Origin of the sequence: Isoptericola sediminis (assembly GCF_013085345.1) — a bacterium.
Classification (GTDB): Bacteria; Actinomycetota; Actinomycetes; order Actinomycetales; family Cellulomonadaceae; genus Isoptericola; species Isoptericola sediminis.
Genome location: NZ_JABFAJ010000024.1, coordinates 285433 through 505511 on the forward strand (window position 1 = coordinate 285433; position 220079 = coordinate 505511).

201 protein-coding genes, 7 tRNA genes and 2 pseudogenes (1 of these 210 running past the window's edge) are annotated in these 220079 nt (G+C 73.3%); 144 read left to right on the forward strand and 66 right to left on the reverse strand.

What is annotated here, in order from left to right; all coding sequences use genetic code 11:
* The 6 genes in view from HLI28_RS13760 to HLI28_RS13785 are tightly spaced (at most 50 nt apart) and all read left to right on the forward strand, a layout consistent with a single transcriptional unit that may run on beyond the window.
* Window positions 1-406: the 3' portion of a class I SAM-dependent methyltransferase gene (locus HLI28_RS13760; RefSeq protein ID WP_216077739.1), read on the forward strand. The gene continues 206 nt to the left of window position 1, outside the view; only the last 406 of its 612 coding nucleotides appear in the window; its start codon lies beyond the left edge, outside the window; its stop codon occupies window positions 404-406.
* Window positions 407-436: 30 nt separating this feature from the next.
* A complete protein-coding gene (locus HLI28_RS13765) occupies window positions 437-3139 on the forward strand; it encodes a GNAT family N-acetyltransferase (RefSeq protein ID WP_171248127.1) in 2703 nt (900 codons plus the stop codon).
* Between the two features lie 50 nt (window positions 3140-3189).
* Window positions 3190-3789: a DUF5998 family protein gene (locus HLI28_RS13770; RefSeq protein WP_171248128.1), complete on the forward strand. Its 600-nt coding sequence runs from the start codon at window positions 3190-3192 to the stop codon at window positions 3787-3789.
* Window positions 3786-5003 carry an alkaline phosphatase family protein gene (locus HLI28_RS13775; protein ID WP_171248129.1) on the forward strand — a complete coding sequence of 406 codons (1218 nt, stop codon included), beginning with the start codon at window positions 3786-3788 and terminating at the stop codon, window positions 5001-5003. The genes HLI28_RS13770 and HLI28_RS13775 overlap by 4 nt, the downstream gene beginning before the upstream one ends.
* Window positions 5000-6211, forward strand: a complete 1212-nt coding sequence (locus HLI28_RS13780; protein ID WP_171248130.1) for an MFS transporter — start codon at window positions 5000-5002, stop codon at window positions 6209-6211. The genes HLI28_RS13775 and HLI28_RS13780 overlap by 4 nt, the downstream gene beginning before the upstream one ends.
* 13 nt (window positions 6212-6224) lie before the next feature.
* The gene (locus HLI28_RS13785) at window positions 6225-6866 is read left to right on the forward strand and encodes a thymidine kinase (protein ID WP_171248131.1); all 642 of its coding nucleotides are present in this window, start codon (window positions 6225-6227) and stop codon (window positions 6864-6866) included.
* A 2-nt stretch (window positions 6867-6868) separates the two neighbouring features.
* Here HLI28_RS13785 and sepH read toward each other — a convergent pair whose 3' ends face one another.
* Window positions 6869-8182 (reverse strand): septation protein SepH, encoded by a 1314-nt coding sequence (gene sepH / locus HLI28_RS13790; protein WP_171248132.1) that lies wholly within the window; start codon window positions 8180-8182, stop codon window positions 6869-6871.
* Between the two features lie 116 nt (window positions 8183-8298).
* Here sepH and HLI28_RS13795 point away from each other — a divergent pair, with 116 nt between their 5' ends.
* Window positions 8299-9129 carry an inositol monophosphatase family protein gene (locus HLI28_RS13795; RefSeq protein ID WP_343035843.1) on the forward strand — a complete coding sequence of 277 codons (831 nt, stop codon included), beginning with the start codon at window positions 8299-8301 and terminating at the stop codon, window positions 9127-9129.
* 193 nt (window positions 9130-9322) lie between these two features.
* Window positions 9323-9622, forward strand: coding sequence for a DUF4193 domain-containing protein (locus tag HLI28_RS13800; protein WP_171248133.1), 300 nt, complete (start codon window positions 9323-9325; stop codon window positions 9620-9622).
* Between the two features lie 105 nt (window positions 9623-9727).
* Here HLI28_RS13800 and HLI28_RS13805 read toward each other — a convergent pair whose 3' ends face one another.
* The gene (locus tag HLI28_RS13805) at window positions 9728-10225 is read right to left on the reverse strand and encodes a DUF3093 domain-containing protein (protein ID WP_171248134.1); all 498 of its coding nucleotides are present in this window, start codon (window positions 10223-10225) and stop codon (window positions 9728-9730) included.
* A gap of 43 nt (window positions 10226-10268) precedes the next feature.
* Between HLI28_RS13805 and dut the strand changes: the two genes are divergently transcribed.
* From dut to HLI28_RS13825, 4 genes are all read left to right on the forward strand, one after another.
* Entirely contained in the window at window positions 10269-10754 is a 486-nt protein-coding gene (gene dut / locus HLI28_RS13810; protein ID WP_304604156.1) for a dUTP diphosphatase, read from the forward strand.
* A gap of 94 nt (window positions 10755-10848) precedes the next feature.
* Complete coding sequence (locus tag HLI28_RS13815) at window positions 10849-11616, forward strand: DUF3710 domain-containing protein (protein ID WP_171248135.1); 768 nt, start codon at window positions 10849-10851, stop codon at window positions 11614-11616.
* Window position 11617: 1 nt separating this feature from the next.
* Window positions 11618-11986 carry an OB-fold nucleic acid binding domain-containing protein gene (locus tag HLI28_RS13820; protein ID WP_171248136.1) on the forward strand — a complete coding sequence of 123 codons (369 nt, stop codon included), beginning with the start codon at window positions 11618-11620 and terminating at the stop codon, window positions 11984-11986.
* The gene (locus HLI28_RS13825; RefSeq protein WP_343035844.1) at window positions 11983-12774 is read left to right on the forward strand and encodes a DUF3159 domain-containing protein; all 792 of its coding nucleotides are present in this window, start codon (window positions 11983-11985) and stop codon (window positions 12772-12774) included. Before HLI28_RS13820 ends, HLI28_RS13825 begins: the two co-directional genes overlap by 4 nt.
* Before the next feature lie 39 nt (window positions 12775-12813).
* On the opposite strand, the gene HLI28_RS13830 is transcribed toward HLI28_RS13825, so the two are convergent.
* Window positions 12814-13488 carry a potassium channel family protein gene (locus tag HLI28_RS13830; protein ID WP_171248137.1) on the reverse strand — a complete coding sequence of 225 codons (675 nt, stop codon included), beginning with the start codon at window positions 13486-13488 and terminating at the stop codon, window positions 12814-12816.
* On the reverse strand, window positions 13488-14144 hold the full coding sequence (locus HLI28_RS13835; RefSeq protein ID WP_171248327.1) for a potassium channel family protein: 657 nt from the start codon (window positions 14142-14144) through the stop codon (window positions 13488-13490). Before HLI28_RS13835 ends, HLI28_RS13830 begins: the two co-directional genes overlap by 1 nt.
* Before the next feature lie 91 nt (window positions 14145-14235).
* Between HLI28_RS13835 and HLI28_RS13840 the strand changes: the two genes are divergently transcribed.
* The 3 genes from HLI28_RS13840 to HLI28_RS13850 are packed head-to-tail and all read left to right on the forward strand — an operon-like array spanning window position 14236 to window position 17941.
* Complete coding sequence (locus HLI28_RS13840) at window positions 14236-16218, forward strand: amino acid permease (protein ID WP_171248138.1); 1983 nt, start codon at window positions 14236-14238, stop codon at window positions 16216-16218.
* Window positions 16219-16229: 11 nt separating this feature from the next.
* Window positions 16230-17522 (forward strand): TRAM domain-containing protein, encoded by a 1293-nt coding sequence (locus HLI28_RS13845; protein WP_171248139.1) that lies wholly within the window; start codon window positions 16230-16232, stop codon window positions 17520-17522.
* Window positions 17522-17941 (forward strand): hypothetical protein, encoded by a 420-nt coding sequence (locus tag HLI28_RS13850; protein WP_171248140.1) that lies wholly within the window; start codon window positions 17522-17524, stop codon window positions 17939-17941. Before HLI28_RS13845 ends, HLI28_RS13850 begins: the two co-directional genes overlap by 1 nt.
* 29 nt (window positions 17942-17970) lie before the next feature.
* On the opposite strand, the gene HLI28_RS13855 is transcribed toward HLI28_RS13850, so the two are convergent.
* Both HLI28_RS13855 and HLI28_RS13860 read right to left on the reverse strand, forming a co-directional pair.
* Window positions 17971-18660, reverse strand: a complete 690-nt coding sequence (locus HLI28_RS13855; protein ID WP_171248141.1) for a hypothetical protein — start codon at window positions 18658-18660, stop codon at window positions 17971-17973.
* Entirely contained in the window at window positions 18657-19343 is a 687-nt protein-coding gene (locus HLI28_RS13860; protein ID WP_343035845.1) for a DUF5701 family protein, read from the reverse strand. Before HLI28_RS13860 ends, HLI28_RS13855 begins: the two co-directional genes overlap by 4 nt.
* Before the next feature lie 224 nt (window positions 19344-19567).
* Between HLI28_RS13860 and acnA the strand changes: the two genes are divergently transcribed.
* A complete protein-coding gene (acnA, locus tag HLI28_RS13865) occupies window positions 19568-22321 on the forward strand; it encodes an aconitate hydratase AcnA (RefSeq protein WP_343035846.1) in 2754 nt (917 codons plus the stop codon).
* 139 nt (window positions 22322-22460) lie between these two features.
* Here acnA and HLI28_RS13870 read toward each other — a convergent pair whose 3' ends face one another.
* Entirely contained in the window at window positions 22461-23315 is an 855-nt protein-coding gene (locus tag HLI28_RS13870; protein WP_171248143.1) for an alpha/beta fold hydrolase, read from the reverse strand.
* A gap of 84 nt (window positions 23316-23399) precedes the next feature.
* Between HLI28_RS13870 and HLI28_RS13875 the strand changes: the two genes are divergently transcribed.
* Window positions 23400-24068: a TetR/AcrR family transcriptional regulator gene (locus tag HLI28_RS13875; RefSeq protein WP_171248144.1), complete on the forward strand. Its 669-nt coding sequence runs from the start codon at window positions 23400-23402 to the stop codon at window positions 24066-24068.
* Window positions 24069-24081: 13 nt separating this feature from the next.
* On the opposite strand, the gene HLI28_RS13880 is transcribed toward HLI28_RS13875, so the two are convergent.
* The 6 genes from HLI28_RS13880 to HLI28_RS13905 form a co-directional block, all read right to left on the reverse strand.
* Window positions 24082-25428, reverse strand: a complete 1347-nt coding sequence (locus HLI28_RS13880) for a permease prefix domain 1-containing protein (protein ID WP_171248145.1) — start codon at window positions 25426-25428, stop codon at window positions 24082-24084.
* Window positions 25425-25805 (reverse strand): PadR family transcriptional regulator, encoded by a 381-nt coding sequence (locus tag HLI28_RS13885; protein WP_171248146.1) that lies wholly within the window; start codon window positions 25803-25805, stop codon window positions 25425-25427. The genes HLI28_RS13880 and HLI28_RS13885 overlap by 4 nt, the downstream gene beginning before the upstream one ends.
* A gap of 79 nt (window positions 25806-25884) precedes the next feature.
* Window positions 25885-27255 carry a hypothetical protein gene (locus HLI28_RS13890; protein ID WP_171248147.1) on the reverse strand — a complete coding sequence of 457 codons (1371 nt, stop codon included), beginning with the start codon at window positions 27253-27255 and terminating at the stop codon, window positions 25885-25887.
* A gap of 67 nt (window positions 27256-27322) precedes the next feature.
* Window positions 27323-28237, reverse strand: coding sequence for an aminoglycoside phosphotransferase family protein (locus tag HLI28_RS13895; protein WP_171248148.1), 915 nt, complete (start codon window positions 28235-28237; stop codon window positions 27323-27325).
* Window positions 28237-28935, reverse strand: coding sequence for an NUDIX hydrolase (locus HLI28_RS13900; RefSeq protein ID WP_171248149.1), 699 nt, complete (start codon window positions 28933-28935; stop codon window positions 28237-28239). The genes HLI28_RS13895 and HLI28_RS13900 overlap by 1 nt, the downstream gene beginning before the upstream one ends.
* Window positions 28936-28940: 5 nt before the next feature.
* A complete protein-coding gene (locus HLI28_RS13905; RefSeq protein ID WP_171248150.1) occupies window positions 28941-30389 on the reverse strand; it encodes a GuaB1 family IMP dehydrogenase-related protein in 1449 nt (482 codons plus the stop codon).
* Between the two features lie 82 nt (window positions 30390-30471).
* Here HLI28_RS13905 and dxs point away from each other — a divergent pair, with 82 nt between their 5' ends.
* From dxs to HLI28_RS13925, 4 genes are all read left to right on the forward strand, one after another.
* Window positions 30472-32361 carry a 1-deoxy-D-xylulose-5-phosphate synthase gene (dxs, locus tag HLI28_RS13910; protein WP_171248151.1) on the forward strand — a complete coding sequence of 630 codons (1890 nt, stop codon included), beginning with the start codon at window positions 30472-30474 and terminating at the stop codon, window positions 32359-32361.
* A gap of 165 nt (window positions 32362-32526) precedes the next feature.
* Window positions 32527-34788 (forward strand): formate C-acetyltransferase, encoded by a 2262-nt coding sequence (gene pflB, locus HLI28_RS13915; RefSeq protein WP_171248152.1) that lies wholly within the window; start codon window positions 32527-32529, stop codon window positions 34786-34788.
* Between the two features lies 1 nt (window position 34789).
* Complete coding sequence (gene pflA / locus HLI28_RS13920; protein WP_171248153.1) at window positions 34790-35650, forward strand: pyruvate formate-lyase-activating protein; 861 nt, start codon at window positions 34790-34792, stop codon at window positions 35648-35650.
* 31 nt (window positions 35651-35681) lie between these two features.
* A complete protein-coding gene (locus HLI28_RS13925; RefSeq protein ID WP_171248154.1) occupies window positions 35682-36419 on the forward strand; it encodes a PIG-L deacetylase family protein in 738 nt (245 codons plus the stop codon).
* A gap of 2 nt (window positions 36420-36421) precedes the next feature.
* Here the strand turns inward: HLI28_RS13925 and HLI28_RS13930 are convergent, their stop codons facing one another.
* Window positions 36422-37525, reverse strand: a complete 1104-nt coding sequence (locus HLI28_RS13930; protein WP_246246740.1) for a carboxylate-amine ligase — start codon at window positions 37523-37525, stop codon at window positions 36422-36424.
* A 107-nt stretch (window positions 37526-37632) separates the two neighbouring features.
* Here HLI28_RS13930 and HLI28_RS13935 point away from each other — a divergent pair, with 107 nt between their 5' ends.
* The 3 genes from HLI28_RS13935 to HLI28_RS13945 all read left to right on the forward strand — a co-directional run bounded on the left by HLI28_RS13935 (window position 37633) and on the right by HLI28_RS13945 (window position 40073).
* Window positions 37633-38493: an SGNH/GDSL hydrolase family protein gene (locus HLI28_RS13935; RefSeq protein ID WP_171248155.1), complete on the forward strand. Its 861-nt coding sequence runs from the start codon at window positions 37633-37635 to the stop codon at window positions 38491-38493.
* Between the two features lie 9 nt (window positions 38494-38502).
* Complete coding sequence (locus HLI28_RS13940; RefSeq protein WP_171248156.1) at window positions 38503-39189, forward strand: HAD family hydrolase; 687 nt, start codon at window positions 38503-38505, stop codon at window positions 39187-39189.
* Window positions 39190-39368: 179 nt separating this feature from the next.
* Window positions 39369-40073, forward strand: a complete 705-nt coding sequence (locus HLI28_RS13945; RefSeq protein WP_171248157.1) for a hypothetical protein — start codon at window positions 39369-39371, stop codon at window positions 40071-40073.
* Window positions 40074-40166: 93 nt separating this feature from the next.
* Here HLI28_RS13945 and HLI28_RS13950 read toward each other — a convergent pair whose 3' ends face one another.
* From HLI28_RS13950 to HLI28_RS13965, 4 genes are all read right to left on the reverse strand, one after another.
* Window positions 40167-42320, reverse strand: a complete 2154-nt coding sequence (locus tag HLI28_RS13950; protein ID WP_171248158.1) for a 3-hydroxyacyl-CoA dehydrogenase NAD-binding domain-containing protein — start codon at window positions 42318-42320, stop codon at window positions 40167-40169.
* Window positions 42321-42325: 5 nt separating this feature from the next.
* A complete protein-coding gene (locus tag HLI28_RS13955) occupies window positions 42326-43597 on the reverse strand; it encodes a thiolase family protein (protein ID WP_171248159.1) in 1272 nt (423 codons plus the stop codon).
* 181 nt (window positions 43598-43778) lie between these two features.
* Window positions 43779-45005 carry an HRDC domain-containing protein gene (locus tag HLI28_RS13960; protein ID WP_171248160.1) on the reverse strand — a complete coding sequence of 409 codons (1227 nt, stop codon included), beginning with the start codon at window positions 45003-45005 and terminating at the stop codon, window positions 43779-43781.
* Window positions 45002-45583 carry a DUF3000 domain-containing protein gene (locus tag HLI28_RS13965; RefSeq protein WP_171248161.1) on the reverse strand — a complete coding sequence of 194 codons (582 nt, stop codon included), beginning with the start codon at window positions 45581-45583 and terminating at the stop codon, window positions 45002-45004. Before HLI28_RS13965 ends, HLI28_RS13960 begins: the two co-directional genes overlap by 4 nt.
* Window positions 45584-45786: 203 nt before the next feature.
* Between HLI28_RS13965 and gndA the strand changes: the two genes are divergently transcribed.
* From gndA to cuyB, 4 genes are read left to right on the forward strand one after another with little or no spacing between them, the layout of a single operon-like run.
* Window positions 45787-47223 carry an NADP-dependent phosphogluconate dehydrogenase gene (gndA, locus tag HLI28_RS13970; protein ID WP_171248162.1) on the forward strand — a complete coding sequence of 479 codons (1437 nt, stop codon included), beginning with the start codon at window positions 45787-45789 and terminating at the stop codon, window positions 47221-47223.
* 7 nt (window positions 47224-47230) lie between these two features.
* A complete protein-coding gene (locus HLI28_RS13975; protein WP_171248163.1) occupies window positions 47231-48571 on the forward strand; it encodes a carboxylate--amine ligase in 1341 nt (446 codons plus the stop codon).
* Window positions 48568-49851: a carboxylate--amine ligase gene (locus HLI28_RS13980; RefSeq protein ID WP_171248164.1), complete on the forward strand. Its 1284-nt coding sequence runs from the start codon at window positions 48568-48570 to the stop codon at window positions 49849-49851. The genes HLI28_RS13975 and HLI28_RS13980 overlap by 4 nt, the downstream gene beginning before the upstream one ends.
* A complete protein-coding gene (gene cuyB / locus HLI28_RS13985; RefSeq protein WP_343035847.1) occupies window positions 49848-50588 on the forward strand; it encodes a cysteate racemase in 741 nt (246 codons plus the stop codon). The genes HLI28_RS13980 and cuyB overlap by 4 nt, the downstream gene beginning before the upstream one ends.
* A 97-nt stretch (window positions 50589-50685) precedes the next feature.
* On the opposite strand, the gene HLI28_RS13990 is transcribed toward cuyB, so the two are convergent.
* Both HLI28_RS13990 and HLI28_RS13995 read right to left on the reverse strand, forming a co-directional pair.
* On the reverse strand, window positions 50686-51183 hold the full coding sequence (locus HLI28_RS13990) for a hypothetical protein (protein ID WP_171248165.1): 498 nt from the start codon (window positions 51181-51183) through the stop codon (window positions 50686-50688).
* 54 nt (window positions 51184-51237) lie between these two features.
* The gene (locus HLI28_RS13995) at window positions 51238-51996 is read right to left on the reverse strand and encodes a dihydrofolate reductase family protein (protein ID WP_343035848.1); all 759 of its coding nucleotides are present in this window, start codon (window positions 51994-51996) and stop codon (window positions 51238-51240) included.
* A gap of 32 nt (window positions 51997-52028) precedes the next feature.
* Between HLI28_RS13995 and zapE the strand changes: the two genes are divergently transcribed.
* Window positions 52029-53099: a cell division protein ZapE gene (gene zapE, locus HLI28_RS14000; RefSeq protein WP_171248332.1), complete on the forward strand. Its 1071-nt coding sequence runs from the start codon at window positions 52029-52031 to the stop codon at window positions 53097-53099.
* 4 nt (window positions 53100-53103) lie between these two features.
* Here zapE and HLI28_RS14005 read toward each other — a convergent pair whose 3' ends face one another.
* Window positions 53104-53952, reverse strand: a complete 849-nt coding sequence (locus HLI28_RS14005; RefSeq protein WP_171248166.1) for a PPK2 family polyphosphate kinase — start codon at window positions 53950-53952, stop codon at window positions 53104-53106.
* Entirely contained in the window at window positions 53952-55487 is a 1536-nt protein-coding gene (locus tag HLI28_RS14010; protein WP_171248167.1) for an alpha-amylase family protein, read from the reverse strand. The genes HLI28_RS14005 and HLI28_RS14010 overlap by 1 nt, the downstream gene beginning before the upstream one ends.
* Window positions 55488-55788: 301 nt before the next feature.
* On the opposite strand from HLI28_RS14010, the gene HLI28_RS14015 reads away from it, so the two are divergent.
* A complete protein-coding gene (locus HLI28_RS14015) occupies window positions 55789-56022 on the forward strand; it encodes a hypothetical protein (RefSeq protein ID WP_171248168.1) in 234 nt (77 codons plus the stop codon).
* A gap of 24 nt (window positions 56023-56046) precedes the next feature.
* Here the strand turns inward: HLI28_RS14015 and HLI28_RS14020 are convergent, their stop codons facing one another.
* On the reverse strand, window positions 56047-56340 hold the full coding sequence (locus HLI28_RS14020; RefSeq protein ID WP_304604122.1) for a hypothetical protein: 294 nt from the start codon (window positions 56338-56340) through the stop codon (window positions 56047-56049).
* Between the two features lie 235 nt (window positions 56341-56575).
* On the opposite strand from HLI28_RS14020, the gene HLI28_RS14025 reads away from it, so the two are divergent.
* Window positions 56576-58063 carry a metallophosphoesterase gene (locus HLI28_RS14025; protein ID WP_171248169.1) on the forward strand — a complete coding sequence of 496 codons (1488 nt, stop codon included), beginning with the start codon at window positions 56576-56578 and terminating at the stop codon, window positions 58061-58063.
* A 66-nt stretch (window positions 58064-58129) separates the two neighbouring features.
* Here the strand turns inward: HLI28_RS14025 and HLI28_RS14030 are convergent.
* The 8 genes from HLI28_RS14030 to HLI28_RS14065 form a co-directional block, all read right to left on the reverse strand.
* Window positions 58130-58204, reverse strand: a tRNA-Val gene (locus tag HLI28_RS14030).
* Window position 58205: 1 nt separating this feature from the next.
* A tRNA-Gly gene (locus HLI28_RS14035) sits at window positions 58206-58281 on the reverse strand.
* A gap of 136 nt (window positions 58282-58417) precedes the next feature.
* On the reverse strand, window positions 58418-59134 hold the full coding sequence (locus HLI28_RS14040; protein WP_171248170.1) for a flavodoxin family protein: 717 nt from the start codon (window positions 59132-59134) through the stop codon (window positions 58418-58420).
* Between the two features lie 44 nt (window positions 59135-59178).
* Complete coding sequence (locus HLI28_RS14045) at window positions 59179-59466, reverse strand: DUF2277 family protein (protein WP_171248171.1); 288 nt, start codon at window positions 59464-59466, stop codon at window positions 59179-59181.
* A 10-nt stretch (window positions 59467-59476) separates the two neighbouring features.
* A complete protein-coding gene (locus tag HLI28_RS14050) occupies window positions 59477-61018 on the reverse strand; it encodes an MFS transporter (RefSeq protein WP_171248172.1) in 1542 nt (513 codons plus the stop codon).
* 113 nt (window positions 61019-61131) lie between these two features.
* Window positions 61132-61206: transfer RNA gene (locus HLI28_RS14055), tRNA-Val, on the reverse strand.
* A gap of 1 nt (window position 61207) precedes the next feature.
* A tRNA-Cys gene (locus HLI28_RS14060) sits at window positions 61208-61278 on the reverse strand.
* A gap of 57 nt (window positions 61279-61335) precedes the next feature.
* Window positions 61336-61408 (reverse strand) — tRNA-Gly (locus HLI28_RS14065).
* 118 nt (window positions 61409-61526) lie between these two features.
* Between HLI28_RS14065 and HLI28_RS14070 the strand changes: the two genes are divergently transcribed.
* The 14 genes and pseudogenes from HLI28_RS14070 to HLI28_RS14125 all read left to right on the forward strand — a co-directional run bounded on the left by HLI28_RS14070 (window position 61527) and on the right by HLI28_RS14125 (window position 77869).
* On the forward strand, window positions 61527-62648 hold the full coding sequence (locus tag HLI28_RS14070) for a chorismate-binding protein (protein ID WP_343035849.1): 1122 nt from the start codon (window positions 61527-61529) through the stop codon (window positions 62646-62648).
* 9 nt (window positions 62649-62657) lie between these two features.
* Window positions 62658-63449: an AraC family transcriptional regulator gene (locus HLI28_RS14075; protein ID WP_171248174.1), complete on the forward strand. Its 792-nt coding sequence runs from the start codon at window positions 62658-62660 to the stop codon at window positions 63447-63449.
* A gap of 33 nt (window positions 63450-63482) precedes the next feature.
* Window positions 63483-63863: a VOC family protein gene (locus HLI28_RS14080; protein WP_171248175.1), complete on the forward strand. Its 381-nt coding sequence runs from the start codon at window positions 63483-63485 to the stop codon at window positions 63861-63863.
* Window positions 63864-63924: 61 nt separating this feature from the next.
* Entirely contained in the window at window positions 63925-64536 is a 612-nt protein-coding gene (locus HLI28_RS14085) for a dihydrofolate reductase family protein (protein WP_171248176.1), read from the forward strand.
* A 5-nt stretch (window positions 64537-64541) separates the two neighbouring features.
* Window positions 64542-65408 (forward strand): aminotransferase class IV, encoded by an 867-nt coding sequence (locus HLI28_RS14090; RefSeq protein WP_171248177.1) that lies wholly within the window; start codon window positions 64542-64544, stop codon window positions 65406-65408.
* Window positions 65409-65498: 90 nt separating this feature from the next.
* Window positions 65499-65570 (forward strand) — tRNA-Val (locus tag HLI28_RS14095).
* Between the two features lie 341 nt (window positions 65571-65911).
* A complete protein-coding gene (locus tag HLI28_RS14100; RefSeq protein ID WP_171248178.1) occupies window positions 65912-66118 on the forward strand; it encodes a hypothetical protein in 207 nt (68 codons plus the stop codon).
* 335 nt (window positions 66119-66453) lie between these two features.
* Window positions 66454-68388, forward strand: a complete 1935-nt coding sequence (locus HLI28_RS15825) for a DNRLRE domain-containing protein (protein WP_281357654.1) — start codon at window positions 66454-66456, stop codon at window positions 68386-68388.
* A 520-nt stretch (window positions 68389-68908) separates the two neighbouring features.
* Window positions 68909-73168 (forward strand): RHS repeat protein, encoded by a 4260-nt coding sequence (locus HLI28_RS14105; protein WP_281357663.1) that lies wholly within the window; start codon window positions 68909-68911, stop codon window positions 73166-73168.
* Window positions 73169-73559: 391 nt separating this feature from the next.
* A complete protein-coding gene (locus HLI28_RS14110) occupies window positions 73560-74189 on the forward strand; it encodes a hypothetical protein (protein WP_171248180.1) in 630 nt (209 codons plus the stop codon).
* A 99-nt stretch (window positions 74190-74288) separates the two neighbouring features.
* Window positions 74289-75462: pseudogene (locus HLI28_RS14115) on the forward strand (IS3 family transposase).
* Window positions 75463-75967: 505 nt separating this feature from the next.
* Window positions 75968-76300 carry a hypothetical protein gene (locus HLI28_RS15315; protein WP_216077742.1) on the forward strand — a complete coding sequence of 111 codons (333 nt, stop codon included), beginning with the start codon at window positions 75968-75970 and terminating at the stop codon, window positions 76298-76300.
* A gap of 119 nt (window positions 76301-76419) precedes the next feature.
* Window positions 76420-76713: pseudogene (locus tag HLI28_RS16050) on the forward strand (SMI1/KNR4 family protein); the annotation flags it as partial.
* Between the two features lie 121 nt (window positions 76714-76834).
* Window positions 76835-77869 carry a hypothetical protein gene (locus tag HLI28_RS14125; RefSeq protein ID WP_171248181.1) on the forward strand — a complete coding sequence of 345 codons (1035 nt, stop codon included), beginning with the start codon at window positions 76835-76837 and terminating at the stop codon, window positions 77867-77869.
* Window positions 77870-77984: 115 nt separating this feature from the next.
* Here HLI28_RS14125 and HLI28_RS14130 read toward each other — a convergent pair whose 3' ends face one another.
* The 7 genes from HLI28_RS14130 to HLI28_RS14160 all read right to left on the reverse strand — a co-directional run bounded on the left by HLI28_RS14130 (window position 77985) and on the right by HLI28_RS14160 (window position 86988).
* Window positions 77985-78128 carry a hypothetical protein gene (locus HLI28_RS14130; protein WP_171248182.1) on the reverse strand — a complete coding sequence of 48 codons (144 nt, stop codon included), beginning with the start codon at window positions 78126-78128 and terminating at the stop codon, window positions 77985-77987.
* A 229-nt stretch (window positions 78129-78357) separates the two neighbouring features.
* Complete coding sequence (locus HLI28_RS14135) at window positions 78358-80178, reverse strand: alkyl sulfatase dimerization domain-containing protein (protein WP_171248183.1); 1821 nt, start codon at window positions 80176-80178, stop codon at window positions 78358-78360.
* Window positions 80179-80302: 124 nt separating this feature from the next.
* Window positions 80303-80698, reverse strand: coding sequence for a VOC family protein (locus HLI28_RS14140; RefSeq protein WP_216077743.1), 396 nt, complete (start codon window positions 80696-80698; stop codon window positions 80303-80305).
* A 36-nt stretch (window positions 80699-80734) separates the two neighbouring features.
* Window positions 80735-81835 (reverse strand): ABC transporter ATP-binding protein, encoded by a 1101-nt coding sequence (locus HLI28_RS14145; RefSeq protein WP_171248184.1) that lies wholly within the window; start codon window positions 81833-81835, stop codon window positions 80735-80737.
* On the reverse strand, window positions 81832-83349 hold the full coding sequence (locus tag HLI28_RS14150) for an ABC transporter permease (protein ID WP_171248185.1): 1518 nt from the start codon (window positions 83347-83349) through the stop codon (window positions 81832-81834). Before HLI28_RS14150 ends, HLI28_RS14145 begins: the two co-directional genes overlap by 4 nt.
* A complete protein-coding gene (locus tag HLI28_RS14155) occupies window positions 83333-84370 on the reverse strand; it encodes an extracellular solute-binding protein (RefSeq protein ID WP_343035850.1) in 1038 nt (345 codons plus the stop codon). The genes HLI28_RS14150 and HLI28_RS14155 overlap by 17 nt, the downstream gene beginning before the upstream one ends.
* A 14-nt stretch (window positions 84371-84384) precedes the next feature.
* Complete coding sequence (locus HLI28_RS14160) at window positions 84385-86988, reverse strand: AMP-binding protein (protein ID WP_171248187.1); 2604 nt, start codon at window positions 86986-86988, stop codon at window positions 84385-84387.
* 52 nt (window positions 86989-87040) lie between these two features.
* On the opposite strand from HLI28_RS14160, the gene HLI28_RS14165 reads away from it, so the two are divergent.
* Window positions 87041-87616, forward strand: coding sequence for a 4'-phosphopantetheinyl transferase family protein (locus tag HLI28_RS14165; protein WP_171248188.1), 576 nt, complete (start codon window positions 87041-87043; stop codon window positions 87614-87616).
* 102 nt (window positions 87617-87718) lie between these two features.
* Here HLI28_RS14165 and HLI28_RS14170 read toward each other — a convergent pair whose 3' ends face one another.
* The 5 genes from HLI28_RS14170 to HLI28_RS14190 all read right to left on the reverse strand — a co-directional run bounded on the left by HLI28_RS14170 (window position 87719) and on the right by HLI28_RS14190 (window position 91064).
* Window positions 87719-88483 carry an anti-sigma factor gene (locus HLI28_RS14170; RefSeq protein WP_171248189.1) on the reverse strand — a complete coding sequence of 255 codons (765 nt, stop codon included), beginning with the start codon at window positions 88481-88483 and terminating at the stop codon, window positions 87719-87721.
* On the reverse strand, window positions 88467-89054 hold the full coding sequence (locus HLI28_RS14175) for an RNA polymerase sigma factor (protein WP_171248190.1): 588 nt from the start codon (window positions 89052-89054) through the stop codon (window positions 88467-88469). The genes HLI28_RS14170 and HLI28_RS14175 overlap by 17 nt, the downstream gene beginning before the upstream one ends.
* Before the next feature lie 75 nt (window positions 89055-89129).
* Window positions 89130-89885, reverse strand: coding sequence for a sortase domain-containing protein (locus HLI28_RS16000; RefSeq protein WP_171248191.1), 756 nt, complete (start codon window positions 89883-89885; stop codon window positions 89130-89132).
* Entirely contained in the window at window positions 89882-90727 is an 846-nt protein-coding gene (locus tag HLI28_RS14185; protein ID WP_171248192.1) for a DUF4397 domain-containing protein, read from the reverse strand. The genes HLI28_RS16000 and HLI28_RS14185 overlap by 4 nt, the downstream gene beginning before the upstream one ends.
* A 130-nt stretch (window positions 90728-90857) precedes the next feature.
* A complete protein-coding gene (locus HLI28_RS14190) occupies window positions 90858-91064 on the reverse strand; it encodes a hypothetical protein (protein WP_171248193.1) in 207 nt (68 codons plus the stop codon).
* A 238-nt stretch (window positions 91065-91302) separates the two neighbouring features.
* Here HLI28_RS14190 and HLI28_RS14195 point away from each other — a divergent pair, with 238 nt between their 5' ends.
* Genes HLI28_RS14195 through HLI28_RS14205 form a run of 3 tightly spaced genes read left to right on the forward strand, consistent with a single transcriptional unit; the run spans window position 91303 to window position 93395 of the window.
* Window positions 91303-91722, forward strand: a complete 420-nt coding sequence (locus HLI28_RS14195; RefSeq protein WP_171248194.1) for a DUF6325 family protein — start codon at window positions 91303-91305, stop codon at window positions 91720-91722.
* A 40-nt stretch (window positions 91723-91762) separates the two neighbouring features.
* Window positions 91763-92056 (forward strand): SHOCT domain-containing protein, encoded by a 294-nt coding sequence (locus tag HLI28_RS14200; protein WP_246246742.1) that lies wholly within the window; start codon window positions 91763-91765, stop codon window positions 92054-92056.
* 7 nt (window positions 92057-92063) lie between these two features.
* A complete protein-coding gene (locus HLI28_RS14205) occupies window positions 92064-93395 on the forward strand; it encodes a chloride channel protein (RefSeq protein WP_171248196.1) in 1332 nt (443 codons plus the stop codon).
* A gap of 6 nt (window positions 93396-93401) precedes the next feature.
* Here the strand turns inward: HLI28_RS14205 and HLI28_RS14210 are convergent, their stop codons facing one another.
* The 3 genes from HLI28_RS14210 to HLI28_RS14220 all read right to left on the reverse strand — a co-directional run bounded on the left by HLI28_RS14210 (window position 93402) and on the right by HLI28_RS14220 (window position 95263).
* Window positions 93402-93938 carry a DinB family protein gene (locus HLI28_RS14210; RefSeq protein WP_343035851.1) on the reverse strand — a complete coding sequence of 179 codons (537 nt, stop codon included), beginning with the start codon at window positions 93936-93938 and terminating at the stop codon, window positions 93402-93404.
* Window positions 93935-94705, reverse strand: a complete 771-nt coding sequence (locus tag HLI28_RS14215; protein WP_171248197.1) for a uracil-DNA glycosylase family protein — start codon at window positions 94703-94705, stop codon at window positions 93935-93937. The genes HLI28_RS14210 and HLI28_RS14215 overlap by 4 nt, the downstream gene beginning before the upstream one ends.
* An 81-nt stretch (window positions 94706-94786) precedes the next feature.
* Window positions 94787-95263 (reverse strand): aromatic ring-opening dioxygenase LigA, encoded by a 477-nt coding sequence (locus tag HLI28_RS14220; protein ID WP_171248198.1) that lies wholly within the window; start codon window positions 95261-95263, stop codon window positions 94787-94789.
* A 290-nt stretch (window positions 95264-95553) separates the two neighbouring features.
* On the opposite strand from HLI28_RS14220, the gene thrS reads away from it, so the two are divergent.
* From thrS to HLI28_RS14260, 8 genes are all read left to right on the forward strand, one after another.
* Window positions 95554-97569 (forward strand): threonine--tRNA ligase, encoded by a 2016-nt coding sequence (gene thrS, locus HLI28_RS14225; protein WP_343035852.1) that lies wholly within the window; start codon window positions 95554-95556, stop codon window positions 97567-97569.
* Window positions 97570-97636: 67 nt separating this feature from the next.
* Window positions 97637-98134, forward strand: coding sequence for an HIT family protein (locus HLI28_RS14230; RefSeq protein WP_171248337.1), 498 nt, complete (start codon window positions 97637-97639; stop codon window positions 98132-98134).
* Window positions 98135-98202: 68 nt separating this feature from the next.
* Window positions 98203-98838, forward strand: a complete 636-nt coding sequence (pgsA, locus tag HLI28_RS14235; protein WP_171248199.1) for a phosphatidylinositol phosphate synthase — start codon at window positions 98203-98205, stop codon at window positions 98836-98838.
* Window positions 98838-99788 carry a phosphatidylinositol mannoside acyltransferase gene (locus HLI28_RS14240; protein ID WP_171248200.1) on the forward strand — a complete coding sequence of 317 codons (951 nt, stop codon included), beginning with the start codon at window positions 98838-98840 and terminating at the stop codon, window positions 99786-99788. Before pgsA ends, HLI28_RS14240 begins: the two co-directional genes overlap by 1 nt.
* Before the next feature lie 8 nt (window positions 99789-99796).
* On the forward strand, window positions 99797-101008 hold the full coding sequence (locus HLI28_RS14245) for a glycosyltransferase family 4 protein (RefSeq protein ID WP_171248338.1): 1212 nt from the start codon (window positions 99797-99799) through the stop codon (window positions 101006-101008).
* Window positions 101005-101604, forward strand: coding sequence for a hypothetical protein (locus HLI28_RS14250; RefSeq protein WP_171248201.1), 600 nt, complete (start codon window positions 101005-101007; stop codon window positions 101602-101604). Before HLI28_RS14245 ends, HLI28_RS14250 begins: the two co-directional genes overlap by 4 nt.
* Window positions 101605-101709: 105 nt before the next feature.
* Window positions 101710-102633, forward strand: a complete 924-nt coding sequence (pdxS, locus tag HLI28_RS14255; protein ID WP_171248202.1) for a pyridoxal 5'-phosphate synthase lyase subunit PdxS — start codon at window positions 101710-101712, stop codon at window positions 102631-102633.
* A complete protein-coding gene (locus tag HLI28_RS14260) occupies window positions 102630-103208 on the forward strand; it encodes an NUDIX domain-containing protein (RefSeq protein WP_171248203.1) in 579 nt (192 codons plus the stop codon). The genes pdxS and HLI28_RS14260 overlap by 4 nt, the downstream gene beginning before the upstream one ends.
* Here HLI28_RS14260 and HLI28_RS14265 read toward each other — a convergent pair.
* A complete protein-coding gene (locus HLI28_RS14265; protein WP_171248204.1) occupies window positions 103205-104578 on the reverse strand; it encodes a chloride channel protein in 1374 nt (457 codons plus the stop codon). The genes HLI28_RS14260 and HLI28_RS14265 overlap by 4 nt on opposite strands.
* 58 nt (window positions 104579-104636) lie before the next feature.
* Between HLI28_RS14265 and pdxT the strand changes: the two genes are divergently transcribed.
* From pdxT to HLI28_RS14325, 12 genes are all read left to right on the forward strand, one after another.
* Window positions 104637-105269 carry a pyridoxal 5'-phosphate synthase glutaminase subunit PdxT gene (gene pdxT, locus HLI28_RS14270; RefSeq protein WP_343035854.1) on the forward strand — a complete coding sequence of 211 codons (633 nt, stop codon included), beginning with the start codon at window positions 104637-104639 and terminating at the stop codon, window positions 105267-105269.
* 7 nt (window positions 105270-105276) lie between these two features.
* Window positions 105277-106035, forward strand: coding sequence for a YebC/PmpR family DNA-binding transcriptional regulator (locus tag HLI28_RS14275; protein WP_171248206.1), 759 nt, complete (start codon window positions 105277-105279; stop codon window positions 106033-106035).
* A gap of 68 nt (window positions 106036-106103) precedes the next feature.
* The gene (gene ruvC, locus HLI28_RS14280; RefSeq protein ID WP_171248207.1) at window positions 106104-106700 is read left to right on the forward strand and encodes a crossover junction endodeoxyribonuclease RuvC; all 597 of its coding nucleotides are present in this window, start codon (window positions 106104-106106) and stop codon (window positions 106698-106700) included.
* A complete protein-coding gene (gene ruvA, locus HLI28_RS14285; RefSeq protein ID WP_171248208.1) occupies window positions 106697-107320 on the forward strand; it encodes a Holliday junction branch migration protein RuvA in 624 nt (207 codons plus the stop codon). Before ruvC ends, ruvA begins: the two co-directional genes overlap by 4 nt.
* The gene (gene ruvB, locus HLI28_RS14290) at window positions 107313-108416 is read left to right on the forward strand and encodes a Holliday junction branch migration DNA helicase RuvB (RefSeq protein WP_171248209.1); all 1104 of its coding nucleotides are present in this window, start codon (window positions 107313-107315) and stop codon (window positions 108414-108416) included. Before ruvA ends, ruvB begins: the two co-directional genes overlap by 8 nt.
* Before the next feature lie 65 nt (window positions 108417-108481).
* Entirely contained in the window at window positions 108482-108913 is a 432-nt protein-coding gene (gene yajC, locus HLI28_RS14295; protein WP_343035855.1) for a preprotein translocase subunit YajC, read from the forward strand.
* Between the two features lie 79 nt (window positions 108914-108992).
* The gene (secD, locus tag HLI28_RS14300) at window positions 108993-110957 is read left to right on the forward strand and encodes a protein translocase subunit SecD (protein WP_343035856.1); all 1965 of its coding nucleotides are present in this window, start codon (window positions 108993-108995) and stop codon (window positions 110955-110957) included.
* On the forward strand, window positions 110957-112060 hold the full coding sequence (secF, locus tag HLI28_RS14305) for a protein translocase subunit SecF (protein ID WP_171248210.1): 1104 nt from the start codon (window positions 110957-110959) through the stop codon (window positions 112058-112060). The genes secD and secF overlap by 1 nt, the downstream gene beginning before the upstream one ends.
* Window positions 112061-112071: 11 nt before the next feature.
* Window positions 112072-112647: an adenine phosphoribosyltransferase gene (locus HLI28_RS14310; protein WP_171248341.1), complete on the forward strand. Its 576-nt coding sequence runs from the start codon at window positions 112072-112074 to the stop codon at window positions 112645-112647.
* A gap of 50 nt (window positions 112648-112697) precedes the next feature.
* On the forward strand, window positions 112698-115049 hold the full coding sequence (locus HLI28_RS14315; RefSeq protein ID WP_171248211.1) for a RelA/SpoT family protein: 2352 nt from the start codon (window positions 112698-112700) through the stop codon (window positions 115047-115049).
* Window positions 115050-115087: 38 nt separating this feature from the next.
* Complete coding sequence (locus HLI28_RS14320; RefSeq protein WP_171248212.1) at window positions 115088-116254, forward strand: ATP-dependent DNA ligase; 1167 nt, start codon at window positions 115088-115090, stop codon at window positions 116252-116254.
* Between the two features lie 29 nt (window positions 116255-116283).
* Entirely contained in the window at window positions 116284-116835 is a 552-nt protein-coding gene (locus tag HLI28_RS14325) for a dihydrofolate reductase family protein (RefSeq protein WP_171248213.1), read from the forward strand.
* Window positions 116836-116844: 9 nt separating this feature from the next.
* On the opposite strand, the gene HLI28_RS14330 is transcribed toward HLI28_RS14325, so the two are convergent.
* The 4 genes from HLI28_RS14330 to HLI28_RS14345 form a co-directional block, all read right to left on the reverse strand.
* Window positions 116845-117921 (reverse strand): DNA polymerase domain-containing protein, encoded by a 1077-nt coding sequence (locus tag HLI28_RS14330; RefSeq protein WP_171248214.1) that lies wholly within the window; start codon window positions 117919-117921, stop codon window positions 116845-116847.
* 24 nt (window positions 117922-117945) lie between these two features.
* Window positions 117946-118569, reverse strand: a complete 624-nt coding sequence (locus tag HLI28_RS14335; protein WP_171248215.1) for a hypothetical protein — start codon at window positions 118567-118569, stop codon at window positions 117946-117948.
* Window positions 118570-118688: 119 nt separating this feature from the next.
* Complete coding sequence (locus HLI28_RS14340) at window positions 118689-120254, reverse strand: DUF349 domain-containing protein (RefSeq protein WP_171248216.1); 1566 nt, start codon at window positions 120252-120254, stop codon at window positions 118689-118691.
* A complete protein-coding gene (locus HLI28_RS14345; protein WP_343035857.1) occupies window positions 120251-121042 on the reverse strand; it encodes a peptidylprolyl isomerase in 792 nt (263 codons plus the stop codon). Before HLI28_RS14345 ends, HLI28_RS14340 begins: the two co-directional genes overlap by 4 nt.
* Before the next feature lie 146 nt (window positions 121043-121188).
* Here HLI28_RS14345 and HLI28_RS14350 point away from each other — a divergent pair, with 146 nt between their 5' ends.
* From HLI28_RS14350 to HLI28_RS14360, 3 genes are all read left to right on the forward strand, one after another.
* A complete protein-coding gene (locus HLI28_RS14350; protein WP_171248218.1) occupies window positions 121189-121917 on the forward strand; it encodes an MBL fold metallo-hydrolase in 729 nt (242 codons plus the stop codon).
* Window positions 121918-121972: 55 nt separating this feature from the next.
* The gene (gene hisS, locus HLI28_RS14355) at window positions 121973-123337 is read left to right on the forward strand and encodes a histidine--tRNA ligase (RefSeq protein WP_171248219.1); all 1365 of its coding nucleotides are present in this window, start codon (window positions 121973-121975) and stop codon (window positions 123335-123337) included.
* A 65-nt stretch (window positions 123338-123402) separates the two neighbouring features.
* Window positions 123403-125544, forward strand: coding sequence for an intein-containing Rv2578c family radical SAM protein (locus tag HLI28_RS14360; RefSeq protein WP_171248220.1), 2142 nt, complete (start codon window positions 123403-123405; stop codon window positions 125542-125544).
* Between the two features lie 31 nt (window positions 125545-125575).
* Here the strand turns inward: HLI28_RS14360 and HLI28_RS14365 are convergent, their stop codons facing one another.
* Window positions 125576-126979 carry a hypothetical protein gene (locus HLI28_RS14365; RefSeq protein WP_171248221.1) on the reverse strand — a complete coding sequence of 468 codons (1404 nt, stop codon included), beginning with the start codon at window positions 126977-126979 and terminating at the stop codon, window positions 125576-125578.
* Window positions 126980-127041: 62 nt separating this feature from the next.
* Between HLI28_RS14365 and HLI28_RS14370 the strand changes: the two genes are divergently transcribed.
* On the forward strand, window positions 127042-128106 hold the full coding sequence (locus HLI28_RS14370) for a hypothetical protein (protein WP_171248222.1): 1065 nt from the start codon (window positions 127042-127044) through the stop codon (window positions 128104-128106).
* Between the two features lie 12 nt (window positions 128107-128118).
* Here HLI28_RS14370 and HLI28_RS14375 read toward each other — a convergent pair whose 3' ends face one another.
* Complete coding sequence (locus HLI28_RS14375) at window positions 128119-128592, reverse strand: PPOX class F420-dependent oxidoreductase (RefSeq protein ID WP_171248223.1); 474 nt, start codon at window positions 128590-128592, stop codon at window positions 128119-128121.
* 120 nt (window positions 128593-128712) lie between these two features.
* Here HLI28_RS14375 and aspS point away from each other — a divergent pair, with 120 nt between their 5' ends.
* Window positions 128713-130494, forward strand: coding sequence for an aspartate--tRNA ligase (gene aspS, locus HLI28_RS14380; protein ID WP_171248224.1), 1782 nt, complete (start codon window positions 128713-128715; stop codon window positions 130492-130494).
* A 25-nt stretch (window positions 130495-130519) separates the two neighbouring features.
* Here the strand turns inward: aspS and HLI28_RS14385 are convergent, their stop codons facing one another.
* Window positions 130520-132295, reverse strand: coding sequence for an SLC13 family permease (locus HLI28_RS14385; RefSeq protein WP_171248225.1), 1776 nt, complete (start codon window positions 132293-132295; stop codon window positions 130520-130522).
* 187 nt (window positions 132296-132482) lie between these two features.
* Here HLI28_RS14385 and HLI28_RS14390 point away from each other — a divergent pair, with 187 nt between their 5' ends.
* From HLI28_RS14390 to aroB, 11 genes are all read left to right on the forward strand, one after another.
* Window positions 132483-133874, forward strand: coding sequence for a replication-associated recombination protein A (locus tag HLI28_RS14390; protein WP_171248226.1), 1392 nt, complete (start codon window positions 132483-132485; stop codon window positions 133872-133874).
* A 234-nt stretch (window positions 133875-134108) separates the two neighbouring features.
* Window positions 134109-134735, forward strand: coding sequence for a 30S ribosomal protein S4 (gene rpsD, locus HLI28_RS14395; protein WP_171248227.1), 627 nt, complete (start codon window positions 134109-134111; stop codon window positions 134733-134735).
* 105 nt (window positions 134736-134840) lie between these two features.
* Window positions 134841-135218, forward strand: a complete 378-nt coding sequence (locus HLI28_RS14400) for a DUF948 domain-containing protein (protein ID WP_171248228.1) — start codon at window positions 134841-134843, stop codon at window positions 135216-135218.
* Window positions 135215-135562: a hypothetical protein gene (locus HLI28_RS14405; protein WP_171248229.1), complete on the forward strand. Its 348-nt coding sequence runs from the start codon at window positions 135215-135217 to the stop codon at window positions 135560-135562. Before HLI28_RS14400 ends, HLI28_RS14405 begins: the two co-directional genes overlap by 4 nt.
* Before the next feature lie 75 nt (window positions 135563-135637).
* The gene (gene alaS, locus HLI28_RS14410) at window positions 135638-138334 is read left to right on the forward strand and encodes an alanine--tRNA ligase (protein WP_171248230.1); all 2697 of its coding nucleotides are present in this window, start codon (window positions 135638-135640) and stop codon (window positions 138332-138334) included.
* Complete coding sequence (gene ruvX, locus HLI28_RS14415; RefSeq protein ID WP_171248231.1) at window positions 138327-138833, forward strand: Holliday junction resolvase RuvX; 507 nt, start codon at window positions 138327-138329, stop codon at window positions 138831-138833. Before alaS ends, ruvX begins: the two co-directional genes overlap by 8 nt.
* A 42-nt stretch (window positions 138834-138875) precedes the next feature.
* Window positions 138876-140024, forward strand: a complete 1149-nt coding sequence (gene mltG / locus HLI28_RS14420; RefSeq protein ID WP_171248232.1) for an endolytic transglycosylase MltG — start codon at window positions 138876-138878, stop codon at window positions 140022-140024.
* A complete protein-coding gene (locus HLI28_RS14425; protein WP_171248233.1) occupies window positions 140024-140905 on the forward strand; it encodes a shikimate dehydrogenase in 882 nt (293 codons plus the stop codon). Before mltG ends, HLI28_RS14425 begins: the two co-directional genes overlap by 1 nt.
* Before the next feature lie 76 nt (window positions 140906-140981).
* Complete coding sequence (aroC, locus tag HLI28_RS14430; protein ID WP_171248234.1) at window positions 140982-142199, forward strand: chorismate synthase; 1218 nt, start codon at window positions 140982-140984, stop codon at window positions 142197-142199.
* Window positions 142196-142723, forward strand: coding sequence for a shikimate kinase (locus HLI28_RS14435; RefSeq protein ID WP_171248235.1), 528 nt, complete (start codon window positions 142196-142198; stop codon window positions 142721-142723). The genes aroC and HLI28_RS14435 overlap by 4 nt, the downstream gene beginning before the upstream one ends.
* Entirely contained in the window at window positions 142720-143862 is a 1143-nt protein-coding gene (gene aroB / locus HLI28_RS14440) for a 3-dehydroquinate synthase (protein ID WP_171248236.1), read from the forward strand. Before HLI28_RS14435 ends, aroB begins: the two co-directional genes overlap by 4 nt.
* Before the next feature lie 78 nt (window positions 143863-143940).
* On the opposite strand, the gene HLI28_RS14445 is transcribed toward aroB, so the two are convergent.
* Window positions 143941-144747: a glycerophosphodiester phosphodiesterase family protein gene (locus HLI28_RS14445; protein ID WP_171248237.1), complete on the reverse strand. Its 807-nt coding sequence runs from the start codon at window positions 144745-144747 to the stop codon at window positions 143941-143943.
* Complete coding sequence (locus HLI28_RS14450) at window positions 144744-145703, reverse strand: alpha/beta fold hydrolase (RefSeq protein ID WP_171248238.1); 960 nt, start codon at window positions 145701-145703, stop codon at window positions 144744-144746. The genes HLI28_RS14445 and HLI28_RS14450 overlap by 4 nt, the downstream gene beginning before the upstream one ends.
* A gap of 47 nt (window positions 145704-145750) precedes the next feature.
* Between HLI28_RS14450 and HLI28_RS14455 the strand changes: the two genes are divergently transcribed.
* The 23 genes from HLI28_RS14455 (at window position 145751) to HLI28_RS14565 (ending at window position 167803) form a co-directional block, all read left to right on the forward strand.
* Window positions 145751-146626: an oxygenase MpaB family protein gene (locus HLI28_RS14455; protein ID WP_171248239.1), complete on the forward strand. Its 876-nt coding sequence runs from the start codon at window positions 145751-145753 to the stop codon at window positions 146624-146626.
* Window positions 146627-146689: 63 nt separating this feature from the next.
* A complete protein-coding gene (locus HLI28_RS14460) occupies window positions 146690-148069 on the forward strand; it encodes an MFS transporter (RefSeq protein ID WP_171248240.1) in 1380 nt (459 codons plus the stop codon).
* Window positions 148070-148149: 80 nt separating this feature from the next.
* Complete coding sequence (locus HLI28_RS14465; protein ID WP_171248241.1) at window positions 148150-148515, forward strand: iron chaperone; 366 nt, start codon at window positions 148150-148152, stop codon at window positions 148513-148515.
* A 6-nt stretch (window positions 148516-148521) separates the two neighbouring features.
* Entirely contained in the window at window positions 148522-148956 is a 435-nt protein-coding gene (locus HLI28_RS14470) for a TIGR03668 family PPOX class F420-dependent oxidoreductase (RefSeq protein WP_171248242.1), read from the forward strand.
* A gap of 32 nt (window positions 148957-148988) precedes the next feature.
* A complete protein-coding gene (locus HLI28_RS14475; RefSeq protein ID WP_171248243.1) occupies window positions 148989-149444 on the forward strand; it encodes a type II 3-dehydroquinate dehydratase in 456 nt (151 codons plus the stop codon).
* 60 nt (window positions 149445-149504) lie between these two features.
* Window positions 149505-150185 carry a hypothetical protein gene (locus HLI28_RS14480; RefSeq protein WP_171248244.1) on the forward strand — a complete coding sequence of 227 codons (681 nt, stop codon included), beginning with the start codon at window positions 149505-149507 and terminating at the stop codon, window positions 150183-150185.
* Between the two features lie 4 nt (window positions 150186-150189).
* Window positions 150190-150561: a hypothetical protein gene (locus HLI28_RS14485; RefSeq protein ID WP_171248245.1), complete on the forward strand. Its 372-nt coding sequence runs from the start codon at window positions 150190-150192 to the stop codon at window positions 150559-150561.
* A 96-nt stretch (window positions 150562-150657) separates the two neighbouring features.
* On the forward strand, window positions 150658-151221 hold the full coding sequence (gene efp / locus HLI28_RS14490; protein ID WP_171248246.1) for an elongation factor P: 564 nt from the start codon (window positions 150658-150660) through the stop codon (window positions 151219-151221).
* 1 nt (window position 151222) lies between these two features.
* Window positions 151223-151639: a transcription antitermination factor NusB gene (gene nusB / locus HLI28_RS14495; RefSeq protein WP_171248247.1), complete on the forward strand. Its 417-nt coding sequence runs from the start codon at window positions 151223-151225 to the stop codon at window positions 151637-151639.
* Window positions 151640-151779: 140 nt separating this feature from the next.
* Complete coding sequence (gene pyrR / locus HLI28_RS14500; RefSeq protein WP_171248342.1) at window positions 151780-152367, forward strand: bifunctional pyr operon transcriptional regulator/uracil phosphoribosyltransferase PyrR; 588 nt, start codon at window positions 151780-151782, stop codon at window positions 152365-152367.
* Window positions 152364-153353, forward strand: a complete 990-nt coding sequence (locus tag HLI28_RS14505; RefSeq protein ID WP_171248248.1) for an aspartate carbamoyltransferase catalytic subunit — start codon at window positions 152364-152366, stop codon at window positions 153351-153353. Before pyrR ends, HLI28_RS14505 begins: the two co-directional genes overlap by 4 nt.
* Window positions 153350-154687 (forward strand): dihydroorotase, encoded by a 1338-nt coding sequence (locus HLI28_RS14510; protein WP_171248249.1) that lies wholly within the window; start codon window positions 153350-153352, stop codon window positions 154685-154687. The genes HLI28_RS14505 and HLI28_RS14510 overlap by 4 nt, the downstream gene beginning before the upstream one ends.
* Window positions 154684-155238, forward strand: a complete 555-nt coding sequence (locus HLI28_RS15655; protein ID WP_171248250.1) for a PH-like domain-containing protein — start codon at window positions 154684-154686, stop codon at window positions 155236-155238. Before HLI28_RS14510 ends, HLI28_RS15655 begins: the two co-directional genes overlap by 4 nt.
* Window positions 155235-156512 carry a glutamine-hydrolyzing carbamoyl-phosphate synthase small subunit gene (gene carA / locus HLI28_RS14520; protein WP_171248251.1) on the forward strand — a complete coding sequence of 426 codons (1278 nt, stop codon included), beginning with the start codon at window positions 155235-155237 and terminating at the stop codon, window positions 156510-156512. Before HLI28_RS15655 ends, carA begins: the two co-directional genes overlap by 4 nt.
* Window positions 156512-159886 (forward strand): carbamoyl-phosphate synthase large subunit, encoded by a 3375-nt coding sequence (gene carB / locus HLI28_RS14525; protein WP_171248252.1) that lies wholly within the window; start codon window positions 156512-156514, stop codon window positions 159884-159886. The genes carA and carB overlap by 1 nt, the downstream gene beginning before the upstream one ends.
* Window positions 159883-160752, forward strand: coding sequence for an orotidine-5'-phosphate decarboxylase (gene pyrF / locus HLI28_RS14530; RefSeq protein ID WP_171248253.1), 870 nt, complete (start codon window positions 159883-159885; stop codon window positions 160750-160752). Before carB ends, pyrF begins: the two co-directional genes overlap by 4 nt.
* 171 nt (window positions 160753-160923) lie before the next feature.
* Complete coding sequence (mihF, locus tag HLI28_RS14535; RefSeq protein ID WP_171248254.1) at window positions 160924-161235, forward strand: integration host factor, actinobacterial type; 312 nt, start codon at window positions 160924-160926, stop codon at window positions 161233-161235.
* 22 nt (window positions 161236-161257) lie between these two features.
* Window positions 161258-161914, forward strand: a complete 657-nt coding sequence (gene gmk, locus HLI28_RS14540; protein WP_171248255.1) for a guanylate kinase — start codon at window positions 161258-161260, stop codon at window positions 161912-161914.
* Between the two features lie 75 nt (window positions 161915-161989).
* Window positions 161990-162328, forward strand: a complete 339-nt coding sequence (rpoZ, locus tag HLI28_RS14545; protein WP_171248256.1) for a DNA-directed RNA polymerase subunit omega — start codon at window positions 161990-161992, stop codon at window positions 162326-162328.
* A gap of 22 nt (window positions 162329-162350) precedes the next feature.
* Window positions 162351-163586 (forward strand): bifunctional phosphopantothenoylcysteine decarboxylase/phosphopantothenate--cysteine ligase CoaBC, encoded by a 1236-nt coding sequence (gene coaBC / locus HLI28_RS14550; protein ID WP_171248257.1) that lies wholly within the window; start codon window positions 162351-162353, stop codon window positions 163584-163586.
* A 74-nt stretch (window positions 163587-163660) separates the two neighbouring features.
* Complete coding sequence (metK, locus tag HLI28_RS14555) at window positions 163661-164869, forward strand: methionine adenosyltransferase (protein WP_171248258.1); 1209 nt, start codon at window positions 163661-163663, stop codon at window positions 164867-164869.
* Between the two features lie 36 nt (window positions 164870-164905).
* Complete coding sequence (locus HLI28_RS14560; RefSeq protein WP_171248259.1) at window positions 164906-167038, forward strand: primosomal protein N' family DNA-binding protein; 2133 nt, start codon at window positions 164906-164908, stop codon at window positions 167036-167038.
* A gap of 18 nt (window positions 167039-167056) precedes the next feature.
* The gene (locus HLI28_RS14565) at window positions 167057-167803 is read left to right on the forward strand and encodes an MBL fold metallo-hydrolase (RefSeq protein ID WP_171248260.1); all 747 of its coding nucleotides are present in this window, start codon (window positions 167057-167059) and stop codon (window positions 167801-167803) included.
* 4 nt (window positions 167804-167807) lie between these two features.
* Here HLI28_RS14565 and HLI28_RS14570 read toward each other — a convergent pair whose 3' ends face one another.
* The 3 genes from HLI28_RS14570 to HLI28_RS14580 form a co-directional block, all read right to left on the reverse strand.
* Complete coding sequence (locus tag HLI28_RS14570; RefSeq protein WP_171248261.1) at window positions 167808-168641, reverse strand: metal-dependent hydrolase; 834 nt, start codon at window positions 168639-168641, stop codon at window positions 167808-167810.
* 128 nt (window positions 168642-168769) lie between these two features.
* Window positions 168770-169819, reverse strand: coding sequence for an alcohol dehydrogenase catalytic domain-containing protein (locus HLI28_RS14575; protein ID WP_171248262.1), 1050 nt, complete (start codon window positions 169817-169819; stop codon window positions 168770-168772).
* 9 nt (window positions 169820-169828) lie between these two features.
* A complete protein-coding gene (locus tag HLI28_RS14580) occupies window positions 169829-171664 on the reverse strand; it encodes a glycoside hydrolase family 15 protein (RefSeq protein ID WP_171248263.1) in 1836 nt (611 codons plus the stop codon).
* Window positions 171665-171788: 124 nt separating this feature from the next.
* On the opposite strand from HLI28_RS14580, the gene HLI28_RS14585 reads away from it, so the two are divergent.
* The 9 genes from HLI28_RS14585 to HLI28_RS14625 all read left to right on the forward strand — a co-directional run bounded on the left by HLI28_RS14585 (window position 171789) and on the right by HLI28_RS14625 (window position 181160).
* Window positions 171789-171873, forward strand: a tRNA-Leu gene (locus tag HLI28_RS14585).
* 141 nt (window positions 171874-172014) lie between these two features.
* A complete protein-coding gene (locus HLI28_RS14590) occupies window positions 172015-172785 on the forward strand; it encodes an SDR family oxidoreductase (protein WP_171248264.1) in 771 nt (256 codons plus the stop codon).
* Window positions 172786-172832: 47 nt separating this feature from the next.
* The gene (locus tag HLI28_RS14595; protein WP_425483397.1) at window positions 172833-173990 is read left to right on the forward strand and encodes an AI-2E family transporter; all 1158 of its coding nucleotides are present in this window, start codon (window positions 172833-172835) and stop codon (window positions 173988-173990) included.
* A gap of 31 nt (window positions 173991-174021) precedes the next feature.
* Window positions 174022-174624: a GNAT family N-acetyltransferase gene (locus tag HLI28_RS14600; RefSeq protein ID WP_171248265.1), complete on the forward strand. Its 603-nt coding sequence runs from the start codon at window positions 174022-174024 to the stop codon at window positions 174622-174624.
* 106 nt (window positions 174625-174730) lie between these two features.
* Entirely contained in the window at window positions 174731-176089 is a 1359-nt protein-coding gene (locus HLI28_RS14605; RefSeq protein ID WP_171248266.1) for a flavin-containing monooxygenase, read from the forward strand.
* Window positions 176086-177006, forward strand: a complete 921-nt coding sequence (locus HLI28_RS14610) for a bile acid:sodium symporter family protein (protein ID WP_171248267.1) — start codon at window positions 176086-176088, stop codon at window positions 177004-177006. The genes HLI28_RS14605 and HLI28_RS14610 overlap by 4 nt, the downstream gene beginning before the upstream one ends.
* Window positions 177003-177944 carry an SDR family oxidoreductase gene (locus HLI28_RS14615; protein ID WP_171248268.1) on the forward strand — a complete coding sequence of 314 codons (942 nt, stop codon included), beginning with the start codon at window positions 177003-177005 and terminating at the stop codon, window positions 177942-177944. The genes HLI28_RS14610 and HLI28_RS14615 overlap by 4 nt, the downstream gene beginning before the upstream one ends.
* A gap of 226 nt (window positions 177945-178170) precedes the next feature.
* Window positions 178171-179769 carry an ATP-binding cassette domain-containing protein gene (locus tag HLI28_RS14620; RefSeq protein WP_171248269.1) on the forward strand — a complete coding sequence of 533 codons (1599 nt, stop codon included), beginning with the start codon at window positions 178171-178173 and terminating at the stop codon, window positions 179767-179769.
* A 47-nt stretch (window positions 179770-179816) separates the two neighbouring features.
* Complete coding sequence (locus HLI28_RS14625; RefSeq protein ID WP_171248270.1) at window positions 179817-181160, forward strand: M20/M25/M40 family metallo-hydrolase; 1344 nt, start codon at window positions 179817-179819, stop codon at window positions 181158-181160.
* Window positions 181161-181166: 6 nt separating this feature from the next.
* Here HLI28_RS14625 and HLI28_RS14630 read toward each other — a convergent pair whose 3' ends face one another.
* The 3 genes from HLI28_RS14630 to HLI28_RS14640 are packed head-to-tail and all read right to left on the reverse strand — an operon-like array spanning window position 181167 to window position 182650.
* Entirely contained in the window at window positions 181167-181661 is a 495-nt protein-coding gene (locus HLI28_RS14630) for an NUDIX domain-containing protein (RefSeq protein WP_171248271.1), read from the reverse strand.
* A 4-nt stretch (window positions 181662-181665) separates the two neighbouring features.
* Window positions 181666-182442, reverse strand: a complete 777-nt coding sequence (locus HLI28_RS14635; protein WP_171248272.1) for a fructosamine kinase family protein — start codon at window positions 182440-182442, stop codon at window positions 181666-181668.
* A gap of 1 nt (window position 182443) precedes the next feature.
* Window positions 182444-182650: a DUF5703 family protein gene (locus tag HLI28_RS14640; protein ID WP_171248273.1), complete on the reverse strand. Its 207-nt coding sequence runs from the start codon at window positions 182648-182650 to the stop codon at window positions 182444-182446.
* Between the two features lie 73 nt (window positions 182651-182723).
* Between HLI28_RS14640 and HLI28_RS14645 the strand changes: the two genes are divergently transcribed.
* Window positions 182724-182984 carry a primosomal protein gene (locus HLI28_RS14645; RefSeq protein ID WP_171248274.1) on the forward strand — a complete coding sequence of 87 codons (261 nt, stop codon included), beginning with the start codon at window positions 182724-182726 and terminating at the stop codon, window positions 182982-182984.
* A 9-nt stretch (window positions 182985-182993) separates the two neighbouring features.
* Here the strand turns inward: HLI28_RS14645 and HLI28_RS14650 are convergent, their stop codons facing one another.
* Entirely contained in the window at window positions 182994-183965 is a 972-nt protein-coding gene (locus HLI28_RS14650) for an aldo/keto reductase (RefSeq protein WP_171248275.1), read from the reverse strand.
* 104 nt (window positions 183966-184069) lie between these two features.
* Here HLI28_RS14650 and uppP point away from each other — a divergent pair, with 104 nt between their 5' ends.
* The gene (uppP, locus tag HLI28_RS14655; RefSeq protein WP_171248276.1) at window positions 184070-184945 is read left to right on the forward strand and encodes an undecaprenyl-diphosphatase UppP; all 876 of its coding nucleotides are present in this window, start codon (window positions 184070-184072) and stop codon (window positions 184943-184945) included.
* Between the two features lie 18 nt (window positions 184946-184963).
* Window positions 184964-186253 carry a cysteine--1-D-myo-inosityl 2-amino-2-deoxy-alpha-D-glucopyranoside ligase gene (gene mshC, locus HLI28_RS14660; RefSeq protein ID WP_171248277.1) on the forward strand — a complete coding sequence of 430 codons (1290 nt, stop codon included), beginning with the start codon at window positions 184964-184966 and terminating at the stop codon, window positions 186251-186253.
* A 46-nt stretch (window positions 186254-186299) separates the two neighbouring features.
* On the opposite strand, the gene HLI28_RS14665 is transcribed toward mshC, so the two are convergent.
* A complete protein-coding gene (locus tag HLI28_RS14665; protein ID WP_171248278.1) occupies window positions 186300-187193 on the reverse strand; it encodes a PAC2 family protein in 894 nt (297 codons plus the stop codon).
* 83 nt (window positions 187194-187276) lie between these two features.
* On the opposite strand from HLI28_RS14665, the gene HLI28_RS14670 reads away from it, so the two are divergent.
* Window positions 187277-187969, forward strand: coding sequence for an HAD family hydrolase (locus HLI28_RS14670; protein WP_171248279.1), 693 nt, complete (start codon window positions 187277-187279; stop codon window positions 187967-187969).
* 4 nt (window positions 187970-187973) lie between these two features.
* Here HLI28_RS14670 and HLI28_RS14675 read toward each other — a convergent pair whose 3' ends face one another.
* Window positions 187974-188876 carry a RecB family exonuclease gene (locus tag HLI28_RS14675; protein ID WP_171248280.1) on the reverse strand — a complete coding sequence of 301 codons (903 nt, stop codon included), beginning with the start codon at window positions 188874-188876 and terminating at the stop codon, window positions 187974-187976.
* Between the two features lie 99 nt (window positions 188877-188975).
* Between HLI28_RS14675 and HLI28_RS14680 the strand changes: the two genes are divergently transcribed.
* The 3 genes from HLI28_RS14680 (at window position 188976) to arc (ending at window position 192940) form a co-directional block, all read left to right on the forward strand.
* Window positions 188976-190109 (forward strand): site-2 protease family protein, encoded by a 1134-nt coding sequence (locus tag HLI28_RS14680; RefSeq protein ID WP_171248281.1) that lies wholly within the window; start codon window positions 188976-188978, stop codon window positions 190107-190109.
* A gap of 5 nt (window positions 190110-190114) precedes the next feature.
* Entirely contained in the window at window positions 190115-191113 is a 999-nt protein-coding gene (locus HLI28_RS14685; protein ID WP_425483398.1) for a tRNA (adenine-N1)-methyltransferase, read from the forward strand.
* Window positions 191114-191284: 171 nt separating this feature from the next.
* Window positions 191285-192940, forward strand: coding sequence for a proteasome ATPase (gene arc / locus HLI28_RS14690; RefSeq protein ID WP_171248283.1), 1656 nt, complete (start codon window positions 191285-191287; stop codon window positions 192938-192940).
* A 15-nt stretch (window positions 192941-192955) separates the two neighbouring features.
* Here arc and HLI28_RS16005 read toward each other — a convergent pair whose 3' ends face one another.
* Window positions 192956-194533: a SpoIIE family protein phosphatase gene (locus tag HLI28_RS16005; RefSeq protein WP_171248284.1), complete on the reverse strand. Its 1578-nt coding sequence runs from the start codon at window positions 194531-194533 to the stop codon at window positions 192956-192958.
* A 69-nt stretch (window positions 194534-194602) separates the two neighbouring features.
* Between HLI28_RS16005 and dop the strand changes: the two genes are divergently transcribed.
* The 20 genes from dop (at window position 194603) to pyk (ending at window position 219966) form a co-directional block, all read left to right on the forward strand.
* The gene (dop, locus tag HLI28_RS14700) at window positions 194603-196225 is read left to right on the forward strand and encodes a depupylase/deamidase Dop (RefSeq protein WP_216077830.1); all 1623 of its coding nucleotides are present in this window, start codon (window positions 194603-194605) and stop codon (window positions 196223-196225) included.
* Between the two features lie 71 nt (window positions 196226-196296).
* On the forward strand, window positions 196297-196497 hold the full coding sequence (locus HLI28_RS14705) for a ubiquitin-like protein Pup (protein WP_171248285.1): 201 nt from the start codon (window positions 196297-196299) through the stop codon (window positions 196495-196497).
* Window positions 196498-197349 (forward strand): proteasome subunit beta, encoded by an 852-nt coding sequence (prcB, locus tag HLI28_RS14710; protein WP_171248286.1) that lies wholly within the window; start codon window positions 196498-196500, stop codon window positions 197347-197349.
* Window positions 197346-198065 (forward strand): proteasome subunit alpha, encoded by a 720-nt coding sequence (prcA, locus tag HLI28_RS14715; protein WP_171248287.1) that lies wholly within the window; start codon window positions 197346-197348, stop codon window positions 198063-198065. Before prcB ends, prcA begins: the two co-directional genes overlap by 4 nt.
* Window positions 198066-198075: 10 nt before the next feature.
* On the forward strand, window positions 198076-199437 hold the full coding sequence (pafA, locus tag HLI28_RS14720) for a Pup--protein ligase (RefSeq protein WP_171248288.1): 1362 nt from the start codon (window positions 198076-198078) through the stop codon (window positions 199435-199437).
* 63 nt (window positions 199438-199500) lie between these two features.
* Complete coding sequence (locus HLI28_RS14725) at window positions 199501-200490, forward strand: FKBP-type peptidyl-prolyl cis-trans isomerase (RefSeq protein WP_343035858.1); 990 nt, start codon at window positions 199501-199503, stop codon at window positions 200488-200490.
* A 7-nt stretch (window positions 200491-200497) separates the two neighbouring features.
* The gene (gene hisF / locus HLI28_RS14730; protein ID WP_171248289.1) at window positions 200498-201268 is read left to right on the forward strand and encodes an imidazole glycerol phosphate synthase subunit HisF; all 771 of its coding nucleotides are present in this window, start codon (window positions 200498-200500) and stop codon (window positions 201266-201268) included.
* A gap of 92 nt (window positions 201269-201360) precedes the next feature.
* Window positions 201361-203259, forward strand: coding sequence for an ABC transporter transmembrane domain-containing protein (locus HLI28_RS14735; protein WP_171248290.1), 1899 nt, complete (start codon window positions 201361-201363; stop codon window positions 203257-203259).
* Window positions 203256-205055 carry an ABC transporter ATP-binding protein gene (locus tag HLI28_RS14740; protein ID WP_171248291.1) on the forward strand — a complete coding sequence of 600 codons (1800 nt, stop codon included), beginning with the start codon at window positions 203256-203258 and terminating at the stop codon, window positions 205053-205055. The genes HLI28_RS14735 and HLI28_RS14740 overlap by 4 nt, the downstream gene beginning before the upstream one ends.
* A 43-nt stretch (window positions 205056-205098) precedes the next feature.
* Window positions 205099-205494: a phosphoribosyl-AMP cyclohydrolase gene (gene hisI / locus HLI28_RS14745; protein ID WP_171248292.1), complete on the forward strand. Its 396-nt coding sequence runs from the start codon at window positions 205099-205101 to the stop codon at window positions 205492-205494.
* Window positions 205491-207092, forward strand: a complete 1602-nt coding sequence (locus HLI28_RS14750) for an anthranilate synthase component I (RefSeq protein WP_171248293.1) — start codon at window positions 205491-205493, stop codon at window positions 207090-207092. The genes hisI and HLI28_RS14750 overlap by 4 nt, the downstream gene beginning before the upstream one ends.
* On the forward strand, window positions 207089-207688 hold the full coding sequence (locus HLI28_RS14755) for a Trp biosynthesis-associated membrane protein (protein WP_171248294.1): 600 nt from the start codon (window positions 207089-207091) through the stop codon (window positions 207686-207688). Before HLI28_RS14750 ends, HLI28_RS14755 begins: the two co-directional genes overlap by 4 nt.
* Before the next feature lie 40 nt (window positions 207689-207728).
* Entirely contained in the window at window positions 207729-208007 is a 279-nt protein-coding gene (locus HLI28_RS14760) for an HGxxPAAW family protein (protein WP_171248295.1), read from the forward strand.
* A gap of 238 nt (window positions 208008-208245) precedes the next feature.
* On the forward strand, window positions 208246-209070 hold the full coding sequence (gene trpC, locus HLI28_RS14765; RefSeq protein ID WP_171248296.1) for an indole-3-glycerol phosphate synthase TrpC: 825 nt from the start codon (window positions 208246-208248) through the stop codon (window positions 209068-209070).
* Window positions 209071-209168: 98 nt separating this feature from the next.
* Window positions 209169-210437, forward strand: coding sequence for a tryptophan synthase subunit beta (gene trpB / locus HLI28_RS14770; RefSeq protein WP_216077834.1), 1269 nt, complete (start codon window positions 209169-209171; stop codon window positions 210435-210437).
* Window positions 210434-211279, forward strand: a complete 846-nt coding sequence (trpA, locus tag HLI28_RS14775) for a tryptophan synthase subunit alpha (protein ID WP_171248297.1) — start codon at window positions 210434-210436, stop codon at window positions 211277-211279. Before trpB ends, trpA begins: the two co-directional genes overlap by 4 nt.
* The gene (gene lgt / locus HLI28_RS14780) at window positions 211276-212298 is read left to right on the forward strand and encodes a prolipoprotein diacylglyceryl transferase (protein WP_171248298.1); all 1023 of its coding nucleotides are present in this window, start codon (window positions 211276-211278) and stop codon (window positions 212296-212298) included. The genes trpA and lgt overlap by 4 nt, the downstream gene beginning before the upstream one ends.
* 123 nt (window positions 212299-212421) lie before the next feature.
* Entirely contained in the window at window positions 212422-216990 is a 4569-nt protein-coding gene (gene gltB, locus HLI28_RS14785) for a glutamate synthase large subunit (RefSeq protein ID WP_171248299.1), read from the forward strand.
* Window positions 216983-218449: a glutamate synthase small subunit gene (locus HLI28_RS14790; RefSeq protein WP_171248300.1), complete on the forward strand. Its 1467-nt coding sequence runs from the start codon at window positions 216983-216985 to the stop codon at window positions 218447-218449. The genes gltB and HLI28_RS14790 overlap by 8 nt, the downstream gene beginning before the upstream one ends.
* Window positions 218450-218526: 77 nt before the next feature.
* Window positions 218527-219966 (forward strand): pyruvate kinase, encoded by a 1440-nt coding sequence (gene pyk, locus HLI28_RS14795; RefSeq protein WP_171248301.1) that lies wholly within the window; start codon window positions 218527-218529, stop codon window positions 219964-219966.
* The last annotated feature ends 113 nt before the right edge of the window (window positions 219967-220079 follow it).

Here is a 220079-nt window from a genome sequence, read left to right on the forward strand (position 1 = left end):
CGCGGTGCCGCAGGCGGTCGAGGAGGCGCGCGACCGCGACCCGGCCGCCACCGCCACCTACGTCGTCGGCGACGTCACGCGGCTGCGCGGGCTCGGCGTCGGCCCGGTCGACCTCTTCCTGGACGTCGGCTGCTTCCAGGGGCTGGACGCGGCGGACCGGGAGGCGATGGGGCGCGAGGTCACCGCCGTGGCCCGGCCGGGCTCGACGCTGCTGATGATGGCGTTCGGCGTCACCCGGTGGCGGTCCCTCATCGGGGGCGTGTCGCGGCAGGACGTCGCGGAGGCGTTCCCGGCGTGGGACGTGCGGTCGGTCTCCGAGGTCGACCTGAAGGGCCTGCACTGGCCGATGAACCGGTCCTCCCCGCGCTGGTACCGCCTCGACCACACCGGCCGGGCCCCGGGGTGATCGTCGTCGTCAGCGGATAGCCTGCAGGGGATGGACGCTCCGAGGACCGCCTACCCCGTCGAGTGGGAGGCCGACGTGGTGCTGCGCGACGGCACCACGATGCACCTGCGCCCCATCTGCCCCGAGGACGCGGACGCGCTGCAGCGGTTCCACACCGGGCAGTCCGAGCGGTCCACGTACATGCGGTTCTTCGCACCCATGCCGCGGCTCACCGACCGCGAGCTGCGGCGCCTCGTCGACGTCGACCACCGGGACCGCGTCGCGCTGGTCGCCGTCCGGCCGGGCCAGGACGAGGAGGGCACCGCCCGCGAGGACATCCTCGGGGTCGCGCGCTTCGACGTCATCGCCGACGGCGAGGCGGAGGTCGCCTTCAACATCGCCGACTCGCTCCAGGGCAAGGGGCTGGCCTCGGTGCTGCTCGAGCACGTGGCCGGCGCCGCCCGCGAACGCGGCGTGCGGCGCTTCACCGCCGAGGTGCTGCCGCAGAACGGCTCGATGCTCGGCGTGTTCCGCGACGCCGGCTACGAGATCAGTCAGCACCTCGACGACGGCTTCGTCACCGTCGGCATCGACCTCGACCCCACCGAGAGGTCCCGGGCGGTGATGGCCGACCGCGAGCACCGCACCGAGGCGCGCTCCATGGCCGGTCTGCTCTCGGCCCGCCGGGTGCTGCTCGTCGGCCCCGGGGACGACGACGGCACCCCCGAGGCGCTGCTCGCCCGCCGGGTGCTGGACGCCTACTCGTTCGACCCCGGCGACACCGAGCTCCTCGTGCTCGACCCGCCCGGTGCCGTGGCCGGCAACGTGCTCCGGCCCGCCGGCTGGGACGACGTCGACCGGATCGACCTCGCGGTGCTGGCCGTCCCGCCCGAGGACGCGCTCGCCGCCGTGCGCCGGCTCGCCGGCCGGGGAGCGCGCGGCGTCGTCGTGCTCTCCGGCGGGTACGCCGAGACCGGCCCCGACGGACTCGAACGGCGTCGTGAGCTGGTGCGGACCGCGCACGCCGCCGGGATGCGGCTCGTCGGGCCGGTGTCCTACGGGCTGCTGACGACCACGCCGGGGTCGGCGCTGCGCGCGAGCCTCGCCGAACGCCCGCCGCCCGCCGGCGTCGTCGGGCTGTTCTGCCAGTCCGCCGCCGCGGCCGTCACCCTCACCGCGACGCTGGAGCGCCGTGGGCTCGGGGTGTCCTCCCTCGTCTCGGCGGGCCACCGCGCCGACGTCTCCGGCAACGACCTCATGCAGTACTGGCAGGACGACGACGCCACCCAGGTGGTGTGCCTCTACCTGGAGTCCATCGGCAACCCGCGCAAGTTCTCCCGCATCGCGCGGCGGCTGTCCGCCGTCAAACCGATCGTGGTCGCCACCGCCGGCCGGTCCGGTCACGTCGTCCCGCCCGGGCACGCCGTCCGCGCCACCCGGGCCCCGCGGCGGCTGCTCGACGAGCTGCTGCGCCAGTCCGGCGTCATCCAGGCCGAGAACACCCACCAGCTCATGGACGTCGCCCAGGTGCTGGCCCACCAGCCGCTGCCCGAGGGCCGGCGGGTGGGCATCCTCGCGTCCTCGGCGGCGCTCGCGGCCCTGGTCGCCGAGGCCGCGGCGTCGGCGGGTCTGGAGGTCGCGACCTCCAGCGACTACCTGCCGCCGCACGCCCACGAGGAGGACATCGCCCGCACCGTCGAGGCGCTGTACGCCCCCGAGTCCTGCGACGTCGTCGTCGCCGTCGACGTGCCCGTCGTGCAGCCCCGGACCGGGGCGATCGCCCGGGCCGTGGCGCAGGCGGCGGCGCGGACGGGGCGCACGACCGTCGCCTCCATGCTCGGGCTGCACGGCATGCCCGACGAGCTCGCCGCCGTCGCGCCGGACGGCACGCTGGTCCGGATCCCGGCGTTCTCGACCCCCGAGGACGCCGTGGTCGCGCTCGGCAAGGTGGTCGACCACGCCGAGCAGCGCACGGTGACGCGCGGCCACGAGGTCGCCCCCGACGGCGTCGACTCCCGGCGGGCCCGGCAGCTCGTCGAGTCGTGGCTCGCGGACACCGAGGGGCGCGAGCTGGACGGCCACGAGGCCGCCGAGCTGCTGGCCTGCTACGGCATCCGGCTGTGGGAGGCACGCCCGGCCCGGGACGCCGACGAGGCGGTGGCCGCCGCCGAGGAGCTCGGCTGGCCGGTCGCGCTGAAGAGCACCTCGCCGGCGCTGCGGCACCGCAGCGACCTCGGGGGGGTGCGTCTCGACATCACCGACGCCACCGAGCTGCGCGACGACGTCGAGCGGCTCCGGTCGGTCGCCTCGGCCCTGGTGGGCGACGAGTCCCCGGTGTTCGAGGTGCAGGCGATGGCGCCGCCCGGCGTGGCCTGCGTGGTGCGCTCCGCCGAGGACCCGCTGTTCGGCCCCATGGTCTCGTTCGGCCTCGCCGGGGACGCCGTGGACCTGCTCGACGACGTGGCCCACGGCATCCCGCCGCTGACCGACGTCGACATCTCCGCGATGGTCAGCACCGTGCGCGCCGCGCCGCGGCTGTACGGCTACGGCGGCGCCCCGCCCGCCGACGTCGACGCGCTCGAGGACGTGCTCGCCCGCGTGTCCGTCATGGCCGACGACCTGCCCGAGCTCGCCGCGCTGGAGATGTACCCCGTCGTCGTCGCCGAGCAGGGGGCCGCGGTGCTGCACGCCGCGGTGCGCCTCCGGCCGGCCGGCCGGCGCGCGGACGCGCTGCGGCGCGCGCTGCCGGGCTGAGGCGCCGGTCGCGGGGCTCGCGCGCGGGCGAACAGTGGGACAATGCGACCGTGCCTTCTGCGACCACACGCAAGAACCTTCGTGACGAGCTCGGTGCCCACGTCTACCGTGCCGGGTACTACCCCGACCTGGTGACCGACGTCCTCGACGTCGCGCTCGCGGACGAGCCGGTCCTGGCGCACCTCGTCCAGGCCGAGACGACGTTCGACAGCCAGGTGCGGCGCCACCTCACCGTGCTGGTGCTCACGCCCACGCGGCTCGTCGCCGCGCACGTGGACGACCACGAGGGCGACGCCGCGAACCCGTCCTCGGCCGCCGCCACCACCGAGGCGGTCCCGCTGCCGGAGATCCGGTCCGTGGCCCTGACCCACATCGTCGCCGAGCCCGCGGACCACCGTCCCGGCGACGCGGCCGCCGAGCTGAACCTCGCCGTCGGCTGGGGTGCCGTCGCCCGCATCGACCTCGAGCCGGCCCAGTGCGGCGACCCGAGCTGCGAGGCGGACCACGGCCTCACCGGCCAGCTCACCCCCGACGACGTCGTGGTGCGCGTCAGCTCGGCCGCCGAGGGCGGCGACGCCGTCCGCCGGGCGGTGCACTTCGCGCGCGAGCTGTCCGCCGCCACCGGCGTCAGCGGGCGCTCGTCGCGATGACGGCACACCTCGACGCCCTGCCCGCCGGTCTGGTCACGCCGTCCTACGGCACCGGCTCGCTGGCCGCCGTGCTGCCCGCCGCGGCCGGCGCGCTGGGCCTGGACCTCACCACCGCCACCGGTCTGCACTCCCTCGACGCGGCCGCCGCGCTCGGCCTGCCCGACGTCCGTCGCGTGGTCGTGGTGCTCGTCGACGGCCTCGGCCTGCACAACCTCGCCGAACGCGGCGGTCACGCACCGTTCCTGCGCGGCCTGCTGCCGCAGGCGCGGTCGCTGACCACCTGCTTCCCGTCGACGACGGCGTCCGCCCTGGCCACGCTCGGCACGGGCACGTCCCCGGGGCTGACCGGGCTGCTGGGCTACACCCAGCGCAACCCGGACACCGGCGGGCTGGCCACGATGGTGTCGTGGACCGAGCAGTCCGACCCCTACCGGCCCGGCACCAAGACCTCGGCCCCGCTGGCGGTCGACCCCGCCGCGCTGCAGCGTGAGCCGACCGTCCTGGAGCAGGCCGGTGCCGCGGTGAGCGTCGTGGCGCCGGGGCCGCGGAAGTTCTCCGACTCGGGGATGACCCGCGCGGCCCTGCGCGGACCGCGGTACGTGGTGGCCGAACGGTTCGCCGACCGCGTCGACGCGACGCTGACGGCCCTGCGCGACGACGGGCTGGTGTACCTGTACCACGGCGACGTCGACAAGGTCGGGCACCAGCACGGTCCCGACTCGTGGCAGTGGGGTGACGCCCTGGAGGACGCCGACGCCGAGCTCCGTCGGCTCGTACGGTCCGCCCCGCGCGGCACCCTCGTGCTGGTCACGGCCGACCACGGCCAGGTGACCTCCGACCTGTCCACGCAGCACGACGTCGCCACCCGGCCCGCGCTCGCCGCCGACGTGGTCCTGCTCGGCGGCGAACCCCGCATGACGCACGTGTACACCGCACCCGGCGCCGACGTCGCCGCGGTCGCCGACCGGTGGGCCGACGAGCTCGGCGAGGACGCGGTCGTCGTCACCGGCGAGGCCGCGATCGCGGCGGGGTGGTTCGGACCCGTCGCCGACCACGTGCGGCCCGTCGTCGGCGACGTCCTGGTCGCCGCGCGCGGGCGGGCGACCGTCGTCGACTCCCGGTTGCACCCCTCCGCCGCCCGGCAGATGCCCGGCGTGCACGGCTCCCTCACCGAGACCGAGATGACCGTCCCGCTGATCGCCGCCGGCGGGTGAGGTCGGGCCGGGACTTCCCGCTCCTGCTCTGGGCGACCGCGTTCGCCTTCGCGGGATTCGCCCCGCTGCTCTCGGTCGTGCCCCTGTGGACCGCCGACGGCGGCGCCGGGTCGGGAGGCGTCGGGGCGACCACCGGTGTGCTCATGGGAGCGACCGTCGCCACCCAGCTCGCCATGCCGCGCCTCCTGCGGGTGCTGTCGTTGCGCCGGGCCTCGATGCTGGGCGCGCTGCTGCTCGGGGCGCCGACCTTCGCCTACCTGGTCTCCTCGGCCGTGGGGTGGGTCCTGCTCGTCTCCGCGGTGCGGGGCGTCGGGTTCGGGCTCCTGGTCGTGGCGGGCAGCGCGCTCGTCGCCGAGCTGGTGCCGCCCGAGCGGCGCGGGCGCGGGTTGGGCGCCTACGGCGTCGCGATCGGCGCTCCGCAGGCCCTGCTGCTCCCCGTCGGGGTGTGGGCGGCCGAGCACCTCGGCTTCGCCGTCGTGTTCGTCACCGCCGGCGGCGCCGGTGTGCTCGGCGCGGTGGTCATGGCCGGCGTGCGCGAGCGGGACCGCCGGGGCGACCCGTCCGCAGTCGGCCCCCTCGAGGAGGACCCCGCCGCGGTGGTCGGCGGCCCGGTGCGCTACCGGACGCTGGCCGGCTCCGGGGTGCTCCTGCTGGTGGCCGCCTGCGCGTTCGGCGGGACGACGTCCTTCGTCCCGCTGGCCTTCCCCGCCGCGACGGCCTCACTGGTGCTGCTCGCCGTCAGCGTCGCGATGACGGCGGGCCGGTGGTGGGCCGGGGTGCGGGCCGACTCCGAGGGCGTGGGCGGCCTGCTCCCGTTCGGGATCGGCGCCTGTGCCCTCGGCACGCTGGGCATCGCGGGCGCGGCCGGGCTGCTGGAGGGGACGTCCGCCCTGGTGCTGGCGAGCGCCGGCGGGCTGCTGTACGGGCTGGGGTTCGGAGCGCTGCAGAACGACACGCTCGTGCTGATGTTCCGGGAGGCGGGCCCCGCCGGCACCGGCACGGCGAGCGCCGCCTGGAACATCGCGTACGACGGCGGCACGGGCGCCGGGTCTCTCGGGGTCGGGTTCGTCGCCCAGGGTGTCGGTGTCAGCGGTGCGCTCGGCCTCTCGGCGGTGCCGCTGCTGGTGCTGCTGCCCCACGCGGTGCGTCGGTCCCGGGGCGCTCGCGGCCTGCTGGGTCGGCGGCGGGGCCCGCGGCGCGACGTCTGACAAGATCGTCCCCATGGCCGAGCTCGTCTTCTTCTCCGGGACCATGGACAGCGGCAAGTCGACGCTGGCCCTGCAGACCGACTACAACCACCGGGCGCGGGGTCGCCACGGGCTGATCTTCACCCGCAACGACCGCGCCGGCACCGCACGGATCTCCTCCCGGCTCGGGCTCGAGGTCCGGGCCCGCGAGGTCGACGACGACACCGACTTCTGGGAGGAGATCTCCGCCGAGCGCCAGCGCGGGCACCTGGTGGACTACCTCGTGTGCGACGAGGCGCAGTTCTACTCGCCGGAGCAGGTGGAACAGCTCGCGCGACTCGTCGACGAGACCGAGATCGACGTGTTCTGCTTCGGGATCACCGCCGACTTCCGTTCCCGGCTCTTCCCGGGGTCGACCCGCCTGGTCGAGCTCGCGGACCGGCTGGAGGCCCTGCAGGTGCAGACGCTGTGCTGGTGCGGGGCGCGGGCGACCCACAACGCCCGCACGGTCGGGGGAGTGATGGTCGTCGAGGGCGACCAGGTCGTCGTCGGCGACGTCAGCTCGGCCGACGAGGTCGCCTACGAGGTGCTCTGCCGGCGCCACCACATGCGGCGGATGACGGCCGGGGTCGCGCGGCGGCTCGCCCCGGCGGACGGGCTGCTCGACGTGCCCTGACCTCAGGACGAGGGCCGTGCGCCACCGAACACGATCTCGTCCCAGCTCGGCATCGGGGCGCGACCCTTGCGGGCACCGCGTCGGGGGCGTGGCGACGGGTCGTCCGTGCCGGTCCCCGTCGCCGCCACGGTGTCGTCCGCCGGCGACCCGGTGTCGTCCGCCGATGACCTGGTGTCCTGTGCCGGCGACCCGGCGTCGTCCGGCGACGACGAACGGTCCGTGGTCGCCGGTGCCGGCACGGCCGGCCGGGGCACGGGCGCCGGGACCGGTGCCGACACCGGCGTCGACATCGGCGGGGGAACGGGCACCGGGGCGTGCTCGGCACCGTGGTCACCGTCCTCGTGGTCCGTGCCGCGGTCGTGGGACGCGTCCTCGGCCCCGGCGTCGGGCGCGGACCCGTCGGGCCCGTCGGGCTCCGCCGCAGGGTCCGGTCGTCCGGACCGCTCCGGGTCCTCGGCGGCGTCCGGCGCCGAGGAGGTGTTCTCGGCGCGCGAGGAGCGGTGCGCGTCCCGGCGTGCGCCGAGGTCGACGATGCTCGCGCCGTCGTCGGTCCTGGCTGGCGGTCCGCCGTCGAGGCCGAGCGGCAGCTCCTGGTCACCCGGGCGCGGAGCCGGCCGGGTGCGGTGGGGCCGTTGTCCCCGTCGGCCCGCCAGGTCGTCGAGCAGCAGCTCCGTCGCCTCCGAAGCGGGGTCGGGCGGGGGCGTGGGACGCCGCCGCGGCTCGGTCGGGACGCCGAGGATCTCGGGGGAGACGGGGTCGTCGGGCTGGCCCAGCCACCGGGCCTCGTCGTCCATGGCCGTCACCGCCCGGCTGCGCGGGTCGAACGTCCACGCGGCGCACCGGTCGCGCCCCCCGGCCACGAAGCGCACCTCGACGTGCCAGGGGGCCGTCCCCGTGCGCCGGGCGCTCCAGACCGCCTCGGCCGCGTCGACGTCGCGGGCGGCGAGCCGGGCGTCGGCGAGCTCGCCCAGGGTGGCGTCACCCTCGGGGTCGGTCCGGTGGTTGCGCACCTGGCCGATGACGTGGTCGCGCTCGGCGGCCACGGGCCACTCGTAGCGGCGCACGTGCTCCGACGGCAGCCCCGACTCCGCGGCGAGCTCCTCGACCGTGGCACCGGCCCGCAGGCGTGCCTGCAGCTCGCGGGGACGCAGCGGGGTCTGCGACTGGGCCTGGAGCGCCTCGGTCCGCGGGCGGTCGCGCCGGACGGCGGCGCGCAGCGCCTCGGAGATCGCGAGCGTGTGCTCCGCGCCGTCCGGACCGCGCAGGACCAGGCGCTCGGCGTCCTCGTGCAGCGTCACGAGCTCGAGCTCTGCCATGGTTCCTCCTTCACCGCCCGCCCGCCTGACGGGCCTGCTCCGTCGAGCGTGCCACCGTCGCCGCCGTCCGGGGGGCAGGTTCCGTCGGTGTGCCGCGGATCGGGCAGGATGGAGGGGTGACCACCACACCCTCCCTCCCGTCCGCGTCCGAGACCAGCGACCTGCGCACCCTCGCCCGCTCCCTCGCGATGGAGGCGGGTGCGCTCGTCCGGGGCAGTCGGCCCGACGAGGTCGAGGTGGCCGCGACGAAGTCCAGCGCCGTCGACCCCGTCACGGCCATGGACCGTGCCGTGGAGGACCTGCTGCGGCGACGCCTCGCCGCGCGCCGGCCGGACGACGCGATCCTCGGCGAGGAGGGGGACGACGTCACCGGGACGAGCGGGCTGACCTGGGTGATCGACCCGATCGACGGCACGGTCAACTACCTCTACGGCGTCGCCTCCTACGCGGTCTCGGTGGCGATCGTGGCCGGTGACCCCGACCCCGCCCGGTGGACACCCCTCGCCGGTGCCGTGCACTCCGTGGTCGACGGCGTGACCTGGACCGCTGCGCGGGAGCAGGGCGCCGACCGCGACGGCCTCCCCGTGCAGGTGCGCCGGGCGGACTCGCTCGCCACCAGCCTGGTCGGCACCGGGTTCGGGTACGAGGCCGAGCGGCGTGCCGAGCAGGCCCGCGTGCTGAGACACGTGCTGCCGCGTGTGCGGGACATCCGGCGCCTCGGGTCGGCGGCCATCGACCTCTGCCTGCTCGCCGACGGACGCCTCGACCTCTACTACGAGCGGGGACTGAACCCGTGGGACATGGCCGCCGGCGGTCTCGTCGCCGTCGAGGCGGGTGCGGTGCTCAGCGGTCTGGACGGCGCGCCGGCGACGCGGCGCATGACGGTCGCCGGGTCGCCCGACCGGCAGGCGGAGCTGGTCGCGCTCCTCGAGGAAGCGGGTGCCTGAAGCACCTTGCGTTCGCGCAGGGTGAACCGTACTGTTCGCGCAGGCCAGGGGGCATGTGACCGGCGCGACACCGCAAGTTGTCGCGAGCCCGGCTCGGATGGTGCACAATCCGTGGGCCGAACGGGAACAAAACCTGATCGGCAAGCATTATCAGCGCGTACCGACACCCACTCCACGGAGCGTGACAGCACAGATGGCAACCGACTACGACGCACCCCGCAAGAACGAGGACGACGCGGAGCAGGACTCGATCCAGGAGCTCCAGACCCGCCGCTCCGACAAGTCTTCGGGTGTCGTCGACGAGGACGAGACGGAGGCTGCGGAAGGCTTCGAGCTTCCGGGCGCCGACCTGTCCGGAGAAGAGCTCGCGGTGCGCGTGCTGCCCCGCCAGGCGGACGAGTTCACGTGCTCGAGCTGCTTCCTCGTCCATCACCGCAGCCAGCTGGCCTACGAGAAGAAGGGCCAGATGATCTGCACGGAGTGCGCGGCCTGACACCCCGCACACCCCGTGGACGGGCGTGACCCGACACCCGAGACCCAGGCCGTCATGTCCTCGACATGACGGCCTTCGTCGTGTCGGGGGACGTGGCGGACAGGCTCAGGCGCCCGCACCCGACTGCACCAGGGCGTCGGCGAGCTCGTCCGGGCGCCGCGTGGAGACCAGCCAGTAGGGGGTCGGGTCCAGCGGGTCGCGCAGCACCACCTTCAGGCCGGTGCGCGCCCAGCTGCGCAGGCAGACGTAGGCGCGGGCGTCGAGCTCCGGCCCGAGCGCGGTGCGCATCTCCTCGGCGCTGAAGATCGGCGTCACCCCGCCGAGCAGCTCCACCGGCACGCGGGCGGGGCCGGCGCGCAGCTCGCCGTCCGCCACCTCGACGACGGGGGCGGTCGCGACGAGCGTCACCACGACGACAGCGGCGACGAGCACCCCGGCCCCGGGGGCGACGAGGGGTGCGAGCGGCAGCAGGGTGACGGCCACGATGACGCCGAGGCCGATCGAGGCGACCCAGGCGCCGGGGCCGGGCAGGAGACGTTCCCGGAACAGCGGGGCAGGAGCGGGCTCCGCCGGGTTCCCCGAGCGGCTGGGCGCGTCGTTCATGGCCTCATCATCGCAGGTCTGCGCGGTCCGATAGGCTGCGCGGGTGCCCCATGACGCCAGCCCGCCGCTGACCGACCCGAGCACGCTCGACGTGCTCGTGACGCTGCTGGACGATGCCGCGGTCGCCCCGACCTACGCCCACCCCGGTGACGCGGGTGCCGACCTGGTCACGACCGTCGACGTCGACCTCGCGCCCGGCGCGCGCGCCGTCGTGCCGACCGGGCTGGCGATCGCGCTGCCCGAGGGCTACGCCGCGTTCGTCCACCCGCGCTCCGGGCTCGCTGCCAAGCACGGCGTCACCGTGGTCAACGCCCCCGGGACGGTCGACGCCGGCTATCGCGGGGAGATCAAGGTCGTCCTGGCCAACACCGACGCCACGGAGACCGTCCGGCTGCGCCGCGGCGACCGGGTCGCTCAGCTCGTCGTGCAGCGGGTCGAGCACGCCCGGTTCCTCGTGGCCGACCGCCTGCCGGGGTCGCAGCGCGACACCGGCGGGTTCGGGTCGAGCGGAGGGTTCGCGCAGGGCTGACCTGCACTGTTCCCGACCGCTCTCGCCAGCGGTCTACCCTGGGCACGAGGCACGGCGCAGCGCCGTGGCGACCGACGAGACAAGGAGCTCCCTGGTGGGTCTGTTCCGGCGCAAGGCGTCGACGAAGGACACGGAGTCCGCCGCGGCGGACGCGACCTCGACCTCCCCGACCCCGGACGACGCCCCGGCGGCGACCGGGTCCGACCAGGGCGAGGAGAGCGCCCGGCCGACCGGTCGCGGTCCCTTCGACTCCTCGCAGGTCTCGTCCCTGGGTGCGCGGGTCGACCTCGGCGCCATCTGGCTGCCCGTCCTGCCCGGGCTGCAGCTGCGCATGGAGGTCGACAAGAAGTCGCAGAAGGTCACCGGGGTGGCCGCGTCCCTCAAGGGGTCCATCCTGCAGGTCCAGGCGTTCGCCGCACCCAAGACGATGGGGATCTGGGACGAGGTGCGCGAGGAGATCGCCGCCTCGCTGACCAAGCAGGGCGGCACCGTCGACGACGTGCCGGGCACCTTCGGCCGCGAGCTCATCGCGCGCATCCCGGCCCAGACCTCCGAGGGCAAGACGGGCGTCCGCCCGGCCCGGTTCATCGGTGTCGACGGGCCGCGGTGGTTCCTGCGCGGCGTGCTGTCCGGGCGGGCCGCCGTCGACGCCGACGCCGCCAAGCCGCTGGAGTCGGTGTTCGCGAACGTCGTCGTCGTCCGTGACGGCAGCCCGCGCCCCCCGCGCGACCTGCTGACCCTCACCCTGCCCGAGCAGAAGCGCGGCGCGGGCGCGGAGTCCGACGGCCCGGCCGGGGCGACCCCCCAGGAGCCGAGCTTCGACCCGCTGCAGCGCGGCCCCGAGATCACCGAGACCCGCTGACATGTCGTTGCGCAGCATGGTCAGGTCCGCCCTGGCCTCCACCGACAGCGTCGCCGCGGACGAGGAGCGCAGCGCCGCGGCCATGGTCGCCGGGTGCACGGCCCTGGCGGAGGTGGCCCCGCGGCACCGGTACTCCGTCGCCGGCGTCCTGCGCTCCGTGGTCCTGCACCCGCGCCAGGACGTCCCGACCGTCGAGGCCGAGCTCTACGACGGCTCCGGCACCCTCGACCTCGTCTGGCTCGGCCGCCGTCAGATCGCCGGCATCCAGCCGGGCCGGCGGCTGCGCGTGGAAGGCATGGTGACGACCCGCGACGGGCGACGCGCCATGTTCAACCCGCGCTACGAGCTGCGCGCACGGGCGGGCGAGTGAGCGGGCGGCAGGGCGGCGAGCGGCCGCCCGAGCACGAGACCGGTCCCGCGGACTCCGTCGCGCGCCGCGGCGTGCGCGCCGTGACCGGGGACTCGTTCTCCCTCGGTGAGGCGATCGGCGGCGTGCGCGGTGTCGTCGAGGCGGTGCTGCCCGGGCTGGTGTTCGTCGTCGTGTACGTCCTGACCCTGGACCTGACCTGGGCCCTGGTGGGTTCGGGCGTCGCGGCGCTGGTCACCGTCGGGGCGCGTCTCGTGCAGCGCACCCCGGTCACGCAGGCGGTCGGCGGCGTGCTCGGCATCGCCGTCGGCGTCATCTGGGCCTGGACCTCGGGCGAGGCCGAGGACTTCTACGTCTGGGGCCTGTGGACGAACGCCGCCTACCTGGTGGCCTTCGTCGTGTCCATCCTCGTGCGCTGGCCGCTGGTCGGTCTGTTCGTCGAGGCGATCCGTTCCGGGTTCGCCGAGCAGGCGTCCGCGCAGCGCCCGGCCGCCGGGTCCCGTGAGGACGAGGCCGAGCAGCCCAGCCCGTGGGCCCCGCTGGTCGCCTGGCGCGCGGACGCGGACCTCGTGCGGCGGTACACGATCGCCAGCTGGTTCTGGGTCGGGCTGTTCGCCGTCCGGCTCGCGGTGAAGGTGCCGCTCTACCTCGACGGCGACGTCGGCTGGCTGGGCACGATGCACCTGGCGCTCGGTCTGCCGCTGTGGGGCCTCGTGCTGTGGCTGACCTGGGTCGTGGTGCGCGGCGCGCACCGGGACGCCGCCGAGGCCGGCACCCCCGAGCGCGCCTGACCGAGCCCGTCGGGCTCCACCCTGCGCTGCACCTCCGGCTCAGCCGAGCTCGGGGCCGTCGACGACGAGCTGCTGCAGCACCGACGGGTCGGCCTCCTGCCCGGTGACGAACATCAGCTCGTCGCCGGCCTCCAGGGCGTCGTCGTCGGTGGGGTTGAACGGCTGGGTCCCGCGCACCACGCAGGCGAGCACGGTGTCCGCGGGCCAGCGGACGTCGTGCACCCGCAGCCCGACCAACGGCGACTCCTCGGGCAGGGTGACCTCGAAGATGTCGGCACCCGACTGGTGGAAGGTGAAGATCCGCACCAGGTCGCCGACGGAGACGGCCTCCTCGACCATCGCCGTCATGATCCGGGGCGTCGACACGGCGACGTCCACGCCCCACGAGTCGTCGAACATCCACTCGTTGCGCGGGTTGTTCACCCGGGCCACGGTGCGCGGCACGGCGAACTCGGTCTTGGCCAGCAGGGAGAAGACGAGGTTGACCTTGTCGTCGCCGGTCGCGCCGACGACGACGTCCGCCGAGGAGACGTCGGCACCGGTCAGGGAGTCCGTCTCGCAGGCGTCGGCCAGCAGCCAGTCGGCGTCCGGCACCTGCGCCACGCGCATGGCGGACGGGTTCTTGTCGATCAGGACGACCTCGTGGTCGTTGGCCAGCAGCTCGGAGGCGATGGACCGGCCGACCGACCCGGCCCCGGCGATGACGACGCGCATCAGTCCTCCTCCTCCGGGCCCGGGGCATGGGTGAGCAGCCGTTCGACCCGCGCCGCGTCGTCGGCGTGCATGAGCACGTGCAGGACGTCGTTCTCCTGCAGCAGGGTGTCCGGCCCGGCGATGCGGGCCTCGGCGTACCGGGTGATGAAGGCGACCCGCGCCCCGGTGGTGGCCTCGATCCGGCGGACGGAGAGCCCGAGCCAGCCCGGGTGGTGGTCGACCTGCGCCAGGCGGACCGCGCCGGAGGGGTCGCGGTACTCGTCCGTGGCGCCCAGGGGGAGCATCCGGCGCAGGACCTGGTCCGCGGTCCAGCGCACGGTGGCCACGGTGGGGATGCCGAGCCGCTGGTAGATCTCCGCGCGGTGCGGGTCGTAGATGCGGGCCACGACGTGCTCGACGCCGTAGGTCTCCCGGGCGACCCGGGCCGCCAGCACGTTCGAGTTGTCGCCGTCGGACACCGCCGCGAACCCGTACGTGTCCTCGATGCCGGCCTGGGTCAGGGTCTCGCGGTCGAAGCCGACGCCCGTGACCTTGTGCCCGGAGAAGTCCGCGGGGAGGCGGCGGAACGCGTCCGGGTTCTGGTCGATGACCGCCACCGAGTGGCCGTTCGACTCGATCGTCTGCGCGAGCGTGGAACCCACGCGGCCGCAGCCCATGATCACGAAGTGCACACGCCAGACGCTATACCCAGGTCAGGACGGCTGCCGACCCGGCCAGCGGGCGGTGCTGGGCATAGCATGTGTCATCGTGTCGGACATCGCGGACGCCGCCAAGCGGTTGCTCCTAGGACGCCCCTTGCGCAGCGAGAGCACGAAGCAGGCTCTGCTGCCCAAGCGGGTCGCGCTGCCCGTGTTCGCCTCGGACGCGCTGTCGTCGATGGCGTACGCGCCGGACGAGATCCTGCTGATGCTGGCGCTGGCGGGCCTGGCCGCCACCGCGGTCTCGCCGTGGGTCGGGCTCGTCGTCGTCGTCGTGCTGCTGGTGGTCGTCGCCTCCTACCGCCAGATCGTGCGGGCCTACCCCTCCGGCGGCGGCGACTACGAGGTCGCGACCACCAACCTCGGGCCGACGGCGGGCATCGGCGTCGCCTCGGCCCTGCTGCTCGACTACGTCCTGACGGTGGCGGTGTCGCTGTCCGCCGCGGCGCAGTACCTCACCGTGCTCGTCCCGGCCGCACGCGACGTCGAGGCGTGGGTGGCCGTCGGCCTGCTCGCGGCGCTGACGGTCGTCAACCTGCGCGGGGTCCGGGAGTCCTCCTGGGTGTTCGTCGTCGTCATCTACTGCTTCATGGCAGCGGTCGGGATCCTGGCCGTCGTGGGTGCCGTCCGCCACCTCACCGGCGGGTTGCCGCAGGCGGAGAGCGCCGGGTTCGACCTCGTGCCCGGCGCCGGGTTCGAGCAGGGACTGGTCGGCATCGCCGGCGCCTTCCTCGTGGCGCGGGCCTTCGCCTCCGGCGCGGTCGCGCTGACCGGGGTGGAGTCGATCACCAGCGGTGTCCCGGCGTTCCAGCGCCCCAAGCGGCGCAACGCGGCCGCCACCCTGGCGCTGCTCGGCGGCATCTCGGCCGTGATGCTCATGACCATCCTGTTCCTGGCGCAGGCCACCGGCGTGAAGTTCGTCGAGGACCCGACCACCCAGCTCACCCGCGGGGGCGAGCCGGTGGGGGAGGGCTACGAGCAGCACCCCGTGCTGGCCCAGCTCGCCGAGACGATCTTCGGCGGCGCGGGGATCGTGGCCATGGTCGTCGTCGGTGTCACCGCCCTGGTGCTGCTGCTCGCGGCGAACACGGCCTTCTCCGGGTTCCCGGTCCTCGGCTCGATCCTGGCCAAGGACGGCTACCTGCCCCGCCAGCTCCACACGCGCGGTGACCGCATGGCGTTCTCCAACGGCATCGTCACCCTGGCGATCGCGGCCGGGGTGCTGATCCTCGCCTTCGACGCCGAGGTCACGGCGCTCATCCAGCTCTACATCGTGGGTGTGTTCGTCTCGTTCACGCTGTCCCAGCTCGGGATGCTGCGGCACTGGACCCGGGCCCTGCGCAAGGAGCCCAGCCCGCGCGAGCGGACCCGCATGAAGTGGTCGCGCACCGTCAACGGCGTCGGTTTCGTGCTGACCGCGGCGGTCCTCGTCATCGTGCTGGTGACGAAGTTCACCCACGGCGCCTGGATCACGCTGGTCGCGATGGGTCTGCTGTTCGTCCTCATGCGGGGCATCCACCAGCACTACTCGCGGGTGCGCGACGAGCTGGCGCTGGACGACATCTCCGGTGCCCGCGCCCTGCCCAGCCGGGTGCACGCCGTCGTGCTCGTCTCGCGCGTGCACAAGCCGACCATGCGGGCCCTGGCGTACGCGCGCGCCTCCCGGCCGTCCGTGCTGGAGGCCGTCACCGTCGGGGTCGACCCCGCGGAGATGGCCGACCTGCGGGAACGCTGGGAGGCGCTGCACCTCCCGGTGCCGCTGCGGGTCCTCGACTCGCCCTACCGGGAGATCACCCGGCCGGTGCTGCAGTACGTGCGCTCGGTCCGCCGCGAGTCCCCGCGCGACCTCGTGGTCGTCTACATCCCCGAGTACGTCGTCGGGCACTGGTGGGAGCAGCTGCTGCACAACCAGTCCGCCCTGCGACTCAAGGGCCGGCTGCTGTTCACCCCGGGCGTCGTGGTGGCCTCGGTGCCGTACCAGCTGTCGTCGTCGGAGGGGCAGACGGGACTCGAGTCCGAGCAGAGCGGGTGAGAATAGGGGACGTGCCCCGACCTCGCCGTTCCGCCCCGCGCCCCCGTCCCGCCGACCCCGACGTCGGTCTCGAGCTCGAGCTCGAGACCGGTCCCGTCGCGCACGGCGGGCACTGCGTCGCCCGTCACGAGGGCCGGGTGGTGTTCGTGCGCCACACCCTGCCCGGGGAGCGCGTCCGCGCCCGGGTCACCGAGGGCGGGAAGCGCTTCTGGAGGGCGGACGCCGTCGAGGTGCTCGACGCCTCGCCCGACCGCGTCGACCCGGCGTGGCCGGCCGCCGGACCCGGGGGAGCCGGCGGCGGCGAGCTGTCCCACGTCGCGCTGCCCGCCCAGCGCCGCTGGAAGGCCGACGTCCTCGCCGAGCAGCTGCAGCGCCTCGCGGGGCTGGAGCGGCCGGTCGCCGTCGAGGCGGCACCGGGCGACGACGTCCGGGGCGGGCTCGGCTACCGCACCCGCGTCGAGCTCGTCACCGACGAGGAGGGGCGCGCGGGCATGCGCGCGTTCCGGTCCCACCGGGTGGTGCCGCTGGACGGCATGCCGCTGGCGACGCCCGAGGTGGCGGCGCTCGCCGACGCCGAGGGCGTCTGGGGCGGTCGCTGGCGCGCCGGGCAGCGGCTGGAGCTCGTGGCGCCCGCGTCCGGGTCGGCGCCGGTCCTGCTCGTCGACGGCGTGCCCTGGCGCCGCGGCCGGCCCGACACCCGTGCCAACGCGCGCCGCGCCGTGACCGAGGAGGTGACCGTGGGCGGCCAGGAGCACCGCTACCGCGTCACCGCCGACGGGTTCTGGCAGGTGCACCGGGAGGCGCCGGGCGTGCTCGCGAACGCCGTGCTGGAGGCCGCCGGCGACCTGGACGGCGCGCGGGTCCTCGACCTGTACGCCGGTGCCGGGCTGTTCACGCTGCCGCTGGCCGCGGCCGTGGGCTCCGGTGGCCGGGTCGTGGCCGTCGAGTCCGACCCCCGGGCCGTCAAGGACGCGCGCCGCAACGCCCACGACACCCCGCAGGTCGAGCTGCACCTCGGTGCCGTGGACACGGTGCTGCTCGACGGGGACGCGGCCGGCGACGGTGCCGGCGAGGCCGACGTCGTGGTGCTCGACCCGCCGCGGGCCGGCGCGGGACGTGCCGTGGTGCAGGCGATCGCGGACCGCCGTCCGACCCGGGTGGTCTACGTCGCCTGCGACCCCGCCGCGCTGGCGCGTGACGTCGGCTACCTGGCCGAGCACGGCTACGGGCTGACGGGTCTGCGCGCCTTCGACCTGTTCCCCATGACGCACCACGTCGAGGCCGTCGCGGTCCTGGAGCGCTGATGGGAGGGCCGGAGCGGCGGGGCGTGCGGCGCTGGCTGCCGCTGCGGCTGGCCGTCGTGGCCGCCGTCGTCCTGGTCGGCCTGCTCGTGGCGGTCCTGGCGCGCCAGCCGTCCGACGACCCCGTCCTGCAGACGTACGAGGGCGTGCCCGCGGGCGTGGCGCAGGACGAGCCCGTGGACGGCGAACCCGGCTGGGTGCTCGGCGAGGACGGCCGGCTCGCCGTCTACGCGGCCGGGAGCTCGTCGTGCCCGTGGCGACCGACGTCGGTCACGGCCGACGGGAACCAGGTCACGGTCCGCCTCGAGGTCGACGGCGGGCCCGTGTGCACCATGGACGTCGTCTACACCACCAGCGTCGTGGGGCTGCCCGACGGCGTGGACCCGGACAGCCTGGAGGTCGAGCTCGAGCTCGTCGGCTGACCCGGGACGTCGCCGCGCACCGGCGCCCGTCAGATCCGCGCGAGCAGTCCCGCCAGGGACGCGGCGACGGCGTCGGGGTCGGTGAGCAGGTGCAGGTGGCCGCCGGGCAGCGAGTCGGTGGGCCAGCCGGCCTCGCGGGCGCGCTGCGCCTCGCGGGCGTAGGTGTCGCCGAAGGAGAGGTAGGCGAGACGGCCCCGCTCCCAGCCGGCGGGGACCTGCACGGTGGACTCGGTGTAGCTGAGCGGCATCCGCGGTGCCTCCGCCTCCAGCCGGTCGAGGGTGGCGTCGTCGGGCAGGAGCCGGCGGACCTCCTCGCGCGGCCACCAGGACGGCCACGGGGGCAGGAGCCCGTCGGCGTCGGCGAGGTCGCGCAGTTGCTCCCGCAGGTCCGGCGGCACCAGGGGAGCCTCGCCGGAGGCGGGTGGCAGCGCGGCGTCGACGAAGACGGTGCCGGCGAGCGGGCCCGCCGCGGCGATCGCGGGGACGTACAGACCGGCGTTCGAGTGGGGCACCAGCACCAGGAGGTCGTCGTCGGGCAACGACGCCTCGCACCGGTCGAGCACCTGCTCCGGCGAGGTGCCCCGGGTGTCGGCGACGAGCGTCTGCCAGCCGTGCGAGCGCAGCCGCTGGGCCACCGGCTCCCAGACGGCGGGGCCGAGGAACGGGCTGGGCAGGAAGGTCACGATCGGCCGTTCGACGACGGCGGTGGGGGTCGTCATGGGTCCAGCCTGTCATCCGTCGAGGCGACGCCGAGCCAGGTGTGCCGGTTGCGCCACCAGCACCAGCCGATCTTGGTCGCACCGCGGCGTGTGCTGCCGTCCCGTCCGGTGCCGCCGGAGATCCACAGCGCCGGGGTGCGGGCGTCGTACGTGCCGTCGGGCCGGCGTCGTCGCGAGCCGATCGTCATGAAGCAGCGCCCGGGCTCGAGAACCTCCGGGTCCTGCAGCACCCACTGGGCGCCTTCGGCGAGCGTGAGCGGGGAGCGGCCACGCGCGGCGATCCGGGCCGCCGCCTCCTGCGGGGAGGCGTTCGCCATCTCGTCGCCGCGCTCCGGTCCGTTCACGAGGTAGACGTCGGCGTCCGGGACCTCGAGGCCGTCGACCGGACCGAACGCGTCGACGTCGGTCATGTCCTCGACCACGAACCCTTCGCGCTCGACGACGCCCGTGCGGGTGCGCACCGTGCGTCGCAGGTGCGGGGCCAGTGCCGACGGCGAGAGGTGGCGCGGGTGCACCACGAGCAGCGCGCCGGGCGGTGCGTCGACGGCGAGGCGCCGGGCGGCCGAGCGGAGGCCGGCGGCGTCGAGACGGTCCGGGGCGGCCGGGGTGCCGTCGTCGGGCACGAGGCCCAGCGCGACGAGGCGGTCGGCCTGGGCCGGCACCGGGGGCAGGGCGGCGGGCACGGGGCTCCTTCCGTCGGACGTCAGGGTCAACGCCGCGCGCGTGCCACGCGTTCCGGGTGAGGCACGCCTAAGTATCTTGACGTCAAGATATATGGGCTATGCTGGGCACAGCCCGGCGACCTCTGCGTACGCTGGGACAGCCCCCGCACGAGACGGCGTCGGAACCGCTGCGACCAGCGCAGGTCGGGTCCCGTCCGCCGGAAAGCCCCCGAGAAGGAGCCGCAGTGAGCAGCGTGGACACATTCGGATCGAAGGGAACCCTGGACGTCGGAGGGAACTCCTACGAGATCTTCCGGCTCTCCGCGGTCGAGGGGCTCGAGCGCCTCCCGTACTCGCTGAAGATCCTCGCCGAGAACCTGCTGCGCACCGAGGACGGCGCGAACATCACCGCCGACCACGTGCGCGCCCTGGCCGACTGGGACCCGGACGCCCAGCCCAGCACCGAGATCCAGTTCACCCCGGGCCGCGTCATCATGCAGGACTTCACCGGCGTGCCCTGCGTGGTCGACCTGGCCACCATGCGCGAGGCGGTCGAGGAGCTCGGTGGAGACCCCACCCGCATCAACCCGCTCGCACCCGCCGAGATGGTCATCGACCACTCCGTGCAGATCGACGTCGCCGGCACGACCGAGGCCTTCGAGCGCAACGTCGAGTTCGAGTACGAGCGCAACCACGAGCGCTACCAGTTCCTGCGCTGGGGCCAGACGGCGTTCGACGACTTCAAGGTCGTCCCCCCGGGCACCGGCATCGTCCACCAGGTCAACATTGAGTACCTGGCCCGCACCGTCATGACCCGTGAGGTCGACGGCGTCCTGCGCGCCTACCCGGACACCTGCGTGGGCACCGACTCGCACACGACGATGGTCAACGGTCTCGGCGTGCTCGGCTGGGGCGTCGGCGGCATCGAGGCCGAGGCGGCCATGCTCGGCCAGCCGGTCTCGATGCTCATCCCGCGCGTCGTCGGCTTCAAGCTGACCGGCGAGATCCCCGCCGGCGTCACCGCCACCGACGTCGTGCTGACGATCACCCAGATGCTGCGCCAGCACGGCGCCGTCGGGAAGTTCGTCGAGTTCTACGGTTCCGGCGTCGGCCAGGTGCCGCTGGCCAACCGCGCCACCATCGGCAACATGTCGCCGGAGTTCGGCTCGACCGCCGCGATCTTCCCGATCGACGACGTCACCATCGACTACCTGCGCCTGACCGGCCGCAGCGAGGACCAGCTCGCCCTCGTCGAGGCCTACGCCAAGGAGCAGGGACTCTGGCTGGACCCGAGCTCGGACGACTACGTCGAGCCGACCTTCTCGGAGTACATGGAGCTCGACCTGTCGACGGTCGTGCCGTCCATCGCCGGCCCGAAGCGTCCGCAGGACCGCATCGAGCTGACGCACGCCAAGGCCGCGTTCGCCCGCGACCTGCCGAACTACGCCTCCGACGTCGTCGACTCCGTGGACGAGGCCGAGATCGAGTCCTTCCCGGCCTCCGACTCGCCGTCGACCCACGACCAGGTGCGCCGCACGGTGCCCGTCACCGACTCCCAGGGGCGCGAGTTCGAGCTGTTCCACGGCGCGGTGGCGATCGCCTCGATCACCTCCTGCACCAACACCTCGAACCCGTCGGTCATGCTCGCCGCGGCGCTGCTGGCCAAGAACGCCGTCGACAAGGGCCTGGTCTCCAAGCCCTGGGTGAAGACCTCGATGGCCCCCGGGTCGCAGGTCGTGACCAACTACTACGAGAAGGCCGGCCTGTGGCCGTACCTGGAGAAGCTCGGCTTCCACCTGGTGGGCTACGGCTGCACGACGTGCATCGGCAACTCGGGCCCGCTGGACGAGAAGGTCTCCGAGGCGGTCCAGGAGAACGACCTCGCCGTCGTCTCGGTGCTGTCCGGCAACCGCAACTTCGAGGGCCGGATCAACCCGGACGTGAAGATGAACTACCTGGCCTCGCCGCCGCTGGTCATCGCCTACGCCCTGGCCGGCACCATGGAGTTCGACTTCGACGCCGACCCGCTGGGCCGCGACGAGGACGGCAAGCCGATCTTCCTCAAGGACATCTGGCCCACGCCGGAGGAGGTCCAGGCCACGATCGAGTCGTCGATCGACCGCAAGATGTTCGAGAAGGACTACGCCGACGTCTTCACCGGTGACGACCGCTGGCGCGCGCTGGAGACCCCCGAGGGCTCCACGTTCTCCTGGGACACCGAGTCCACCTACGTGCGTCGTCCTCCGTACTTCGAGGGCATGGGCGCCGAGCCGGCGCCGGTCGAGGACATCACCGGCGCCCGGGTGCTCGCCAAGCTCGGCGACTCGGTCACCACCGACCACATCTCGCCGGCCGGTGCGATCAAGCCGGACAGCCCGGCGGGCAAGTACCTGGCCGAGCACGGGATCGCGCGGCGTGACTTCAACTCCTACGGCTCGCGCCGCGGGAACCACGAGGTCATGATCCGTGGCACGTTCGCCAACATCCGTCTGAAGAACCTGCTGCTGGACGGCGTCGAGGGTGGTTTCACCCACAACTTCGTCACCGGCGAGCAGGACACCATCTACGACGCCGCGCAGGACTACGCCGAGCAGGGCACCCCGCTGGTGGTCCTCGGCGGCAAGGAGTACGGCTCCGGCTCCTCGCGCGACTGGGCGGCGAAGGGCACCGCGCTGCTCGGCGTCAAGGCGGTCATCACCGAGTCGTTCGAGCGCATCCACCGCTCGAACCTCATCGGCATGGGCGTGCTCCCGCTGCAGTTCCCGGCCGGGGAGTCCGTCGACTCCCTCGGTCTTGACGGCACCGAGACGTTCGACATCGCCGGCATCACCGCTCTCAACGACGGCGAGACCCCGGAGACGCTGAAGGTCACGGCGACCAAGGACGACGGCAGCACCGTCGAGTTCGACGCCGTGGTCCGCATCGACACCCCGGGTGAGGCGGACTACTACCGCAACGGCGGCATCCTGCAGTACGTGCTGCGCTCGCTGGTCGACTGAGACCGGCTCCGGCCCGCACGACGACGCCCCGTCGCTCCTGGAGAGCGGCGGGGCGTCGTCGTGCCCTCGTCTGTGGGTATGGATTGTGCGGGTCCGGAGCGCTTCGGACCCGCAGAAATCATGCCCACAACTGCACGGGTCAGACGGTGACGCGGGTGAGGTGGTCGACGACGGTCTTGACGACGGTCTCGTCGTCGAGGACGCCGTTGTGGCCCTGGCCCTCGGTGATCATCAGCTCGCTGCCCGGGTGCGCCGCGTGTAGCGCGTACGCCTCCTCGGCGCCGTGCATCCGGTCGTCGGCGTCCTGGACGAAGAGCGTCCCGACGTGCTCCGGCACCGGGTGGCGGCGCAGGTCGAAGCGGTCGCGCAGACCGTCCTGGCCGGGGAACTCCCGGCGGGTGATGTCGTCGCACAGCCGGTCCAGCAGGCGGGGCGCGATGCCGACGAGCCGCATGTAGGTCGCCGTGACGGAGTCGAAGCTCGTGGGTCCGGCCAGCGAGGCGAAGCGTTCGGCCCGAAAGCCCTCGTGCAGGGCGAGCCCGGCCGTGAACGCGCCGAGGGAGTGGCCGACGACGGCGGTGTACGCGCCGTGCCGCGTTTGCATCGCGTGCATGGCCGCCATGTGCTCCACGACCGTGAGGCGGTCGCCGTCGGACTCGCCGTGGGCGGGGCCGTCGTAGGACTCCACCGACCACCCGGCCTCGACCAGCGCGCGCACGAGCGCACCGAAGCGGCTCGCGCGACGCTGCCAGCCGTGCACGAGCAGCACGCTGGGTGCCCCGGGGGAGGTCTCGCCCCACTGGTAGGTGGTCACCGTGAGGCCGTCGACCTCGACCGTGCCGCGGCGTGCGGCGTCGTGGACGTCCTGGTCGGCGGGGCGCACCCGGGCCCGCGGGCCGACCTGGGTGAAGAGTCGCGCGGCGATGCCGGTGGCGACCGGGGGAGCGACGACGGACAGCGTGCGGAACGTCGCGCGCAACGGTGCAGGAACCACGGTGTACCTCCTCGAACGGCTGGACGTAACCACCATAGCACTATCTGAACGATCGTACGTAAAGATTTCTCGTATACTCGTGTCATGACCATCCACGCACCCGAGCCGGAAGCCGCCACCGTCGCCCCGTCGTCGGACGGTCGGCGGCGCCGAGGTGACCGCACCCGCGCCGCGGTGCTGGACCACGCCGTCCAGCGCGCCTCCGCGGACGGGCTCGCCGGGCTGACGTTCGGGACGCTCGCGGCGGAGACCACGACCACCAAGAGCGCGATCGCCGGGTTGTTCGGGAACAAGGAGGGCCTCGAGATCGCCCTCGTGCAGCACGCGCGCGACATCTTCCTCGACGCGGTGATCGCCCCGGCACGCGCGGCGGCGCCGGGACTCGACCGCGTCTGGGCGCTCGCGCAGGGGTGGAGCGAGTACTCGCGCACCCGGACCTTCGCCGGCGGGTGCTTCTTCCGGGCGGTGGAGACCGAGGTGGACTCGCGGCCCGGTGCCGTGCGCGACGCCGTCGTGGCGGTGCGCCGCGAGTGGGACGGGTACCTGCAGCACCACGTCACCCTGGCGGTCGACGCCGGCGACCTGGCCGCCGACGTCGACCCGGCCCAGGTGGTCTTCGAGGTCGTGGCACTGCTCGGCACGGCCAACGACCGGTCGCTGCTGCTGGACGACGACGGCGCCTACGCGCGGGCGCTGGCGGCCGTGCGGACGATGCTGGTGGCCCACGGCGCCGACCCGGAGCGGCTGCGCTGATCCCCGCGGACGGTCACACGAAACCGAACAGCGGGCCGAACGCGACGACGACCAGCGCCGCCCAGGCCGCGTAGACCGGGAGGTAGGCGGTCTGCCAGCGCTCGAGGTCGCCGAAGGCGCGACGGTGCCGGAGCAGGCCGAGCAGCAGCCACGCCGAGCGTGCGAGGTGGACGGCCAGCAGCAGGTTCAGCCCGAGGGCGGCGACCTTGTTCGGGCTCGCCCCGAACTCGGCGATCCGGGTGAGCATCGCGGTCAGGGCGACGGCGTCCACGGCCAGGGCCACCGTGACCAGGCCGAGCTGGAGGCCGTCGAACAGCCCCGGACGCGCCAGCGGGTCCCGGGCCGAGACCGAGTACATCACCAGTGCCAGGACGAGCAGCAGCACCCCGTCCATGAGGATGAGCAGCTCGCGGTCGACGGTGGTGAGGTCGCCGGCGGTGGCCAGCGCCACCAGGCAGGCCACGAGCGTCAGCGTGGTGAGCGGGGTGAAGACCCGGGTCAGCACCGGGGCGATGTTCTCCACGACCTCCTGCTTGGCCTCGACGAGCCAGGCCGCCACGAGGAACGCGCCGGGGACGCACACCGGCAGGATCCACTGCTCGAGCGCGGGTTCGAGGTCGAGGCCGGTGAGGCTGAACAGGCCGGCCGTCAGCCCGACCAGCACCCCGCCGCCCAGGGCCAGCAGCACGAAGTAGATCGCCAGCTCGCCGGTGAACCGGACGAAGTCCATCCGGCGGTCCGGCGAGCGCCAGCGGCCGCCGGCGTAGGCGACGCCCACCAGCGCCCACAGCACCACCGGCGCGTGCAGGGCGGCCAGGGCGAGCGTGGACCCGTCGACCGTGTAGGGGTAGAGGTTCAGGACCGCGGCGAGGACCACGAGGCCGGTGACCAGCACACCGGTGGTGGACGCCGCGAGGCGCCGCTTCCAGCCGAGGTACCCCGCGACGAACGGGGCCACGAGCAGACCCAGGTTGGTCAGGAACGCCCCCTCGTCGAGGAACGTCGCACCCGCCTTGACCGCCAGCCCGGCGCCGACGGCGCAGGCGAGGACGACCGCCAGCTCCCGCCGCGCGGGGGAAACGTCCTCCTCGGTGCCGTCGGGGAGCAGGACGAGCTGCTTCCACAGTCGCTCCGAGTGGGCACGGGCGAACTCGCGGGAGACGGCGTCGAGACGTCCCATCCGTTTGACCGCCACGAGGAACGCCTCCTCGTCGTCGAGCCCGGCGGCGCGCAGGTCGTCGATGCGCTCGCGCAGGTGGTCGGTCATCTCGTCGACGTCGTCCGGCGCGACCGCACGGTGCCGCCGGACGTAGTCCCGCCAGCGGTCGATCTGCGCCTCGAGGACCTCCGGGGCGTTCATGCCGTCCCTCCGGCCGTCGCCGGTCCGGCCTGGGGCGCCGGCACGTCGGACAGGGTGCGCCAGACCTCGCCGAGCGTCTCGGCGACCACGTCCCACTGCCGGCGTCGTTCGGCCAGGGCCTCGTGCCCGGCCGGGGTGAGGGCGTAGTGCTTGCGACGCCGGCCGGATCCTGAGCGTCCCCACGACGCCTCGACCAGGCCGTTGCGCTCCAGGCGGTGCAGCAGGGGGTAGAGCATGCCGTCCGTCCAGCTCATCCGGCCGCCGGACAGCTCGGCGACGCGTTTGGCGATCGCGTACCCGTACGACTCGCCCTCAGCGAGGATGCCGAGCACGAGCGGTGTCGCGGAGGCCGCGACGAGATCCTTGTCGATGTGCATAGCGCCTCTATCCCTCGATGTACGAGGTATTAAACCCTCGAGCTGCGAGGTATCGCAAGAGGTGCGGGAGCGTCCCGGGTCAGACGAAGCCGAAGAGCGGGCCGAACGCGACCACGACGAGGAACGCCCACCCGACGTAGAAGGGCAGGACCGCGGCCTGCCAGCGGTCCAGGCCCGCGACCCCGTCGCGCCGCCGCAGCATGGAGACCAGCAGCCAGGCCGACCAGACCAGGTGGACCGCCATCAGCACGCCGAGACCGAGCACGGCGACCTTGTTCGGGCTCGCCCCGAACGCGGCGGTCCGGGCGACCATCGCGGTCAGCACCACGCCGTCGACGGCGGTGGCCGCCACCGTCATCGCCAGCAGGACTCCGTCGAAGAAGCCGGGCCGCCGACCCGGGGTGCGGGCGGCGACCGCGTACAGCAGCAGCGCCAGCGCGACGACGAGCACCGAGGCCAGGGTGACGAGGAACTCGCGGTCGACGGTGGTCAGGCTGCCCACCGCCCCCAGGACGGCGACGCTCACGAGCAGCGTGATCGTGGTCAGCGGGACGAAGATCTTCGCCAGCACCGGGGCGATGTTCTCCACGACCTCCTGCTTGGCCTCGACGAGCCACGCCGCGACGAGCAGCGCGCCGGGGACGCCCATCGGCAGCACCCAGTCCTCGATCACCCCCTGGAACTCCACGTCGGCCAGGGTCAGCAGACCGATCGTGAGCCCGACGAGCAGGCCGCCGCCCAGGGCGATCAGGGCGTAGTAGACCACCAGCTCGCCGGTGAAGCGCAGGTACTGCAGCCTGCCCGCCGTCGAGCGCCACCTGCCCGCCGCGTACGCGACGCCGATCAGCCCCCAGAGCACGATCGGTGCGTGCACCGCGGCGAGGAAGCCCGTCGACCCGCCGACGTCGAACGGGTAGACGTTGATCGCCACGGCGAGGACGGCCGTCAGGAGCAGCAGCACCGCCGCGGTGCGCCACGACACCCGCCGCTTCCAGGCGAAGTAGGCGCCGAGGAACGGCGCCACGAGCAGGGCGACGTTGTGGCCGAACGCCGTGCTGTCGAGCTGGGCGACCCCCACCTTGACGCTGACGCCGGCGCCGACGGCCAGCGCCGCCACCACGCCGACCCCCCGCCAGTCGACCGTGGTGCCGCCCGGGGCAGCCGGTGACCGGTCGAACCGCCGCCAGAACACCGCCGCCTGCTCACGGGCGACCTCGCGCGCCACCGGGTCCTCCCGGTCGACGCGCATCACGGCCACGAGGAACGCCTCGTCGTCGTCGAGCCCGGCCTCCTGCAGCGTGGCGATCCGGGACCGGAGGCGTGCGGTGCGCCCCTCGACGTCGTCGGCCTCGTGCCGCCGCAGCGCCTCGCGCCAGCTCTCGAGACGAGCCTCCGCCGACTGCTCGGAGCCCGCCGGGTGCCCTGTCCCGCGCCCTCGGTCGCTGCTCATGGCTCCGCCGCTCCTCGCTCTCCTCCCATTGAAACGCCGGGGACGGCGCCTCACCACGCAGGAGGCGTCAGTGCCGGGAGGCGGCGTCATCGGCCGACGCGTCGGCGAGCACCTGGTCCAGGCTCTCGACGCCCAGCGGGGGCAGCCAGGCGTGCTCGGCGGACGAGTCGACGACCATCGCGCTCGCCATGGCCACCGCCCACCCGCGGGCGCGCACCCACACCGGGTCGTCGGCGGGGTAGCGGTGCGCGAGGGCACGCCGGAACTCCGCCCGCCCGGCATCGTCGAAGGTCAGCCACGCGGTGGCGAGGTCCGTGGCGGGGTCGCCGGAGGTGACGTCCCCGAAGTCGACCACGGCGGCGAGACCGTCGTCGTCACCGACGACGACGTTGCCGGGGTGCGGGTCGCCGTGCACCCAGACCGCCGGCCCGTCGTGGAGCGGGGCGGCCAGCGCGTCCTCCCACACCGCGGCGAGCCGGGCGGCGGACCCGACCCGCGGGTCGGCGAGCCGGCGGCGGACGGCCTGGTCCCGGGTGGTCAACGGCACGCCGCGCACCGGGTTGACCGGCGCGTCGAGGGCCGGTGCGTGCAGGGCGTCGAGGAACGCGGCCAGCGGTGCGGCCAGGCGCTGCCGTCGGGGACGCGGGACGTCCGCCGCGCGGTGCCCTGCGAACCACGGCACCACCGACCAGTGCCACGGGTACGCCGGGTCGGTGCTCGGCACCCCGACGCGGACCGGCGCCGGGACGGGCACGGGCAGCCGCGCCGCCAGCCAGGGCAGGGACTCCTGCTCGTGCACGACGAGCGGCGCCGCCGGCTCGCGGCGCGGCAGCCGGACGGCGAGGTCGCCGCCCAGGCGGACCATGACGTTGTCCCAGCCCTCGGCGGCGACCCGCAGCGGGCGGTCGGCCAGGTCCGGGTGCTGGGCTTCCAGCAGCGCGCGGACCAGGCCGACGTCGATCTCGATCTCGGCCGCCGCCATCAGGGGTCGAGCTCGATCTCGCGCCCCCGGTCCCACGGCTCGGTCCAGCCCAGGTGGTCGAACAGCGCGTCCAGGACGCCCGCGGTGAAGCCCCAGACGAGGTGGTCGGTGCCCGCGTCGTGCACCCGGAACGCCGGGCCGCGCCAGACCTGGCCCGACCGCCGCAGCACCGTGGTCACGCGCCGGTCGGGGTCGAGCAGGTCCGCGACCGGGGCGCGGAACACGTGCGAGGACTCGGCCGGGTCGACGACCCCGACGGGGGACTGGCGCGTCCACCAGGCCAGCACGGGCGTGACGACGTGGTTGCTCACCGGCATCGGCAGCGTGGCCAGCGTGCCCAGCACCTCGATCCCCGCGGGGTCGACGCCGGTCTCCTCGCGGGCCTCGCGCAGCGCGGCCGACACCGCGTCCTCGTCCGCGTCCGCGCGCCCGCCGGGGAACGCCACCTGGCCGGCGTGCGAGCTCAGCGTCGCCGCCCGGGAGAGCAGCAGCACGTCGAGGTCGTGCGAGACGGCCTGCGCCTGCGCGTGGTGGTCCGAGGGCAGCCCGTCCAGGACGCCGAACAGCACGAGGACGGACGCCGGACGCGCGAGCCGCGGGTCGAGCTCGCCGCGGGCGTGCGGCCAGGGGCCCGCGAACGAGCCGTCGCGGGCGAGGGCCGCCAGCTGGTCGCGCGCCGGGTCGGGACGGTCGGTCACCCCGGTCACCAGGAGGTCGGCAGGGGCATGCCCTCGGCGAACCCGGCGGCCGACTGGATGCCCACCGTGGCGCGGTCGGCGAACTCGGCCAGGGTGCGCGCCCCGGCGTACGTGCAGCTCGAGCGCAGGCCGGAGGTGATCTCGTCGAGCAGGTCCTCGACACCCGGCCGGCGGGGGTCCAGGTACATCTTGCCGGTCGAGATGCCCTCCTCGTACAGCGCCTTGCGGGCGCGGTCGAACGCCGACCCCTCGCCCGCGGTGCGCGCGGCGACGGCCCGTGCCGAGGCCATGCCGAACGAGTCCTTGTACAGCCGGCCCGACCCGTCCTCGTGCAGGTCGCCCGGGGACTCGTAGGTCCCGGCGAACCAGGAGCCGACCATCACCTGCGACGCGCCGGCGGCCAGCGCCAGGGCGACGTCGCGCGGGTGCCGCACGCCGCCGTCAGCCCAGACGTGCTTGCCCAGCTCACGGGCGGCGGCCGCGCACTCCAGCACGGCCGAGAACTGCGGGCGCCCGACGGCGGTCTGCATCCGCGTGGTGCACATGGCGCCCGGGCCGACACCCACCTTGATGATGTCGGCCCCCGCGGCGGCGAGGTCGCGCACTCCCTGTGCCGTCACGACGTTGCCGGCCACGACCGGCACCTGCGGGTCGACGGACCGGACCGCCTGCAGCGCGGCGATCATCTTGTCCTGGTGGCCGTGCGCCGTGTCGACGACGAGCACGTCGATCCCGGCGTCCAGCAGCTCGCGGCTGGTGGCCGCGACGTCGCCGTTGATGCCGACGGCGGCACCGATGCGCAGCCGACCGCGGGCGTCCAGGGCGGGGGAGTAGACGGTCGAGCGCACGGCGCCCTTGCGGGTGAGCACCCCGGCCAGCACGCCGTCGCGCACGACGGGGGCGAGCTGGATCTTCGCGGCGTGCAGCCGCTCGAACGTGGCGGGCAGGCCGTCGTCCTCGATCTCCTTGGCGTCGAGGGTCACCAGGTCCGTCGACATCACGGTGGCGACGCGGGCGAACCGGTCCACGGCGGTGCAGTCGTCCTCGGTCACCACGCCGACGGGGCGGCCCGCGTCGACCACGACGGCGGCGCCGTGCGACCGCTTGCCCAGCAGGGAGAGCACGTCGGCGACGGTGTCGGTCGGGGTCACCACGACCGGGGTCTCGACGACGGGGTCCTTGGACTTCACGTCCGCCACGACGTCGGCCACGACGTCGGCCGGGATGTCCTGGGGGAGGATGGCGATGCCGCCGCGGCGGGCCACGGTCTCGCTCATGCGGCGGCCGGCGACGGCCGTCATGTTCGCCACCACGACGGGGACCGTCGTCCCGGTGCCGTCGTCGCTGGACAGGTCCACGTCGAACCGGCTGGTGACGTCCGAGCGGGACGGCACCATGAAGACGTCGCCGTAGGTCAGGTCGGTGGTGGGCTGCTGGCCCGGGAGGAAACGCACCCTTCGAATCTACCGCGCATCCGCTGCACCGGGACGTCACGAACAGCACTTAGAGTTGTCTGATGATCTGCAGGAGGAACGTATGGGGCTGTTGAGCACGATCACCGCGCCCGAGGACGTGCGCAGGCTCGGTCCGGCCCAGACGCGGCAGCTGGCCACCGAGATCCGCGACTTCCTCGTGCACAACGTCTCCCGCACGGGCGGGCACCTCGGGCCGAACCTCGGCGTGGTCGAGCTGACGATCGCGCTGCACCGCGTGTACGACTCGCCGCGGGACACGCTGGTCTTCGACACCGGCCACCAGTCCTACGTGCACAAGCTGCTCACGGGGCGCCAGGACTTCGCCGACCTGCGCAAGCGCGGCGGCCTGTCCGGGTACCCGAGCCGGTCGGAGTCCGAGCACGACGTCGTGGAGAACTCCCACGCGTCGACGGCCCTGTCCTGGGCGGACGGCATCGCCAAGGCGAATGAGATCGGGCACCACGACGACAAGCACGTCGTCGCGGTGATCGGGGACGGCGCCCTGACCGGTGGCATGGCCTGGGAGGCCATCAACAACATCGCGGCCGGGCGCGACCGCCGGCTGGTCATCGTCGTCAACGACAACGGCCGCTCGTACTCGCCGACCATCGGCGGCGTGGCCGACCACCTGGCCACGCTGCGCACGACCCGTGGCTACGAGGCCTTCCTGGCGTGGGGCAAGCGCGCGCTGCAGCGCACCGGCCCGCCCGGACGCTTCGCCTACGGCTGGCTGCACGGCCTGAAGAAGGGCCTCAAGGACGTCGTCGCCCCGCAGGGGATGTTCGAGGACCTGGGGCTGAAGTACGTCGGCCCGGTCGACGGCCACGACGTCAGCGCGATGGAGCACGCCCTGCGGCGGGCCAAGACCTACGGCGGACCCGTCATCGTGCACGCGATCACCGAGAAGGGGCGCGGCTACATCCCGGCGGAGGAGGACGTCGCCGACCGCTTCCACGCGGTGGGCAAGATCCACCCCGAGACGGGGCTCCCGGTCGCGCCGTCGCGGTTCGGGTGGACCCAGGTGTTCGCCGAGGAGCTCGTGGAGATCGGGCGCCGCCGCCCCGACGTCGTGGCGATCACCGCGGCCATGCTGCACCCGGTCGGCATGGCGCCGTTCGCCGAGGAGTTCCCCGAGCGCACCTTCGACGTCGGCATCGCCGAGCAGCACGCCGCGACGTCGGCCGCCGGCATGGCGTTCGCCGGTCTGCACCCGGTGGTGGCGGTGTACGCCACGTTCCTCAACCGCGCCTTCGACCAGGTGCTGATGGACGTCGCCCTGCACAAGGCGGGCGTGACGTTCGTGCTCGACCGGGCCGGCGTCACGGGCGCCGACGGGCCCAGCCACAACGGCATGTGGGACATGGCGATGCTGCGCATCGTCCCGGGTCTGAGGCTGGCCGCCCCGCGCGACGAGGCGACGCTGCGCGCGGCCCTGCGCGCGGCCGTGGAGGTCGACGACGCGCCGACCGTCGTCCGGTACCCCAAGGGCGCCCTCGACGAGTCGATCGAGGCCGTCGAGACGCTGGAGGGGGTCGACGTCGTGGCGCGGCACACCCCGGGCGACGGCACCTCCGCACCCGCGCGCGTCCTCGTCGTCGGCGTCGGTGCGATGGCCGCCGCCGGTCTGGCGGCGGGGGAGTCGTTGGCGGCGCACGGGCTGGCGGTCGACGTCGTCTCCCCGACCTGGGTGCTGCCGGCGCCGGAGCGCCTGGTGAAGATGACCGGCGACCACGACCTCGTCGTCACGCTGGAGGACGGCGTCGTGGACGGCGGTGTCGGCGCGATGCTCGCCCAGCGCGCCGCCGCGCAGGGGATCCGCACGCCCTTCGCGCACACCGGCCTGCCGGTGGAGTTCCTCGACCACGCAAGCCGCGAGCAGATCATGTCCGCGCAGCGCATGCAGGCCGAGGACGCCGTGCGCGACGCGCTGGCGACGCTCTCCCAGGAGTGAGCTCTCCGCCCCCCTGAGCCGTTCCCGCCACCGGCCGCACCGTGAGACGGTGCGGCCGGTGGTCTGTGACGGACGTCTCGGCCGCCCTGTGGTCAGACCATTGCTTGTGAAGGTCTTCACGAATACGCTGGAAGCATCACCGAGCGAGCGTGAAGGAGCGGGACGATGACCGTCCAGGAAGAGCGTCAGACCACCACCGGTACCGCGTGGGAAGGTTTCGTCCCCGGACCGTGGTGCGACACGGTCGACGTCCGGGACTTCATCCAGCGCAACTACACGCCCTACGTGGGCGACGCGACGTTCCTGGCCGGGCCGACCGAGCGCACCGACGCCCTCTGGGCCCGGCTGAGCGCGATGTTCCCCGTCGAGCGCGAGAACGGCGTCTACGACGTCTCCTACGACGTCCCGGCCGGTATCACGGCGCACGAGCCGGGCTACATCGACCCCGCGAGCGAGATCATCGTCGGCCTGCAGACGGACGCCCCCCTCAAGCGCGCGATCATGCCGAACGGCGGCTGGCGGATGGTCGAGGGAGCCCTCAACACCTACGGCTACCCGGTCGACCAGGACCTCAAGAAGGTCTTCACCGAGTACCGCAAGACCCACAACCAGGGCGTCTTCGACGTCTACCCGCCGAACGTCCGGGCCGCCCGCAGCTCGCACGTGGTGACCGGCCTGCCCGACGCCTACGGCCGCGGCCGCATCATCGGCGACTACCGGCGCGTCGCGCTCTACGGCGTCGACGAGCTGATCGCGGCCAAGAAGCTCGACAAGCTGACCCTCGACGTCGAGCCGTTCAGCGAGACGGTGGCCCGGGCCCGCGAGGAGCACGCCGAGCAGATCCGGGCGCTCGGCGAGCTCAAGGAGATGGCCGCCTCCTACGGCGTGGACATCTCCGGCCCGGCGCGCACCGCCGTCGAGGCCGTGCAGTGGCTGTACTTCGGGTTCCTGGGGGCGGTCAAGGAGCAGAACGGTGCCGCGATGTCGCTCGGGCGCACCTCGACGTTCCTGGACGTCTACCTCGAGCGCGACCTCGCCGCCGGGCGGATCACCGAGGCCCGCGCGCAGGAGATCATGGACGACTTCGTCATCAAGCTGCGCATCGTCCGGTTCCTGCGCACCCCCGAGTACGACGCGCTGTTCTCCGGCGACCCCACCTGGGTCACCGAGACCATCGGCGGCATGGGCGCCGACGGCCGCACCCTGGTCACCAAGAACTCGTTCCGCATGCTGCAGACGCTGTACAACCTGGGGCCGGCGCCGGAGCCGAACATGACCGTGTTCTGGTCGGCCGACCTGCCGCAGGGGTTCAAGGACTTCTGCTCCCAGGTCTCCATCGACACCTCCGCGGTGCAGTACGAGTCCGACGAGGAGATCCGCACCGCGTGGGGCGACGACGCCGGCATCGCCTGCTGCGTCTCCCCGATGGCGATCGGCAAGCAGATGCAGTTCTTCGGCGCGCGCGTGAACCTCGCCAAGACCCTGCTCTACGCCATCAACGGCGGGCGCGACGAGATCACGGGCGCGCAGGTCTCGCCCGTCGCCACCCCGGTGCCCGAGGGCCTGCCCCTGGACTACGACGACGTCCGTGCCCGGTTCGACCAGACCATGGACTGGCTGGCCGCCACCTACGTCGAGGCGCTCAACTGCATCCACTGGTCCCACGACAAGTACGCCTACGAGCGGCTCGAGATGGCGCTGCACGACAAGGACGTGCTGCGCACCATGGCCTGCGGGATCGCCGGTCTGGCGGTGGCCACCGACTCGCTGTCGGCCATCCGCTACGCCACCGTCACCCCCGTCGTCGACGACCGCGGCATCGTCGTGGACTACCGCACCGAGGGCGACTACCCGGCCTACGGCAACGACGACGACCGCGCCGACGAGATCGCCGTGGACCTGGTGGAGTCGTTCATGGCCAAGGTGCGCAGCCACCGGATGTACCGCGACGCCGTGCCCACCCAGTCGGTGCTGACGATCACCTCGAACGTCGTCTACGGCAAGGCCACCGGGAACACCCCGGACGGCCGTCGCGCCGGCGAGCCGTTCTCCCCGGGGGCCAACCCGATGAACGGGCGCGACACCCACGGGATGCTCGCCTCCGCGCTGTCGGTGGCCAAGCTGCCCTACGAGGCGGCCCAGGACGGGATCTCGCTGACCAACACCGTCGTGCCGGCGGGGCTGGGACGGACCCGTGCGGAGCAGATCACCAACCTCTCCGGCCTGCTCGACGCGTCGTTCGGCGCGGGCGGTTACCACATGAACGTCAACGTGCTGGTGCGCTCCACGCTCGAGGACGCCATGGAGCACCCGGAGAACTACCCGCAGCTCACCATCCGGGTCTCGGGCTACGCCGTGAACTTCGTGCGGCTGACCCGCGAGCAGCAGCTCGACGTGCTGGCCCGGACCTTCCACGGGGAGATCTGAGATGACCACCTGCCTGGCGCCCCTGGACGCCCCCAGCGCGCGCCGGGCAGGTGCCGGCCTGCGCGGGCTGGCGACCACCGACGTCGAGCGGTCCGAGCGCCTGGAGCTCATGCGCTCGGGCGCGCTCGGCTCGGTGCACTCGTGGGAGCTCGTCACCGCGGTCGACGGCCCGGGGACGCGGATGACCGTGTTCCTGTCCGGCTGCCCCCTGCGGTGCCTGTACTGCCACAACCCCGACACCCTCGCCATGAAGGACGGCGGCCCCGTCCTGGCCGAGGACCTGCTGGCCCGCGTCGAGCGGTACCGGGCCGTCTTCGCCGCCACCGGCGGCGGGATCACGCTGTCGGGCGGCGAGGTGCTCATGCAGCCGGCCTTCGCCGCGCGCGTCCTGCGCGGTGCCAAGGAGCGGGGCGTGCACACCTGCCTGGACACCTCGGGGTTCCTCGGGGCGAACGCCACCGACGAGATGCTCGACGACACCGACCTGGTCCTGCTGGACATCAAGTCCGGCGACGAGGAGACCTACCGGCGGGTGACCGGCCGGCCGCTGGCCCCGACGCTGGCCTTCGGCCGGCGGCTCGCCGAGCGCGGCGTCCCGGTGTGGATCCGGTTCGTGCTGGTGCCGGGGCTGACCGACGACCCGCGCAACGTCGAGCTCGTGGCCGAGCACGCCGCCGCGATCGAGGCCGTGCGCCCCGGCACCGTGCAGCGGGTCGAGGTGCTGCCGTTCCACCAGATGGCGCGCGACAAGTGGGCGGACCTCGGACGGACCTACGAGCTGGACGACGTCGAGCCGCCCTCCGCGGAGGCCACCGAGGCCGTGCGCGAGGTGTTCCGCTCGCGCGGGTTGACCACGTACTGACGCCGCGCGCGGCGCTGGGTACCGTCGGGGCATGAGGAGCACCGCACCCGCACCGCCGGCACCGCTGGACGAGGACTGGGACACGGCCCTGGTCGTCGTCGCCCACCCCGACGACATGGAGTTCGGGGGAGCGGCGGCCATCGCGCGCTGGACCGGACAGGGCAAACGGATCGGCTACGTCATGGTGACCAGCGGCGAGGCGGGCATCGACGGCATGGAGCCCACCGAGTCCCGGCGGGTCCGCGAGGCGGAGCAGGTCGAGTCCGCGCGGGTCGTCGGGGTCGAGGACGTCGAGTTCCTCGGCTTCCCCGACGGGGTGGTCGAGTACGGCCTGCCGCTGCGGTCCGCGATCGCCCACGCGATCCGTCGCCACCGCCCCGAGGTCGTCATCACCCTGAACTTCCGGGAGGAGTTCCCCGGCGGCGTCCTCAACCAGGCCGACCACGTCGCCGTCGGCCGCGCCGTCGTCGACGCCGTGCGTGACGCGGGCAACCGGTGGGTGTTCACCGACCAGCTGACCGACGGCCTCGAGCGGTGGGACGGCGTCCGGGAGGTCTGGGTCGCGGCGTCACCGCGCGCCGGCCACGCCGTCGACGTCACCGACACGTTCGACGACGGCGTGGCCTCGCTGCGCGCGCACGCCGCCTACATCGAGGGGCTCGGCTGGCAGGACTTCGACCCGGCGGAGTTCCTCGGGCGCATCACGCGGGGGAACGGCGAGGCGTTCGGCACCGAGCACGCCACCGCGTTCGAGGTGCTGAGCATGTGACCTCAGGAGTGGGTGACCTCCACGGCCCGCTCCGCGACCCGGTGCAGGTCCCCGCCGGACTCGGCGAACCAGGCCCGCTGCTGCGCCGCGCCGCCACCGGTGGACCAGAGCCGGCCCAGCAGCTCGGTCACGGACTCCAGGTCGCCGGCGTCGACGAGCGCGTCGCGCACGTGCGCCACGAGCTGGCCGACGACGTCGTGCGCCGGGGCGGGGCGCCACGTCACCGGGGAGACCAGGTCCCCCTCCAGGCCGGACCGGCCGGCCCGCCAGGCCGCCGTGCGCAGGAGCTCGGGGTAGGTCTCCGTGACCTCGACGTCGTCGAGCGCCTCGCGGGCGGCCGTCTCGACCAGTCCTCGCGTCAGGGCGGCGAGCAGCGTCGCGGTGTCGGGGTGCAGGCAGACGTCGGCCACCCGGATCTCCACCGTCGGGTACTTCGGCGACAGCCGGGCGTCGAAGTGCACCATGCCGTGGTCGAGCACGGTGTCGGTGGCGACGATCGCGTCCACCGCGGCGTGGTAGGCCTCGGGCGTGCCGAACCGGCGCGTCGGGCCCGCCGTGGGCCAGCGGGCCCACACCTGGGAGCGGAAGCTCGCGTAGTCGCTGTCCTCGCCCTGCCAGTACGGGGAGTTGGTGCTCAGGGCGAGCAGCGTCGCCAGCCACGGACCGATCCGGTCCAGCACGGCCACGCCCTCCACCTCGTCGACCACGGAGACGTGGACGTGGCACCCGCTGGTGAGCTGCTCGCGCGCCGTCATGCCGAACGTGTGCCGGGCCTGCAGGTAACGCAGCCGCGACACCGTCGTGCCGGTGAAGGGCACCGGGGAGGTCGCCAGCGCGGCGACCCGCGCGTCCACGCGGTCGGCGGCGTCCTGAGCACGGGCGCGGCCCGCCCGGATCTCCTGCGCGAGCTCCTCGAGCGACGCCCGGGGGAGGGTGGCCGTCTCGAGCTGCTCCTCCATGAACTCCGGCTCCAGGGCGCCGGTGCCGCTCTCCCGGTTGTCGTTGCCCGACGCCGCCAACGCCTCGGCGGCCTTCGCCACCGGTGAGCCGTCCGGCCCGACGAGCAGGAACTCTTCCTCGACACCCATGGTGCGCGGTTCTGTCATGTCGGCATCATGGTGCCCCCGCCGGTCGAGCGCGCGCCGAGACGCCGACCCCGACACGTCAGGGTGGCGTCACCCGGCGTTCAGACGCTTCTGGTTGAACTGCGGTCATGGGTCGCCCACGCACCACGCTCCCCGCACTGACCGTCCCGCTCGCCGCCTCGGTGACGGCGGGAGTCGCCGTCGTGGTGCTGCGCCGCCAGGCCGCGATCGCCCGCCGACGGATCGGGAAGGCCCTCGGCGAGGAGGTGCCGGACGCGGACCGCGTCTGGCGGGCCCGGTACCCGGGCGACCCCCTGGACCTGCTCGTGCTCGGCGACTCCGTCGCGGCAGGGCTCGGTGCCGAGCGACGCAAGGACACCCTGGGAGCCCGGATCGCCCGCGGGGCCGCCCAGCAGCTCCAGCGTCCCGTCCGCCTGCGCTGCGCCGCCGTGGTGGGTGCGGAGTCGTCGGCGCTGCGGACCCAGCTGGACGGGCTCGACGACGACTACCGGCCCGACGTGGCGGTCGTCGTCGTGGGCGGCAACGACGTCACCCACCGCGTACCGGTCGCGACCTCCGTGCGACACCTGGTCGAGACGGTCGAGCGGCTGCAGGAGCGGGGCAGCGCCGTCGTCGTCGGCACCTGCCCCGACCTCGGGGCGCTGCGGCCGGTGCCGCAGCCGCTGCGGGCCCTCGGCTCGCGCGCCTCGCGGCAGCTCGCGGCCGCGCAGTCCGTGGCCGCCCGCCGGGCCGGGGCGCACACCGTGTCCCTGGCGGCGGTCGTCGGGCCCTTCTTCGTGTCCTCCCCGCAGGAGGCTTTCAGCCTCGACCGGTTCCACCCCAGCGCGCTCGGCTACCGGCGCACGGCCGCGGCACTGGTGCCGTCGGTGCTGGTGGCGCTGGGGGAGCGGGCGGAGCTCCCGCCCGGGCACCGGCCGCCCGATCCGCTCGCCGGGACGGCGCGCCGCCGGTGGCGGCGCCCCGCGTAACCTGCCGCCATGATCTGGCTCCTGGACCTGGACAACACGCTCGTCTCCCGGGACGCGGCCTTCGCCGCCTGGGCGGCGCGCGCGGTGGCCGACGACGGCGGGACGGACGACGACCTGGCCGCGATCGTCGCCGCCGACGACGGCGGCTTCGCGCCCAAGGCCGACGTCGCCCGCGAGCTGATCGCGCGGCTCGGGTGGGCCGACGACGTCCCGGCGGCGGTCGACCGCTTCCGGGCCGGCATCCGCGACCACGTCCGCGCCTACGACGGCGTGCTCGACGACCTCGACGCCCTGCGCGCCGGCGGGGACCGGGTGGCCGTGGTGACCAACGGCGTCTCGCACCAGCAGCGCGGCAAGATCGACCGGTGCGGCGTCGAGGCCCGTGTCGACGCGATCGTCGTCTCCGGGGAGGAGGGCGTCGAGAAGCCCGACCCCGCGCTGCTCGAGATCGCGCTGGAGCGGCTCGGTGCGGCCGACGCCGACCGGGACCGGGTGTGGATGGTCGGGGACGCCGGGCACGCCGACGTCGCCGCCGGGCGGGCCGCCGGCACGCGCACGGGCTGGGTGTCGCACGGACGCCGCTGGGACGTCGCCCACGGCGACGCGCCGGACGTGGCCGCGGCGACGACGCGCGAGGTGCTCGCCGCCGCGCGTGCCGCTCAACCGGACAGCCGCTCGGCGCAGGGTCTAGTCTGAGGGTGGGCGGTGCGTCCCGCCCCACCCTCTCCCCGGTGCTCGCGCCACCGGGACCGCCTGGTGCGGTGAGGGCAAAGGGGACCTCGAGTGCTCGACGCGTCGCACAGGACACCCGTGTTCCGGTGCGGCATCGCGGGCGCGAGCCGCTGGTGGCGCACCCGCGAGCACGAGGAGTCCTCATGACCTCCCAGGAATCGTTCAAGCGCCGCGTCCGCGAGCGGATGGCACGCACCGGCGAGCGGTACGCGGCCGCGCGCCGCTCCCTGCTCACGGAACCGCCCGGCACCTCGTCGGGGTGGGTCAGCGAGCCGGAGCTGTCCGACGAACGCGTCCGTGACGCCACCGGGCTCGGCTGGGACGAGTGGGTCGCCCGGATCGACGCCGGCCCCGGCCGCTCCGCCTCCCACCCCGAGATCGCCGCATGGGTGACCGAGCACGCCGCCTTCTCCGGCTGGTGGGTGCAGACGGTGACGGTCGGCTACGAGCGCATCACCGGCATCCGGCTGCCGGGCCAGATGCCGGACGGCACGTTCACGGTGAGCCGGTCCCGGACGCTGGACGTCGACCGCGAGACGGTGCGGGCCCGGCTGCTGGACGACGGCGGACCCGACACCCTGGTGCCCGGCCTGGCGCTCACGGCGCGATCCCGTCCCGGGGTGAAGAGCCCCCGCTTCACGGTGACCGAGTCCGGTCCGGACGGCGAGGCGGACCGGGGGATGCTCATGTTGTCGACGGACGTCGTCGGGCAGCGGTGCCGCGTGACGGTCACGCACGAGCGCATCGGCACGCCGGCCGAGGCCGAGCAGTGGAAGAAGTTCTGGGCCGAGTGGCTCGTCACCGTGGCCGACGAGCTCGGCGCGGACGGCGGCGACCCGGCCCGCTGACGGCCCCGGACGCACCGGAGGCCCGGTCCCGACGTCGGGACCGGGCCTCCGGTGCATCTCACCCGGGAGAGGGCGGTGTCAGGTGACCTCGGCTCAGGCGGAGCCCCCGGGGACGTTGGCGACGCCGTCCGGCAGCAGGCGGCGGCCCAGCACCTTCTCGCTGTAGCCGGTGCGGTCCAGGTACGGCGTGATGCCGCCCGTGTGGAAGCCCCACCCGGCGCCCAGGATCATGCACAGGTCGATCTGCGAGGGGTCGGCGACGACGTTCTCGGACAGCATGTGCCCGATCTCCACGGTCAGGGCCGTGAGCACCGAGTCCAGCACGCCGTCGGCGTCGAGCACCGGCGTGCCCGCCCGACCCTCCGAGCCGGCCGGCAGCGCCTCGCCGAACACCGACTGGATCGCCGGGTCGACGGGCTTGGGCAGCCCGCGGCCGGGGGCGTCCTGCACCACGCGGGTGCCGTCGGCGACGATCTTCTCCAGACCGGGGGACTGGGGGAACCGGTCGCCGAGGTCCTCGCGCAGCGAGGTCAGCACGTGCAGGCCGACGGCGGGGCCGACGAGGTCGAAGAGCTCGAACGTCGGCATCGGGAACCCGAGCGGGGAGAGCGCCGTGTCCGCGACCTCGACCGAGGTGCCGTTCTCGACGGCCTCGACGACCTTGCCCATGACGAGCACGAGCAGGCGGTTCACGACGAAGCCCGGACGGTCCGCGACGAGCACGGCCGTCTTGCGCAGCTTCTTGGTGATGGCGAACGCCGTGGCCAGGGCCTCGTCCGAGGTGTGCTCGGCGTTGACGACCTCGACCAGCGGCATCTGGGCCACCGGGTTGAAGAAGTGGATGCCGACCACGCGCTCCGGGTGGCGCAGGTCGGAGGCCATCTCGGTGATCGACAGCGCCGAGGTGTTCGTGGCCAGGATCGTGTCCTCGCCGACGATCTCCTCGAGCTCCGCGAACACCTTCTTCTTCAGGCCCATGACCTCGGTGACGGCCTCGACGACGACGTCGCAGGAGGCGAACTCGGAGATCTCGGTGGTGCCCGAGATGCTGGCGACGATGCGGTCGCCGACCTCCGGCTTCATCCGGCCGCGGCCGACGAGCTTCTCGACGGTGGACCGGACGTAGCCCAGCCCCTTCTCGACACGCTCGGTGTCCAGGTCGCGCATGACGACCGGGACGCCCAGGCGCTGCGAGACGAGCAGGGCGATCTGGGCGGCCATGAGACCGGCACCGACGATGCCGACCCGCGTCACCGGCTTCGCCAGCGACTTGTCCGGGGCGCCCTTCGGCTTCTTGCCCGCGGACGTGAGCTGGAACGCGTACACGCTGGAGCGCATCTCGTCGCTCATGGCGAGGTCGGCCAGGGCCTCGTCCTCGGCGACGAAAGCCTCCTCGCGCGAGGCGTCGCGGGCACCGGCGAGCAGGTCCAGCGCCCGGTACGGCGCGGGGCGGGACCCGTTGATCACCGCGTCGAGACGCTCGCGCGTGCCCTGCACGACGGCGTCCCACACGGGCTGCGGGTCGAGCTCGCGACGCTCGACGGTGACCTCGCCGGCCACGACGCCCGCGGCCCAGGCCAGAGACCGCTCGAGGAAGTCGGCGGCCTCGAACTGCGCGTCGACGAGGCCCATCTCGAGCGCCTCGGCGGGCTTGAACGGCTTGTTGGCCATCGGCCGCGTGAGGATGACGTCGACGGCCTTCTCGATGCCGATCAGACGCGGCACGAGGTAGGCACCGCCCCAGCCGGGCACGAGGCCGAGCGCGGTCTCGGGCAGGCCGAGCGCGGCGGCGTCGGAGGCCACGGTGCGGTAGTCGCAGTTGAGCGCGATCTCCAGGCCGCCGCCCAGCGCGAGGCCGTTGACGAACGCGAAGGTCGGCACGCCCATCGTGTGCAGCAGCTCGTAGGCGGCGTGACCCGCGCGGCCCAGCTCGAGCGCCTGGTCGTGGGAGGTCACGGCGCTGACGCCGAGCAGGTCGGCGCCGGCGGCCAGGAAGTACGGCTTGCCGGTGATGCCGACGGCGGCGATCTCGCCGGCGGCCGCGCGCTCCTGCTGGGTGCGCAGGGCGGCGGTCAGCTCGGCCAGACCCTCCGGCCCGAGGGTGCTCGGCTTGGTGTGGTCGAGCCCGTTGTCGAGGGTGACCAGCGCCAGGGTGCCCTGGCCGCCGGGCAGCTCCACGTCGCGGACGAGGGAGTGGGTGACGCGCTCGGCCCGGGGTTCGCGGGTCTCGGTCGTGGTGTCGGTCATCGTGCTCAGCCCTCCGTGGTGGTCGGGACGTGGCCGGAGTAGTCGGCGTGGTGGGGGTTCTCCCAGATGACGGTGCCGCCCTGGCCCAGGCCGACGCACATCGTCGTCATGCCGTACCGGACCTCGGGGTGCTGGGCGAACTGGCGCGCGAGCTGGGTCATCAGACGCACGCCGGAGCTGGCCAGCGGGTGGCCGACGGCGATGGCTCCGCCGTAGCTGTTGACGCGCTCGTCGTCGTCGGCGATGCCGTAGTGGTCCAGGAAGCTGAGCACCTGCACGGCGAAGGCCTCGTTGATCTCGAACAGGCCGATGTCGTCGATGGTCAGCCCCGCCTGGGCGAGCGCCTTGTCGGTGGCCGGGACCGGCCCGTAGCCCATGATCTCGGCCGGGACGCCGGCGAAGGCGTAGGACACCATGCGCATCGCGGCGGGCAGGCCGAGCTCCTCGGCGGTGTCGCCGGCGGCGAGCAGCGAGACGGTGGCGCCGTCGGTCAGCGGGGACGCGTTGCCCGCGGTGACCCGACCGCCGGGGCGGAACGGCGTCTTGAGGTCGGCGATGCCCTCCATCGTGGTGCCGGGGCGGGGGAGCTCGTCCTCGGTGGCCAGGCCCCAGCCCTTCTCGGCGGACCGGACGGCGATCGGCACGATCTCCGGGCCGATGTCGCCGTTCGCCACGGCCTTGGCGTACTTGGCCTGCGTGTTGACGGCGTAGGCGTCGGCACGCTCCTTGGTCAGGTGCGGGAACTTGTCGTGCAGGTTCTCCGCGGTGACGCCCATGTTGAGCGCCTCGGGGTCGACCAGCTTCTCCGCGAGGAAGCGGGGGTTGGGGTCGGCGTCGAGGCCCATCGGGTGCCGGCCCATGTGCTCCACACCGCCGGCGACGACGACGTCGGCAGAGCCCATGGCGATGCCCGCCGCGGTGGTCGTCACGGCGGTCATGCCGCCGGCGCACATGCGGTCGATCGCGTAGCCGGGGACCGACGTCGGCAGGCCCGCGAGGAGCGCGACGGTCCGGCCCAGCGTGAGGCCCTGGTCGCCCTGCTGCGTCGTGGCGGCGATGGCGACCTCGTCGATGCGCTCGACGGGCAGCTCGGGGTGACGGCGCAGCAGCTCGCGCAGCGCCTTGACGACGAGGTCGTCGGCGCGCGTCTCGGCCAGCAGGCCGTCGGGCCGGGCCTTGCCGAAGGGGGTGCGCACACCCTCGACGAAGACGACGTCGCGCAGGGCGCGACGGGCCGGGTCTCGGGTGGTGCCGGGGGCCTGGGGGGCCACGGTCATGGCAGCTCCGTCCGTTGCGGGGGATCGGTTCCGACGGTGCCGGGGAGCATCGTCGCTCGGGTGCCGCGGCGGATCACGCCGAGCACAGGTACACGCTACCGCGAGTACTACGAAGAGCATAGACCACCTGAGACCCGGTCTCAGACGGCGGGCGGGCGGGCCGGCCCGTGGGCCGCGCCGGTCAGGCGTCGGCGAAACCGCGCGCGAACCGCTCCGCCACCAGACCGATCTGCCACTCCCGGGCACGCCGTCCGCGCAGGAATTCTGCGATCTCCTCGGCACCCGCGGGCTCCGGCGGCGACCAGCACAGGCGGCGCATCGCGTCGGGCTGCAGCAGGTTCTCGGCCGGGACGTCGTGGGTGTCAGAGAGCTCGGCCACGATCGCCCGCGCCGCGTCCAGGCGCCGGGCTGCGACGGGGTCTCTGTCGGCCCAGGTGCGCGGCTGCGGCGGTCCGTCGGTGCGCGGCCCCCGGATCGCGGGCAGCTCGGCGTCGGGCAGGGCCAGCGCGGTGTCGATCGCGCGCTGCCAGGTCGTGATCCGTCGTCGGGCGCCCTTGGTGGCGAACTCCGGCACCGCCGCCAGCTGCCCGGCCGTGCGCGGCATCGCGCGCGCCGCGGCGACGATCGCGCGGTCCGGCAGCACCCGGCCCGGCGAGACGTCGCGCTCGCGGGCGTTGCGGTCACGGGCCTCCCACAGCGCCCGCACGACCGCCAGGCCGCGGCGGTTCTTCACCGTGTGCGTCCCCGAGGTGCGGCGCCACGGGTCCGGCCGCGGGGCCGGCGGCGGCAGGGTGCGCACGTGCTCGAACTCCTGGGCGGCCCACTCGGCCTTGCCCGCCTCCTCGAGACGCGCGGCGAGCACGTCGCGGACCTCGACCAGCACCTCGACGTCGAGCGCCGCGTACCGGAGCCAGTCCACGGGCAGCGGGCGCGTCGACCAGTCGACCGCGGAGTGCTCCTTGGCGAGGCCGAGGCCGAGGGTGTCGGCGACGACGGCCGCGAGGCCCACGCGCGGCAGGTTCAGCAGCCGGGCGGCCAGCTCGGTGTCGAAGATCCGCGGCGGCCGCAGCCCGTGCTCGGCCAGTCCCGGCAGGTCCTGGGAGGCCGCGTGCAGCACCCACTCGACCGGTCCGACGGCGTCCGCGACCGCCGACAGGTCCGGCAGCGTCACCGGGTCCAGCAGCGCGGTCCCCGCGCCCTCGCGGCGCAGCTGCACGAGGTAGGTGGCCTGGCCGTACCGGTACCCGGAGGCCCGCTCGGCGTCGGCCGCCACCGGGCCCGACCCGGCACCGAACGCGGTGACGACGCGGTCCAGGGACCGCGGGGTGGAGACGACCTCGCCGACCCCGTCGGCCGGTTCGGACAGGGGGACGACGCCGGGGTCGGCCTGGGTCACGCCGGAGCTCATGGCTCCACGGTACGGCGTCGCACGTCCAGGGCCGTCACGCCGTCGGGCAGCGGGGGCAGGCCGCCGGCCGTCGACATCAGATCCGCCCAGACCTCCAGGTGCGCCCCCAGGTCGGTGTCGGTCGGCGTCCAGGAGGCCCGGATCTCCAGGTCCACCGCGTCCGGCGTGCGCGCCAGCGCCCCGTAGCTCTGCGAGAGCACCCGGGTGACCGTCCCGCCGGTCGCGATCGCTCCCACCTGCGCCGACTCGAGGTTCTCGGTCACCCAGGTCCAGGCGACGTCGCCGAGCATCTCGTCCCCGGCCAGCTCCGGCTCGAGCTCGGCGCGCACCAGGGTCACGACCCGGAAGTCGCCGCGCCACTGGTCCTGCCCCGCGGGGTCGTGCAGGACGACGAAACGTCCGGTGGCCAGCTCGACCCCGCCGCTGATGACCTCGCCCTCCAGCGCCAGGCTGTACGGCGCCACACGTCGCGGCCCGGGGATCTCGGACAGCCGGACCTCGGGGCGGGTGCGACGGCCGCGCAGCGACGCCAGCGCGGCGGCGAAGCGCCCCGGGACCTCCGGCGGGGAAGCAGTCACCCTGTCACCGTACGCCGGGCGGGGCGCCGCGCGGGGCCGACGTGCCGGACGGGCCCGTCCCGTCGTCGCCGGCCCGCCGGCGCGTGTCCGGATCGCGGCACGCCGACCTGCCCCGCGTGCCGTCCGACTAGGCTGTTCTCGGCCTGGCGGGTGACCGACGGAGTGTTCGCCCGGGAACGACCTCCACGAGGAAGCAGGAAGCAATGACAGCACGAGCTCAGATCGGCGTCACCGGACTGGCGGTGATGGGCCGGAACCTCGCCCGGAACTTCGCCCGCCACGGGTACACGGTGGCGGTGCACAACCGCAGCTACGGCAAGACGCAGTCCCTCATGGAGGAGGCCGGCGACGAGGGCGACTTCGTCCCCTCGGAGTCGATGGCCGACTTCGTCGCCTCGCTCGAGCGCCCCCGCAAGGTCGTCATCATGGTCAAGGCCGGCGCGGCCACCGACGCCGTGATCGACGAGCTGCTGCCGCTGCTGGAGGACGGCGACATCGTCGTCGACGCCGGCAACGCCCACTTCCCGGACACGATCCGCCGCGAGGAGGCGCTGAGCGCCCGCGGCCTGCACTTCGTCGGCACCGGGGTCTCCGGCGGCGAGGAGGGCGCGCTGCTCGGCCCGTCGATCATGCCCGGCGGCACCCGGGAGTCCTACGAGTCGCTCGGCCCGATCCTCGAGGCCGTCTCGGCCAAGGTCGACGGCACGCCGTGCTGCACGTACGTGGGCCCGAACGGTGCCGGCCACTTCGTGAAGATGGTCCACAACGGCATCGAGTACGCCGACATGCAGCTCATCGCCGAGGCCTACGACCTGCTCCGGGCCGGCCTGGGGGCCTCCGCCGCCGAGATCGGCGAGATCTTCGCGGCCTGGAACGAGGGCGACCTCGAGTCTTTCCTCATCGAGATCACCGCCGACGTGCTCCGGCACGTCGACGCCGAGACCGGCCAGGCCTTCGTCGACATCGTCCTGGACCAGGCCGAGCAGAAGGGCACCGGCCGGTGGACCGTGCAGAACGGTCTCGACCTGGGCGTGCCCATCACCGGGATCGCCGAGGCGACGTTCGCGCGCGCCCTGTCCGGCGGCGTGCCGCAGCGCGAGGCCGGCCGCCGGGCGCTGCCGGCGAACGCCGAGCCGCTGCAGGTCGCCGACCGGGACGCGTTCGTCGAGGACGTCCGCCAGGCGCTGTACGCCTCCAAGGTGGTCGCCTACTCCCAGGGCTTCGACCAGATCGCCGCCGCGTCGGCCGAGCACGGCTGGGACATCGACCGCGGTGCCATGGCGCGCATCTGGCGCGGGGGCTGCATCATCCGGGCCCGGTTCCTCAACCGGATCACCGAGGCCTACGAGCGTGACCCGCAGCTCCCGCTGCTGCTGTCGGACGAGTACTTCACCGACGCCGTCGGCAACGGCCTGTCCGCGTGGCGCCGCGTCGTGGCCCGGGCCGCGTCGGCCGGCATCCCCGCCCCGGCGTTCTCGTCGTCGCTGGCCTACTACGACGGCGTCCGCGCGGAGCGCCTGCCCGCCGCGCTCATCCAGGCGCAGCGTGACTTCTTCGGTGCGCACACCTATCGTCGCACCGACCGCGAGGGGACGTTCCACACCCTCTGGTCCGGTGACCGTTCCGAGCAGGAGGCCTGACACCCCCGTGACCCACCCCCAGTCGGTTCCCGAGGCCGCCACGAGCGACCCCGGGTTCCACCCCGTGATCGTCGGTTCCGACATCGGCGTGTACGCGCTGACGCGGTCCTTCCACGAGGCCTACGGCCTGCGCACCACGGTGGTCGCCTTCGCCGAGCCCGGCCCCATCGCGCACTCGCAGCTCATCGACACCGTGCTGTCCGGCACCGCCGCCGAGGAGATCGTCGCGACCCTCGAGCGGGTGGCGCGCGAGCGTCGGGGGGCCGGGCACCGTGAGCCGCTGCTGCTGCAGTCGAACATGGACTGGGTCGTGCGCATCCTCGCGCACCACCGGTCCGCGCTGCAGGCCGCCGGCTACGTGCTGCCGTACGCCGACATGGGTCTCATCGACCGCATCTGCGACAAGGCCGAGTTCTCCGCCGTGTGCACCGAGCTGGGCATCCCCACGCCGGCCACCGTGATCCAGGACTTCGCCACCGCGGACGAGCCGGGGTGGAAGCCTGCGCCGGTCGGCTTCGACTACCCGGTGATCGCCAAGCCGGCATCCAGCGCCGACTACCACGACGTGCACTTCGCCGGGAAGAAGAAGATCTACGAGATCGCCTCCCGCGCCGAGCTGGACAGCCTGTGGGGCAGCCTGCGGCGCGCGGGGTTCCGGGGGCGGTTCCTCGTCCAGGAGATGATCCCGGGCGACGACACCCAGATGCGCTCGGTCACGACGTACTCCGACACCTCGGGACGGGTGACCCTGCGCTGCTCCGCCCGCGTGCTGCTGGAGGAGCGCACCCCCGCCGCCCGGGGCAACCCGTCGGCGATGATCGTCGAGCCGATCGAGGAGATCCTCGACGCGGCCCAGCGGCTGTGCGAGCACGTCGGCTGGCACGGGTTCGCCAACTTCGACGTCAAGCTCGACCCGCGTGACGGCGTCTACAAGTTCTTCGAGCAGAACCCCCGCATCGGGCGCAACAACTACTACCTGACCGCGGGCGGCCAGAACCCGACCGAGGTGCTCGTCGACGACGTGATCCGCCGCGAGCGTCGCGAGCAGGTCACGGCGCGGCGCGAGGTGCTCTACTGCGTGGTGCCGCACCGGCTGCTGCGCCGCTACGTCCTCGACGAGGGGCTGCGCGCCCGGGTCGTGGGGCTGATGCGCACCGGACGCACCGTGCACCCGCTGCGCTACGCCGCCGACGCCTCGCCGCGCCGCCGGCTGTACGTGCTCACCGCCCTGGTGAACCACGTGCGCAAGTACCGGCGCTACTACCCGGCCAGCGCCCTGCAGGCCAACTATGACGCGGCCCGCCGCGCGACGACGCGGCGCACCGCCGCAGGACAGGAGACCCGATGAGCCGCCGGCTGCAGCCCGTCGTCCTCGGCGGTGACATCGGCGCCTACTCCCTGGCCCGGTCCTTCCACGAGGCCTACGGCGTGCGGCCGGTGGTCGTCTCCGGGATGTCCACGGGGCTCGTACGCCACTCGCGGATCCTGCAGCACGTCGTGGAGCCCGGGATCGACGACCCCGACGTCGTGGTGGCGCGGCTGCGGGCGATCGCCGACGAGCACGCCGACGCCGACCTGATCGCCGTCGGGTCGGCGGACTGGCTGGTCCGGCTCCTCGTCGAGCAGCGGGCCCGGCTCGAGGACCGCTACACGATCCCGTACGTCGACGAGAAGCTGCTGCACCGGCTCACCGACAAGGAAGGGTTCGGCGACCTGTGCGCCGAGCTCGGCATCGCCCACCCGACGACGGTCGTCCACGACGTCGCCGCGGGCGGCGAGCCCGACACCTCCGAGCTGACCTTCCCGGTGATCGCCAAGGCGGCGAGCACGGCCGCGTACCACGACGTGGAGTTCGCCGGGAAGAAGAAGGTCTTCCTCGTCGACACCCGTGAGGAGCTCGTCGACCTGCTCCGGCGGGTCCACGACGCGGGGTACCAGGGGTCGTTCGTCGTCCAGGACTACATCCCCGGGGACGACTCCGGGATGCGGATCCTCACCTGCTACTCCGACGCCACGGGCAAGGTGCGCTTCTCCGCCTACGGTCACGTGCTGCTCGAGGAGCACACGCCCGGCGCCCTGGGGAACCCGGCCGGCATCATCACGCAGGTCAACCACGAGGTCGTCGAGCAGGCCACCCGGATGCTCGAGCACGTGGGCTGGACCGGCTTCGCGAACTTCGACCTCAAGTACGACCCGCGCGACGGCCGGTACGTGTTCTTCGAGCTGAACCCGCGCCTGGGTCGCTCGAACTTCTACATCACCGCCGCCGGGGCGAACGCCGTGAAGTTCTACGTGCACGAGCACGTGCAGGGCCTGGACCCCGACCCGCGGGCGGTGCTCGGGGCGGACGTGCCGCTCACCGCCTCCGGCGAGCTCGAGGCGGAGCACCTGTACACGGTGCTGCCCGGCGCCCTGCTGCGCCGGTACGTACTCGATGACGAGGTGCGCTCGACCGCACGCCGCCTCGCCCGCCGCGGACGGTCCACCAACCCGCTGTGGTACCGCGCGGAGACGGACCCGCGGCGGCTGGCGTACCTGGCGATCGCCCAGCTCAACCAGTGGCGCAAGTACGCGCAGCACTACCCGGTCGCCGAGGCCCGCCGCCTCGCGTGGCGGGGCTCGGCGTGAGCACCACCTCGGACGCCGGGGCCACGGGACCGATGCCGCCGGTCGGGGTGATCGGCGGCGTCGGGCCGCTGGCCACGGCCTACTTCCTGCAGCGGGTCGTGCAGCTCACCGACGCCGAGCGCGACCAGGAGCACGTCGACCTCGTGGTGCTCAACCACGCGACGATCCCGGACCGCACCGACTTCGTGCTCGGTCGGTCGATGGACGACCCCGGCCCGGTGCTGGCCCGCGACGCGGCGCGTCTCGAGGCCTTCGGGGTGCGGTTCCTGGTGATGCCGTGCAACACCGCGCACTACTTCACCCAGCAGGTGCTCGACGCGGTCACCGTGCCGTTCGTGTCCATCGTCGACGTGACCGTCGCCGCCGCGCGGGCCCGCGTGCCGGACCTGACGCGCGTGGGGCTGCTGGCCACGGCCGGCACCGTCGCCTCCCGCGTGTACGACCACGCCTTCGCCGCCCACGGCATCGACGTCGTCGCCCCGGACGAGGCCGACCAGGAGCGCGTCAACGCCGTGATCTACGAGCAGGTCAAGGCCGGTCGCCCGGCCGACCCCGACGCGCTGCGCCAGGTCGCGGCGCGTCTCGTCGACCGCGGCGCCGGGGTCGTCGTGCTCGGCTGCACCGAGCTGTCGGTGGCCGCCGTCGACCACGGGCTGCTGGACGAGCCGCCGTTCCTCGACTCGATGGACGAGCTCGTGCGCGCGACCATCACGCGGGCCGGGCACCGGGTGCGGTAGACCTGGGCCTCAGCCGTGCTGTCGTCGGCTGAGTCTGCGGTTGCGCTGCGGGCGGGTCCCTCGTTCCTCGGGCCCCACCCTGCGCTGCACCTCCGCCTCAGCCGAGCTCGCTGGTGCCGGCGTACAGGTGCAGCACGGGTACCTGCAGCACGTCCCGGGCACGGGAGGCCCAGTCGGTGTGGAAGGTGTCCTCCACGGCGTGCGGATAGGTCACCACGACGACCTCGTCGCCGCCGTCCGCGACGGCGCGCTGCAGCGTCGGCAGCGGGTCGTCCTCGGTGACCTCGCCCGAGGCGGTGGCGCCGCGGTCGCGGAACAGCTCCACGGACTCGGTGACCTGCTCGGCGGCGGTCGCCGTGGCCTGCTGGGGCGTCGGCTCCTTGCCGATCAGGTCGTCCCACGCCTCACGCAGCTCGAGCATCCCGAGGTGGTCCAGCACGGAGGACACGACCCGGTGCTCCGTGTCGGCGGGCACCAGCACGCGATAGGCGATCTCGGCGTCCATCTCGGTGTGCAGCCCGGTGATGTGGTCGACGTCGGCGGAGGTCAGCGCGTCCTCGCTGAGGACGACGACGGTCCATGCTTCTGCAGACATGGCAGCAACCTACGGCACCGCCGCCCGCGGTGCCCAGGGGGCCGCCGGCACGGGTCACCCGACCTCCCAGCGCGCGAGCAGCGTGCCGGAGGGACCGGACAGGAGGTGGCCGAGACGCAGCTCCCGCCCGGCGCCCGGCTCCCGGTCCCGGGGGGCGGCGACGATCCGGCCGGGTCCCGGCCCGGCCAGCATCGGTGACGTCGTCACGCACAGCTCGTCGACGAGGTCCGCGGCCAGCATGTCGGCGAGCAGGCCGGGACCGCCCTCGCACAGCACCCGCGCCAGGCCGCGCGCGGTGAGCGCCTCGCGGGCCGCGCGCAGGTCCACGCCGTCCTCGGTGCCGTCCGGGCACTCCAGCACCCGGTCCTCGCCGACGGCGGCCCCGGCCTCCTGCGCCCCTGCGCGCCCGGTGACCACCAGCGGGGGACGGGGGCCGTCGAGCGTCGCCCAGGGCACCTGGCCGCTGCGGGTGACGATCGCGAGCTCGAGCGGCGCGGTGGCGAGACGTTCCAGGCCGCGGGGTCGGGACAGGCCCGTGTACCCCTCCTGCCGGGCGGTCCCGGCGCCGACGAGGACGACGTCGGCCAGCGCGCGCAGGACGCGGAAGACCCGCCAGTCCGCGGGGTCGTTGATCGAGGCGGACCGGCCGTCAGGACCCCAGGCGGCCCCGTCGACGGTGGCGATCATGTTCGCCCGCACGAACGGCCCGTCCGGCACCCTGTACAGGTCCGCGAGGACGTGCTCGTCGGCGTCGGGCGGGATCTCGCCGACGGTGGGGAGATGACGGACCAGCGGGGGCGTGTCGGAACTCACAGCGGCCAGACTACGACGCCCGCATAGGGTGGATCGTCGTGACAGCAGTGCAGTCCAGCGACACGACCGCCATCGGCTCCCTGGTGGCGGTCCGTCCCGCCTTCTCCGCCGACCGCCTCCTGGCGGACCTCGTCCCGCCGCGGCACTTCGCCGACGCGCGGTTCGCTACCTACCGCGCGAACCCGGACCACCCCAGCCAGGCCGCCGCGGTCGCCCGGCTGCAGGAGGTGGCCGCCGAGATCGCGCGCCCGGCGCCGAGCGGGCTGCGTTCGCTGCTCGGCCGTCGTCGTCCGGCGCCCGCCGTCTACATGGACGGCGGGTTCGGCGTGGGCAAGACCCACCTGCTGACCTCGCTCGCGCACGCCGTGCGGGAGGAGCTCGGGGCCGACGCGGCCGCCTACGGGACCTTCGTGGAGTACACGAACCTCGTCGGCGCCCTCGGGTTCCTGCCGACGGTCGACGCCCTCTCCACCAAGAAGCTCGTCTGCATCGACGAGTTCGAGCTGGACGACCCGGGTGACACCGTGCTGATGTCCCGCCTGCTGCGCGAGCTCGCCGACCGCGGCGTCGCCCTCGCGGCCACGTCGAACACCCTGCCGGACGCCCTCGGCGAGGGACGGTTCGCGGCGGAGGACTTCCTGCGTGAGATCCAGGCGCTCGCGGACCGTTTCGAGGTGCTCCGTGTCGACGGCGAGGACTACCGGCACCGGTCGGTGGTCACGGACGCCGCGCCGCTCGCCACCGAGGTCGTGCGCATCGCCGCGGCCGCGCGTCCCCGCGCGGTGGTCGACGACTTCTCCGACATCCTCGCGCACCTGGCGACCGTGCACCCGAGCCGTTACGGGGCGCTGCTCGACGGCGTCGAGGTGGTCGGGCTGACCGGGGTGCGACCGGTGACCCGCCAGGAGGTCGCCCTGCGACTGGTCGTGCTCGTGGACCGCTTGTACGACCGCGACGTGCCGGTGCTGCTGGCCGGGGCGGACCCGCGCGCGCTGTTCAGCGAGGAGATGCTGCGCGGCGGCTACCGCAAGAAGTACTACCGGGCGCTGTCGCGTCTGGGTGCGCTGGCCGAGGACGGCCGGGCGCTCCTCGACGAGGCCTGAGCCGTCACCCGCCGGTGAGCAGCCGGCGCTGACGCTCCACGTCGAAGTCCGCCGCCGGCCACCGGAGGTCGAGGCCCCGCAGCGTGTGGCGCAGCAGCTCGCTCACGGCCAGCCGGGCGAACCACTTGCGGTCCGCGGGCACGACGTACCACGGCGCGACGTCGGTGCTGGTGCGGTCCAGCATCTCCTGGTAGGCGGCCTGGTACTCGCCCCACCGCTCCCGGGCGCGCAGGTCGGCCGGGTCGTACCTCCAGTGCTTCTCCGGCCGGTCCAGGCGGGAGACCAGCCGCTCGAGCTGCTCCTCGGGCGAGATGGCCAGCATCACCTTGACGATCTCGGTGCCGGCCGCGGCGATCTCGGCCTCGAAGGCGTTGATCTCGTCGTAGTGCGCCCGCCAGCTCGCCTCGGGCTGGAGCTCCTCGACCCGCACGACGAGCACGTCCTCGTAGTGCGACCGGTCGAAGACGCCCAGCAGCCCGGGCGACGGCAGGGCGCGCCGGATCCGCCACAGGAAGTCGTGGGCCTGCTCCTCGGGGGTGGGTCGCCCGAAGCCTCGGCACCGGACGCCCTGCGGGTCGACCATGCCCACGACGTGCCGCACGATCCCGCCCTTGCCGGAGGTGTCCATCCCCTGCAGGATCAGCAGGACGCTGCGCACGCCGCCCGTGCGGCCGTGGGCGAAGAGTCGTTCCTGCAGGTCCGACAGATCGTCCGCGTGGCCGGCGCGCAGCACCTTGGCGGCGCGCTTGCGGCCGGTGTAGCCCGGGGTGGAGCGGGTGTCGAGGGCGTCGAGGCGATCACCTGGCCGCCAGCGCAGGGAGGTCGCCGGGTGCTCGGTCCAGGCTGCGGTCATCAGGGTTCCGTCCTCGGGTCGGCGCCGGCGGGGCGGGCGTCGGGGTCGTCCCGGAGGATGACGACGCAGCGCCCCGGGGCCCGCAGCCTCCCGTCCTCCAGGTGTGTGCGCTCCTCGTCCCAGGCCGCCGCCACCCGCCAGGCGCCGGACGGCGTGCCGAGGCGAGGCACGAGGTCCAGCGCGGGCACCGCGGGGTCGAGGACCAGGACGAGCGCGGTGCCGCCACGACGCGCGACGAGGGCACCGTCGTCGGTCGTGACCTCCAGGCGGTGGGCGAGGTCCGTCAGGGCGGCGGGCCGCAGGGTGAGCAGCCGGCGCGTCCAGGCCGCGAGTCGGCGGGCGTCCGCGGAGCCCGGCCGGACGGGGACGTGCTCGGTGTCGAGGACCACGACGCTGCCGGCGAGCACGGCGAATGCCAGCAGCGTGGCGTCGTCGTCCGCGGACGTCGTGGCGGCGGACCCGGCGACGTCCTCGAGGCGTGACCAGGGGACCGCCCGGGTGGCGGCCGGCAGGCGGGTGACGGGTCCGACGAACGAGCCGCTGCGCTGGGCGGCTCGCAGCGCGCGCCGCCGACCGGCCGGGATCCGGGCCGGGGCGGTGATCTCGGTCGACAACCGGCGCAGGTCGCCGGCCGGACTGTCGAGCCGCCCCGTCAGCAGCCGCTCCACGGTCGTGGTGAGGCGGTCGCTGAGACCGGGTCCGTCGGCGAGCAGGGCACGGGGGCGCCCGGTCCGCGCCGAGACGTCCTGGGCGACCGCCGCCAGCTCGGTCAGGAACGGCGCCGAGGACCGGTCGGCGAGGGCCTCGACGTCCAGCAGCAGGCCGTCGACGTGGAAGTCGTGCAGCCAGCGCCGGGCGTCCGCGACGAAGAAGTCCCGCGGGCCGCGGCTGCCGGAGCCGTCGAGGTTGATCCGGGGGGCGTCGTGTCCGTGGTCCTTCCGCGGCCGCGGCGCGATCCGCGACCCCTGCGCGTACGGTCCGAACCGGTCCAGCCGCAGCGGGTCGGCGACCGCCCACCGGTGGGGCAGGTCGAGCACGACGGCGAGGCCGTGGCGGTGCGCCGTGTCCACGAACCGCTGCAGGGCGTGCGGGCCCCCGAAGGGCTCGTGAACCGCGAAGAGCCGGACGCCGGCGCGAGGACCGGCCTCGGGGTCGAAGGCCGCCACGGGGGAGAGCTCGACGCCGTCGACCCCGAGCGCGGCGACGTCGGGCAGCAGCCCCGTGGCGGCGTCGAGGGTCCCCTCAGGCGTCACCGTGGGCACGTCGAGGTGCAGCAGCGACCCCCGGGTGAGGTCGGCCCCGGGCCACGCGTGGTCCCGCCACACGAACCGCTCGTCCAGGATCCTGCTCGGGCCCTGGATCCCTGAGGGGACGTGGGCCGCGGCCGGGTCGGAGAGCGGCGGCCCGCCGTCGATCGAGAACGAGTAGTCCGTCCCCGGGGAGATCTGCTCGTCGGCACGCCAGTAGCCGGGTTCGTGGGCGCCGACGAGTCGCATCGGTCGGCGCGAGGTGGATCCGTCGGGGAGCGGGAGCACGAGCTCGACGGTGTGTGCGCGAGGTGCCCAGAGCAGCGGTCGGGGACCGGGCCAGGGTTCGCGGCGGCGTTCGCTCGGCGCAGGAGTGGCCCGGGAGCGCGCCTCGTCGAGTGGATCGCCTGTGGTCACGGCCCCACCATACGGCGCGCGCACGGGCAGGGGAGGGTCGTGTCGCGCAGAGGGCGTCGCGTCGCCGCACGGTGTGACGTCCCGGTGCCGACGGGGTGGCAGGAGTGCACCCGTGTGCAGAATAGTGTGCCAAGCACGGGCGAACAGGCCGCCCCGCTGATACACCTGGGACATGATCAAGGACACACAGGAGGCCGACTCCGACCGAGCTCGGGCCCTCCTCGACGAGTCGATCGCTTCCCAGGCGCGGATCGCGCCGCGGCAGCGCTCGGCCACGGAAGAGCACGGTGACCCCCGACCCGGCGGCGACGCGACGAAGGCGCCGCTGTCGCTGTCGCAGACCGTCCTGCGCCCGATGGAGGGTGCCTCGAGCGGACACTCCTGGGACGACCCGGACGAGCTCTGAGACCGCCGACCGGCCAGGAGCCGGTCAGCGCGGAAGCCGGTCGGGGCCCACGGGGATGAGCCGGGGCATGCCGGCCGGAGCGACCTCGCTGAGCGCGAGGTAACGCGCCTCCGCCCGGTGCAGGCGGATGTGCTCGTCGAGCGACCACTGCGGCCCGTTGGTGAGCACCATGCCGCAGGAGCAGTCGATCTCGACGGTGCCCTCGTCCGTCATGCGCGTCCGGCCCACGGTGACGTGGGACGCCCGCGCGCGGGTCTTGGCCCGGTGCATCGTCGCGGAGACGGCGGGTGGGCTGTCGGCGGAGTCGTCGGCGTTCACGCCCGCGAGCGTACCCGGGCGCGGTTCCTCGGACCGAGGAGGGTCCGTCGACAGTCTGCTCGTTCCCCCGGACCGACACGGTTCCCGAGCGTGGACCTCCGAGACGGCGACGCGGAAATCACCCTGGCCCCGCATGGCCTGACCACGCGTGTGGATGGCGTGCGCCCTACCGTCGAAGCGTCATGGCATGACCCGGACGGGCGTGTCGACCGGCGAAGGACGTGCGAGGTGGGCCATGAGCGGTGGACGTGTCGTCACCAACGAGGACCTGAGGGCTGCGATCTCGGCATTGCTCGCCGTTCCCGAGATGTCGGCGTTGCGAGGGGACCTGGAGGAGGCGGCGGCCGAGGTCGAGGCCCGGGAGGAGGAGACGCCGCAGGCGATCGCCGGCCACCTGCCACCACGAGCCGAGCACGCGATCCGCGTCCACCTGGCCGGCTACCTCGATGCTCCGCAACCGCCCGAGGAGGCGGAGGCCGTCCCGGAGGACCGCCCGGACGACACCAGCGGTCTGGCGGCCGTGTCCGGACCGACCGCGATGCCGAGCCGTGAGGAGGTCCGCGCGGTGCTGGCCGCCCTGACGGAGCCGGCTCCCCGGGCGGACGTGGGGGCGGCCGAGGGCGGCGAGCCTGAGCTCCCGGACACCACGACCTTCCTGTTCCTCGCGGACCCGCAGGTCTCGCGCGCGGAGAAGCCGAAGGACAACGACAACCCGCGCGTCAAGACCATGGACCAGATGAACCGGATCCTCAACGACATCGGATGGGAACCGTGGCCGTCTGGCTACGGCCTGGACCCGGCGATCGAGGGCACGCTCATCGGCAAGCCGAAGGCGACCTTCTTCGGCGGCGATCTGTGCCAGACGGGCGGCGACTACAACTTCGCCGACCAGGCCGGCAGTATCCCGGCTCACTACAACGGCGGGTTCGAGCTGGAGATGGTCCGCCGTCTGTTCGACGCCGACTACAAGTCGGACGGACTCACCAAGCTGGACGCCGGGCCGGTGTACTTCGGGCTCGGCAACCACGACCTGCAGTCGCAGTACCACCCGGCCGTCGGCTGGTTCAAGGACTGCTTCCGGTGGTCGACGCCGACCGACTACTGGCGTTGGCAGATGTGGAACTTCATCTGCCAGAAGCACCGCGGCGTCTTCACCAACTGCATCTTCAAGTGGTCGACTTCCCCCACCTCGAAGCCCACCGCGATCGACGCGAAGGAGGCCACGAGCAACGAGGTCTTCTACTGGCAGGACCGCAGCCTCAACTACGTGGTCGACCTGGGGCCGGTCGACGTCTACCAGCTGCACCGCTTCGGCGGCGACGCGGAGTACGGGCACGCGCCGGGCACGACGTGGCTCACCGACCAGCTCAAGAAGCGGGGCGCGACCCGGCCCGTCATCGTCGTGCAGCACTACGACTTCTCCACGTTCTCGATCCCGGCGTGGTGGACCGACAAGCAGTGCGACGACCTGCTCGAGCTCCTTGAGCCGTACAACGTGGTCGCCTTCCTCATGGGGCACCACCACAGCGCGCTGAGCACGATCCCGTTGCAGCGCGCCTACCCGAGCTCGACCAAGGTCGCCGACGAGTTCCGGCCGGGCTCGGCCGGCGTCCACGGGAACTTCGCCCTGGTGCGGGTCAGCCCGAGCTCCCTCGACGTGCTGCAGGGCTCGGGAGCAGGCAAGACTGTCCAGTGGATCAACGGTTACCACAAGACGTGGTGAGGGCCGCCCCGGCCGACGAGAAGGGCCCCTGTATCGCGTCTCCGCGATACAGGGGCCCTTGTGCGCTGGTGGGCGATACTGGGATCGAACCAGTGACCTCTTCCGTGTCAGGGAAGCGCGCTCCCGCTGCGCCAATCGCCCGTGGAGCGAACGACGAGACTCGAACTCGCGACATCCACCTTGGCAAGGTGGTGCTCTACCAACTGAGCTACGTTCGCACGGCCGGACAGTTCCGAGGACGTGATCCCCGCGTGCCGGTGCCTGAGGAACATTACTGGACGGCGGGTCCCAGGTCCAATTCCACCGGTGTGACCTGGGCCTCCGGCGGACGACGGGACGAGAGGCCGGGTGCCGTCAGCGGAACTCGGGGTTCGGGTGGTCGAACCGGGTGCCGGCGTCCCAGGCGCTGCGCTGGTTGCCGTACGCGGGGAACCCGCCGGCGTCCCGGAGCATCGCGGCCAGGTGCATGAGGTTCCAGGTCATGAACGTGGTGTTGCGCTGGGTGAACTCGTTCTGGGGGCCGCCGGAGCCCTCGTCCAGGTAGGACGGGCCCGGCCCTGCCTCGCCGACCCACCCGGCGTCGGCCTGCGGCGGGATGGTGTAGCCGAGATGTTGCAGGGAGTACAGGACGTTCATCGCCACGTGCTTGGCGCCGTCCTCGTTGCCGGTGATCACGACGCCCGCGGCGCGGCCGTAGTAGAGGTACTGCCCGGCGTCGTTCAGCCGGCCCGACAGCGAGTACAGCCGCTCGACGACGCGGGTGCAGACGCTGGACTTGTCGCCCAGCCAGATCGGCGTGCCGAGGACGAGGATGTCCGCGGCGAGGATCCGTTCGGCCAGCGCCGGCCAGTCGTCGCGGCTCCACCCGTGCTCGGTCATGTCCGGCTGGACCCCGGGGGCGAGGTCGTGGTCGACGGCGCGGATCTCGTCCACCCTCACGCCGTGCCTGCGCATGATCGCGGCGCTGACGTCCATGAGTCCCTGGGTGTTCGACACCTCCGGGGACGGCTTGAGGGTGCAGTTGACGAAGACGGCGCGCAACGCGGAGAAGTCGAGCTCGGGCTGGTCCATGGTCGCTCCTGGGTCTCGACGTCCCGCGGGGACGCCGGGTCACGTCATGCGGTCGCGCTGCTGCTGCGGGCGGCGATCCGCGCCTGCACCTCGGGTCGGCGCAGGGGCGGGACCGTGGCCGGCGGTTGTCGGCGGGCGGGCAGGTCGTCCAGCAGCCGGGTGACGATCACGGCGATCTCGGCGGCGGCCGCCTCGCAGGGCTCGCGGGAGGCCGGTGCGGCGGTGGACGCCACGCCGGTCACCTTCCGCACGAACTGGGCGGCGGCCGCCTCGATCTCCTCCGCGGTCGCGGGCGGCTCGAGGCCGCGCAGGGTGGTGATGTTGCGGCACATGCGATCGACGCTACGCCGGGTCGCCCGGTGCCGCCGTCCGGGTCGCGGTCGATGGCCCCGTCTCGGGCCGGGGCACCGTGTGCACGGGCGCGGCGGCGGCGATCGCGACGTCGACCCCCTCGGGCGCGTGCTTGTCCCGGTAGCCACGGATCAGCCACACGAGCACGATCCCCAGGGCGGAGACGACGGCCAGCGCGAGGGCGGCCCCGTGGAAACCGGCGAGCAGGGCGTCGGTGGCGGACGCGCCGGCCGCGGAACGGTTCGCGGGGATGCCCGCGTACAGCGCGGCGACCACGGCGGTCATGACCGCCGGTCCCACGTAGCGCGCCATGTTGGACAGGCCCGATGCCCCGCCCACCTCGGAGTGGTCGACCGATCCCGTGGCGACCGAGGAACAGGGATTGTTCGACAGGCACAGTCCCACCGCCGTCATGACGATCGGCACCAGGAACGCCAGGTAGCCCCACGACGCGCCGGCCAGGGCCAGCACCACGAAGCCGGCCGTCATGACGACGAACCCCGTCCCGACGACGGCGAGCACCCCGAACCGGTGGGTCAGCCCGGGGACGGCCGGGGTGAGGGCGACCATCCCGACGGTCGCCGGCAGGGTGGCCAGCCCGGCCTCGAAGGGGTCCATCCCGAAGGCGGCCGGGTCCTGGAAGAACAGGCTCAGCAGGAACATCATCGCGTTGATCGCGGCGGCGCCGATGAGGATGCCGATCGTCGCCCCGACCAGTCGGCGATTGCGGAACAGGCCGAGGTCGATCAGCGGGGCGGACACCTTGCTCTCGACCGCGACGAACCCGATCGTCGACGCGACGGACACCGCGAAGCAGCCGAGCGTCTGGATCGAGAGCCAGCCCCAGGTCGCACCCTGGGTGAGGCCGAGGATGAGCGGGGCCAGGGCGAGGGCGATGAGCATGGTTCCGGCCCAGTCGATCGACCGGCTGCGCGTCGGGTCGGAGGACTCGGCCACCGCACGCAGCGTCAGCGGGACGAGCAGGACCGCGATCGCCGCGTCGAGCCAGAACAGCCCCTGCCAGCCCACCGTGTTCACGAGCGCCCCGCCGAGCAGCGGGCCCGCTGCCGCCCCGACCGCCGAGGCCGACCCCCAGTAGGACACGGCCCGCAGCTGCGCGTTCCCGGGTGGTGAGGCGATGGTGAGGATGCTCAGCCCGCCGGCCACGAGCGTGGCCCCGGCGGCGCCCTGGATGCATCGTCCGACGATGACGGCCCAGCCGCCCGGCGCCAGGGCGATGAGGACGCACGAGGCGATGAACAGCAGCAGACCGCCGAGGAACACCTTGCGCCGGCCGAAGACGTCCCCGAGGCTCCCCGAGGTGACGATCGTGGCCGCCCCGACGAGAAGGTAGCCCGTGACGGCCCACTGCAGGGTCTCCGTGGACATGCCGACGTCGTCGCTGATCGCCGGGAGCAGGATGGCCACGGCGGACGTGTTCGCGTTGACGATGAGGGTGGAGACGCAGGCCGCCGTCATCACGCCGAGCGGTGTCCGGGCGTCGGTGGTGGCGGTGGGCTCGGGCTCGACCATGGGACCTCCCGGGGTGATCCGTCTGGAACGTAGCACCGCTGTCGGCCGCTCGCGTGGCGCGGGGACTCCCGGGAACGCAGCAGGCCCCGGACCGTCGGGTCCGGGGCCTGTGGTGGTGGGCGATACTGGGATCGAACCAGTGACCTCTTCCGTGTCAGGGAAGCGCGCTACCGCTGCGCCAATCGCCCGAGGTGGGTACGGGATTCGAACCCGTGTATACGGCTTTGCAGGCCGCTGCCTCGCCTCTCGGCCAACCCACCTTGAGACTGTGCTCACCGGCTCGCTCGTTGCCGAGATCGCAGGGGAGTGGGCCTCCGAGCGGATGACGAGACTCGAACTCGCGACATCCACCTTGGCAAGGTGGTGCTCTACCAACTGAGCTACATCCGCACGACCGGACCTGGTGCAGGGGTGATCCCCGCGGCGTTCCGGCGCGAGGAAAACTTTAGTGGACGGTGCCCGAATGGTCCAATCGCCCCGCAGTGGCTCGCTGGCATACCGTGCAGCCGTGCGTGCACCGACCTCCTGGGCCTCCTTCGCCGGCCGTCTCGCGACCGACGTCGTCGAGTGCGTCGACCTCGACGTCACCCCGGAACGGCTCGCCGACCCCGGGCCCTGGTTCGTCGTCGTCGACTTCGAGGCCTCCGGCCGGGGTGGGCGGGCCCGGGCCTGGCGGTTCGCCCGCGTCGTCGACGGCGGTGCGCCGGTGCCCGGCGAGCTGGCGGCACAGGGGTGGCAGGGGCCCGCCCCGCAGGACTGGTCGACGTCGATGTCCCGCGGCGAGTACGAGGGGGCCGTGCGTCGCGTGCAGCAGCACATCCGTCAGGGCGACGTCTACCAGGTGAACGTGTGCCGGGTGCTGACCGCGCCCCTGCCCCCGACGGACCCGGGTACGGCGTCAGGGGAGCCGGACGCCGCCGCGCTGGCGGCACGGTTGGCCGCCGGGAACCCCGCGCCGTACGGCGCCGCCGTGCACGTGCCCGCCGGGCTCGACGTCGACCCGGTCTGGGTCGTGTCCGCCTCGCCCGAGCTGTACCTCTCCCTCCAGAACGGCCGGCTGGCGTCGGGGCCGATCAAGGGCACCGCACCGACGCCCGAGGGTCTGAGCGGCAAGGACCGGGCCGAGAACGTCATGATCACCGACCTGGTCCGCAACGACCTGCAGCAGGTGTGCGACCCCGGCACGGTGGCGGTGACCGAGCTGCTCGCCGTCGAGGAGCACCCCGGGCTGGCCCACCTCGTCTCCCGCGTGCAGGGAGTCCTGTCACCGGGGGTCGCCGCCGCCCCCGACCGCTGGCGCCGCGTGCTGGAGGCCACCTTCCCGCCCGGTTCCGTCTCGGGCGCCCCGAAGTCGTCGGCGCTGTCCCTCATCGACCAGCTGGAACCGACGCCTCGCGGGCCGTACTGCGGCGCCGTCGGCTGGGTCGACGGCGACCGTGCCGAGCTCGCGGTCGGGATCCGCACCTTCTGGTGGGAGCGGACCGACGACGGCGGTGCGCTGCGGTTCGGCACCGGCGCCGGCATCACCTGGGGTTCGGACCCCGCCGCCGAGTGGCGCGAGACCGAGCTGAAGGCCTCCCGGCTGGTGGGGCTCGCCTCTCGTCCGGCGAGGGAGCAGCGCTCCTCCTAGCGTGGGGAGATGCAGGTTCCGTCATCGCTGCGGCTGGCCGTCCGGTCGGTGACCGCGTACGACCTCGACCTGCCTGCCGGCGGCACGCATCGCGGTGTCCCCGGTCCGGACGTCGTGCTGGAGATCGCGCTCGACGCACCGCTCGACGTGCGTTGGGCGGACCGTCCGGACACCCGGCAGCGAGCCTGGTCCGTCCTGTCGGGCCTGCACACGCGACCGGCGCAGGTCGAGATGCCGGCCCGGGCCCGAGGCGTCAGTGTCCGCCTCACGCCCTGGGGCGCCCGGAAGCTGCTCGGGATGCCCTGCGCTGAGCTCGCCGGCCGGCTGGTGTCGCTCGACGAGGCCGCGCCCGGGCTGTCGGACCTCCCGGAACGCCTGGCCGCGAGCCGCCGACCGGCGGACGAGCTCGTCCTGCTGCTGCAGCACGCCCTCCGGGAGGCCGCGAGCGACGGTCCCGGCCCGGTCGACGCCGCTCTCGCTGCCCTGTGCCGGGGCCGGCCCGTGGCCGTCAGCGCCGCGGCCGGGGGGTGGTCGCGGCGCCACCTGCAGGATCTCGTGCACCGTGAGTGCGGGTTGTCGCCGCGCGACCTGCGACGCGTCGGTCGGCTGGCGCGCTCACGGGTCGCCATGGTCCGGGGCGCGGGCCGGTCGCTGGCCGACGTCGCCGCCGGGGCGGGGTACGCGGACCACGCGCACCTGACCCGCGAGTGGAAGGACCTGGCCGGGTGTACCCCGACGACGTTCCTGCGCGAGGAGCTCCCGTACGTTCAAGCCGCCGAGGTCCCCGACGGGGGAGGCTGAGCAGGTAGGTACCGCCGCCGGAAGGAGCCCGTGATGACCACCTCGCTGTGGGTGACCCTGCGCTACGCCGACGCCGACACGGCGCTGGACTGGCTGCGCGCCGTCGGCTTCACCGAGCGCGTCGTGGACCGTGACGAGCAGGACCCCACCGTCGTCCAGCACGCCGAGCTCGAGTGGCCCGGCGGTGGCGGGCTCATGCTCGGCACGCACCGCGACAGCCCCGCATGGCCCGTCGAACCCGGTCACGGCGCGACCTACGCCGTGACCGACGACGTCGACGGCACCTACGAGGCCGCGCTCGGCGCCGGGGGCCGGGCCGTCGCGCCGCCCGCCGACCAGCCCTACGGCGGCCGTGGCGCGTCGGTCGCCGACCCGGAGGGCAACCTGTGGAACTTCGGGAGCTATCGGCCCTGAGGCCGGGTCGGTCGGGGTCCGCGACCGATGAGTCCCGCGGGCCCCGGCGGTCGGCACCGGCATGACGAGAGTGACCTGCGACCTGTCCGTGGCCCTGGACGGCTTCGCCGCCGGACCGCACCAGACGCGTGACCGACCCTTCGGTGACGTGATCGGCACCGGCGAGGTGCTGCACACGTGGCTGCTCGAGCACGCCGACGACCATCCGCGGGAGGTCGCCGGGATCCTGGAGGCCGACGCCTACGTGATGGGCCGGGGCATGTTCTGCCCGGACCCCGGCCCGTGGGACCCGGACTGGACCGGCTGGTGGGGTGACGAGCCGCCGTACCGAGCACCGGTGTTCGTGCTCACCCACCACCCGCGCGAGCCGCTCGAGATGGCCGGCGGCACCACCTTCCACTTCGTGACCACCGGCGCCGAGGACGCGCTGCGCCGGGCGGTGGAGGCGGCCGGCGGCGGAGGAGTCTCGATCGCCGGGGGAGTGTCGACGGTCAACACCTACCTCGCCGCCGGGGCGATCGACGAGCTGCGCCTGCACGTCGCCCCCGTCGTGCTCGACATCCCCGGGGCGACGCGACTGTTCGACGGCGTCGGCCGGCTGGACCTCGACGCCGCCTCCGCACGGCACGCAGGGGAGGTGACGCATCTGGTGTACCGGCGTCGGGCAGACTGAGCACCATGAGTCTCGTGATCTGGGCCGAAGGTCGGTTGGTCGGAGCCGGGGAGGCCGCGCTGAGCGCGGTCGACCACGGCATCACGGTGGGTGACGGCGTCTTCGAGACGTGCACCGTGTTCGACGGGCAGGTGTTCGCGCTGACGCGCCACCTGGAGCGGCTGCGGAGGTCCGCGACCGGCCTCGGCCTCGAGGCGCCCGACGAGCAGCGGGTGCGCGAGGGCGTCGACGCCGTCCTGGCCGAGGCCGTGCGCCTCGACGGTCCGTTCGACGGCCGGCTGCGCATCACTGTGACGGCTGGCATCGGACCGCTCGGCTCGATGCGGGTCCCTGGCGCGCAGAGCGTGGTGGTCGCCGCCCAGGACTCGATGATGATGCCGGAGTCGCGCTCGGCCCGGTCGCCGTGGCCGCGCAACGAGCGGTCGCCCATCGCCGGGCTCAAGACCACGTCGTACGCCGAGAACGTGGTGGCGCTCGCGGACGCCAAGGCCAAGGGCGGCGACGAGTCGATCCTGCCCAACACCGTGGGCGAGCTGTGCGAGGGCACGGGATCGAACATCTTCGTCGAGCGCGGGGGCGAGCTCCTCACCCCGGCGCTGTCCACCGGCTGCCTGGCCGGGATCACCCGGGCGCTCGTGCTCGAGTGGGGCGCCGAGGCGGGGCTGCCGGTGCGCGAGGCCCAGGAGGGTGAGCTGCCCTTCTCCGTGCTCGACGAGGTGACCACGGGCGGCGTGCATCTGGCGCTGACCTCCTCGGGACGCAACGTCCAGCCCATCACCCGGCTGGACGGCGTCGACGTCGCACCGGGCGAGATCACCCTGGCGGTGCGCGAGGTGTTCGAGAAGAACTGCCGGGAGCGCCTCGACCCGTGACCTGGGGCGTCGTCGCGGAGGTGTGGGCCACGCCGCACCGATCCGGTTTGGAGCAACCCCGGATCTGTGGCTAGTATCGACCACGCACTCGGGCGATTGGCGCAGTGGTAGCGCGCTTCGTTCACACCGAAGAGGTCACTGGTTCGAACCCAGTATCGCCCACCGATGCGAAACCCCGTCTGACCGGCAACGTTCCAGGTCAGGCGGGGTTTTTGCGTGTCAGGCTCAGTGACACGGCAGGACACAACCCCCCACGCTGGGGGTTACGTGCCCTCCCGGTACCCCCACAGGGAGAGGTCGAGCGTCGGAAGAACGCCCGTACCAAGAAGGTGACGGGGTACCGGGCGGGGTACCGAGGCCCAGACCTTGAGCGGCACTCGCAGAGGTTCACAACGAAGATGGACGCCGAGGCCCGGCTGTCCGCAGAGCAAGCGTTGAGTGCCCGAGGCTCAGGGACCGCGCCAGCCTCACTCAAGGCGGAACAGGCGGCAAGATCCGTCACAATGCTGGAGGACGCCACGGCCTACGTGGACAAGCGCGAGGCGCAAGGCAAGGCGCCCACGAAACTCCAGGAGTACCGGCGCTACGTGCAGCGGTTCGTGGAGAACGACCCGATCGGTCTAGGTCGTGATGCTCAAGGCGCTGGTGAGCCAGTGGAGTGTCGCGGCGAGGCTGAGGCCGGCGTGGTAGTTCCGCGCGGTCGTGTCTGAGCGCATCGCGATCCCGCGCCATTGTTCTTGGACTACCGACGAGCTCGGGGTCGCATCGGCGTGTTCGTCTACGTCGGCGGCCGACCCCAGAAGCCGGCCCCAGGCCCGAAGCGCATCCTGTCGGATGCTGCCTGGGAGTTCGGCCTCCGTTCAGGCGGTTTCGAGCGGACGCTCAATCTTTTGTCATCCCACTCTAGACAAAGCGGTCAGACTCGCCTATTTTTCCCGTTACCAGACACGGCGCGCTCGTTCGAAGGCACTGGGGCCAGCGTCGAGGGCGGCTGGTTGGTCTCGCCGGGCGTGGTCGCCCGGCTCGTGCTGGGGAGTTGGGCCGGTTGGCTGCTCTGGTTTGGTTAGCTGGTGTTCCGGAGGCGTGGTTCCGCAGGGTTGCGGTGGTCGCGGCGGTGACGGCGGTGTCGGTGGGCGTGACGGGTTCGTATCTGCCGAACCCGGCTGCTGCGGCGGTGGAGGCTCCGGCCCAGGCGTCAGCGCCCGAGTCGGTCGCGACAGGCAAGCCGCAGCGTGGCTCGCACGGCGCGTTGGTGGCGCGGGATGGTGTCTCGGCGCAGGTGAATGCGCGTCTTGCGGGTGAGCGGGTAGAGGATCTGTCGCAGCGTACGGAGTCGAGCTCCACGTACGCGATGCCGGACGGGTCGTGGCAGTCGGCGCTGTCGTTGTCGCCGGTGTGGGTGCGCACGGGTGGGGACGGCACGGCCGAGGACGACTGGGCGGAGTTCGACGCCACCTTGCAGGCGGCCGAGGGCGGGTTCGGTCCGGTGGCGCACCCGGCGGGGATCACGGTCTCCGGCGCGCAGAAGGCCGGCCGTGACGGGGTGAGTGTTGTCGCCTCACTGACGGACCCGGAGACGGGCACGACGTCCGAACTGACGTTCCCGGGCGACCTGCCTGCTCCGCAGGTGACGGGTGAGCGGGCCGTATTCGCGAACGTCGAGCCTGGCGTGGACATGGTCGTGGACATTACCGGTGGCGGCTTCGAACAGTACTTCGTGCTGCACGAGGCCCCGACTGACCCGGCCGCGGTGGCGCTGGACCTCGGCCTGAGCGCTGAGGGTGCCACGGTCGAGCAGCCGAAGAAAGCGCTGGTCGACCTCGTCGTCGACGGCGAGGTCGCGGCGCGTGCCGCGACCCCGATGATGTGGGACGCGACCTACGACGCCCAGTTGGCCAACCCGGTGACCCAGGAGTGGTCGGCCGAGCAGCCCCCGCTGTGGGCGGGCACCCCGGCGGACCTTGACGCCCTGACCGTGCCCGATGCCGAGACCAGCACGGACGAGTCTGCGGGGACCGCCGAGGCTGGTGTGCCGGACCCGGGCGTGACCGCGGTCGTGCCGGTCGAGGTAGCTGTCGAGGACGATGGCGCCGAGGTGACCATGACCCCGGGCCAGGAGTTCCTGACCGACCCGGACGTGCAGTACCCGGTCGTGGTGGACCCGTCGGTGAGCCTGGGTCTGCCGCGGGACACGTTCGTGCAGACGAACTGGTCCGATGACGCGTCGTTGCAGACGGATCTGCGGCTGGGCACGTACAACGGTACGGACAAGGCGCGCACGTTCATCAACGTGGACACCAGCGCGATCAAGGGCAAGAAGGTCACCTCGGCGAAGCTGAACCTGTGGCAGTACCACTCGTGGTCATGCGAGGCGCGCCAATGGGAGGTGTGGGTCCACGGGCTTGGCGGCGACGGGCACTGTGTGGACGAACCAGCCGTCGTGGACCAAGAAGTGGGCCACGACCTCAGACACCAAGGGGTATGGCGCCTCGTGCGCGGACGACTGGTCGAACGTGACGATCACGTCGATGGCGCAGTCGTGGGCGGATGCGTCGGCCACGACCCACGGTGTGGGCTTGCGCGCGACGTCGGAGAGCGATGTGTACGGGTGGAAGCGGTTCAACTCGACGAACGCGACGTCGGGCAAGCCGACGATCACGGTGTCGTACAACTCCTACCCGAACACCCCGGGCACGTCGTTCATCAACTCCAGCCAGTACGTCTGGTATCCCTCGAGCACCGACCCGAACAAGGTGCTGTACGTCAAGTCGGCCAAGCCGGTGTTCTCCGCCGCGGTGTCCGATCCCGACGGTGGGAATGTCAAGGCACTGTTCGACGTCATGCAGGGCTCGAGCGAGGTGTGGGACGACCAGGCCGGCACGAGTGTGGCCTCGGGCGGCACGTCGACCTTCACCCCGGGCACGGGCACCACGGCGCTGAGCGAGGGCACGACCTACACCTCGCGGGTGTGGGCGAATGACGGGTCGTTGACGTCGAAGTCCGCAAAGTCGTTGTGGACGTTCACGATCGACACGACCAAGCCGGTCACCCCGACGCTGACCGCCTCGGCGTACACCGCGGGGCAGTGGCAGGACACCGCGCCGTCGTCGAACACGTTCACGATGAAGTCCACCTCGAGCGACGTGGTGCGTTTCGAGTACTCCAAGGACGGCGGGGCGTGGACGTCGCTGGCTGCGACCGGCACGACCCCGACTGCGACCTTGTCGTGGAACCCGGCCAGTGGTGCGCACACCCTCAAGGTCCGCGCGATCGACAAGGCCGCCTGGGTCTCGTCGGAGAAATCGTTCAGTTTCGGGGCCGGGGGCGCGGCGCTGACGGCGCCGGCGAACACAGCGAAGTCGACGAACACGTTCGCGGTCAAGGCGACCGCGCCGACCGCGAGCTCGGGCACGGTGACGCCGTCGATCTGGTGGCGTGCCGCGGGCACCGCGGAGCCGGGGGACTACAACTCCTCGACGGGCTCGACGACGGGCTGGACGATGGACACCGAGCTCGCGGCCGTCGGGGCGGGCGCCGCGGTGAGCGTGGCCCGCTCGTGGTCCGCGGCGCAGGCCGCTGCGGCGCTGGGCAAGGACCGCGTGCCGGTGCTGCTGGACGTGCAGGTGTGCTTCACCTACTCCGCGACCGGCACGTTGCGTTGCACCTGGAACGGTCAGCTGACCAACCGGTCCTCCGTGGTGCGGGTCCCGCACGCGTTCGGCGACGGCTATCCGACGGCGGACGCCGGGCCAGGGCAGGTCGCGCTGTGGACCGGTGAGTTCAACACGACCGTCACCGACGTCTCGGTGCCCGGCTATGTCGGGGACCTGTCGATCTCGCGGTCGTACTCCTCCCAGGCGGGCATCGATGACGCCTCGGTCTTCGGGCCAGGCTGGAGCGCGTCCTTCGAGGGCACCGACGTGGGCGTGGCCGGGTTCGAGGTCGTGGACAACACCGACGTCGACGGCACGTTCGCGCTCGTTGACACCGAAGGCGGTGCACTGGTGTACCGCCAGCCGGGCAACACCAAGACCGCGATGAAGACCGGCAGCTACACCGCGGTGGATCCCGAGACCGCCGAGTACGGGGCACGCCTGGAGCTGACCGGGTCGGGGACGGGCGCGCGACTGATGCTCACCGAGCCCGACGCGGCGATCACGACGTTCGCCTACACCGGCGCCAGCGACTCCGACGGGCGGATCTGGGCGCCGGTGTCGGTGACCGAGCCTGCCTCGTCGAAGTCCACGACGTTCACCCGCGACGCCGCCGGACACATCACCCGCATCCTGGCGCCGGTGCCGACCGGGGTGACGTGCCCGGCCAGCGGCGCGCTGAATGTCGGCTGCCGGGCCCTGGACATCACGTACGCCACCACCACCTCGGGCACCGACGTGGCCGGGCAGGTCAAGCAGATCTCGTACACCGCCTACGACCCCGACCGGGCCGGCGGGGCGGGGATGTCCACCGTGGTGGTGGCGCGCTATGAGTACGACGCGGCGGCGCGCCTGGCCAAGGTCATCGACCCGCGCACCAACCTGGCGGTCGGCTACGCCTACCACGCCACGGCCACGTCCACCTCAGGCCAGCCCCTGCTGACAACCGTCACCGAGCCCGGCCTTGCGCCGTGGAAACTCGCCTACGGCACCGGCTCGCAGGACGCCAAGTCGCTGCTGACCGTGCACCGCGCCAACCCCGCCGGCAGCGGCTCGGACATCCAGGTCGCCCGGTTCGTGTACGGCATCGCCCGCGACGGCTCCGACGCCGGCCTGCCTGCCATCAACGACGCGGCCGCCGCGTGGGGCGACGAGACCGGTCCGGCCTACGGCGCAGCCGTCTTCGGCCAGGACAAGCCGGTGGGCACGACGCCTGCGGCCGCGGACTGGCCCTACGCCGGCCTGCAGTTCACCGACGCCGAGGGCCGGGTCACCGTCAGCGGCTCCTTTGGGGCGGGGGACTGGCAGTTCGCCGCGACCCGATTCGACGACGCGGGGCGCGTCACCCACATCTGGGACGACCACGCCACCAGCCAGCTGCGCGCCCAACGCCTTGAGCAGGGCGACCTGGCCGCGGACGTCATCGACTCCTTCGCCACCATCACCCGGTACAACGCGCCCATCACCGCGGCCACGGCGATCACCTGGACACCGGCCGGCGGCACCGCGCAGACCATCACCGCGGGCAGCGAGATCACCCCCGCCGGGGCGCTGGTCACCGACGTATGGGAGCCCGCCCGCGACGTCGACGGCGCGCTGGTACGCACCCACACCCACACCGACTACGACCAGGGCGCCCCCAACGGCGGGGTCAACCCCACCACCGGCATCGCCTACAACCTGTCCACCACCACCACCGTGACCCAGGCCGACGGCCTGAGCGGCTCCGCCGATCCCGCGGTCCCCCTGGTCGCCGGCGAGACGGTGCTTGCCAAGACCGTCACCGGCTACACGCCGATCGACGCCAAGCCGGCCACCGACCCCACCTCGGGGTGGACCCTCGGCGCCGCGACCGTGACCACCACCCGTATGGGCGCCGCTGGCGCGACGTCGAGCGCGGACATCACCACCAAGGTCCGATACGACACCGAGGGACGCCTGCTCGAGGAGCGTCGCCCCGGCTCGAGCGGCACCGACGCCGCTACCTGGCTGACCGGCTACTACACCGCCGCCGCGCAGAGCGGCACGTTCGCCGCGTGTGGCAGCAAGCCGCAGTGGGCGGGCCTTACCTGCCTGACCACCACCGGCGAGACCAACCCCACCCTGCCCGTCGAGGCGATCACGAAGTACTCGATGTACCTCGGGGTCGCGGCCGCCACCGAAACCACGGGCAGCGTGGTCCGCACGACCACGACCACTTTCGACACCGCCGGACGCACCATCCGTACCGGCACCACGGTCGGCGGACTTTCCGGTTCCCAGTCTGTGCCGGACACTAAGGCCCTTTACGACCCGGCTAGCGGCCTGGCCACCGCGACCGTCAGCCTGAACGCGGACGGCTCCGAGAAGGGCAGGATCTCGACCGGGTACGACGGGTGGGGACGCCAGGTGTCCTACACCGACACCGACGGCGCTACCACGGCCACGACCTACGACACCGCCGGACGGGTCCACACCGTCACCGACCCCCGACGCAAGGTCACGTACACCTACGACGGCACCGGTGAACACCGCGGGCTGCCCACCAAGACCGAGATCCAGGGCGTGGGCGCGTTCACGGCGACCTACGACGCTGCCGGGAACATCACCCGACAGACCCTGCCCGGCGACACCGTCGCTCAGCAGCTAACCTACGACCGGGCAGGCGACCTGGCCGAGCAGTCCTACGCCACGATCTCGGCCAGCGGGCAGGATGCGCAGGAGATCCTGGCGTGGACGATGGCCACCGACGTCCAGGGCCGCACCACACAGATCACCTCCGGTGCCGCGGCCAGCGAGACGGGTGTGGGGCGGGTTCAGCAGTTCGGCTACGACGCGGCCGAGCGTCTGGTCACGGCCCAGGACGTGATCGGGCAGGACTGTGCCACCCGCACCTACGCCTTCGACGTGCGCGGCAACCGCACCGGCCTCACTGCGACGACAGGAACCGACCCGGAGGCGCCGTGCACCGCCCCCGGCGTCACGGTCACCAAGGCCTGGTCGTACGACAAGGCGGACCGCGTCGACAAGGGTGCCACCACCAATGGCGTCGCCTCCACCGGCTACGTGACCGACCTGCTCGGCCGGCAGACCACTCTGCCTGCCGTCGACACCCCCACCGGTGCCACCGGCGGGGACGTAAGCCTGGCCTACTTCGACACCGACGCCGCCCACCAGATCATCCGTGGCGACGTCACCACGACCTACACCCTCGACCCCGCCGGACGCCGCTCCGGAGAGACCACTACCGGAGGCGACACCGACACCACGGTCATCCGCCACTACACCGACACCAGCGACAACCCTGGCTGGGCCGTCAACACCACCGGCACCACCACGACCACCAGCTGGTACGGCGCATCCATCGGTGGCGACCTGGGCATCGAGACCATCCACACCACCGACACCGCCGATGGCAGTGAGGGCACGGCCGCCAACCTCACCCTCGCCGACTCCCTCGGCTCAGCCGTCACCAGCATCAACATCCCCGCCGCAGGCACCCCCGTCCAGCTCGGCGCGGTCGGCTCCTGGGACGAGTACGGCAACACCCTCACCACCACCGCCGACGACGGCGCCATCAACTACGCCTGGCTCGGCGCCAAGGAACGCGCCACCAACACCCTCACCGGCCTCGTCCTCATGGGCGCACGCCTCCACAACAGCACCACCGGCCTGTTCACCAGTACCGACCCCGTCAAGGACGGCAACACCACCGCCTACGCCTACCCGCAACAGCCTGTTGATGAGTACGATCTGGATGGTCTGAGCCGAGCTTGGCCCTGTCGATGCGGCCGCGCGCCTAAGGGCTTCGGCGGTTCAGTTTCTGCCCGCTACGGCCCAACGACTTCCTCGAAGGGGTCAGTGAAAGCGGGCTCAACAAAGGGGAGTCGGTATACATCAAACTATAAGTATTCACGGACGTATGGGCGGACCATTAGTTCCATCAGAAGCCAGGCCAATGCATACGCGGGCCAGATGAGGCGAAGAGGGTACACTGTCAACGTGAAGAATCTGCGCTTTGGCGAGTACGGGAATCGTGCCGATATTACGGTTGATGTCTTCACTCGATCTGGACGGCGACACCATACGCGCCACTTCATTACAACGCAGAACTACAGGAGGAGATAACAATGGCAAAGAAGTGGTTTCTCTTCTGGCCCGCTGAAACGAATATTGCGTGCCGAGGTAGCGGGTCTCGGGTGGGCGTTTCGAGGGCTGTCGTGCATGCGGACTCCCTTGCTCAGGCAAAGGTGTTGCTCAAGTCGTACGGGCTGTCCGCTTCTAGGTGGACAAAGGTAAAGTCGACTGCTGAAGAGCAACTGTCCTCGTCTATCGATGGCCCCATTGGCTGGGAAGAGGAGGACGTAGTTGGGGAGAATTGGATTACAGTGCCGATCGAGCAGTACTGTCGAGAACGCTTCGGCATGGGCTCGGAGCGAGGGGAAGAGGGCTGACCTGGCTCGTGAATCAGCAAGAACGGTTGGTTCCTCAGGGCGGAATCTAAAGAAAGGTGATAGCAGTGGAACCGACGTTGGGACAATTTTCCCGTGAGAGCTTGGATGCACTTCAGGAATCGGCGCGCAATTTGTCGGAGATAGCTTCGCGCTATGTGGAAATGTCGAACAGTGCGCTTCGTGGGACGCCTGCAGACTTGCGCCTGATTCAAGAACTCAACGATGAGTTGGAGGCTGGCGTGGTCGATCTCAACATTCGTATCCACGCGCACTCAGGAACGTTGGCCTTGGCGTTGGACGTGATCCCCGCCGATGAAGAGCATTTCGATGACTTTGTGGAGCTCGAGGACGTCGATGTCGAGGTTCAGGGGCGTGTCAGCGTCTTCAGTCGCTGGGACGTCGTGGTTTCCGATACCGAAGCTCTCCTAGTGGCGGGCCGAGCTGCGCACCGCCGCGACAATTCGGAGGACTGCGAGGAGGATGCTGCGCTGGCCGTTCCTGATGCATTCTCTGCCTTGTGGAGGATCCTTGGCGACGATGGGCGCCTGTGGTACTCCATACCTGGAATCGAACCAATCCGGGGCGTGAAGTTCGGGGTGGTTCCGGACGACGAGGATTTGTGGGACCAGGAAGTGAACATGACGGAAGGTATGCTTCCGCCTCCTGGCAGGGTGCTGCGCACGGAGTGTTGGTGACCGTGTCGTGCGTCAGCCTTAGCCTCGATCGGGACTGCTGCACGAGTAGGTGAAACCTGACCTGGGGTGCCTGCGGTTGCTGCTGGAAGGATGTGTCCCGTGCCCAGACCCCACCCGAAGGATTTCCGCGACGACGTCGTGGCGATCGCCCGCTAGGGCGAGACTCCGATCAAGCAGATCACGAAGTACTTCGGCATCTCCGAGTCGTGCCTGAGCAACTGGCTCCACCAGGCCGACGTCGAGGACGGCGCGAAGCCCGGTGTGACCGCGTCGGAGTCGGCCGAGCTGCGTGAGGCCAGGAAGTGTGTGTGGCTGTTGGAGCAGGAGAACGAGGTGCTGCGCCGCGTGGCGGCGTACTTCGCCCAGGCGCACCTGCCGGGAAAATGATGTACCTGCTCGTCCGAGAGCTCGCCGAGGCGGGGATCCCCGTCGCGGTGACGTGCCGGGTCCTCAACCTTGCCCGCCAGCCGTACTACCGGTGGCCCGCCGCACCGGTCAGCGATCGCGAGCTCGAGCAGGCCTATCTGGCCAACGCCCTGTTCGACGCCCACCACGATGACCCCGAGTACGGGTACCGGCTCCTGGCCGATGAGGCCCGCGAAGCGGGCCATGTCGCGTGCGACCGCACGATGTGGCGGGTCTGTCGGGACGGGCGCTGGTGGAGCGTGTTCGGCAAGAAGCGTTCGAAGAACGGCAAGAGGCCCGGACCGCCCGCGCACGACGACCTCGTCCTGCGCGACTTCACCGCGGCGGAGCCGAACGAGCTGTGGCTGACCGACATCACCGAGCATCCCACCAGCGCCGGCAAGGTCTACCTCTGCGCGATCAAGGACGTGTACTTCAACCGGATCGTGGGCTACTCCATCAGCGACCGCATGAAGTCCGCCCTGGCCGTTCGAGCGCTGGAGAATGCCGTGGCCAGACGGTCCGTGGAGGGCCGCGCGGTGGCCGGCTGCATCGTGCACTCCGACAGAGGCAGCCAATTTCGCAGCCGACGATTCCTGGCCGCGCTGCGCCGTCATGACCTGCGCGGATCCATGGGGCAGGTCGCCTCCGCCGGCGACAACGCCGCCATGGAGTCCTTCTTCGCGCTGCTGCAGAAGAACGTCCTGGACCGGCGCCGTTGGACCACCCGCGAGGACCTGCGCATCGCGATCATCACCTGGATCGAACGCACCTACCACCGACGCCGCCGCCAGCAGCGGTTCGGACGATCGACCCCCCCATCGAGTACGAAGCCATCATGACCACTCAGGTCGCACTCGCCGCCTGACAACCGCTGTCACCAAACCGTGCAGCAGTCCCTTGCCCGGGTCGGAGTTCATTCACACCGAAGAGGTCACTGGTTCAAACCCAGTATCGCCCACCGATGCGGAACCCCGTCTGACCGGCAACAGGCGCGGTTCTCGCTCGTAGGGCTCAGTGCCACGGCAGGACATCCGTGCATTCGGTGGTCGAGGCGCGCGTGTCCTGACGGTGGCAGCCGGGCGTCCCTGTCACAATGGGCCGTGACCTGGACGAACACGACACATGACTGGTCCGCCACGGTTGACCATGCTCACCTCGCCACCATCCGGACCAGGGCGCACGACCTCGCGTCTGGCGGGCTCGAGCACCTCGTCCTCGAGGTGCTCGCCTACGCCGCGGCGGAGGCGGAGGCACGGGGTGGCGGAACCGCCGTCGTGACGCTCCACGACGGCGGCGCGTCGATCGCTGACGACGGCCGCGGCACGGCCACCCGCGCTGACGACTAGGGCAGGTTCGTCAAGAAGCCGGTGATGACGACGCGCGACCTGCGGTTCTTCGACGCTCGGACGCCGCCCATCCTGCCGGACGGGAACCCTCGACGAGGTATCTCTGTGGTCTCCGCGCTCAGCAGCGAGCTGGTGCACGTCAACCGGCGCACCAACGGGTCCTGGAGGCAGCAGTACAGGGCGGGTGTGCCGGTCACCGATCTGCTTCCCGTCCCGGACGACGGGACGACCGGCACCACGGTCCGATTCACGCTGGATCCTGGTATCGGACTCGCGTCCGCGGTCGACCCGGCACGCCTGCGCGTGCTGGCGGAGTCCTTCGTGACCCAGGGCCTGAGGGTCGAGCTTCTCCCGTGACGAGCCGTGCAGCCCGAGCATTCGCCCGGTGGATCGCCTGACGTGGGGTCGACCGACCTGTCCAGGACGCGATGGAGCCAACTGCTCGCGACCGATGCGCTGGAGCTTAGGTCGCAGAGGTGGAGGCAGTTCTGGGATGCCGTCTGCCGGACGATCTCTGCGAGCTGTACCGCGTGAGTGACGGGGTCTTCAGCGCAGGGGGCCAGTGGGACGTGGTGTGGCGTCTGGGGGTGACGGTCGAGCGCAACCTGACCGACTGGTCCGGAGCGGACGATGACCCTCGGAGAGTCTCGCTGCTGGCCTTCGGTGACGACGGTGCGGGAGACGTCTTCTGCGTCCCCTGGGACGGCGCGGACGGCGTGTTCGTCTGGTCGGGCATCCTGGCTGAGTCCACCCGCCTGGCGGAGACGGTCACCGGCTTCTTCTCCCTCTGGAACGCGGGACGACTGCCCCGGTCCTCGTGCCGCCGACGAGCGGGGATTGTTCACCCGGTGATCGCGTATCTCTGTTCCGGGCTGTGGCCTCCTCACAGTCATGAGCGCGATGTCAGGGGCGCCGACCCCGGTCGCCACGGCCCGCAATGCCGCCGCGACCTATTACTACCTGCGTGTGGCCATCATCTCGATGACAGCCATGCTGGTCGTCGCCGTCCTTCTCGAGGACTCCGACCCCGCGAGCGGGGAGCCGCTCGGGTCCATCAGCGCCGCGTGGTACACCCCAGCGCAGAGTGTCTTCGTCGCGGTCCTTGTTGCCACCGGAGCCGCGATGATTGCGATCCGTGGGCGGGGCACCCAGGAGCCGTTGCTCAACCTCGCCGGCTTCTTGGCACCGGTGGTGGCGTTCGTCCCCACCCCGGAGCCCGTGCGCGAGGCGTGCTTCGGGCGTCCGACGCCGGACTCCCTGGTCGCGGAACAGCCGCCCGTCGGCGGCGGACCGTGGGACGCCCAGGCGTGTGCGGAGTGGACGAACCAGGTAGAGAGTTCCCTGGAGGCGTACTTCCTGGTCTCATCGGTCGCCCTGGTGCTCCTGCTGTTCTTCGTCGTGCTTCGCGACCGGCCTCTAGAGCCGCTCGCGGCGCCGGGCGGCTCGAGGTGGCGCAGGTTGCTGGACACGGGGTACCGGGAACCCTCTCGGAATGAGGAAGTCGTCGGGACGCTCGTCGTCATCGGTCTGTGGCTGGCAGGTCTCGCGGTCTACCTGACGCTGCACGAATGGTTCCTGCTGAATGCCCACGCGGTCGCGGCCATCTTGGTTTTCACACCGATGGCGCTGGTCGCCCTGATCGGGGGGTTCGGCGCTCGCCGGCACCCCGGACGTGGCGACAGCGTGTACCGCGGGATCTACGTCCTCGTGGCGATCGCGATGGTGTGTGGCATCGCGGGGACGGCAGGCTTCAAGCTCCTTGGCTGGGTGGGTGATGACTCGCGCTGGTTCTACGTGCTCGAGTTCGTCATCGTCGGCGGGTTCTTGCTCTTCTGGACCACGCAGACGGTCGAGGAACGGGGGGCCTCGAGGGGTGGTGCAGGACGCCACGACCGAAGCGAGGTCACGCCGTCAGGGCTCAGGTGAGCTCGGAGATCTCGAACAGATGACCGTCGGGGTCGCGGAAGAACGCGCGGGTCTCACCGCCCGGTGGCCGGCCGCGCGGGCCTCGTCGGCCAGCAGCCGGTACCCGAACTCGGGGTCATCCTTGTTGGGCGTCGAACAGGGCGTTGGCCAGGTGCGCCTGGGAGAGTTCGCGGTCGCTGACCGGTGCGGCGAGCCACCGGTCGTCGGGCTGGCGGGCGAGGTTCAGGACCCGGCGCGCCGTCGGCGACGTCAGCGGCAAGGAGCCAGTTGCGCAGACACGACTCGGAGATGCCGGAGTCTTTCGCGACCTGCCTGACCGGAGCCTCGCCCTGGCGGGCGATCGCCACGACGTCGTCGCGGAACTCCTTCGGATGGGGTCTGGGCACGGGAGACATCCTTCAAGCAGCACCCGTAGGACGCCCACCACCCACACCCCATGACCCGCCGCGCGGCCGGCCGGGATCCGCGCAGGCTGCGTGGGGGCCGTGTCAGTCGTTCGGCAGCACGAGGTCGATCTTGTTCGGCTCGAACGTGTCGAGCAGATGGAGGAACTCCGCCACCGCAGCCTCGGACCCCGTCACCGTGTGCTCCGGCGCCTTCCCGGTGGCGAACATCTGCAGCATCGCGGCCTTGGTCGCTCTGACGGTGGCGTCCGGTGCGTCCGGGGCGGTGTCGTGGAAGACCGCCACCTGGTTGCGGACGTGGTACGTCGCCTTCTCGCCGGTGTCGGTCACGTCGAGGCCGATCACGATCTCCTTGCCGGTGGCGCGCTCGGCATTCAGGCGGACCCGGAAGGTCTCGAGGATCTTGGTGGTCGGCAGGGCCGCGACGATGACGGGGTCGGCGAAGTTCCACGGAGCCGACCGGTCCAGGGTCCCGTCGAGCTCACCGGCAGCCGACAGGGCGAGTGTGCGCCAGTAGATGTTGGTCTGCAGGTAGCCCCACTGGCGCAGAGCCTCGGCCTTGACGTCCCTGGCCTCCTTGTCGTCCGGGTTCTCGCGGGTCACGTGGGTGAGGAGCTCCGCGGACCATCCGAACTCCTCGTCCGCCACGGCTTGCCGAGCCAGGGCGAGCACCTGGTCGCGTCCGCCCATCGCGGCGACGTACTTGCGGGAGAGCTCGAAGAAACCCGGTCGGGCCAGCTCGGTGGCGTCGCCCTGGAACCAGCCGATCAAGCCGGCGTAGATGTTGCGCACCGAGTGCGCGACCGAACCGTAGAACTCCATGAGCCACGGGTCCTGGGCGAACTGGTGGGGTAGGACGACGGCCTCGGCCAGCTGGTCGAGCTTGTACCCGCGGTTGATGTGGTGGACGGTCTGGTCGTGGACGTACTGGATGGCGTCACGGTAGTTGGTGACCCGTTCCACGATGAAGTCGTTGCCGACCCAGGCGCGCATGTGCGAGCCCGAGTAGCTGTCGGCCTTGCGAGCGTACGGCAGGAGCCGATCGATGCCCTTGTACCACAGCGTGGGGTTGCGGTAGCCGGTTCCTCGCAGTGTGTACAGGTTGGGGAAGGTCTCACCCTGGATCGTCTCGGAGCCGTGCACGTGGCGGTGCTCGGGGAGGTAGAGGCAGATCTCGTCGGTGCCGGCATCGCCGTAGGCGCCGAAGACCACCATCGACTCACCGGCCACGGTGACCTCGAGAGGCTCGAACTCGTCGACGAGCACGTTCGGCATGAACAGCGACAGAGGGCCGGTCCGGAAGTCAGGACCGAGCCCGATGGTGATCCATCCGTCCTCGCCAGGGCCGAGGTAGGGGCCGCTGTAGGCGGTGCGCTGGGTCAGGATGGGGCCGACGACACCGGTGTCCTCCACGAGATTGGGCACGAAGTTCTCCGAGGCGATGATCTTGACCTCGCCCGAGTCGACCTGCTCCTGGGTCACCCCCCAGCCTGCCGCCCCGAAGGCGTGGTCCGGGTGCCGATGGGTGTAGACGACGCCCTTGACCGGCAGGTCCGAGAACTGTGCGAAGACCTCGCGGGTCGCCGCAGCGCGGTCGTCGTTCTCTCCTGGGTCCACGATGGTCAGACCGTCGTCACCGACGACGATCAGTGTCGAGCACAGCTGGAAACCGGACGCGTGGTAGAGCCTGCCCTCGACGAGCTCGAAGATCGTCGGCGGCATCTGGCGAGCCCATGCCGTCTGCGCGGCCGCCACCTTCGGGGACTCGGTCGTGAACGCTAGGTTGCCGTCCACGTCCTGCCACACCACCTTGGCCAGGTGGCTCAGCACGTCGGGGTTGGTGAAGACGGTGGGATCGTCGCTGCGAACCGTGACGGTCGACCCCGACGCCAGCTTGTCGGCCATGGCATGTGACCCTTTCTTCCCGACGGCCGGCCTCCGTTCAGCTGTGCGGGGCCGGGAGCTGTGAGCACCTCACACGGAGGCTACGCCGATGCGCCGACGCACGCCGCGCCGACGGCTCGGTGGCTCAGGTGAGCGCGGAGATCTCGAACAGATGGCCGTCGGGATCGCGGAAGAACGCGCGGGTCTCGCCGTCACGGACGTCGGGTGCGGCCAGGAACTCCGCGCCACGGGCCGACAGGAGCTCGTAGAGACCCGGGCAGTCGTCGACGCGGAAGACGAGCTGGGCGCTCGGACGGTCGGGCTCGGCGGGCGGGGCCAGGGTCACGGTCGGCTTGCCCGCGTCGGGACCCCCGCCGGTCACGAGCAGGATCCAGCTCCCCAGCAGCTCGAGCACGACCGACGTGCCGCCGTACTCGCCGGCCACCCGGGCATCGAGCACGCGCACGTACCAGTCACGACTGCGTTCGACGTCGGCCACGACCAGCATGTGGGTCAGCGCCGACGCCTCGAACCGTTCCACGGTCCCACGCTAGGCGAACGGGTCCGCCACGCCGCCTCAGGCGGAGGAGGGCACCGGGCTCTCGTCGCGCTGACCGCCCCCGGGCCGGTCCGGTCGCGAGGGGAACGCGCGGACGGGACCAACGATGTCCAGCCCGACGCGGTCGCCCGCCTCCGGGGGCTGCAGCCCGACCACCCGCGCGCGGATCCGCTGCTCGGCGGCGCCGTCGCCGAGGGCCAGCTCGACGAGCGCGTCGTGCCCGAAGAACGACACGTGGCGCACGGTGGCCTCGAGCTGGCCGGTGCCGGCCGGGGTCAGGGTGATCTGCTCGGGCCGGAGCATGACGTCCACGGCGCCGCGGGGGCTCTGACCACGGACCGGCAGGGTGCCCAGCGGGCAGGTGACGCAGCCGTCGGTCGCCGCTTCGCCGGGCACGAACACGGCGTCGCCGAGGAACTGGGCGACGTCGGCGTCGACGGGATCCCGATAGATCGCCCGCGGGGCCGCCGCCTGCCGGATCCGGCCGGAGGTGAGGATCGCGACCTGGTCGGCGAAGGAGAGTGCCTCGTCCTGGTCGTGGGTGACCAGCACGGCCGTGGCACCCGTGGCGCGCAGGGCGAGCGCCGTGGCGTCCCGGGTGGTGGCGCGCAGCGTGGTGTCCAGCGAGGAGAACGGCTCGTCGAGCAGCACGAGGCCGGGGCGGGGCGCCAGCGCGCGGGCCAGCGCGACCCGCTGCTGCTGACCGCCGGAGAGCTGGTCGGGGCGCCGGTCGGCGACCTCGGCGGGCAGGCCGACCAGGTCGAGCAGCTCGAGCACCCGGTCGTGGTGCCGGCGTCGCGGCCAGGGGAGCCCGAAGGCGATGTTCCCGGCGACGGACAGGTGGGGGAACAGCCCGCCCTCCTGGCGGACGTAGCCGACGCCGCGGCGCTCGGGCGGCACCCAGACACCGGGCCCCGCGACCGTGCGACCGCCGATGACCGCCTCGCCCGAACGCGGCTGCATGAACCCGGCGATGATGCGCAGCAGCGTCGTCTTGCCGCTGCCGGACCCACCCAGGACGGCGGTCGTCGTGCCCTCGGGCACGACCAGGTTCACCTCGTCGAGCACGTCGTGCCGGCCGTAGGCGGCCGTGACGGCTCGCAGCTGCACGTCGGTCATCGTTCCTCCAGTATCTGCCGCCGCAGCAACAACGTCAGCGGTACGGACAAGACGATCATGACTGCCGCGTAGGGGGCCGCAGCAGCGTAGTCGAGCGCGCTCGTCTCCCGCCAGAAGGCGAGGGCGAGGGTGTCGGTCCCGGTCGGGGCCAGCAGCAGGGTGGCCGTCAGCTCGGTGCTGACGGCGAGGGAGACGAGCACGAACCCGGTGAGCACCGACGGGCCGATGAGCGGCAGGACCACCCGGACGAGCGTGGCCGGGCCGCCCAGCCCCAGCGACCGCGAGGCCTCCGAGAGCTCCGGCGGCGCGGCGGCGAGACCGGCGCGCAGGGCGACCATCGCCCGGGGCAGGAAGAGGATGGCGTAGGCCAGGACGGTCAGCGCCAGCGTCTGGTACAGCGGGCGTGCCCAGTCGATGGCGAGCGTGACCAGGGCGAGTCCGACCACGACGCCGGGCAGCGCGCTGGCCAGGTACGTGGACCGCTCGAGCAGGACCGTCAGGGCCGACCTGCGGCGGTTGAGCAGCCACGCCCCGGGCAGGGCGGCCACCACGGCCGCCAGTCCGCCGAGCAGCGCCAGCAGCACCGTGCTCGCGGTGACGGTGAGGAGGTCGTCGACCAGCCCGTCGCCGATCGCTGAACCCAGCCACCGCAGCACGGTGGCGACCGGGACGACGAGCGCCAGGCCGACGAGCGTGCCGAGCATCACCAGCGCCGGAGCGGTCCAGCCGCCCAGCCGGGCCCGCGTGGCCGGGCGCTGGGTGCCGGCGCCGACCCGGGACACCCGGCGCCGTCCGCGGGCGACCACCTCGAGCGTGAGCACGAGCAGGCACAGACCCAGCAGCACCGAGGCGAGCAGGCTGCCGGACGCGTCGCTGAACCCCACCGCGTACCGCTGCATGATCGCGGTGGTGAAGGTCTGGAACCGCATCATCTCCAGGACGCCGTACTCGGCCAGCAGGTGCAGGGCGACCAGCAGCGCCCCGCCGCTGATCGCCGGACGGAGCCGGGGGAGCACCGTCCGGACGACGGCCCGCGTCGGGGACAGGCCCAGGGACCGGGCCACCTCCTCCTCGGCGGGGTCGAGCGACCGCAGCAGCGCGGCCACGGGCAGGAACACGAACGGGAAGTACGCCAGGGTCGTGACCAGCGCGGCCCCGCCGAACCCGGTCAGCCAGGGCGCGACCGTCACCCAGGCGTAGGCGCTGACGAACGCCGGCACCGCCAGGGGCGCCAGCAGCAGCGTGCGCCAGAGCCCGGCCCAGGGCAGGGCCGTGCGCTCCACGAGCCAGGCCGCGAGGGTGCCGAGGACCACCGTGGCGGGCACGGTGACGCCCATCAGCAGACCGGTGTTGGCCAGCAGCTCGCCGACGCGGGGCCGCACGAGGTAGTCGACCGCCTCCTCGACGCCCGCGGAGGAGGCGTCGAGGAGGACGACCACCAGCGGCAGGACAGTGAGCGCGGCGACGAGGGTCGCGGCGACGGCGACCCCGCGGCTCCTAGAGGATGCTCGCATCGGTCATGAGCTCCATGACGGTGTCAGAGTTCAGGGTGAAGGGGTCGACCGGCGGGGCGTCCAGCTCGTCCAGCGTGGGCAGCGCCGGGTCCGACTCGACGCCGGCACCCACGGCGTACTCCATGGAGCCGCTGTCGACGAGCACCTGCTGACCCTCGGGGCTGGTGACGTAGGCGAGGAACTGCTGGGCCTCGTCCGGCATGTCGGACGACTCCAGCACGCCGCCCGCGGAGAGGCTGACGAAGGCCCCCGGGTCCTGCTGGCCGAAGTAGTGCAGCTGCGTGTTCGCGCTGCCCTCCTTGTCCCCGGCCTGGTCGCGGTACCAGTAGTAGTGGTACATGATCCCGACCGGCACCTCGCCGGCGTTCACGGCCTTCATCGTGGCGATGTTGTTCTGGTAGACCTCGGAGTTCTCGGCCAGGGCCTCCAGCCACGCCCGGGTCTCCTCCTCGCCGCGGTCGGCGAGCATGCCGGCCATGATGGCCTGGAAGTCGGCGCCGCCCGGGGCCGCGCCCCACTGGCCGGCCCACTCGGGGTCGGCCAGGTCCATGATCGAGTCCGGCAGCTCGTCCTCGCTGATCATCTCGGTGTTGTAGACGAGCACGGTCGAGCGGGCGGCGACCGCCGTCCACCGGCCGGACGACGGCGCCATCCCGTCGCGCACCTGCGCCTGGGTCTCCTCGTCCACCGGGGCGAGCAGGTCGGCGCGCTCCACCACGGTCATCGCGGGGGAGTTCTCCGTGAGGAACACGTCCGCCGGGGAGGCCTCGCCCTCCTCGACGATCATGTGGCCCATCGAGGAGTCCTGGCCCTCGCGGACCTGGGTCTCGATGCCGGTCTTCTCGGTGAACGCCTCGGCCCAGGCCTGCGTGACGTCGCGGTGCTGGGAGGAGTAGATCTGCAGCGCCCCGGGCTCGGCCGCGAAGGCGTCCTCGGACTCGCCGTCGGTGCTGCACGCGGTGAGCGCGAGCGGGAGGGCGAGGAGGGCGGCGACGAGGGGACGGCGGTGCTGACGTGACACGAAGGGCTTCCGTTTCATCGGGTCGGGGGGACGAGGAGGTCCTGGAGCCGGCGGACCGGGCGGTCCGCGAGACGCCAGAGGAGGCAGCCGGCCGCGATCGCGACGGCGGTGGCGCCGAGCGCCGTGGGCACGACGTCGAGGATCTGGAACTGGACGAGGTAGACGTACAGCGAGGCGGCGGCCAGGAGGCCGATGACCGGCACCCAGCGGGCGGGCACCCGCACCTCGGGCACGAGGGTGAGCAGGGCGACGCCGGCCAGGACGGTGGCGTTGCGCACCGGGTCGTCGGGGAAGAACGTCGCCCCGCCGACCACCGCGACCGCGAGGGTGAGCAGACGGCGCCGGCGGGTGTCGGCGTGCGCCGCGGCCGCGCCGACGGCGAAGAGCCAGAGCGTGGTGGGCATGATGCCGCGCAGCACACCCTCGCCGAGCGCGAGCACGACGAAACGCGGCACGAGGGCCAGCACGGCGACCCCGGCCGCGACGAGCCAGGGGTCGCGTCGCCAGAGCCGGGAGACGGCGGGGACCGACAGCGCGGCGGTCAGCACGAGCGTGCAGGCCACGAGCGCGTCGACGAACCACAGCTCGTTGCGGAACCCGTAGGTGACGTCGCCGAACAGCCAGTTGGAGAGCGCGAGGTTGCCCCACCCGTAGCGGTCGTGGGTGACCATGCCGAACAGCACGACGGCCATCGTGGGGACCGCCACGCCGACGAGCGTGCGCGCGGTGGCCCGCCAACGCCCCCGGGGCGTGTCGGCCGACAGGCCGAAGCGCGCCGCGTTGAAGCCGGCCACGGCGAGCAGGGTGTGCGCGCCGCCGAGGACGCGGAACAGGTCGGCGTGCGACCCGCAGATGATGACGACAGCGATCGCGCGCAGCAGCACCGAGGTCTCCACCGTGCGCCACCCACGACGTCCCCCAGCCGGTGCGGGGTTCGCGGGCGAGGCGTCGGCGCGGGAGCGGTCCAGCTCCGCGAGCTCGCGCAGGGGGCGGTGGTGCCAGCCGCGGGGGAGCGGGCCGACGAGCCCCTCGAGCCGGACGGACGCCTGCACGTGGCTGAGCGAGTCTCCGCCCTGCTGGACGAAGCTGCGGTCGAGGTCGACGGCGTCCCGGCCGAGCACCTCGCCGACGGCGTGGGCCACCTGGACGGCGGACGGGGAGGCCGAGCCGTTCGGCGCGACCGGGCATCCGACGCAGGTCTCGCGCACCAGGGCGGCGCAGCCGCGGCGGTCGACCTTGCCGCTCTGCAGGCGGGGCAGCTCGCCGACGGCGACGGACACGGCCGCGGGACCGAGGCCGGAGGCCGCCGCGACGACCTCGCGGGCGCGGACGGCGGTCGCGGTGTCGTCGCCGCCCGGCTCCGGTGCGACCGCGACCGTCAGACCGTCGTCGTCCCCTCCCACGCAGGCGCTCAGCCCGGCGGACTCGAGGGCGGCCTCGACCGGGGCGAGGGCGATCCGCAGGCCCATCACCTTGACGAAGCCGGAGCGGCGGCCGACCAGCCGCAGCAGACCGTCCGGCCCCACCCGTCCCAGGTCGCCCGTGCGCAGCTCGGTGAGCAGCGGGCCGAGCGCGAGGTCGTCGGCGTGCTCGGCGTAGCCCATCATGACGCCGGGGCCGCGCACGACGACCTCACCGGCACCGTCGGAGGCCTCCGGCACGGTGGTGTCGATCTCGAGGGAGGTGCCCGGGACGGGTCGTCCGACGGCGTCGGGGTGGTCCGCCGCGAGGGACGGGTCGAGCACGCAGATGCGGGCCGTGGCCTCGGTCTGGCCGTACATGACCGACAGGCCCCAGCCGTGCTCGCGGCCGAGCGCCGCGGTGCGCACCACCCGGTCGGGGTGCAGGCGTCCGCCCGCCTGGGTCAGCAGGCGCAGCGAGGGGTGCGGCCGCTCGAGCACGCCGGTGGACTCCATCAGCTCGACCGTGTGCGGCACGGCCGCCAGCGTCGTCACCTGCAGGCCGTCCACGGTGCGCCAGAACGCCTCGTCCAGGACCGACGCCTCCTGCAGCACCACCGAGGCGCCGACCGCCAGGTGGGAGTGCAGCACGGACAACCCGAACGTGTAGTGCAGCGGGAGGCTGGTCACGGCCCGGTCGGCCGCGGTCAGCCCCAGGGCCTGGGCGATGGCGAGGGCGTTGCTCGTGAGGTTCTCGTGCGACAGGCGCACCAGCTTCGGCGAGCCGGTGCTGCCCGACGTGCTCAGGAGCAGTGCCAGATCGGGGTGGAGGAGGTGTGCCGGGTCCGGCGACGTCACGGTGAACGGCTCGTCGGGGTCACCGGTCGCCCGGACGTCGGGCTGGTACCGGTCCAGGATCTGGGAGGTCCGGTCGTCGTCGGCCGTGACGAGCGCGACGTGACCGGCCTCGAGCGTGGCCAGGTACGCCAGGACCCCGCCCAGGTCCGGGCGCAGCGGCAGGTGCACGAGGCGCCGGCCGTCGGCGACGTCCGGGAGCCGGGCGGCGAGATCGCCGACGCGTTCGCGCAGCGCGGCGTGGGTGAGCGTCTCGCCGGACGACGTGACCAGCGCGGGCCGGGCCGGCGCCGACACGTCCGCGAGCGCGGGCAGCAGGGTGCTGTCCGGGCGCGGCAGGGCGGCGGGGGTCGTTGTCGGCACGCAGTGAGGTTAGCCTTACCTAGATGCGGAACACAAAGTGGCAGGTGAGACGGTGACGGTCGAGGTCTGGTGGTCCACCCTCGCCGCCGCGGACCACGAGCTGACCGCCCTGCTCGACGACACCGAACGGGCGCGCCTGGACTCGTTCGACCGCCCCGCCGACCGCGGGCGGTCGCTGGTCGGTGCGGCCCTGCTGCGCCTCGCGGTCGCCGCGCACCTCGGGGTGGGCGCCGCGGAGGTCGTGCTGGACCGCACCTGCGCCGAGTGCGGCCGGCCGCACGGGGCGCCGCGCGTCCTGGGGGCGGGCGACCGCCGCCCCGGGGTCTCCGTCGCGCACTCCGGCGTCCTGGTCGTCGTCGCGCTGGACCCGCACGGTCCCGTCGGCGTCGACGTCCAGCGGGCGTCCGACCTGCCGGACCCGGGCGCCGTCGGGGACTGGGTGCGCCGCGAGGCCGCGGTCAAGGCGCGCACCTGGACCGATCTCGGCGGAGCGTCGCCGGCGGCACTGGTCACCAGCGACCTGCGTCCTCCCGTGGGCGGCTACGCCGCGGCGCTGACCACCGTCGGCGAGCGCACCGTGCGCCACGTGGACCGCACCGAGGGCCTGAGGTCTGCGCGCGGACGGTGACCGGTCCCGCGACGCACGGACGTCCGGCCCGGACGCTCGCGGAACCAGAGGGTCCACGGCGTCCGGGCCGGACGGGGAGAGGGTGACGCGTCGTGCGGGCGGTCAGGCCTGGTCGAGACCCCCGCGGACGATCGAGTCGCCGGAGTGCGTGGGGTCGCCGTCGAACGGCTCCTCCGAGACGTCGACCAGCGAGTAGCGATCCAGGTCCAGCCCGGCGGGCACCGGGAACGTCCCGGTGTCGCCCTTGAGCACGCCCAGGCTGACCATGCCGCTGAGGTCGTCGGCGATGAGCCAGACCTCGCGGTAGGCACCCTCGCCGGAGCCGTCCGCCCCGGCGACGGAGACGACGATCTCGAGCTCGCCGCCGGCGGCCTCCTCGACCGTCGCGCTACCTGTCGAGTCGGGCCAGTCGGGCAGCGGTTCGAGCTCGGCCTGGGCGACGGCGACGGGCGTGGGGGCCGTCACGGCCTCGGGGCCCTGCGCCCGTTCCCAGGCGATACCGCCACCGACACCCACGACGAGCGCCGCGCTGGCGGCCGCCACGGCCCAGAGCGCGGCCGGGCGCCGGCGGGAGGCGAGGTCGACGACCTCCGCCTCGGCGGACTCGACGCCGGCGACCCAGGCGGCGTCGCTCGACGTCTCCTCCTGGTCGATCTCGGCGCGGATCCGGTCCCACACGTGGGGCGCCGGTGCCACCAGCTCCTCGGGCCCCAGCTCGCGCGCGGTGGAGGCCACGTCGGCGAGGCTGTCGCGTTCGGCCTGGCAGGCCACGCACGAGGCGAGGTGGGCGCGCTCGTCGTCGGACACGACGTCCTGCTCCCCGAGCGCGAGGAGCGCGAGGACCTCCGGGTCAACGTGCTGCACCATCCACCTCCAATCGTGTGCGCAGCCGGGTCAGACTTCGTCTGACATGGCTCTTGACGGTGCCGAGGGGAAGGGACATCTCCTCGGCGATCTGCGTGTGTGTCATATCCCGGTAGAACGCGAGCCGCAGGATCGTACCGGCCGGGTCGCCGAGCCGGTCCAGCTCGTCGGCCACGATCGCCCGGTCCACGACGGGGGCACCGACCGGGTCGGCCTCCCCGACGGGGTTCGGCGTGAACGCCTCCGCGGCTCGGCGTTGGCGTCGCAGCCTCTCCCGGGAGGCGTGCACGTCCGCGATCTTGTGCCGGGCGATGCCCAGCAACCAGGTCGACAGCTTGGCCCGCTGCGGGTCGTAGGACCCGCGTGCCTGCCAGGCGGCGACGAAGACCTGCTGGGTGACGTCCTCGGCGTCCGAGACCTCGCCCAACGACCGGAGTGCGACCGTGTGCACGAGAGCCGACCAGCGACGGTAGGCCGCTGCCAGTCCGTCCTCGGTGCCGGCTGCGAACGCGGCGCTCACGTCCGCGTCGGGGTCGGCGGCCGGCAGTGCGGCACCTTCGGCCCCAGTGGTCACAGAACCTCCGTGATACGGGTCGTCCCGCGCGATCGGCGGCTTCGGGGTCGAACCTAGCGCGTCAGCCGCCGCGCGTCACGTCGCCACGGCCGTCACCACCAGGTTGTCCTCGTAGTGGCCCGCCTCGGCGTCCCACCGGCCGCCGCACGTCACCAGGACCAGTCGCCGCTCACCCGAGCGGTCGAAGAACTTCTCCCAGGGCACCGCCTCCTTCGAGTACCGCGTGATCTCCGTGACCTCGTACCGGTGCCGGACGCCGTCGGCGTCGGTCACCGTGACCTTGTCGCCGGCCGTCGCCTCGGCCAGCCGGGCGAACTGCCCGACACCCTCCTGGGTGTCGACGTGGGACGCGAGAACGGCCGCGCCCTGCGGGTCGCCCGGGGCCGGGCCGAAGCGGTACCAGCCCGCCACGTCGCCCGACTCGGGGAGCTCCATCGTGCCGTCGGGGTCCACGCCCACCGGACGGACCGGTGTCTCCAGCAGTCCCTGGACCGTGACCAGCTCGGGCGGCGCGGCCGGCTCGCTCCTCGCGAGATCGGCCGAGACGACGGGGATGTCCGGGACCGCCGGCCCGCCGGCACCCTCCTGGTCGCCGGCGCCCCCCGGCGTCGGGTCGGCGGACGCCGAGGGGGACGCCGGTGCCTCCGGTGCGGAGGTCGCCTCGGCGGCCTCCACCCGGGGGACGTCGGCCCCGACCGTGGGGGTGTCGTCGGCCACGACCATCAGCACGCCGGCCAGGGTCGAGACGGAGACGGCGGCCACGGTGGCCAGGGCCACGCGGCGGACCGGGCGCGTGACCCGGCCCGCCGCGGAGCGGTGCGTGCGTGTCACCGGCGTGCCCGGTGCGCCCGGACGCCCTCCCGGACCGCGATCGCGATGACGAACCCGGCCAGCAGGGTCATGATGGTGCCGACGGTGAACGGCGTGAAGAAGCCGTGGTGGTCGGCCGCCGCGGCGCCGGTGGTCCCGGCGTCGACGCCGTCAGGAGCGGAGTGCATGCCCTCGACGGTCTGCGTGGCGAGCGCCAGCGAGTCGTTCTCCAGCGAGCCCCAGGCGTAGACGATGGTGTTGACACCCTCGGCCACGTCGACGTCGGCCGGCCCGATCACCGGGTCGGTGGTCCCGGCGGCGGCGACCGCCGCGGAGACCGTGCCGGCCGGGAGGTCGAGCACCTGCTCGTCAGGGTTCTCGAGGCCCTCGATCACCGGGTCACCGCCGGCCAGCACGTCGACGGCCGGGGCGGCCGCCACGTGACGGACGGTCAGGCGGCCCTCACCGGCGGCGATCTCCGAGGTGTCGTTGGTGAACAGCGTCGCGGTCGGCGAGCCCTCGGCGTCGAGGTGCGCGGCCGCGGTGTAGTTCATGCCGCCTTCGAGCGGCAGGTCCACGGGGCCGATGACCGGGTCGGAGTCGTCCTCGGCGTCGGCGGCGGTGATCGCCACCGAGTAGGTGTCGGGCTCGAGCTCGAGCGGGCCGGCGAGGTCACCGGGCTCGAAGTCGTCGAGCGTGAGCTCACCGTTGACGTACACGTCCACGGTCGTGTCCGGCACGCCGTGCAGGACGCTCAGCATCGCGACATGTCCGTCCGCCGAGGCGGGCAGGGCGAGTGCGGTGCCCGCTGCGGCGGCCAACGCGGTGGCGCCGAGGGCGGCCGTGGTTCGGATCGTACGCATGTGTCCTCCTGGTGTCGGTCCCGCCGTCCTTGGCGGGGTTGCTCCGGTGGCTTGACACCAGGTGTTCGTGAACGGTGACCGATCTGGATGCACGTGGATGGACTTTTTTCGCCGTCGCCCCGACCGGCGGTCAGTCGCGGGCCCGGCTGCGGCGCGACCGGCGGGGAAGGCGGGACGCGGCGTCCGGCGAGACGAGGCGGACCTCGGTGGCGCGCGTGCGCGCCAGGGGGTCGCCGAAGGGGTCGCCCCCGAGCGCACGAGCCACGTGCAGCAGGGGGCGCCCCGCCTCGAACTCGCGGGCGAGGGCGTCGAAGATCGGGGTGTCGTCGCGTGGCACGCCCACCATGGTGGGTCGTCGGCGCCCGGCTGTCCGCCGCGACACGGCGGTGTTCACACCCGTCTCACACAACGCGCGCCAACCGTCCCCGGCCCGTCACGGCGTCCGGGTCGGCGCTCCTGTTGCGCCACGTCCCGCCCCGGACCATGATCGTGGCGGTTGAGCAGCGCCTTCGCGTCCGCCGCCCGGTCCCGCCGATCCCGGCGTCCGCCGCGGGCGCCCGACGGAAAGGCCCGACATGGCAGTCACCGCCCCCGTGGAGCTCCTCCTGGTCGAGTTCCCGCACCGTGAGTTCACCGGCGCGGTCCTGGCCGAGCTGACCCGGCTGCAGGACGCCGGGACGATCAACGTCCTGGACGCGCTGGCGATCCGCCGTGACCTCGAGGGCGAGATCGAGTGGTTCGAGGCGGCCGACGCCGGCTCCGATCTCGGCGACCTGGTCGGTGAGCCCGCCGGGTTCCTGGCCGAGGACGACGTCGACGCCGTGGCCGCCGACCTCGCACCCGGGACGGCGGTCGGGATGCTCGTGTTCGAGCACACCTGGGCGACCGGCCTGGCCGGTGCCGTCCGGGACGCGGGCGGGCGCGTCATCGACATGATGACCGTGCCGGCGGCCGCGATCGCGGAGCTGACGAGCGTGCTGGACGAGGAGGACTGACATGGTCAGGAGAGTCGGCCGCCCGGGCCTGATCGGCACCATGGCCCGAACCGCCGTGATCGCGGGGACCGCCGGTGCCGTCAGCCGGCGGATGGACGACCGGGCGGGGGCCCGGGGCACCCAGCAGGCCTCCGCGGAGGCGTACCACGCCCAGGAGGCGCACTTCGCGCAGCAGCAGCAGATGCAGCAGCTGCTCGCGCAGCAGCAGCCGACCCAGGCCGTGGCCCCGGCCACGGAGACCATGTCCCAGCTCCAGCAGCTCGGCGACATGCGCTCGGCCGGACTGCTGACCGACGCGGAGTTCTCCGCCGCCAAGGCCAAGGTCCTCGGCTGACCGGGCGGTGACAGCCGAGCAGCCGTCGACGGACCCCGCGCCGGGCGAGGAGGACCTGACCCCCGAGCAGCGCGCCGCCCGCACGCGCGGGTACGTGGGGGTGCTGCTGCTCGCCGCGGGCATCGGTGTCCCGGTGTCCCTGGTGGCCTTCGGGTTCCTCGCGCTCCTGCACGCCCTGGAGCACGCGGTCTGGGAGACGTGGCCCGCGACGTTCGGCCACGAGGTGGCGCCCTGGTGGTGGGCCCTGCCGTGGCTGCTGCTCGGTGGTGTGCTCGTCGGTGTCGCCGTCCGGTGGCTGCCCGGTCACGGGGGTCACGTCCCGATCGACGGCCTGGGCATCGACCCCGTGCCCGCACGGTTCGTGCCCGGGATCCTCCTCGCGGCGCTCGGCGGGCTCCCGCTCGGCGTGGTGCTCGGTCCGGAGGCGCCGCTGCTCGCCCTCGGGTCGGCCGTCGCCCTGCTGCTCGTGCGACCCGTCGCGGCGTCCGGGGCGCCCGGGGCCGGCGCTCTGATCACGGTCGCCGGCGCCGCCGCGGCGCTCGCGGCCATCTTCGGCAGCCCGCTGGTCGCCGCGATCTTCGTCCTGGAGGCGGCCGGGCTGGCCGGTCCCCGTCTCGCCCGTGTCGTGCTGCCCTGCCTGCTGTCCGCCGGGATCGGGTCCCTGGTCTTCACCGGCATGGGCACCTGGACCGGTCTGCAGATCCCCTCGCTCGCGCTGCCGGACCTCGCCGGCCCCGACCGGCCCGACCTCGGCGACGTGCTGTGGACCGTGCCGTTCGCCGTGGCCACCGCGTTCGCCGTGCGGCAGGTGCACCACCTCGGCCGCTGGACGGCGCGACGGGCGGCGGACCGGCCGCTGTCCGCCGCGGTCGGCGCGGCGCTGGTCGTCGCCGGGTGCGCGGGTGCCTACGCCCTGCTGACCGGTCGGTCCCCCGAGGAGGTGGCGCTCAGCGGTCAGGGGCTGCTGGAGCCGCTGGCCGCCGACCCCGGCGCCTGGTCCGCGCCGGTGCTGGTCGCGCTCCTCGCCTTCAAGTCGATCGGGTACGGGGTGTCGCTCGGTGCGCTGCGCGGCGGCGCCATCTTCCCGGCCGTGCTCCTGGGTGCCGCCGCGGGCGTGCTCGTCTCCGGCCTGCCGGGTTACGGGGTGATCCCGGCCATGGCGGCGGGGATGGCCGCCGCGACGGCCGCGATCCTTCCCTACCCCGTGGCCTCGGCGGTCCTGGTGGTGGTGCTGCTGGGCTCCAACGCGGCCGCGATGACGCCGGTCGTCCTGCTCGCCGTCGTCGTGGCGTTCGTCTCCGAGCAGATCATCGCGACGGAGCGGCGCCGCCCGGCCTGACCTGCGTCACTCGCCCGTCGAGCCGTCGACCGCCTCGCGCAGCAGGTCGGCGTGCCCGTTGTGGCGGGCGTACTCCTCGACCAGGTGCACGAGGATCCAGCGCAGGCTGAACCGGCCGCCGCCGTGCCGGTCCTCCCGCGCGGACAGCTGTTCCGGACCGGCGACCGCCAGCGCCGCGTCCAGGAGCCGGTCCGCGGCGGCGACGGTCGTGTCGTACAGCTCGCGCACCGCGGCGGGGGAGTCGTCCGCCGCCGAGTGCCAGTCCCAGTCCGGGTCGGCCGACCAGTCGACCGTGTCGAAGGGGGCGAGGGCGGGGGCGCCGGTCAGGACGACGCTGCACCAGTGCGACTCGACGTAGGCGAGGTGCTTGAGCAGCCCGCCGAGCGTCATGTCCGACGGCGGCAGGGGGGTGCGCAGCTGGTCGGCGGTCAGGCCGGACGTCTTCCGGCGCAGGGTGTCTCGGTGGTAGTCGAGGAAGGCGCGCAGCGTGCGGGTCTCGTCGGCGCGCAGCGGCGGCTCGGTGCGGTCGGGGATGCCCGTCACGTCGCGGCCCTCGGGTGCCCGGCGAGGGTCGCCGCCCGGCCCAGCACGGCGTCGAGCATCGACGGGGTCAGCCGGCCGGTCGAGGTGTTGTGCGGCGAGACGTGGTAGCTGCCGAGCACGGTCAGGCGCCGTGGCCCGCCGTCGAGGTGCTGCAGGGCGAGCTCGGCTCCATGGGCGAACCGCGGCCGGGGGCGCGGGACCGACCAGCCCTGCTCGGACAGCGAGCCCAGCAGCGCGTTCCAGCCGATGGCGCCGAGCGCCACCGCGACCCGCAGCGTCGGGGCGAGCAGCTCCAGCTCGCGCGCGAGGTAGGGCGCGCAGCGGCGACGTTCCTGCGGCGTCGGGCGGTTCTCGGGCGGCACGCACCGCACGGGCGCCACCAGGCGGACCCCGTCGAGGACCATGCCGTCGCCCCGGCCCGTCGACTCGGGCTGGTTGGCGAGCCCGCAGCGGTGCAGCGCGGCGAACAGGAAGTCCCCGCTGCGGTCGCCGGTGAACATCCGCCCCGTGCGGTTCGCCCCGTGGGCCGCGGGGGCGAGCCCGACGACGACGACGGAAGCGCGTGCGTCCCCGAACCCGGGAACCGGCCGGGCCCAGTACGTCTCGTCGCGGAACGCGGCCCGCTTCTCCCGGCCGACCTGCTCGCGCCAGGCGACCAGCCGGGGGCAGGCGCGGCAGGAGACCAGGTGCGCGTCGAGCTCGGCGAGGGTGCGTGCCGTCCGGGCCGCCGAGGGCGGGTCGACGGGCGGTCCGTCGGAGGGGTCCACCGTGCCATCCTGCCCGGTCCCCGCGGACACGGCGAGGGCCCGCTCCCCCGACGGGGGAGCGGGCCCTGCGTGCGGTGTCGGTCAGGCCTCCGCGGCGGTCTTGACGGGCGGCGCCTCGACGGCGAGGGAGCGCACCGACCAGCCGAGCAGGCCGAACAGGACACCGAGGCCGATGACCAGGGCGCTGACGCCGTAGGCGACGACCGAGGTGAACAGGGAGGCCCGCAGGAACGAGGCGTTCATCGCGGTGTCGCGGCGCGGGTCCTCCCGGTCGAGCTCGGCGTAGGTGAGCCCGTCGGTGGCGTCCAGCGCGTGCTGGTCGATGATCTGCGCCTGGGCGTAGGCGGAGAACGGTCCGTCGACCTCGTCGCCGGCGAGGAACGAGGCGTCCTCCGAGACGGTGATGTTCTGCGCGCTGAGCTGGGAGCTGACGGTCGCCCACGTGACCGCACCGGCGACGATCATGACGAGGCCGGCGATCAGGGCGATGATTCCCACGATGCGCACCCCGCGGTTGCCGGTGGGGGTGGTGCTGGTGGTGCGGGCGATGGTGGTCATGTTCCCCTCCGAGGGTCCGGGTCGCGACTCTCGCGGCCGGTGTCCGACGCCCCTCCGGCGTCTGACTCCATGGTAAGACCACATAGCCTGACCTGCGAGGACGTTTCTTGTGAATTACTTCACATGGATGTCCGGGGCGTCGGTCCCGCACCGCGCCCGCCGGCGGCCCGGGTCGCGGGCACCGGCGTCCGCGCCGGGTCGGTACGATCGAGGGGCGTCGCCACCGGCGATGTCGCCCGGCGGCCCGCGGGCCGCCGCCCACCCGAACCACCAGCGCAAGGAGCACCACCGTGTCCGACGCCGTAGCGAACGCCACCGACCCCACGACCGCGGTGACGGTGGAGCAGGCGACGACGGGCACCGAGCTCTTCGCCGACCGGCGCGACGTCGTGGTCATGCGCGTGGACGGCGAGCTGCTGGACCTGTCCCGCGAGGTCGTGCCCGGCACGGTCGTCGAGCCGGTCACCGTCGGTTCGCCGGACGGGCTGGCGGTCCTGCGGCACAGCGCGGCGCACGTCCTCGCCCAGGCGGTGCAGCAGGTCAACCCCGAGGCGAGGCTCGGCATCGGTCCGCCGGTGACCGACGGCTTCTACTACGACTTCGACGTCGCCGAGCCGTTCACGCCCGAGGACCTCAAGAAGCTGGACAAGGTGATGGCCCGCATCATCAAGGAGGGCCAGACCTTCCGCCGACGCGTGGTCACCGAGGACGAGGCGCGGGCCGAGCTGGCCGCCGAGCCGTACAAGCTCGAGCTGATCGGCCTCAAGGGAGGCTCGTCCGACGAGGACGGCTCCTCCGTCGAGGTCGGCGGCGGCGAGCTGACCATCTACGACAACGTCCGCGGCGCCGGCCGCGAGAGCGAGCAGGTCGTCTGGTCCGACCTGTGCCGCGGCCCGCACCTGCCGTCCACCCGGCTCATCGGCAACGGCGTGCAGCTCATGCGCTCGGCCGCGGCGTACTGGCGCGGCAGCGAGAAGAACCCGCAGCTGCAGCGGGTCTACGGCACCGCCTGGCCGACCAAGGACGACCTGAAGGCCTACCTGGAGCGGCTCGCGGAGGCCGAGCGACGCGACCACCGGCGCCTGGGCAGCGAGCTGGACCTGTTCAGCTTCCCCGACGAGATCGGTTCCGGGCTCGCGGTGTTCCACCCCAAGGGCGGCATCGTGCGCACGGAGATGGAGGACTACTCGCGGCGCAAGCACATCGAGGGCGGCTACTCGTTCGTCGCCAGCCCGCACATCACCAAGGGCCGGCTCTTCGAGACCTCGGGGCACCTGGACTGGTACGCGGACGGCATGTACCCGCCCATGCACCTGGACGCCGAGCTCGACGACGACGGCGTCGTGCGCAAGCCGGGGCAGGACTACTACCTCAAGCCGATGAACTGCCCGATGCACAACCTGATCTTCGACTCGCGCGGGCGGTCCTACCGGGAGCTGCCGCTGCGGCTGTTCGAGTTCGGGACGGTGTACCGGTACGAGAAGTCCGGCGTCGTGCACGGACTGACCCGCGCGCGCGGGTTCACCCAGGACGACGCGCACATCTACTGCACCCGCGAGCAGATGCGCGACGAGCTGTCCACCACGCTGACGTTCGTGCTGGACCTGCTCAAGGACTACGGACTCGACGACTTCTACCTCGAGCTGTCCACCCGCGACCCGGAGAAGTCCGTCGGCGAGGACGCGGCCTGGGAGGAGGCGACCCGCACCCTGGAGGAGGTGGCCACCGCCTCCGGTCTGGACCTCGTGCCCGACCCGGGCGGTGCCGCGTTCTACGGCCCGAAGATCTCGGTCCAGGCCCGGGACGCCATCGGCCGCACCTGGCAGATGTCGACGATCCAGCTCGACTTCAACCTGCCGGAGAAGTTCGACCTGGAGTACACCGCGGCCGACGGGACCCGGCAGCGGCCGGTCATGATCCACCGGGCGCTGTTCGGTTCGATCGAGCGGTTCTTCGCCGTCCTGCTCGAGCACTACGCCGGCGCCTTCCCGGCCTGGCTCGCCCCGGTGCAGGTGCTCGCCGTGCCCGTGGCCGAGGCGTTCGACGACTACCTCGGCGACGTCGTGGCGAAGCTCCGTGCCGAGGGCGTGCGGGCCGAGCTCGACACCTCCGACGACCGGTTCGGCAAGAAGATCCGCAACGCCGCCAAGCAGAAGGTGCCGTTCGTGCTCATCGCCGGCGGAGAGGACGCCGACGCCGGCGCCGTTTCCTTCCGGTTCCGCGACGGGACCCAGGAGAACGGGGTGCCGGTCGACGAGGCCGTGCAGCGCATCGTGACCGCGGTCCGCGACCGCGAGCAGGTCTGACGTGACGGATCCCGCGACCGGACCCGAGCAGGTGCCGGCGGACCGCTTCGGCCCGCCGGAGGACGACATGGCGCGGCTGTGGACGCCGCACCGGATGGTCTACATCGGCGGGCAGGACAAGCCCGCCGACTCCTCGGTGCAGCACTGCCCGTTCTGCCGGATCCCCACGGGCGACGACGAGGACGGCCTCGTCGTCGCCCGCGGGGCCGCGTGCTACGTCGTGCTGAACCTGTACCCGTACAACAGCGCGCACCTGATGGTGCTGCCGTACCGGCACGTGTCGGACTACCCGGACCTGACCCACGACGAGACCCTCGAGCTGGCGACGATGACCCAGACGGCGATGCAGGTCGTGCGGGACGTCTACGCGCCGGCCGGGTTCAACCTCGGGATGAACCAGGGGGAGGTCGCGGGTGCCGGGATCGCCGCGCACCTGCACCAGCACGTCGTGCCGCGGTGGCTCGGGGACGCGAACTTCCTGCCCGTGGTGGGCCGCACGAAGTCGTTGCCGGAGCTGCTCGCCGACACCCGCGCCCGGCTCGCCGCGGCGTGGCCCGACGCCTGAGCCGGGCCGACCGCTACCCTGGCGTCGCCGGCCGGAGCCGGCACACCACAGACCGAGGAGCAACACCCATGTTCGGCCGCCTGCGGGCCACCATGCAGCGACTGTTCACCCCGCTCGCGCACCTGCTGCTCCGCCGGGGCGTCTCGCCGGACACCGTGACCGTGGCGGGCACGGTGGTCGTCACGGCGGTCGCCCTGACCCTGCTGCCCACCGGGCACCTGCTGCTCGGCGGGGTGCTCATCGGGCTCTTCGCGCTGCTGGACTCCCTGGACGGGGTCATGGCGCGCCTCTCCGGCCGCAGCGGCCCCTGGGGGGCCTTCCTCGACTCGACCCTGGACCGGATCTCCGACGGCGCGGTCTTCGTCGGCATCACCCTCTGGTTCGTGCTCCACCCCGACGTGCCCTACGCCACCTGGGGCACCGTGGCCGCGCTGGCCTGCCTCGCCCTGGGCTCGGTGGTGCCGTACGCCCGGGCCCGCGCCGAGTCCGTCGGGGCGAGCGCCGACGTGGGCATCGCCGCGCGGACCGACCGGCTGGTCATCGCCCTGGCGCCCACCGGGTTCGTCCAGGTCGGCCTGCCGGTCCTCGTGCTCGTCGTGGTGCTGTCCCTGCTGGCGGTCGCCAGCCTCGTCACGGTCGTCCAGCGGATCATGACGGTCCGCCGTCAGATCCACCTGGGCGGCCGTCCCCTGGAGGATGCCTGATGGACGTCGCCGCGCTCTACACCTTCGCCTGGCAGCACGCCCACCGGGTGCCCGAACCGCTGCAGCGGGCCGCCGCCACGGTGGCGGCCGACCTGACCTGGTGGCGCCACGGTGCCGGGGTGCGCCGGCTGGAGGCCAACTACGCCCGGGTCCGGCCCGAGCTGGACGCGCGGGCGCTGCGCCGGCTGTCCCGCGAGGGGATGCGCCGCTACCTGCGCTACTTCCGCGAGGCGTTCACGCTCCAGGGCGCCGACCCCGACCAGATCGCCGCCCGGGTGCGCGTCGAGGGCGAGGAGAACGTCCGCCCGGTGGTGGAGGCGGGCGGTTCGGTCGTCATGGCGCTGAGCCACTGCGGCAACTGGGACCTCGCCGGGGCCTGGGCCACGCCGCACCTGGCACCGGTGCTGACGGTCGCCGAACGCCTCGAACCCGCCGCGCTGTTCACCGAGTTCGTCGCGTTCCGCCGCTCGATCGGCATCGACGTGCTCGCCCTCGGCGACGACGGCGTGTTCCGCGACCTGGTGCGCGGCGCCGAGGACGGCCCCCGCCTCCTCCCGCTGCTGGCCGACCGGGACCTGACCGCCCGCGGCGTCGAGGTCGACCTGTGCGGCCACCGGGCCCGGGTCGCCGCCGGCCCCGCGGCGCTGGCGCTGGCCACCGGCGCCCCGCTGCTGCCCGTCGGCATCTTCCACGAGCGCCTGCACGGCGAGCGCCGGCGCCGGGCCGGGTCGGCGTGGGGGACCGTCATCCGCTTCCTGCCCGCCGTACCGGTCCCCGCCGTCGAGGACCGGGGCGAGCAGATCGCCCGGCTCACCCAGGCCTGGGTCTCGGTGCTGGGGGAGTTCCTCGTCGAGCGCACCGCGGACTGGCACATGCTGCAGAAGGTGTTCGTCGACGACCTCGACCCCGAACGGTACGCCCGCACGAAGGCCCGGGCGGGGGAGGCGTGATGCGACCGCTGCGCGTGGGCATCGTGTGCCCGTACTCCTTCGACGCCCCCGGCGGGGTGCAGTTCCACGTGCGCGACCTGGCCGAGGCGCTGCGCGCGGGCGGGCACGAGGTCTCCGTCCTGGCCCCGGCCGACGAGGACACCGAGGTGCCCGACGTGGTCACCCCGGCCGGCCGGGCCGTGCCGGTGCGCTACAACGGCTCGGTGGCGCGCCTCGCCTTCGGTCCCCGGGCCGCCGCGCGCGTGCGGCGGTGGATCGACGCCGGCCGCTTCGACGTGCTCCACCTGCACGAGCCCATGACCCCGTCGCTGTCCATGCTGGCCCTGTGGGTCGCCGACGGACCGGTGGTCGCCACCTTCCACACCTCCCAGGTGCGGTCGCGGGCCCTGCAGATCGCCCACCCGCTGCTGCGGCAGTCGCTGGAGAAGATCTCGGCCCGCATCGCCGTCTCCGAGGACGCCCGACGCACCCTGATCGACCACCTCGGCGGGGACGCGGTGGTGGTGCCCAACGGGGTCTACGTCGACCACTTCGACGTGCCCCCGGCGCCACGCTGGCAGGGCACCCCCGCGGCGCCCACCGTGGCGTTCCTGGGCCGGCTCGACGAACCGCGCAAGGGGCTGCAGGTCCTGGCGGCGGCGGCCCCCCGGATCCTCGCCGAGGTGCCCGGGACGCGCTTCCTCGTCGCCGGGCGCGGTGACGAGGGCCGGGCCGAGGCCGAGGCCGCGCTGGGCGAGCACGCGTCGTCGTTCGAGTGGCTCGGGGGCGTCAGCGACGCCGACAAGGCGACGCTGCTGGCGTCGGCCGACCTGTACGTGGCCCCGCAGACCGGCGGCGAGAGCTTCGGCATCGTGCTCGTCGAGGCGATGAGCGCGGGCACCGGCGTCGTCGCGAGCGACCTGGGGGCGTTCCGCCGGGTGCTGGACGACGGCACCGCGGGTCGGCTCTTCCGCACCGGCGACGCCGAGGACCTGGCCGCGACGGTCCTGGCGGCGCTCGCGGACCCGGCGGGCACCGAGGAACGCCGCGAACGGGCCCGGCGGTTCGTGCGCACCTTCGACTGGTCGGAGGTCACCGAGCGGGTGCTGGCGGTCTACGAGATGGCCCTCGCCGCCTCCGAGGCGCTGGGCGACGGGGCCGTGCACGAGGACCTCCTGGCCGGGCGCCCGCCGTGGCTGCTGGGTCGTGGCCCCCGGACCCGCGGGGGTGTCGACCGATGAGCTGGAGCTGGTCCGAGACGGCGCTCGTCGTCGTCGTCCTCGTAGGTCTGGCGCTGTGGCTGGGTTGGGTCACCGCCTCGCGGCTGGACCGTCTGCACCGCAAGGTCGTCGCCTCGCGGCACGCGCTGCAGGCGCAGCTGGACCGGCGCGGGCGGGTGTCCGTCGACCTGGCGTCCGCCGGGCTGCTCGATCCCGCCAGCGCCGTGCTGCTCGCCGACGCCGCGCTGGCCGCCCTGGACGTGCCCGACCGCACCGCCGACCCGCGCCCCAGCGAGGCCTTCTCGCTGCGCGGCCTCCCGCCCGAGCGCGAGCGCGCCGAGTCGGCGCTGTCCATGACGTTGCGGTCCGTACTCGAGGACCCGGACGAGGTGGCCGAGCTGCGGGTGACCGAGGTCGGCGACGACCTGCTGGGCGACCTGTACTCGGCCTGGTACCGCGCCCAGCTCGCCCGGCGCTTCCACAACGAGGCCGTGGCGCAGGCGCGCCGTGCCCGGCGTCCCCGCGTCGTGCGCTGGCTGCGGCTGGCGGGCCGGGCACCGCTTCCCCGCACGGTCGAGCTCGACGACCAGATGCCGGCCGGGCTCGAGCGGGCCTGACCCGCCGGCGAACCGCCGTAGGATGGGGCCTACGGCGTGGGACCACGCCGGCACGCGGGCGGCCCGGAGGTCGCGGCGTGCTCGAAGAACTTCTGTGAGGTTGCGTTGAGCGAGACCACCGGGACACCTGCCGGCACGACGGGCGTCGGCGAGGTGGGCACGGCCCGCGTCAAGCGGGGGATGGCCGAGATGCTCACGGGGGGCGTCATCATGGACGTCGTCACCCCCGAACAGGCGAAGATCGCCGAGGACGCCGGGGCCGTCGCGGTCATGGCCCTCGAGCGGGTCCCCGCGGACATCCGCGCTCAGGGCGGCGTCGCCCGCATGAGCGACCCGGACATGATCGCGGGCATCGTGGACGCCGTCTCCATCCCCGTGATGGCCAAGGCGCGCATCGGGCACTTCGTCGAGGCCCAGGTGCTGCAGTCCCTCGGCGTCGACTACGTCGACGAGTCCGAGGTGCTCACGCCCGCCGACTACACCCACCACATCGACAAGTGGGCCTTCACCGTGCCGTTCGTGTGCGGCGCCACCAACCTCGGCGAGGCCCTGCGCCGCATCACCGAGGGTGCGGCGATGATCCGTTCCAAGGGCGAGGCCGGGACGGGCGACGTCTCGAACGCCACGACCCACATGCGCCAGATCCGTGGCGAGATCCAGCGGCTCAGCTCGCTGCCCGCCGACGAGCTGTTCGTCGCGGCCAAGGAGCTGCAGGCGCCGTACGAGCTCGTGGCGGAGGTCGCCCGCGCCGGTCGCCTGCCCGTCGTGCTGTTCACGGCCGGCGGCATCGCGACGCCGGCGGACGCCGCGATGATGCGTCAGCTCGGCGCCGAGGGCGTCTTCGTGGGGTCGGGCATCTTCAAGTCCGGCGACCCGGTGGCGCGCGCCAAGGCGATCGTGCAGGCCACCACCTTCTACGACGACCCGGACGTCCTGGCGAAGGTCTCCCGCGGTCTGGGCGAGGCCATGGTCGGCATCAACGTCGACGAGGACCCGGAGCCGGTCCGGCTCGCGGAGCGCGGTTGGTGAGCTCGCCGGAGACGCCGGCGTCGTCCTCGTTGGGCCCCGACTGGGTGCCCGGGGACGACGGCCGGCGCCACCGGCGCGCCGCCCGCGTCATCGTCCTGGACGGTGCCGGCCGGGCCCTGCTGGTGCGCGGCCACGACGCCGACGACCCCACCCGGTCGTGGTGGTTCACCGTGGGCGGCGGCATCGACGCCGGCGAGACGGAGGAGCAGGCGGCGCTGCGCGAGCTGCGCGAGGAGGCCGGCCTGGAGCTCGGACCGGCCGACCTGGAGGGCCCGGTCATGACCCGCGCCGGGCTCTTCCACTTCTTCGCCGAGACCTGCCGCCAGGACGAGGTGTTCTTCGTGGCCCGCGTCGAGGACGGTCACGAGCCGACCGACCACGGGTGGACCGACGTCGAGCGGGACGTGCTCGACGAGATGCGCTGGCTCAGCGCGGACGACCTGCGGGCCGAGACGCGCGAGGTGTTCCCCCGCGTGCTGCCGGACCTGCTGGACCACCTGGTCGCGGGCTGGGACGGCGTCGTGCGGCACCTGGGTGAGGAGAACGACGACGAGGCGCTCGAGCGCCGCGACTAGCGGTGCAGCGCGACCCCGCGTCGGGTCAGCTTGCGGGTGTAGACGGTGTCGGCGCACAGCAGCCGGCTCGTCACCGCGGCCAGCAGCACCGCGACCAGCAGCGCGGCCAGCAGGTCGGGGACGGCCAGCACCTCCACGACGAACGCCACCGCGGTGGCCGGTGCCCGGACGGTCCCGGCCAGGACGGCCGCCATCCCGATGACGGTGAAGGCGGCGGCGTCGGTGCCCGACCCCGGCCACACCGTGGTCACCACCTGGCCGCACGCGCCGCCGAGCATCGCCCCGACGAAGAGGGCCGGGGCGAACACCCCGCCGGAGCCGCCCACGCCCAGGGTGAGGCTCGTCGCCAGGATCTTCAGAGCCACCAGGGCCAGCAGCGTGACCAGGACGAACCGGCCGGCCAGCGCGTCGGCCACCGCGCCGTAGCCCACGCCGTACAGCTGCGGCCACCACAGCAGCAGACCGCCGAGCAGCAGCCCGCCGACGGCCGGGCGCAGCCACTCCGGGCCGCGCCACAGCCGGTCGCAGACGTCGGCGGTCGCGTACAGGAAGCGGGTGAACAGGGCTCCGGTCGCCCCGGCGGCCACGCCCAGCACGCCCACGGCCGCGAGCGCCGGCCCGCCGGCGACGGTGTGCGGGGGCAGCGCCAGCAGCGGCCCGCCGGTGCCGAGCAGGTGCCCGACCCCGACGCCGGTGGCGACGGCGAGCGCCAGCACGGCCAGGGCCCCGCCGCTGATCTCGAGCAGCACGAGCTCGACGGCGAAGAGCGCCCCGGCGAGCGGGGCGTCGAAGGCGCCCGTGATGCCCGCCGCCGCGCCGGCGGCGACGACGGCGCGCAACCGGTGGTCCGGCAGGCGCAGGAGCTGGCCGGCCCCGGAGGCCAGCACGGCACCGATCTGGACGGTCGGGCCGACCACGCCCACGCTGCCTCCCGAGCCCAGGCAGACCGAGGCGGCGTACGCCTTGACCGCGGCGACCCGGGGCGGCACGCGGCCCCCGTCGCGGGCGACGGCGAGCATCACCTCGGGCACCCCGAGCCCGCGGGCGCTCACCGGCGCCCACCGGTGCACGACGGGTCCCTGCAGGAGGCCGCCCAGCACGGGCGCCGCCACGAGCACCCCGGCACCGAGCCAGGGCACCGCCGGGTGCGAGAGGTCGACCCCCACGGAGTGGAGGGACGGGTCGGCGGAGCCGGTGAACACCTGCGTGAGCAGCCCCACCAGCGCGCGGAGGGCGACCCCGCCGAGGGCGCCGAGGGCGCCGGCCGCGACGGCGACCACGACGAGCGCCGCGGGGCGCACCTCGTGCGCACCGGGGCGCCCCGTGGGCACCAGACCGGCGCGCCAGGAGCGGGAACCGGGGGTGTGCACCTGTTCGATGCTAGACGACCGGCTTCGGCTGCGGCGCCGTGGTGCGTACACTGCCGCGGTGACCACGACGATCGGAGTACTCGCCCTGCAGGGGGACGTGCGCGAGCACACCCGGGCCCTGGAGGGCGCCGGTGCGCGCGTCGTGCCGGTCCGCCGCCGCGCCGAGCTCGAGGCGGTCGACGGCCTCGTGCTGCCCGGCGGGGAGTCCACCACGATGGACAAGCTGCTGCGCGTGTTCGAGCTGCGTGACCCGCTGTGCGCCGCGATCGCCGACGGCCTGCCGGTCTACGGCTCGTGCGCGGGCATGATCCTGCTGGCGGACCGCATCACCGGGGGGATCGAGGGGCAGCAGACGCTCGGCGGGATGGACGTGACGGTCCAGCGCAACGCGTTCGGCCGCCAGGTCGACTCCTTCGAGGCGGACCTGCCGATGCAGGGGTTCGAGGGCGGTCCGATGCGGGCGGTGTTCATCCGCGCGCCCTGGATCACCGAGGCGGGCCCCGGGGTGGAGGTGCTCGCCCGCATCCCCGAGCGCTCCACCGCCGGCGAGGGCCTCGGCGAGGCCGCCGGTAAGATCGTGGCAGCCCGTTCGGGGCGACTGCTCGCGACCGCGTTCCATCCGGAGGTCACCGGGGACTGGCGGGTGCACGCGCAGTTCGTCCGCGAAGTCAACGCCACGCGAAGGAGTTAGTCAGGTCATGTCCGGTCACTCGAAGTGGGCCACGACCAAGCACAAGAAGGCGGCGATCGATGCCAAGCGTGGCAAGCTCTTCGCGAAGCTGATCAAGAACATCGAGGTCGCCGCCCGCACCGGCGGGGGCGACCCCGCGGGCAACCCGACGCTGTTCGACGCCATCCAGAAGGCGAAGAAGTCGTCCGTCCCCAACGACAACATCGACCGCGCGGTCAAGCGCGGTTCCGGTGAGGGCGCCGACGCCGTCGACTACCAGGTCATCATGTACGAGGGTTACGGCAACAACGGCATCGCCGTCCTCGTGGAGTGCCTCACCGACAACAAGAACCGTGCCGCGGCCGAGGTGCGCACGGCCTTCACGCGCAACGGCGGGTCGCTGGCCGACCCCGGCTCGGTGTCCTACCTGTTCTCCCGCAAGGGTCAGGTCGTGGTGCCCAAGGCCGACGGCGTCACGGAGGACGACGTCATGCTGGCGGCGCTGGACGCGGGCGCCGAGGAGGTCATCGACCAGGGCGACTACATCGAGGTGCTGTCCGAGGCGACCGACCTGGTCGACGTGCGCTCCGCGATCGTGGACGCCGGGATCGAGTACGACTCCGCGGACTCGATCTGGCACCCGTCGATGCAGGTCGAGGTCGACGTCGAGGGGGCGCGCAAGATCATGCGGCTCATCGACGCCCTCGAGGACAGCGACGACGTGCAGAACGTGTACGCGAACTTCGACGCCCCCGACGAGGTCATGGCCGCGCTCGACGAGGACTGACACGCAGCGCACCGCAGGTGCGGGCGCGCCTCGGCGGCCCTGTCGGGGGTGCGTGAGACAGTGACGGCGTGCGAGTGCTGGGAGTGGATCCGGGGCTGACCCGGTGCGGTGTCGGGGTCGTGGACTCCCGGCGGGGGCGCCGGGCCGCCCTCGTGGGCGTCGGTGTGCTGGGCTCGGCGCCGGGCACGAGCACGGACCTGCGCCTGCTGACGATCGCCGACGGCCTGGAGAGCTGGCTGGACGAGCACACCCCGGACGTCGTGGCGGTGGAGCGCGTCTTCGCCCAGAACAACCGGGGGACCGTCATGGGCACCGCGCAGGTCGCCGGCCTGGCGATGGTCGCCGCCGCCCGGCGCGGCGTCCCGGTCGCCCTGCACACCCCCAGCGAGGTCAAGGCCGCCGTGACCGGTTCCGGCCGGGCGGAGAAGGCGCAGGTCCAGCGCATGGTCGCCTCGATCCTGCGGCTGGACACCGCACCGAGCCCGGCGGACGCCGCCGACGCCCTCGCGCTGGCCATCACCCACCTGTGGCGCCCGGCGGGCGCCCTGCAGGGCGGCGACCACCACGAGCTCACCCCCGCGCAGCGCGCCTGGGCGGCGGCCGAGCACCGCGCACGCGGGCGGCAGCGCGCCCCGCGCACCCCACGGAAGGAACACGTCCGATGATCGCCTCCCTCACCGGCACCGTGGCGCAGGTCGCCCTGGACCGCGCGGTGGTCGACGTCGGCGGCGTGGGCCACCTGGTCCACGCGACGCCGTCGACGCTCGCCGGTCTGCGCGTGGGGGAGCGGACCCTGCTGCACACGACCCTCGTGGTGCGCGAGGACTCGCTGACGCTCTACGGCTTCGCCGACACCGAGGAGCGCGAGGTGTTCGAGACCGCGCAGTCGGTGTCCGGGGTCGGCCCGCGGATCGCCCTGGCGATGCTCGCCGTGCTCACCCCGTCCGCCCTGCGCCGCGCGGTGGCGGACGAGGACACGGCCGCGCTGCGGCGCGTGCCCGGGATCGGCACCAAGAGCGCCCAGCGCATCGTGCTCGAGCTCTCCGGGCGGCTCGGTGCACCGACGGACGCGGCCGGCACCGAGGACGGCGGCACCGCCCCGACCGGCGGCGACGGTCGCGACCAGGTCGTCGAGGCGCTGGTCGGTCTGGGCTGGTCCGCCAAGATCGCCGAGGGCGCCGTGGACAAGGCGCTGGCGGAGGCCGGCACCGAGAGGATCGCCGCCGCCGACGTTCCTGCCGTGCTCCGCGCGGCTCTGAGGCAGCTGGGGCCGCGCCATGGCTGAGGGCGCGATCGACCCCCAGGACCTCGGCGAACGGCTCGTCGGCGCGGGTGCCGACGAGGTCGAGCGCGCGGCCGAGGCGGCGCTGCGGCCCAAGAAGCTCGACGACTTCGTCGGGCAGCGGGTGGTGCGCGACCAGCTCTCCCTGGTGCTGCAGGCCTCCATGGCGCGCGAGACGGCGCCGGACCACGTGCTGCTGTCGGGTCCGCCCGGGCTGGGCAAGACCACGCTGGCCATGATCATCGCCGCCGAGCTGGGGACCTCGCTGCGGGTCACCAGCGGCCCGGCGATCCAGCACGCGGGCGACCTCGCCGCCGTGCTGTCCTCGCTCGAGGAGGGCGAGGTGCTGTTCATCGACGAGATCCACCGGCTCGCCCGCCCGGCCGAGGAGCTGCTCTACGTCGCGATGGAGGACTTCCGGGTCGACGTCGTGGTGGGCAAGGGCGCCGGTGCCAGCGCGATCCCGCTGACCCTGCCGCCGTTCACGGTGGTGGGGGCCACCACCCGGTCCGGCCTGCTGCCGGCCCCGCTGCGCGACCGTTTCGGGTTCACCGGGCACCTCGACTTCTACGAGGCGGCCGAGCTGGAACGGGTGATCCTGCGTTCGGCCGGGCTGCTCGGTGTCGAGATCAGGCACGAGGCCGCGCACGAGATCGCGGGCCGCTCGCGCGGCACCCCGCGGATCGCCAACCGCTTGTTGCGCCGCGTGCGGGACTGGGCGCAGGTGCGCGGCGACGGTGTGCTCGACCTGCGGGCGGCCCGGGCCGCGCTGGAGGTCTACGAGGTCGACCCGATCGGCCTGGACCGGCTGGACCGCGCCGTCCTGGCGGCGCTGTGCCGCCGGTTCGGCGGCGGGCCGGTCGGGCTGACGACGCTGGCGATGACCGTCGGCGAGGAGTCCGACACCGTTGAGACGGTCGCCGAGCCGTACCTCGTGCGCGAGGGACTGGTCGCGCGCACCCCCCGCGGGCGGGTCGCGACCGCCGCGGCGTGGGAGCACCTGGGGCTGGAGCCGCCGGCGGGGACGTGGGCCGCACCGGCGTCGGCGAGCGGTGAGGGAACCGGGGCGACGTCGCGCACGTTGTTCGACGAGGTCTGAGGGTGCCGCCCGGCACCCTAGACTGAGACGAACACACGATCTTCCGATAGAAGGACTGAATCCCCGTGGACCCCACGATCATCATCCTCTTCGTCGCGCTCGCCGCGCTCATGCTGTTCATGAGCTCGCGGACGCGCAAGCAGCAGAAGCAGCAGGCCGAGTTCCGGTCCTCGCTCGCCCCCGGCCAGGAAGTCATGACGGGTTCCGGGCTCGTCGGCACCGTGGTCGACATCGACGAGGAGTCGGACATCGTCACCCTCGAGTCCGCCCCGGGTTCCCAGACCCGCTGGCTGCGGGCCGCCGTCGTCAAGCGGATGGACCAGCCGGTGGCGGACTCCGAGGACGACGAGGTGACCGAGGACACGTCGGAAGCCGGTAGCATCGCCCCCGCAGACGGTCCCGTCGAGGTGCCGGACGACCTGTCGGAGCTGGACACCGCGGAGCGGAAGGTCCAGGAGGACAAGCGCCGGGAGCACGGCGAGACCGAGGACAAGTGACCTCCGCGCCGGTCGGGCCCTGACCCGACCGGCGCCATCACGCTCCGCTCCGGCGGCGCGCACACGGGAAGAGAACCAAGTGGCCAACTCCAGCACGCGGCGCTCGCGTCCGGTACGCACGCTCGTGGTCTTCGCGCTCCTGTCGATGGTGGTGCCGTTCGTGGCCCTCCTCGTCGGGACCTACCTGGACCCCAAGAGCGACGACAACCCCGGCGGCGCCAGCCTGGCACCCGGACTCGCTCTCGACCTGCAGGGCGGGACCCAGATCATCCTGACGCCGACGTCGACGGATGGTTCCGAGCTCACGCCGGAGGCGATCGACGAGTCGATCAACGTGATCCGGCAGCGCATCGACTCCTCCGGCGTCGTCGAGGCCGAGATCGTCAACCAGGGTGGCGAGAACATCGTCGTCTCCATCCCTGGCGAGGTGTCCCAGGCGACGATCGACCTCGTCTCCCAGCCGGCGCAGATGCGCTTCCGCCCGGTCCTGGCCTACGAGCTCGGGATCCCGTCCCAGCAGCCGTCCGCGGAGGCGTCCGAGGGCGCCGACGGGTCCGGCGAGGGCGACGCGGCCGGGGGCGAGGGCGACGCGGCCGAGGGCGAGACCCCGGCCGGAGCCACCCCGGAGGAGCTCGCCGCGCTCGACGAGCAGATCGCGACCGAGGCGCAGGACGTCGACCCCACCGACGCCTCCGACCTCGCGCAGATCACGCCGGCCGTGCAGGAGAAGTTCGACGCCCTCGACTGCACCGACCCGGCCAACCTGGCCGGCGGCGGCGGGGCGGACCCGGACCAGGTCCTGGTCACCTGCTCCAACGACGGCAGCATGCTGAAGTACATCCTGGGCCCGGTCGAGGTCGACGGCACGCACCTGAGCAACGCCAGCTCCGGGCTCGGCTCCGGCCCCAACGGCACGACCACCAACGAGTGGGTCGTGAACATCGAGTTCGACGCCGAGGGCACCACGGAGTTCCGCCAGGTCACCGAGCGGCTGCAGAGCCTGGAGTCCCCGCGTAACCAGTTCGCGATGGTCCTGGACGGGCTCGTCATCTCGGCGCCGTCGCTGGCGCCCGGTGTGATCATCACCGACGGCCAGGCGCAGATCTCCGGGTCGTTCACCCGGGACTCGGCGGCCACGCTGGCCAACCAGCTGAGCTTCGGCTCGCTGCCGATCGCCTATGAGGTCCAGAGCCAGGAGACGATCTCGGCCACGCTCGGCTCCGAGCAGCTCCGCAACGGTCTCATCGCGGGTCTGATCGGTATGGCCCTGGTGGTCGTCTACTCGCTCTTCCAGTACCGCACCCTGGGTCTGGTGACCGTCGGTTCGCTGCTCATCGCGGGCGCCATCACCTACGTGTTCATCGCGCTGCTGTCCTGGACGATCGACTACCGCCTGTCCCTGGCGGGCGTCGCCGGTCTGATCGTGGCCATCGGCTTCACCGCGGACTCGTTCATCGTGTACTTCGAACGCATCCGGGACGAGATGCGTGACGGACGCTCGATGGCGATGGCGGTCGAGCGGGGATGGCGACGGGCCAAGCGCACCGTCCTGGCCGCCAAGTCGGTCACGCTGATCTCCGCGATCGTGCTCTACTTCCTCGCCGTCGGCGGGGTGCAGGGCTTCGCGTTCACCCTGGGTCTGACGACGATCATCGACATCGCCGTGGTCTTCTGGTTCACGCACCCGACGCTGCAGCTGCTGACCAAGGTGCCGTTCTTCCGCGACGGTCACTCGCTGTCCGGGCTCTCGCCCGAGCGCCTGCGCAGCACCAGCGGCCCCCGGTACGTGGGGGCGGGGCGCTTCTCGACGCCGGAGCCGACGCCGGAGACCTCCGAGGAGCCCGAGAAGGAACCGGTGCCCGCCTTCGCCGGGGCCACGGCCTCGCCGGCGCCGAGCACCGACGACTCGGGTCGCCGGATGACGATCGCCGAGCGCCGCGCGGCGCAGCGCCGTGCGGCCGCCGCGGACGGGCCGCCGGACGACCCCGGGACCGACGAACGCCGTGACGACGCCGTCCCCGGCGAGAACGAGGAGAGCCGCTGATGGCCGGCAGCATGACCTTCGCCCAGTGGGGCAACGACCTGTACACGGGTCGTCGCTCCTACCCGATCGTCGCGAAGCGGCGGGTCTGGTTCTCGATCGTCGGCGTCCTGGGGATCGCCTCGATCATCATCCTGCTCACCAAGGGCCTCACCCTCGGGATCGACTTCCGGGGCGGTTCGGAGTTCACGGTCAACGGCACGTCGACGACCGAGCAGTCGGTCGCCGTCGACGCCGTGCACGAGGTGCTTCCCGAGGACGAGCCGCGCGTCGCGGTCGTCGGCGGCGACGCCGTCCGGGTCCAGACCTCGCAGGTCTCCGGCGCCGACGAGACGGCCGTGGTCGAGGCCCTCGCCGCCGGGTACGGCGTCGAGGCCGCGGACGTCGACTCCTCGTTCGTCGGCCCCACGTGGGGTGAGTCGGTCTCCGAGAAGGCGCTGTGGGGCGTGACGGTCTTCGTCCTCCTCGCGGCGGCCTTCATGGCCGTGTACTTCCGCGCCTGGCGGATGTCGGTCGCCGGCATCCTGGCGATGCTCAGCGACCTGCTGATCTCCGCCGGGGTGTACGCCCTCATCGGCTGGGAGGTCACCCCGTCCACGATCATCGGCTTCCTGACGATCCTGGGCTTCTCGCTCTACGACAAGATGGTCGTGTTCGACAAGGTGCGCGAGAACACCACCGGGGTGCTCGACCAGTCGCGCAACACCTACGCCGAGCGGGCCAACCTGGCCGTCAACCAGACCTTGGTGCGGTCCATCAACACCTCCGTGGTGGCCCTGCTCCCGGTGGCGGGCATCCTCTTCCTCGGTGCCTTCGTGCTCGGCGCGGGCACCCTGCGGGACCTCTCGCTCTCGCTGTTCGTCGGTATCGCGGTCGGTGCGGCCTCGTCGATCTTCCTGGCCACGCCGCTGGACGTGTCGCTGCGCCAGCGCGAGCCGAAGATCCGCCGCCACACCGAGGAGGTGCTGGCCGAGCGGGGGCGCCTGGCCGACGAGGGCGGCCACGAGGCCGAGCTCGCGGCCGTGGCCGCCGGACGGTCCCAGCTGATCCCGGGGCACCACCAGGGGCACGGGTCCCAGCCGCGCCGCAAGCGCGGCGGCCGGTGACGTCACCCGTGATCGAGGACGACATCTCGGTGGTCGCCCTGGCCGGGCTCGGTCCGGCCAGGGCGGCCGAGATCCGCTCGCTCATCCAGGACATCCCGGACTACCCGCACCCGCCGGTCGTCTTCCGGGACATCATGCCCCTGCTGGCGGACGGTGCGGCCCTGGCCGACGTCACCGACGCGTTCGCCTCCCTGGTGGAGGCCGACGGCGGCGTCGACGTGGTCGCCGGGATGGAGGCGCGCGGGTTCCTCCTCGGCGCGCCGCTGGCCACCCGGCTCGGCGTGGGCTTCGTCCCGCTGCGCAAGGCGGGCAAGCTGCCGCCGCCGGTCGAGCGCGAGGACTACGAGCTGGAGTACGGCACGGCGTCCATCGAGCTGCGCCGGGGAACACTGCAGCCCGGTGCGCGTGTTCTCGTGGTCGACGACGTGCTCGCCACGGGCGGGACGGCCGAGGCCGCCGCCCGGCTGGTGCAGCGCAGCGGGGGGACGGTCGTGGCACTGGCGTTCCTGCTCGAGCTGGCCGCCCTGGGCGGTCGGGCCCGGCTCGGTGACCACACCGTCGAGACCCTGTTGCGGGTGGGGACGTAGACTTGCCGTCCCGGAGGTCACCCCGGCGGCGATGGGCGAAGGAGGTGCTCGTGAGCGACGACACGCAGACCCGCTCTGCCGCCGACGCGCCCCGATCCTCCTCCGCCGGAGCCGGGAACCGGGTGCGCAACCGCCTCGTGCGCCTCGGTCTGGGCGGTGCGACCCCCTCGACGCCGGCGCTCGAGCCGCTGCTCCAGGCGGTACGCACCAACCACCCCAAGAGCGACCTGAGCGTTCTGGAGCGTGCCTACGGCATCGCCGAGCGCGCCCACCGCGGTCAGCAGCGCAAGTCGGGCGACCCGTACATCACCCACCCCGTGGCGGTCGCCACGATCCTGGCCGAGCTGGGATTCGACGGCGCCACGCTGGCCGCCGCGCTGCTGCACGACACCGTCGAGGACACCGACTACTCGCTGGACGACCTCACGCGGGACTTCGGCAGCGAGATCGCCATGCTCGTCGACGGCGTCACGAAGCTGGACAAGGTCACCTACGGCGACGCGGCGCAGGCCGAGACCGTGCGCAAGATGGTCGTGGCGATGGCCAAGGACATCCGCGTCCTGGTCATCAAGCTCGCCGACCGCCTGCACAACGCCCGCACCTGGAAGTACGTCTCCGGGTCCTCGGCGTCGCGCAAGGCCCGCGAGACCCTCGAGATCTACGCGCCCCTGGCCCACCGGCTGGGCATGAACACGATCAAGTGGGAGCTGGAGGACCTCTCCTTCCAGACCCTGTACCCGAAGGTCTACGACGAGATCGTGCACCTCGTGGCCGAGCGGGCCCCCGCCCGCGAGGAGTACCTCGGTGTGGTGCGCGAGCAGATCTCGGCGGACCTGCGCGGGTCGAAGATCCGCGCGACGGTGACGGGCCGCCCCAAGCACTACTACTCGATCTACCAGAAGATGATCGTGCGCGGGCACGACTTCACGGAGATCTACGACCTGGTCGGCACCCGTGTCCTGGTGGACTCGGTGCGCGACTGCTACGCGGCGCTCGGTGCGCTGCACGCGCGGTGGAACCCGGTCCCGGGCCGGTTCAAGGACTACATCGCGATGCCGAAGTTCAACATGTACCAGTCGTTGCACACGACGGTCGTGGGACCCGGCGGCAAGCCGGTCGAGATCCAGATCCGTACGCACGACATGCACCGCCGCGCCGAGTACGGCGTCGCGGCGCACTGGAAGTACAAGGAGACGGCGCGCGCCGGCAAGGGCGGGTCGAACGACCCGCGGGCGAACGACATGGCCTGGCTGCGCCAGCTCGTGGACTGGCAGCGCGAGACGGCCGACCCGGGCGAGTTCCTCGACTCCCTGCGCTACGAGATCGGTGCGGCCGAGGTCTACGTCTTCACGCCCAAGGGCGAGGTCATGGCGCTGCCGGCCGGTGCCACCCCGGTCGACTTCGCCTACTCGGTGCACACCGAGGTCGGTCACCGGACGATGGGCGCACGCGTCAACGGACGGCTGGTGCCGCTCGACTCGCCGCTGCAGAACGGCGACGTCGTGGAGGTGCTGACCTCCAAGGCCGAGACGGCCGGACCGTCCCAGGACTGGCTCAACTTCGTGAAGTCCGGCCGGGCGCGCAACAAGATCCGCCAGTGGTTCACCAAGGAACGCCGGGACGAGGCGATCGAGCGCGGCAAGGACGCCATCACGCGGGCGATGCGCAAGCAGAACCTGCCGATCCAGCGCCTGATGAGCCACGAGGCGCTCGTGGGGCTGGCCAACGACCTGCGCTACGACGACGTCTCCGCGCTGTACGCCGCGGTGGGGGAGAACAACGTCTCCGCCCAGCACGTCGTCGAGACGCTCGTGAAGTCCCTCGGCGGGGAGGACGGCACGGCCGAGGACACCGCCGAGGTCGCGCGGCCGGGTCAGGCCGTGCGCCGCTCGCGCTCCACCGGCGACCCGGGCGTGGCCGTCAAGGGCATGGACGACATCTGGGTCAAGCTCGCCAAGTGCTGCACCCCCGTCCCCGGCGACGAGATCGTCGGGTTCGTCACGCGGGGTGCGGGCGTGAGCGTGCACCGCGCGGACTGCGCGAACCTCGCCCAGCTGCGCGAGCAGCCCGAGCGGATCGTCGACGTGTCCTGGACCAACGGCGCGAACACGATGTTCCTCGTCCAGATCCAGGTCGAGGCCCTGGACCGGTCCCGGCTGCTGTCGGACGTGACGCGGGTGCTGTCCGACCACCACGTGAACATCCTCTCGGCGACGGTCTCCACGTCGACGGACCGCATCGCGATCTCCCGGTTCGTCTTCGAGATGGCCGAGCCGGCGCACCTGCAGCAGGTGCTGGCCGCCGCCCGCAAGATCGACGGCGTCTTCGACGTCTACCGCATCACCGGCACCAAGGCCGAGGACGTCGGCTCCGACGCACCCGAGGCCCCCGCCGACGCCTGACCGGGCGGCGACGCCCCGACGGGCGTAGTTTCACCGGCATGGACCTGCCGCTCCGTCCGCCGATCCGGCCCATGCTCGCCCGGTCGGTCGCCGCGGTGCCCGACCAGCCGGACGACGGCGCGGCCTGGGTGTACGAACCCAAGTGGGACGGGTTCCGCGCGATCGTCTACCGCGACGGCGACGAGGTGCGCATCGACTCGCGCAACGCCCGGCCGATGCAGCGCTACTTCCCCGAGGTCGTCGACGCCGTGCGGGAGGCGCTGCCGTCGCGGTGCGTCGTCGACGCCGAGATCGTCGTCGCCCGTCCGCCCGGACCGGGTCGGCCCGACGCCCACCTCGACTTCGACGCGCTGAGCCAGCGCATCCACCCGGCCGACTCGCGGGTCCGGCGCCTGGCCGAGGAGGTCCCCGCCACCCTCGTCGTCTTCGACGTGCTGGCCCTCGGCGACGAGGACCTGTCGGTCCGTCCGCTGGCCGAGCGGCTCGCCCGGCTGGACGGGCTCGGGCTGGACGACCCCCGGGTGCACGCCACGCCGCGCACCGACGACGCGGCCACGGCCCGCGAGTGGTTCGCGGCGTTCGAGGGGGCGGGGCTGGACGGGGTCGTGGCCAAGCGCGACGACGAGCCGTACCAGCCCAACAAGCGGGGGTGGTGGAAGGTCAAGCACGCCCGGACGGCCGACGTCGTCCTGGCCGGTCTGCGGGAGCACAAGACCTCGACCGCCGATCGGCCGTTGGTGGGCTCGCTCCTGCTGGGCCTCTACCTGGACGGCGCCGGGGAGGACGCCGGGCCGTCGCTGCAGTTCGTGGGGGTCGCCGCGTCCTTCCCCGCCGCGCGTCGCGCCGCGCTGTACGACGAGCTCGCACCGCTGCGGGTCGAGCCCGGGACGTCCGCGGCGGGCGACCACCCGTGGGCCGACTGGCAGGATCCCGCCGTCGCGGACGGCAGCGCGGGGGAGCGGCGGCCCGGCGCGCAGTCGCGGTGGAGCGCGGGCAAGGACCTGTCGTTCACCCCGCTGCAAGTCGAGCGGGTCCTCGAGGTCGGCTACGACCACATGGAGGGGCGGAGGTTCCGGCACACCGCGCAGTTCAAGCGCTGGCGACCGGACCGCGACCCCGGCTCGTGCACGTACGACCAGCTCGTCGAACCCGTCGGGTACGACCTGGCGACGATCCTGCCCGATGCCCCGGGCATCGACCGATGAGTTCCGGGGTCCCGGGAGGTCGGCACGGCATGGGAACCGTGAGATTCAGCATGACCTGCTCCCTCGACGGGTACGTCACCGACCCCGACGGCGACTTCCGGTGGACCGCACCGAGCGAGGAGATGCACGCCTTCGTCAACGGCCGTGTCCGTGAGCTCAGCACGTTCGTCCTCGGCCGCGCCATGTACGAGACGCTGAAGGTCTGGGACGACTGGGAGGCCGACTCCGCGGTCGAGCAGGAGTTCGCCGACCTGTGGGCGGGGCGGGACAAGATCGTCTGCTCCGACTCGCTCGACGCGGTCGCCGCTCCCCGCACGACCTTCGAACCGCGGCTCACCACCGAGCGCCTCGCCGAGATCGCGGCCGGCGCGGACGGCGTCGTCGAGGTGGCGGGTCCGACGGTCGCGGCGGAGGCGCTGCGCGCGGGGCTCGTCGACGAGATCGAGATGTTCGTCGCCCCGCACGTGCTCGGCGGTGGCACCCGCGCCTTCCCGGACGGGATGCGCACGGCCCTGGAGCTCGTGGAGAGCCGGCCCTTCGCCGCCGGCGCGGTCTTCCTCCGGTACCGCACCCGGCCCTGACGAGGACCGTCAGTCGTCCGGCGGCCGGTCCTTCGCCCGGCTGGGCTGCACCCGCAGCGGCTCGCCCGGCATCTTCGGGTACTCCGGGGGATAGGGGAGGTCGCCGAGCCCGTGCTCGGTCTCGTCCCGGCGCGCCAGCTCCAGCGCCGGCTCCAACGAGCAGTCCAGGGCCGGGTCACGGTCGGCCCGCAGGGCGGCGAAGAGGTCGCCCCGCGCCGCGAACCGCTCGGGCACCGTGCGCAGGGTGAAGTCGTCCGGGTGGACCTCGGTGACCTCGTCCCAGTCCAGCGGCGTCGAGACCGTGGCCCGGGGGTTGGGCCGCAGGGAGTACGCCGAGGCGATCGTGCGGTCGCGCGCCATCTGGTTGTAGTCCACGAACAGGCGCTCCCCCCGCTCCTCCTTCCACCAGCGGGTCGTCACCGCGTCCGGCAGGCGTCGTTCGAGCTCGCGACCGATCGCGATGGTGGCGCGTCGGGCCTGGACGAAGCTCCAGCGCGGGGCGACGGGCACGAACACGTGCAGCCCCCGGCCCCCGGAGGTCTTCGGGTAGCCGACCAGGTCGAGCTCGTCGAGCACCTCGCGCAGGGTCAGCGAGGCGCGGGCGGCGTCGGCGAAGTCCGTGCCGGGCTGAGGATCGAGGTCGATGCGGAGCTGGTCGACGGCCTCGACGTCGTCCCGCCGGACGGGCCACGGGTGGAACGTCAGGGTGCCGAGCTGGGCCGCCCAGGCGATCACGGCGAGCTCGGTCGGGGCCACCTCGTCGGCCGTGCGGCCGGACGGGAAGGCGATCCGCGCGGTGCGCACGTAGTCCGGCGCGCCCCTCGGGATCCGCTTCTGGTAGAAGGCGTCGCCGTGGGAGTCCTGGCGGGTCGCCATCACGGCGTCGGGGGAGTAGCCCTTGGGCCACCGCTCCAGCGTCGTGGGCCGGTCCAGCAGCGCGCCGAGGATCCCGTCGCCGACGGCGAGGAAGTACTCGACCACCTCGAGCTTGGTGATCCCCAGGTCGCCGAACACGACCCGGTCCGGGCTGGACACCCGCACCCGACGACCGGCGGCCTCGACCTCGACGGCTCCCGCGGAAGGCATGGACCCCAACCTACGCCGGGGTCGTCACCCGTGCGCGGCCTCCACGCCGACGAGCGTCGCGGCCGCCGCGGACAGGGCGGCGTGCGCGGGACCGCGCGCGGCGACCCGGGACCGGGCCTCGATCGCGCGTCGCGCACGCCCCGGGTCGGCGCCGGCCCGCAGGAGCGCGGCGGCCAGCAGGGGCGTCTCCGGGTACCGGGCGCCGTGCAGCACCAGCTCGACCAGGGTGCGCTGCGGTGTCGTCACGGCCACGCCCCCGAGCCGCCGGGTGTCGGGACCGAGCAGGTGGCCCTGCCACAGCCGTGCACCCCGGGGCCGCTCGGGACGGTGGCGGCCCGCCGGGTAGGTCAGGTCCAGCGTCTCCGGTCGGCCGCGTCCGGTGTGCACCCAGACGGCCGTGCGCGCGGTGACGACGGCGCCGGCCGGGACCTCGGGGGCGAGCACCGAGGCGCGCAGCGCCGCGTCCACGCCCCGGCCCGCCGGGCACGCGGCGTCGGCCCGCAGCACCCGCAGGACGCCCTCGTGCACCAGGGTCTGCCAGGCGGCCCGGCCGCCGACGTCCCCCGGGCGGACGACCGGCGGTGCGGGGCCCGGCCCGTGCAGCAGCTCGCGCAACGGACGGGGGGCCGACGTCGGGACGGCGGGCACGCGGTCACCTCCGGGCTGGACGCACGGTCTCCTGCCGGTGACCCTACGGACCCGTCGCCGCGCCGACCGCCCGGCGGCCGCCGTCCTGTGGACGCCGGGCGGCGTCCACAGGACGTGGGTCAGCCGCGCGAGTCCTCGGCAGCCTTGACGATCTGCTCCAGCCACGCCTTGCGCGCCGCGATGGCGCCCCGGATCTCGTCGGCGGAGCGCTCGTCCCCGGCCGCCTCGGCGTCGGCGAGCTCGGACTCCATGCCGGAGATCGCCTCCTCGAGCTGGGCGGCCGCGCCCTCCGCGCGCGCCTGCGTCTCGGGGTTCGTCCGGCGCCACTTGTCGTCCTCGGCGTCCCGGATCGCGCTCTCGACCGCCCGGAGGCGACCCTCGACGCGGGACAGGTCCGCCCGCGGCACCTTGCCGGCCTCCTCCCAGCGGTCCTGGATGCCACGCAGCGCCTCCTTGGCGGCGTTGACGTCCTTGACGGGCACCAGCGCCTCGGCCTCGGCCAGCAGCGCCTCCTTGACCTTGAGGTTCTCGCCGTACTCGGCGTCGATCGCCGCGTTCGCCTCGTCCCGGGCACCGAAGAAGACGTCCTGGGCCGCCCGGAAGCGGGCCCACAGCGCGTCGTCGTCCTTGCGGTGCGCCCGGCCCGCAGCCTTCCAGCGGTTCATCAGGTCGCGGTACTCGCGGGTCGTGGGACCCCACTCCGTGGAGTGCTGGAGCGCCTCGGCCTCCGCCACGATCTGCTCCTTGGCGGCCTTCGCGGAGGCGTTGCGCTGCTCCAGCTCGGCGAAGAAGTGCCGGCGCTCGCGGTCGAACGCCGTGCGCGCCTGGCTGAACCGCTTCCAGAGCGACTCCTCGGTCGGCCGGTCGATACGGGGGCCGGTGCGCTGCGACTCCTTCCAGCGCTCGAGCAGGTTGCGCAGCTCCTCGCCCGCCGGGCGCCACTGCATCTTCTCCGGGTCGGTCGCCGCGATCTTCTCCGCGGCCTCGACGATCTCGGTCCGGGCCTCGACGGCACGCTCCTTGGCGGCCACCCGCTCGGCCTCCAGGGCCGCGCGACGCTCGCCCGCGCGGGAGCGGACCTGCTCCACCCGCTTCCTCAGGGCGTCCAGGTCGCCGACGGCGGCCGGCTCGGTGGTCTCCTCGGCCAGCTTGGCCAGGGTCTGGTCGATCTCGCGGATCGCCAGGTCGGCGCTGTCCAGGCGGGTCTCGAAGAGGGCGACCTTCGCCACGAGGTCCAGGTAGCGCCGCACGTAGAGCGACAGCGCCTCCTCGGCCGGGACACCCGGGTACTGGCCGACGGGGCGCTCACCGTCACCCTCGCGCACGTGCACCGTGCCGTCGTCGTCCACCCGGCCGAACGCGGCGGCCGCGGCGGTCTCGGCGGCGTCGTGCACCGGGGGGACCGGGGCGGCCGGTGTGGTGGGGGTCGGCGCCGTCCGGGGCGTGGGCCGGTGCAGCGCCGAAGGCTTGGGTGCGCCTGCTCCGGGCGGGCCCGGCTTCGGCGCCGAGGGCTTCGGTGCCGACGGCCGGGGGGCCTCGGGCGCGGACGGTGCCGGGTCGGACGGTGCCGGGTCGGACGGGGCGTTCGTCGACCGCTCGGTCCCGGCGCCAGGAGTTTCGGCCTGTGCCTGCTCGGCGGCCTCGACGTTCTCGGGGCCGGCCGAGCCGGGGGTGCTCTCGCTCACTGGGTCTCCACTCCTTCGATGATGACGGGGCTGACCGGGGAGCCGTCACCGGCTCCGTCGGCCGTGCCCGCGTCAGCGACTGCCTGGATCAGGTCCAGGCCGGACGTCACGGTGCCGAACACCGTGTACCCGCCGGCTGCGTCGGACGGGATGGTCGAGTCCTCGTAGACGAGGAAGAACTGCGAGCCCATCGACGCGGCGTCGCCGCCGCGGCGGGCCATGGCCAGGGTGCCGGCCGGGTACACGTCGTTCGCGGGCGCGTTCTCCACCGGGCCGAACGAGTAGCCGGGGCCGCCGGTGCCCGTGGCGGTCGGGTCGCCGCACTGCAGGACGTAGATCCCCTGGGTGGTCAGGCGGTGGCACTGGGTGCCGTCGAAGTAGCCCTGGTCGGCCAGCGCGACGAAGCTCGCCACCGCCTGCGGTGCGTCGGCTCCCGCCAGCTCCAGCTCGACGGTCTCGGTGACCCCGTCCACGCACAGGTCGAGCGAGGCCGTCCAGGACCGGTCCTCGGCGACCGACGGGTCGGGCAGCTCACCGGCGTCGCGCGCCTCCGTCGATCCCAGCGGGCACGCCGCGCCGGCCGGGGTCTCCACGCCCGACGCGACGGGGGCGTCCTCGGACGCGGTGAGCCCCGCGACCAGCGCACCGCCGCCGACCAGGCCGAGGATCGCGACGATCGCCACGACGATGCCGATGCGGCGACGGCGCTCCTGCTTGGCGCGTCGGCGCGCGGCGAACTTCGCCTCGCGCTTCCGGGCGTACTCGCGCTCGCGCTTGCTCGGCGCCACCGTCCGTCGGCCTCCTCGGATCCTCGGCGCACGACAACCGTGCGCCCCCGACAGTCTAGGGCTCGCAACCCAGGTCATCCGCACGAACTCCGGCATCCGGGCCCGCGGGCGGCGACGGCCCGCCGTCCGGCACTACGGTGGGCGCCATGGACGTGCATGTCGTGGTCGCCCCCGTGTTCGGCACCAACTGCTGCGTCGTGGTCGCCGACGCCGTCCGCGACGACGGTCGGCGCGACTGCGTCGTGGTCGACGCGGGGGCCGGCACGGCCGACCGCGTGGCACAGCTCGTCGCGGACCGCTCGCTCGTGCCACGGGCCGTGCTGGCCACCCACGGGCACGTCGACCACACCTGGGACGCCGCGGAGCTGTGCGCCCGGTTCGACGTGCCGCTCCGGCTGCACGCCGCCGACGCCTACCGGATCGACGACCCGTTCGGCACGATCCTGAGCGGTGGGGACGACGCCGCGGCCACGAGCGTCAGCAGCGCGCTGGCGCAGGCGCTCGGCGACTTCGGCCGCGACCCGCGGGACTACCGCGTCCCGGCGACGGTCGAGCCCTTCGAGGGGTCGACCACCGAGATCGTGGCCGGGGACGTCACGCTGCACGCCGTGCACGCCCCCGGGCACACCGAGGGGTCGACCCTCTACCTCGTCGACGGGAGCGACGGCGGACCGGGTGTCGTGCTCAGCGGTGACGTCCTCTTCGCCGGCGGGGTGGGGCGCACCGACCTGCCGGGCGCGGACGTGGACGCGATGCTCGCCACGCTGCGCGACGTCGTCCGCGCCCTCGACCCGGCGCTCGGCGTCGTCCCGGGGCACGGACCCACGACCACGGTGCGCCGGGAGCTGGCGGCCAACCCGTTCCTGCCGGCCTGACGGCGGCGGTGGACGTGGCCCCGGCCCCGTCCGGGATCGTGGGAAGATCGTCCCCATGGCTCGCGTCACCCCTCTCTCCGGTTTCCCCGAATGGCTCCCCGACGGTCGCGTGGTGGAGCAGCACGTGCTGGACGTGCTGCGCCGCACCTTCGAGCTGCACGGGTTCGCGGGGATCGAGACCCGCGCGGTGGAGCCGCTCGACCAGCTGCTGCGCAAGGGCGAGACGTCGAAGGAGGTGTACGTCCTGCGCCGCCTCCAGGAGGAGGGTGAGGACGCCTCCGCGGACGGTGGACGTGGCGAGAAGCAGCTCGGGCTGCACTTCGACCTGACGGTCCCGTTCGCCCGGTACGTGCTGGAGAACGCGGGACGTCTCGCCTTCCCGTTCAAGCGCTACCAGATCCAGAAGGTCTGGCGTGGTGAACGGCCGCAGGAGGGCCGGTTCCGGGAGTTCGTCCAGGCCGACATCGACGTGGTCGGCGCGGGCGAGCTGCCCTATCACTACGAGGTCGAGGTGCCGCTGGTCATGGCCGAGGCGCTCGGCGCCCTGCGCGAGGTCGGGCTGCCGCCCGTGCGGGTCCTGGTCAACAACCGCAAGGTGGCCGAGGGGTTCTACCGCGGGCTGGGCCTGAGCGACGTCGAGGGCGTGCTGCGCCAGATCGACAAGCTCGACAAGATCGGCGTGGAGAAGGTCGCCGAGCTGCTCGTCGCCGAGCAGGGCGCGACGGCCGAGCAGGCCGCCGCCTGCCTCGACCTGGCGGCGATCCACGGCAGCGACACGACCGTGGTCGACGACGTGCGCAAGCTCGCGGCGCGGTACGACGCCGCCACGGACCTGTTGGAGACCGGCCTGGCCGAGCTCGGCGCGCTGATCGAGGCGGCGGGTGCCCGCGCTCCGGGCGTCGTGGTGGCCGACCTCAGGATCGCCCGCGGCCTCGACTACTACACGGGGTCCGTCTACGAGACCCTGCTGGTCGGCCACGAGCAGCTCGGTTCGATCTGCTCCGGCGGCCGTTACGACACGCTCGCGTCCGACGGCAAGAACACCTACCCCGGCGTCGGGCTGTCCGTGGGGGTCTCCCGGCTCGTCTCGCGGCTGCTCTCCGCCGGACTCATGACCGCAACGCGCGGGGTGCCGACCGCCGTGCTGGTCGCCGTGACCGACGAGGACCACCGTGCGCAGTCCGACGCCGTGGCCGCGGCCCTGCGGGCCCGCGGCATCCCCACCGACGTGGCGCCGTCCGCGGCGAAGTTCGGCAAGCAGATCAAGGTCGCCGACCGTCGGGGGATCCCGTTCGTCTGGTTCCCGGGCGAGGAGCACCAGGTCAAGGACATCCGCTCCGGCGAGCAGGTCGGGGCGGACCCGACGACCTGGGCGCCGCCCGCCGAGGACCTGCACCCCCGGGTCGTCCCGGGCGAGTGAGGCTCCGCCCCTGCGGGTGACCCGCGTCCCTTGACCCGTCGTCGAACACATGTTCGACTACGGGGGTGCGATGGGACGGGCAGGCGACGACGGCCGACGACGGGGCGCTGCCCGGTCTGGAACGGCCGGGGCTGGCCCGGCTCGGCCTCGTGCGCAGCACGCGCACCCCGGAGTTCGCCGGCATCACCTTCCACGAGGTGATGGCCAAGAGTGCGCTGTCCAAGGTGCCCGCCGCCTCGCGCATGCCGTTCCGGTGGACGGTCAACCCGTACCGGGGCTGCTCTCACGCGTGCACCTACTGCGTCTCTCCGTCCACGCTCGTCCTGATGGCGGACGGCACGCAGAAGCCGATCGGCCAGGTGTCGGTCGGTGACCGGATCGTCGGCACGCGCCGCCAGGGGACCTACCGACGGTTCGTCGAGACCACGGTGCTGGCGCGATGGACGTCGGTGAAACCCGCCTACCGGGTGATCCTGCGCGACGGCACCGAGATCGTGGCGAGCGCCGAGCACCGGTTCCTGGCCCGCGGTCGTGGATGGAAGCACGTCGCCGCCGGGCCACCGGGCACGCAGCGCCCGCACCTCACGACGAACGACTCCTTGATGGGGTTCGGTACCGGCCGGCCGGAAGACGGCACAGGCAGTACCGAGTCGCGCGACTACCGGCTCGGTTACCTCACCGGGATGATCCGCGGCGACGGCATGATCTTCGAGAAGACCTACGCGAGGACATCGCGGGGCGGTGCCCGCGTGTGCATGTTCCGCCTCGCCCTGGCCGACCGGGAGGGTCTCGACCGGACCGCCCGGTACTTGGCCCTCGACGGGATCGTCACGAGACGTCGTCCGTTCGTGACCGCGACGGAGACACGTCGCGCCATGAGCGCACTGCACACCGCGCGGTCGGCGGACGTCGATGCGATCAGAAGGCTGATCGAGTGGCCGGCGGTGCCGAGCGCGGAATGGTCGAGGGGCTTTCTGTCAGGGATCTTCGACGCTGAGGGTTCATGCTCCCGGGGGATCGTGAGGATCGCCAACAAGGACGAGGCGATCCTGTCCCAGGTGGCCGATTCCCTCCGGCGGTTCGCCCTGGACCACACGCTCGAGCCTCCAGGACCGAACGGCGTGGCGCGCGTGCGTGTGCGAGGCGGTCTCGCGGCGCGGGAACGGTTCTTCCACCTCGTCCGGCCCGCGATCGTCCGCAAGCTCTCCGTGACGGGTATGGCGCTGAAGACCTCGGTGGACCTCGGTGTCGTGATGGTCGAGGCCTGTGGCTTCGACCAGGAGATGGTTGACATCACGACAGGAACAGGCGACTTCGTGGCCAACGGTGTGGTCGCCCACAACTGCTTTGCTCGCCCGACGCACGAGTACCTCGACCTGGACGCGGGGACCGACTTCGACTCCCAGGTCGTGGTGAAGACGAACGTCGACCAGGTGCTGCGCGCCGAGCTGGCCCGGCCCTCCTGGCGGCGCGAGCCGGTCGCGCTCGGCACGAACACCGACCCGTACCAGCGCGCCGAGGGGCGCTACCGGCTCATGCCCGGGATCATCTCGGCGCTCGCTGACTCGCGGACGCCGTTCTCGATCCTCACCAAGGGCACGCTGCTGCGCCGCGACCTGCCGCTGATCGCCGACGCCGCCACGCACGTCGACGTCGGTCTCGGTGTCTCGCTGTCGTTCGTCGACGCCGAGCTCCAGCAGGCCGTCGAACCCGGCACACCGACGCCGAAGGCCCGGCTGGACCTCGTCCGCACGATCCGTGCCGCGGGCCTGCCGTGCGGCGTCATGGTCGCCCCGGTGCTGCCGTGGCTGACGGACTCCACGGACCACCTCACGCGGCTGCTCGACGCGATCGCCGACGCGGGCGCGACGGGCGTGACGGTCGTCCCGCTGCGGCTCAAGCCCGGCGTGCGGGAGTGGTACCTGCAGTGGCTCGCCCGGGAGCACCCCGACAGGGTGGCGGGCTACCGGCGCGTCTTCGCCCGGGGTGCCGACGCGCACGACGGGTACCGGGACTGGCTCTGGCAGCGGGTGCGGCCCCTGCTGGAGGAGCGGGGGTTCGCGGGGTCCGCCCACCGGGCCGCCTCCGGCGCCACCGGCCGCTACGACGACGACCTGCGCCCCCACGACGACGCCGACTACCCGGCCGGGTCGATGGTCGCCGCTGCTCCCGGCGCGCCGGCGGAGCGGTCGGCGACCCTGTTCTGATGGTGACCGCGGCCGTGACCGTGCGCGAGCGTCAGTCGAAGAAGTCGCCCAGGTCGCCGATGTCGTCGAGGATCCCGCCGAGCACCATGCCGCCCAGCACCGCGCCGAAGACGTCCGAGCCGGACCGGCCGCGGGGCAGTCCCATCCCCTGGCCGTAGCCGCCCTGGCCGTAGCCGCCGTGCCCGTGGTGGGCCCGCAGGTCCCGCTGGGCGAGCGTCGCCGCCTCCGCCCCCAGCGAGGCCGCGCGCCGTGCCCGGGTCACGGCCTGCTCCGCGTCGGCGGCGTCCCGGGCCGCCGCGAGCTCGCGCTCCGCCTCGGCCAGCCGGGTCCGCGCGTCCGGACCGACGGGTGCCCGGTAGTCGTCGACGACGCCGCGGGCGGCGGCGATCTGCCGTTCGGCGTCCTGGATCGCGGGGCCGCGGGCCGCCTCGGCACGCCGTGCCTGCGCGGCGCGCTCCTCGTGCTCGCGCACCGCGTCGTCCAACCCCTGGGCGGCCCCGCGCAGGCGCGTCAGCGCACCCACGGGGTCCGACGGCTGGCCCGCGGCAGGGACGGCCGCCAGCGCCGCCTCGAGGGCGCGGACCGCCTCGTCGACGGCCCCGGTGCGCTGCGGGAGGGCGCGCGCCTGCGCCAGCTCCTCGCGGCACTCGGCCACGACCGCGCCGAGCGCGGCCTCGGCACGCAGCACCTCGTGCTCGAAGTCGTCGACGGCCGCCAGCAGGCCCTCGGCGCGGCGCACCGACTCCTCCGCGGCACGCGCGGTCGTGGCGGCCTCGTCCTTGCGGCCCGCCGCCAGCCGCTTGCGCGCGGCCGTCACGCCGCGCCGCGCGAAGTCGAGCAGCCGCTCGGCCTGCTCGGGGTTGTCCGCCACGGGGCGCAGCGCCTGCTCGGTGTACTGCCCGCGCAGCCGCTCGACGTCCTCGCGGGCCGCGGACACCGCGTCGGCGAGGGAGTCGGCACGGGTCGCGGTCTGCTCCAGGAGGTCCGGCGTCGCGCGCACCGCGGAGCGACGCTCGGCCAGGGCCCGCTCGACGTCGTCCAGCAGCGTCTCGGCCTCGGCGCACGCCGCGACGATGCGCCCGGACCAGGTGTGCCGCTCGGCGTCGGTGTCCGGGATCTCGTCGTGCAGCAGCTGGTTGAGGTGGAACGCCTCGCCGAGGTGCGCGCGCGCCCGCTGCAGCGTCGGGCCGAACTCGTCCCCGACGCCGTCGCCCACCTCGGCCACGGCGAAGGAGAGCTCGTCCTCGGCCAGGCGGGCGCGCTCGTCGGTGCGCACGAGCACCTGGCCGGCGTCCTGGGTGCGGCGCCGCAGCTGTTCGTCCTGCCGCCGGCGTCGTTCCGTTCGACGGCGCCTCGCCCACCAGACGACGGCCGTGACGACGACGAGGGCCACCACCAGGCCCGTCACCCACCCGATGATCTGCCCTGCTGCCATGCAGGCATCGTAGGGCCACCCGACGGCGCGCCCGACGCACGGGGATGTGTCATGGTGCTGCGATGCCGCGACGAATCTTCCTGCACGTCGGTGCCCCGAAGTCGGGCACGACCTCCCTGCAGTCCCGGCTCCTGCTCAACGAGCGAGCCCTGCGGCGCCACGGCCTGACCTACCCGCTGGGTCCGCTCCGCGACCCCGAGATCCACTACCGGGCGGCCCTGGACGTCACCGGCAAGGACCACGGGCTGGACCCGCGCACGCTGCGGGACGCCTGGCCGAGGCTCCGGCGCGCCGTGCGACGGTCCCGCGGGGACGTCGTCGTGAGCCACGAGATCTTCTCCTCGGCGTCCGAGGAGCAGGCCCGACGCGTCCTGGAGGACCTGAGCGGGACCGGGGACGAGGTGCACGTGGTGGTCACGGCACGCGACCTCGCCCGGGAGCTGGCGAGCGGCTGGCAGGAGATGGTCAAGTTCGGCAGCACGAGGTCCTTCGCGGCGTACATGCGTCGTGCGCGCGAGAACCGCCTCGGGTTCATGGCGTCGTTCGACGTCCCCCGGCTGCTGACCGTCTGGGGTGCGGACCTGCCCGCCGACCGGCTCCACGTGGTGACGGCACCGGCGGCGGGGTCACCGGACGTGCTCTGGCGCAGGTTCCTCGACGCCCTGGGAGTCCCGGCCGACGTCGCACCGCGCGAGGCGGCCCGCGTGAACGAGTCGATCGGCGTCGCGCAGGCCCGGCTGCTGCGGCGGCTGAACCGGGAGCTCGGTGATGACGCCCGACGGGGAGGGGCCGCCTCGCCCCTCATCGAGTCCGTCGTCGTGCCCGGCATGGGATCAAGACCGGCCGCCCGGATCACGATCGGGCCGCACGACCACCCGTGGGTGGTCGAACGCACCGAGCGCTGGACCCGGTGGCTGCGGGACCGCGGGGTCCGGGTGCACGGTGACCTCGACGACCTGATGCCCCAGCCGCCCGCGCCCCGCTGGGTCGACCCCGACCGGCGGATGCCTCGCCAGGTCGCCGACGCGGCGGTCGCCACCGTGGCGGACCTGCTCGTCGAGCTGCAGGCCCGGCCGTCGTCGCAGGTGACCCGGGCCCGGCGGGCCCTTCGGCGCCTGCGCGGCTGAACCGGGGGCCGCTCAGCCCTCGTCGGCGAGCCGCGGCGGGAACCCGCCCGTCGCGATCGGGCCCCACCGCTCCACGGTGATCCGGATCACCGACTTGTCCTGCTTCGCCATCGCCTCGCGGTACTCGTCCCAGTCCGGGTGCTCCTTGCCGGCCGCTGCCCGGAAGTACTCCACCAGCGGCTCCAGGGCCTCGGGCATGTCGAGGACCTCCGCCGTGCCGTCCACCTGCACCCAGGCGTCGCCGAAGTCGTCGCTCTGGGCCATGAACGACACCTGCGGGCGCTTGCGCAGGTTGACCGCCTTCGCGCGCTCCGGGTAGGTCGAGACCACGACGCGGCCCGCCGGGTCGACGCCGAAGGCCACCGGGCTGAGCTGCGGACGCCCGTCGTCGCGGGTGGTGACGAGCACCCCGTGGTGACGGGACCGCAGGAACTCGGTCAGCTCCTCGCGACCCACGGTGGTGTTCGTCGCAATCTGGCGGGCCATCGATCTCTCCTCGCAGTCCGGGGCGGTTGCCCCCGTAGGATGTCACGGGCGTCGCGTGCGCCCCACTCCGTCGGCGGACCCGACGGTGAGACTCCCGACATCGTGCGAAAGGAACCTTCCGTGCTCCGCACCCACACGGCCGGCTCGTTGCGAGCCGAGCACATCGGCCAGACCGTCATCCTCACGGGCTGGGTCGATCGCCGCCGTGATCACGGAGGAGTGGCCTTCATCGACCTGCGCGACGCCTCCGGCATCGCCCAGGTCGTCATCCGGGACGAGGAGGTCGCCCACCCGCTGCGCTCCGAGTTCGTGCTGCGCGTCACCGGCGAGGTCTCCCGGCGCCCCGAGGGCAACGCCAACGCGAACCTCGCGACCGGGGACATCGAGGTCATCGCCACCGAGGTCGAGGTGCTCAACACCTCCGAGGCGCTGCCCTTCCAGGTCTCCACCGCGCTCGCGGACACCGAGACCATCGGTGAGGAGGCCCGGCTCAAGCACCGCTACCTGGACCTGCGCCGCCCGGCGCCGGCGCACGCCATGCGGCTGCGGGCCAAGGTCAACGCCGCGGCGCGGCGCGTGCTGGACTCGCACGAGTTCGTCGAGGTCGAGACGCCCACGCTGACCCGCTCCACGCCCGAGGGTGCGCGGGACTTCCTCGTCCCGGCCCGGCTCTCGCCCGGCTCCTGGTACGCGCTGCCCCAGTCGCCGCAGCTGTTCAAGCAGCTCCTCATGGTCGGCGGCCTGGAGCGCTACTACCAGATCGCGCGCTGCTACCGCGACGAGGACTTCCGGGCCGACCGGCAGCCCGAGTTCACCCAGCTCGACGTCGAGATGAGCTTCGTCGAGCAGGACGACGTCATCGCGCTGACCGAGGAGCTGCTCGCCGAGATCTGGCAGCTCGTCGACGTCGAGGTGCCCCGTCCGTTCGAGCGGATCACCTTCGCCGACGCCATGCGCCTGTACGGCACGGACAAGCCCGACCTGCGGTTCGGCAACCCGCTCGTCGAGCTCACCGAGTACTTCGCCGACACCTCGTTCCGGGTGTTCCAGAACGAGTACGTCGGCGCCGTCGTCATGCCCGGCGGGGCCTCGCAGCCGCGCCGGCAGTTCGACGCCTGGCAGGACTGGGCCAAGCAGCGCGGCGCCAAGGGCCTCGCCTACGTCACCTTCGTCGAGGACGGCACGCTCGGCGGCCCGGTCGCCAAGAACCTCTCCGACGCGGAGCGCGCCGGGCTCGCCGAGGCCACCGGTGCGCAGCCCGGTGACGCTGTGTTCTTCGCGGCCGGTCGCACCACGGACTCCCGCGCCCTGCTGGGCGCCGCCCGCGTGGAGATCGCCGAGCGCACCGGCCAGATCGACCACGACGCCTGGTCGTTCGTGTGGGTCGTGGACGCGCCGCTGTTCAAGCCGGCGGGAGAGGCCGCCGACGACGGGGACGTGGCGCTCGGCACGTCGGCGTGGACCGCCCTGCACCACGCCTTCACCTCCCCGAAGCCGGAGTGGCTCGACACGTTCGAGTCCGACCCGGGCAACGCGCTCGCCTACGCCTACGACATCGTCTGCAACGGCAACGAGATCGGTGGCGGGTCGATCCGTATCCATCGCCGGGACGTGCAGGAGCGCATCTTCGAGGTCATGGGCATCGGTCACGAGGAGGCCGAGGAGAAGTTCGGCTTCCTGCTGGACGCCTTCAAGTTCGGCGCCCCGCCGCACGGCGGCATCGCCTTCGGCTGGGACCGGATCGTCGCGCTGCTGACGCAGTCGCCGTCCATCCGCGACGTCATCGCCTTCCCGAAGTCCGGCGGCGGCTACGACCCGCTGACCGACGCACCGGCACCGATCACCGCGGAGCAGCGCCAGGAGGCCGGCGTGGACGCCGAGCCCGAGGGCGACGGGGCCTGACGCGCCCCGTCCTGCACGGCCGCCGTCAGGCTGGTGCCGGCCACAGGGTCGGCACCAGCACGACGGTGGCCACCACCGTCACGAGCGTCAGGATCCATCCCAGGCGCGCGTAGTCGGTGAACCGGTACCCGCCCGGGCCGTAGACCATCATGTTGGTCTGGTAGCCGATGGGGGACAGGAACGAGGCGGACGCGGCGACGGCGACCGCGATCGCCGCGCCCCGCGGGTCCAGGCCCGCCGAGGCGGCCGTGCTCACCGCGACCGGCAGCATCAGCAGCGCCGCGGCGTTGTTCGTCACGAGCTCGGTCAGCACCACGGTCGCCAGCACGAGGCCGAGCAGCACCCCGTAGGGGGCGTAGTCCCCGAACAGTCCCACCAGGCCCTGGGCCACGACGTCGGCCAGGCCCGACGCCTCCATGGCGGCGGCGAGCCCGAAGGCGGACGCGATGACGACGATCACCTCGACGTCGATCGCGCGGCGCGCCTCCAGCGGCGAGAGCACCTTCGAGGCCACCAGCACGATGGCCGCCACCAGCGAACCGTGCAGGATCGGCACCAGGCCGGTGGCGGCGAGCACCACGACCGCGGCCAGCAGGCCGACCGGGATCCAGCTGCGCGACGCCCGTGACGGCGGGTGCCCGTCCAGGCCGGCCACCAGGAGGAAGTCCGCACGGTCGCGCCACCGGTCGCGGAAGTCGGGGTCGCTGACCAGGATCAGGGTGTCGCCCAGGCGGATCCGTTCGGTGCCGAGCCGGCTCTCGACGAGCTGGCCGGAGCGGTGGATCGCCAGCACCGCCGCCTGGTAGGTGGCGCGGAAGCCCACGTCCTTCAGCGTGCGTCCCACCAGCGGCGAGCGGGAGCCGACCACGGCCTCGTAGTAGCGCACCGAGGGCTCGTCCAGGTCGAGCACGTGCTCCATCTCGGCCGAGCGCAGCCCGCGCATCTCCTGCAGGTTGACCACGCGGTCGATCGGCCCCACGAAGTGCAGCCGGTTGCCGCCGCGCAGCACGGTCTCGGGACGCACCGGGGCGATGATCGTGTCGCCGCGGTCCACCGACGCCAGGAACAGGCCGGACAGGTCGCGCAGCCGGGCCTGCTCGACGGTGCGACCGTCGACCGGGCCGCCCGGCTCGACGATCATCTCGAACGAGAACCGCCGGCCCTCCTGCTCCATCTCCGCGCGTGCCGACCGGCGGTCGGGCAGCAGCACGGGCGCCAGGGCGACCAGTGCCACGAACCCGACCAGGGCGATCGGCAGCCCGACCTTGCCGATCTCGAAGAACCCGATCGGCTCCAGGCCCAGCGTGGACATCTGGCCCGACACGACGAGGTTCGTCGAGGTCCCGATCACCGTGAGCAGCCCGCCCAGGACCGCGGCGAACGAGACCGGCATGAGGATCTTGGAGACGGCCAGCCGCCGGCGGTTCGCCCACGCGGTCACCTGGGGCACGAGCATCGCCACGATCGGCGTGTTGTTGAGGAACGCCGAGGCCGCCATCGTCGGGGCCAGCGTGCGCACCAGCGGGCGGCGATAGGCACCGTCCTCGCCCAGGGTGGACTGCATCACCGGGGTCAGCGCCCCGGTCTTCTCGATCCCGGCCGCCAGCACGTACAGGGCCGCCACCGTGATCGGCGCCGCGTTGGAGAACCCGGAGAACGCGTCCTCGGCGGGCACCACCCCGAGGATCATCACGGCCACGGCGCCGGCGAAGACCGTCACGGCGGGGGAGACCCGACCGCGCACGAGCGTCGCCAGCACCGCCAGCACCACGGCGAGCGTCAGCCAAGCGTCCAGCGTCACGGTCGGCCCCTGTCTGTCGTTCCGGCGTCGGGAGGGTGGCGGCCTCCCACGAGGCCGGCGGCCCGGGCATCGCCGCGACAGGTTAGCAGCGGCGCCCGCCCCACGCGGCGGCACCCCGCGCCGCCGCACCCGCGACGGCCGTCGAACAGGTGTGCGATCGTCGGCGGCGGGACTTAGGCTCCTTCCCATGGACCTCTTCAACGCCGCGACGACCGGGGAGCACGGCACGCCGGTCGTCGCGCGCAGCGGCGCCGGCGCCCCGCTGGCCGTCCGGATGCGTCCCGCCTCGCTCGAGGAGGTGACCGGTCAGGGGCACCTGCTCGTCGCCGGGTCCCCGTTGCGGCGCCTGGTGGAACCCGCCGACGACGCCGCGCGTCGGGCCGCGCCCGGCTCGGTGATCCTGTGGGGCCCGCCGGGTGTCGGCAAGACGACGCTGGCCTACCTCGTCGCGACGAGCTCCGGGCGACGGTTCGTCGAGCTCTCCGCCGTCACCGCCGGGGTCAAGGACGTTCGGCAGGTCATCGAGGACGCGCGTCGTCGCCTCGCCACCGGCGGCGAGGAGACGGTGCTGTTCATCGACGAGGTCCACCGCTTCTCCAAGACGCAGCAGGACGCCCTGCTGCCCAGCGTGGAGAACCGGTGGGTCACCCTCGTGGCGGCCACCACCGAGAACCCGTCGTTCTCCGTCAACTCCCCGCTGCTGTCCCGGTCGCTGCTGCTGACCCTGCGGCCGCTCACCGCCGAGGACGTGCGCGGCCTGGTCCGGCGGGCGATCCGGGACGAGCGCGGGCTCGACGGTGCCGTGACGCTGGCCGACGACGCCGAGGAGCAGCTCGTGCGCATGGCCGGCGGCGACGCGCGCAAGGCGCTGACGGTCCTCGAGGCGGCGGCCGGTGCGGCCCTCAGCGACGCCCGTGACGAGGTCGCCCCCGACGAGCCGGTCACCGTCGACCTGGACACGGTCGAACGGGCCGTCGACGTGGCGGCCGTGCGGTACGACCGCGACGGCGACCAGCACTACGACGTCGTGTCGGCGTTCATCAAATCGATCCGCGGCTCCGACGTCGACGCCGCGCTGCACTACCTCGCGCGCATGGTCGCGGCAGGGGAGGACCCCCGGTTCATCGCCCGCCGACTGGTGATCTCGGCCGCCGAGGACGTCGGGATGGCGGACCCCTCCGCTCTGCAGACGGCCGTCGCCGCGGCGCAGGCCGTCCAGCTCGTCGGGATGCCCGAGGGGCGGATCGTGCTCGCCGAGGCCGTGGTCCACCTGGCCACGGCGCCGAAGTCCAACCGCGCGTACGCGGGGATCGGCGCGGCGCTCGCGGACGTCTCGGCGGGTCGCGTCGGGGTGGTCCCCGCCCACCTGCGTGACGCCCACTACGCCGGTGCGGAGAAGCTCGGCCACGGGAAGGGGTACCGCTACGCCCACGACGAGCCGCACGGCGTCGCCGCGCAGCGGTACCTGCCCGACGAGCTGGCGGGGCGCCGGTACTACGAACCCACCGACCGGGGTTTCGAGCGGCAGGTCGGTGAACGGCTGGACCGGATCCGGCAGATCCTCGACGGCGGGTCCTGACCGGCGTCGCATGACGACGGCAGGGCCGGCACAGGGACGCGGCGGCGATGGGGTAACATGGACGGGTTGCCCGCGCGGCGACCACCTGGGACCTCGGCCCTGCGAACGCCTCCTGCGACATCGTCACGGTGTCGACGAGGGTTCCGTCGGCTGGTCCCGCACCCGACGTCCTGGTCCACGGACCACTGCGCCTCGGGTGTGACCTCAGAACCACGACAGGACAGGAAGAACACTGTGACTGCAGTCCGCAAGTCGCGCCGCCAGGTGCGCCTGAGCCGCAAGCTCGGTCTGGCCCTCACCCCGAAGGCCGTCCGCCACTTCGAGAAGCGTCCGTACCCCCCGGGCGAGCACGGCCGTGCCCGTCGCCGCACCGAGTCCGACTACGCGGTGCGTCTGCGCGAGAAGCAGCGTCTGCGCGCCCAGTACGCTCTGCGCGAGAAGCAGCTGCTCAAGGTCTACGAGAACGCCCGCAAGCACCCGGGTCTGACCGGTGAGGTCATGGTCGAGGACCTGGAGACCCGCATCGACGCGCTGGTGCTCCGTGCCGGTTTCGCCCGCACCATCCTGCAGGCGCGCCAGGCCGTGACGCACCGCCACATCATGGTGGACGGCAAGATCGTCGACCGCCCGTCGTTCCGCGTGAAGCCCGGCCAGACCCTCCAGGTCAAGCCGAAGTCGCAGACCACGACGCCGTTCCAGGTCGCCGCCGCCGGTGCGCACCGCGACGTGCTGCCCGAGGTCCCGGGCTACCTGGACGTCAACCTGGAGAAGCTGTCGACGACGCTGACCCGCGCCCCGAAGCGCTCCGAGGTCCCCGTGACCTGCGACGTCCAGATGGTCGTCGAGTACTACGCCCGCTGATCCAGCGCCACCGCGCTCAGCAGGCACGACGCCCCGTCCCCCGATCGGGGACGGGGCGTCGTCGTTTGGATAGGGTGGCGACTCACCCGACCGAGGAGATGAGAGATGACCGTGGGGGACGTGGCGGGACTGATCGCCGCCATCGCATTCGTGCTGCTGGTCGGCCTGCTGGCCGTCCCGCTGGTCAAGCTCGGGCGGACGCTCGACGAGACCTCGCGCAGCATCCGTGAGCTCACGGAGCACTCCGTGCCGATCCTCGACGAGGCCGCGAGCACCGTGTCCTCGACGAACGACCAGCTCGTCAAGGTCGACGTCATCACGACGTCCGCCGCCCAGGTGAGCGAGAACGTCTCGGCCCTGGCCGGTCTGTACGCCTCGACGCTGGGTCGCCCCCTGGTCAAGGTCGCCGCGTTCTCCTACGGCGTGCGCCAGGGCCTGGGCAAGGCCTGGCGGTCGTCGACCGGGAACGGGGCGTCGCGATGACGCGGCGGCTGTTCTGGGTGGGCGTGGGCGTGACGATCACGGTCGTCGTGATCCAGCGGGGTCGGCGGCTGGTGGCCCGCTACACCCCCGAGGCCGTCGCCGCACGCGCCGAGGACCTCGGACGTGACGTCTCGCGCCGCACCGGGACCTTCCTGGAGACGTTCCGGCACGAGTTCTCCGTGGCCCGCGAGTCCCGCGAGGACGAGCTCGTCGCGGCGCTGCTCGCCGAGGGCCAGCCGCACCCGGACGACGTCGACGTCCGGTCCCGCCGCGGCCGGCACGCCGCCGTCGACCCGGAGGCCGCCACGCGCGCCGACGAGGACGAGCTGGGCTACTCGTTCTGAGCCCGCCGCCGGCACCGCTCCGGCGCGGGACAATGGCCCCAGGGCCACCAGGCAACGACTCTGACGAAGGACACCATGCGCACCGCCGACATCCGCCAGCGTTGGCTGGACTACTTCCGCTCGAAGGACCACGAGATCGTCCCGAGCGTCCCGCTGGTCTCGCCGGACCCGTCGATCCTCTTCACGATCGCCGGCATGGTGCCGTTCATCCCGTACATCCTCGGCACCGAGAAGGCGCCCTGGCCCCGGGCCGCCAGCGTGCAGAAGTGCATCCGCACCAACGACATCGAGAACGTCGGGCGCACGACGCGGCACGGCACGTTCTTCCAGATGAACGGCAACTTCTCGTTCGGCGACTACTTCAAGCGCGAGGCCATCGACTTCGCGTGGGAGCTGCTGACGACCGAGCAGGGCGCCGGTGGCTACGGCTTCGACGGCGACCGCATGTGGGTCACCATCTGGGAGCAGGACACCGAGGCCTACGACGCCCTGACGAAGGGCATCGGCCTGGACCCGAAGCACGTCGTGCGGCTGCCGCGCGAGGAGAACTTCTGGGACACGGGCCAGCCCGGCCCGGCCGGCCCCTGCGCCGAGTGGCACTACGACCGCGGTCCGGCCTACGGACCCGAGGCCGAGGGCGGGACGGTGGACCCGGGCGGCGACCGGTACCTGGAGATCTGGAACCTCGTCTTCGACGAGTTCGTCCGCGGTGAGGGACAGGGCAAGAGCTACCCGCTGCTGGGCGAGCTCGACCACAAGAGCATCGACACCGGCGCCGGGCTCGAGCGCATCGCCTACCTCCTCCAGGGCAAGGAGAACCTCTACGAGATCGACGAGGTCTACCCCGTCATCGCCACGGTTGAGGAGATGACCGGCAAGCGCTACGGCGCGAACCTCGAGGACGACGTGCGCATGCGCGTCGTCGCGGACCACGTGCGTTCGGCGCTGATGGTCATCGGCGACGGCGTCCGCCCCGCGAACGAGGGTCGCGGCTACGTGCTGCGGCGCCTCATCCGCCGCGCGGTGCGCGCGGTGCGCCTGCTCGGCGTCGACGAGCAGGCACTGCCCGCCCTGCTGCCGGTCTCCAAGGACGCGATGAAGGCGTCCTACCCCGAGCTCGAGACGGACTTCGGGCGCATCGCCGACGTCGCCTACGGCGAGGAGGACGCCTTCCGGCGCACGCTCGCCTCCGGCACGACGATCCTGGACACCGCGGTGCAGCGCGCCAAGAAGACCTCCGAGGGCGGTCCGGTCGTCCTCGGCGGGGCCGAGGCCTTCCAGCTGCACGACACCTACGGGTTCCCGATCGACCTGACCCTCGAGATGGCCGCCGAGCAGGGCGTCCGGGTCGACGAGAAGGCGTTCCGCGACCTCATGGCGGAGCAGAAGCAGCGGGCGCGCGCCGACGCGCTGGCGAAGAAGACCGGCCACGGGGACCTGCGGGCCTACGAGGAGCTGTCCAAGAGGCTCTCGGCCCCCGTCGAGTTCCTCGGGTACTCCGACCACCAGGCCTCGGTGCACGTCGAGGGGCTGCTCGTGGACGGTGCGTCCGCGCCGGCCGCCACGGCCCCCGCGGACGTCGAGGTCGTCCTGGACCGGACGCCGTTCTACGCCGAGGCCGGTGGCCAGCTCGCGGACCAGGGCACCATCACGCTGGACTCCGGCGCCACGATCGAGGTCGACGACGTGCAGCGTCCCGTGGCGGGGCTGTCCGTGCACCGCGGCCGTCTGGTGGAGGGCACCGTGGCGCTCGGCGACCCCGGGACCGCCACGATCGACGCCGGTCGGCGCGTGGCCATCAGTCGGGCGCACTCGGCGACGCACATGATCCACAAGGCGCTGCACGAGATGGTCGGTGAGGACCGGACCCAGGCCGGGTCGGAGAACGCGCCGAGCCGGGTCCGGTTCGACTTCCGCTCGCCCACGGCCGTCTCGGCCGCCCAGCTCAGCGAGATCGAGGAGCGGGTCAACGAGCGGCTCACGGAGAACCTCGAGGTCACCGACGCCGTCATGCCGCTGTCCCGGGCCAAGGAGCTGGGCGCGATGGCGCTCTTCGGGGAGAAGTACGGCGAGAACGTCCGGGTCGTCTCCATCGGCGGCGAGTGGTCGCGCGAGCTGTGCGGCGGCACGCACGTCGGCGCGACCGGCGAGGTCGGTCGGGTGGCGCTGCTCGGGGAGTCGTCCATCGGCTCGGGGGTGCGCCGTGTGGACGCGCTGGTCGGCGCCGGCGCCTACGGCTTCCACGCGAAGGAGCACGCGCTGGTCGGTCAGCTGACCGGCATGCTCAACGCGCGGCCCGAGGAGCTGACCGACCGGGTGGGTTCGCTCATGAGCCGCCTGCGGGACACCGAGAAGGAGCTCGCCACCCTGCGTCAGGGACAGCTGCTGGCGCAGGCCGCGACGCTGGCCGCCGAGGCGTCCCGCGAAGGCGACGTGCGGGTCGTCGCGCACGACGCCGGGGAGGTCGGCTCCGCGGACGACCTGCGCACGCTCGCGCTGGACGTCCGGGGCCGGCTCGGCGAGTCGGACGCCGCTGTCGTCGCGGTCGCCGGGGAGTCGAACGGTCGTCCGCTCGTCGTCGTCGCCACCAACGCGGCGGCGCGGGACGCCGGCCTGCGGGCCGGGGACTTCGTCAAGACCGCTGCCCGGACCCTCGGCGGCGGGGGCGGCGGCAAGCCGGACCTCGCCCAGGGCGGCGGCTCCGACGTCGGGGCGGTCCCGGCGGCGCTCGACGGCGTCCGGGCCCAGGTGCGCGAGGCCGCCGGTGCCTGACGCGCTGCCGCGTGGTGCCCGGCTCGGCGTCGACGTCGGCAGGGCCCGGATCGGCCTGGCGGGTTCCGACCCGGACGGGCTGGTCGCCACGCCGGTCGAGACCGTGGCCCGCGTGCTGCCGGTGCCGCCCGGCACGGACGGCGCGCCGGGGCCGACGGCGGACGTCGCGCGGATCGCTGCGGAGGTCGCCGAGCGGTCGGCCGCCGTGGTCTACGTCGGCCTGCCCCGGCACCTGTCGGGGAACGAGGGGGCCGCGACCACGGACGCCCGGGAGTTCGCGGGCCGACTGGCCGCCGCGGTCGGTCCGGTGCCGGTCCGCTTGGTGGACGAACGGATGACGACGGTGACGGCCCATGCCCAGCTCCGGGCCGCGGGCAAGAAGACGGCCAAGCACCGCCCTGTCATCGACCAAGCCGCAGCCGTTATCATTCTGCAACACGCACTCGAGGCGGAGCGGACCACGGGGGACCGGGTCGGCGAGCTGGTCGAGGTGGCGTGAGAGCATGTCCAGTGACCGTTCCATGAGAAGGATGTTTCCGGCGTGACGGATCTCTTCGAGACCACCACCGTCCAGCGGCACGCCTCGCCGTCGCGGGGACGCTCAGCGGCGAGCAAGCGCGCGGCGCGCAAGCGCAGGCGCCAGCGGCAGCGTCGCACGGCCGTCATTCTCGTGGTGCTGCTCGGCGTCCTCGGCGTCGGCGGCTACTTCCTCGTGGACCGGCTCGGCAGCTCCCTGTCCGGGTTCGACCTGTTCGACTCCGCACCCGAGGACTACGCCGGACCCGGTGTCGACCCGGTGCAGGTCAAGATCCCCGAGGGCGCCACGGGCGCGATGATGGGGTCGGCGCTCGTGGAGGCCGACGTCGTCGCCAGCGTGGGCGCGTTCAACGCGGCGTTCGACGCCACGCCGGGTGCGTCCGGCATCCAGCCGGGCACCTACGAGCTGTACACCCAGATGCGCGCGGCCGACGCGGTCGAGGCGCTGGTCGCGAACGAGAAGGTCGAGACCAACGTGACCATCCCCGAGGGGTTCACGGTCGAGCAGGTCGTCGACAAGATCGCCTCCGTCACCCCCATCACGCAGGACGAGCTGGCCGAGGCCCTGGACTCGCCCAAGAAGATCGGGCTGCCCGGCGAGGCCGACGGCGACGCCGAGGGCTGGCTGTTCCCGAAGACGTACGCCGTCCAGCCGGGGGACACGGCCGTCGACCTGCTGTCGACGATGATCGACCAGACCAAGGCCGAGCTCGACTCGCTGGGCGTGGCCAAGGGCGATCGGCAGAACGTGCTCATCAAGGCGTCGCTCGTCGAGCGTGAGGCCCGGGCCGACGAGGACCGTCCGAAGATGGCTCGGGCCATCGAGAATCGTCTGGACATCGGCCAGCGTCTGCAGATCGATGCGGCGGTCGCCTACGGTCTCGGGATCCCTGGCACCGAGCTGACCCGGGACGACACCAACGATCCGAGCAACCCGTACAACACGTACCAGCACGCCGGCCTCCCGCCGGGGCCGATCGCGAACCCCGGAGCCGCGTCGGTCGAGGCCGTGGCGAACCCGCCGGAGGGTGACTGGATCTTCTGGGTCGCGGTCAATCTCGACACGGGCGAGACCAAGTTCGCCGAGACGTTCGAGGAGCACCAGCAGAACGTCGCGGAGCTGCGCGCCTGGGAAGCGGAGAACGGCTACTGATGGCAGCGGTGAGGCGCGCGGCCGTCGTGGGACACCCGGTCGCGCACTCGCTCTCGCCGACCCTGCACACGGCGGCCTACGAGGCCCTCGGGCTCGAGGGGTGGCAGTACTCCGCGATCGACACGACCGTGGAGCAGCTGCCCGAGGTCGTGCGCGGTCTGGACCTCGCCTGGGCGGGGCTGAGCGTCACGATGCCGCTCAAGCACGCGGTGATGGGGTTGGTCGACCACGTCGACCCGCTGGCGCAGGTGGTCGGTGCCGTCAACACGGTGCTCGTCGCCCCGACCAGGACCGGTGTGTCCCTCACCGGGACCAACACCGACGTGCACGGGCTGGTGCAGGCGGTCTGCGAGGGGCTGACCGAGCGGCACGGCACCCGTGACGTGCCGGTGCGCGACGCCGTCGTGCTCGGCGGGGGAGCGACCGCGGCGTCCACGCTGGCCGCCCTCGGCGAGCTGGGCTGCACGGCGCCGCTGGTGCTCGTGCGTGACCTCGGGCGGACCGGGCCGTTGCAGGAGGCCGCCGCACGGATGGGCGTCACGCCGCGGTACGAGGTGCTCGACACCGCGACGGTCCCCGACGTGCTCGCCGACGCCGACGTCGTGGTCTCGACCATGCCCGCCCGCGCCGCGGACCCGGTCGCCGCGTCGCTCCGATCGCGGGAGACGGCCGTCGACGGCGTGCTGCTCGACGTGGTCTACGACCCGCGTCCGACCGCCGTGTCCCAGGCGTGGGCGGTGACCGGCGGGACCGTCGTCGGCGGGGAGCGCATGCTGCTGCACCAGGCGGTGGAGCAGGTGCGCCTGATGACCGGTCGCCCCGGGCCCGTCGAGGCCATGGACGCCGCGCTGCAGCGAGCGCTCGGAGCCCCGACGGGCTGAGCACGACCGCCCGGGGTGACGTCCGCCATCCGACCGTCGACGTCGGTCGCCCCGCGGGCGTGACAGAATCGCGAGCATGCTGCGCTGGTTGACCTCCGGGGAGTCGCACGGTCAGGCCCTGGTGGGCCTGATGGACGGACTGCCCGCCGGGGTGGAGATTCTCACCTCCGACATCCAGGACGCCCTCGCCCGGCGCCGCCTCGGCTACGGCCGCGGCGCCCGGATGAAGTTCGAGAAGGACGAGGTCCGCGTCCTGGGCGGGTTGCGCCACGGCGTGACCCAGGGCGGTCCGCTGTCGATCGAGATCGCGAACACCGAGTGGCCCAAGTGGGTCGACGTGATGTCCGCCGACCCCGTGCCGCGCGAGGCGCTGCTGCGCGACGCCGGCACCGGCGACGAGCGCGAGATCGCCCGTAACCGGCCGCTGACCCGCCCGCGCCCCGGCCACGCCGACCTGGTGGGCATGCGCAAGTACGGGTTCGACGACGCCCGGCCGGTCCTGGAGCGGGCCAGTGCCCGGGAGACCGCGACACGGGTGGCGCTGGGCACCGCCGCGGCCAAGTTCCTCGAGCAGGCGCTCGGCGTGCGGCTGGTCAGCCACGTGACCGCCATCGGGACCGTCGAGGTCCCCGAGGACGCCGACCTGCCCACGCCCGACGACGTCGCCGCGCTGGACGCCGATCCGGTGCGTTGTTTCCACGGCCCCACGAGCGAGGCGATGGTCGCGGAGATCGACGCCTGCCGCAAGGACGGCGACACCCTCGGCGGCGTCGTCGAGGTGCTCGCCTACGACGTCCCGACCGGCCTCGGCACCTACACCCACTCCGACCGCCGCCTCGACGCTCGTCTCGCCGCCGCCCTCATGGGGATCCAGGCGATCAAGGGCGTGGGCGTGGGCGACGGCTTCCGCACGGCCCGCCGGCGCGGGTCGGCGGCGCACGACGAGATCGAGCGGGACGCCGACGGCCGGATCGTGCGCCGGTCCAACCGGGCCGGCGGTATCGAGGGCGGCATGACCAACGGCGAGGTGCTGCGGGTCTCGGCGGCGATGAAGCCCATCTCCACCGTGCCCCGCGCCCTGGCGACCGTCGACGTCGCCACCGGCGAGGAGGTCACCGCCCACCACCAGCGATCCGACGTGTGCGCGGTGCCGCCGGCCGCCGTCGTCGCCGAGGCGATGGTCGCCCTGGAGCTCGCGCAGGTCGCCCTGGAGAAGTTCGGCGGCGACTCGGTCGCCGAGGTGCGGCGCAACGCCGAGGCCTACCTGGCGTCGATCCCCGAGCTGCTGCGATGACGGCGACGCGACCGCGGGTGGTGCTCACGGGCCCGCCCGGCAGCGGCAAGACCACGGTCGGCAGGATCCTCGCCGAGCGCCTGGGCGTCGCGTTCCGGGACACCGACGCCGACGTCGAGCGCACGGCCGGCAAGGCGGTGGCCGACATCTTCGTCGACGACGGCGAGCCCCGGTTCCGCGAGCTCGAGCGCGAGGCCGTCACCACGGCCCTCGCCACCCACGACGGCGTCCTGGCCCTGGGCGGCGGTGCCGTCATGGACCAGCACACCCAGAGCGCCCTGACGGGGTACGCGGCCGACGGGGGGACCGTCGTGTTCCTCGACGTCTCCCTGGCGCAGGCGGCCCCGCGGGTCGGGTTCAACCGGTCGCGCCCGCTGCTGGTGGGCAACCCCCGCGGCCGCTGGGCCGAGCTGATGCAGGCGCGCCGCCCCACCTACGAACGACTGGCGACCACGGTGGTGGTGTCCGACGAGCGCACCGCCGCCCAGGTCGCCGACGAGATCCTTCAGGAGGTCCGCCCATGACGGTCCGCGTGACCGTGCCCGGCGACAAGCCCTACGACGTCGTCGTGGGCCGCCACCTGCTCGGGGAGATCCCGACCCTGCTCGGGGAGGGGGTGCGCCGCGTCCTGGTGATGCACCCGGCCTCGCTGCAGGCCACCGGCGACGCCGTGCGCGAGGACCTCGCCGCGCAGGGGTACGAGGCGTTCGCCGCCGAGCTCCCCGACGCCGAGGAGCAGAAGACGGCGCAGGTCGCGGCCTTCTGCTGGCAGGTCATGGGCCAGGCCGACTTCACCCGCTCGGACGCGATCGTCGCGGTCGGTGGCGGTGCGACGACGGACCTGGCCGGGTTCGTCGCGGCCACCTGGCTGCGCGGGATCCGGGTCGTGCACGTGCCGACCACGCTGCTCGCCATGGTCGACGCGGCCGTCGGGGGCAAGACGGGCATCAACACCGCCGAGGGCAAGAACCTCGTCGGCGCGTTCCACCCGCCGGCCGGCGTGCTGTGCGACCTGGCCGCGCTGGAGTCGCTGGAGCGGTGGGACCTCGTGGCCGGCATGGCCGAGGTCGTCAAGACGGGCTTCATCGCCGACGAGCGGATCCTGGAGCTGGTCGAGGAGCACGCCGACGCGATCCGTGAGTGGGCCGGGCGGGACACCGCCGAGGAGACGTGGGACGTCCTGACCGAGCTCATCGAGCGGTCGGTCCGCGTCAAGGCGCGCGTCGTGGGGGAGGACCTCACCGAGCAGGGCCTGCGCGAGATCCTCAACTACGGGCACACCCTGGGCCACGCGATCGAGCTGGTCGAGCGCTACCAGCTGCGCCACGGCGCCGCCGTGGCCGTGGGCATGGTGTTCGCCGCCGAGCTGGGACGCCTCGGCGGCAAGCTGGACGACGCCGTCGTCGACCGGCACCGCGAGATCCTCACGGCCCTCGGCCTGCCGACGACCTACCGCGGCGACCGCTGGGACCAGCTCCTGGCCGCGATGCGCCGGGACAAGAAGGCCCGGGGCGACCTGCTGCGCTTCGTCGTCCTGGACGACGTCGCCAAGCCGGTGCGGCTCGAGGGGCCGGACCCGACGGTGCTCGCGGCGGCCTACGCGGAGATCTCCAAGGAGCCGCCGTCGGGCAACCCGGGGGTCACCGTCCAGCTCGGCGCCTGACCCCCCGCCCGTTGTGGGCATGAAGAATGCGGGTTCCCGCTGCCGGGACCCGCATTCTTCATGCCCACAACGGGTCGGTCAGGACCAGAGGCCCCGCTCGCGCAGGACGTCGCGCAGCAGGTCGGCGCGGTCGGTGACGATGCCGTCGACGTTGAGGTCGAGCAGCCGGCGCATCTCGTCCGGGTCGTTGATGGTCCAGACGTGCACGTGCCGACCCGCGCGGTGCGCCGCGGCCACCGTGGCGGCGTCCACCACCGTGACGCCGCCCTGCGCGGGCGGCACCTGCAGGGCGTCGACGTCGCGCAGCGCCCGCTGCACGAGACCGGGGACCCGCAGCCGGGCCCCGGTGAGGAACCCGAGCACCTCGCTCGTGCCCGCGCTGGTGGCCACCGGCCGGGACATCCTCGCCAGCGTGCGCCGGCGCCGGCCCGGGGAGAACGAGGTGACGCAGACCCGGTCGTGGCTCGCGGTGCGCTCGATCGCCTCGGCCACGGGCTCGATGCTCGAGTCTCCCTTGACGTCGATGTTGACCCGCAGGTCCGGCCAGGTGCCCAGCAGGTCGTCCAGCCGGGGCACGGGCTCCTGCCCGCCGATCCGGGCGCGCGACACCTGGTCCCAGGTCTGGTCGGCCACCTCGCCGCTGCCGTCGGTGGTGCGGTCCAGCGAGGAGTCGTGCAGCGCGACGGCGACGCCGTCGCGGGTGCCGTGCGCGTCGGTCTCGACGTAGCCGAAGCCGAGGTCGACGGCCGCCTCGAACGCGGCCATCGAGTTCTCCAGGTTCTCGTCCCCGTGGGAGAAGCCCCGGTGCGCCAGCGCGACCACCTGCCGGCCGGGGGTGCCGGGGCGCGGGTCGAGGTACGGGTGGGTGCTGCGGTGCTCGTTCATGGCTTCGACCCTGTCACGACGTCGTCGATCCAGCCCGTCAGGCCGGTGAGGTACCGCAGGCGGGGCTCCTCGCGGGACAGCAGCAGGTCGTGCACCCCGCCCGGCACGGTCAGGGTGTCTACCCGATCGCCCAGGCGCGGTGCCAGCCGGGCGATCTGCGCGACGTCGAGCACCGTGTCCTGGACGTCGAGGTCGGGGTTGGTCGCCACGTCCGGACCGGAGCGGTCCGAGCGTGCCACCAGCACCGGGACGTCGATCGCCAGCCCTCGCGCCACGCGAGCCTGGCCGCGGCGCACCGCGCGCAGCCACCCGGCACGGACCGGCTGACCCTCGGGCCTCTTGTAGCGCACGTCGAAGTCCCACCGGCCGCCGTTCGTCGCGAGCTGGTGCGTGGCGTACACGGACGGGGTCGTCGACAGCACCGCCGTCGGCGACCACGGTCCGACGGCGTCCAGCACCCAGGTGCCCAGGGTGCGCTGCAGCCACGAGGCGTGCAGGTCGAGGAACGGGCTGTCCAGCGCGAGGGCGTCGACGTCGCCCCGGCCCCGGTGGGCGTGCGCCCACAGCGCCGCCAGCAGCCCGCCGGTCGAGTGCGCGTGCAGGACGAGCGGGACGCCGTGCGCGGCCGCCCGGGCGGCGTGCACCGCGGCCGTGAGCGCGGGGCCGTGCTCGCGCAGGTCGGTGACGAAGTGCGGGATCTGGTCGGCGCGCAGCGAGCGTCCCGCGCCCGGCAGGTCGACGCCCAGCAGGGCGACGCCCTGCGCCTCGAGCGCCCGGGCGAAGTGGTCCTGGAAGAAGTAGTCGTTGTAGCCGTGCAGGTGCAGCACCACGGCGCGCGGACGCGGGGGAGCCGTGGCCGAGCGCACCAGCGTGCCCCCGCCGACCGGCGTGCTCTCGAACGGCCCGCCCAGCAGCTCGTCCGGCCGCCAGGTGGTCGCCACGGTGTCGTCGCGCACACCGGCAACCTACCGGAGCATCCCCGGACCTGGCGCAGAATGGGTCCGTGCGATCCCCGTTGCGCCATCTCCAGCGCCGCGCCGGCCGGCAGCTCTTCGAACAGGTCTCCGGCGGCAGCGCCGGGCGTGCCGCGCGCGAACGCATCCACACGAGCCCCGGGCCGCGCTGGTTCGCCGACGACTCCGCCATCGCCCGCGTGCACGGCGACGCCTCCATGTTCGTCGGCGGGGTCCGCGCCCTGCTGCTGCAGTCGCTGCACCCCCTGGCCATGGCGGCCGTGGCGGACCACTCCGGCTACCGGGGCGACCCGTGGGGCCGGCTGGGCCGCACCAGCACGTTCCTCGCCGAGACCACCTTCGCCACCGCGGACGACGCCCAGCGGGCGGTCGACGTCGTCCGGGCCGTGCACGCGCGCGTCGCAGGCGTCGCGCCCGACGGGCGCCCCTACGCGGCCGACGACCCGTGGCTGCTGCGCTGGGTGCACGTCGCCGAGGTCGACAGCTTCCTCGGCGCCCACCAGCGGTACGGCCGTCGCCCGCTCGACGGCGCCGGGTGCGACGCCTACCTCGCCGAGACCGCGACCGTCGCCGAGCGGCTCGGCGCGGACCGGCCACCACGCTCCCGGACCGAGCTGCGCAAGGCCCTGGACGAGTACCGCGACGAGCTCGCCGCCACGGACGCCTCGCGCGACGTCGCCCGGTTCCTGCTCGCCGAACCCCCGCTGCCGTGGACGGCCCGCGGCCCCTACGTCCTGCTCGCTGCGGCCTCCTACGGGGCGCTGCCCCGGTGGGCCCAGGAGCTGACCCCGGCCCCGTGGCCGCTGCGCGGTGAGCCCGCGCCCGTCCGGGCGGGCGGGCACCTGGCCACGCGCGCGATCCGGTGGGCGCTCGCGGGAGACCCGCCGCCCCGCCGACCCGCCTGAGATCCGCACCCCGAGCGCGCGGGGCTACCCGCCACCCCTCGGGATGCGCCAGACTCACCGACCATGAGCGACACGACACCGACGACGTCGTCGGGCCACGACGACGCCTCCGCCACCTTCGCCACGCTGCCGCCCACCGAGCGGCGGCGTCGCGTGGTGGCGTGGGCCCTGTGGGACTGGGCCACCCAGCCGTTCAACACGGTGATCGTCACCTTCGTCTTCACCGCCCTGTACCTGACCAGCGACGCCTTCCTGGAGCCGTCCGTGGCGGCGCTGGGCGCGGACGACCCGGCCCGGGAGAGCGCCCTGGCCACGCTCTCCAGCGGGCTGGGCGCCTGGATCACCGCCGGCGGGGTGCTGGTGGCGCTGCTCGCACCGGTGCTGGGCCGCCGAGCCGACGTGGCCGGCCGCCGCAAGGCCTGGCTCGCCGGGGGCACGGTCGTGCTCGTCGTGGCGATGTTCGGTCTCGGCCTCGTGCGGGCGGAGCCGGCGTACTTCGCGCTCGGGGCCGCGCTCGTGTCGCTGGGCAGCGTGGCGGGGGAGATCGCCGGGGTGAACTACAACGCGATGCTCACGCAGGTCTCGACGCCGTCCACCGTGGGTCGCGTCTCCGGGCTGGGCTGGGGCCTGGGCTACATGGGCGGGATCGTCGCGCTCGTCCTGGTGGTCGTGGCCAGCAGCGCGGACTTCTTCGGGATGGACACCTCGGACGGCTGGGGCTACCGGGCGATCGCGATCGGGTGCGGGTTGTGGGCCGTCGCCTTCGCCTGGCCGCTCTTCCGCCGGGTGCCCGAGGCCCCGCCGGCCGCGGACAGGCCCCGGGTGGGGTTCTTCGCCGGCTATGTCGAGCTGTGGTGGGACGTCGTCGACCTGTGGCGGACCGCGCGCACGACCTTCTGGTTCCTGCTGGCCAGCGCCGTCTACCGCGACGGGCTGGCCGGCGTGTTCACCTTCGGCGCGATCGTCGCGGCCGTGTCCTACCGCTTCGGCGACAACGACGTGATGATCTTCGGCATCGCGGCGAACCTCATCGCCGGCGTGAGCACCATGGCCGCGGGACTCTTCGACGACCGGTTGGGGCCGCGCACGGTGATCCTGTGGTCGCTGGCCGCCCTGGTGCTGTGCGGCACGGCGATCGTCGCGCTGTACCCCCTGGGGGCTCCGGTGTTCTGGGTCGCCGGGCTCGCCCTGACGGCGTTCGTCGGGCCCGCGCAGTCCGCCTCCCGGTCGTTCCTGGCGCGGGTCACGCCCGCGGGCCGGGAGTCGGAGGTGTTCGGGCTGTACGCCACCACGGGCCGCGCCGTCTCCTTCCTGACCCCGGCGTTGTGGACCGCCGTCATCGCCCTGACCGGTGCGACGATCTGGGGCACGCTCGCGATCGTCGTCGTCCTGCTCGCCGGGCTGGTGCTCATGCTCGTGGTCACCGATCCCGCCGAGCGCTGACCTCTCCTCGTGACCTGCCCACGGGACCTGCCGGTGCGACCCGCTGGCGAGGTACCCGGGACGCCCGCAGCATGGGTCGCATGGGGCAGGTGACCGCGTACGTGGCCGGCCTGGACGAGCCCGACCGGTCCGCGGTGGCCGACGTCGTCGCCCGGGCGCGCCGGCTCGTGCCCGAGGCCACCGAGGGTGTCGGCTACGGCATGCCGGCGCTGCGGTACCGGGACAGCCCGCTGCTCGCCGTCGTCGCCCGGGCGCACCACGTCGGTGTCTATCCGTTCAGCCCGGCGGCGATCGTGGCGCTCGCCGACCGGCTGGCCGACTTCCGGGTGACGAAGGGGTCGATCGCGTTCCAGCCCGACCATCCGCTGCCCGGCGAGGTCGTGGACCGGCTGGTGACGCTGCGCCGTGAGGAGATCGACGCCCTCCGGACGCGCCGGCCGGTGTAGACGCCCGTGCCGGCCCTCGACGCGGCCACCTGCCGCCACCGGTTCGCCGCGGCACGTCACGCGGTGCTCGCCACCTCCGCCGACGACGTGCCGCACCTGGTGCCGGTGACGTTCGCCGTGGTTCCCGCGCTGGAGGGCGGCCCGGACCGGGTCGACGTGGTGACCGCCGTCGACCACAAGCCCAAGCGGACGAGCGACCTGCGCCGGCTGCGCAACCTGCGGGCCAACCCGCGGGCGGCGCTGCTGGTCGACGTCTACGACGACGACTGGGACCGGCTGTGGTGGGTCCGGGCGGACGTCCGCGCCCGGTCGGACGACGCCGGCCGCGAGGCCGCACTGGACGCGCTGGCCGCCCGGTACGCGCCGTACCGACGCGCGCGACCGTCCGGTCCGGTGGTCCGGCTCGCCGTGGAGCGCTGGCGCGGGTGGTCGGCCCGGTGACCGGGCGGGGGAGTGCTGGCTAGGCTCGGGACATGACCGACACACCGCGCGTGATGATCCTCAACGGCCCGAACCTCGGCCGGCTCGGCGTGCGCGAGCCGGAGATCTACGGCCACGCGTCGATGGCGGACCTGCGTGAGGTCGCCGACGACTGGGGTGCGCGGCTCGGTCTGGACGTGGAGGTGCGCCAGACCGACGACGAGGCGCAGATCGTGGGCTGGCTGCACGAGGCCGTGGACTCGCGGTCGCACGTCGTCCTCAACCCTGCAGCCTTCACCCACTACAGCTATGCGCTGCGGGACGCCGCGGCCCAGGTGACGACGTCGTCGTTGCTGCTGGTCGAGGTGCACCTGTCCAACCCGGCGGCGCGGGAGTCGTTCCGGCACTACTCGGTGGTCGCCGGTATCGCGACGGGGACCGTGGCCGGGTTCGGCTTCGACTCCTACCGCCTGGCGCTCGAGGCGATCTCTCACAAGCTCTCGCACTAGATCACCGCATATCAAGTCCTGTTGCTTGATCAGACACCATCAAGTCTCTATGCTTGATGCATGATCGTGCTGACGGTGGACCAGCGGGACAGCACCACCCGGGGTGACCTCGTGCCGGAGGTGCTCGCGCTGCTGCGCACCCGCACGGGCGGCGAGCGGCCCGGCGTGCGCCTCGGGTTCGACCGGACGGTCGGCGACGAGGTGCAGGGTGTGCTGGACGGCGACGACGGTGCCCGGCTCGCCGTCGAGATCGTCGCCGACCTCCTGCGCGACGGGGGCTGGTCGGTCGGCGTCGGCGTCGGGGCCGTGCAGGATCCGTTGCCGGCCGCCTCGCGCGCCGCGTCCGGCCCGGCGTTCGTCCGGGCGCGCGAGGCGGTCGAGGACGCCAAGCGGCGCGGCAGCGTCGTGCCGCTCGCCGTCGTCGGTGCCACGGACGAGCCGGGAGCAACGATCGCCGCGGACGCCCAGTCGCTGCTCCGGCTGCTGGGCGCCGTCGCGGCGCGTCGGTCCCCGGCCGGCTGGGAGGCCGTCGATACCCTCGGCGAGCAGGAGGCGTCGGCGGCGCCGCAACGGGCGACGGCGGAGGTCCTGGGCGTGAGCGAGCAGGCGGTCAGCCAACGGCTGCGCACCGCCCTGTGGGCCGAGGAGCTGGCGGTGCGTCCCCTGGCCGCGCGGCTGCTGCGGGCGGCCGACGTGGCGGCGTGCGCCGCGGACGGACCCGGCGGACCGGGGGAGGAGTGAGGCGATGATCTGGTGGGCCGTCGGGCTGTGGGTGGTCACCCTCGCCCTGAGCGTCGGGGGCGGTGCCTGGCTGGTGCCCCTCGTGCTGCGGCACGCCGAGTCCCGGGCCGGGGCGCGGGCGCAGGCCGAGGCGCTGGCCGTGCTCGGCAACGGCACGTGGATCGGTCTGCTCGAGCGGTTCGCGATCACCGGCACCGTCCTGGCCGGCTACCCGGAGGGGGTCGCCGTCGTCGTCGCCGTCAAGGCGCTGGGCCGGCTGCCGGAGCTGCGCGAGCACCCCGTGGCGGGGGAGCGGTTCGTCGTGGGCAGCCTCGCCTCGTTGGTGTGGGCGGGGTCGCTCGGGGTGGCCGGGCAGGCGCTGCTGTCGTCCCTGTAGACTGTCCCGGGCCGTTCTGCCGCCGGGATGCCGACATCCCGCCGGGGCGACCGGCCGACCATCCTTTCCCGAGACCTGTCGAGGACGAACAACACCGTGGCTACCTCCAACGACATCAAGAACGGCACCGTGCTGCGCATCGACGGCCAGCTCTGGTCCGTTCTCGAGTTCCAGCACGTCAAGCCGGGCAAGGGTGGCGCGTTCGTCCGCACCAAGCTGAAGAACGTGCTCTCGGGCAAGGTGGTCGACAAGACGTTCAACGCCGGCGCGAAGGTCGAGACGGCCAACGTGGACCGCCGCGACTACCAGTACCTGTACATGGACGGCGAGGACTTCGTCTTCATGGACACCGACACCTACGACCAGATCCCGGTCTCCACGACCGTCGTGGGCGGCGCGAAGGACTACATGCTCGAGGGCATGAGCGTCATGGTCGCCATGAACGAGGGCGTCCCCCTCTACGTCGAGCTGCCCCCGTCGGTCGTGCTGGAGATCACCTACACCGAGCCGGGCCTGCAGGGCGACCGCTCCACCGGCGGCACGAAGCCGGCCACCCTGGAGACCGGCGCCGAGGTCCAGGTCCCCCTGTTCCTCGACCAGGGCACCAAGGTCAAGGTCGACACCCGTGACGGGTCGTACCTCGGCCGCGTGAACGACTGACGTGGGCGCACGGACCAAGGCGCGCAAGCGCGCCGCCGACATCCTCTTCGAGTCGGAGCAGCGCGCGATGGACCCGCTCGTGCTGCTCGCCGACCGGGTGATCGAGCCGCACGCCGAGGCGAGCGTGCCGCAGTACACCGTCGAGCTCGTCGAGGGCGTCGTCGCCCACCGCGAGCGGATCGACGAGCTGCTCGAGACCTACTCGCGCGACTGGACGCTGGCGCGCATGCCCGCCGTCGACCGGTCGCTGCTGCGGGTGGGTGCCTACGAGCTGCTGTACAACGACGACGTGCCCGACGCCGTGGCCGTCGACGAGGCGGTGGACCTGGCGGGCCAGCTGTCCACCGACGAGTCGCCGAGCTTCGTCAACGGCGTCCTCGGGCGGCTGATGGAGATCAAGCCGACCCTGCTCGACTGACGGCGCGGGCCGCCGGGCGTCCACCGTGCGGACGCCCGGCGCCCGGCGCCGAGGTTCCGGGTTAGGCTTGCCCGGAACAGACCCCCTTTAATGCCGTCCCGTGAGGCGGAGAAGGAGTCCCGTTGAGCCCTGGCCCTGCGATGCCCGCAGACCCCACACCGGACGGCACGACCGTCCTCGGCGCGAGCGACGTCTCCCGCGCCCTCACCCGCATCGCCCACGAGATCGTCGAACGCGCCAAAGGCGCCGACGACGTGGTGCTGCTCGGCATCCCGACCCGCGGGGTGACCCTCGCCCACCGGCTCGCCGAGCGGCTGGCCGGCATCGAACCGGCCTTCGACCCCGCCGCGAGCACCGGCGAGCTCGACGTCACGATGTACCGCGACGACCTGCGTCGCCAGCCCACCCGCGCCGTCGGCGTCACCCGCCTGCCGCAGGCGGGGATCGAGGGGCGCACGGTCGTGCTCGTCGACGACGTGCTCTACTCCGGCCGGACCATCCGCGCCGCGCTGGACGCCCTCGGCGACCTGGGCCGCCCGCGGGCGGTCCGCCTGGCCTGCCTGGTCGACCGCGGGCACCGCGAGCTGCCCATCCGCCCGGACTTCGTGGGCAAGAACCTGCCGACCTCCACCTCGGAGCGTGTCCGCGTGCTGCTCTCCGAGGTCGACGGGGTCGAGGACGCCGTGGTCATCTCCGGCCGCGAGCACGGCGAGGGGGGTGCGCGATGAAGCACCTGCTCTCGACCGCCGACCTGAGCAAGGACGAGGCGGTGCTGCTGCTGGACACCGCGGCGCAGATGGCCGCGACCCAGTCCCGCGAGATCAAGAAGCTGCCCACCCTGCGCGGGCGCACCGTGGTCAACCTCTTCTTCGAGGACTCCACCCGCACCCGGATCTCCTTCGAGACCGCCGCCAAGCGGCTGTCCGCCGACGTCATCAACTTCTCCGCCAAGGGGTCGAGCGTCTCCAAGGGCGAGTCCCTCAAGGACACGGCCCTGACGCTGCACGCCATGGGCGCCGACGCCGTCGTGGTGCGGCACTGGGCCTCCGGCGCCCCCTACCAGCTCGCGCACGCCGGCTGGCTGGACGCGGGCGTGCTCAACGCGGGCGACGGCACGCACCAGCACCCCACCCAGGCGCTGCTGGACGCGTACACGATCCGGCGGCACCTCGTGGGTCTCCGCGGCGGCGCGGGCGAGGGCGTCGGTGCCGACCTGGCAGGCCTGAAGGTCGCCATCGTCGGCGACGTGCTGCACTCCCGGGTCGCGCGGGCCAACGTGGCGCTGCTGCACACGCTCGGCGCCGAGGTGACCCTGGTCGCCCCGCCCACTCTCGTCCCCGTCGGGGTGGAGACGTGGCCGTGCGCCGTGTCCTACCACCTCGACCAGACCCTGGCGGAGTTCCAGCCGGACGCCGTCATGATGCTGCGCGTCCAGCGCGAACGGATGTCGGGCGGCGCCGGCGGGTTCTTCCCGAGCCCGCTGGAGTACACCCGCTACTACGGCCTGGACGCCCGGCGCCTGGCGCGGCTGGCCGACCACGCGATCGTGCTGCACCCCGGCCCGATGAACCGGGGGCTGGAGATCTCGGCGGAGGCCGCCGACTCCGACCGCGCCGTCATCGTCGAGCAGGTCGCCAACGGCGTCGCCGTGCGGATGGCGGCCCTCTACCTGCTGATGGCCGGGGAGGACTCGGCAGAAGGGAACGACCTGTGAGCCAGCAGTCCACCACCTACGTCCTGCGCGGGGCACGTCCGCTGGGCGGGGAACCCGCCGACGTCGTGCTGCGCGACGGCGTGGTCGCCGAGATCACCGCGGCCGGCGCGGCCGACACCTCCGGGGCGGAGGTCGTCGAGGCCGACGGGCAGGTCCTGCTGCCCGGGCTGGTCGACCTGCACACGCACCTGCGCGAACCCGGTCGCGAGGACGCCGAGACCGTCGCCTCGGGGACCCGGGCCGCCGCGGCCGGCGGCTTCACCGCCGTGCACGCGATGGCGAACACCTCGCCCGTGGCCGACACGGCCGGTGTCGTGGAGCAGGTCCACCGTCTCGGCCAGGAGGCCGGATGGGTCGACGTGCACCCCGTCGGGGCCGTGACGGTGGGTCTCGACGGCGAGCGTCTCGCCGAGCTGGGGGCCATGGCCGACTCCGCGGCCCACGTGCGGGTCTTCTCCGACGACGGCAGGTGTGTCGCGGACCCCGTGCTCATGCGGCGCGCGCTGGAGTACGTCAAGGCGTTCGACGGCGTCGTCGCCCAGCACGCCCAGGAGCCCCGCCTGACCGAGGGCGCCCAGATGAACGAGGGCGTCGTCTCCGGCGAGATCGGCCTGACCGGATGGCCCGCCGTCGCCGAGGAGGCGATCATCGCCCGCGACGTGCTCCTCGCCGAGCACGTCGGCTCGCGGCTGCACGTGTGCCACCTGTCCACCGCCGGGTCGGTGGAGATCGTGCGCTGGGCCAAGTCCCGGGGCATCGACGTCACCGCCGAGGTCACCCCGCACCACCTGCTGCTCACAGACGACCTGGCGCGCAGCTACGACCCCACGTTCAAGGTGAACCCGCCCCTGCGCACCGCGGCCGACGTCGAGGCCGTGCGCGAGGGCCTGGCCGACGGCACGATCGACATCGTGGCCACCGACCACGCCCCGCACACCCGCGAGGACAAGGACTGCGAGTGGGGCGCCGCCGCGTTCGGCATGACCGGCCTGGAGACCGCGCTGAGCGTGGTGCAGGAGACGATGGTCGACACCGGGCGGCTGACCTGGGCGGACGTCGCCCGGGTGCTGTCGGCCGCCCCCGCGCGGATCGGCCGGGTCGACACCGGACCGGCCGCCCAGGGTCGACCGGTCGCCGTCGGCGAGCCCGCCAACCTCACCCTCGTCGACCCGGCGGCCCGCCGGACGGTCGACGGTGCCGCGCAGGTCACCGCGAGCGGCAACACGCCGTTCCGCGGGCGCACCCTGCCCGGAGAGGTCCGCGCGACGTTCCTGCGCGGCCGGGCGACCGTGCTCGACGGCACGCCGGTCGCGGTGGGGGAGGCGGTCCGATGAACCTGCCGCTGCCCGTCGCCGTCGGGATCTGGGTCGTCGTCGGCCTCGTCCTGCTGCTGCTCGTCCTCACCGGCCGCCGCCGGCTGGCCACCCGCACCCGGCACCTGGTGCCCGCCCCGCCCGAGCCGCCCCTGACCGAGGGAGAGCTCGGCGAGCTGGTCGTCGGCCCGGTGGAGGCCGTCTACGTCTCCAGCACCCTGCACGGGGACTGGTTGGCCAGGATCGGTGCTCATGGACTGGGCGACCGGTCCCACGCCGAGGTCACCGTGTACGCGGGCGGCGTCGTGGTCGACCGCGACGCCGCCCGGCCTCTGCTCCTACCCGCTGACGCGCTGCGCGCCGCCGGGACCGCGCCGGGCATGGCCGGCAAGTACGTCGGGCGCGACGGCCTCGTCGTGCTCACCTGGCAGGTGCCGGCCGACGGCACCGTCGAGGCCACCACCGTCGACACGGGGCTGCGCACCCGCCACCGGGCCGACCACGACCGGCTCCTGGCCGCCGTGCGGCCCCTGATCTCCCCGACCACGCCGAGCCCGAAGGATCCGCAGTGAGCACCACCACCAGCACCGAACCGGCGGTCCTCGTCCTCGAGGACGGCACCGTCGCCCGCGGCACCGCCTACGGCGCCCGGGGCGCCACCGTCGGCGAGATCGTGTTCTCCACCGGCATGACCGGCTACCAGGAGACCCTCACCGACCCCTCCTACCACCGCCAGATCGTCGTGATGACCGCGCCGCACATCGGCAACACCGGCATCAACGCCGACGACCCCGAGTCGCACCGCATCTGGGTCGCCGGCTACGTCCTGCGCGACCCCGCCCGCCGGCACTCGAGCTGGCGGGCCACCGGCAGCCTCGACGAGGAGCTGGCGTCCCAGGACGTCGTCAGCATCGCCGGCGTCGACACCCGGTTCCTCACGCGCCACCTGCGCGAGCTCGGCGTCATGCGCGCCGGCATCTTCTCCGGCGACGCGCTGTTCACCGACGGCGTCGAGCGGGACGTCGCGGACCTCGTGGCGGAGGTGCGGGCCGCCCCGCCCATGGCCGGCGCGGACCTCGCCCGCGAGGTGTCGACCGCCGAGACCTACACGGTCGAGCCCGCCGGCGACTTCGCCGGGGCCGACCCCGTCGCCACCGTGGTGGCCGTCGACCTCGGCATCAAGGCGATGACGCCCGCGCGTCTCGCCGAACGCGGCGTGCGCGTGCACGTGGTGCCCCAGTCGGCGACCTTCGAGGACGTCGTCGCGCTGCTGCCCGAGGACGGCCCGTCCGGCGTCTTCTTCTCCAACGGCCCGGGCGACCCTGCCGCCGCGACGGCCGAGGTCGACCTGCTGCGCCGGGTGCTCGACCGCCGGATCCCGTTCTTCGGCATCTGCTTCGGCAACCAGCTCTTCGGCCGGGCGCTGGGCTACGGCACCTACAAGCTCGGCTACGGCCACCGCGGCATCAACCAGCCCGTCCTGGACCGCACCACGGACAAGGTGGAGGTCACGGCCCACAACCACGGGTTCGCCGTGGACGCCCCGGTCGAGGCGGTCAGCACCGCCCCGCACGACGACGAGCGCGACGACGACACCCGCTACGGGCGCGTCATCGTCTCCCACGTCGGGCTCAACGACCGGGTCGTCGAGGGCCTGACCGCCCTGGACCTGCCGGCGTTCTCCGTCCAGTACCACCCCGAGGCCGCCGCCGGACCGCACGACAGCGCCTACCTGTTCGACCGCTTCGTCGAGCTCATGACCACCCGCCGGCCCGTGCACGTCCCCGACGCAGCGCTCACGGCGCTGACCGCACCGGGCACCACCACCGGCGAGAAGGAGAACTGATGCCCCGCCGTTCCGACCTCTCCTCCGTCCTGGTCATCGGGTCCGGCCCGATCGTCATCGGCCAGGCCTGCGAGTTCGACTACTCCGGCACCCAGGCGTGCCGTGTGCTGAAGGAGGAGGGCCTGCGCGTCGTGCTGGTCAACTCCAACCCGGCCACGATCATGACCGACCCGGAGTTCGCCGACGCCACCTACGTCGAGCCGATCACCCGCGAGGTGCTCACCTCCATCATCGCCAAGGAGCGACCCGACGCCCTGCTGCCCACCCTCGGCGGGCAGACGGCCCTCAACGCCGCCATCGAGCTGCACGAGGCCGGGGTGCTGGAGGAGTACGGCGTCGAGCTCATCGGCGCGAACATCCCGGCCATCCGCAAGGGCGAGGACCGCGAGGAGTTCAAGGAGGTCGTCGAGGTCTGCGGCGGCGAGTCCGCCCGCTCGCGCATCATCCACTCCGTCGACGGTGCGCTCGAGGCCGCCGAGGACCTCGGCTACCCGATGGTGGTGCGGCCGTCCTTCACCATGGGCGGGCTCGGGTCGGGCCTCGCCTACGACGAGGCGGACCTGCGCCGCATCGTGAGCCAGGGCCTGCACTACTCCCCGGTGACCGAGGTGCTCCTGGAGGAGTCGATCCTCGGCTGGAAGGAGTACGAGCTGGAGCTCATGCGCGACAAGAACGACAACGTCGTGGTCGTGTGCTCCATCGAGAACGTCGACCCGGTCGGCGTGCACACCGGCGACTCGGTGACCGTCGCCCCGGCGATGACCCTCACCGACCGCGAGTACCAGACGCTGCGCGACATCGGCATCGCGGTCATCCGCGAGGTGGGCGTGGACACCGGCGGCTGCAACATCCAGTTCGCGGTCGAGCCCGACACGGGGCGCGTCGTCGTCATCGAGATGAACCCGCGGGTGTCGCGCTCGTCGGCGCTGGCCTCCAAGGCCACCGGGTTCCCGATCGCGAAGATCGCCGCCAAGCTCGCCGTCGGCTACACGCTCGACGAGATCCCCAACGACATCACGCAGGTCACCCCGGCCAGCTTCGAGCCGACGCTCGACTACGTCGTGGTCAAGGTGCCGCGGTTCGCCTTCGAGAAGTTCCCGGCGGCGGACGACACCCTCACCACCACGATGAAGTCCGTGGGCGAGGCCATGGCCCTGGGCCGCAACTTCACCGAGGCTCTCGGCAAGGCGCTGCGCAGCATCGACAAGGGCGGCGTCGACTTCCACTGGACCGGCGAGGCGCCGTCCGGCGACGAGCTGGCCGAGCTCCTCACCGCGATCCGCACGCCCACCGAGCAGCGCCTGGTCGGCGTCCAGCAGGCCCTGCGCGCCGTCGAGGCGGGGCACGCCACGCTCGAGCAGGTCTTCGACGCGACCAAGATCGACCCGTGGTTCCTCGACCAGATCCTGCTGGTCAACGAGGTCGCCGCCGAGGTGGCCGGCGCGCCGAACCTCACCGCGGACCTCCTGCGGCTCGCCAAGCGCCACGGGCTGTCCGACGTCCAGGTCGCCGCGCTGCGGTCCATGGGGCCCGGGGGAGCGGCCGGTGTGCGCGAGGCGCGGCACGCCCTGGGCGTGCGGCCGGTGTACAAGACGGTGGACACCTGCGCCGCGGAGTTCGCCGCGCGCACGCCGTACCACTACTCGTCCTACGACACCGAGACCGAGGTCTCCCCGCGCGAGCGGGAGGCCGTCATCATCCTCGGTTCCGGACCCAACCGGATCGGCCAGGGCATCGAGTTCGACTACTCGTGCGTGCACGCCGCCCTGACCCTGAAGGACACCTACGAGACCGTCATGGTCAACTGCAACCCCGAGACGGTCTCGACGGACTACGACACCTCGGACCGGCTGTACTTCGAGCCGCTGACCTTCGAGGACGTCCTGGAGGTCTACGAGGCCGAGCTCGCCGCGGGGCCGGTCAAGGGCATCATCGTCCAGCTCGGCGGCCAGACCCCGCTGTCCCTGGCGCAGCGCCTGTCCGACGCCGGTCTGCCGGTCCTGGGCACGACGCCCGAGGCCATCGACGCGGCCGAGGACCGCGGCCTGTTCGGCGAGGTGCTCGCCCAGGCCGGCCTCCCGGCCCCGGCGTTCGGCACCGCGCGGTCCCTGGGCGAGGCCCGGGACGTCGCGGACCGCATCGGCTACCCGGTGCTGGTGCGCCCGTCCTACGTGCTCGGCGGCCGCGGCATGGAGATCGTCTACTCCTCGGACCAGCTCACCGGGTACGTCGAGCGCGCCCTGGAGGAGGCCGCGGCGCACGCCGTGACCTCCCGTGCCCCCGGCGTCCTGCCCGCCCCGCTGCTCATCGACCGCTTCCTGGACGACGCGATGGAGATCGACGTCGACGCGCTGTTCGACGGCGAGGAGCTGTTCCTCGGCGGCGTCATGGAGCACATCGAGGAGGCGGGCATCCACTCCGGCGACTCGGCGTGCGTGCTGCCCCCGGTCTCGCTCAGCGAGGCCGAGATCGAGCGCATCCGCCGGTCCACCGAGGCGATCGCCCGGGGCGTGGGGGTGCGCGGGCTGCTCAACGTCCAGTACGCGCTGGTCTCGGACGTGCTGTACGTGCTGGAGGCCAACCCGCGCGCCTCGCGGACCGTGCCGTTCGTCTCCAAGGCCACGGGCGCCTCGCTGGCCAAGGCCGCGGCGCGCATCATGGTCGGCGAGTCGATCGCCGACCTGCGCGCCGAGGGCGTCCTGCCCGCCACCGGCGACGGCGGCAGCCTGGACCTGGGCGCACCGCTGGCCGTCAAGGAGGCCGTGCTGCCGTTCAAGCGCTTCCGCACCGCCGAGGGGCACGTCGTGGACACCGTGCTCGGTCCGGAGATGCGGTCGACCGGTGAGGTGATGGGGTTCGACAAGGACTTCCCGCACGCCTTCGCCAAGTCGCAGGCCGCCGCCTACGGGGGCCTGCCCACCGGGGGCACCGTGTTCGTCTCGGTGGCCGACCGGGACAAGCGCTCGATCGTCTTCCCCGTGCTGCGGCTGGCGGAGATCGGCTTCGAGGTGCTGGCCACGGCCGGCACCGCCCAGGTGCTGGCCCGCAACGGCATCGCGGCCACGACCGTGCGCAAGTACTCCCAGGGCGAGGGCGCGGACGGTGAGCCGACCGTCGTCGACCTCATCAACGACGGCAAGGTCGACCTGGTGGTGAACTCGCCGTCCGGGCAGGGCGCGCGCGCCGACGGGTACGAGATCCGGGCGGCCACGACGGCCGCGGACAAGCCCATGGTCACCACGGTCGACCAGCTCGCCGCGGCGGTGCAGGGGATCGAGGCCGTGCGCGGCGGCCCGTTCGACGTCGGCAGCCTGCAGGAGCACACCGCCGCGACCGTGGCGCGTCGCGAGGCCGCCGTCCGGGCGGACGCGTGACCGCGCCGGCAGGTCCGGTGCCGTTCGGGGCCCGGCTGGCCGGGGCCATGGACGACCACGGCCCGCTCTGCGTGGGCATCGACCCGCACGCGGCGCTGCTGGAGGCCTGGTCCCTGCCCGACGACGCCACCGGTGTGCGCGAGTTCGGCCTGCGTGTCGTCGAGGTGCTCGGCGGCCGGGTGGCGGCCCTGAAGCCGCAGGTGGCGTTCTTCGAGCGGCACGGCTCGCGGGGGCTGGCGGCCCTGGAGGACGTCCTGGCCGCCGCCCGCGCGGCGGGCACCCTGACGGTCGTCGACGCCAAGCGCGGCGACATCGGCTCCACGATGGCCGGCTACGCCGAGGCGTTCCTCGCCGACGGCTCGCCCCTGGCGGGCGACGCCGTCACCCTGACCCCCTACCTCGGCTTCGGCTCCCTGCGGCCGGCGCTGGACCTGGCGTCCGGGACGGGGCGCGGCGTCTTCGTGCTGTGCCTGACCTCCAACCCGGAGGGCGCGCGGGTGCAGCACGCGGTCGCCGCCGACGGGCGCAGCGTCGCCGCGTCGGTCGCGGCCGAGGCGGCGGCCCTGAACGCCGACGCCGAACCGCTGGGGTCGGTCGGCCTGGTGGTCGGGGCGACCGTGGGGGACGCGGTGCGCGCGACCGGGACGGACCTGTCGGCCGTCAACGGTCCGCTGCTGGCCCCGGGGGTCGGGGCGCAGGGCGCGGGGGAGCGCGAGCTGGCCGCCGTGTTCGGCGCCGCGCGAGGCCAGGTCCTGGCCTCGTCGTCGCGGGGCGTGCTGGCCGCCGGACCCGACGCCGGCGCCCTGCGCGGTGCTGCCGCGGCGGCCGTCGCCGAGGTGTCCGCGGCGCTGCGTCCGGCGCGCTGACCGGCCGGGACGTCCCGGCCGCGTCCGGTTGTCCCCGGTTCGGGACGAATGTCGACGGTCGGCCGAGGTGGGTTTTCCCACAGGGGCCCCCAGCGATTGCCGCTCCCGCAGGTCGTGGCTACTTTCGAGGGAGCAGTACTCCCTGTCGGTCCGACTGAGTAGGTGACTTGCGTGGCCCTCCCTCCCCTCACCCCGGAACAGCGTGCGGCGGCCCTCGAGAAGGCAGCCGAGGCGCGCCGGGTGCGCGCCGAGATCAAGAACCGTCTGAAGTACTCCCAGGGGTCGCTCAAGGAGGTGATCGAGCAGGGTCAGAAGGACGACGTCGTGGGCAAGCTCAAGGTCGTCTCCCTGCTCGAGTCGCTCCCCGGAGTCGGTAAGGTGAAGGCCCGGGCGATCATGGAAGAGATCGGGATCGCCGAGACCCGCCGGGTCCGCGGTCTCGGACCGCACCAGTCCCAGGCGCTGATCGAGAGGTTTGGCTGAGATTTCCGCACCATCCGCCGCCGTGCCGGCACCCCGAGACACCGTCGTCCCCGACGATGCGCGAGGCCCGGCACGGCTGACCGTGCTCGCCGGGCCGACCGCCGTCGGCAAGGGAACCGTGTCGGCGGACATCCGCGCCCGGTACCCCGAGGTGTGGCTGTCCGTGTCCGCCACGACCCGGTCGCCCCGCCCCGGTGAGGTGCACGGCGTGCACTACCTCTTCGTCACGCCCGAGGAGTTCGACCGGATGGTCGCGGAGGGGGAGATGCTCGAGTGGGCGGTCGTGCACGGCCGCCACCGGTACGGCACCCCGCGCGGCCCGGTCGAGGAGCACCTGGCCGCCGGCCGTCCGACGCTGCTCGAGATCGACCTGCAGGGAGCCCGCCAGGTGCGGGAGGCGGTGCGGGACAGCGCCCTGGACGCCCAGTTCGTGTTCCTGTCCCCGCCGAGCACGGAGGAGCTGGTCCGGCGCCTCGTGGGACGCGGCACGGAGGACGCCGAGGAACGCGCGCGCCGGCTGGCCACCGCCGAGGTGGAGATGGCGGCCGAGCCCGAGTTCGACGTGACCATCGTCAACGACGACGTGACGCGCGCCACGGACGAGCTCGCGGGACTGCTGGGCGTCCCCGGGGCCGAGGGTGAGGAACGCCGCCCCGAGCCCTCGCACGGCGGACGGTAGACTGGCCAGCCGAACCCCTGATCTTCCACCGGTGGCGCTCGCCACCGGCCCCGACCTCTGCTTGGAGTGAGACACATGGCAGGAACGACGCCGCAGCCGATCGGCATCACCGACCCGCCCATCGACGACCTGCTGCAGCACAGCGAGTCCAAGTACGGGCTGGTGCTCTACGCGGCCAAGCGGGCGCGCCAGATCAACGCCTACTACGCCCAGCTCAACGAGGGGCTCCTGGAGAACGTCGGCCCGCTCGTCGAGGCCCGCAACCAGGAGAAGCCGCTGTCGATCGCGATGCGCGAGATCAACCAGGGGCTCCTGACCGCCGAGCCGGCCCCCGAGCCGACCGAGTCCGCCTCGACGCCGGCCGACCCGACGGCCGAGTCCGAGCACGCCGTGGGCGACGACGAGATCGTCTGAGCCGAGTGCGCGGGCGTCGTCGATGAGGATTCTGCTCGGGGTCTCCGGCGGTATCGCCGCCTACAAGGCGGTGCTGCTGCTGCGGCTGCTGCGCGAGCAGGGCCACGCGGTGCGGGTCGTGCCCACCGCAGCGGCGCTGCGGTTCGTCGGCGCGCCCACCTTCGAGGCGTTGTCGGGCGAGCCGGTGAGCGCCGAGGTGTTCGACGACGTCGAGAACGTCCAGCACGTGGCGCTCGGGCAGGGGGCCGACCTCGTGATCGTCGCTCCGGCCACGGCGGACCTGCTGGCGCGGGCCGCGACGGGACGCGCGGACGACCTGCTCACCTCGAGCCTGCTCGCCGCGCGGTGCCCGGTGGTCATGGCCCCGGCGATGCACACCGAGATGTGGGAGCACGCGGCCACCCGGGCCAACGTCGCGACGTTGCGCGACCGGGGGGTCCACGTCATCGAGCCCGCGTCGGGCCGACTGACCGGCAAGGACACCGGTCCCGGTCGGCTGCCCGACCCCGAGGAGATCGCCCGGGTGGCACTGGCGGTGGCGGCCGGCCCCGCCGAGCCGGTCACCGACCAGGACCTGACCGGCCGGTCCGTCGTCGTGTCGGCCGGGGGTACCCGGGAGCCGATCGACCCCGTGCGGTTCGTCGGCAACCGGTCCAGCGGTCGCCAGGGTGCCGCCCTGGCCGCGGCCGCCCGGGCCCGCGGTGCCCGGGTGACGCTCGTCGCGGCCCACGTCGCCGCGGACCTGACCGACCCGTTGGTGGCCGCCGGCGTGGAGGTCGTGCCGGTCTCGACCACCGCCGAGCTGCGGACGGCGGTCCGCCGGGCAGCGGTCGGCGCCGACGCCGTCGTCATGGCCGCCGCGGTGGCGGACTTCCGGCCAGTGGCCGCCACCGAGGCCAAGATCAAGAAGGTCGCCGGGCAGGCGCCGCCGTCGATCGAGCTGGTCGAGAACCCCGACGTGCTGGCGGAGCTGGCCGCCGAGCGGCTGCGCGCGGGGCAGGTCGTCGTCGGGTTCGCCGCCGAGACGGGTGACGAGACGGGCGGTGTGCTCGAGCACGGCCGCGCCAAGGCGCGCCGCAAGGGTGCCGACCTGCTGGCGGTCAACGCGGTCGGCGAGGCGCTCGGGTTCGGCACCGAGGTCAACGAGGTCACGCTGCTCGACGAGCACGGTGAGACGGTGGCGAAGGCCGCCGGCTCGAAGCGGCAGGTGGCGGACGCGATCTGGGACGCTGCCGTCGCCCGGATGACCGCATCGTGAGATGGTCTCAGCATGTGAGCGACTGGGGTGCTCGCATGGCGTCGTCCGGCCCCGGTGAACCGTAGGCTGATCCCATGACCGAAGCGCTGCGCCTGTTCACGTCCGAGTCCGTGACCGAAGGGCACCCGGACAAGGTGTGCGACCAGATCTCGGACGCCATCCTCGACGCGCTGCTCGCCCAGGACCCGCGCTCGCGCGTCGCGGTGGAGACCATGGTCACCACGGGGCTGGTGCACGTGGCCGGCGAGGTCACCACCGAGGCGTACGTGGAGATCCCGCAGATCGTGCGCGAGGTCGTGCGGGGGATCGGCTACACCTCGTCGTCCATCGGGTTCGACGGCGACTCCTGCGGCGTGTCCGTCTCCATCGGCCAGCAGTCGCCCGACATCGCCCAGGGTGTCGACACGGCGCTGGAGCGTCGGACCAACGCCGACGACCTCGACCCCTACGACGCGCAGGGCGCGGGCGACCAGGGTCTGATGTTCGGCTACGCGACCGACGAGACCCCGTCGTTGATGCCGCTGCCCGTCTTCCTCGCGCACCGGCTGGCCGAGCGGCTGGCCGAGGTGCGCCGCACCGGCGAGGTCGCCGGGCTGCGACCGGACGGCAAGACGCAGGTGACGGTCGGCTACGACGGCGACCGCCCCGTGAGCCTGGACACGGTGGTGCTGTCCACCCAGCACGACGCCGACCTCGAGCAGGACAAGCTCGCCACCGAGGTGCGCGCCCACGTCATCGACCCGGTCGTGGCGCAGGTGGCGGGTTCCGCCGGCATCCGGACCGACGAGGTGCGGGTGCTCGTCAACCCGACCGGCCAGTTCGTCATCGGCGGCCCCCAGGGTGACGCGGGGCTGACGGGCCGCAAGATCATCGTCGACACCTACGGCGGGATGGCCCGGCACGGCGGCGGGGCGTTCTCCGGCAAGGACCCCTCGAAGGTCGACCGGTCGGCCGCCTACGCGATGCGCTGGGTGGCCAAGAACGTCGTCGCGGCCGGGTTGGCCCGCCGCTGCGAGGTGCAGGTGGCCTACGCCATCGGCAAGGCGCACCCGGTGGGGCTCTACGTCGAGACGTTCGGGACCGAGACCGTGGACCCGGTGCGTATCGAGGCCGCGATCCGCTCCGTGTTCGACCTGCGCCCGGCGGCGATCATCCACGACCTCGACCTGCTGCGGCCCATCTATGCGGCGACCGCCGCCTACGGCCACTTCGGGCGCGAGCTCGAGGAGTTCACCTGGGAGCGCACCGACCGGGTGGAGGAGCTGCGTGCCGCCGTGCGCTGAGCGCACGACGTCGGTGGCTCGTGATGGCATAGCCCTGTGACCACCCGAGACGAGCCCGAGCAGCCCGCCCTGCTCGGGCTCGACGACGTCCCGGCCGCCCCGCGGCGCCGGACGGGGCGCAAACCCGGCAGCGAGCCCGCCGCGGTGGACCCCGTCGCCCGCGTGGTCCTGGACCTGTCCCCACCGCACCTGGACCGCGAGTACGACTACCTGGTCCCGGCGGCGATGGCCGACGACGCCGTGCCCGGGGTGCGCGTCCGGGCCCGGTTCGGGCCGCAGGACGTCGCCGGGTTCGTCGTCGCGCGCTCGGCGACCTCGGACCACGAGGGGCGCCTGCAACCGCTGCGGCGGGTCGTCTCCCCGGATCCGGTCCTGAGCCCGGCGGTGCTGGACCTGGCGCGCGGGGTCGCGGCCCGCTACGCGGGGACCGTCCCGGACGTGCTGCGGCTGGCCGTCCCCCCGCGCCACGCGCGGGTCGAGGCGGAGGTGCTCGCGCAGCTCGCCGACCTGGACGACCGGACGCACGACGGGGTCGTCCCGCCGCCGTCCGCCCCTGCGGGGGAGGGCTGGCCCGGCGTCTGGGCACCGTACCGGTCGGGCGAGGCGTTCTGCCGTCACCTTCTGGGCGGCCAGGCGCCCCGGGCCGTCTGGACGCCGCTGCCGGGGCTCCAGCCACCCGCGGGCGAGGAGACGGTGGCCCGCGTGCCGCACTGGGCCGCCGCGATCGCCGGTGCGGTACGGGCGGCGCTGGCCGGCGGCCGGCGGGCGCTCGTCGTCGCCCCGGACGCCCGGGACGTCGACAGGATCCGCGCCGCGCTCGAGGCCGCCGGGGTCGCCGACGTCCGGACGCTGCAGGCGGAGGACGGTCCGGCGCCCCGCTACCGGTCCTTCCTGCACGCCCGGCACGGACTGGCCTCGGTGGTGGTCGGGACCCGGGCCGCGATGTTCGCCCCCGTGCCCGACCTGGGGCTGGTCGTGCTGTGGGGCGACGGCGAGGAGACCCTCGACGAACCGCACGCCCCGTACCCGGCCGCCCGCGAGGTGCTCGCGATGCGCTCCGAGGCGGAGGGTGCGGGGTTCCTGCTCGGTTCCCCGGGCCGCACGGTGCAGGCCCAGGCGATGCTCGCGCGCGGCTGGGCCGCGGAGATCGCGGCCTCGCGCGAGGTCGTGCGGGCCCGGGCGCCGCGGGTGCGCGCGCTGACGTCGGTCGAGCTGGCGTCCGAGGGCCCGGGGGCGGCCGCACGCCTGCCGACGGCCGCGTGGCGGACCGCTCGGTCTGCTCTGGAGCGGGGACCCGTGCTCGTCCAGGTGCCGCGGACCGGTTACCTGCCGGTCGTGGCGTGCGCCGCCTGCCGGACGGCCGCACGCTGCACCCACTGCCACGGCCCTCTCGGGCTGCGGGGTGCGCGCGCCACCCCGCAGTGCACCTGGTGCGGCCGGCTCGCCGGCACCTGGCGCTGCGACGAGTGCGGCCACGACCGCGTGCGCGCCGTGCGGGTGGGGTCCGAACGCACCGCCGAGGAGCTCGGACGAGCCTTCGCCGGGGTGCCGGTGCGGGTCTCGGCCTCCTCGGCGCCCGGCGGGATCCTCGACCACGTCGAGGAGCGTCCCGCCCTGGTGGTGGCCACCCCGGGTGCCGAGCCGGTGGCCGAGAACGGCTACGCGGCCGCGCTGCTGCTCGACGCCGCGACAGCCACCGCCGGTACCGACCTCGCGATGGCCACGCGTGCCCTGCACCGGTGGATCGCGGTGGCCGCGCTCGTGCGCCCCGGTCCGGACGGTCAGGTGCTCCTCGTCGGGGACGCCGCGCCGGCACCGACCGGCGCGCTGGTCCGCTTCGACCCGGCCGGGCTGGCCGAGCGGGAGCTGGACGAGCGTCGCGAGCTCGACCTGCCGCCCGCTGTCCGCGTGGCGGCGGTGACGGGGGACGCCGACGCCGTACGCGCCGTCGTCGACCGCGTCGCGCTCGCCACGCCCGAGACCGTCCTCGGCCCGGTCGAGCTGCCCGCCGACGACCGGCTCGAGGCGCGGGTGCGCGTCGTCGTGCGCGTGCCCCTCGCCGACGGCGCGGAGCTCGCGGCCCAGCTCCGCGCGTCGATGGCCGTGCGGTCGGCCCGCCGCGAAGGCGGCCGGGTGCGGGTGCAGGTCGACCCGCAGGAGATGCTCTAGGGGCGCTAGCGTGCGGGCATGACCTTCCGCGCCGTGGCCCCGGACGTGCTGGTCCGCACCAGCCGGCGCGACGTCACGACGTCGGTCCTCGCCGTCGGGCCGCGGCGCGCGACCGGGCGGCGTCCCGCCCTGCTCGTGGACCCGGCCTGGGACGACGACGAGCTCGAGGGGATGGCTGACGAGCTGGTCGCGCGGCAGGTGCGGGTGGCCGCCGGGCTGTCGACGCACGCGCACCACGACCATCTGCTCTGGCACCCGCGGTTCGGGGCGGTGCCGCGGTGGGCGTCGTCGCGGGCGACGGAGGTCGTGCGGAGCCACCGGGACGTCCTGGACGCCGTGGTCCGGTCCGAGGGCCGGCAGGAGGCCGTGCTGGAGCTCTTCGCCGCCGTGGCCGCGCTGGCGGATGACCGCGTGCCCGACCCGGACGGTGAGCTGCCGCGCTCCGAGCTCGTCGTGCACGACGCGCACGCCCCGGGGCACGTGGCGCTGTGGCTGCCGGACGCCCGCGTCCTGGTCGCGGGGGACATGCTGTCCGACGTCGAGCCGCCGCTGCCCGCGGACGAGATCTCCGGAGACACCGACCTGGTCGGCTACCGCGAGGGGCTCGAACGGTTGGCGCCGTACGTGGCGCGGGCGGACGTCGTCGTGCCCGGGCACGGGACACCCACCCGGCACGCGGGCACCCGGCTCGACGCCGACCGCCGGTACGTCGACGCGCTGCTGGCCGGGCGCGATCCGGACGACCCCCGGGACGCCGCGCGTTGAGCGCTCAGCCCAGCGACGCCACCGCGGAGGTCAGCAGCGCGGTGCCGTCGTTCCAGGCGCCGGTGGCGTCGAAGCCCATCTGCGAGAGCACCGCCCACACCACGCCCACGACGGCGTAGATGCTGACCGGGGTCATGACGAGCCACTCGCGCCAGGACCCGGCGTCACCGAGCACCGGCACGGCAATGTTGCCGCTGCGGCCCCACATGTCGTCCAGCGGCAGCCACCGATGCCGGCGCACCCACCGCGGCGAGCCGAAGCGGATCGGCCACAGCAAGGGGACCCCCTGGGTGGTGACCAGGTCGCCGAGGATGTGCACCGTGGCGCCGAGGCCCACGCAGAACGGCATCCAGTACCACTCCTCGGGGGCGAACACGGCGATGAACAGGGCCAGGGAGATGGACGACGTCCAGGTCCACCAGCGCCGGCGTCCCGTCAGGTGCAGGGCTCGAAGAGCGAAGGCGACGAGCAGCACGGCCATGATGCCGGGGCCGATCAGCACCTCGCCGAACGTCTCGGTGCTGATCGTCAGGAAGCTCATCGCCCAGGCGATGAGCGTGAAGACCGCGATCCCCAGGATCGAGTGGGTGCCGTTGCGGTGGCCGCCGGAGATGGTGCAGACGAACTTCGTCAGCGCCTCCGACAGCGGGGGCAGCGAGTGCGAGATCGTCCCGTTGTGGTGGTCGGCGTCGGGCAGGAGCGCGGCGCCGGCGCAGACGAGCGCGCCGGTCATCACGCCGACGTCGGACACGGGGTACCACCCGAAGGCGATCGGGGTCGAGGCCGTGACCGCCACCCAGGCGGCTGCCCCGGAGGCGGCGTGGTGCCCACCCATCATGGTGCGTCGTCCTCCTTCGTCCGGTGTGCCCCTTGATGACCGTTTGGTCGGGGTCGGACGGAACGCTACACCTCCCTCGCGAGCACCGCAGAGCCGGGCGCCGGCGCGATGGTCGACGCGCGCCCAGGTCAGACGAGGTCGACGACGACCTTGACGTCGTCGTCCTGCGGCGTGAGGGCCTCGACCGCGCGGTCCAGGGGCAGACGCCGGGTGACGAGGCGCGCCAGCCAGTCGCGGTCGGCCCCGGCCAGGGCCTCGGCCGCGGCGCGGTAGTGCCGGAGGTTGGCGTTCACGGAGCCCACGACGACGTCGTTCTCCAGCACGACGGACCGGTTGGCGGCGCCGGCGTCGACGGGCACCTGGTGACCCGCGGAGGAGATGCCGGTCAGGACCGTGATGCCGTAGGGCCGCGTCGACGTGACGGTGTCCATGACGACGGCGGGTGCGCCGGTGCACTCGACGATCACGTCCGGCTCGACCCGGTCGGCCACGGCGGTCGGGTCGTCGTGGTGGTAAGTCGCCCCGAGGTCGCGCACGAGCCCGGGTTTCGGGCCGTCGGTCGCGCGGTCGAGGACGTGCACGTCGAGCCCGCGCCGGGCCCCGACCAGGGCGGCGAGCAGGCCGATCGGCCCGGCGCCCGTCACGAGCACCCGCTGCGGGTCGAACCACGAGCGCGCGCCGATCCGGTCCACCTGCTCCCAGGCCTTGGTCACGACGGTCGTGGGCTCCAGGAGTACGCCCACGTCGGCCAGGGCGGGGTCGAGGCGCACGGCGCGGTCCGCCGCGACCGTCCACCGCTCGGCGGCGAAGCCGTCGACCTCCTTGATCCCGTGCTCGGTGAACAGCCCGTTGCGGCACATGTCCCACTCGCCGTGGGCGCAGGCGCCGCAGGGCACCGGGTCGGGACGGCGGACGACCCCGACCACGAGGTCGCCGGGGGAGAACCCGGAGTCGTCCGGCGCCTTCCGGACCCGTCCCAGGGACTCGTGACCGAGCACGAGCCGCTCCTGGCCGGGCGGCGGGGCGCCGTGCTCGCCGCGGGCGATCTCGTGGTCCGTGCCGCAGATCCCGACCGCCACGCCGTCGACCAGCAGCTCGTCCGGACCGGCGACGGGGTCGGCCACGTCGGTGACGGCCAGGGAGTCGGCCTGCCCGGGGACGATGGTCAGTGCTCTCACGCGTGCTCCTCAGTCGGTGGGATGCTCGGGCATGCCGGTCATGTCGGTGCCGGCGCCCCGGATGCCGGACAGGATGCGCGCGGAGTTCACGACACCGAGGTGGCTGAACGCCTGCGGGACGTTGCCGAGCTGACGGCCCGCGGTGACGTCGAACTCCTCCGCGAGCAGCCCGAGGTCGTTGCGCAGACCGAGCAGCCGCTCGAACAGCGCGTGCGACTCGGCGTCGCGGCCGATCGCGTGCAGGGCGTCGACGAGCCAGAAGCTGGCGATCAGGAACGTGCCCTCGGTGCCCGCCAGCCCGTCGACGCCGTCGGCGTCCTGGCGGTACCGCAGCAGCAGGCCGTCCCGGCCGAGCTCGCGCTGCACGGCGTCGACCGTGCCGATCACCCGGTGGTCCGACCACGGCAGGAAGCCCACCCGGGGAATGAGCAGCAGGGCCGCGTCGAGACCGCGCGACCCGTAGAACTGGGTGAAGGTGTTCCGCTCGGCGTCGTAGCCGTGGGTGAGCACGTCGGTGCGGATCGACTCGCGCAACCTCCGCCACCGGTCGACCGGTCCGTCGAGGCCGAACCGCTCGACGCCGCGGATCATGGCGGAGACACCGGCCCAGGCCATGACGCGCGAGTGCACGAACGCCCGCTGCGGTCCGCGCACCTCCCACAGACCGTTGTCCACGTCGTCCCAGTGACCTTCCAGGTGGTCCAGCAGGGACCGTTGCAGCCGCCACGTGTCCTCGTCCTCGGCGATCCCGTCCGACCGGGTCAGGCTCAGGCCGACGAGGGCCTCGCCCCAGACGTCGAGCTGGAGCTGGTCGGCGGCGCCGTTGCCGACCCGCACCGGAGTGCTGCCCTCGTACCCCGGCAGCCAGTCGAGCGTGATCTCCGGGAGCCGACGCCGCCCGTCGAGGCCGTACATGATCTGCAGGTCGGCCGGGTCTCCCGCCACGGAGCGCAGCAGCCACTCCCGCCAGGCCTTGGCCTCCTCCCGGTGGCCGGTGCTGAGCAGGGCCAGCAGGGTGAACGCGGCGTCGCGCAGCCAGCAGTACCGGTAGTCCCAGTTGCGGACACCCCCGAGCTGCTCGGGCAGCGACGTCGTGGCCGCCGCGGCGATCGCCCCGGTCGGGGCGTAGGTGAGCGACTTGAGCGTGATGAGCGACCGCCGCACGGCGTCGCCGTACCGGCCCTCGTACCGGGTGCGGCCGACCCAGTCGCGCCAGTACTCCAGGGTGTCGGACAGGGCCTCCTCGGCGTCCACCGGCTCGGGCACGGGGTCGTAGGAGCGGTGGTAGCTCAGCACGAAGGAGACGCGGTCGCCCGCCGACACCTCGAAGCGGGAGGAGATCGTCTCGCCCGAGACGGTGTGCGGCACGGTCGCGGCGAGGTTGAGCGCGTCGGGGCCCGCGACCGCGCAGACCGTACCGCTGCGCTCGGTGCCCAGGATGCTCGGCGACTCGGTGACCCAGGGGACGACGGCCCCGTAGTCGAACCGTGGGCGCAGGACGCTCTCGACGGCCACGCGGCCGCTGACGCCCTCGACGATCCGGACCATGTCGGGGGTGCGTCCACGCGGCGGCATGAGGTCGGTCACCCGGACGGTCCCGTCGGACGTCTCCCACTCGGTCTCCAGCACGAGCGTGTTGCCCCGGTAGCGGCGACGGGTGCACAGTCCGGCGCCGACCGGCGCGATCCGCCAGGAGCCGTGGGAGTCGTCGCCCAGCAGGCCGGCCAGGCAGGCGGGGGAGTCGATGTCGGGCAGGCAGAGCCAGTCGACGCTGCCGTCCCGCCCGACGAGGGCGACCGTCTGCAGGTCGCCGACGATGCCGTAGTCCTCGATGCGCAGCGCCACCCGCTTCACGCTAGGGCAGCGGCGTGACCTGCGCCACGGCTCGACGGTTTGCAGGTCAGGGGCCTCGCCGTGCTATCTTTCTTACCGCGCCGGAACGGAGCAGGAACTCCGGGACGGTCCACTCGTCCGGGTGGCGGAATGGCAGACGCGCTAGCTTGAGGTGCTAGTGCCCGTTATAGGGCGTGGGGGTTCAAGTCCCCCTCCGGACACTCGTTTGAGACAGCGACGTCGAAGGCCCCCGGTTCCACGACCGGGGGCCTTCGTCGTTCCCGGAGTGACGTCGTGGCGCGGTCGGGTGGAGATCGGTTCGCCCGACCGCCGTCGCGGGCGTCCGCGGATACGCTGCGGCCGTGACGTACCTCGACGACCTCTTCTCCCTCACCGGCCGCACCGCCGTCGTCACCGGCGGCAGCTCCGGCATCGGCCGGGGGATCGCCACCGCGCTCGCCCGGGCCGGGGCCGCCGTCGTGCTGGTGGCACGCGGCCGTGACGCCCTGGACACCACCGCGTCCGAGCTCCGTGCCGCCGGGTGCCGGTGCGAGGCCGTCGTCGGCGACCTGTCCACCCGGTCCGGGGTCCGGGCCGCTGCGGAGGCAGCCACCGAGCCCTTCGGGGAGCCGGACGTCGTCGTCTCCAGCGCCGGGGTGAACCTCCGTCCTCCCATGGCCGAGATCGGCGAGGACGTCTGGGACACCACGATGGCCGTCAACCTCGAGGCGCCGTTCTGGCTTGGGCAGCGCTTCGGACCGGCGATGGCCGCACGCGGCCACGGCCGGCTGATCCACGTCAGCTCCCAGCAGGCCCACCGTGCCTTCGTCACCAGCGGCGCCTACGGCGTGTCCAAGGGCGGGCTGGAGTCTCTCGCCCGGTCCCAGGCCGAGGCGTGGTCCGCCCACGGCGTCACCGCCAACACCCTCGTCCCCGGTTTCGTGCTGACTCCGCTCAACGAGCGGCTGCAGGAGGACCCCGGTCGCGTGGCGGCCCTCGCGGACCGCACCCTCGTCGGCCGCAACTCCGTGCCCGACGACCTCGCCGGCGCCGCGGTGTTCCTCGCGAGCCCGGCGTCGGGGTACGTGACCGGCCAGTCGATCCACGTCGACGGCGGGTTCTCCGTGCACTGAGCACGTCGGCGCAGCACACTGGTCACGTCCGAGGTGGAGGGAGCGTCGTGGCGGAGGCCAGGGAGAACGTCCCGCAGTGGTTGCGCAGCGCCGCCGGGTGGTCGTGGCGTCTGGTCATGCTGGTCGTCGCCGTCGCGCTCGTGGTGTACGCCACGGCCCAGGTGCAGTTCGTGTTCTTCGCGATCTTCCTGGCGCTCGTGCTCACCTCGGTGTTCAGCCCGCTGACCGACCTGTACCAGAAGGTGATGCCCCGCGCGCTGGCCACGGCGCTCGCGCTGCTCAGCGGGGTCGTGGTGTTCGGCGGCCTGATCGCCTACGTCGTGGCGTCGGTGGCCGGGCAGTGGACCGAGCTCGGCGGGCAGTTCGAGACCGGTGTGCAGCAGATCCTCGACTTCCTCGAGACCGGGCTCTTCGGCCTGTCGATCAGCGCCGGCCAGCTCCAGGAGTGGCTGGACTCCGGGCAGCAGTGGGTGGCGGACAACGCCGAGAACCTCGTCGGGCAGGCCGCCGAGAGCGCCGGGTCCGTGCTCGAGGGGTTCATGGTCGCCGCGTTGGCGATCTTCCTGACCGTGTTCTTCGTCTACTCGGGCGAGCAGATGTGGCACTGGTTCCTGCACCAGGTGCCCGCCGAGCACCGCCGGCGGTGGGTCGAGGCGGCCGGTGCCGGCTGGTACACCTTCTCGGGCTTCGCCCGCGGCACCGTCATCATCGCGTTCATCGACGGCATCCTCGCCTTCGTCCTGCTGATGATCCTCGGGGTGCCGCTGGCCGCACCGCTGGCGGTGCTCGTGTTCATCGGCGCGTTCATCCCGCTGATCGGGGCGCCGCTGGCGATGATCATCGCCGCCGTCGTCGCCCTCGCCGCCGAGGGATTCATCACAGCGCTGATCGTCACGCTCGGCATCGCCGCCATCGGCCAGCTCGAGGGACACGTGCTGCAGCCGCTCATCATGGGCAAGCAGGTGGCCCTGCACCCGGTGGTGGTCGCGGTGGTCGTCCTCGCGGGAACCGTGCTGGCCGGGCTGCTGGGCGCGGTGGTGGCGGTGCCGTTGGTGGCGGTGGCCTGGACGGTGTTCTCGACGCTGCGCGGCGACCGGCCCGTCCCCGTGCCACCGGGGGCACTGGCGTCGCCGGATCCCCCCGACGACGACGGCGACGACGAGGCCGGCCCGGCGCCAGGGCCCGAGGGCCGCAGGGCGGTCTGACCGGCGCCGTCGCGCGTGACACGATGCGCCCATGCCACCGTTCGTCCTGCGCAGCCCCGAGGTCCTCCTGTCCGTCCCGACCCCGGCCGACATCGACCGCATCGCCGTCGTGTGCACCGACCCGGCGATCGCGGAGTGGACGACGGTCCCCTCGCCGTACACCCGTGCCGACGCCGAGACCTTCGTGACCGGCATGGTGGTCGACGGCTGGGCGCGCGAGACCATGTTCACCTGGGCCGTCCGAGCCCCCGGGCGGCCGGACGGCACCGTGCTCGGGATGATGGCGATCGGCCTGATCCCGGGCGGACCGGGGGACGCGCACGCCGGGGAGATCGGCTTCTGGACCGCCCCTGACGCCCGCGGAAGGGGGCTGACGACCGCGGCCGGGCGGCTCGCGGCGGACTGGGCGCTGGACCCGTCCGGGCTCGCGCTCGAGCGTCTGCAGTGGCGCGGCTTCGAGGGCAACTGGGCCTCGCGGCGCGTGGCCTGGAAGCTCGGGTTCCGCTACGAGGGCCTGCTGCGACGGCACGGCGTGCGGAACGGCACGGTCTGCGACGACTGGATCGCCTCGCTGCTGCCGGAGGACCCCCGCGAGGCGAGCGAACCCTGGCCGCAGGAGGCCCCGACCTCCTGAACGTCGGCTGGGCCTCTGCTGGGAAACCCGCGGCGGCGCCCGCCGTACACTCCCGTGCGACCCACGTCACACCCGGGCGTGGGCGACACGAAGGAGTGCTCACGCCATGACGCAGCCACGACGGGTCGCGGTCGTCGGTGCCGGACCGTCCGGCCTGGCCGCCGCCCGCGCCCTGGACCGGCACGGACTCGCGCTGACGGGGTTCGAGGCCCACGACGACGTCGGCGGTCTGTGGGACATCGACAACCCCCGCTCGACCGTCTACGAGTCGGCGCACCTCATCTCCTCGCGGACCACCACCGAGTTCGCCGAGCTGCCGATGGCCACGCAGGTCGACTACCCGAGCCACCGCGAGCTGCTGCGCTACTTCCACGACTACGCCGACACCTTCGACCTGCGCCGCCACTACCGGTTCGGCACGCGGGTCACCGCCGTCGAGCCCGGGGACGGGGACGCGAGCGGGCGCTCCGGGTGGGACGTCTGCTCCACCGGGCCCGACGGCGCCTCGAGCCGGGAGCGGTTCAGCCACGTCGTCGTCGCCAACGGCACCCTGGCCGAGCCGAACGTGCCGACCTTCGTCGGCGAGTTCACCGGGGAGCTGCTGCACTCGTCCGAGTACAAGCGGGCCGAGGTGTTCGCCGGCAAGCGGGTGCTGGTGGTCGGCGGCGGCAACTCCGGCTGCGACGTGGCGGTCGACGCCGTGCACCGTGCGGCGTCGGTCGACCTGTCGGTGCGGCGCGGTTACTGGTTCGTCCCGCGGTACCTGCTCGGGCGCCCCACCGACACCCTCAACCAGGGGCGGCCGCTGCCGGCGCGGATCAAGCAGGCCGTGGACTCGCGCGTGCTGACCCTGCTCAACGGCGACCCGCAGCGGTTCGGCTTCCCGGCGCCGGACCACAAGATCTACGAGTCCCACCCCGTGGTGAACTCCCTCGTGCTGCAGCACGCCGGTCAGGGCGACCTGCGGGTCCGGCGCGACATCGACCGCTTCGAGGGCCGGACCGTGCACTTCGTCGACGGCACCGCAGGGGAGTACGACCTCGTGCTGCTGGCCACCGGGTACAAGCTGGACTACCCGTTCGTCGACCCCAAGCACCTCGCCTGGGACGGCCCCGGCTCGGGGACGGCGCCCGGGCTGTTCTGCAACATCGTTCCGCCGTCGCTCAACGGGCTCTTCGTCGTCGGCATGCTCGAGGCCTCCGGGATCGGCTGGCAGGGCCGCGCGGAGCAGGCAGAGCTCGTCGCCCGCTACCTGGCCGCCGACGCCGCGAGCGCCGACGGCGACACCGCCGCCCGGGACCGGGTCGCCGCGTTCCACCGCCGCGTCGCCGGGCCCTGGCCCGACCTGACCGGCGGGTACCGCTACCTCGGCCTGGAGCGGATGAGCTACTACGTCAACAAGGACGCCTACCGCCGCACCGTGCGCCGGCTGGCCGACCAGCTCGCGGGGGAGGGTGACCGATGACCATCGACGACGTCGCCGTGAACTTCTCCGAGAGCTCGATGGTCGCCCTCAGCCTCGTGCTGGCCCTCATCATGCTGGGTATCGCGCTCGACACCTCCCCGGCGGACTTCCGGGTGCTGCGCCGCGCCCCCCGCGCGGCTGTCCTGGCGCTGGCCGCCCAGATCGTGCTGCTGCCGGCCGTGACCTTCCTGCTGACGCTCCTGCTCGGGGTCCAGGCGTCGATCGCGCTGGGCATGATCCTCGTCGCCTGCTGCCCGCCGGGGAACGTCTCGCAGATCCTCACCTACCGCTCCGGCGGCAACGTCGCGCTGTCGGTGTCCCTGACCGCCGTCGGCAACGCGCTGTACCTGGTGGCGATGCCGCTCAACATCGCGCTGTGGGGCAGCCTGCACCCCACCGGCCGCGACATCCTCGCCGAGGTCAGCCTCGACCCGCTGGAGATGATGCTCGACATCGTCCTCATCATCGGGGTGCCCTTCGCCCTCGGGCTGCTGGTGCGCACGCGCTGGCCCGCGATCGCGGCACGGGCGCACCGACCCGTGCACGTCGTCAGCATCCTCGCCCTGGTCGGCTTCGTCGTCGCCGCGCTCGCGGGCAACTTCGCGGTCTTCGTCGCCTGGGTCGGCGTCGTGCTGGTGGCGGTGTTCCTGCACGACGCCGTCGCCCTGGCGCTCGGGTACGCCGCCGCGCGCGCCGGCGGCCTCGCCGTCCGCGAGCGCAAGGCCGTGACCTTCGAGGTCGGCATCCGCAACGCCGCGCTCGGGCTGGGGCTGGTCATGACGTTCTTCGACGGCATCGGCGGGATGGCCGTCGTGGCCGGCTGGTGGGGTGTGTGGGACATCATCGCCGGGCTCGCGCTGGCGACCGTGTGGGCGCGGCGCACCCGCGTGCGCCAGGCCCAGGAGGTGTCGGCATGAGGCGGGTCCTGGTCACCGGCGGCTCGGGGTTCCTCGGGTCGCACGCCGTCGCGGCGCTCGCCGCGCGCGACGACGTCGCGCACGTCGTCTCCGCCGACCTGCGCACGCCCGCCACGGTGCCGGACGGCGTCATCGCGGTCAGGCTCGACGTCACGGACGCCGATGCCGTGCGGGACGCGATCGCGACGCACCGGGTCGACACCGTGGTCCACCTCGCGGCGATCGTGAACCCCGGGACCCTGGACGAGGAGACCGAGCGCCGTGTCGACGTCGACGGCACCCGGCACGTGCTGGAGGCGTGCGTCGACGGGGGAGTGCGGAGGGTGGTGATCTCCTCCTCGGGCGCCGCCTACGGCTACCACGCCGGCAACCCCGTCCCGCTGCGCGAGAGCGACCCGCTGCGGGGCAACGAGGAGTTCACCTACTCCCGGCACAAGCGCCTCGTGGAGGAGCTGCTCGCCACCTACCGGCACGACCACCCGGCGCTGGAGCAGGTGATCCTGCGCATCGGCACGATCCTCGGCCCGGGGGTGGCCAACCAGATCACCGCGCTGTGGGACGCGCCGCGGCTGATCCGCGTGCGGGGCTCGGAGGGGCCGTTCGTCTTCGCCTGGGTCGACGACGTCACCGGCGCGATCGTCACCGGGGCCACCGGGACGGCGACCGGGGCGTTCAACGTCTGCGGCGACGGTCGCATGACCGTGGCCGACATCGCCGACCGGCTCGGCAAGCGCACGCTCGACGTGCCCGCCGGACTGCTCGCCGGGGCGCTGCGCGTGGGACGGGCGCTGCGGCTGACGGTGCACGGTCCCGAACGCGTCGGGTTCCTGCGCTACCGCCCGGTGCTCGACAACACCCGACTGCGCACCGAGCTCGGGTACACCCCGCGGTACACGAGCCGCGAGGCCTTCGAGGAGTGGCTGCGCGTGCGTGCCTGACCGGCGGGAAAAGACGTTGCGGTGACCGCCCCGCCGGTGCCAACCTGCTCGGGAGCCCCCGCGGGCAGGCCGCGTGACAGGGGGCGGACGGAAGGGACGCCGGTGACCGACACGGCGCACGGTCCGACGACCTCGCGCTGACGCCTGCCCACCCGCACCCGGACCAGTGCACCACCCGGTGGACGGCCGACGTCGGCGCACGACCGCCGTGCCCCCGGGAGATCCCGTGCCCACCCCTGCTCCGTCCCCTGCCGTCGTCCTGCGCGACCTCACCTTCACCTGGCCCGACGGCGCGATCGCCCTCGACGCCCTCACCGGCACCTTCCCGACCGGCCGCACCGGCCTGGTCGGTGACAACGGCACCGGCAAGTCCACCTTGCTGCGGCTGATCGCCGGCGATCTCGCCCCGACCTCCGGGACCGTGTCCGTGGCCGGCACCGCCGGCTACGTGCCGCAGCGTCTCACCCTCGACACCGACGCGACCGTCGCGGACCTCCTCGGCCTCCGGTCCGCCCTCGACGCCGTGCGGGCGATCGCCGACGGCGACGTGCGCCCGGAGCTGTTCGACGCCGTGGGGGACGACTGGGACGTCGAGGAGCGTGCCGTGGCGGCGCTCGCGGCCGCGGGGCTGCCGCACACCGCCGGCGTGCTGGACCTCGCCGTCGGCACCCTGTCCGGCGGCGAGGCCGTGCTCACCGCCGTCATCGGCCTGCGGCTGCGCCGTCCCGACGTGGCGCTGCTCGACGAACCCACGAACAACCTCGACGGGGACGCCCGGGAGCGCCTCGCCGAGCTCGTGCGCACGTGGCGCGGCGCTCTGGTCGTCGTGTCCCATGACCGGGACCTCCTCGAGCTCACCGACGCCACCGCCGAGCTGCGCGCCGGGTCGCTGACGACCTTCGGCGGACCGTACAGCGCCTACGAGCAGCACCTCGCCGTGCAGCAGGAGGCCGCGCTGCGGTCGGTGCGCGACGCCGAGCAGACCTGGCGCCGTGAACGCCGCGAACGGATCAAGATCGCCGATCGGGTCGCGCACTCCCAGCGTCAGGGGCGCAAGGACGCGGCCGACGCGAAGTTCGTCAAGGCGGCGATCAACGACCGACGCAACAGCGCGGAGAAGTCGCAGGGCGCCCGGCGCGGGGCCGCCGCGGCCGCGGAGAGCACGGCGCGCGCCGCCGTGGAGACCGCCCGGGGCGCGGTCCGTGACGACGACCGCATCACCATCGACCTGCCGGACCCGGAGGTCCCGGCGTCCCGGCGGATCGCGGTGCTCGGGTCGTCCGACGGCCGGGACGTCGTCGTCGCCGGGCCGCAGCGTGTCGCCCTGTCCGGGCCGAACGGGGTGGGCAAGACGACGCTGCTGCGGCGGCTGCTCGCCGGTCCGTCCCCGGCCGGTGAGCTCTGCACGGACCGGGTCGGGTACCTGCCGCAGCGCCTGGACGGTCTGGACCCGCGCGCCACCGTCCTGGAGGCCGTCCGCGCCGGTGCTCCCGGCGTCGCCCCGGGCGAGCTGCGCGCCCGGCTGGCCCGGTTCCTCGTGCGCGGCGCCCAGGTCGAGCGCCCGGTGGCCACGCTGTCCGGCGGAGAGCTGTTCCGGGTGCACCTGGCCCGGCTGCTGCTCGCGGAACCGCCCGCGCAGCTGCTCGTGCTGGACGAGCCGACGAACAACCTGGACCTGGCCAGCGTCGACCGCGTCGTCGAGGCCCTGTCGTCGTACCGGGGCGCGCTGCTGGTGGTGAGCCACGACCGGTCGTTCGTGGACCGGCTCGGCGTCGACACCCGGCTGCTGCTCAGGTCCGACGGCCGCCTGACGGAGGCCTCCTGAGCGCAGGAGGCGCGGGGCAGGGTGTCCGGCGTGGGTACGGTGTGTGCGTGAACGCACCCGGGAACGACCAGCACCAGCCCACCGCCGCCGACGAGGTCGTCGGGATCTGCCAGGACCTGCTGCGGATCGACACCTCCAACTACGGCGAGAACCAGGGACCCGGCGAGCGCAAGGCCGCCGAGCACGTGGCCGGGCTGCTCGCCGACGTCGGGCTCGAGCCGCAGATCTACGAGTCCCGGCCGGGCCGCGCCTCGGTCGTGGCACGGTTCGAGGGCAGCGACCCGACGCGGGACGCGCTGGTCCTGCACGGGCACACCGACGTCGTGCCCGCGCAGGCGTCGGACTGGTCGGTCGACCCGTTCGCCGGCGAGGAGATCGACGGGCTGCTGTGGGGGCGCGGCGCCGTCGACATGAAGGACATGGACGCGATGATCCTGGCGGTCGTGCGCCAGATGGTCCGCGAGGGCCGTCGCCCGGCACGGGACGTCGTGATCGGCATGTTCGCCGACGAGGAGGCCGGCGGCGTGCTCGGCGCCCGCTGGCTGGTGGACCACCACCCCGAGCTCTTCGAGGGGGCCACCGAGGCCGTCAGCGAGGTCGGCGGGTTCTCGGTGGACGTCGGCGGCCGGCGCGCCTACCTGGTCCAGACCGCCGAGAAGGGTCTCGCCTGGCTGCGCCTGGTGGCCGACGGCCGGGCCGGCCACGGGTCCCAGGTCAACCACGAGAACGCCGTCACCGAGCTGGCGGCCGCGGTGGCCCGCATCGGCAAGCACGCCTGGCCGTACACGCTGACCCCCACGGTGGAGCGGCTGCTGCGCGGCGTGTCGGACCTGACCGGTCTCCCGTTCGACCCGGAGGGCGGCGCCGACCGGGAGCAGGTGGACGCCCTGGTGGCCGCCCTCGGGCCCGCCGCGAAGTTCGTCGGGGCCACCGTGCGGCACACGACCAACCCGACCCAGCTCGACGCCGGGTACAAGGCGAACGTCATCCCCGGGTCCGCCACCGCGGCGCTGGACATGCGCACGGTGCCCGGCCACGACGCCGAGGCCTGGGACGTGCTGCGCGAGCTCGCCGGCCCGCAGGTGCGCGTCGAGACCATCCACGCCGACCGCTCCCTGGAGGTGCCCTTCAGCGGGGGGCTGGTGGACGCGATGGTGGACGCGCTGCACGCCGAGGACCCGGGCGCCGCCGTCCTGCCCTACACGCTGTCCGGCGGCACGGACAACAAGTCGCTGGCCCGCCTCGGCATCACCGGCTACGGCTTCGCGCCGCTGCGGCTGCCCGCCGAGCTCGACTTCGCCGGCATGTTCCACGGCGTCGACGAGCGTGTCCCGGTCGACGCCCTGAAGTTCGGCACGCGCGTCCTGGACCGGATGCTGTCGACCTGCTGAGCGCCCTCAGGTCGCGACGTCCGGGTCGTCCAGCGCCCGTTCGAGCCGGTCGACCAGGTCGGCCTGGCCGCGCACGACCACCCGGCGCGCCTCGTCGGGGCTGAACCAGGCGACCCGGTCGATCTCGGGGACCTCGACGTGCCGGCCCGACCGGGGCGGCCACTCGATCCGGACGGTGTTGCTGCGCACCGCCTCCGGGTCGGGGCCGGGCGGCGGCCAGCGTCGGGCCCACGCCCGGACCCGTTTGCCGGAGCGCTGACGCACCTCGCCGAGGTCGAGGTCCGGCACGGTCTCCGTGGGAAGGGGCACGCCCAGCTCCTCGGCGGCCTCCCGGACGGCGGCGGTGTGGGCGTCCTCGTCCGCACCGACCTCACCCTTGAGGATCGTCCAGGCGCCCACCTCGCGGCGAGCCCAGAACGGGCCGCCCATGTGCGCCAGGAGCACCGCGAGCCGGCCGTCGGTGCGACGGTGGAAGAGCAGCCCGGCGCTCGTGACCGGCACGGTGTCACCCGCCCAGCGCGGCCATCGACCGCCTGGTCCCGTCGACGTACCCGCCGCCGAACAGCACCGCGTGCACCGCCAGGGGGTAGAGCTGGTGCAGCGCGACGCGGTCCTCCCACCCGGCGGCCAGCGGGTGCACGGCGTCGTAGCCGACGAGGATCTCGTCCAGGTGCGGCGCACCGAAGAGAGCGAGCATGGCCAGGTCCGTCTCCCGGTGGCCGCCGTGGGCGGCGGGATCGATGAGCGCCGCCTCGGTGCCGCCGTCGTCGTCGGCGGTCCACATCAGGTTGCCCGACCACAGGTCGCCGTGCAGCCGCGCCGGGGAGTCCGGCGGACCGGCGAGGTCGGGCAGCACCCGGCACACCGCCTCCATCGCCTCGGCGTCGCGGCGACCGAGCACCCCGCGCTCGAGCCCCTGGGCGACGATCGGTCGAAGCCGCGCCTCGGCGTAGAACGTCGGCCAGTCCTCGAACGCGCCGGCGGGCATGGCGAGCGGGTCGTCCAGCGGCCCGAACCATCCCTGTTCGGCGTGCGGGGGCAGGGCGCCGAAGGCGGGGGCTCCGGCGTCGTGCAGCGTCGCCAGCCGGCCGCCGAACGCGCGGGCGGCCGCCGCGGTCGGCGGGGCCGCGTCGAGACGTTCGAGGTCGAGGTGCCCCGGACCGGTCTCCAGCACCCGGGCCACCCGGGGCCCGCCGTCGACCGTGAGCCAGCGCAGCCCCGCCGCCTCGGTGTCGAAGAACCCGGCCGGCGCGCCGGCGCGGGACTTGCGGAAGGTCTCCATCTCAGAGCGTCGAGGTCGCCTTGATGATCTTGCGGCGCAGCCACACCCGCCGCTCTCCACCCAGGTAGAGGCGGGTGCGGGCGAGCTCCCACCGCCCGTACTCGGCCTCCTCGGTGAGTCGCTTGCGGGCGTCCGGCACCGAGGTGCCGCGGTCGATCGTGACCACCCGGTACTCGTACTGCCCGTGCGTGCGCCAGCTCGATGCCATCCGTCGCCTCCCGATCAGGCCGTGCGTCGTTTTCGTGTGCCCATTCTGCCGCTCTTGGCGCTACGGTCGGAGCATGACCGCTGACCCGCGTGCCGCGCTGGACCGTTTCGTCGCCGCCCTCGAGGGGCACTTCCACGCGGTGTCCTCCCGCCGGGGGGACGAGGACCCCGCCGTCGACGACGCCTACGAGGTGCTCGCCGACGCGTTCGAGGTGTACGAGGACGCGCTGGCGCAGGCCTACAGCGAGGTGACGCCGTTCTACCTCGACGACGATGACGATGACGACGAGGACGAGGACTACGACGAGGACGACGACGAGGCCAGTGCCCGCTGAGGCGGGCCGCTACCAGCGCTCGGGATAGCCCAGGGACAGTCCGGAGACGTCGTCGAGGGCCCCGTGCACCTCGGCCGGCAGGTCGAGGTCCACCGCCCCCGTCGCCCCGCGCAGGTGGACCGGGGTCCGCGCCCCCACGATGGCGGACGCCACCTGGGGGCGGGCGAGCAGCCAGGCCAGGGCCACCTCCAGGGGGGCGCGGCCCAGACCGTCCGCGGCCGTCGCGACGGCCTCGACGACGGACGCCGCGCCCGCGTCCTCGACGTACGGCTCGACGAAGCCGGCCAGCCGGTTCGAGGCACCCCGTGAGTCCGCCGGGACGCTGCGCCGGTACTTGCCGGTCAGCACGCCGCGGCCGAGCGGCGACCAGGCGAGCAGCCCGAGACCCAGGGCGGCGGCCGCCGGCCCGACCTCTCGTTCCAGCCCGCGCTGCAGCAGCGAGTACTCCAGCTCCAGGGCCGCGAGCCCGATGCCGTCGGTCGACTCCAGCAGCGTCGCGGCCCGCGCCGAGGCCCAGGCCGGGAAGTTCGAGAGCCCGACGTAGCGTGCCCGGCCGGACGTCACGGCCAGCCGCAGGGCCGAGACCGTCTCCTCCAGCGGCGTGACGGGGTCGGGGCACGCGACCAGGAACAGGTCGACGTGGTCGGTGCCCAGCCGCTGCAGGGAGGCGTCCAGCTCGCCCAGCAGCCCCCCGCGCGACGCGTCGCGACGCGTGCCCTCGGGACCGTGGCGCACCCCGGCCTTCGTCGCGATCACCAGCTCCTCGCGTGCGACGGGGCCGTCCAGCAGGTCGCCGAGCATCTGCTCGGCGTCCCCGTCGCCGTACGCGGCCGCGGTGTCGACGAGCGACCCGCCCGCGTCCAGGAACGCCCGCAGGATCTGTGCGGCGTCGTCCGCGTCCGTGTCGCGACCCCACGACATGGTGCCGAGTCCCAGCGCCGAGACGTGCAGCCCCGAGCCTCCCACCTGGCGTCTTTCCATGGCCGTGACCCTACCGGCGGGGCGCGACCGCGCCCCGGAACCTCGCCGGAGGCCGGGACGGCACGTGCCGGAGCCCACCTGCGGGAACGGTAGTGTGGCCGCTCGTGAGTGCGTGGGAAGCGATCATCCTCGGTCTGGTCCAGGGTTTCACCGAGTTCCTGCCGGTCTCCTCCAGCGCACAGCTGAGGATCGTCGGTGAGCTGATCGGTGGTGCCGACCCGGGCGCCCTGTTCACGGCCGTGACCCAGATCGGCACCGAGGTGGCGGTCCTGCTGTACTACCGCCGCGCGATCCGGGACATCTGCGTGGGGTGGTGGACCTCGCTGCGCGGCGACCACGGCACCACGTGGCGCGACCGGTTCGGCGCGCACGACGCCGACGCCCGCATGGCCTGGTACATCGCCCTCGGCTCGCTGCCGATCGTCGTGCTGGGCGTGCTCTTCGACGAGGCGATCGAGACCACGCTGCGCAACCTGTGGATCACCGTGGCGACGCTGGTGGTCTTCGGCGTCCTGCTCGACCTGGCCGACCGCTACGGGCGGCGCACCCGCGTCGTGGAGGACCTGACCCCGAAGCGGGCGATCGGGTACGGGCTCGCCCAGGCGCTGGCGCTCATCCCCGGCGTGTCGCGGTCCGGCGGCACCATCACGGCCGGGCTCGCGATGGGCTTCACCCGTCGCGCCGCGGCCGACTACTCGTTCCTCCTGGCGATCCCGGCCGTGCTGGGCTCGGGCTTCTACCAGCTGGCCAAGGCCGCCGGGGGAGACCCGGCGCCCGGGTCGGCGGGGTGGGGCGCGACCCTGATCGCGACCCTCGTAGCCTTCGCCCTCGGCTACGTCGTGCTGATCGGCTTCCTCAAGATCGTCTCGACGTACTCCTACAAGCCGTTCGTCTACTACCGCTACGGCCTGGCGGTGCTGGTCGTCGTGCTGATTCTCACGGGCGTCCTGGAGGCCGACCCCGCCGTGACCACCGGCTGACGCCGGTACCCTGGGGCCGTGCGATCCTGGCCCACCCCTCAGATCCCCGAGCTGCCCGCGCCCGCGGACGGCCGCCGTCCCGTCGTGCGCATCCACGACACGACGACCGGACGTCTCGTCGAGGCGGCCCCCGGGCCGACGGCACGCAGCTACGTGTGCGGGATCACGCCGTACGACGCGACCCACCTCGGGCACGCCGCGACCTACGTCGCGTTCGACCTGCTGCACCGGGCCTGGATCGACGCCGGCAAGGACGTGACGTACAGCTCCAACGTCACCGACGTCGACGACCCGCTGCTGGAACGGGCCGCGGCCACCGGGGTGGACTGGCACGAGCTCGCGGCCGAGCAGGTGGCGCTCTTCCGCGAGGACATGACGGCGCTCGGCGTCATCCCGCCCGACCCGTGGACCGGTGTCGCCGAGTACGTGGGACCGATCGCCGAGGCCGTCGCGCGGATGCTCGAGGAGGGGAGCGCCTACCGGGTCCCCGTCGAGCCCGGGGCGGGCGGCGACGACCCCTGCCTGGGGGACGTGTACGCCGACCTGACCGCCGACCCCGACTTCGGTGCCGTCTCCGGGTTCGACCAGGCGACGATGGCCGAGCTGTTCGCCGAGCGGGGCGGCGACCCCGACCGCGACGGCAAGAAGAACCCGCTCGACCCGCTGCTGTGGCGCCGTGAGCGGCCGGGCGAGCCCACCTGGGACGGCGGCGTCCTGGGCACCGGGCGCCCCGGGTGGCACGTCGAGTGCACGGTCATCGCCCGCGACGGGATCGGGCTGCCCTTCGACGTCCAGGGCGGCGGCTCGGACCTGGTCTTCCCGCACCACGAGATGTCGGTCTCGCACGGGCGCATGCTCGCCGGCCCGTCCTCCGCCCCCGGCGCGCACGCCCACGCCGGACTCATCGCCTACGAGGGCCACAAGATGAGCAAGTCGCGGGGCAACCTCGTGCTGGTCTCGGCCCTGCGCCGCGACGGCGTCGACCCGATGGCGGTGCGGCTGGGCATCCTGTCGCAGCACTACCGCACCGAGTGGGAGTGGACGCACGACCTGCTCACGACCGCGCAGGCCCGCCTGGAGAGGTGGCGGGAGGCCGTCTCGGGCAACGGCGGGCCGGCCTGGGAGGCCACTCTGGCCGAGATGCGGGCCGCTCTCGCCGACGACCTGGACGCGCCGCGTGCCCTCGCGGCCGTCGACGCGTGGGCCGACGAGGCGCTCGCGCCGGGGCGGGACACCTCCGCGGACACCGAGGGTGCTCCCGGCGTGGTGGCCCGCGCCGTCAACGCGCTGCTCGGCCTCCGGCTGTGACGCCCCGGCCGGCACGGCGCCGGCCGGGCCCGCCGTGGGCGGGGCGTCAGCTCTTGTCCGGGTTCCCCGGTGTCCCGTGGCCGCCGCCCCGGCCCGGTCCCAGGTCCCGGCGCCGCAGGTAGCGCTCGAACTCCTGGGCGATCGCCTCGCCGGACGCCTCCGGCAGCTCCGCGGTGTCCTTCGCCTCCTCGAGCTGCTGCACGTACTCGGAGATCTCGGAGTCCTCGCGGGCCAGCTCGTCCACCCCTTCCTGCCACGCCTCGGCGTCCTCGGGCAGGTCGCGCATCGGCACCGACGCGCCGACCAGGTCCTCCACCCGGGTCAGGATGGCGAGGGTGGCCTTGGGCGAGGGCGGGTTGGCGACGTAGTGCGGCACCGCCGCCCACAACGACACCGCCTGGAACTCACGGGCGGCGGCCTCGTGCTGCAGGACCCCGACGATCCCGGTCGGGCCCTCGTAGGTGCTCGGCTCGACGTCGAGCACCGCTCGGAGCCCCGGGCTCTCCGTGGTCGCGGTCAGGGGGATGGGACGGGTGTGCGGCACGTCGGCGAGGAGCGCCCCGAGCGTGACCACGGTCCGCACCCCCAGCTCCGTCGCGATGTCCAGCAGCTCGCGGCAGTAGGTCTTCCAGCGGAACGACGGCTCGATGCCGTGCACCAGCACGACACGGCGGTCCGCCAGCTCGGCGACGGACACGGTCGTGGTGGGCCAGGCGATGATCCGACGTCCGTCCGGCCCGCTGCCGATCATCGGTCGGTTCACCTGGAAGTCGTGGTAGTCCTCGGGGTCGAGCTCGCGGTGCAGTGAGGCTCCCCACACGTCGGCGAGGTGCTCGAGGGCGTCCGTGGCGGCGCTGCCCGCGTCGTTCCACCCCTCGAAGGCCGCGATCATGACGGTCTGACGTGCGGCGTGACGGCCGACCGGCTGCTCGGTGGTCATCTGGTCAGCCTATACAGGCGGGCCGGGAACCGTCCGCGACGGGCCCCGGGTCCCGGCGACGGCCCTCGTACGATGACGGGGTGATGCCTGACGACACCGCCGCGCTGCCCGCCGCCGTCCTGTGGGACATGGACGGCACCCTCGTCGACACCGAGCCGTACTGGATCCGCGCCGAGCACGAGCTCGTCGCCGCCCACGGTGGCCGGTGGTCCCACGAGCGGGCGCTGGAGCTCGTGGGCAACCCGTTGACGGTCTCGGCGGGTGTCCTGCAGGAGGCCGGCGTCGACCTGCCCCTCGACGCCATCGTGCAGCACCTCCTGGGACGGGTGCAGGCCCAGGTCGCCGAGTCCGTGCCGTGGCGGCCCGGTGCCCGCGAGCTGCTCGCCGCCCTGGGTGAGGCCGGGGTGCGCTGCGCCCTGGTCACGATGAGCTACGCGGTGCTCGCCGAGGCCGTCACCGCGCACGTGCCCGGGGCGTTCGAGATGCTCGTCACCGGCGACCAGGTGACCCGCGGCAAGCCGGACCCCGAGCCGTACCTGGTCGCCGTCGAGCGGCTGGGCGTGCCGGTCGAGGAGTGCGTGGCGCTCGAGGACTCGCCGGCCGGCATCTCCTCCGCGCTGGCGTCCGGGGCGCGCACCCTCGGCGTCGAGGCCGTGCTGCCCGTGGAGCCGCGGCCCGGGCTCAGCCGCGCGACCAGCCTCGCGGACGTCGACCTGGGCACGATGCGTCGCCTCGTCGCGGGCGAGGTGCTCGACCTCACCCCGGCGGCGACCTGAGCCGCTAGACCTCGACCCCCAGCCGCCGGCGCAGGGCGTCGGTGGGGATCGGTGGGGGAGTGCCGTCGAACGCCGGGCACACGGCCTGGTGGGCGCACCAGCCGCACAGCTTGCTCTGCTTCGGGACGAACTCGCCCCGGCGGGCCGCCGTGGTGATGGCGTCCCACAGGCTGCGCACCTTGGCCTCGGTGACCTCCAGCTCGCGTGCGCGGGGCTCGGCGCGCAGCACCTGGCCGTCGCCCAGGTAGACGAGCTGCAGCATCTTCGGCAGCACGCCCCGCTCGCGCCAGACGACCAGACCGTAGAACCGCATCTGGAACAGCGCCGAGGCCTCGAAGCCCGGGCGCGGCGACCGGCCGGACTTGTAGTCGACCACGCGGACCGCCCCGTCGGGGGCGACGTCGAGGCGGTCGACGACGCCGCGCAGCAGCGGGCCGTCCTCGAGCTGGCTCTCCACCTTCAGCTCGCGCGCCGCGGGTTCGAGCCGGTTCGGGTCCTCCAGGGTGAAGTAGGTGCCCAGCAGGCGCCCGGCGCCCTCGAGCCACGTCTCGAGGGGCTGACCGGTCGCGTCGCCGCCGGGGGTGAACAGCTCGGCGTAGCGGGGCTCGACCTCGACCAGCCGCTCCCACTCGCCCGGCAGCAGGGCACGCGCCGCCTCGGGGGTGCGCTCGCCGAGCGGGGCGTCGTAGAGCCGCTCCAGCACGGCGTGGACCAGGGTGCCGCGTGCCGCGGCCGAGGACGGAGGTTCCGGCAGCCGGTCCACCGTCCGGAAGCGGAACAGCAGCGGGCACTGCATGAAGTCGTTGGCCCGCGACGGCGACAGAGCGGGCCGCCGGGGCGCCTCCGCCGCGGTGTCGACCTCCGTGGCGTCCGGTGAACCGGTGGCAGGATCCGCCGTCGTCGTCATGCGTGACACCCTACGGCCGGCCGCCCACACGACCGCTGCCGGGCGCCAGCGGTTCCGCGCGCCAGCGGTTCCTGGCGCCACGCCGGATAGCCTGGACCGGTGACTCAACGCTCCTCCGGGTGGCGGATCGGCCGCGTGGCCGGTGCCCCCGTCCTGGTGACCCGGTCGTGGTTCGTGGCAGCCGTCGTGCTGACGCTGCTCTTCGCGCCGACGGTGCGCGCCTTCGCCCCGGCGATGGGAACGGTCGGCGTCCTGGTCGTGGCCTTCGCGTTCGTCCTGCTGCTGTTCGCCTCGGTGTTCTGCCACGAGGTCGCGCACGCGCTGGTGGCGCGGGCGCGCGGTCACCGCGTGGACGAGCTGGCCCTGACGCTGTGGGGCGGTCACACGGCCTACTCGGGGGCCGTGCGCCGCCCCCGGGACAGCGCGCTGATCGCCGTCGTCGGACCGCTGACGAACCTGGCGCTCGCCGCCGCGTTCTGGTTCCTCTTCACCGCCCAGTCGTCGTCGTCGTCGATCCCTGCGCTGCTGCTGTACGCGGGGGCGTTCTCCAACGCGTTCGTCGGGGCGTTCAACCTGCTCCCCGGCCTGCCGCTCGACGGCGGGCAGGTGCTCGAGTCCGCCGTCTGGGCCCTCACCGGGTCCCGGACGACGGGCACGGTGGCCGCCGGGTGGGTCGGCCGTGCCGTCGGTCTCGCCGTCGTGCTCGGCGCCCTGGTCTGGCCGCTCGTCGACGGTCGCAGCCCGGACCTCTTCACCGTCATGTGGGCCGCGCTCATCGGGGCGTTCCTCTGGTCCGGTGCCTCCGAGGCCATGCGTGCCGGTCGGCGGCGCGACGCGGTCAGCCGGATCGACGTGCGCACCCTGATGACCACCGCCGTCGTGGTCCCGGCGGGGAGTCCCGTCGCCGAGGCCGGTCGGGCGGCGCGCGGGCACGGCGAGGTCGCGGTCGTGGTCGTGGACGACCGCGGGGAGCCGACCGGGTGGGTGGACCCGCAGGCCGCGGCCGCCGTCCCGGCCGACCAGGCGGCGGCCGTCCCGGTCGAGTCGGCGCTCGTCCCGTTCCCCGCGGGAGCGGCCGTCGCGCTGGAGCAGTCCGGACCCGAGCTGCTGGAGCACCTGGCCCGTGTCTCCGGCGGGGCGCGCGTGGTGCCGGTGACGGACGGCGGCCGGGTCGTCGCGGTGCTGGACGTGGCACGGGTCGCGGCGGCGGTCCGCCCGGCGGGCCGCCGGTAGACTCGATCGGCGTGACTTCCTCCTCCGCCACCGGTGCCGACATCCGTCGCGGTCCCTTCCGCGTCGGCGACAAGGTCCAGCTGACCGACCCCAAGGGTCGGATGCACACGATCACGCTCGCCGAGAACGCCACCTTCCACACCCACAAGGGCTACTTCCGCCACGAGGACCTCCTCGGGCGTCCCGAGGGCTGGGTGGTCACGAACACGGCCGGGATCGAGTACCTCGCCCTGCGTCCGCTGCTGAGCGACTACGTGCTGTCGATGCCGCGGGGTGCCGCCGTCGTCTACCCGAAGGACGCCGGGCAGATCGTCCAGATGGCCGACATCTTCCCGGGTGCGCGCGTGCTGGAGGCGGGCGTCGGCTCCGGGGCGCTGACGATGTCCCTGCTGCGGGCCGTGGGCGACGCCGGTGAGCTGCACTCCGTCGAGCGCCGCGAGGACTTCGCCGCGATCGCGCGCGGCAACGTCGAGACGTTCTTCGGCGGACCGCATCCCGCCTGGCACCTGCACACCGGCGACCTGGCCGACCGGGCGGGCGAGGTCGTGGACCCCGGCTCGGTGGACCGCGTCGTGCTGGACATGCTCGCGCCGTGGGAGAACGTGGACGCGGTCGCCGAGGCACTGATCCCGGGCGGTGTGCTGGTCTGCTACGTCGCCACCGCGACCCAGCTGTCCCGGACCGCCGAGGCGCTGCGCGCCGACGGACGGTTCGCCGAGCCGTCCGCCTGGGAGTCGATGGTGCGCGGCTGGCACCTCGAGGGCCTGGCGGTCCGGCCGCAGCACCGGATGGTCGGGCACACCGGCTTCCTGCTGACCGCGCGCCGGCTGGCCGACGGCGTCACCCCGCCGGTGCGCAAGCGGCGTCCGGCCAAGGGCTCGCGCCCGGGCGACGAGGAGCAGTGGGGCGCCGGCCGGTGGAGCGAGGAGGAGCTCGGCGAGAAGGCGGTCTCGGACAAGAAGGTCCGTCGCGTGCGCCGTGAGGTCGGCCAGGAACCGGAGTGATGTTCCCGGCAGATTGCGGGGGAGTCACAGTTCGGTCGTCATCGTGTGAACGTCGGGACCCGACCGTGAAATGTGCCACACGTTGTCGGCGTTGACCCGTAGGGTGCTGTCACTCGGGAGGAATCCCCTCAGCGGAGGGGAGGAGGCCCGGGCCGCACGGAAGGGGACGCCATGACCGACCAGCCTGTTCGCCCGGAGCACTCGGACACGCCGGCGCCGTCCGGTCGCGACGCCCAGCTGGCGCTGCTCGCGGCGAAGAACGAGCGGCTCGCCGAGGCGCTGCGCGCGGCCCGCGAGCAGATCGTCGAGCTGAAGAAGCAGATCGACGACCTCGCCAAGCCGCCCGGGACCTACGCCACGTTCCTGTCGGCCCACGACGACGGGTCGGTCGACGTCGTCTCGCAGGGCCGCAAGATGCACGTCCAGGCCAGTCCGCAGCTGCGGCTGGGCGACCTCGCCCCGGGCCAGGAGGTCAAGCTCAACGAGGCGATGACCGTCGTCGGCGCCGGGGGCTACGAGCGCACCGGTGAGCTCGTCACGGTCAAGGAGGTCCTCGACCACGAGCGCGTGCTGGTCGTCGGACGCGCCGACGAGGAGCGCGTCGTGCGCCTGGCCGGGTCCGTCGCCGCCGGCACGCTGCGGGTCGGTGACGCCCTGACCGTCGACGTGCGCAGCGGGTTCGTCTTCGAGGTGGTGCCGAAGTCGGAGGTCGAGGAGCTGGTCCTCGAGGAGGTGCCGGACATCGCCTACGAGGACATCGGCGGCCTGGGGGAGCAGATCGAGGCGATCCGCGACGCCGTCGAGCTGCCTTTCTCCCACCCCGACCTGTTCCGCGAGCACGGGCTGCGCCCGCCCAAGGGCGTGCTGCTCTACGGCCCTCCGGGCTGCGGCAAGACCCTCATCGCCAAGGCTGTCGCCTCCTCGCTGGCGCGCATGGTGGCCGAGAAGCGCGGGGGCGACCCCAACGCGAAGAGCTTCTTCCTCAACGTCAAGGGCCCCGAGCTGCTCAACAAGTACGTCGGGGAGACCGAGCGGCACATCCGCCTGATCTTCGCCCGGGCCCGGGAGAAGGCCAGCCAGGGGATGCCCGTCGTCGTGTTCTTCGACGAGATGGAGTCGCTGTTCCGTACCCGCGGGACGGGGCTCTCCTCGGACGTCGAGACCACGATCGTGCCGCAGCTGCTCGCCGAGATCGACGGGGTGGAGCGGCTGGACAACGTCATCGTCATCGGTGCCTCCAACCGCGAGGACATGATCGACCCGGCGATCCTGCGTCCCGGGCGGCTGGACGTGAAGATCAAGATCGAGCGTCCCGACGCCGAGGGGGCCACGGAGATCTTCGGCAAGTACCTCACCCCCGACCTGCCGATCCACACCGACGACCTCGCCGAGCACGGCGGGGACGCGGCGGAGGCCGTCCAGGCGATGGTCCGGTCCGTCGTGGAGCGGATGTACGCCGAGGACGAGGACAACCAGTTCCTCGAGGTCACCTATGCCAGCGGCGACAAGGAGACGCTGTACTTCAAGGACTTCAACTCCGGGGCCATGATCGAGAACGTCGTGGACCGGGCCAAGAAGTCGGCGATCAAGGACCTCCTGGCCTCCGGCCAGCGCGGGATCCGCGTGGAGCACCTGCTGGCGGCGTGCGTCGACGAGTTCCAGGAGAACGAGGACCTGCCGAACACGACGAACCCCGACGACTGGGCTCGTATCAGTGGCAAGAAGGGTGAGCGGATCGTCTTCATCCGCACGATCTCGAAGAAGAAGGGCGAGCACAGCACGCCGCGGACCATCGACACGGTGCACTCCACCGGTCAGTACCTGTAACAGGGGGTGCGGCGCTCAGTCGGTGCGGTAGGCCACGAGAGCGACGTCGTCGCGGGCGCCGTCGGGCAGCATCGCGTCGAGGAGGCGCTCGGGCAGCTCGTCCAGCGGGGTGCCGCGGCACTCGGCACGGGCCACGGCCGCGAGACGCTCGAGGCCGTCCCGGAGCCTCGTGTCCCGCCGTTCGACCAGGCCGTCCGTGTAGAGCAGCACGGTGTCGCCGGAGGCGAGCGTCGCCGTGTGCTCCGACCGGCCGACGTGCGGCAGGGTGAGCAGCGGGCCGCGGGCACCGTCCAGCCATGCGCTGGCGCCGTCGGCGCCGACCAGCAGTCCCGGGGGATGCCCGGCGCTGGAGTAGGTGAGCGTCATCGTCGCGGGGTCGACCACGCCGCAGAAGACCGTCGCGTGCTCGGCACCGGGCACGGTCCGGGCGAACTCGTCGAGCATCGCGAGGACCTGCGCGGGACCGGACCCCGCCAGCATCAGCGCGCGTCCCGCGCTGCTGAGCCTGCCCATGGACGCGGCCGCCACGACACCGTGGCCGACGCAGTCGCCGACGACCAGCCCGAACCGGCCCGAGGACAGCTCGACCACGTCGAACCAATCCCCGCCCACCGCCAGGCTGTCGTCGGCGGGTCGGTAGCGCGTCTGCCAGCGTGGTGACGTCGGGGTGGCGGGCACCATGGCCCGCTGCAGCGCGTCACTGACGCCCGTGAGCCGGCTCACCCGGCTCCGGTGCTCCTCCGCCGCGGCGACGGCGTGCGACACGGTCGACGCGAGCAGCAGGAGGAAGGAGCGCTGCGTCTCGTCGAGAGGCCGGTGCTCGTTGCCCCGCAGCGTGATCGTCCCGAGCGGAGGCCGCCCCGGGTGGGTGTCCAGGGGAGCGAACAGCGTCCGGCCGTGCCAGACCGGTCCCGCGGGCCGTGCCGTGTCCGGGTGGTCGGTCGCCTCGTCGTGCCCGTCCGGCCCGCCCGGGTCATCGAGGGAGACGTGCACCTCGCCGACGTCCTCGGCGTCCCGCAGCACCGCGGTGGCCAGGTCGGCCACCTCCTCGGGGTCGCCGTGGCGTCCGTGGAGCGCGAACGAGAGGCGGCTGAGGGTGGACAGGCGACGTCGGTCGACGACCTGGTCGGTGGTCTCGGTCGCGATGTCCATGACGCCCTGCACCACACCGTCGTCGTCCCGCAGCGGGCTGTACGAGAAGGTGAACCGGGTCTCCTCGACGAACCCCGACCGGTCCATCATCAACGGCATGTCGACGTCCCAGGTGGGCCTGCCCGTCCGGATGACGTCGTCGAACAGGGGACCGACCTCGTCCCAGATCTGTCCCCAGAGCTTCGGCGCGGCAGCGCCCATGGCCTGCGGGTGCAGGTCGCGACCGAGCATCTCGCGGTACCCGTCGTTGTAGATCATGGTGAGCTCGGGGCCCCAGCTCACCAGGACGGCGAACCGGGTGCTGAAGCACAGCTCGACGGCGCGTCGCAGGCCCGCGGGCCAGGCGTCGGGAGGGCCGAGCGGCGTCGCCGACCAGTCGACGGCGAGCGCTGCCTCGCCGCAGTCCTGGCCGCGCACGGCCCGCGTGAACCAATCCACCACGGGCTCACCCTATCGACGCGGTGGGGACCGGTCCCCGCATAGGGTGGGCGTGTGAGCGTGCGACGCGTGATGGGCATCGAGACCGAGTACGGCGTGCTGTCCCCGGGGCGCCCGATGGCGAACCCGATGCTGATGAGCTCCCAGGTCGTGACCACCTATCGGGCGCTGGTCCAGGACGGCCGTCCCGGTCACCCGCCGGCGCGGTGGGACTACGACGACGAGGACCCGCTGGCGGACGCCCGCGGCTTCCACCTCGACCGAGCCTCCGCCCATCCCTCCCTGCTGACGGACGACCCGGACGCCCCGGCGCCGTCCGGTACGGACGGCGCCGGGGACACGGCCGCCACGCCCGAGAGCGTCGAGCGACCGGAGGCGGAGGACTACGACGACCCGAGCGCCGCCAACTGCATCCTCACCAACGGCGCCCGGCTGTACGTGGACCACGCCCATCCCGAGTACTCCTCGCCGGAGGTCACCAACCCGCACGACGCGGTCGTGTGGGACGTGGCCGGCGAACGGGTGATGCTGGCGGCCTCCCGGCACCTGGCCCAGGTGCCGGGCACGGAGATCGTGCTCTACAAGAACAACGTCGACGGCAAGGGCGCGAGCTACGGCACCCACGAGAACTACCTGGTCGACCGCGACCTGCCCTTCAGCACGCTCGCCGAGCTGGTCACCGCGTTCCTGGTCACCCGGCAGGTGTACACCGGCTCCGGCCGTGTCGGGCTCGGCCAGACCGGGGACGAGCCCGGGTTCCAGCTCTCGCAGCGCGCTGACTACATCGAGGCCGAGATCGGCCTGGAGACGACCCTGCGCCGACCGATCGTCAACACGCGCGACGAGCCGCACGCCGACCGGACGCGCTGGCGCCGCCTGCACCTCATCCTCGGCGACGCCAACCACCTCGAGGTCGCCACCTATCTCAAGCTGGGCACCACCTCGCTCGTGCTGTGGGTGCTCGAGCACCTGGACGACCTCGCCGAGGCCGGGGTCCCGGCCCGCGCCGAGCTGTCCCGGCTCCGGCTCGCCGACCCGGTCCCGGCCGTGCGGCAGGTCTCGCGCGACCTCGACCTGGACGCCGGTCTCGACCTCGCCGACGGGACGACGGCCACCGCGCTGGAGATCCAGCGGCGGCTGCTCGACCTCGTGACGCGGTCGCTGGCGGCCCTCAGTTCGGACGCCGCGTCCGACGAGGTCGTCGCCCGCTGGCGCGACGTCCTCGAGCGGCTCGCCGAGGACCCGATGTCCTGCGCCCGCGAGGTCGAGTGGGTGGCGAAGCTGCGCCTCCTGGAGCGCCTGCGCTCCCGCGACGGCCTGGACTGGGACCACCCGCGGCTGGGAGCCCTGGACCTGCAGTGGTCGGACGTGCGCCCCGAGCGGGGGATCTACCACCGGCTGGTGGCCTCCGGGGCGGTGGAGCGGATCACCACCGAGGACGAGGTCGCCCGCGCGGTGCACCACCCGCCGACGGACACGCGGGCGTGGTTCCGCGGCGAGGTGATGGAGCGCTACGCCGACGAGGTCTCGGCGGCCAGCTGGGACTCGGTGATCTTCGACGTCGCGGGTGCCGCCTCGTTGCAGCGCGTGCCGATGCCGGACCCGCTGCGCGGCACCGCCCAGCACATCGGCCAGCTGCTGGACGCGAGCCCGGACGCGACCGCCCTGCTGACGGGGTTGCGGGGGGAATCGTGAGTCTGCGCTGCACCACGCCCAGGACGACATAGGCTTGCCAACACCCGCAGGGAACGCGAAGGAGGCGGACCATGGCCGGTCAGGAACGCATCAACCCGCAGGACCACGACCGCACGCCCGAGGACGACGACGCGGAGGCCCCTGCCCCGGCCGCCCCGCAGGCCGCCGACCGCGACGCGGAGGTCGACTCGCTGCTGGAGGAGATCGACGAGGTCCTGGAGTCGAACGCGGAGTCGTTCGTCCGGGGATTCGTGCAGAAGGGTGGGCAGTGAGTGACCGCCTCATCCGCTGAGTCCTCCGGCCGGCTGCCGGACGCGTTCCTGCGTCCGGGGTCGAGCTCGTTCGTCGACTTCCTCGGCGAGCACGCCCCGGCGCTGCTGCCCGGGAACCGTCCGACCGGCCTGACGGGGCCGGCCTCGGACATGGCGCCGCACGCGACCACCATCGTCGCCCTCACCTTCGGGGACGACGAGCACGGCCGCGGCGTCGTCATGGCGGGCGACCGCCGGGCGACGATGGGCAACCTCATCGCGAGCCGAGAGATCGAGAAGGTCTTCGACGCCGACGACCACTCCGCCGTCGGGATCGCCGGGTCCGCCGGTATCGCGCTCGAGCTCGTGCGGCTGTTCCAGCTCGAGCTGGAGCACTACGAGAAGATCGAGGGCTCCCAGCTCTCGCTGGACGGCAAGGCGAACCGGCTCGCGGCGATCATCCGCGGCAACCTGCCGCTGGCAATGCAGGGGCTGGCCGTCGTGCCGCTGTTCGGCGGCTTCGACCTCGACCGGTCCACCGGCCGGCTGTTCAGCTACGACGTCACCGGCGGGCGGTACGAGGAGCACGACCACCACTCGGTGGGTTCGGGCTCGGTCTTCGCCCGGGGGTCGCTCAAGAAGCGCTGGCGCCAGGGTCTGGACGCGGACGCCGCCGTCGCCGTCGCCGTGGAGGCGCTCTACGACGCGGCCGACGACGACAGCGCCACCGGCGGGCCCGACACGGTCCGGCGCATCTGGCCGGTGGTGGCGACCGTGACCGCCGACGGGTACCGGCGGGTCCCGGACGACGCCCTCGCGGCCGTCGTGGAGCAGATCGTGGCCGATCGTCGTCAGGAGGGTTCGCGCGCATGAACATGCCGTTCTACGTCTCGCCCGAGCAGCTGATGAAGGACCGGGCGGACTTCGCGCGCAAGGGCATCGGCCGCGGCCGCTCCGTCGTCGTGCTCGCGTACGACGACGGCATCGCCTTCGCCACGGAGAACCCGTCGCGGGCGCTGCACAAGATCTCGGAGATCTACGACCGCATCGCCTTCGCCGCCGTCGGCAAGTACAACGAGTTCGAGAACCTGCGCGTGGCGGGCGTGCGGTACGCCGACCTGCGCGGGTACTCCTACGACCGCACCGACGTGACGGCCCGCGGGCTCGCCAACGCCTACGCGCAGACCCTCGGGACGGTCTTCACCACGGAGTCCAAGCCGCTCGAGGTCGAGCTCGTCGTCGCCGAGGTGGGGGCCACGCCGGCCGACGACCAGCTGTACCGGTTGTCGTACGACGGCTCGGTGGCCGACGAGCACGGGTTCGTGGTCATGGGCGGCCAGGCCGACCAGCTCACCTCCCGGCTGCGCGAGGGCTGGGAGCCGGGCATGGACCTCGCCGCCGTGCTGCGTCTCGCCGTGCGCACGCTCGGCGCGGTGAGCACGGACGGATCGATCGCCGCCGAGGGGCAGGAACGCGAGATCCCCGCGGGCGGGCTGGAGGTGGCGGTGCTGGACCGCCGCCGCACCCGGCGGGCCTTCCGCCGGTGGCAGGGCGACGCGCTGGCCGAGCTGCTGCGCGGGGACGACTGAGGGGGCGGACATGGACCGCAGGATCTTCGGGCTGGAGACCGAGTACGGCGTCACGTGCGCGGCCGACGACGGACGGGGGCTGAGCGCGGACGAGGTCGCGCGCTACCTGTTCCGCAAGGTCGTGGCCTGGGGCCGGTCCTCCAACGTGTTCCTGCGCAACGGCTCCCGGCTGTACCTGGACGTCGGCTCGCACCCCGAGTACGCCACCGCCGAGTGCGACGACGTCCGCCAGCTCGTGGCCTACGACCGCGGCGGCGAGCGGATCCTCGAGGGGCTCGTGGCCGACGCCCAGCAGCGTCTCGAGCACGAGGGCCTGCCGGGCAAGGTGCACCTGTTCAAGAACAACACGGACTCGGCGGGCAACTCCTACGGCTGCCACGAGAACTACCTGGTGCGCCGCCAGGGCGACTTCTCCCGCCTCAGCGACGTGCTGGTGCCGTTCCTCATCACGCGCCAGGTGCTCACCGGCGCCGGGAAGGTCCTGGCCACCCCCCGCGGGGCGACGTACTGCCTGTCCCAGCGGGCCGACCACATCTGGGAGGCCGTCTCGAGCGCGACCACGCGCTCGCGGCCGATCATCAACACGCGCGACGAGCCGCACGCCGACGCCGAGCACTACCGGCGCCTGCACGTCATCGTCGGCGACTCCTCGATGTCGGAGACGACCACGCTGCTCAAGGTCGGTGCCACCGACCTGGTGCTGCGGCTGGTCGAGGCCGGGGTCCCGGTGCGGGACCTCTCCCTGGAGAACCCGATCCGGGCCATCCGCGAGATCAGTCACGACTCCTCGGGCAAGCACCCCGTCCAGCTCGCGAACGGCCGGACCGCGACGGCGGTCGACGTCCAGGGGGAGTACTACCAGCGGGTGCGCGAGCACGTCGACGCCCACCTGGACCCCACTCCGCAGGTCAAGCAGACGCTGGACCTGTGGGAGCGGGGGCTGCGCGCCCTGGAGTCGGGCGACCTGACCCTGGTGGACCGCGAGCTCGACTGGGTCATCAAGTGGCGGCTCATCGAGCGGTACCGGGCCAAGCACGACCTGTCGATGGACGACCCCCGGGTCGCGCGCCTGGACCTGGCCTACCACGACATCTCCCGCACGGAGGGGCTCTACAACCTGCTCGCGGCGCGAGGGATGGTCGAGCGGGTGGTGACCGACCTCGAGGTCTTCGAGTCCACGGCGATCCCGCCCCAGACGACGCGGGCCAAGCTGCGCGGCGACTTCGTGCGGGCCGCCCAGGACGCGCGACGCGACTACACGGTCGACTGGGTCCACCTCAAGCTCAACGACCAGGCCCAGCGCACCGTCCTGTGCAAGGACCCTTTCCGCAACGTCGACGAGCGCGTCGAACGGCTCATCGAGTCCATGTAGGACGCCGTCCCCTGGACCGTCGGCCGTTCCGGGGCCTCCGGGTCGACGTGGCAGACTGTCCCGGTGCTCCCCGCCCGTCCCCGTCTGCTCGTCGCCGTCCTGGCCGTCGTGCTGACGCTGACCGGCTGCGGGACGCCGGTGTGGGACCGGGTCACCCCGAGCCCGCTGCCCTCCCAGGTCCCGGTGCAGGTCACCGGTCCGGAGGGGCAGCCACCGGCCCTCGAGTACCCGCAGCCGTACCAGATCGTCCAGTCCGGGTCGCGCACGCTGCGCCCCGGGGGCGGGGAACCGCTGGAGACCGGCGAACCCGTCCTGCTGCACATGTACGCCGAGGACGGGCGCGACGGCAGCGTGATCTCCTCGACCTACCTGGACGCTCCCGCCTGGTACACGTTCGACCCGGACTCGTTGGGCCAGAACCTCTACGACTCGTTGCGGGGAAAGAGGGTCGGGGCGCGCGTCCTGGTGGTCGAGAAGGACGACGACGTCCCGGTCGTGCTCGTCGTGGACGTGCTGCCGACCCGGGCCACCGGGGACGTCGTCGAACCGGTCGAGGGGCTGCCGCAGGTGGTCCGCGACCCCGACGGCAGCCCGACGGTGCTCGTCGAGGGCGGTGAGCCGCCGAGCGAGCTCGTCGTGCAACCGCTGGTCCGCGGGGACGGCCCCCAGGTCGAGGTCGGGCAGATGGTGACCGCGCGCTACGTCGCGGTGCGGTGGAGCGACGGCCGGGTCGTCGACTCGAGCTGGGGCGACGGCGTGGCCCCGCAGTCCGCGACGATCGGCATCGGCCGACTGGTGGAGGGCTGGGACCAGGGACTGCTCGAGCAGTCCGTCGGGTCGCAGGTGATGCTCGTGGTGCCCCCGCACCTGGGCTACGGTGGCACCAACAGCGAGCTGGCCGACGAGACCCTCGTCTACGTCATCGACATCCTCGACGCGCGCTTCCAGGTCACGCAGGACGAGCCGGTCCCGGACGAGGACGGCGAGGGGGCCGACGAGGCGGCCGGCACCCAGGACGGCGGCGCGTCGTCCGCCGGCACGACCGAAGGATGAGGACCGCATGACCGTGGCCGTTCGGGTGATCCCGTGCCTCGACGTCGACGCCGGACGGGTCGTCAAGGGCGTCAACTTCACCAACCTGCGCGACGCCGGCGACCCGGTGGAGCTCGCCGACCGGTACGACACCGAGGGTGCCGACGAGGTGACGTTCCTGGACGTCTCGGCCTCCTCCGGCGACCGGGAGACCATGATCGACGTGGTGCGCCGCACCGCGGAGGAGATCTTCGTCCCCCTGACGGTCGGCGGGGGTGTGCGGTCGGCCGAGGACGTCGACCGGCTGCTGCGCGCCGGGGCGGACAAGGTCGGCGTGAACACCGCGGCGATCGCGCGCCCCGAGCTGATCGCGGAGATCGCCGACCGCTTCGGCAACCAGGTGCTCACCCTCTCGGTGGACGCCCGCCGCGTGACCGGGGACACCACCACGCCGTCGGGCTACGAGGTGACCACCCACGGCGGCCGCCGCGGCACCGGCATCGACGCCGTGGAGTGGGCCGAACGAGGCGCCGAGCTGGGTGCCGGCGAGATCCTGCTGAACTCGATGGACGCCGACGGCACCACCGGCGGGTTCGACCTGGAGATGCTCCGCGCGGTGCGCGAGCGCGTCCACGTCCCGCTGGTCGCCTCCGGCGGCGCCGGGACCCCCGAGCACTTCGTCGCCGCGGCCCGGGCCGGTGCCGACGCCGTGCTGGCCGCCAGCGTCTTCCACTTCGGCACGCTGACGGTCGGCGAGGTCAAGGACGCGATGCGGGCCGCCGGGGTCGAGGTGCGCTGAACCCGCCGGGACCGGCGGGGTGCGGCCGCGGGCAGTTGCCCCGGGCGCGCTAGGATCACCTCTGATCCCCGAGACACCTGCGAGGTCCCGTCGTGCCCGAACCCGCCCGCCCGGCCACCCTGACCGGGTCGCGGCTGCGCCGCAGCGTCCTGCTGCTGTGGCGAGGTCTGCGTGCCGAACCACGGCTCTTCACGGGCGCCGTGGTCGCCTCGGCGCTGTTCGGCGCCGCGACGGTCGCCGTGAGCCGCGCCGTGGGCTGGGCGACCGACGCCGTCGTCGTGCCCGCGCTGTCGGGCGACGCCGCGGCGCGCGCGGACATCTGGCTCGCCGGGGGAGTGCTCGCCCTGGTCGCCCTGACGCTCGCGCTGTCCGTGGCCGGCCGGCGGATCTGGGCCGGCTGGGGCAACGTCGGCCTGCAGGCCCAGCACCGGCGCGGGGTGACCCGCCAGTACCTGCGCCTGCCGATGTCGTGGCACCGGGCGCACCCGGCGGGCCAGCTGCTGTCCAACGCCAGCGCCGACGTCGAGGCCGCCACCGGGGTGTTCAACCCGCTGCCCTTCGCCCTCGGCGTGGTCGTGATGATCGCCGTCGCCACGGTGATGCTCTTCGTCATCGATCCCTGGCTCGCCCTCGCGGCACTGGTGGTGATCCCGGCCGCCGTCGCCGCCAACCTGGTCTTCCAGCGGTACATGGCCCCGGCCGCGACCCGCGCCCAGCAGCTCCGGGCGGAGGTCGCGGACGTGGCGCACGAGTCCTTCGAGGCGGCGCTGCTGGTGAAGTCGCTCGGCACCGCCGACCGCGAGGAGCGGCGTTTCGCCCGGACGACCGACGACCTGCGCACCGCCAACGTCCGCGTCGGCGTCGTGCGTGCGGTCTTCGACCCGGTCATCGAGCTGCTGCCCAACCTCGGCACGCTGCTCGTCCTCGGCGTCGGGGCCTCCCGCGCCGCGGCCGGTGCCGTGGACGTCGGCGACGTGGTCACCGCGGCGTACCTGCTCACCATCATGGCCGTGCCCGTCCGGGCCTTCGGCTGGGTGCTCGGCGAGATCCCGCGCGCCCTGGTGGGCTACGACCGCATCACCCGCGTGCTCGACGCGCGGGGCGAGCTGACGCCCGGCACCGGGCGGCTCCCGGCCGGGGAGGCCGGCCTCGCGGTCCGCCTCGAGGGCGTCGGGGTCGACGTGCCGGCCGCCGGCCGCACCGCCCGGCTGCTCGACGACGTCACCCTCGACATCCCCGCCGGCACCACCGTCGCCGTGGTGGGCGCCACCGGTGCGGGCAAGACCACGCTCGTGTCGCTGCTCAGCCGGCTCAGCGACCCCGCGCGCGGGACCGTGCTGCTGGACGGCACCGACCTGCGCGGGGTCGCCGACGGCGAGATCCCGGCCCAGGTGTCCCTCGTCGCGCAGCAGACGTTCGTCTTCGAGGACACGGTGCGCGCCAACGTCACCCTCGCCGACGAGGTCACCCCCGAGATCGACGCCGCCGTGTGGGACGCCCTCGCGCTGGCCCGGGTCGACGACGTCGTGCGGGCCCTGCCGGACGGCCTCGACGCCCGCCTCGGCGAGCGCGGGGCGAACCTGTCCGGCGGCCAGCGGCAGCGGCTCGCCATCGCCCGGGCGCTCGTGCGCCGTCCCCGGCTGCTCGTGCTCGACGACGCCACCAGCGCCGTCGACCCCCGCGTCGAGCAGCAGATCCTCACCGGGCTGGCCGCGCGGTCCGACGACGGACGGCGCGCCACGACCGTCGTCATGGTCGCCTACCGGATGTCCTCGGTCGCCATGGCCGACCTGGTGGTCCACCTCGACGGCGGGCGCGTCGTCGACGTCGGCACCCACGACGAGCTGCTGGCGCGAGATCCGGGCTACCGCGAGCTCGCCACCGCCTACGAGGTCGAGACCGCCCGCCGCGAGCGCGAGCTGGCGGACGAACGGGCCGCCGGCGAGGACGTGCCCGAACCCTGGGAGACCGAGACGGAGGAGGTCCGATGAGCGACTCGCGCATCGCGTCGGCCAGCGAGCTGGGCGTGCTCGCGACGCTGCGCCGGGGGCTGGAGATCTCCCCGCAGATCGTCCAAGGGCTGTGGGTCACGCTCGCGCTGGCCGTCCTGGCGGCGGCCGGACGGGTCGTGGTGCCGCTGGCGGTCCAGCGCACCGTCGACGACGGCATCCTCGCCGACGGCGGCCCGGACGCCACGCAGGTCCTGACGCTGACCCTGCTGGCCGCCGGGGCGATCGTCGTGGCCGGGCTGTGCACCGCCGTGGTGAACGTGCGGCTGTTCCGCCGGACGGAGGCCGGGCTGGCGACGCTGCGGGTGCGTGCCTTCCGGCACGTGCACGACCTGTCCACGCTCTCGCAGGGCTCGGAGCGTCGGGGCGCCCTCGTCTCGCGGGTCACCACGGACGTCGACCAGATCTCCCACTTCGTGCAGTGGGGCGGCATCATGCTGCTGGTCTCCACGCTCCAGATCGCGGTCGCCACCGCCCTCATGGCGGTCTACTCCCCGGCGCTGACCGCCGTGGTCTGGCTGTGCTTCGTGCCGCTGTTCGTCATCCTGCGGTACGCCCAGCGGTCGGTGGGGCGGGCGTTCGGACGCTCGCGCGAGAAGGTCGGCGCCATGCTCGCCGCCGTCTCCGAGTCCGTCGTCGGCGCCGAGACCGTCCGCGCCTACGGCGTCGAGGCCCGCACCGGCCGGCGCATCGACACCGCCATCGACGAGGCACGGCGTACCCAGGGCCGGGCTCTGCTGCTGGTGGCCAGCGTGTTCTCCTCGGGCACCTTCATGGCGACCCTGGTGCTCGCCGTCGTCGTGGTCGTCGGTTCCTACCTCGGCATCGGCGGGGGACTGACGGCCGGGCAGCTCGTCGCGTTCCTGTTCCTGGTCCAGCTCTTCACCGGGCCGGTGCAGATGGCCACGGAGATCCTCAACGAGCTCCAGAACGCCGTGGCCGGCTGGCGGCGGGTGCTGGCGGTCGTCGAGACGCCGCTGGACGTCGTCGACGCCGGGGCCGACGGGGTGGACAGCCCCCGCGGTGACGCCCACGTCGCGCTGCGCGGCGTGCGCTACGCCTACCCGGACGGGCCCGAGGTCCTGCACGGCGTGGACCTGGAGCTGCCCGCGCGGCGCAAGGTCGCCGTGGTCGGGCAGACCGGTTCGGGCAAGACGACCATCGCCAAGCTGGTCGCCCGCCTCATGGACCCCACGGACGGCCGGGTCGAGCTCGACGGCGTGGACCTTAGGCGCATCCCGCTGGCACGGCTGCGCGAGCGCGTGGTCCTCGTGCCGCAGGAGGGTTTCCTGTTCGACGGCACGGTGCTGAGCAACGCCGCCTACGGGCTGCCCGAGGCCGCCCCCGAGGACCCGGAGGTGCGTGCCCGCGTCGCCGCCGCGTTCGAGGCGCTGGGGCTGACGGACTGGGTCGCCGGTCTCCCCGCCGGGCTGGACACGGACGTGGGCCAGCGCGGCGAGGCGCTGTCCGCGGGGGAGCGGCAGCTCGTCGCCGTCGCCCGCGCCTACCTGGCGGCGCCCGACCTGCTCGTGCTCGACGAGGCGACGTCCGCGGTCGACCCGGCCACGGAGGTGCGCATCGCGCGGGCGCTGGACGCCCTGACGTCGGGACGCTCGACGATCACGATCGCCCACCGGCTGTCCACCGCCGAGGCCAGCGACCTCGTCGTGGTCGTCGACGACGGGCACGTGGTCGAGGTCGGGCCGCACGAGGAGCTGGCGGCCGCCGGGGGCGTGTACGCCCGCATGCACGCCTCCTGGGTGGCCCAGACCCGCTGAGACGCGGCCCCGTCCGGCGCCCGCGACGTGAAAGGATGCTGGCGTGCACAACCAGGACTCCCTCGACCCCGCCGTGGCCGCCCGCCTCAAGCGTGACGAGCAGGGGCTCGTCGCCGCCGTCGTGCAGCAGCACGACACCCTCGAGGTGCTGATGCTCGGCTGGATGGACGACGAGGCCCTGCACCGCACGCTCACGACGGGCCGGGTGACGTTCTGGAGCCGCTCCCGCGGGGAGTACTGGCGCAAGGGCGACACCTCGGGCCACCGGCAGTACGTGCGGTCGGTCGCGCTCGACTGCGACGGCGACACCCTGCTCGTCCGTGTCGACCAGGTCGGTGCCGCCTGCCACACGGGCACGCGCACCTGCTTCGAGGCCGGCGGCGAGCTGCCCGCCGTCGTCGGCCACCGTCCCGACGAGACCGCCGAGGAGACCCGGTGACGACCTCTGCCTCCCCCTCCGCCCAGGCTCCCGCCGTCGCGCCGACGGCCGACGAGCTCACCTGGGGTGCCACGTGGCCGGGGCTGGGCACCTTCCGCGAGCTGGCGCGGGACCGCCGCGTCATCCCGGTGGTGCGTCGCGTCCTGGCCGACGACGTGACGCCGGTCGGGCTGTACCGCACGCTGGCGCAGGACCGGCCCGGCACGTTCGTCCTGGAGTCCGCCGAGGCCGGCGGCGCCTGGGCCCGCTGGTCGTTCGTCGGGGTGCGCTCGCGGGCCACCCTGCTGTCGGACGGCGGCCGCGCCGTCTGGCACGGCGACGTCCCGGCCGGGATCCCGACCGAGGGTGACGTCCTGGACGTGCTCGAGGCCGCGCTGCAGGCGTTGCGCACTGAGCCGATCGACGGGCTGCCGCCCCTGACCGGCGGGTTCGTCGGGGCGATGGGCTGGGACGTGGTCCGGCACTGGGAGCCGACACTGCCCGCCGAGGCCCCGGACGAGCTCGACGTGCCGGAGGTCGCGCTGTCCCTGGCGACCGACCTGGTGGCCGTCGACCACCACTCCGGTGCGGTGTGGCTCATCGCCAACGCGATCAACGCCGACGGCACCGACGAGCGCGTGGACGAGGCGCACGCCGACGCCGTGGAGCGGCTGGACCGGCTCGCGGCCGGTCTCGCGGAGCCGACGACGCCGGTGCGCACCGTCGTGGACCCGGACGTCGCGGGCCCCGAGCTGGAGTTCCGGTCCACCCGGGACGAGTTCGAGGACGCCGTCCGGGCCGGCAAGGAGGCGATCCGCGAGGGCGAGGTCTTCCAGGTCGTGCTCTCGCAGCGGCTCGACCTCGACTGCCCGGCCGCGCCGCTCGACGTCTACCGGGCGCTGCGGACCATCAACCCCAGCCCGTACATGTACTACTTCCAGCTCCGGGACCACCGCGAGCGGGACTTCGCCGTCGTCGGTTCCAGCCCCGAGACGCTGGTGAAGGTCGACGCGGGCCACGTGACGACGTATCCGATCGCCGGGTCCCGGCCGCGCGGGGCGACGGTCGAGGAGGACGTCGCCCTGGCCGAGGAGCTCATCGCCGACCCCAAGGAGCGCGCCGAGCACCTGATGCTCGTGGACCTGTCCCGCAACGACCTGGTCAAGGTGTGCGAGCCCACCAGCGTCGAGGTCGTGGAGTTCATGGTCACGCGCCGGTTCAGCCACATCATGCACCTGTGCTCGACCGTCGTGGGGCGTCTCCGCCCCGGTGCGACCGCGCTGGAGACGTTCAGGGCGACCTTCCCGGCGGGGACGCTGTCCGGGGCGCCCAAGCCGCGGGCGATCGCGCTGATCGACGAGCTCGAACCCGCCTCGCGCGGGATCTACGGCGGGACCTGCGGGTACCTGGACTTCGGCGGCAACATGGACATGGCCATCGCGATCCGGACGGCGTTCCTGCGGGAGGGCCGGGCGTCGGTCCAGGCCGGCGGGGGCATCGTCGCCGACTCGGTGCCCGCCCTGGAGTACGCCGAGTCGCGCAACAAGGCGGCCGCCGCGGTGCGCGCCGTGCAGCTCGCGGCACAGTTCGCGGACCTCTCCGCCGGGCGGGCGTCATGATCCGGTCGCGCGGCCGGGCGGTCGCGCTGCTGCTGCTGCTCGGCGCGGCGACGTTCGGGGTCTCGGCGCCGGTGTGGCTGCGCACCACGGTGGCGACGGCGCTGCAGCCGGAGGTGACCGTCGAGGTCGCCGGCACCTCGGCGGCACCGGTGGTGAGCGCCGCCGCTTTCGTCACCGTGGCGTGCGCCCTGGCGACGACCCTGGCCGGTCGCGTCGCGCGCCGGGTGGCGCTGGTCGTGGCGGTGCTGGCGGGACTGGCCGTCGTCGGCGGGACGGTGGCCGTCCTGCGCGACCCGGTCGGGCCCGCCGTGACGGCCGCCGCCGACGCGGCCGGGGTGACCGAGCTCACGGCGCCCGTGTCGCTGACGCCCTGGCCCTGGCTGGCGGTCGTCGCCGGTGCGGGCATCGCCGTCGTGGCCGTGCTCGGCCTGCTCGGCGCCGGTTCCTGGCCGGCCACCGGGGGTCGGCACGAACGTGCGGGCGGCCCCGCCGCGACCACCGGTGGCGGGGAGCCCCGGACGGACGACGACGCCGCCGACGCTCAGGCGGACTGGGACGCGCTCTCCCGCGGCACCGACCCGTCCTCCGACCGGTAGTCTGATCCCTGAACTTCGTGACGAAAGGCTGTCCCCACCCATGACCGACCACCGCACCGCTGAGCCGACGTACCTGCCGGAAGCGGTCCCGCCCACCAACCACGGTCACACCCTGGCCGCGTGGACCGCGATGACCGGCGTCATCCTCGGTGCGCTGCTGGCCTCGCTCGGCTGCCTGCCGGGCGTGCCCTTCGCGCTCTTCTGGGTCGGGATGGGCGTCGTGGTCGTGTCCTGCCTGGTCGGTCTGGTCATGCGCAACATGGGCTACGGACAGCCCCGACAGGGCGCCCGGACGCGGGAAGAGGCGGCCTCGAGCTGACCCGTCCCCGTCCGCCACGACGGCGCCCCGACCCCCTCCCGGGTCCGGGCGCCGTCGTCGTTCCCGGGGGGCGTCGGCGTCCCGGCGCCGCGCGTCACGAGGAGATAACGATGTGGCCTCCCGGCCGCCGGGAGCGGCGTGAGGGTGCCGTCGGGGCGTCTCGCCCAGCGGTCGGTGGTCCTGACCACCGCGTGACCGGCCTACCATGGCAAGGAACACATCTGGGGGAGGGGAAAGCATGACAGTCCTGGAGGACATCGTCGCCGGGGTCCGGGCGGACCTCGCGGACCGTCAGGCACGGACCTCGCTCGCGGAGCTCAAGCAGCGCGCTGCACGGGTTCCCGGGGCCCTGGAGTGCTGCGCGATGCTTCGCTCCGAGGACCGCGTCGCCGTGATCGCCGAGGTCAAGCGGTCGAGCCCCTCCAAGGGTGACCTGGCCCCCATCAGCGACCCGGCGGCCCTGGCCGAGGAGTACGCCGCCGGCGGCGCCAGCGTGATCTCGGTGCTGACCGAGCAGCGCCGGTTCGGCGGCAGCCTCGCCGACCTGGACGCCGTGCGTGCGACCGTCGACGTGCCCGTGCTGCGCAAGGACTTCGTCGTCACCCCGTACCAGGTCTGGGAGGCCCGGGCGCACGGCGCCGACCTGGTGCTGCTGATCGTCGCGGCCCTGGAGCAGACCGTGCTCACGTCGCTGATCGAACGCGTCCACTCCCTGGGCATGACCGCTCTGGTCGAGGTGCACACCGCCGACGAGGTGCACCGTGCCCTCGACGCCGGTGCCCGCGTGATCGGCGTCAACGCCCGGGACCTCAAGACGCTCGAGGTGCGTCGGGACACGTTCGCCCAGCTCGCACCGCTGATCCCCGACGACGTCGTCCGCGTCGCCGAGTCCGGCGTCCGGGGCCCGCACGACGTCATGGAGTACGCGCGGTCCGGTGCGCACGCCGTGCTGGTGGGGGAGGCCCTGGTGACCGACGGCGAACCGCGCCGGTCCGTCGCCGACCTGGTCGCGGCCGGGCAGCACCCCTCGCTGTGGTCGGTACGCCCCGCCGTCCAGCCCTGAGCACCGGCCGCCCACCCCGCACCCGTCCCACCACCCGTCCCGTCCGTCATGAAGGAGCGCCTGTGCCCGAGCAGTCCGACCAGCCCGTGCGCGACGCGCTGACCGAGACCCTGGCCGACCAGGACGCCGGTCGGCTCGCCGACGTCCACGGCCCGTACTTCGGCGAGTTCGGCGGCCGCTACGTCCCCGAGGCCCTGATCGCCGCCCTCGACGAGCTGGAGGCCGAGTTCCGCAAGGCGCAGCAGGACCCCGGGTTCGCGGCGGACCTGAGCCGTCTGCACCGCGAGTACACCGGCCGTCCGTCGCCGCTGACCGAGGTGCCGCGCTTCGCCGAGCACGCCGGCGGTGACGCCGTGCGCGTGTTCCTCAAGCGGGAGGACCTGAACCACACCGGCTCGCACAAGATCAACAACGTGCTCGGCCAGGCGCTGCTGGTCAAGCGCATGGGCAAGTCCCGGGTGATCGCCGAGACGGGTGCCGGCCAGCACGGCGTCGCGACCGCGACGGCCGCGGCCCTCATGGGCCTGGAGTGCGTCGTCTACATGGGCGAGGAGGACACGCGGCGCCAGGCGCTGAACGTGGCGCGGATGGAGCTGCTGGGCGCGACCGTCGTCCCGGTCGCCCTCGGCACCCGGACCCTCAAGGACGCCATCAACGAGGCCCTGCGCGACTGGGTCACCAACGTCGACTCGACGCACTACCTGCTCGGGACCGTCACCGGGCCGCACCCGTTCCCCGAGATGGTGCGCGAGTTCCACCGCATCATCGGCACCGAGGCGCGCGAGCAGGTGCTCGAGCGCGTCGGGAGGCTGCCGGACGCCGTGGCGGCCTGCGTCGGCGGCGGCTCGAACGCCCTGGGGATCTTCAACGCCTTCCTGGACGACGACGGCGTCGCGCTCTACGGGTTCGAGGCCGGCGGCGAGGGCATCGAGTCCGGTCGGCACGCGGCCCGGTTCTCCGGTGGTGCGCCGGGGGTGCTGCACGGGGCGCGCTCGTACCTGCTGCAGGACGACGACGGCCAGACCCGCCCGAGCCACTCCGTCTCGGCGGGCCTGGACTATCCCAGCGTCGGCCCCGCGCACTCGTGGCTGCACGACATCGGCCGGGCGACCTACGAACCCGTGACCGACGACGAGGCGATGGAGGCGTTCCGCCTGCTGTGCCGGACCGAGGGCATCATCCCCGCGATCGAGTCCGCGCACGCCCTCGCCGGCGTGCTGCGGGTCGGCCGCCGGATGGCCGACGCCGGCCTGCGGGACCAGGTGATCCTGGTGAACCTCTCCGGACGGGGGGACAAGGACGTGGCCACGGCGGCGCGCTGGTTCGGCCTGCTGCACGAGGAGCCGGCGACCGAGGGGGACCAGTGACCGGAACCGTGACGACGTCGGCGACGGCGGCCCGCCTCGACGCGCTGCGCGCGCAGGTTCGGCCCGCCCTGGTGGGCTACCTGCCCGTGGGCTACCCCGACGTGGAGCGCTCGGTGGAGGCCGTGACGACCATGGTCGACGCCGGCGTGGACGTCGTGGAGATCGGGGTGCCCTACTCGGACCCGGTCATGGACGGCCCGGTGATCCAGGAGGCGGCCGAGGCGGCCCTGCGCGGCGGTGCCCGGGTGCGGGACGTGCTGCGTGTCGTGGAGGCCGTGGCGGAGCGTTCCGGCGGTCAGGTCCCGGCGCTGGTGATGTCGTACTACAACCCGGTCCTGCGCTACGGCGTGGCCGCGTTCGCCCGGGACCTCGCGGCCGCGGGCGGCGCCGGCATGATCACCCCGGACCTCATCCCCGACGAGGGGGACGCCTGGAACGCCGCCGCGGACGAGCACGGCCTGGACAAGGTCTACCTCGTCGCGCCGAGCTCGACCCCGGAACGCCTGCGGCTGACGGCGAAGGCTTCGCGCGGGTTCGTCTACGCCGCCTCGACGATGGGCGTCACGGGTGCGCGCGCCTCGGTGGGTCGCCGGGCCGAGCAGCTCGTGGCCGACACCCGTGCCGCCGGGGCGTCCCACGTGTGCGTGGGCCTGGGCGTCTCGACCGGCGACCAGGCCGCCGAGGTGGGGCGCTACGCCGACGGCGTGATCGTCGGCTCGGCCTTCGTCCGGACCCTGCTGGGCGACGAGCCCTGGTCCGACCGGCTGGCCGCGCTGGCCGAGGTCACGCGTGACCTGGCCGACGGCGTGGCCCGCGCCCGCACCGGCGGGGGTGACGCATGACCGTCGACCGTCTCGTGACCGCGATCCCGAGCCCGCCCGAGCACACGTGGTACCTGGGACCGTTGCCGTTGCGCGCCTACGCGCTGGCGATCCTGGCCGGCATCGTCGTGGCCGTCTGGATGACCATGCGCCGGTGGAAGGACCGGGGTGGCGACCCCGACGACGTGCTGGAGATCGCCTTCTGGGCCGTTCCCTTCGGCATCATCGGCGGCCGGATCTACCACGTCATCTCCTCGCCCGACGCGTACTGGGGGGAGAACGGCGACCCCGTCCGGGCGCTCTACATCTGGGAGGGCGGTCTGGGCATCTGGGGCGCCGTCGCGCTCGGGGCCGTCGGTGCGTGGATCGGCTGCCGCCGCCAGGGCGTGCGACTGAGCACGTTCGCCGACGCCCTGGCCCCCGGCCTGCTCGTCGCCCAGGCGATCGGGCGCCTCGGCAACTGGTTCAACCAGGAGCTCTTCGGCGCCCCGACCGAGCTGCCCTGGGGGCTCGAGATCGACGCGGAGTACCTCCCGGTCGACCCGGCCACCGGGGTGGAGTACGCCGCCGGAACCCTGTTCCACCCGACGTTCCTCTACGAGATGCTGTGGAACCTGGCGGCCGCCGCGCTTCTCATCTGGCTCGACCGCCGGTACAGACTCGGTCATGGGAGGGTATTCTGGGCCTACGTCGCGATCTACACCCTGGGTAGGGTGTGGATCGAGATGCTCCGCATCGACACCGCCGAGATGGTGCTCGGGCTGCGGCTGAACGTGTGGACGTCGATCATCGTCGGCCTGGGTGCCGTCGTCGCGTTCGTCGTCATCGGTCGGCTGCGTCCCGGTCGCGAGGACGGTGTCGCCCTGCCCGGTCGTGAGGACGACGAACGGCAGGTCACCGATGCACCGACCGAGACCGACGACGCTCCTGCGGGGACGGACGAGTCCGCCCCGGACGAGGAGGTCACCGAGACGACAGGTACGACCGACCAGGACGCGTCGGCGGCCGGGACCGACCAGGACCCGGCCCCACGCACCTAGGGCGGCGCCGGCAGGGGAACCACCCCGGCCGGTCCCGCCCAGCAGTCCCTACGGGCCAACGACGTCCCGTCCCATCCATGCACGAGACGCGCCCGCGTGCGGGCGCACAGGAGGACGGTGTTGATGACCACGCCGCAGCACTGGGTCGCGCCCCCCGAGGCGCAGGGCCTCTACGACCCGGCGACCGAGCACGACGCCTGTGGTGTCGCGTTCGTCGCGACCCTGCGAGGAACCCCCGGCCGCGACATCGTCGACGCCGGTCTCACCGCCCTGCTCAACCTCGACCACCGCGGAGCGGTGGGTGCCGAGGAGAACAGCGGTGACGGCGCCGGCATCCTGACCCAGATCCCGGACGCGTTCCTGCGCGACGTCGTGGACGCCGAGCTGCCCCCGGCGGGCCGGTACGCGATCGGGATGGCCTTCCTGCCCCGCGACGCCGAGGCGGCGGACGCGATGGCCCACCGCTTCGAGGCGATCGCCGCCGAGGAGAAGCTCGACGTGCTCGCCTGGCGTGACGTCCCGGTCACGGCCGACCTCGTCGGGCCGACCGCCCGCGCCTCGATGCCGACGTTCCGTCAGGTGGTCGTCGCCGACCCGCAGCGCGAGCTGGCGGACCTCGAGCTCGACCGTCGCGCCTACCGGCTGCGCAAGCGTGCCGAGAACGAGCTCGAGCTCTTCCTCGCCTCGCTGTCGGCCCGCACCATCACCTACAAGGGCATGCTGACCACGGCGCAGCTCGAGCCCTTCTTCCCGGACCTGTCCGACCCGCGCTACGCCTCCGAGATCGCGCTGGTCCACTCCCGGTTCTCGACCAACACGTTCCCGTCGTGGCCGCTGGCGCAGCCCTTCCGCCTCGTGGCCCACAACGGCGAGATCAACACCGTGCGCGGCAACCGCAACTGGATGGCGGCCCGCGAGGGCCAGCTGGGCAGCGAGGCGCTGGGGGACCTGGACCCGCTGCTGCCGGTGTGCAGCCCGGGGTCCAGCGACTCGGCGAGCTTCGACGAGGTGCTGGAGCTGCTGCACCTGTCGGGCCGGTCGCTGCCGCACTCGGTGCTGATGATGATCCCCGAGGCGTGGGAGAACCACGACGAGATGGACCCCGCCCGGCGGGCGTTCTACCAGTACCACGCCAACCTCATCGAGCCGTGGGACGGTCCGGCCTGCCTGACCTTCACCGACGGCACGCTCATCGGCGCCGTGCTGGACCGCAACGGCCTGCGCCCGGGCCGCTTCTGGGTCACCGAGGACGGCCTCATCGTGCTCAGCTCCGAGGCGGGCGTGCTCGACCTCGACCCGGCCACCGTGGTCCGCAAGGGCCGGCTGGAGCCGGGCCGGATGTTCCTGGTGGACACCGCGCAGGGGCGGATCGTCGAGGACGACGAGATCAAGTCCCAGCTCGCCTCGCAGCGCCCCTACGGCGAGTGGATCGAGCAGAACTCGATCTCCCTGGACTCCCTGCCGGAGCGTGAGCACGTCGCGCACTCGCCGGCGTCCGTGCAGCGGCGCCAGCGCGCGTTCGGCTACACGTCCGAGGAGCTCAAGGTCATCCTGACCCCGATGGCGAACACCTCGGCGGAGCCGCTGGGCGCCATGGGCTCGGACACCCCGGTGGCGGTGCTGTCGAACCGGCCGCGCCTGCTGTTCGACTACTTCACGCAGATGTTCGCGCAGGTCACCAACCCGCCGCTGGACTCGATCCGCGAGCAGCTGGTGACCTCCATCGGCAGTGCCATCGGCCCGGAGCCGAACCTGCTCGACGACTCGCCGCTGCACGCCCGCAAGCTTGTGCTGCCGTTCCCCGTGCTCGACAACGACGAGCTGGCCAAGATCGTGCGCATCGAGCGCGACCCGCGGCTCGAGGGCGAGTTCCGGGCCGTCATCGTGCGGGGGCTCTACGACGTCTCGGGCGGTGGCCGCGCGCTGCAGGCCCGGCTCGAGGAGATCTTCGCCCAGGTCGACGCGGAGATCGAGGCGGGGGCGACGCACATCGTGCTGTCCGACCGCGACTCCGACGCCGAGCGGGCCCCGATCCCGTCGCTGCTGCTCACCTCCGCGGTGCACCACCACCTGCTGCGCCGGCACACCCGCACCCAGATCTCGCTGGTCGTCGAGGCCGGCGACGTGCGCGAGGTCCACCACGTGGCGCTGCTCATCGGCTACGGCGCCGCCGCGATCAACCCGTACCTGGCCATGGAGACCGTGGAGGACCTCGCCCGGCGCGGCTACCTCCAGGTGACGCCCGAGGCCGCCGTGCGCAACCTCATCACGGCGCTCGGCAAGGGTGTGCTCAAGGTGATGTCCAAGATGGGCATCTCGACGATCATGTCCTACCGCGGGGCGCAGGTCTTCGAGGCCGTGGGTCTGTCCCACGAGCTCGTCGAGGACTACTTCACCGGCACGACCAGCCGCCTGGCCGGCATCGGGCTCGACGTGATCGCGGCCGAGACCGCGGCGCGCCACGCCGAGGCCTACCCCGCCTCGGGGAACCACACGCCGCACCAGCGACTGACCACGGGCGGCGAGTACCAGTGGCGCCGCGACGGCGAGGAGCACCTCTTCGACCCGGAGACGGTGTTCCGGTTGCAGCACGCGACCCGGACGGGCCGGATGGACATCTTCCGGCAGTACACGCAGCGCGTGGACGAGCAGTCCGAACGGCTCATGACGCTGCGCGGTCTGCTGGAGTTCACCGGTGACCGCGAGCCCGTGCCGATCGACGAGGTCGAGCCGGTCAGCGAGATCGTCAAGCGGTTCAACACCGGTGCGATGTCCTACGGCGCCATCAGCCAGGAGATGCACGAGACCCTGGCGATCGCGATGAACCAGCTCGGCGGCCGGTCGAACTCGGGCGAGGGCGGCGAGGACACCGAGCGGCTGTACGACCCGGAGCGCCGCTCCCGCGTCAAGCAGATCGCCTCGGGCCGGTTCGGCGTCACCAGCGAGTACCTCACGCAGGCCGACGACATCCAGCTCAAGCTGGCCCAGGGCGCCAAGCCCGGTGAGGGTGGGCAGCTGCCCGGGCCCAAGGTGTACCCGTGGGTGGCCAAGACCCGGCACTCGACGCCCGGCGTCGGACTGATCTCGCCGCCGCCGCACCACGACATCTACTCCATCGAGGACCTGGCGCAGCTGATCCACGACGCCAAGAACGCCAACCCGAGCGCGCGGGTGCACGTCAAGCTCGTCTCCGAGTTCGGCGTCGGCACCGTGGCCACGGGCGTGTCGAAGGCGCACGCGGACGTCGTGCTGATCTCCGGGCACGACGGCGGCACGGGCGCGAGCCCGCTGACCTCGCTCAAGCACGCGGGGACGCCGTGGGAGATCGGCCTGGCCGAGACCCACCAGACGCTCGTGCTGAACAACCTGCGCGACCGCATCACGGTGCAGGTGGACGGCCAGATGAAGACCGGCCGCGACGTCGTCGTGGCGGCATTGCTGGGCGCCGAGGAGTTCGGTTTCGCGACGGCCCCGATGGTCGTGTCGGGCTGCATCATGATGCGCGTCTGCCACCTGGACACCTGCCCCGTGGGCGTCGCGACGCAGAACCCCGAGCTGCGCCGCCGGTTCACCGGCAAGGCGGAGTTCGTCGTGAACTTCTTCGAGTACATCGCCCAGGAGGTCCGCGAGCACCTGGCCGCCCTCGGGTTCCGGTCCGTCGAGGAGGCCGTCGGCCAGGTCCAGCGCCTGGACACGCGCCGCGTGATCGACCACTGGAAGGCGCAGGGCCTGGACCTGGGACCGGTGCTGGAGCGCGTCGAGCCCGTGGAGGGTTCCTCCCTGCACCGCACCCACGACCAGGACCACGGTCTGGACAAGGCGCTGGACCAGCAGCTGATCGCCCAGGCGCAGCCCGCGCTGGAGGACGGCCGGCCGGTGCGGATCGAGCTGCCGGTGCGGAACGTGAACCGCACGGTCGGCACGATGCTCGGTCACGAGGTGACCAAGCGCTACCACGGCGACGGACTGCCCGACGGCACGATCGACGTCACCCTCACCGGGTCCGCCGGGCAGTCGTTCGGCGCGTTCGTGCCGCGCGGTGTGACCCTGCGCCTGTACGGCGACGCGAACGACTACGTCGGCAAGGGCCTCTCCGGCGGTCTGCTGGTCGTCCGCCCGGACAAGGCCGCCGTGCTCGAGGGTGCGGCGAACGTCATCGCCGGCAACGTCATCGGCTACGGCGCCACCTCGGGCGAGATCTACCTGCGCGGTCGGGTGGGCGAGCGCTTCGGCGTGCGCAACTCGGGGGCGTCGCTCGTCGTCGAGGGCGTGGGCGACCACGGGTGCGAGTACATGACGGGCGGTGAGGTGCTCGTGCTGGGCCCCACCGGCCGCAACTTCGGTGCCGGCATGTCCGGTGGCATGGCGTACGTGCTCGACCTGCGCGACGGGGCGATGAACGCCGCCGCCGTCGCCTCCGGAGAGCTCGTCGTCGGCGCGCTCTCGGACGAGGACTGGGAGCGGGTCTCGGTGCTGCTGCAGCGGCACCTCGACGAGACCGGCTCGCCGGTCGCGGCCGAGCTCCTGGCCGACGAGGGCACGCGGGCCCGGTTCTCGCGCGTCCTCCCGCCCGGATGGGCCAACGTGCGCGTCGCGCTGGCCGAGGCCGAGTCGGCGGGGACGCCGCTCGGCGAGGGCGACGACTTCGACCCGACGCTGTGGGAGCGCATCATGGAGGTGGCTCGTGGCTGATCCCCGTGGATTCCTCAAGGTGCGGGAGCGAGAGCTCCCGCCGAGCAGGCCCGTCGAGGTCCGCCTGCGGGACTGGAAGGACACGTACGCGGTCCGCGAGGACGGCCAGCCGTTCCTCAAGGAGCAGGCCGGACGCTGCATGGACTGCGGCATCCCGTTCTGCCACCAGGGGTGCCCGCTGGGCAACCTCATCCCGGAGTGGAACGACCTCGTGCGCACCGACCAGTGGGCGGACGCGATCGAGCGGTTGCACGCGACGAACAACTTCCCGGAGTTCACCGGTCGTGTGTGCCCGGCGCCGTGCGAGACGAGCTGCGTGCTGGGCATCAACCAGCCGGCGGTGACCATCAAGAACATCGAGGTCTCGATCATCGACGAGGCCTTCGAGCGCGGGCTCGTGGTGCCGCAGGTGCCGCAGCGGCTGACGGGCAAGACCGTCGCCGTCGTCGGCTCGGGCCCGGCCGGTCTGGCCGCGGCCCAGCAGCTGACCCGGGCCGGGCACACCGTCGTGGTGTACGAGCGCGACGACGCCATCGGCGGACTGCTGCGCTACGGCATCCCGGACTTCAAGCTCGAGAAGTACCACATCGAGCGGCGCATGGAGCAGATGGAGGCCGAGGGAACCCGGTTCCGCGCCGGCGTCGAGATCGGCCGGGACCTCACCTGGGACGCGCTGCGCCGTCGGTTCGACTCCGTGGTCATCGCCACGGGGGCCACCGTCCCGCGCGACCTGGCGATCCCCGGCCGGGAGCTCGACGGGGTCGAGTACGCCATGGACTTCCTCACCCCGTCGAACAAGGCGGTGGCCGGCCACCCGGTGAAGGGTGCGCCGACGGCCGAGGGCAAGCACGTCGTGGTCATCGGCGGCGGTGACACCGGTTCCGACTGCGTCGGGACGTCGCTGCGCCAGGGCGCCGCGAGCGTGACGACCCTCGCGATCGGCAAGCAGCCGCCGACCGAGCGGCCCCCGCACCAGCCGTGGCCCACGGACCCGATCCTGTTCGAGGTCTCGAGCTCGCACGAGGAGGGCGGCGAGCGGCAGTTCCTGGCGTCCACCGTCGAGTTCCTCGGGGACGACCAGAAGGCGGTGCGAGCGCTCAAGGTCGCCGAGACGGAGTACCTCGAGGACGGGCGACGGGTGCCGAAGCCGGGTACCGAGCACGAGATCCCGGCCGACCTGGTGCTCATCGCGATGGGCTTCACCGGTCCGGAGGTCGACGACCTGGTCGACCAGACGGGTGCGGAGACGACCTCGCGCGGTCTCGTGCAGCGCCGGGACGACTACGCGTCCTCGCTGCCGGGGGTGTTCGTGGCCGGCGACGCCGGCCGAGGGCAGTCGCTCATCGTGTGGGCGATCGCCGAGGGGCGGGCGGCGGCCGCGGCTGCCGACGCCTACCTGCAGGGAACCACGGAGCTGCCGGCCCCGGTGGGCCCCCGCACCGTCGCCCTGAGAGGATGACAACGGATCCGGGCGCCGCCGTGGTGCCCGGGCACGCCCCGGCAGGCGCGGGGCGGTACGACGACGAGGCTGGAGACATGCGCAGAGCGAAGATCGTGTGCACCATCGGACCCGCGACGGCGTCCCCGGAGAAGCTCCGGGAGCTGGTCGACGCGGGTATGGACGTGGCCCGGATCAACCGGAGCCACGGTGAGCAGTCGGAGCACGAGAACGTGTACCACGGGGTGCGCACGGCGGCGAAGGAGGCGGGACGCAACGTCGCCGTCCTCGTCGACCTGCAGGGCCCGAAGATCCGCCTGGGGCGGTTCGACGGTGACGAGAAGCACTTCCTCAACGAGGGCGACACCCTCACGATCACGACCGAGGACGTCGTGGGGACCCGTGAGCTCGTCTCCACCACGCACCAGGGTCTGCCGCAGGACGCCCGCGTCGGCGACCCGATCCTCATCGACGACGGCAAGGTCCGCGTGCGGGTCACCGCGGTCGAGGGTCCGCGTGTCGTCACCACGGTCGAGGTGCCCGGTCCGGTCTCCAACAACAAGGGCCTCAACCTGCCCGGCGTGGCGGTGTCCGTGCCCGCGCTGAGCGAGAAGGACACCGACGACCTGCGCTGGGCGCTGCGCATGGGCGCCGACCTCATCGCGCTGTCCTTCGTGCGCAACGCCGCCGACTACGACGACGTCCGCAAGATCATGGACGAGGAGGGCCGGGTCGTCCCGGTCATCGCCAAGATCGAGAAGCCGCAGGCCGTCGACAACCTCGACGAGGTCGTCGCCGCGTTCGACGGATTCATGGTCGCCCGTGGTGACCTCGCCGTCGAGATGCCCCTCGAGCAGGTGCCGCTCGTGCAGAAGCGGATCGTCGAGATGGCGCGGCGCAACGCCAAGCCCGTCATCGTCGCCACGCAGGTGCTGGAGTCGATGACCACCAGCCCCCGTCCGACCCGTGCCGAGGCCTCGGACTGCGCGAACGCGGTGCTGGACGGCGCCGACGCGGTCATGCTCTCCGGCGAGACGTCGGTGGGCGACTACCCGATCCTCACGGTCAAGACGATGGCCTCGATCATCGAGGCCACGGAGGGTGCGGGGCGCGAGCGCATCGCACCGCTCGGTTCCACGCCGCACACCCGCGGCGGCATCATCACGCGCGCCGCGGCGGAGATCGGCGCCTCGCTGGAGGCCAAGTACCTGGTCACCTTCACCCAGTCCGGCGACTCGGCCAAGCGCATGTCGCGCCTGCGGTCGGGCATCCCGCTGCTGGCCTTCACCCCGGAGGAGTCGGTCCGCAACGTCCTGGCCCTGACCTGGGGCACCGTCAGCTACCAGGTGCCGAAGGTCGGCTCGGTCGACGCGATGGTCAGCCAGGTCGACCAGACGCTCCAGGCCAACGGTCTGGCGGAGGTCGGCGACCGCGTCGTCATCGTCTCGGGAGCGCCGGTGGGCGTCCCGGGCACCACGAACTCGATCCTCGTGCACAAGGTCGGCAGCCAGACCGACGCCCACGCGATCGCGGAGTGACGCGCTCCGGCTGAGACGACGAGGGGCCCGGACCGCAGCTGCGGTCCGGGCCCTTTCGTGTGCCCCGGGTGGTGTCCGGTCTCAGGACATCGGAATGGGGTGTCTCACGTCAT

What these genes read in the sequence shown, in the direction of transcription:
- HLI28_RS13765 (WP_171248127.1), top strand. Translation starts at nt 437, where the DNA reads ATGGACGCTCCGAGGACCGCCTACCCCGTCGAGTGGGAGGCCGACGTG.
- HLI28_RS13775 (WP_171248129.1), top strand. Translation starts at nt 3,786, where the DNA reads ATGACGGCACACCTCGACGCCCTGCCCGCCGGTCTGGTCACGCCGTCC.
- HLI28_RS13785 (WP_171248131.1), top strand. Translation starts at nt 6,225, where the DNA reads ATGGCCGAGCTCGTCTTCTTCTCCGGGACCATGGACAGCGGCAAGTCG.
- sepH (WP_171248132.1), bottom strand. Translation starts at nt 8,182, where the DNA reads ATGGCAGAGCTCGAGCTCGTGACGCTGCACGAGGACGCCGAGCGCCTG.
- HLI28_RS13800 (WP_171248133.1), top strand. Translation starts at nt 9,323, where the DNA reads ATGGCAACCGACTACGACGCACCCCGCAAGAACGAGGACGACGCGGAG.
- HLI28_RS13805 (WP_171248134.1), bottom strand. Translation starts at nt 10,225, where the DNA reads ATGAACGACGCGCCCAGCCGCTCGGGGAACCCGGCGGAGCCCGCTCCT.
- HLI28_RS13820 (WP_171248136.1), top strand. Translation starts at nt 11,618, where the DNA reads ATGTCGTTGCGCAGCATGGTCAGGTCCGCCCTGGCCTCCACCGACAGC.
- HLI28_RS13830 (WP_171248137.1), bottom strand. Translation starts at nt 13,488, where the DNA reads ATGCGCGTCGTCATCGCCGGGGCCGGGTCGGTCGGCCGGTCCATCGCC.
- HLI28_RS13835 (WP_171248327.1), bottom strand. Translation starts at nt 14,144, where the DNA reads ATGGGCTGCGGCCGCGTGGGTTCCACGCTCGCGCAGACGATCGAGTCG.
- HLI28_RS13850 (WP_171248140.1), top strand. Translation starts at nt 17,522, where the DNA reads ATGGGAGGGCCGGAGCGGCGGGGCGTGCGGCGCTGGCTGCCGCTGCGG.
- HLI28_RS13855 (WP_171248141.1), bottom strand. Translation starts at nt 18,660, where the DNA reads ATGACGACCCCCACCGCCGTCGTCGAACGGCCGATCGTGACCTTCCTG.
- HLI28_RS13875 (WP_171248144.1), top strand. Translation starts at nt 23,400, where the DNA reads ATGACCATCCACGCACCCGAGCCGGAAGCCGCCACCGTCGCCCCGTCG.
- HLI28_RS13880 (WP_171248145.1), bottom strand. Translation starts at nt 25,428, where the DNA reads ATGAACGCCCCGGAGGTCCTCGAGGCGCAGATCGACCGCTGGCGGGAC.
- HLI28_RS13885 (WP_171248146.1), bottom strand. Translation starts at nt 25,805, where the DNA reads ATGCACATCGACAAGGATCTCGTCGCGGCCTCCGCGACACCGCTCGTG.
- HLI28_RS13890 (WP_171248147.1), bottom strand. Translation starts at nt 27,255, where the DNA reads ATGAGCAGCGACCGAGGGCGCGGGACAGGGCACCCGGCGGGCTCCGAG.
- HLI28_RS13895 (WP_171248148.1), bottom strand. Translation starts at nt 28,237, where the DNA reads ATGGCGGCGGCCGAGATCGAGATCGACGTCGGCCTGGTCCGCGCGCTG.
- dxs (WP_171248151.1), top strand. Translation starts at nt 30,472, where the DNA reads ATGGGGCTGTTGAGCACGATCACCGCGCCCGAGGACGTGCGCAGGCTC.
- pflB (WP_171248152.1), top strand. Translation starts at nt 32,527, where the DNA reads ATGACCGTCCAGGAAGAGCGTCAGACCACCACCGGTACCGCGTGGGAA.
- pflA (WP_171248153.1), top strand. Translation starts at nt 34,790, where the DNA reads ATGACCACCTGCCTGGCGCCCCTGGACGCCCCCAGCGCGCGCCGGGCA.
- HLI28_RS13925 (WP_171248154.1), top strand. Translation starts at nt 35,682, where the DNA reads ATGAGGAGCACCGCACCCGCACCGCCGGCACCGCTGGACGAGGACTGG.
- HLI28_RS13930 (WP_246246740.1), bottom strand. Translation starts at nt 37,525, where the DNA reads ATGACAGAACCGCGCACCATGGGTGTCGAGGAAGAGTTCCTGCTCGTC.
- HLI28_RS13935 (WP_171248155.1), top strand. Translation starts at nt 37,633, where the DNA reads ATGGGTCGCCCACGCACCACGCTCCCCGCACTGACCGTCCCGCTCGCC.
- HLI28_RS13940 (WP_171248156.1), top strand. Translation starts at nt 38,503, where the DNA reads ATGATCTGGCTCCTGGACCTGGACAACACGCTCGTCTCCCGGGACGCG.
- HLI28_RS13945 (WP_171248157.1), top strand. Translation starts at nt 39,369, where the DNA reads ATGACCTCCCAGGAATCGTTCAAGCGCCGCGTCCGCGAGCGGATGGCA.
- HLI28_RS13950 (WP_171248158.1), bottom strand. Translation starts at nt 42,320, where the DNA reads ATGACCGACACCACGACCGAGACCCGCGAACCCCGGGCCGAGCGCGTC.
- HLI28_RS13955 (WP_171248159.1), bottom strand. Translation starts at nt 43,597, where the DNA reads ATGACCGTGGCCCCCCAGGCCCCCGGCACCACCCGAGACCCGGCCCGT.
- HLI28_RS13960 (WP_171248160.1), bottom strand. Translation starts at nt 45,005, where the DNA reads ATGAGCTCCGGCGTGACCCAGGCCGACCCCGGCGTCGTCCCCCTGTCC.
- gndA (WP_171248162.1), top strand. Translation starts at nt 45,787, where the DNA reads ATGACAGCACGAGCTCAGATCGGCGTCACCGGACTGGCGGTGATGGGC.
- HLI28_RS13980 (WP_171248164.1), top strand. Translation starts at nt 48,568, where the DNA reads ATGAGCCGCCGGCTGCAGCCCGTCGTCCTCGGCGGTGACATCGGCGCC.
- HLI28_RS13990 (WP_171248165.1), bottom strand. Translation starts at nt 51,183, where the DNA reads ATGTCTGCAGAAGCATGGACCGTCGTCGTCCTCAGCGAGGACGCGCTG.
- HLI28_RS14005 (WP_171248166.1), bottom strand. Translation starts at nt 53,952, where the DNA reads ATGACCGCAGCCTGGACCGAGCACCCGGCGACCTCCCTGCGCTGGCGG.
- HLI28_RS14015 (WP_171248168.1), top strand. Translation starts at nt 55,789, where the DNA reads ATGATCAAGGACACACAGGAGGCCGACTCCGACCGAGCTCGGGCCCTC.
- HLI28_RS14025 (WP_171248169.1), top strand. Translation starts at nt 56,576, where the DNA reads ATGAGCGGTGGACGTGTCGTCACCAACGAGGACCTGAGGGCTGCGATC.
- HLI28_RS14040 (WP_171248170.1), bottom strand. Translation starts at nt 59,134, where the DNA reads ATGGACCAGCCCGAGCTCGACTTCTCCGCGTTGCGCGCCGTCTTCGTC.
- HLI28_RS14045 (WP_171248171.1), bottom strand. Translation starts at nt 59,466, where the DNA reads ATGTGCCGCAACATCACCACCCTGCGCGGCCTCGAGCCGCCCGCGACC.
- HLI28_RS14050 (WP_171248172.1), bottom strand. Translation starts at nt 61,018, where the DNA reads ATGGTCGAGCCCGAGCCCACCGCCACCACCGACGCCCGGACACCGCTC.
- HLI28_RS14075 (WP_171248174.1), top strand. Translation starts at nt 62,658, where the DNA reads ATGCAGGTTCCGTCATCGCTGCGGCTGGCCGTCCGGTCGGTGACCGCG.
- HLI28_RS14080 (WP_171248175.1), top strand. Translation starts at nt 63,483, where the DNA reads ATGACCACCTCGCTGTGGGTGACCCTGCGCTACGCCGACGCCGACACG.
- HLI28_RS14085 (WP_171248176.1), top strand. Translation starts at nt 63,925, where the DNA reads ATGACGAGAGTGACCTGCGACCTGTCCGTGGCCCTGGACGGCTTCGCC.
- HLI28_RS14090 (WP_171248177.1), top strand. Translation starts at nt 64,542, where the DNA reads ATGAGTCTCGTGATCTGGGCCGAAGGTCGGTTGGTCGGAGCCGGGGAG.
- HLI28_RS14100 (WP_171248178.1), top strand. Translation starts at nt 65,912, where the DNA reads ATGCTGGAGGACGCCACGGCCTACGTGGACAAGCGCGAGGCGCAAGGC.
- HLI28_RS14105 (WP_281357663.1), top strand. Translation starts at nt 68,909, where the DNA reads ATGGACACCGAGCTCGCGGCCGTCGGGGCGGGCGCCGCGGTGAGCGTG.
- HLI28_RS15315 (WP_216077742.1), top strand. Translation starts at nt 75,968, where the DNA reads ATGACGACGCGCGACCTGCGGTTCTTCGACGCTCGGACGCCGCCCATC.
- HLI28_RS14125 (WP_171248181.1), top strand. Translation starts at nt 76,835, where the DNA reads ATGAGCGCGATGTCAGGGGCGCCGACCCCGGTCGCCACGGCCCGCAAT.
- HLI28_RS14135 (WP_171248183.1), bottom strand. Translation starts at nt 80,178, where the DNA reads ATGGCCGACAAGCTGGCGTCGGGGTCGACCGTCACGGTTCGCAGCGAC.
- HLI28_RS14145 (WP_171248184.1), bottom strand. Translation starts at nt 81,835, where the DNA reads ATGACCGACGTGCAGCTGCGAGCCGTCACGGCCGCCTACGGCCGGCAC.
- HLI28_RS14150 (WP_171248185.1), bottom strand. Translation starts at nt 83,349, where the DNA reads ATGCGAGCATCCTCTAGGAGCCGCGGGGTCGCCGTCGCCGCGACCCTC.
- HLI28_RS14170 (WP_171248189.1), bottom strand. Translation starts at nt 88,483, where the DNA reads ATGGTGCAGCACGTTGACCCGGAGGTCCTCGCGCTCCTCGCGCTCGGG.
- HLI28_RS14185 (WP_171248192.1), bottom strand. Translation starts at nt 90,727, where the DNA reads ATGCGTACGATCCGAACCACGGCCGCCCTCGGCGCCACCGCGTTGGCC.
- HLI28_RS14195 (WP_171248194.1), top strand. Translation starts at nt 91,303, where the DNA reads ATGGCAGTCACCGCCCCCGTGGAGCTCCTCCTGGTCGAGTTCCCGCAC.
- HLI28_RS14200 (WP_246246742.1), top strand. Translation starts at nt 91,763, where the DNA reads ATGGCCCGAACCGCCGTGATCGCGGGGACCGCCGGTGCCGTCAGCCGG.
- HLI28_RS14220 (WP_171248198.1), bottom strand. Translation starts at nt 95,263, where the DNA reads ATGACCACCATCGCCCGCACCACCAGCACCACCCCCACCGGCAACCGC.
- HLI28_RS14230 (WP_171248337.1), top strand. Translation starts at nt 97,637, where the DNA reads ATGGCGCGGCTGTGGACGCCGCACCGGATGGTCTACATCGGCGGGCAG.
- pgsA (WP_171248199.1), top strand. Translation starts at nt 98,203, where the DNA reads ATGTTCGGCCGCCTGCGGGCCACCATGCAGCGACTGTTCACCCCGCTC.
- HLI28_RS14240 (WP_171248200.1), top strand. Translation starts at nt 98,838, where the DNA reads ATGGACGTCGCCGCGCTCTACACCTTCGCCTGGCAGCACGCCCACCGG.
- HLI28_RS14250 (WP_171248201.1), top strand. Translation starts at nt 101,005, where the DNA reads ATGAGCTGGAGCTGGTCCGAGACGGCGCTCGTCGTCGTCGTCCTCGTA.
- HLI28_RS14275 (WP_171248206.1), top strand. Translation starts at nt 105,277, where the DNA reads ATGTCCGGTCACTCGAAGTGGGCCACGACCAAGCACAAGAAGGCGGCG.
- ruvA (WP_171248208.1), top strand. Translation starts at nt 106,697, where the DNA reads ATGATCGCCTCCCTCACCGGCACCGTGGCGCAGGTCGCCCTGGACCGC.
- ruvB (WP_171248209.1), top strand. Translation starts at nt 107,313, where the DNA reads ATGGCTGAGGGCGCGATCGACCCCCAGGACCTCGGCGAACGGCTCGTC.
- secF (WP_171248210.1), top strand. Translation starts at nt 110,957, where the DNA reads ATGGCCGGCAGCATGACCTTCGCCCAGTGGGGCAACGACCTGTACACG.
- HLI28_RS14320 (WP_171248212.1), top strand. Translation starts at nt 115,088, where the DNA reads ATGGACCTGCCGCTCCGTCCGCCGATCCGGCCCATGCTCGCCCGGTCG.
- HLI28_RS14325 (WP_171248213.1), top strand. Translation starts at nt 116,284, where the DNA reads ATGGGAACCGTGAGATTCAGCATGACCTGCTCCCTCGACGGGTACGTC.
- HLI28_RS14330 (WP_171248214.1), bottom strand. Translation starts at nt 117,921, where the DNA reads ATGCCTTCCGCGGGAGCCGTCGAGGTCGAGGCCGCCGGTCGTCGGGTG.
- HLI28_RS14350 (WP_171248218.1), top strand. Translation starts at nt 121,189, where the DNA reads ATGGACGTGCATGTCGTGGTCGCCCCCGTGTTCGGCACCAACTGCTGC.
- hisS (WP_171248219.1), top strand. Translation starts at nt 121,973, where the DNA reads ATGGCTCGCGTCACCCCTCTCTCCGGTTTCCCCGAATGGCTCCCCGAC.
- HLI28_RS14365 (WP_171248221.1), bottom strand. Translation starts at nt 126,979, where the DNA reads ATGGCAGCAGGGCAGATCATCGGGTGGGTGACGGGCCTGGTGGTGGCC.
- HLI28_RS14370 (WP_171248222.1), top strand. Translation starts at nt 127,042, where the DNA reads ATGCCGCGACGAATCTTCCTGCACGTCGGTGCCCCGAAGTCGGGCACG.
- HLI28_RS14375 (WP_171248223.1), bottom strand. Translation starts at nt 128,592, where the DNA reads ATGGCCCGCCAGATTGCGACGAACACCACCGTGGGTCGCGAGGAGCTG.
- HLI28_RS14390 (WP_171248226.1), top strand. Translation starts at nt 132,483, where the DNA reads ATGGACCTCTTCAACGCCGCGACGACCGGGGAGCACGGCACGCCGGTC.
- HLI28_RS14400 (WP_171248228.1), top strand. Translation starts at nt 134,841, where the DNA reads ATGACCGTGGGGGACGTGGCGGGACTGATCGCCGCCATCGCATTCGTG.
- HLI28_RS14405 (WP_171248229.1), top strand. Translation starts at nt 135,215, where the DNA reads ATGACGCGGCGGCTGTTCTGGGTGGGCGTGGGCGTGACGATCACGGTC.
- alaS (WP_171248230.1), top strand. Translation starts at nt 135,638, where the DNA reads ATGCGCACCGCCGACATCCGCCAGCGTTGGCTGGACTACTTCCGCTCG.
- HLI28_RS14425 (WP_171248233.1), top strand. Translation starts at nt 140,024, where the DNA reads ATGGCAGCGGTGAGGCGCGCGGCCGTCGTGGGACACCCGGTCGCGCAC.
- aroC (WP_171248234.1), top strand. Translation starts at nt 140,982, where the DNA reads ATGCTGCGCTGGTTGACCTCCGGGGAGTCGCACGGTCAGGCCCTGGTG.
- HLI28_RS14435 (WP_171248235.1), top strand. Translation starts at nt 142,196, where the DNA reads ATGACGGCGACGCGACCGCGGGTGGTGCTCACGGGCCCGCCCGGCAGC.
- aroB (WP_171248236.1), top strand. Translation starts at nt 142,720, where the DNA reads ATGACGGTCCGCGTGACCGTGCCCGGCGACAAGCCCTACGACGTCGTC.
- HLI28_RS14445 (WP_171248237.1), bottom strand. Translation starts at nt 144,747, where the DNA reads ATGAACGAGCACCGCAGCACCCACCCGTACCTCGACCCGCGCCCCGGC.
- HLI28_RS14460 (WP_171248240.1), top strand. Translation starts at nt 146,690, where the DNA reads ATGAGCGACACGACACCGACGACGTCGTCGGGCCACGACGACGCCTCC.
- HLI28_RS14465 (WP_171248241.1), top strand. Translation starts at nt 148,150, where the DNA reads ATGGGGCAGGTGACCGCGTACGTGGCCGGCCTGGACGAGCCCGACCGG.
- HLI28_RS14475 (WP_171248243.1), top strand. Translation starts at nt 148,989, where the DNA reads ATGACCGACACACCGCGCGTGATGATCCTCAACGGCCCGAACCTCGGC.
- HLI28_RS14480 (WP_171248244.1), top strand. Translation starts at nt 149,505, where the DNA reads ATGATCGTGCTGACGGTGGACCAGCGGGACAGCACCACCCGGGGTGAC.
- HLI28_RS14485 (WP_171248245.1), top strand. Translation starts at nt 150,190, where the DNA reads ATGATCTGGTGGGCCGTCGGGCTGTGGGTGGTCACCCTCGCCCTGAGC.
- pyrR (WP_171248342.1), top strand. Translation starts at nt 151,780, where the DNA reads ATGCCCGCAGACCCCACACCGGACGGCACGACCGTCCTCGGCGCGAGC.
- HLI28_RS14505 (WP_171248248.1), top strand. Translation starts at nt 152,364, where the DNA reads ATGAAGCACCTGCTCTCGACCGCCGACCTGAGCAAGGACGAGGCGGTG.
- HLI28_RS15655 (WP_171248250.1), top strand. Translation starts at nt 154,684, where the DNA reads ATGAACCTGCCGCTGCCCGTCGCCGTCGGGATCTGGGTCGTCGTCGGC.
- carB (WP_171248252.1), top strand. Translation starts at nt 156,512, where the DNA reads ATGCCCCGCCGTTCCGACCTCTCCTCCGTCCTGGTCATCGGGTCCGGC.
- rpoZ (WP_171248256.1), top strand. Translation starts at nt 161,990, where the DNA reads ATGGCAGGAACGACGCCGCAGCCGATCGGCATCACCGACCCGCCCATC.
- coaBC (WP_171248257.1), top strand. Translation starts at nt 162,351, where the DNA reads ATGAGGATTCTGCTCGGGGTCTCCGGCGGTATCGCCGCCTACAAGGCG.
- metK (WP_171248258.1), top strand. Translation starts at nt 163,661, where the DNA reads ATGACCGAAGCGCTGCGCCTGTTCACGTCCGAGTCCGTGACCGAAGGG.
- HLI28_RS14565 (WP_171248260.1), top strand. Translation starts at nt 167,057, where the DNA reads ATGACCTTCCGCGCCGTGGCCCCGGACGTGCTGGTCCGCACCAGCCGG.
- HLI28_RS14570 (WP_171248261.1), bottom strand. Translation starts at nt 168,641, where the DNA reads ATGATGGGTGGGCACCACGCCGCCTCCGGGGCAGCCGCCTGGGTGGCG.
- HLI28_RS14600 (WP_171248265.1), top strand. Translation starts at nt 174,022, where the DNA reads ATGCCACCGTTCGTCCTGCGCAGCCCCGAGGTCCTCCTGTCCGTCCCG.
- HLI28_RS14605 (WP_171248266.1), top strand. Translation starts at nt 174,731, where the DNA reads ATGACGCAGCCACGACGGGTCGCGGTCGTCGGTGCCGGACCGTCCGGC.
- HLI28_RS14610 (WP_171248267.1), top strand. Translation starts at nt 176,086, where the DNA reads ATGACCATCGACGACGTCGCCGTGAACTTCTCCGAGAGCTCGATGGTC.
- HLI28_RS14615 (WP_171248268.1), top strand. Translation starts at nt 177,003, where the DNA reads ATGAGGCGGGTCCTGGTCACCGGCGGCTCGGGGTTCCTCGGGTCGCAC.
- HLI28_RS14635 (WP_171248272.1), bottom strand. Translation starts at nt 182,442, where the DNA reads ATGGAGACCTTCCGCAAGTCCCGCGCCGGCGCGCCGGCCGGGTTCTTC.
- HLI28_RS14640 (WP_171248273.1), bottom strand. Translation starts at nt 182,650, where the DNA reads ATGGCATCGAGCTGGCGCACGCACGGGCAGTACGAGTACCGGGTGGTC.
- HLI28_RS14645 (WP_171248274.1), top strand. Translation starts at nt 182,724, where the DNA reads ATGACCGCTGACCCGCGTGCCGCGCTGGACCGTTTCGTCGCCGCCCTC.
- HLI28_RS14650 (WP_171248275.1), bottom strand. Translation starts at nt 183,965, where the DNA reads ATGGAAAGACGCCAGGTGGGAGGCTCGGGGCTGCACGTCTCGGCGCTG.
- HLI28_RS14665 (WP_171248278.1), bottom strand. Translation starts at nt 187,193, where the DNA reads ATGACCACCGAGCAGCCGGTCGGCCGTCACGCCGCACGTCAGACCGTC.
- HLI28_RS14670 (WP_171248279.1), top strand. Translation starts at nt 187,277, where the DNA reads ATGCCTGACGACACCGCCGCGCTGCCCGCCGCCGTCCTGTGGGACATG.
- HLI28_RS14675 (WP_171248280.1), bottom strand. Translation starts at nt 188,876, where the DNA reads ATGACGACGACGGCGGATCCTGCCACCGGTTCACCGGACGCCACGGAG.
- arc (WP_171248283.1), top strand. Translation starts at nt 191,285, where the DNA reads ATGACCGACCAGCCTGTTCGCCCGGAGCACTCGGACACGCCGGCGCCG.
- dop (WP_216077830.1), top strand. Translation starts at nt 194,603, where the DNA reads ATGGGCATCGAGACCGAGTACGGCGTGCTGTCCCCGGGGCGCCCGATG.
- HLI28_RS14705 (WP_171248285.1), top strand. Translation starts at nt 196,297, where the DNA reads ATGGCCGGTCAGGAACGCATCAACCCGCAGGACCACGACCGCACGCCC.
- prcA (WP_171248287.1), top strand. Translation starts at nt 197,346, where the DNA reads ATGAACATGCCGTTCTACGTCTCGCCCGAGCAGCTGATGAAGGACCGG.
- pafA (WP_171248288.1), top strand. Translation starts at nt 198,076, where the DNA reads ATGGACCGCAGGATCTTCGGGCTGGAGACCGAGTACGGCGTCACGTGC.
- hisF (WP_171248289.1), top strand. Translation starts at nt 200,498, where the DNA reads ATGACCGTGGCCGTTCGGGTGATCCCGTGCCTCGACGTCGACGCCGGA.
- HLI28_RS14740 (WP_171248291.1), top strand. Translation starts at nt 203,256, where the DNA reads ATGAGCGACTCGCGCATCGCGTCGGCCAGCGAGCTGGGCGTGCTCGCG.
- HLI28_RS14755 (WP_171248294.1), top strand. Translation starts at nt 207,089, where the DNA reads ATGATCCGGTCGCGCGGCCGGGCGGTCGCGCTGCTGCTGCTGCTCGGC.
- HLI28_RS14760 (WP_171248295.1), top strand. Translation starts at nt 207,729, where the DNA reads ATGACCGACCACCGCACCGCTGAGCCGACGTACCTGCCGGAAGCGGTC.
- trpC (WP_171248296.1), top strand. Translation starts at nt 208,246, where the DNA reads ATGACAGTCCTGGAGGACATCGTCGCCGGGGTCCGGGCGGACCTCGCG.
- lgt (WP_171248298.1), top strand. Translation starts at nt 211,276, where the DNA reads ATGACCGTCGACCGTCTCGTGACCGCGATCCCGAGCCCGCCCGAGCAC.
- gltB (WP_171248299.1), top strand. Translation starts at nt 212,422, where the DNA reads ATGACCACGCCGCAGCACTGGGTCGCGCCCCCCGAGGCGCAGGGCCTC.
- pyk (WP_171248301.1), top strand. Translation starts at nt 218,527, where the DNA reads ATGCGCAGAGCGAAGATCGTGTGCACCATCGGACCCGCGACGGCGTCC.